The sequence below is a fragment of the Paenibacillus sp. YPG26 genome (genome assembly GCF_023704175.1).
GTDB lineage: Bacteria > Bacillota > Bacilli > Paenibacillales > Paenibacillaceae > Fontibacillus.
Genome location: NZ_CP084530.1, coordinates 355,514 through 586,199 on the forward strand (window position 1 = coordinate 355,514; position 230,686 = coordinate 586,199).

Genomic DNA, 230,686 nt, shown 5'->3' on the forward strand with positions numbered 1-230,686 from the left:
CTGTACTGGATGCGGCCGCGGCCCCTGCAGGAACCTACAAAGTGTATGTTCTGTCCAAGGCTAATGGAACAACCGCTACAGTAGACGCCCTGTCGGCGCCTTCCACCAGCATATCAATCGGACAGTAATCCAATCCGAGGCTGCCATGGCATTCGTGCCGGGCAGCCTCTTTTTGATACTTATATTCTTTGCGGATGTACCACCACTCTCCCACCCCGCACCTGAGTGAGGATCATGCCATTCTCGTGACCGATTCCATGCGTATGCCCAATCTGGAATTCCGCTGGGCGGTCAACACAGGTGTCTGCAGTACCCAGAAACTGGACTTTGGTCTAGGAAGAATCTTCCCTCAAGATGGAGGTTACAGAATTCCATTCGTGTTATCCTGATAACAGATCATAATGGTTAGAGGGGTGCTACATAACATGAATACCAAATCGATTTTCGGACCTGTCTTTATTCTGCTGGGAACGTACTTATTTCTGAATAAGACGGGTTCAATGGGGCCGGGGACTATTTTTGAATATTTCTGGCCTACGCTGTTCGTCATTCCGCTGGGCCTCTTGATGCACTGGCTGTACTTCTCCATGACGGAACGCAGAGGCGTAGGCCTGCTCGTTCCGGGAGGAATCCTGTTCACGGCGGGACTGGTATGCCAGCTGGCTACACTGTTCGACAGCTGGGGTACGATGTGGCCGGGCTTCATTCTAGCCCCCGCGGTGGGTCTGTTCGAGCTCTACTGGTTCGGCAGCCGTAATAAATGGCTGCTCATTCCGATCAACATCCTCACCGTGATCTCGCTTCTGTTCTTCGCCGTATTCTCCATTGGTTCTATGCTGAGCCACATGGTGCTGGGTCAGCCGCTGATGGCTTTTGTGCTGATTCTTGCCGGGGCCGTTCTGATGTTGTCTCCGAAGAAGAAGGAATTTTAATCAAGCTGATAACGCCCGGGGTTCTCGCTGAGACCCGGGCGTTATCTTTTGCGGAGGAAGGCGGTCCGGGCTTGTCGATCTTGCTTAGCAAATGGAAGGACTGACAGCGAAATATCTAGGGAGTTGGGATTAATTAGCCTGTACCCTTGCTTCTATTGGACTATACCCATGCAGCACCGAATCAGGTATGCTAAATGCAAATTGCCAAAATTGGCATATTTCCTCAAAAGGAGTGTTCTCATGAAGAAGAAGTGGATTGCAACCGGTGCCGCTGCTATTTTGCTGCTAAGTACCTCTGCCGGTGTATATGCGGGCGCGAATCTACAGCAGATTAAGGCTTTTCTCGATCCATCCATCAAGTTCCAGGTGAATGGGAGGCCGTTCCAGCCTCAGAATGACAAAGGGGCAGCTTTGGCACCCATTACGTACAATGGAAGTACATACCTTCCGGTTCGTGCCATTTCTAACGCTCTGGGCGTAGCGATTGATTATAGCGGCAAGACGAATACGATCTTTCTGGGCGAGAAGCTGGAAGGCGTTCCGATCGCCGACAGTGCTGGCGGAGACTTCCGGACTAAAGATCCCCAGTTAACCACCTATAACGGCAAGGATTATAAATATGTGTTCTTCAACAACTCATCAGGCAGACGTTCCAGTGGATTCATGCTCTATCCAAAAGGAAAGTACCAGAAGCTGTATTTCCAAACCGCGGCAGTCGGCAAGGATATTGAGGAGTTCTTTATAAGTGACAGCGATACAGATACGAAGCTGAAGATTGATAAAATTAATGTAGCCGATGGAATGAAGACCTATGAGATCGATATCAGCGGCGTTGAAGCCCTATATGTACACGCAAAACTACAAGAAGGCGGGAACTGGTTCGTTCCACTGACGACCTCCTACTATAAGTAAGCAGTACGCTTACTATGACCAAGCAGTAGACCAGACAAGCTGAAGCCAGGATTTATGGGCATCGGCTTGTCTTTGTTAAAGTGGAAATTCTATAAAAAACAAACCTTGAATCATAAAATTTCCAACTTGATGTAAGCGCTATTATGCATGATAATTAAGTTATCTTTCTACACATTACAGGGGGCGGGACTGGTGTGGGAGCCGTTAAGAAGAACAATGTCCATTCTTATGGCTGGTGCGCTGATACTCAGCTTGGCCGCATGTGGAGGCGGAGCTGAATCCAACCCTGACATAGATCATAACCCTCCATTCCCAGGCGGAGACAGGCCAAGCGACAAGAAGGTCACTATCACTCTACAGAATATTTATCCTGACCCGACGACCCCAACTTATAAAACGGTGCACGCGCTCGCAGCCGAATACGAGAAGGCGAATCCGAACGTTCATATCGAGCTGGATACCCTGAACACGGACCAGCAGAAGATGAAGCTGAAGACACAGGCAGCCTCCAAGGAGATTCCGGACATCACGATTGTGAACCCGTCTGCGCAGATGAAGCCGTTCGTGGATGCCGGATTGCTGGCCCCGCTGAACGATGTATTGAACAAGAATGGGCTCAGAGACACCTACCATCCCGGCCTCCTGGACAACTACAGCTTCGATGGCAGTGTGTATGCGCTGCCGGACGGTTACAACATTGAGGTTGTATTCTATAACAAAGACCTGTTCAAGCAAGCAGGCATCGATAAGGTTCCTGCCACATTCGAGGAGCTGCTGGCCGCTGTGAAAGCATTGAGGGCAGCAGGAATTACACCGATTGCGATCGGAGAAAAGGATTCCTGGACGGGCTCCTTCCTGTTCATGAATATCCTGCTTCGCACAAATGAGGGTCCAGGCTTCCTGAAGGATGTGCTGGACGGTAAGCGGGAGTTCGATGATCCTGCTTTTATCGAGGCGGTAGACCGGTTCCAGGAGCTCGTCCAAGCCCGCGCCTTCCCTGACGGGGCAACCTCCATTGATGCCAATGCGAGCGGCAAAATCTTCAAATCCGGCAAGGCTGCGATGTGGGTGATCGGAACATGGGAGACAGGGGCGGTCGACGCCTCTTCTGTAGCCGGTCGGGTAGGGGCATTCCCTTTTCCCACGATTGGCGGTAAAGGAGATCACCATGAATTCATGCTCGCCCCAGGCAGTGGCTTCGCCGTTGCCGCGAACAGTCAGCATCTGAAGGAGACCAAGGAATTCCTGGGCTACTTCGCGCTTAATCTGCCTAAGAAGCAATTTGAGTATAAGAACGCGGTGGGTCTTGGACAGATCATAGACGGTGACCTGAAATCCGCAGGTTACTCTGATCTGGCGATTGAAGTAGCTGCCCTGTTCAGCAGCATCAAGGGCGGCGACTTGTCTTTTGACAACACCATGAATCCTGCGACCGCACAAGTCCATCTCAGCAGTATCCAGAATCTGTTCGTTCAGAGGGCAGATTCCAGGCAGGTGGCGCGGCAGCATCAGGTTGCATTCGAAGCGCATAACGAGAAGTAGAGATGGTTCGGAAGCAGGTGAAGGTTGCACCAGAATTGCCGGGTTCACTATCCGGGCGCTATGATTGAAGCAAGAAGAACAGCAGATCAAGCTGGAGGGGAGGGGGATAATCCTTTGAGAAGAGGTTTTCATTCCATTAACCACCGGTTATTCCTGCTGTTCCTTTTTTGTATGTCCGCGATTGTGCTTGTTGTGAGTCTGCTCTACTACAACCGCAATACGGAGCAGTTTCACGAGAAGATCAGTGATCTGGCACAGAAGAACGTGTCACAGACTGTTGGACTATTTGACCTGCTGTATAAAGGCTATGACAGTCTGTCGAAGACACTCAGCAACAATTTCGACATGGTTCGCAAGCTGAACGATAACTCTACAGAACCGGCTATGGCTTATAATACCGAACAATCGATCACCAATATGATTGGGGCAAGCTTCTTCTCCCGGGATGACCTGGTGGGAATCCACGTGATTACAGATAAAGGCAAGATGTATAACTACGGCAACTATATCAATGTGATCGATCCGCACTACAGAGAGCAGGAATGGTACAGCCAAATTCAGCAATCCTCGGGCAAAATGGCCTGGCTTGGCGTATTCCCGCACTCGCTGATTGACCAGAATCAGAGCCAGCCGGTATTTGCCTTTGGACGTCAGATTTTCGACCTGGATGAGCATAAGCCGATTGGCATAGTATTGTATGAGACCAATCCCAAGCCGATACTCGAAGCTTTGGATAATCTGAAGCTGGGGCAGAACTCTAGCGTATACCTGGTCTCCAGGGGAGGAAGGATGGTATCCGCGTCCGTGACTGCGCAGCCTGCTCCCGAAGTGCCGATACCTGAACTCGGAAATGAGGAGAATGTGGTGGTACAGCAGGATAACGGGTATCTGCTGGTGGCATCCCGGCTGCCTTTTACCGATTGGTCTGTCGTCAGTATTACTCCGGATAAGGACCTGAATGTCGAGCTGGTGCAGATGAAGCGTTACTTGCTGATCGTTGTCTCAATCCTCATCATCGTCTCGGCCTTGATTGCTTCCATCGTCTCCAAGACGTTCTCCTCCCCGCTCAAGCGGCTGATCCGCGAAATGAAGCAGGTTGAGAAAGGGAACCTTCGGGGTGAGCTGAATGTAACCTCCTATCAAGAGATTAACATTCTGGTGGCCTCTTTTAACCGGATGGTAAGGCGGATTGAAGAGCTCATTGAACGAGTGAAGATCTCGTCGGTCAGCGAGAAGAATGCGGAGCTGCATGCCCTGCAGTCTCAGGTTAATCCGCACTTTCTCTATAATACTCTCGATATGATCTATTGGATGCTCGATGAGAAAGGGGACGGGGATGAGCAGCTCGGCGAGATCATTCTGTCGCTCTCTCATATGTTCCGCTATAGCAGCCACTGGGAAGAGGGCGCTGAGGTTACTCTCCGGGAGGAATTTGAGCAGATCAGCCACTATCTGAATATTATTCAGTTCCGGCTGGAGGGAAGGCTTAAGGTAGAGATGGAGACGGAAGAACAGTGGATGGATATCCGGATTCCGAAGATGACACTTCAGCCGGTAATCGAGAATGCTGTGAAGCATGGGCTGGAGTCGCTGGGCAGCAGACAGGGTCTGCTCAGGGTCACGGTCAGGGAAGACGGTCAGAATCTGAATATTAGGATTGCCGATAATGGCTGCGGCATGAAGCCGGCTGAGCTGGAGAGGCTGGCAGCCTCATTGGATGAGAGAAGACCATCAGGCAAAGGACCGGGTGGAATCGGGCTGCAGAATCTGCACCTGCGGCTGAAGATCATGTTCGGGGAGCCGTATGGACTGCAGGTATACAGTATGCCGGAGGAAGGAACTACGGTGAACATTGTCATTCCATTACCGCAGAAGGAAGGGGGAGATCATGATGAACCTGAACAGCCTGAACATCCTGATCGCGGATGATGAGCGGGCAATCCGGGAGGGGATTAAAAGGACGATTGAGCAGATCAGTCCCGATTATCACGTTCATCTAGCCGCGATGGCTACAGAAGCTGTTCAAATTATGGGGAGCAACCGGATTGATATTGTGCTTACCGATATCTTAATGCCCGGGATGAACGGGCTGGAATTCATGAAGATCTCCAAGCACCGTTACCCCCTCGTCAAGTGGGTCGTCATCTCTGCCCATTCGGAGTTCTCCTATGCCCAGGAGGCGGTGAGATTGGGCGCCCGGGATTACCTGCTTAAGCCGATAGGGAAGAAGCGGCTGGTTGAACTGATAGAGCACCTGCAGCCGGAAATCTGGCAGGAAAGTGAACGGATGCGGGAAGAGGAGAAGCTTCGCAGGAACCTCAAATTCCTGCATGAAGGCGTCCTTCGCCGATTGGCCTCGGGACTGGACACGGGCAATCTGGATACGCAGTCACTCATTCAGGAATATTCTGAATTTTATCTGGTCATGGTACAGCTTGAAGGGACAAGGAAAAGGACCGGGACAGGGACGGAGCCAGTGTACCCTCTTGAGCATTTCATCGTCGAGAATGTGCTGTCCGAGCTGATTGATACCCAGGGCAGGGGGCTCGTCATCAGCTATGACTTTGACTGCCTGCTGGGCCTTGTTGTACCTGATGGAGATCTCGAAGAGTTCAAAGACCAGGTGAAGGGACATTTGACCCATTATTTGAAGATTCCTTTCCACATCGCTGTCTCTGGCCATATTCAGGATTTCGATACCATTCCGCAGGTGGTTACGCAGATGAGACAGGCATCAGCCGTACAAGCGGTTGAACCTGCTAAAGGCAGTGGCGAGAAATCAATTGACGACGCCTTGTTATATATACAAGAGCACTATAGCGAAGATCTCTCCCTCGAACGGGTGGCTTCCGTCGTCTACCTGAATCCTGCGTACTTCAGTCAGCTGTTCAAGCTTAAGACGGGTCAGGGTTATAAAGACTACGTGATCTCCCTGCGTCTCGAGCAGGCGAAGAAGCTGCTTCTGAATCCGAGGCTGCGGCTGGCGGACATTGCCGGACGCATCGGATACCAGGACATGCGGCATTTCACCCAGGTATTCCGCCGGAAATTCGGCTTGACTCCAACCGAGTTCCGTCATAAGCAGAATGTTAAGGTGATCTAGCCGAAGCTGTTACTTCGCCGGAATCTGCGCCCTCGCCTTGGCAATAATTCCGCTGATCTTCAGCTCCAAAGTGTGAATGCCCTTCTTCTGATCTATAGCCTGGCGGGTTAGTGAGACAAGGACAGACAGGGAATCTGCTGTCCGCTTGGCTTCCTTCTTCTGCAGCAGCTGCTTGAAGTCACTCCACTCGGCGGAATATCGCTTCTTGGGGATATCCAAGGCGCTCTTGGCGGATTTGATCTGCACTTTGACAGAGTCTATGCCGGCAAGGATCGCGCGAATGTCCTTGATCTTCCTGGCTTTCTCGTCTTTGGCGGCTTTCAGCTGCTTCTCCTTTAGCTTGATATCCTCTCTGGCCAGCTGGACAGCAAGCCGCATCTCGGCTGTCGCAGATTTAGTACCGCTGACAGAGCTGTAGAGTACGAACATCGGCTTGTACTTGTCCTTGGTCATCTGAAGCTTCTTCTCCAGCTGAGCGACTTTGTCCGCATCAATCCCTGTGATCTGCTTGCGAACGGCGATTATCGCTTCTTCGTTCCCATAATGTGCATTCTTGATAGTCCCATCCAGAGCGGACTCCTGTGCCAGCAGTGAGGATAATTCATTGAAAGACGCAATAATCCGGCTCTTTAGCGCTGCATCCGCCGCTGCGGCAGCTTTCTCCACAGATAGCTTAAGCGAATCGGTAAGCTGGGAGCTTGATCCCAATACCATTGAGGGAACCGACGCGGCAAGTATGGCAGCTAGAACGATCGCGGCCATTGTTCTGTTCAGGTTCATAATAAGTGCCTCCTTTAGATTGATGTACCTAAGCGGCAGGGCGTGATAGGAAGCCTCTGTTCTGTCGCGGGAACCGCTACCCCTCGGCGCAATGCCACAGCTCACTCTCGGATACAAGGCAGTTGCCCAAAGCCCCTGAATCACGCCAAAAAGCACCCATAAGAAAAGGCGTCTCGCCTAATCTTACGGGTGCTTCCACGTAAGTACATATGTTTGCATTTAATATACAAGATACCTGAACTGGAGTCAAGTGGAAGTGGGAATTGCCAAGTTACAGGTTATAGCTCCGATGCCTCGCTGTATTCGCCTGCTGTACTATAGATTTTCCAGCCATCCTGGGTTTTGCGGAGGTAGTAGGTGTCGTCTCCGGCTGAAGACATGGTGTAAGAGTCTGTACCCTGCGAAATTGTGAGTTCAATCGTCCCTCCGGTCATATCAACAACCGCGTACCGGTCCGATTTAGAAGTGACCTGCCCGTTCATTTCACCCTTCATGGTAACTTCCATAGTCAGCCCCATGTCTTGGTAAGCTCTCATTTCTTCCACAGCTAGCAGCTCGAGGTCTCTGGCAAAACCGACTTCGTTCTTCTCAATGCCGATCTGCATTTGGTCGAAGTCCCCGTTCTTGAAAGCGTCGAACTGTTCCTGGATGTGCTGCTTCACGAGAACGACTAAGACGCTGTCCTCCGGAGTAAGTGTGGACTCCAGATGAAGGGAACGATTCAGGAAGGTGGCCGCTTCAGCCCGGGTGGCCGTAGCTCTCGGATGGAACCCGCCGTCCTTATAACCACTGGCAATTCCAGCCTTGCTCAGCTTCTCAATGTCCTCCTGGGCCCAGTACCCGGAGATATCATTGAAGGCGACAGGCGTTCCTTCGAATTGAACCGTAGCATTGAAGAATCTGGACAGAATGGCGCTAATTTCGGCTCTGGTAATCCTGCCGTTCGGTGCGAAGTGAGCTGTATCCACCCCATTCACTATGCCAAGCGAGCTCGCTTCGATTACAGCGGAGTAGTACCAGTCGCTCTTTTTCACATCGATAAAGGTATTATCCTTAAGTGTCTCAGGTGCGGCAGAATCGACAGCTCTCAGTAAAATGGTGACGAATTCGGCGCGTGTTACCGCATCATTTGGCTTCAGATATACCTCGCCATCTTTGTTGTAACCTTTAAGCACACCTGCCTGAACGAAGTCGCTTAGCACCTCGGAAGCCCAATGTCCCTCCACGTCGGCAGGAAAGTACTGGTATATGTCACCGCCCTCTGCGGTCTCCTCAGCATAGGCAGATGGAATAGCCGCTGTCATGAGAATAACGGTCAGAAGAATAGATAGCCATTTGTTCAAAATAAGTTCCCCCTTAAGAAGTATGTAATGTCCTGCGGAATGGCCTCTACTAATATAAGTCCTTATAAAAGAAGGAACAACTAGTAATAAAAGGAATAACGATAAAAAAGACCAGCCGCCCCCGCATGGCTTGCATGGGTGACGGCTGGTCTTCGCTTACCTCGGCTTAAATTGTCTTAGCTGTTATGTGTGGTATTGCGGTTCTGTTCGGCGATAATCTCGTTATCTTCGCTGTTATCCCTGGTCACTTTCTGTGTCAGGATAGCACCAACGGCTACCAGAATCATAACCGCGACATAGTATCCCTTCTCGTTCAGCTGCATATCGGCATTGTAAATCCCGATCGAGAATAAAGCGATCCCGGCGAAAAATGTGAAGTAAGCTAGGAACGTGAACGCTGGTGTGTTTCTTTTTCTGTACTTTTGCAAAATAATTACCCCTCTGTCTGAATTTTGTTCATGTGAAGATGTCTGGTTATTCTAGGGTGGAAGTCAAATATGGATATATCTTACTATGCGGCCCGCTACTTTTCTACTGGTTTTTTGATTCTTGGAGCAGACTTCCCAGGTATGGATGCCTTCAAGACCAGTATTTGCTATTTGAATGATCAATGGCTGCCGTTCATCAGCTTGCTGAGCTTGGTCTCCGTGCTGGAATCCTGAACCGGCGTATAGACACTGCACCTTAGATCGGTGGCCCCCTGAACCTGAAGGGAGGTCAGGTTGAACAGCATCTTCCCGGCACGGGCATGCCGGAATTCAATCATGACCTCCGGTGCGGAGCTGACGTCGCTCGCATTCCACAGCTCCAGGAAGTCCGGGTACTGATGGGTCATTTTGTCTATAAAATCTGAATACCAGGGGTCGGCAACATACTGTCCGTAGTAGGCGCGGAAGATGGATAGAAATCCCCGCACAAAGTGCTCCCAGTTCACGGCAAGGCTGCGGAGCTCTTTCTTGTTGAATAACAGCTCGATCATATTCCGCTCGGATGCGGGAATTAGATCGAAATTGAGGAACACGTGCGCAGCTGCCGCATTCCATCCTACAATCTGGCATTTGCGATCAGAGATAATGGTTGGACAGTATTTAAGCTCATCCAGAATTCTGCGGAGCGAAGGACTGATCACCGTGTCTTCTGCTTCATTAGCAGGCTTCATATGAGAGCCGGGTTCCAGGGCCAGCGCATATAAATATTTCCGCTCATCGGTGTTCAGCTGAAGGGCCCCGGCAATAGCATCCAGCACAGAGGGGGATACCTTGATATCCCGGCCCTGCTCCAGCCACGTATACCAGGTCGTGCTGACCCCGGCCAGAGTCGCGACTTCTTCCCTGCGGAGTCCGGGAGTTCGGCGCCGGGTACCGGGAGGAAGGCCTACGGTATGAGGATGCAGCTTGGAGCGCTGGGCTTTGAGAAATTCGGATAGAGCCTCAAGTCGTGCTTCCGGTTTCATGGCATTCGTCCTTTACAAGTTTATTCTAGTGCTAATTATACTAGGATAAATACAAACTTGTAATAGGATAATGGCTGGTTACAATAGAGACAAGAAATATAGAATGTTATTTCATGCTCCCATACAAGGGGAGAGGTGAGCTGCTGTTCACCGGCTCCACAATAAATTAGATCGTAAGAGAGAGGTGCCAAGATGGAAAGAGTAGTGATTACAGGAATGGGGATTCTATCGCCCCTTGGAAATGAACTGGATACGTTCTGGAATGGACTCAAGGAGGGAAGGTCGGGCATAAGCACGATTGATACTTTTGATGTGTCGGGTTACAAGACCCGGATTGCGGGCCTGGTCCGGGGACTTGATCCCGAAGGCAGATGGGGACGCAAGGAAGCCCGGAAGATGGACAGGTTCAGCCAGCTCGGGCTTGCGGCAGCGGAGCAGGCGCTTGAGCATTCGGGACTGAAGCTGGATCAGCTCGATCGTGAGCGTCTCGGGGTGTATGTAGGCTCCGGTATCGGCGGGATTGAGACCCTCGTGAACAATGTGGATCTGCTGCGGGACCGCGGTCCGGGCAGAGTCAGCCCCAGCCTTGTTCCGATGATGATCTCCAATATGGCTGCGGCGCTTATCAGCATCCACTTTGGCGCGATGGGTCCAACACTATCGCCGGTTACCGCCTGTTCGATCGGGAACACGGCGATCGGTGAGGCTTGGCGCGTGATCCGAAGCGGTGACGCGGATGTGATTTTTGCCGGGGGAACCGAGGCTGCCGCTCATCCCATTGCCCTGGCCGGATTCGGAAATGCTACGGCGCTTTCAGTCCGAAATGATGAGCCTGCGAAGGCCAGCCGGCCGTTCGATGCGGACCGGGACGGGTTCGTGATGGGAGAGGGTGCGGGTATCCTTGTGCTGGAATCCCTGACTCATGCCCAGAAGCGCGGCGCGCAAATCTATGGGGAAGTGATCGGCTACGGGGCTAGCTCGGATGCCTACCACATGGTGGCTTCTCATCCAGAGGGGATCGGAGGTTACCTGGCGATGAAGAGTGCTGTCAAATCGGCGGGTCTCACCCCGCAGGACATTGATGTAATCAGCGCCCATGCGACCAGCACGGAGGTAGGCGACCTGGCGGAGACGATGGCGATCAAGAAGCTGCTGGGCGAGGCGGCGCACCGCGTTCCGGTTACGGCTAACAAATCCATGCTGGGACACATGTTCGGAGCCGCCGGCGGGGCCGAAGCCATTGCTCTCGTGCAAAGTCTGCGGGAAGGTATCATCCCCCCGACAATCAATCTGGATCAGCCGGGTGAGGGCTGTGACCTTGACTATGTGCCGAATACCGCCCGGACGGGCACGTTCGAGGTGGGATTGTCCAATTCCTTTGGTTTCGGTGGACACAATGCCGTAATTGTGCTGAGGAAGTATGCGGGCTGATACTGGAGAGGGCAGGTAAGCGGTCAGCTCTAACGGACTAAGTGCCCTGAATCTGTTTGTCTGATGTCCAGACTAAAAATGCTAAAGAAGCGAGGGCCTTGTAAGGTTCCTCGCTTCTCTTATTCAAGCTTTCTTATAATAAAAGGACATATTTATTATTCATGTACTGGCTCTTTTCACACCTTTTAAGTTGGTATCCTAATGTCCGAAGTCAGCTATATTATCTGTTGTAAAGCCCCTATATGATGCATCTACAGGCCTGCTTCCATCACCGCCGCCTCTGAAGGTCACTATATAGAACCCGGCTCGGACACCTTGAGGATGATTACCATTGCTTAACCAGGCATACGTCTTTCCTCCGGGAATAGTTTTTGTAACATATGTTTTCTTAGTATTATAGTGTGTCACAACTACTTTTAAGGGAGCCCTGGATTTGTTTTTGAAGAAAACTTTAACATACCCGTATCCACCAGGCACTTCAAAACCTCCTAAAGCCGTGCCCTCATCGGAGGTAACTCCATTCCCGAAGCCTTGATTACTCATGTCAGCTGTGGTTATCCCCTTATCAAGACTGCCTGAATCTGTACTGTTGTTAAATAGTGCGCCAGGGGAGAGCTATAACTCACACTATTTTCAATTTTTAGTATAAGTTTATATTTTCTAACTCATTCTTGGAGCATTGAAGATGGATGTGCTGTGCTCCTCCTCTACGTCTTAAGACCGAGCGCCATACAAGCCTGTGGCCCAGCCAGAATTTCGGACTGTGGGCGGTTCATCCGCTAATTCTTCTCCTATAGAATGAAATGGAATACTATTCCAGTCCGATTGAAGGAGTGAATTGATGACTACTTACAAACGAAATAAAACGAGGACCGCCCAGGTGCTCCTGTGTGCGGCGCTCGTAGTGTCCCTGGTTGGCGTACCGGTTGCTGCCCATGCCGAGACGGCTGGGCCTGTACCAGTGGCACAAGCTGTATCAGCGAAGGGACCGGTCGATCCTGCGGAAGTCGCCGCATTCGCCGACCGTTTCTTTGCCCGGCCGGAGATTGCCGAACAGTTGACTGGCGCAATCGCCGTTATTGTCAAAGGTGATCAAATTATGCTGAATAAAGGGTACGGCTACGCCAACATTGAAATGAAGAAACCGATCGATACGAAGACTACGCTGTTCCGGATGGCCTCGATTACAAAGTCGATTACCTCGACCGCTGTCATGCAGCTGGCGGAAAAAGGCAAGCTCGACATTCACAAGGATATTTCCGCTTATATGCCGGATATTCCGCTTAAGAACGAAACCGGCACGCCAGTCACGGCCGCGCACCTTATGAGCCATACGACGGGTTTTGATTTTACCGATTCAGTGGCACGCGTCAATCCTCAGAAGGATGGAACGATTCAGCTGGGGGACTTCATTCGCGGGAATGCTCCAAGCGTCATCCGCAAGCCGGGCGAAGCATATCGCTACGATAATATCGCCTTCACAATGCAGGGCTACATCGTGCAGAACATTACCGGAGAGCCGTTTGAGGAATATTTGGACAAGCATATTTTCAAGCCGCTTAACATGACGCATACAAGCATGAAGATGACACCGGAAGTCACCTCGAACCTGGCAACCGGGTATGATCAGAAGCGGAAGCCGCACCCGGTCTACCCCAACGTGCCAACCATCGCTCCGGAGGGGGGCATGTTCTCGAACGGCAGCGACATGGCGAACTACATAATCGCGATGTTAAATGGAGGGAAGCTCGGGGAGACACGTATTCTGGAGGAGAAAACAGTCAAGGAGATGCAGGCTGTTCACTATTCTGCCGCGACGGATGTACCGATCGCCTCATATGGCTTCGAATCATTCATGCATGCGAAGCATAACGGGCAGTTAGTGATCGGCAAAGGCGGAGATCTGGACGGCTATCACTCCTGGATGTGGTTGCTGCCGGATCAAAAGGTCGGCGGCCTGATCTTGACGACGAGTGATGCAACCGCCAGTGTGAGAGACCGCTTTTTTGCTGCATTTATGGATCATTATTATCCGAAGCAGGAAGCACCGAAGACATACCAGAATGCTGCCAAGGCCGAACTGGCACGGTTCGAAGGTATCTACCGCGGTCTTCGAACGCCGCTGCTGTTCTCGAAAGTGACTGCGGAAGAGGGCCATCTAACAGTTCAGGATGGGACAGGAACCCATACGTTGAGACAGATCAGCCCTCTCCGGTTCGAGGATGAGAAGGGTGTGCCCGCCGCCTTCAAGGAAGCTGCGGACGGCGGTATCGCCTACCTGTACTACACCTCTCCGGACAGCATGTCCGAGAAGCTTCCGGCTCCTGACAAGTACGGCGATGTCCCAGACAGCCACACTTATGCGGATTATATATATCAGCTGCGCGCCCTTGGCGCGTTCAACGACAAAGGGCAGACATCCTTTGGACCGAAGCAGACGATCAGCCGCGGGGAGTTCGTGAGTGCTCTCGCCCGCTTGGCCGGTCTGCAGGCCTCCCAGACGGCGAGCGCCTTCGCCGATATGAAGGGCCGCCCGGATGCGGCCGCTGTACAAGCCATTGCTGAGCTTGGCGGTATTACCGGTACGCCGGAGCAGCGATTTGAACCGGACCGGGCTATTACCCGGCAGGAAGCCGCAGCGATTATCGCACGAGTGGCACGCGCTGCTCTGTTCTTCCCGCAGATGTCCGTGAACCTCAAAGTCAAACCCGCGGCCTGGGCGCAGCAAGACGTTGAGCTTGTCGTCGGCATGGGCTTATATGGTCCGGAGACCAGACCGGATGCCCAGGGTGCCGTCGATTACGAGCCTGCTCGCCCGATGCTGAAGCAGGAAGCGGCAGCGATGCTCGCCCAGCTGCTGCTCAAGGCATTGTCCGGCGTACAGAACTAAACGAATCAGCCCCGGCCTCCATCACAAGATGGGAGCCGGGGCTGAATTTGAATTGAACGGAATATAGTTCGGGCTGTAAAGGGTGAATGACGTCTACCCTGGCGGTACACAAAGTCCTCAACTTATTCCTAAGGTCAAGGTCTCCAAACCATAATCCAGTTCCTAAGGTCTACTAACCATAATTCAGCCAGCCCTGTTACGTTGGTTGAACAGCGGATAGCCATGCCTACATGCGTTATTTCGTGGACATCGCCAGTTCTCGGGCGAGCAAATGGTCTGCAGCATTATGGGCACCGGGTGCCGGAAGCGGCGCAGCCTTCCGGCTAGGCAAGCGTGGACGTGCCGCGGTCAGACCGGCATGTCCTTGCGGCCCCTGTGCATGGGCTTCCCGCACAAGGGGCAGGCCTTCGCGGCGAGGCCATGGTCCCTCGCCGCAAACAAATGGAGACAGGTGAGCAGGGTTGCGAGGTTACCTGGCGATGAAGAGCGCCGTCAAGTCAGCGGGTCCACCCCGCAGGATATCGACATGATCAGCGCCCACGCCACCAGTACGGAGATGGGCGACCTGGCGGAGACGATGGCGATCAAGAACTGCTGGGCGAGGCGGCGCACCGTGTTCCGGTCACGGCTAACAAATCCATGCTGGGACACATGTTCGGAGCTGCCGGTGGGGCCGAAGCCATTGCCCTCGTACAAAGTCTGCGGGAAGGCATCATACCCCGACAATCAATCTAGATCAGCCGGGTGAGGGCTGCGACCTTGACTATGTGTCGAATACCGCCCGGACGGGCACGTTTGAGGTAGGATTGTCGAATTTCTTTGGTTTCGGCGGGCATACGGTGATTGTGCTGAAGAAGTATGCGGGTGAATGAGAGTAGGGATGGGGCGTAACTAATGGATTAAGCTCCCTTCATCTACTCTTATAAGAACATAAAGAGAAGCGAGGGATTATAAGTACCCTCACTTCTTTTTAGCGTAATCAAGTTCAATGATATCTTTAGCGAGAAATCAGCATCTGCTTCTCTGATTCTGACTGTCTAATTTCAACACTGCCTATGTATAGTTTTATCTGATCGACTAATTTGCTCCATAGAAATAATCATGTATACAATAAAATCAAACCGTGTTAAAATTTTCAAAAAAACGAAAGGAGTATGGGTTAATTAGATTTAAACTTGGAGGTGTTTTAATGACCAAACGATATGCATATTTCTTTTTTTGGACTATTGGGTTTATATTAATTTTATATTTAGCAAGCCAATCTTTGCAATACTTCAATACTAAATCTGATGAAACATTTAACGCTTCATACAAATTTTGGTCATTGGGAATAGCTAACATCATTATCGGTATTTACTTTTCATTGTATAGGGGGATACCCAAAAAAATTATATTCAATTCATTTCAGCTCGTTATACTTATTATAAGTTTTATATTTACCGCTTATCCATTTCTAATATTTTACTTGGGATTACCTAATTTATTAGGAATAGATATTGTAATGGTTTATAACAACGAAAGTAGTATTCTTATTCCAGTCCTATTTGGTTTTTCCATAGTCAATACTTTTTTTGGGTTTAAAACCGACTAAATAGATAAGTTTTATTAGACATGTTTGAATAATAGTAGTAAGGTAAATTTGTGGTAAAATAATACTAATTAGGAGGTTATTGTATGTCTAAACGTATCTTTAGTTTGTTCTTTTCATCGTTTATTGCACTTTTATTAGTTGTTCCAGTGGTGAATGCAGCTCCTCCGGATACTCATCTTAAACTGTTAAAGAAGAATACTGAAATTAAGGACCAAACAGAATTGATTAATAGAGCAAAAAACAACATTTCTGATCTCCCTCTTGAAGAGCAGGTAAGTACAAAGGAAATTACTTCTTCTTCTAAAAAAAAGCTACTATATGTTACACAATATAAGACGGCACAATTATTGACTGAAGAGCAGGACACAACAAATGACAATATCATTTCTACTTACGCTCTAACAACTCTAGCAAGTTATAGTGCCTCAAAGTATAACAGTGGATGGGACAAAACTTCTTCGGTAAAAGCAGAATCAACAATTTACGTTACTTATGTTTATGATAGTCACGGAGTGAAATACTGGAAGTCGGCAGGGGTTAGTGGTGGATGGGGAGTATACGCTTCGGGCATTTCAGTAACTAATAAAAAGGTTATTTATGGAGTATATGGAGTTCCAGAGGGTGGTGGTTTAACTCAGGTTAGCGAAACTAAGTATCCCACTGGTTCCACGTTTGAATATACATCACCAACGTCATGGAAAGCTGTACTACCAACAGCAACTGGTCAATTAGCGCCAAAAGTTGGCGTAACTACATCGGCCACATTATCTGGATTTGGTGATACTTGGAGTCTTGAGTTAGTAAACTTTTTTGCTTGATAAATTTACTATACGCGCCTCATAAGACGCTCAGTAACTTTAAGAGACGCAAAATTGAATAGATACCCTTAAAACCGGATTCGATTTTGTGGATTCGGTTTTTTCCTTTTGAATTGCTTAAATTAAAGCTCTTATAGATGATACTTTAAATAAGTTCCAACTCAATAATCCAACTTGTGTAGAGAGCGGCCTAAATAGCTCTCTATCTGACACTGGTCAAGACCCCATTTAGTAGACATTAAAAAAACACCTAGGCTGCAAACTGGCGTCGGTAGTCTACCGGCGTCAGTTTATCTAATTTACGCTGTGGTCGTCTTCGGTTGTAAAATCGTATGTATTTCTCGATTCTTCTTTGTGCCTCAGCCATTTTTCGGATATCATAAGGATAGAGTCCTTCCGTTTTGAGATGCGAGAAGAAGCTCTCCATAGAGGCGTTGTCTAGACAATTGCCCCGGCGTGACATGCTGATTTGGGCGCCAACCTTTGGCAGCATGTCGTGGTAAGCATGAGACGTGTACTGGAATCCCTGGTCGCTGTGAACGACCAATCCGGTCACGTCTTTTTGCTTGGCAAATGCTTTGGCAAACGTCTGTAGAACCAACTCATTGTCGTTACGTTCGCTCAGCTGGTAGGCAACAATTTCGTTGTTGAACAGATCTTTTATTGCTGAAAGATACAGCCAGCGTTCACCTACACGGTATTGGGTCACATCCGTCACCCATTTCTGGTTTGGTTTTTCCGCTGTAAAGTCTCGCTTCAGTAAGTTCTCTGCTACTCGTTCCCCAGTTTGGTACGCAGGGCTTACCCGGCGTTTACGGCGAATACTGGCCTGAATGCCGAGTTTTTGCATAAGACGCAATACCTTCTTGTGGTTCATCCAAATGCCGTCATCCTTCCACAAGAACAATTGGAGCTGGCGGTACCCGTATTTTCCTTCGTAACGCTTGTAGACTTTACGGATTTGTTGTTTGGCTTCGGCGTCGCGGTCGTTTCCCTTTCGCTTCAAATAGGCATAGTAACCGCTTTTGGAGACGCCAAAGAGTTGGCATAAGTCTGCAATTTTCCCTAGAGTTGCCGCTTTCTCGATGAGCTTAAAGCGTTCTTCCTTGCCTCCTGCATCCAGATTTCCAAGCACTTTTTTAACATGTCATTCTCCCGCTTGAGCTTTTGGACATACCGGTCTTGATCGATATATTCTTTCCGCCTTCCCCGCTGATCTAACAGGCCATACTCACCTAGTTCCCGGTATTTTCGCATCCACCGCTTCATTCGATCTTTGTCCTGAATGCCCAGATGTTCGTTGATTTCCCGATATGTCCATTTCTCCTCAACGTGAAGCCGAATCGCCTCTAACTTTAATTCTTCCGAATACTGTTTGAGTTTCTGTCCTTTAATCGCCATAAAAATGCACCCCTTAGAATTCATCGGAATAACCAGGGGTTTTTCCAATGTCTATTCTAAGGGGTGCACTTCAACACCTTATTAGGGGGTTATTTATTAGTACTTTAGTAAAGATTTAACAGATCAATTTTTAGTTTGAATCCGTGCAATATCACAGTGTATCTGAAATGAATCTGACGGATGCAAAGGCTGAGGTAGAATCATAATTTCACAGTTAGCACTAACACTTCAGAATCTCGGACAATCTTATGTCACGCTCGAGAGGCTGCTTAGTATATGTTGGTCTAAAGAAGGGGGCCGGAAGCGGCGCAGCCTTCCGGCAAGACAAGCAAGGACGTGCCGCAATTAGACCGGCACGTCCTTGCGGCCCCTGTGCATGGGCTTCCCGCACAGGGGGCAGACCTTCGCGGCGAGGCCATGGTCCCTCGCCGTAACCCGGGTCCAGGCGATACAGCCTGGACCTTGGCACAGCCAGGCGGCGACGCTCTCCGTGCGCGTCGCCGCCGCTGCACCGCCGCTGCGGGCGCTTCGCCCGTCCGCAGCGCGGCTCCCGCTGCGGGCGTAAGCCACGCCCGCAGCCACTTCCCTTCGAGCGCGCGAAGCGCTCGAAGGGGTGGCCGCGCCTTCGGCTGCATCGCCGCCGAAGGCCGAGAGCAGAAAGCGCGAGACGGCCGCTTTCTTGCCGCGGTACCTTGCGGGGGAGCTGATGATCAGCTCCTCCTTGGCGCGGGTGATCGCGACGTAGGCAAGCCGCCGCTCTTCTTCCAGGGCGGCTGTCCCCTTGGAGGCACCGCCCACTTCGGAATAGGCGGTGTCCTTCATGCGGTCGGCTTCGATCGCCGAGCTGTGCGGCAGGCTGCCTTCGATGGCGCCGATCAGCATCACAACCGGGAACTCAAGCCCTTTGGACCGGTGGATGGTCATCAGGGCTACACGGTTCCCCTGTTCCCGGGATTTGTCGCTGCTCTGCTCCCGGCTCTTCTGGATCACATCGCTGATGAATCCAAGGAAGCCTACTACTGTATCGAAGCGATCTGCAGAAGCTTCCAGTTCATCCAGCATCTCCTTAATCATTTCCTTGTGCTGGGTCAGCAGCTTCCGTTCATCCGCCTCGACATAAGCATTGTAGAATTTCTCTCTCATCCGGGCGATGGCCGCCGCTGGTCTCATCCCGGAGAGCGTGCGGATCAGCTCAAGCCGGTCCTGGATCTTGGCCAGCTGGAAGTCCTTAAGCCCGGACAAGGTCAGCAGATGAACCAGCGGGCCTTTCTTGGCCCGAATCGATTCCTGCTGGACAATATGGGACATGCCCCGTTCCCGGTTGATATAGAGCGTTGGGAGCACGCTCTCCATCGCGGTGAAATCCCGCCGGTTGAGGCCCAGTCTTAGGTGGTCCACAAGCGGGAGTACTAGGGCATTCTCATAGAGGAGCTGACCATCTCCATATTCAATATATGGAATCTCCCGGATCATGAGCTGCTCCAGAATGGCCCGGTTGTTGCTGGTTGCCCGGTAGAGCACGGCGTAGTCCCCATAATTCCGTCTGCCGGCCCGAACCTCATGCTCAATGCGGTCGAGAGCCAGCCGCGCTTCTTCGTCACTGGAGAGCGGGCGCGTGTACATCGGCCCCGAAGCTCCTGATCTAACCGCCTCCAGTGTCTTGCTTCTGCGGTGCTTGTTGTGCCGGATTACTTCATTGCCAAGACCGACAATCCGTGTCCCGGAGCGGTAGTTAATAGTAAGCGTAATGACTTTGGCCTTCGGGTAAGTCTTCTCGAATTCCAAAATATACTCGCTGCGCGCCCCGTTAAATGAATAGATGGTCTGATCATCATCGCCAACCACCATGAGATGATCCTGCGGGGCGGCGATCAACTTGACCAGCTCATACTGCAGATGGTTCGTGTCCTGGAACTCATCCACCATAATATAACGGAAGCGGTCCTGAATGGTGCGCAGCAGGGAGGGACTCCCCTTCAGCAGCCGGTAGGCCAGGATCAGGACATCATCGAAGTCCATCTTCTCGTGATCGAGCTTCCACTGCTCATACTGCAGTAGAATGCGTTTGGTCTCCCGCTCGGTCACACTGTCTTCAGGCATATCGGGGAGATCTACCAGATTGGTCTTGTAGGAGGAAAGCATGGACAGCAGTGTCTCCGGCTGATAAGCATCCTGAAGACCCATTTCCCGCATAATCTGCTTGAGCAGAATGTGCTGTCTGCGGGTCTCGCTCCAGATCTCCAGCTCATTGCCCTGCCTGCGAATCAGCTGCAGGAAGAAGGAGTGGAATGTCCGCGCCTGCAGGAGACGGACATCGTGCGGATGAATGCCCGGCAGAACGGCAATCCGGTCGCGCATCTCCTGGGCGGCCTTGCTGGAGAAAGTCAGCAGCAGAATTTCCCGCGGATCGACACGTCTTACCGACAGCAGATAACCGGTGCGGCAGATCAGGACGGAGGTTTTGCCGGAACCGGCCCCGGCCAGGGTCAGCAGCGGTCCCTTGAAATGGCGCACCGCTGCAATCTGCGACGCATTCAGCAGAATACCGCTGGCTTCCAGCGTACGGAAATAACCGGCATCCGGATCGCCTCCGCCGACAATCTCGCGGCTGGTCCTGGCAGCGGCCACCCTGGCTTCGGGAACGTGCTGCCGGGCCGCGCCCGCGGGTATTTTATTGAAAATGGATTCTCCCATCAAACTCACCTTCATTTATTCGTACATATATTTTTATCAGCTTATTAGCATACCTCTATTCTTCCAAACATACAATAAGTAGAGCACTGGGAAGTGTGCCAAAGCAGAGTTTAGCCGCCTGAATGCTGGAAAATTAATCATTTATAGTCTGCGATTGTAAATCTAGCAGGGTTAAGTTAAGATAGTATAGAAGTTGAACTTGTGAACTGCTTATAGTTCAACTTCTATACCGACAACTGCATATCAAGCGGGAGCTCAAGGTTTTGGGCTGAGAGGATAGGAATTCCACTATCGACCGTTATACCTGATCTGGGTAATGCCAGCGGAGGAATTGAAATGGACGAAGTCTGTCTGCTTCAAGAGACCCTTTTTAGTGTCTGCTAAGAGGTCTTGTTATGTCCATTTACACGCTCGGCCTTTCTCGGATAACTCACAGAGGAGGCTTTTTTTGTTATGACCAAAGAGACGATTCAGCTTCAGACTTCCGCCCTGCCGGGCAGCCGCAAGGTATATGTGGAAGGCTCACGGCCGGATATTCGTGTGCCGATGCGCGAGATTGCGCTCAGCCCCACTTCCGACAGCTATGGCAGTCAAGAGAATGCGCCGGTCCGTGTGTACGATACGAGCGGCCTGTATTCCGATGCCGCGGCGCAGACCGATATTACGAAGGGGCTCCCTGAGAACCGCCGCGCCTGGATTATGGAGCGTGGGGACGTGGAGGAGTATGAAGGAAGAGAGATCAAGCCGGAGGATAACGGCTATCTGACCGATGATCCAAGGGCCAATACGCAGCAGTTCCCGCATTCAGGCAGACGTCCGCTGCGGGCGAAGCCGGGTCATAATGTGACCCAGATGCATTACGCACGGAAGGGGATCATCACCCCGGAGATGGAATTCATTGCGATTCGCGAGAATGTGCCAGCCGAGTTCGTGCGTGATGAAGTGGCGCGCGGCAGAGCTATTATTCCCAGCAATATCAATCACCCGGAGAGCGAGCCGATGATTATCGGCCGGAATTTCCTGGTCAAGATTAATGCCAATATTGGCAACTCGGCCGTAGGCTCTTCCATTGAAGAGGAAGTGGAGAAGATGACCTGGGCCACCCGCTGGGGCGCGGATACGATTATGGACCTGTCCACAGGCAAGAACATTCACACCACCCGGGAGTGGATTGTCCGCAACTCTCCTGTTCCGATTGGAACGGTTCCGATCTACCAGGCCTTGGAGAAGGTGAATGGCAAAGCCGAGGACCTGAGCTGGGAAGTCTACCGCGATACGCTCATTGAGCAGGCCGAGCAGGGAGTGGATTACTTCACCATTCATGCCGGAGTGCTGCTGCGTTATGTTCCGCTTACGGCGAAGCGTCTGACGGGCATCGTCTCCCGGGGCGGCTCGATTATGGCGGCCTGGTGCCTGGCTCATCATCAGGAGAACTTCCTGTATACGCATTTTGAGGAAATCTGCGAGATTATGAAGGCGTATGATATCGCCTTCTCGCTTGGCGATGGTCTCCGCCCGGGCAGCATTGCGGATGCGAACGATGAAGCCCAGTTCGCGGAGCTGGAGACGCTCGGGGAACTCACTAAGATTGCCTGGAAGCATGATGTGCAGGTGATGATCGAAGGACCGGGCCATGTGCCGATGCACCTGATCAAGGAGAATATGGATAAACAGCTGGATATCTGCGATGAGGCGCCGTTCTACACGCTCGGACCGCTGACGACCGATATTGCGCCGGGTTATGATCATATTACTTCAGCCATAGGCGCCGCTATGATCGGTTGGTTCGGTACGGCGATGCTCTGTTATGTGACCCCGAAGGAGCACCTCGGTCTGCCGAATAAAGAAGATGTAAGAGAGGGAGTCGTCACTTACAAAATAGCTGCCCACGCCGCTGACCTGGCCAAAGGCCATCCCGGTGCGCAGGATCGTGACAATGCGCTCTCCAAGGCGAGGTTCGAGTTCCGCTGGAGAGATCAGTTCCACCTCTCGCTCGATCCGGAGCGGGCCATGGAGTACCATGATGAGACTCTTCCCGCGGAGGGAGCCAAGACGGCCCATTTCTGCTCCATGTGCGGCCCGAAATTCTGCAGCATGCGGATTACGCAGGATATCCGCCAATACGCCAAGGAGAAGGGCCTGGATAGCGAAGAAGCAATCCAGGAGGGGCTCGAAGCCAAGTCGAGGGAGTTCAAGGAGACGGGCAGCGTAATCTATAAATAGTATGAACCCCTGGAAAAGCCCGAAGGCGTCTAGACGACCCTCAGGGCTTTTCTATTTAATTGTGTCGAAAAATAGTTATTTATGTCGAATAATCTACAAAAAACAATTTCATATTCGATATAATAGATACATAGACTCTAGTCCATTCCGTGTTGGCGGAAATTAGATAAAGTTGAGGATTTTTCTGGTTCATTCTACTAGTACTGGATTGAAATAGAGTAAGGAGAGTTCGAGCTTCTAGTTCGTCCGTCAGGTTGACCCGAGATAGTAGTCTATTACAATATCGCAAGGAACGGGGAGGTAGCGCGGTCTTGAAGAGTAACAAACTGACCAGAATGTTGATGGTGATCCTGTCCGCAGTCTGTATTACGAATGGAGCTTGGGGAATGGGCACTGTCCAGGCATTTGCCGGAGAGGAACAGATTGCCGTACAGCCTAGTTCGGGTGAAGGGCAGCAGACTGAGGACAAATCCCGCTTTTACAAAGATATCACGTCACCCAGTCTGGCAAGCGACAGCTCGGTACTGAATTTCTTGAAGGAGAATAAGGAGATCACCGGGTTAACAGATCCGCAGACGAATCTGAAGCTTATTGATAAGAAGCAGGATAAAATTGATCAGACCCATCTTCTATATCAACAGCAGTATCAAGGGATTCCGGTATATGGCAAATATATGCGGGTTCACCTTGACGAGAACAAGCAGGTTCAGGAGGTTGCAAGCCGGACTGAACCGGAGAAAGCGGTTATGCCCGATCAGCTCACAGCTTCCATCAGCGCAAGTCAAGCTGTGAATATTCTCAAACAGTGGATCGAGGACCAGGAAGGAACGGAGATCAGCTGGGATTCCGCTGATGCCGGTCAGCAGGTGCTTCGTGCCCCCGGGCCTACAGCCAAGCTGATCATCTATCCCGGAGATCAGGGGTACAGGCTCGCCTACGAGGTTAATGTGACCTATCTCAAGCCCCATCCTGGTAAATGGACAGCCTATGTCGATGCCGGAAACGGCTCTATTATGGATGAATACAGCACTTCCTATCAGGCAAGAAGCCTGAATCCGTCCAATATGACGACAGGGGTCAGCACAGGATATAACGGCGATTCCAAATCGTTAAATATTTATAAAGAACCGTCTTCCGGTAAATACCAGCTGCTCGATATCACCAAGCCGATGTGGCAGATGTACACAGATACCGACCGTGGTGTATTCACCTATGGCTATGGCGGGACGGATAGCTTCGGTAAAATCTACTATGAAAATATCGAAAGCTCCTCAACAGCCTTCTCGGATCGCCAGGCGGTTGATGCTCATTTCAATGCAGGCAAGGTCTATGACTATTACTATACCAAGCTTGGGAGAAACAGCGTTGATGCCCAAGGCAGCCCCATCCGCTCCATTGTTCACATCCCGGATCTCTGGAGTGCGACCAATCAAGGCGGAGCCTGGGATAATGCTGCCTGGTTCGGAGGCTACATGCTGTACGGGGATGGAAGCGGATCTTCCAGAGGCGGATTTGACTGCTTGTCCTGCGGACTGGACGTTGTAGCGCACGAAATCACGCATGGCGTGAACGAAAAGTCTGCGAATCTGGAGTATCAGAATCAATCGGGCGCGCTGAATGAGTCCTTCTCCGATCTGTTCGGCGCCTTAATTGAATCCAACTATGATTCGGCCGATACCAAGTGGTGGTTAATTGGTGAAGACTTAAGGCAGGATCGCCGGGCCTTGAGAAATATGAGGAATCCGGGGGATTCGTCCGTTCTCTCCCCGCAGCCTGCTCATATGAGTGATTACGTGTATCTCCCGAATGACAGTACCCACGATAATGGAGGCGTTCATACGAACAGCGGAATTCCCAATCGTGCCGGTTACCTGATGGTAGCCAATCTGGAGCCGCTTCTGGGTACAGCAGGCGCCAAGAATGCTGTAGCCTCGATGGCTTACGATGTGTTAACGAATTATCTTAACGCTACTTCAAATTTTGTTGATGCCGCGAACGGATATGAAAGTGCCGCGCAGAATTATGTTAAGGCGCATTCCGAGCTTCAGTATAGCCGACAGCAGATTATCCAGGCGGTGACAAGCGCATGGAACTCGGTGGGCATTCAGACGGCGGATACTGCAGCTCCGGCTTTCACGCAAGGGTATCCGCGTATAGGAACGGTGACGGATGTATCAGCGGAAGTGGTTCTGAATGTGGATGAAGCCTCCAAGGTATATGCCAAAGTTCAGCCTGCCGCCGATCCCGCACCTACCCTTGGGGATCTTAAGATGGCCGCTTCCCAGTCGGCTTCCGCTTATCAGGATCTAACGCTGACTTTTAGCAACCTCAACCCGCAGACCTCATATGTGGTGTATCTGGCCGCCTATGATACGACGGGTAACGTAAGCAGCGCTCCGGTGAAGGTGTCTTTCGTTACCAAGCAGCAGGTTAAGCCGGCAGATACGACTGCGCCGGTATTTGCGAATGGTTATCCCAAAGCAAGCGCGGTAACAGACAATTCCCTTCATGTGCTGGTGAAGACGGATGAGAATGCGGCGATATATGCTTTGCCAGTTCCGGCAGATCAGTCCAAGCCGACCCGGGAAGCGCTGCAGCAGCTTGCCCCAACGATTGTAGCGGCGGGGCAGGAAGCAGACCTGTATTTCGATAAGCTTAGTCCCGACCAGGATTACATCATCTATTTCCTGGCGAAGGATAATGCTGGCAATACCCAGACAAGTCTTACCGAAGTGCCTGTTCATACGGCAGCCCAGTATGCGGGAGAACCTGTTCTTACCCTGCTGAATCCTGTTATTCAGGAGGATCTCAGCAATGATGGAACCGTATCGGCGACGCAGTCCTTGTATGTGGACCACGGAACATTTGTTCAGGATATAACAGGAGGGGTTGTGCTCGAAGGGCTGCCGGCAGGTCTTGGTTATGAAGCTGTACGGAGCAGTGATCAGCTCGTGCTGATTCGGTTAACGGGGAAGGCCCTTCGTCATACCCATGCAGATGATACTGTAGTTACAGTGAAGGTGAAGTCTGGATACATCACAGGTGTGGCCTCGGAGATGACAGCAGGAATATTCACCCTCGACTTCATGGATCCGGTCACTGTTCCGGCAGATCCTCCAGGTGGCGGGTCGGGCGGAACGGGATCTGGTGACGGCTCCGGTGGCAGCGTCCCTGGTGGAAGCACGGACGGCGGTTCCGGTGGTGGTGGCATCCCGGGTGGAAGTACGGATGGCGGCTCCGGTGGCGGCTCCGGTGGCGGCACCTCTGGCGGAAGCACAGGTGGCGGAGGTTCGGGTGGTGGCGGCGTACCGGCTCTGCCTGAGCAGCCTGATGAAGCAGCAGGACAAGGCTCCTTCAATGATACCGCACCGGGCTTTGAGTACGTGCCTGCTTCGGATGAAGTGAAGAGCACCCGGCAGGAAGGACAGGAGCAAGCTGTGCTCAACGTGACTGCCGACATAGCCAGCAGTGCGGTAGGGCGGATGTCATCAGCAGATAAAGTCTGGTTGATCAGACTTGATCATGAAGCTGATGCATGGAAAGTTACTTATCCTCTTAGTGTGCTAAGAAATGCTCCAGCTATATCGGGTGCGGGTATTAAGCTTAGTACAAGTGCGGGAAGCTTTACGCTTCCGTTATCGGTGCTTAAGGCGGGCATGGTAACTGCCCGGACAGGAACTTCAGCTGAAGGCTGGAGGGTCGAGATTACAGTCAAGCGGGCAGATGCAGCCGGGCATGCACAGTGGAGCCAGGCGGTCTCCAGATCGGCGGCAGGCAACCTGCTTCAGCCGGTTCACTTCGAGGCAGCTTTGACGAACAACGTGGAGAGGGTGGCGCTGCAGGACTTTGGCCGGGCTTATGCGGCTCGTACGCTAAGACTTCCTGCCGGGCTTCCGCAGAATTGGACTGCGGTTACCCTCGGTCCGGATGGAGAGCTTCTCTTTGTCCCGGCTGTCAAGGTGAAAGAGGATGGTTATGACGCCGTTCAGATTATGACTACTCATACCAGCCTGTATGGTATTGTTGCAGCCAGCAAAAGCTTCCCTGATCTTAACAGCCACTGGTCAAGAGCGGACGTTGAACTGCTCGCTTCCAAACTCCTTGTTAAAGGGGTGTCTGCAAGCAGGTTCGAGCCGAATCGTCAGGTTACCCGGGCTGAATTCGCCACATTATTGGTGCGCGCACTAGGGCTGAGCTTGACCCAGAACCAGACAAGCTTCAAGGATGTTAAGCCAGGAGCCTGGTATGCGGCGCCAATCGAATCGGCTTATCAATCTGGCCTGATCCGGGGAACGGGTGCTAACCAGTTCAAGCCTGATGCTCCGGTCACCCGGCAGGAAATGGCGGCGATGCTCGGTTCCGCCATGGATCTGCTGGGCAGACAGAAGCCGGACAGCGGAAGTGGCATTGCGATCTTCAAGGACCGGGACACGGTAGCTCCTTGGGCAGCATCATCCGTAGATACGGCTGTCCGAGCTGGACTGCTGCAGGGAAGCGGCGGCCTGTTCAGACCGGCAGCCCCATCTACCCGGGCGGAAGCGACCGTGGTGCTGAAGCGCCTGCTGGTGTTTGGGCAACTAATGACTAAATGATTGATTCATTTTCGGTACTTAACAAAGTTAAATAGTTTTTTATTACAGCGTACTTCTGGGCACGCGACACCAAAAAGCAGCGGAGAAATCCGCTGCTGCCTTTATAACGAAGTTTTTATTAATCACCACATTCAGGTAGGGGTGGGGTACATATATGATGCCATTCCCCTAATAACGTCGAGCTATTCTTCCACTTTGAGTAAAAGTGCAATTGAGTCTCTACTAATCGTTTTTTTCATGTAAAGGGAAGCCGCCAAAAGTAAAACGTAAACAACAAGTAAAATCGCAAGAAGAATAGCAATATAATCCTTCGTCGGGTAGGATAGTCGATTTAGAGTAAGGAAAATTGTATACAGACCGGCACTAATAAGAGCGGATAATACAAAATAAACATGAATTTCTAGCAGGAGATAGGTGTATACTCCCTTAACCCGCATCCCTAGAGATCTATAGATCCCCCAGTATCTTTTATGAATCTGATATTTCCCGTTCAACACGATGTAGATACAAGTAATTGACAAAAAGATAGCAATATAAAAGGTGAAGTTCCCCACTCTGTTTATTATATTTGCCATCCTGCTTGAGTCACTAATCAGATCAGGTACATGTTGAAATAACCCACCTGGAGTAGTAGCAGCCAATGAATACACCTGGTCATAGATATTCTGTGATTCCTCTTTTGACAAGTGATTAGAGGTGTAGACACTTAGATCCTTATAACCCTTCGTAATACCTTTGCTCATTGCATATTTCTCATCAAGCACAAAGGTAATTTCATCTCTTTTAAGCGTGACATCCTCATAATGTTCCTCAAACGGCCCGACGATGACATTTGCAATCTGAAAGTCCCAGCTATGATTAACCGTTTTTCCCGTTTCGTCAAGAACGATCTTGGAAAGTGAAATGGTTTTTCCCACTAAAGCGTTCTTTTCGTCAGGTCGAATACCTGGTGAGTATAGGACTACAGGAGGAATGCCTTGGTCATCTCTTTCCTGCGGCAGATATCTTCTTAATTCATCTATTGGTTTAAGCACAAACCTAACATTTGGCAGAATGATATCATCCTCATATCCTGATTGTTGGTCTACCTCAAATTTTTGAGCCCAAGAGAGAATGAAAGGCGTAGCATAACTCCGTTTTATAACGGGCATTACATCCGTCATCGAAGGTTCTTTATCAATTCCTATGATTCCCTTTACACTCTGCAATTTGGCAACCTCTTGAGGTGAATAAGTAATATCTTGAGAAATAAGTACATTATGATGTTCGATTTTTTTAGAATAGACATTCTCCTGCGAGGATAAGTAATAATCAATATCTGTCGTCCAGATACCAGCTGCTTCTTTAGAGAAGGCTAAAGCGAATAATACGACTACAATTGAGATGGTCATCGTCAGAAGCGATAATAGAGTTCTTTTAGGATAAAGGAAAAGTTGTCTAAGTAACTGCTTTATATGGAAATTTCTTACATTGTCCACTAAGTCATTCAATAGTGTGTTGGAGTGGCTTATAACTGTATCAAAGTTTTGTTTCATACTCTTGCTACGTTGGGTGAGAACAGAAAGTATAGAAGACAAAATAATTAGGATATAAATGACAAAAAACCATATTAGGGAACCTGCGGTTAGACCAGAAAAGATAGTTGACCCGTTGGTAGTTCCGATGGTAATTAAATATTGAAATAGTAAAAAAAGGGGCAAAGATAATAAGGTTCCCACCAAAAAAATAAAGGTCGTCTGGTAAACAGTTATCTGGTAAAGGTGACGACTTGTACTTCCCAAGGAGCGAAGCACGGCATAATTAAAATTACGGTTTGCATTAAAGAAAGAAATTAATGTTGGTAAGCCTAGTAAGGAGATGAGTAGAATAACTGTCTGAAGAGACATAGATATTTTTGTTAATGCATCAAGATCCTTTAATCCGTTATAGATTAATCGTTCATTTACAAAACCTTGTTTATCATTGTTATTGACTATGTTATAAGCAGTACCATAGTTTTCATCAGGTGATTTTTCATTGTCATAAGGAATTAGGAAATGACTAGCTTTCTCCGAGAACCTTTGAAAGATGAATAGATTTGGGAATTGGACTTTCCCTCCATCTATCGACCATCTTGCAGAGTAATTTTCTACAACTCCAACTAATTTCAGGTTCTGTGTCTTTCCGTGCACCTTAACACCGTGTGCTTTACCTATTTTCCAGTTTGGGTTGATTAGGTTTAGGTAATGAGCTTCGATAGCAACTTCATGCTCTGAAGTTGGCCACCTACCAGACTTAAGACTAACATGTCCTAGCTCAACAAACTTCGAGCTAACCCATCCTATTGAAGCCTTACGGTTGGTTTCTGGTAAATTTATCGATCCAGTTAATACAAATTGTCCATATGATGCTTTGGAAGAATCATTCTTTCTGTCTAGTAACACACCAGAAAACTCACCGTATTGTGAAAACGCATTTTGTTTAATGTTCGATTTAATTATTTCCGTAGAAGAAAAGATAGCAAGAACTGAAGATATTACAACTGCAAAACATATACCCATGATGATTAGCCGCTTTTTCCTAGCTAACAAGAGTTTAACTGCCAAATTGACCATGATACTCCTCCAGTGTCTCAATTTTCCCGTCATTTATGGTCAATTCAATATGATCTTCTTCAATTATTTTCTCTTCGTGCGTTACAAGAACAAGTGCAACCTCCCTAATTTTTACGGTTCGTGTAAGCAGTTCTGCGATTATTTTACTAGTGGAGGCATCGAGACTGCCGGTAGGTTCATCTGCAAAAATAATATTAGGAGAAGTAATCAGCGCTCTTGCTATTGCTACTCTTTGTTGTTCGCCACCGGACAACTGATAGGTTTTGCGGTGAAGCAAGGAACCAATACCAATTTCGGAAGCTATATTTGAAATGTCTGAACCACTGATTTTACAACTACGGTTAAAAAACCGTGGGAGTTCAATATTCTCATAAACCGTTAGCTCAGGAATCAAATTCAGCGACTGGAATATAAACCCGAAATCCTCATTTCTTATTCTCGACTGCTCGTTATCTGACAATTCATAAAAGGACCTCCCTTGATAGTAAACACTTCCGGAACTAGGTTTATCAATTCCACCCAATATGTTTAGCAAGGTTGTTTTACCCGATCCGCTTTTTCCCTTAATTACATATGTTTTACCCTTCTCTATCTCTATAGAACAGTGCGAAATCACTGCAGAATTAGTTAATGCTTTGTATTTCTTGCTGATTCCGGTAGCTTTTAAGATAACTGTCATGTCTATATACCTCTTTTAGTCGATTTATTCAAATGAGAAGAATTCGGGATACCCAATTTTTTATGGAGGAACCTGACAATATAGAATCCAGCTATGCAGCCAGATGTATTCAAAATAATATCATCAATATCAATCACTCTTCCGCTAATACCAACTAGAAACAATAGGAACTGTCCCAGTTCTATAATGATACTTATGAGTAGAGCATAAATAAAAACACCCGTACCCTTCATCAATCGGATGTTGTAGAATGCAAAAGCACCCATGGGGAATATAAGTAATAGATTACCCAAAACGTTCTGAATGGCGACTCGTATCGAATGAAATTCGAGATAGCTAAGAATCGTCTTGAATGGTATGAAATTATGGAGAAAACGATCCGATGGCATATTACCTCTGATCCAAACTATGTAAATCAGAGTTATACAATAGAGCATATAAAGGCCGAGGAATAGCTCCTTAAGAATATTAATTTTGGTTTTACGAATAAAGAATAGCCTTGCAATAAAATATAGAATCAGTAACGGTAAGATGAAAGTAATTACATCTGCTGTATTAAGCATGTTTGCCTCCAAATGTATCGAAGAATATAGTACCAAAACAAACCTCAAATTAATGAGGTTTGTTTTGGAATTTATTATACCCCTTATTGGTTGATCGTCCCGGAGCCAGTGACATTATCGGCATTCCCACCGGTCTTTACAACATTAATGGTATAGTTACCAGAGCTGATAACGCCGAAGTTTTTGGTCTGTGTGGTGTTGTCTGCTACAAGGCCAGATACTTTATAAGAGGTGAGCCAGTTTTTGTAAAGCTCGACAGAATATTTGTCCTTGTAGGGACTTACGTTTCCAGTGTGCCAGTAGGACTCTGCAGTAGCGGTTGTAGAAGTTGATTTATTCGAAAGAGAATGTACAGTTGTTCCAGAGATTTGAAAATCGATATCAAAACTATAGCTTCCACTATAAGCTGATACGGATACTGCGCCTACAAGAGTAGATGATAGAACTAGAAGTGCCATTAGCTTTTTTTTCATAATAAATCCCTCTAAATTAGTAATATTTACCACATTAATATAATAGTATAAATTGATCCATATTAAATCATTTTTATACTAATAAGTACTAAAGCACCAGCTAAATAAGTCATTTTTACTACATTTTTCAACGATTTCTATAATAACTATAAATAGTAAAATTTAGGGATTCTCTAGTAAGGACTTAACGACCCAAGATAAGCTGCTTTCCACTTGTCACAGAAGGTTATTAGTTCTGCTTTGCAGCATCTTCATCGTCGGATCGATATACGGATAGAATACCTGTGAGTCCATCAGAGATAAACAGAAGGATATGCTATTTGCCCCGCTCCTTCACATCTTGGAGCAGTTATTTCCGATGTGAGCTTATTCAGTTGGTGTGGTATCGCATGTAAGCATACCTTGGCACCCTTGTCGGTGGTTACGGCTGTCCGTGCAGGACTGCTCCAAGGAAGCGGTGGCCTGTTCAGACCGGGAGCGGCGTCTACCCGGGCTGAAGCGACCGTGGTTCTGAAGCGCCTGCTGGTGTTTGGACAGCTGATGATGTGACTACAGAGATATTCTTTTAATACAAGTTAGGCCTATAACTAAAAAACGGCAGGTCCCCGGATGATCGGAGGCCTGCCGTTTGGCATTTTTAAAGGTGGTAATTAGTTTACTTACGTACCAGGCTAATTTTTTTGTAAGTATTCGATAAGAGAAATGCCGATCATGCTGCATCGCAGCGGAGTGAACGGAACGATTGTGGAAAAGCGCCAGCGGTCGCCTTTGTTTCCAGATTCACACCGCCAAATAACTACTAATAAATCTGGAAACAACAGCGATGAGAGCAACGATCCGTTTGCGGAGCGCCGCACAGAACCCCATAGTTTCTTATTAATGGGTTTTTGTTGGAACGAGTTGACAATTAACAAACATAATAATAATATATCTATAAATAAACAAACGAATTGAGGTAATAATTCATGATTGATTCTGAACTGATTTGGAACGCTTCTTTGTCCGAGCTTGAACGGGGCTATATGGAAAAGGATGACCTTTATATATGTATTTGCTGCGGGAAGAGCTTTGAGAAAGGGATTATCTATCCCGAGGATGATGTCCTGTACGAGACGAAGAAATATGTCCGTCTGCATATTGAGAAGAAGCATGGCTCCGCCTTTGAATATCTCATCAGTCTCGACAAAAGCTTCACGGGATTGTCCGAGATCCAGAGCAATCTGCTGAAGTTGTTTTACCAAGGCAAGAGTGATAAGGAGGTGCAGCAGGAGCTGGGGAGCGGAAGCACCTCGACCATACGCAACCACAGGTTTGTGCTTAAGGAGAAGGAGCGGCAGGCCAGAGTATTTCTCGCTATTATGGAGCTTCTAAGGGCGAAGGATAAGCATGCGCCGGCCGTGCTGAAGGTTCAGGCTGGCGGCAGCAAGGATGAACGCTACCGGATTACAGAGACCGAGAAGGATAAGGTGCTTGCTAAGTATTTCCCATCGGGGACAAGAGGCCCGCTGAAGAGCTTCTCGATGCGGGAGAAGCAGAAGCTGATTATTCTTAACGAACTGTCCAAGCGGTTCGAGCCGGACCGGATCTATTCGGAGAAGGAAGTTAACGAGATATTGAGCGCGGCCTTTGAGGATTATGCGCTGCTGCGGCGGTATCTGATTGAATACGGATTCATGAACAGACAGCCGGACGGAAGTGAGTATTGGCTTGCCGGGCCGGCGGCGGAGCAGGAGGGGAATGCGGTGGACCGCAGACAAGAATTGAAGCTGATGGCGAAGGAAGTCAAGACTCAGGCAGGCGTATTTCAGATCAGGAACACGAAGAACGGTAAGCTTTATGTGGACAGCACGCCAAATCTCAAAACCATTAACGGCCAGGAATTCTCGCTCGAAATGGGCTCTCATATGTGCAAGAGCCTTCAGCAGGAATGGAGTGAGATGGGCAAGGAGAACTTCGTGATCGAGGTGCTTGAGACGGTGAAGGAGAAGGAAGGCGTGCAGCTGGATATCAAGGATACGCTGAAGAAGCTGAAGGAGAAGTGGCTTAAGGAGCTTCAGCCGTTCGGGGACAGAGGTTATAACTAATTGAGCTTAAAGGGGGATGCTTGGAATGAACATGCCGAAGAGCGCGCTTATGATTGTAGATGTACAGTTAGCACCCTTCATATGGGCCCAGTATGGCGGTAAAGAGCTGTACCAGGCGGAGCAGCTGCTTCGCCATATACAGTCTTTGATTCATACAGCCCGTCTGGCTGGAACTCCAGTCATATACATGCAGTATACCGAAGAGGGCGATTCTCCACGCGGCCTGGGACAACCGTTGTGGCAGGTTCATCCCGAGGTGGCCCCGCAGGAAGGAGATATCACTATAGCTAAATACCATGCGGATCCCTTCTTGGGCACAGAGCTTCACATGAAGCTGCAAGAGCTTGGCATCACACGTCTTGTTATAACAGGAGTACAGACGGAATTCTGTGTGGAATCGACATGCCGGTCTGCTCACAGCCTCGGTTATGCCAATGTTCTGGTCACGGATGGACACAGCACTTTCGATTCGGATAATCTGACTGCGCAGCAGATCATTGAGCATCACAATACCGTTCTTGGCAGTCAGTTCGCGGAACTTAAGCGTGCGGAAGAGGTTGTGTTCTAACCCGGTATACAGTACCCAAGCAGACAATGAACCCCCCTGTCCAGAGTGATGGGGGTGTATTAACGCTCCGCGGGTGGTAGGTCTGGCCCTTATTTGAATTAGCCTGAATCTGCTGCAGGGGTTACACTATAGATACAGAAGATGGTCTGGGAAATGGGAGGACATGTTATGTATCAATATGTGGATCAGCAGTTTGATGAAGTGGATTTCAGCCGGAAGGATCTGCGGGACGGGGAACTGACGCGGTGTACATTCGTCCGCTGCCGGTTCATCGGGACCTCGTTAGAGGAGATGACTACAGCGGCCTGCCGGTTTGTGGAATGTGACTTCACTGCCGCCCATCTGAATGCGTCGATGCACACAGAGTCGGCATTCGAGAATTGTATCTTTCATGATGCCAATCTGTTCGTGTCTAAGTTCACGGCATGTAAAATGACGGGTTCCGACTTCACCAAAGCCCGGCTGGATGGAATCACAATCCACAAAGGAGACTGGTCTTATACCAATCTCAGGTCTGCGGATCTCACCAAGCAGGACCTGCGGGGGATTCGACTGGTTGAGGCCGACCTCACAGGTGCGAATCTGGAGAAGGCGGATCTAAGAAATGCGGAGCTGACGCGCACGCAATTCACCAAGGCGAAGCTAAAGGGGGCCGATCTGCGCGGGGCGGAGGTGGATGGGGTCGACTTCCGTTCTTTCTCTGTCGAAGGAGCCCGAATGGACAGTACTCAAGCTGCTGACTTCATGCGGGCCTACGGTGCGAAGGTAGACTAGAGTAGAAGCATCGGCTCATTGCAAATAAAGCACCCCCTCTCAGGAATGAATTGAATTCCGGGAGGGGGTGCTTTTGTCTTGTTCTCTTGTCTAGCGGTAACAAATAACGGGAACAGGCCTAATAACCTACAGCTCTATGTTCAGAATCTCCCGGATATCCTGCTCGGAGAGGGAGGACAATGACTCCTGCCCCGGCTGTATGACTTCCTCGATCAGGTTCTTCTTCCTCTGCTGAAGCTCATACATCTTGTCCTCTACCGTTCCTTCGGTGACCAGGCGGATCACCTGCACGACGTTCTTCTGACCGATCCGGTGCGCCCGGTCAGCGGCCTGCTGCTCAACCGCGGGATTCCACCAGAGGTCATACAGAATGACGGTGTCCGCGCCTGTCAGGTTCAGCCCGGTTCCTCCGGCCTTGAGGGAGATCAGGAACAGATCCCCTTCGCCCTCATTGAACCGGCTGCACAGCTCAACCCGTTCGGCGCCCGGAGTCTGGCCGTCCAGGTAGAAATGCGGCACTCCCTGATACCCAAGCTCCCGCCGGATGAGGCTCAGCATCTGAGTGAACTGGGAGAAGATCAGCATGCGTTTGCCCGCGCTGCGGCAGTCATCGATAATCTCCAGCAGCTGCTCGAACTTGGCGGAGCTCCCCGTATATCCTTCAACGAACAGGGCGGGATGGCAGCAGAGCTGCCGCAGCCGGGTTAGCCCGGCGAGGATCTTGATCCGGTGCTTCTGCAGATCATCCTCCTTGAGATGCTTAAGGGTCTCCGCCTGCAGCTCGGCGAGATAAGCGGCATACAGCTTCTTCTGCTCAGGCAGCAGTTCAGAGGCCTGCACAGTCTCGATCTTCTCAGGCAGCTCCTTCAGAACATCGGACTTCAGGCGTCTTAGCAGGAAAGGACGGACCCGTCTGGCAATGGTCTCCCGCGGAAGATCATTGAATGCCTGCCGGTTCGGGAACAGGGCCGGGAACACGGCATTGAAGATGGACCACAGCTCCTCCAGCCCATTCTCGACAGGTGTCCCGGTCAGGGCGAACCGGTACTTGGCTTCAATTGACTTAACAGACTGCGCCGTAAGCGTTCCATGATTCTTGAACGCCTGGGCCTCGTCCATAATCAAGGTATGGAACGGCTCCGCTGCATACAGCTCCTTATCCTTTCGAAGAAGGGGATAGGAAGTGATGATGACCTCAGCCGAAGAGCTTCGGCGGAGCAGCCGGCTTCGCTCGCTGGGACTTCCGTCGGCGATGACCGCCCGCACTTCTGGCGCGAATTTGCCAAGTTCATTCCGCCAGTTATAGACAAGCGAGGCGGGAGCCACAACAAGGATCGGCAGCCCCTGGCTTCTGGCCTCGGGCAGCACCGAGACGATGAAGGCAATCGCCTGCAGCGTCTTGCCAAGTCCCATATCATCGGCAAGGATTCCGCCGAAATGATAATGGGCGAGCGTCTTCATCCACTGGTAACCGTATTTCTGGTAATCCCGAAGAACTGTATCCAGCGTGGCTGGAACCGGGAACTCCAGATTGTCTGGATTACGCATGTTCTCAAGGAGGCGCCGGAAGGACTTGCCCAGGATCAGCGAGCTGCGCTGCTCATGTCCGTCCAGCAGATGGAGACCGCGGACAGCCGGCACACGAGCCTGGGCTCCTTCAATATCGGCGAGGCGGATGCCCACTTCATTGATCAGCCTTACAATTTGCTGGAACTCCTCACTTTCGAGCGGCATGAGGGACCCGTTAGGCATCCGGTAATACTTGCGCTTCTCGCCCAGTGTCTTCAGCAGATTCCGTATCTCCGATTCGGGAATTCCCTCCATCTCAAAGCGGAACTCCAGCCAATCGGTACGTTCATCAATATCGGCTCGAATTTTGGGCGGGGTGGGAGCGGCCATGATTCTGACTTTGACGGCGGAAGTAGCGAATACATCCACAAGCTTCTCCAGCTGTGGAACAATGTGATAGAGGAATTCATATTCCCCGTCCTCGTCCTCCATGAAATAACCGCTGTCGCTCTTCGCGAACGCGCTCTGCTCCATAAGCTCCATGATCTGCCGCTCTTTCTCGCCATCGCGCATAAGAATGCGGCCTTCTCCACGCTGCGAGCCCCCCGTCTCCAGCGGGTTAATGACAATGTCGCCATACTGGAATTCAAGCCCCGCAAGCAGCTTGTCTCTGATCCGGTCAAGATACAGCCTCGCTGAGAGCGCGGTCTTCATGATCCGGTCCGATACGGCTTCCGCAATATGGACCTCTCCGAGCTTCATCAGACCTGGAACAACTCTCTCCATGAAAGGTTCCATCTGCTGCGTAGAGATTAGAATCCGGGATTCATGCGAGGAGTCCAGCATTGTTTTCAGTTCAAGAAGCCGCTTGCAGCGTTCGCCCGGCAGCTTCAGCAGCCTGCCTTCCGTGAGGACAAGGCCATAGGATTCAAGCACGGTAAGCTCATCAAGGCCTTGAATGTCCAGTTGGTAGCCCTCGCTGCCCGCTTGGTCGAACTCGAACCGCAGAGGCAGTCCTTCATCGGACAGGCGTATTCCCTCATATGTGCGTTCCTCTTGAATGACCTTCACGGAAGGAATGGCGGTAAGCAGGGGATACAGGTCCTCCCAGAAGGAAGGAGGTACAGGCATTATGCGTTCCCCACTGGACCTGTTCGTATGAGCCGGATAGCTGGTCAAGGTCTCCCGGTACATTCGTTCATGCTGATAGATGCGGATGATCTGCCGGATTACAGCATCATTCTCGGGGCTGAAGCTGTGCAGCTCGGGGACATAGCTGAAATGCTTGGAGAACATTACCGAATCCTGCCGCTCAATGCGTTCCAGGAAGTCCCGGATTTTCTGAACGATATAGAGTCTCTTTGAGCCGATCTTCATCTCGATTCCGAACATATATTTATTGTGACTATAGGCAAAAGGACGGCAGATGAACTCCACATCCAGCTGCGCTCTCGAATCGAACAGACGAGTGGCGCTGGGACGCGCGGGCTTATCCCGGAACAATCCGAGCAGCTCACCAGCGAGCCGGGAATCCCTCTCCTCATAGGGAGAGCTGGAGGGTCTGAAATGCTCGGAGCCTTCGAAATGATACTCGCGCAGAGGCTTCTTCTGCCCGGATTCCTCCGCCTTTCCAGGATTCACATTGCCGCCAGGAAGCATAGGGCGAACCGTAGAGTATCCGCTGTGCTCGGTCTGGTGGATACTCAACAGGACAGCCGCAATATGCTTACAGTACTGGAAGCTGGAATAATAAGCAGGACAGGTGCATGTGGCCTCCACATCGCTGTTGCTGTCAATGTTCACTTGTACGTCATAGCTGATTTTGCCATGGACAGCGGCCGTGAAGCTCCCGGATTCAGGATCGTAGTTCTGAAAGGCGACCCGTCTTCCGGCGTGATAAGCCTCTCCCTGCTCAAAGGATTGCGGTCCGCATAGCAATTTGATTATTCGCTGAGTCAGCTGAAAAGTCATTGTAGGATCCTTTCTACCGGGTAAGGAAATGCTGCTGCAAGAGCTTGTATAGATGATCCACGGACTGCATCGCATACTCGAACTGGATAGGCTCTCCAGCTTCAAGCAGAACCAGACAAGGCACGCTTGCGATCCTCCACCGCTCCCGCAGCACGGGGGCGTAGTTGATGTTGATTTTGCCAATCTGGATAGATGGGTCGGCCGCCTGCACAATCTCCAGCATCCGTTCGCCCAGCTGGCAGGTGCCGCATAGGGCGGTATAGAAGAAGACAGCTTCTCTGCCGCTTGCGGGCTGGGTCCTGATTGTAAGCTCCTGCTCCTTCATTTCGGGTAACGACATTGGCGCACTCCCTTACTCTACGTTGTATGAATGATATAACTATATATAACGAACTACACAAGAAATCTACATAGGCTGTATTAGAATACTACCAGTATAGGACTGAACAAGGCTAATTACGAGTCCTGTCTCTTGAGAGAGGGTTGAGATCCCCCTAGCCTCGTTGCTCTGCTTGGATACAGTCACTGGAATTCTCCCTAAGTGTTGTCCTACTATTACAGTTATCATAACATTACTATTACTGAATAACGATGGAGCCAAGAGTATGAATACCGAGGCTGGCAGGGGCTCTTGAGTCTGGTTGACCGCCGGAATCCCGATATATATGACTGGATTGGCGCGGCTGTCTGTATGATTGGGGCGTCCATCATTCTGTGGGCACCCCGCGGTTAGCATGTGGATGGTGGGATGGTTACCGGCCAGAATACCTATTGTGCAAAATAAATACCAGCCCAGCCCAAAAACCGGACCGGCAAGGATCACTCCCTTGCCGGCCCGGTTAGGTGTCTTACAGTCTGAAATCTATTAGTTCTGAAATTTATCGGTAGAGATCCTATTTTACATTATCGCTTAGCGTCTGTACCCAGATCTCTCCGCCGTCCTTGCGGTTCGATTCATGAGACTGTGTTGCCTCCTGGATGTCTCCAAACCCCCAATGCGTGGCAGGCACATCCGGAAACTGAGGCTTAAGCCCGGAGAGCGGTCCGCGGTACAGCATCCGGTTGATCATTGTCACAGCCTCGGCCCGTTTGATATTTATGTCTGGCTTGAAGGTTCCATTCGGATAACCCGACAAGAACTTTCCGTTATAGAGGTGCTCGATGGCCGTTGATGCCCAGTGGCCCTTGAGATCAGTGAAATGAACCCGTACCGCCTGGGCAAGATCAATCTTGAGAAATTTAGCCATGACGGTAGCAATTTCTCCGCGTGTCACCGGCGCTTCCGGACGGAAGGTACCGTCCGCATAACCGCTGAAATAACCTTGCTTGGTGGCGGTGGTAATATAGTCTGCTGCCCAGTGGCTGCTTGGCACATCGCTATATGATGAATTGCCGCTCTGAACCGGATTCTCGGTAAGCCGGGCAACAATAGCTGCCAGTTCAGCCCGGGTCAGACTTTTGGCTGGCTTAAATTCGGTATCAGGATAGCCCAGAATATAGCGCTGATGCTTCAGTTCGCCATAGCGGTCCGAATACAGCTTCAGCTTGGCGGAAGCCGCCGCTGTAGCAGGCTGAGTCTGACTGCCGCTATTCAATGCGGCTCTTAGGTCGTATTCCTGCTCGGCCTTGCTGAGCATAGGCCATTGCACCACGATCCGGTGCGTTCCGCCTTGGTTGGGTCCGAGTGTGCCAACTGGCCAGGTCACCGTATTGCCTGCAATGGTTCCACCATCGGCTTGCACAACGACCGCCCCTTCAGGCAGAGTCAGGGTAACCATCCCGCCCGTCAGCGTTCCGTTCCCGGTCTGGCTGTAGTTAACCGTAATTACCGAGTTCTCGCCTTCCTTAATCAGATTCTTATCAAGACTGACCGTCACTACCGGGGAAATGGTCGTGTTGACAGGTGCAGTGTTATTTGGAGCAGGATTGTTCGGCACAGGCGTTGATATCGGCTTTAGCGAGATGTCATGACGGACGATCTCCAGCTCCACCGGAATGATCGGACTGGTATATGTCTCGTATCCTGACTTGGTCACAACCAGATAATAATCCGTATGGGGGTAGACCATATAGGCGTACATTCCGTTCGCGTCACTGAGCTGCTCGGGACTCGCGTTATCGTTGGGCTCAAATCCCGGAATGGCGGGCAGTAATACAGGCTGTCCGCCTTTGCTGCCGTTGCGCGCCGTAGCTGCATAGTACAGCATAACTTTTGCCCCCTCTACCGGTGCGCCGGTCACACTGTTCGTAATATCCCCGTACGGGTCAACGAGCTCCTCCGAGATGTTCATTTGCCCGTTATCGGTTACGTGTACTTCACTCTTCTGGACTATAATCTCCTGTCCAGGCTCGATCTCATAACGAATCTCCATCGTATATGTTCCGATTCCTAGGCCCTCGGCGTTGAACACGCCGTTGGGCTGTGCTGCGAAAGCCTTCGGCGATCCATTCTCCATAATGTAGAGTCCTGTTGCCGCATTTCTCAGGTAGACCTTCGTCTTCTGTACGAGGTCTCCGCTAATCAATTTGGCACCGCCATTCGGCTGCTTCAACAGAATAATGCCAGTTGCTGTCTTCGTGGAGTCATAGCTCTCTTGTCCGGTTCCGCTAACATTGCCGACGACAGCGGTCTGGGTATAGGTTACCGGTGTGGATACGCCGCCTATGTTGACGTTCTGCGTCACACGGATGGTATACACGGCATCGCCTTGTGGCACCGCTAATGAATAGGCACCGTCAGCTCCCGTCACTACGGTCTCATCGAAGTCTTCTCCCGGAGTAATCACATCGTCGCCATTCAAATCGAGTGTTACCCGAACTTTAGCGCCAGCAACCTTCTCATTGAGAGCGCCCCGGGTGATGATTCCGCTGATCACAGCCGGCTGAAAAGTCACCTGAATATGATCCTTGGCCGAAATTCCCTTGTCAAGATCCAGCGCCCCTGCTTCAACCCGCACCTTCTGCTCCTTGTTGGAAGAGAGATTCGAGGAGCGGTAGGTTATTGACGCCCGGCCTTGAGCATCGGTCAGAACAGAAGTGTCTCCCACAAAAGTGCCTAGACCTGACGGCACAGAGAACACTACCTCGGTGTCCGGTACGGGATTGCCTTCATTGTCCGTCAGCACGGCGGTCAGTTCAGTTGTCGAGCGTCCGTCACCAACGATCCGATCCGGCACGGCCTTCAGGGCCAGTGAATAAGCCAGCACCTGAAAGTGATTATCGGCCAGACGGGTCTCGGCGCCCAGCGGTGTGCTGTCGGACTGGAATGCGTGGAATTCTGCGGTATAAGAGCCCGCCGCCAGCGGGGCGGTGAGTATATAGCTGGAATTCTCCCACCGTTTGTAGCCGTCTTCCAGGAAGGTGCCTGGATTAACCAACACTAGGCTCACGGTCTCATCAGCGACTTTGGCCTTAACTTCCTGCGCGGCCAGCGAGCTGACCGCGGATAGCTTCAGCGGATGGCCGGGTACCGCTTTGACCAAAGCCGGGTCGCCTTCCTGCTTGCTGCCGACCCAGCCATTCAGTGCTTTGTTCATTCGAATAGTCACCTTGGCCGGGAGGCTTGTCTTGCCATTCTCATCGGTTACCGTGAAGCTGAAGCTATCTGTGCCCGACGTGAACTCGGAAGCCGGTGTGTACAGATAGAGATTGCTGCCTTGGCGGAGCAGGGTACCCTTAGCTGGCTGATCAGAAATGTTGTAGATCAATTCATCATTCGTACCGTCATCGGTGCCAGCGAGCGTGATCTTAACCCCTTCGCTTCCCTCATCCAGCTCCACAAGCTGAGGTTGAGCGAGAGGTATGCCGGCTGCGGTCACCGTCACAGTTACCGTAGCGGGGCTAGACTCCGCCCCGTTCGTATCTTTGACAGTATAAGTGAAGCTGTCGCTGCCGCTGTACCCAGGGTTCGGAGTATAGGTCACCTTGCCGCTGGAGTCCGGGGTCGCCGTGCCGTGCTGCGGCTGGGTCTTGATGGTCACGGTCGAAGGATCGAGTCCATTCTCGGCATCCGTATCGTTGGCCGTAACGATCACACTTCCAGGTGTGTTCTCGGCTGCGGTTAGCGTATCGTTCACCGCATTCGGCACTGTGTTAACTGGCGCGGCCGTCACCGTCACAGTTACCGTAGCGGGACTGGACTCCGCGCCGTTCGTATCCTTGACGGTATAGGTGAAGCTATCGCTGCCGCTGTACCCGGGGTTCGGAGTATAGGTCACCTTGCCGCTGGAGTCCGGGGTCGCCGTGCCGTGCTGCGGCTGGGTCTTGATGGCCACGGTTGAAGGATCGAGTCCATTCTCGGCATCTGTATCGTTGTCCGTAACGATCACACTTCCGGGCGTGTTCTCGGCTACAGTCAATGTATCGTTCACCGCGATCGGTGCCGCATTCAGAATCTCTCCCGTCACCGTAACGGGAGGCGAGTAGACGCCAAGTTCTCTCCATGTGGTTGCATCATTAGTGCTAATGCCCTTCGTGCCTCCGATGTCCTGGTTGAAGGAATTATCCTGGGCCGCCGTCCCGATAATATATTGCAGAGGGGAGGAAGCTGTCACGTTAATTCCCTTACCCGCCATGGCGGTGTTAATGTCTGCAACTTTAATTTTGAAAGTCACGAAAAAATCAGCATCTCCCGAAAAGCTGCTTCCGGCAGCCTGCAACAAAGAGAAGTTCTCGTTGGCGACAGGAGCGTAAGATTTTGTTGGGGGATTGATAATCCCTGTCGTGCTCGGCGACATGTTCGTCTTGTTGGGGTCGGCATAATAGATGCCGATTCTGCCGTTATTGTTCGTCGGGTTGTATGCGCCCAGGAAAAAGTCGATGCCCCCATCCTGATTAGCATCCACACCTACAAAAGCAAAGCTGCCAAACTTGTCTTTCTGGGTGCCATCCAGATTGTTCACCCGGATACGATAGCCGATCTCACCCGCAGCGGAGTCATAGTTGACGTAAAAAGGAGGGTGATCCGCATCGCCAACGATATCCTGAGCTACACTGCCGCTTCCGGTCTGCTGATCGCCAATGTAGTCAAATTGGCCATTCTTGGGATAGATGGTCAGCCATCCGTTCCCGGTTCCTGTAATATCCAGGCCGCTGGCATAGACAGGTTGGGCTTGGGGCAGGGCGGTCATGACCAGCAGCATGATGGCCAGCAGGCAGGTGAATGTTTTTTTGATGGCTCTGAATCTCAATATATAACCCCTCTCGTGTAAAATTCGACTTCCTAATGGTTATAATTTACATTAACCTGCCCGCTTGACTTTGAACAAGCTTGAAGGCTCCTATAATCCAAGTATTGAGGTATTACAAAGAATAAAATTAGTGTTAAGAGAGGCTTAAGAATACAAAAAACACCCTGTCGGGTGTTCTTGGTCCATAACATTACGTTAGATTTCAGACTCTCTCTCTACTAAGAGGGGCGGACAAGCGAGATGAGTATCGTACTCGCTTACCTCAAGTCTATCCGGGACCGCTTGGAGCGAGTGCCGGAGTTGTTCGCGTATCAGAACCTTCGGCTTGCGCCGCCACCGCCAGATGAACCGCCCCCGCCGCCGCGGAAGCCCCCGCCACCAGGACCGCCGCGGCCTCCGCCGCCCCATCCGCCACCGCCCCCGCGTCCCATCATGGAGAGCAGGGTCATGGTGATGGCGCCGCGGAAGAAGATGAAATCCGCGGCGAGCAGGGCGACGATAACGATTATCCAGATGATCGAAATCCCGCCTCCACCGTCCTGACCGGCGGCAGCGCCTGATTCCGGCAGCACAACAGACTCGGGATTCAGCTTATCCTGAACGCCATATTCCGCGGCGACTTCATTGTATAGGGCTCTATAGGTCTGGACAATCGCCTGGTCCGGCTTATTCTCATTCAGATATGGAATGGCCGTCGTATCGAGAATACGTCCCGCCTTACCGTCAGGAATGGCTCCTTCCAGACCGTAGCCAACTTCGATCCTGGCCTGACGCTCTCCCATGGAGAGCAGGAACAATACCCCGTTGTTCAGCTCTTTGTTCCCCAGCGCATACTTGCGCAAAGCCTGGTTCCCGTACTGCTCCACATCGGCTCCGCCGAGAGTGGGTACGGTAAGCACCGCCACCTGGGCCTTGGTCGCATCCTCGAGCGCGCGGCCCAGCTTGTTCAGCTCCGCCTTCTGGTCGGCGGAGAGCAGCCCCTCAAAGTCCTGGACATAGATATCGCCGACTGGCGAAGGAATGTCCAGGGCTGCAGAGACAGGGGCCGCGCTTCCAAGCAGCAGAAGCAGCAGGAGCAGCGCAGCGGTCAGCGCGGCAGGCAAGCGGCAGCCGCCCTGGTAGCCGCAGACCGCTCGCCGCCCAGACCGCGGCGAGCCCGGGCTGCCGCCCAGCGCCCGGCCTGCCGCCCGCGACGCAAGCGAGTTGCTCGCTCGCGGTACGTCCCCGGCTGCCGCCAGCCATGCGCTTTGGCCGTCTCTTCCGGGCACAACCTGCCCTCCCGCCCGGACCGTTACCCGGCGGCCAGCCCCCGGCTCACTCCGGCGGTCAGCCTTCATTACGCCGCCCGGTCTGCCGCCCAGCACCCGGCCGCCCGCCCGCAGCGTACCCCCGCTGCCGGAGACTTCCCGGCAGACGGGCCGCTTCACAGGCCCATTCATGCCCGCGTACCTGCAGCCGCTATGCTAGAGCGGCTTTCGCCAAAGAGGTACGAGGTTGACTCGTCTGTATTGAAGTCCACCTGCGGATTCTGTCTGGACTCGGTTGTTGTCTTGAAATATTCCTTCGAATCAAAGCCCATCACACCGGCAATCAGTCGGCCGGGGAATCGCTTGATCATCGTATTATACTGGGCGACTGAGTCGTTATAATCTCCTCTTGCCACAGCAATCCGGTTCTCGGTTCCAGCCAGCTCGTCCATCAGCTGGGTGAAGTGAGCATCAGACTTGAGTGTCGGATAGTTCTCCACCACCACCAAAAGGCGGCCCAAGGCACCTTGCAGCTGATCATTCGCGGCAGCCTTCTCCTCCGCTGTGCGGGCGCCGCCGAGCGCAGCCCGGGCATCCGTGACCTGCTTGATCACGTCCTTCTCATGCTTGGCAAATCCTTTTACCGTACTCACCAGGTTCGGAATCAGATCATACCTACGCTGGAGGTCCGTCTCAATCCGGCTCCATTTCTGATCCACGTTCTCCTCGGCAGTCACATATTTATTATAATTGCCGATCATGAAGATCACGATAATTACCAGTACCGCAGCGACCCCTATAATCGGAATCAGGCACCCTTTTCCTTTGAGATTCATTCTGTAACCTCCTTGGTCGTATTCACATATTCTTGGGTTAAGCTCCTATGAAAGGTTATACCCCATCATCTCCGCCGAGAATCTCGCTCGTGTTGAGTGTACAAGCGCAGCAAGCTTTGAGATAATAGAGTATTATTAACGGTCTGGTACCCATGGAATGCCATGGCCAGCCGGCATATGAGGATGCTAATGGATAATTTAACCGAAGCGGTCACGTCTGATGGAAGGCTGGATGATTGCCGCATCTATGCACGTGAGACTCTATATAAGGGAATGAACGGAAGGTTCGTGGAACGATTCTACGTATCCCCGCAGCAAAGCTATATCTTCAAGCCGGTAACCCATGCCGGACAGGAAGGCCGGGAAAGCTGGGTCTATGCGCATATTCTGCCTTTAATTCCGGACGTTTATCCGAAGATACTGGCGGAGTCACGCACTAACGAAGAGACAAGCTGGGCGATATTCGAAGATTTGGGTAAGCTAAATCATGCTTTTGAATGGGAGCCGATCCTAGAAGTTACACAGGTTATGGCCAGGTGGCATGCTATTCCCGTGGAGCGGCTGCCTGCGCAGACACCGGTTACTGGACACAAGCCGCGGATTGAGCTTGCTGCCACCGAGATTGTCTCGTGTGAGAAGCAGGCGGCAGCTCTGCTTGCAGAGCTGCCTATTCCCGCCAGGGCCGCGGCCAGGCTGCTTGAAGCCATCCGGGATCTGGCCGCCATGGGGGAAGGTTCCCCTTACGCAGCTTCCCAGGTGCTTTCGCATGGCGATCTGCACTTAGGGAACTATGCCAAATCCGGCGAGAAGGTGGTTGTGCTGGACTGGGAGCATGCGCATCTTAATACAATCCACTGGGATCTGTATCACCTGTTGGACATGTCCCATCCGCTTTTTCCCAGACAGATCAGTCCTTCAACCCGGACTAGGGTTCTAAATGAGTATGCGGCCGAGTCGGCCAAGAACGGCAAGCTTCTGGATAGAGAACGGTTGAGAGAAGAGTACGCCTTCTTCGCGGCAGTATACTCCGTCTGGATGCTGCTGCTGATCTATAAGGACCTTGGGCAAAAGGAGGCCGTATGGCCTGCTGAACAATTACACGCGCAGTGGAGAGAGACGGCGGACAGTCTGGTGCAGTGTATGAGCCTGCTCGGCTTGACAGACAGCGGGGGCGGCATGGACATCAGCAATCATATTGAGAAGGCGGTGGGAGAATGAAGAAGGTCGGACTGGTTATGCGCAAAATCCAATTCACTGAAGCCCAAGGGCCGCGCGTATTCGCGGACAGGCTGCGTCAGATTGGAAGAGAGCTCGGTGTGGATATTGTATTTATCTCTCCGGAACGGCATGTCAGCGGGCATGACTGGCTCCCGGGTTATGAGCACGAGAAGGGGGATCTGGTCAACTATGATCTAGTTCTCGATCAGATCTATGAGCAGAAGATTGACCATGTGATCTATACGGTGTCGGGGTTCACCTTCCTGAAGATGTTCCTGAAGAACAGCGTGCTGTTCCCGCACAGCTTCCCAGACCCCGCACTGACCGGATACGAGATGATGAAGCCATTCTACTCTATTGTGGACAAAGCGATTGTCCAGACGGACTTCCTGAAGCGGGAGATGGGGCGCAACTTCGGAATTCATGATGTTACAGTGATCCCGATCGGCTTCAACGAAGCCCTGGCTGAGAAGCACTATGACCCTTCACAGGTCGTAGACAACCGGATTATGTGGATTGGCAGGGACGAGGAGAACCGGCGGCCTGATCTTGTAGTTGAATACGCGCGGCAGAATCCGGACAAGGAAGTATTCATGGTGTTCGGTGGGGAACGGTACCGGGAGAGCATGAAGAAATACGACCTTCCGTCCAACATCAAGCTGCAGTTCGCCTTGTCCCAGAACGAGGTGTTCGCCTTGATGAATTCGTCCAAAGTGTATTGGAGCAGTTCCAAATTCGACACGTTCGCGATGCCGCTGACCGAGGCCATGGCCATGGGCAAAATCGTCGTCAAGCCGGAGCATCCCTGCTACGGCCATATCCATGCCAGGCATGCCTTTGCCGGGAATGAGGAGAACTGGTTCGAGCTCGTTAATATGGCGGCTGGCGCGTCTTATCAGGTATCTGAAGAGAACCGGAGCTACGCCTTCGAGAAGTTCTCAAGCAGGGTAATGAAGCAGGGCTATCAGGATTTCTTCGACAAGTGGCTAAGAAGCTGATCGAGAGGGCGTTAATTTCTGTGTTGGGCAATGAAAGCTGGGGAGCCTTCTGTGTAGAGTCACCCGGCTTATTGGCCTATCCTAGGATTACTTTAAGCTCTAAGGTGAGGGTTCCGCTCGTGAGCTATACTGCCTAGCTGAGTATCCGAACACCTGGAGGATGGATGACAAAAAGCCAGAAGCTAGAAGACAGAAGCTGGAAGTCATAAGCAAGAAGACAGAAGTCAAAAGCAACCGCAACCGCAAAAGCAAAAGCAAAAGCAAAAGCAAAAGCAAAAGCAAAAGCAAAAGCAAAAGCAAAAGCAAAAGCAAAAGCAAAAGCCAACCCCAACCCCAACGCTAGAAGACAGACACCACTTAGGGCAGCCAGCATGAAAAACACCGCCTCCGGGTAGAATACCGGACAGCGGTGTGAAGGGACATTTCCTGATATGCTGCTATATAATTGCAGATTCTATATTAGAACCCTAGCCAGTCAGAGGACTGCGGCTGGGGACTTCATGGAATCTATTGTGTCTTCTTGGATTCGTACATATAGGAAAGCTTGCGGATGATTTCTTTCTGCCATTTCTGGTCGCCGAGGCTGTTCGCCAGATTGAGAAGATCCAGGTACTCATCAATTCGCTGTGTGCTCTGTGCTGCGGCTGTTCTCATGGACTTTACCCCTTTGTATCAAAATAGTTCAATAGATAATAATGAGAATCATTATCACCAAATCCTTATACTTATATTATGCATGAGCGGTATGAAAATGCAAGATTAAAAGTGACTTTTTTCAAGAAAATCTGACAGGTTTCAAAATCAGCAACTTGTGTTATAGTACGGGAAACGGGTGATCTGGAATATACATCCATGGTTATGGGAGGAATCAATATTGGAGACGGAATCGTTATTAAAAGTGGAAGAGCTGGCGCTCAAGAAGTACAAGATTTTTAAGCAGAGCTGGATTCGCTATATTGCTAGAGCCATGCTGGCAAGCATGTTCATTGGATTCGGGGTTATAGTGGCCTTTAAGACAGGCAACTTCTTCTATATGGAGAAATCCCCGCTGACTTACCCGATGGCGGCGATTACCTTCCCAGCTGCGATTATATTGATTGCATACGGGGGCGGGGACCTGTTCACGGGCAACACGTTCTATTATACATATGGAGCGCTGCGCAAAAAGCTGAGATGGACTGAAGTGCTGAAGCTGTGGGGGTCCAGCTATCTGGGAAATATACTCGGCGCCTGCGCTTTTGCCCTGCTGATCTATCTTACCGGTCTATTCGACAGCTCTTCTGTGAACGGATTTCTGTTAAGTGTGGTTGAGTACAAAATGCATGCCCCTACGATGGAGCTGTTCTTCCGCGCCATACTATGTAACTGGCTGGTCTGCCTGGCGTTCTTCATCCCGATGTCACTCAGCAGTGACGGGGCCAAAATGTTCGCCATGGTGCTGTTTGTATTCTGTTTCTTCATCTCAGGCTATGAGCACAGTATCGCCAATATGTGCACCTTCGCGATTGCATTGGTGCTGAACCATCCTGGAACCATCTCCATGGCGGGAGTGGTGAACAACCTGATTCCGGTCACACTCGGGAACCTGGTCGGTGGCGTTCTGCTGATGGGCTTCATGTACTACTTTGTGAACAAGCCTTTCATGGAGGATGGCAACGGAACAATTCGTAAATAGAGGCCTAAATAATAAAGACATGCCGGGGAAACTTGCGCATGTCTTTGTTATTTAGGCGGTTATTTCATGGTGGACTCTTGGCTGGCCGCGCGCTTGGCGGCGAAGTAGCCGGTTAGACCCGCTACGAGACTCGGCGGCAGGCTGAACAGAAGAAACCCCCACCGGCCAGTGATCAGACTAATCACCGTGAATACAGCAGGTATCCCGAGCATAACCGCAATAGCCAGCTTTTGATATTTGCTCACATGCTTCACTCCCATCATGGACTATACTAAGGTGAATATTACCAGTTCGTGAAGCGATAATAAACCATGGACTAAGGAGGAGTACAAATGACAGACACGGAACTCACACCTGAATTATACGAGCTGCTGAGCGGGCAGAATTTAAGCAGCAAGCAGCAGGAGGCCCTGGTGCTGATGACTGTCAGCGAAGACGGCTGGCCCCATACCGCGATGATCAGCGTGGGTGAAGTTGCTGCCGTCTCGCGGAATATGCTGAGGCTTGGCTTATGGCCCGGGACAGCTACAACCGGCAATATGCTGCGCACTGGGAAGGCAACCCTAGCTGCATTCTATGCGGGAAAAGCATTCTACACCCGGCTGCAGCTCCGCCCGCTGGCAGAGCTTGCCGGAGCGAAGCATCCCAGGCAGCGCTTTGAGGCTCAGGTGGTCTCCGTCAAGGCTGACACGGCCAAATACGCCGAGATCCGAAGCGGCGTCCAGATTGTCCTCCATGAGCCGGAGGCCGTGGTCACCCGCTGGGAAGAGACGGTGGAGGAGCTGCTGAAATAGCGCAGCGCAGTCACGGGATAAGTCCACAGGGGCAGCCGGGAACATATGTCCAGCCGCCAAATATTCATGTTGCATAAAATTGCTGGGAGAAACCCGGCATGCATGAATTGTCAATCCAGAACCCGGCACGAACAAAATTTATAGGAACAAGGGCTGGCTCAGACGTTGAGCCAGCCTTTTCTTGATGCCTCCTCACCACCTTTCGCTTTCAATGCTTGGTTTCTATTTTAGCCTCACTTCATACACCTTCCAGCCGTCTGAGCCGGCAGTTTTGTTTCTTCTATATTCTTATAGAAAAACCCTATAATCGGAAGCATTGACGACTTTTAACTACAGGTGTAAAGTAATCCTCAACATAATTCACACTAACTTAATTGGAATTGTGTGAATAAAATAAAACAGTATATTCGGAGGGTGAAAGATGAAGAGAAAATTAGCTTTTTTGACGGCATTAGGATTATTGGTTGCTATGATAGCGGGCTGCGGGGCTCCCAAGGAGGAGACTCCTAGCGCAACAGTTAAAGCCGCGAACGGACCGGCAGTGAAGAAGATTATTGTGGGCACAGGGACGCAGTTCACTAACGTGTGCTTTATTGACGAGAACGGGAAGCTGACCGGATACGATGTGGAGCTGGTCAAAGAGCTGGATAAGCGGCTGCCCGAGTATGAATTTGAGTTCCAGACGATGGATTTCTCCAGTCTGCTGCTAAGCCTTGAGACGAAGAAGATTGACTTTGTTGCCCATCAAATGGAGAAGAACCCTGAGCGTGAGGCGAAGTATTTGTTCAATAAGGAGCCTTACAGCATCTTCCTCAATAAAGTTGTTGTTCCTAAGACCAATACAGACATCAAATCCATCGACGATCTGAAAGGCAAGAAAGTCATTACGTCAGCAACAAGCAATGAAGCTTATATTCTCCAGGAATATAACAAGAAGAATAAGGACGCCATCGAAATTGTCTACTCCAACGCTCCTTCCAATGACAGAACGAATCAGATCCTGACCGGCCGGGTAGCCGCAACCATTACTACGGATTTCGCGCTTAACGATATGCCGAATGGTGACAAGCTGAAGACCGTGGGCGATGCGCTGACTCATTCAGATGTACTCTTCGTGCTGCGCAAAGACGAGCAGGAGCTGTCGGATAAGCTGGACCAGGCGATCAAAGAATTGAAGGCTGACGGAACGTTAGCGAAGCTGAGTATTCAGTGGCTGGGACAAGATTTTACGAAGAATAACTAGAAATTTAAATCACTAAAACGGTCTCATTCAAAAATCTGGAGATCACAGCGGCCGGATATCCAAATATTCACTGGAGCTGCTGCTGTACTGGCTCATTACAATCTTCAGTCCATGTATACCGGAGCGAAATCGATCAGAAAGGGGCGGTCCCTCACTTGGAGATCACGTTTGATATATCTTATGTCTTTGATTTTCTACCCAAACTTGCGGCTTACATTCAGATCACCTTGTTCATCGTTGTCTGTTCGGTAGTTCTGGGGCTTGCCGTAGGTCTCCTATGGGCCCTGCCCCGCATGTACAATATACCGGTATTGAAGAATCTGTCAGCTATTCTGGTGTCTTTTTTCCGCGGAACGCCTGCACTGATCCTGTTGTTCCTGATCTATTATGGTGTGCCAGAGGTGCTCAAGCTGGTATACATTGACGTGACGAGGACCTCTGTTCTCGTCTTCGTCATTCTGACGTATACGCTGAACAGCGGGGCTTATATGTGTGAGATCATCCGCGCCGCCGTGTCCGCTGTGGACCGGGGCCAGGTAGAGGCCGCCTATTCGATTGGTATGACGAAGTATCAGGCGTTCGCCCGGATTATGCTGCCTCAGGCGCTGGCCGTGTCCATGCCGAACTTTGCGAACAAGGTGCTCGCCAATTTGAAAGAGACCTCGCTTGCCTACACGCTGGGCACGATGGATATCAGCGGCAAAGCGCAGACGCTGGGCAGCTCGACCTTGCATTTTTTCGAGACGTATATTGCCCTGTCACTGATCTATTTCGTATTAGCCATGATCCTGGAGCAGTTGTTCCTCCTTGCAGAGCGCAGGCTCCATAGACATGAGAGACATTATAGAGTCCGAACAGGCTCCAGGTGGAGCCTTCGTTCCAAGCAGACGGGGAAGGAGGATGAGGGCTTATTCAGCTCGACCCGCAGTTTATCCTGACGGCATTTATGTACCTGTTCCAGGCACTGCCGATCACACTGCTGATCACAGCGGTGTCTCTGATCGGGGGATTCATTATCGCGTTACCCGTGGCTCTGGTCCGGATCAACCGGGTGCCGGTGCTGAGTCAGATCGCTTCAGTCTATGTGACGGTCATCCGGGGCACGCCGATGCTGATGCACCTGTTCCTGATCTATTATGGTCTTCCGATCCTGATTGACAGTGTCTCCCAGAGGCTGAATCTTGGCTTCACCTCGGTATCCATTCCTATTGTATATTTCGTGTTCATAGCTTTCTCGCTGACAGCTGGGGCCTATATGTCGGAAGTGATCCGTTCGGGCATTCAAGCGGTGGACCGGGGTCAGATAGAGGCGGCCTATTCCGTGGGCATGACCCCGGCACAGACGTTCAAGCGCATTGTCCTGCCACAGGCACTGGCGGTGAGCCTGCTGAATCTGTCCAGCGAGGTTATCGGCATGCTGCATGGGACAACGTTAGCTTTTACCGTGTCGGTTACGGAGATTAATGGAAGGGCTAATATCGTGGCCTCGACCAACTGGAAGTTTTTTGAGGCGTATATTGCAGCGGCCCTGATGTTCTGGGGCTTAACGGTATTGATTGAACGGGTTACGGCCCGCATCGAGAGGAAGATAAATACGTTCAACCGGGGCGGTGTCGCATGATTGAGATCCGAAATATTACGAAGACATTTGGCAGGCAGGAGGTGCTTAAGGGCATCGACCTGACTGTGCACAAAGGCGAAGTTGTGGTCATCCTCGGACCCAGCGGGTCGGGGAAGACCACTCTGCTGCGCTGCCTGAATTTCCTGGAGAAGCCGGACAGCGGCACAGTGAACATCTCGGGAGATGAGGTGAACTGCAAGCGTCCTACCAGGCAGGAGATTCATTCCCTGCGCAAGAAGACGGCGATGGTCTTCCAGCATTATAACCTGTTCAAGCATAAGACGGTGCTTGAGAACGTGATGGAGGGCCTTGTCATTGTGCGCAAGCTGGACAAAGCGGAGGCCAGAGTGAAAAGCATCCAGGTACTGGAAAAGGTCGGGCTTGGAGACAAGCTGGACATGTACCCTAGTCAGCTCTCAGGAGGACAGCAGCAGCGGGTAGGTATCGCCAGGGCACTTGCCCTTGAGCCCGAAGTCATTCTATTCGATGAGCCAACCTCGGCGCTCGATCCGGAGCTGGTTGGGGAAGTGCTGTCCGTAATCCGCAAAATCGCCGCTGAAGGCATCACGATGATCGTGGTAACCCATGAAATGGGATTCGCAAGAGATGTATCGAATCATGTGGTCTTCATGGATGGCGGTGTCATTGTTGAAGAAGGTAAGCCCAATGAGATCTTCCGGTCGCCGAAGGAGGAACGCACGAAGCAGTTCCTCAAGCGGATTACTCCGGAGCTTACTTATGATATCTAGGACGAAGGGGGAGATTCCGCATGGGAATCCAATTAAGCATTCTGGATCAAAGCCCTGTCTTCGGAGACGAGACTCCGGAAGAGGCATTTCAGCATACGGTAGAACTGGCTCAGATCGCTGAGCGGCTGGGATATTCGAGGTTCTGGGTATCCGAGCACCATGATGGAGATAAGCTGGCGGGGTCATCCCCCGAGGTGCTTATCGCCTATCTTCTGGCCAAGACGAATCGAATTCGGATTGGCTCCGGGGGCGTGATGCTGCAGCATTACAGCCCTTATAAGGTGGCGGAGAACTTCAATGTTCTCTCCTCCCTGGCACCGGGCAGAGTGGATCTTGGAATCGGGCGGGCGCCTGGCGGGCTGCCACGGTCCACCCGGGCGCTGCAGCAGGGCGCAGCGGATGGGGCGGACTTAACCGGCAAGCTCAAGGAGCTCAGCCAGTATGTGCATAACCGGCTTGCCGAGGATCATCCGCTTGCCGGTCTGCGGGCTACGCCTGTACCTGGACAGCCGGCAGATCTCTACCTGCTCGGCGCGAGTGTATCCAGTGCGGAGCTTGCCGCCGAGCTCGGGCTGCCCTATGTGTTCGCCCTGTTCATCAACAGCGACCCGGTGGTCGCTGAGGACGCTTTTGCCGCCTATACCCGGTTCTTCAACTACGCTAATGGCACCAAGCCCCAGCCTATTCTCGCACTCCCTGTTGTAGTGGCCGGGACGGACGCCGAGGCAGAAGAGCTGGCCAGTCAGCAGAAGCTGTACCGGGTGTATCTGGACAGCGGGAAGAAGGTTACCGTCGGAAGCCTGGAGCAGGCGGAGGAGTTCGGAAGGCAGTCGAATGAGGATTACCGGATAGAGGAGCAGCTGGCCGAAGTGATCAAGGGCTCGAAGGAGACTGTCCGCAGGAAGCTGCTGGAAGTAGGAGAACGGTATGGTGTGGTAGAATACATCGTAAATACGGCATTGCAGGATTTCGGCAAACGGGTTCGTTCATATGAGCTGCTGAAAGAAGCTTTTACCGAGGCTGCGGTCGTACATACGGAGGGTTCTCTCAAGGAGGAATAAGCATGTCATTAACAGATCAGCTTATCGCGATACGCCGTCAGCTGCATGAATATCCGGAGGTTGCTCACGAGGAGTTCAAGACCAGTGAATCGATACGGGGCTGGCTTGCGGATGCGGGTATCCGTATTCTCGATTATGGCCTGAAGACCGGGGTGATTGCGGAGGTTGGCGGTAGTCAGGCGGGCCCGGTGATTGCGCTGCGCGCAGACATCGATGCTCTTCCGATTGAGGAGGAGACGGGGCTTGAGTTCGCCTCCAAGATCCCTGGCCGGATGCATGCCTGCGGACATGACTTCCATACAGCGTCGGTGCTTGGCGCCGCCTACCTGCTCAAGCAGCGGGAGACTGAGCTTGCCGGCAGGGTCCGCTTCATCTTCCAGCCCGCCGAGGAGAAGGCCGAAGGGGCTGAAATTGTGCTGCAGAGCGGTGCGCTTGATGGGGTCAGCGCGATCTTCGGCATGCACAATAAGCCGGATCTGCCGGTAGGTACAGTAGGGGTACGTCCAGGTCCGCTGATGGCTGCCGCGGATGGATTCAAGATCGAGGTGGCGGGGCTCGGAACCCATGCCGCGGTGCCGGAGAACGGGAACGATCCGATTGTGGCCGCTTCCCATATCGTTACAGCACTCCAGTCTGTAGTCAGCCGTAATGTAGGCTCTCTGAAGAGTGCTGTGGTCAGCGTGACCCGCTTCCACAGCGGCACGGCCTGGAATGTCATTCCGGACAGAGCCGTGCTGGACGGTACGATCCGCACGTTCGAGCAGGAGGTGCGGACCGGGGTGCTTGCCCGCTTCGAGGAAGTGGTTCATGGAGTGGCGGCAGCATTTGGCGCCAAGGCCGAGCTGACCTGGATAAAGGGACCGCCAGCGGTGCACAATGATCCGGGCCTTGAAGAGCTTACGGTGCTTGCTGCGAAGAATGCGGGGCTTCAGGTTGTTCAGACGGATCCGTCTCCGGCCGGAGAAGACTTCGCTTATTACCAGAAGCAGATTCCCGGCTTCTTCGTCTTTGTGGGGACTTCGGGCAGCCGAGAGTGGCATCATCCTGCCTTCGACCTGGATGAAGGGGCGCTGCAGCTAAGCGCCAAGCTAATGGCGGAGTGGGCAGGACTGGCTATAACTCATTTCAGTCCTGTTGTAGCCGGGGAGGGCTGAGCGATCCGCACTTCATACGATGTGATTGTTGTAGGCGCAGGATCCATGGGGATGAGCGCGGGGGCTCATTTGACCAAGAGGGGTGTGAACACCCTCCTCATTGATGCCTTCGATCCGCCGCATCAGGAGGGCAGCCATCACGGAGATACCCGCCTGATCCGGCATGCTTACCACGGAGGCCCTGCTTATATTAACATGGCGCTCCGCGCTCATCAGCTGTGGAATGATCTGGAGGAGGAGACCGGTGAGACGCTGCTCGTCCAATCGGGTGTGCTCAATATAGCCTCCCCGGCTGTCTATTCCTATAAGACCCGGCTGGAGCACTCCAGGAGTCTGGGGCTGCCGGTGGAGTACCTGGATGCGGATGAGATACGCAGACGATGGACAGGGATTGTTGTACCCGAGGATTATATTGGGCTATATGAACCTCAGGCCGGCTATCTGTTGGCCGAGCGCTGTATTTCCGCTTACCGCAAGGTGGCGGCGTCCGCCGGGGCCAAGCTGCTTACGAATACCCGGGTAGAGCGGCTCGACGCAAGCCCCGGAGGTGTGGCCGTGCATACGTCTAAGGGTGTCTTTCATGCCGGTCAAGTCATACTGAGCGCGGGAGCATGGTTCAAGACTCTTGAGCCGTTCCTCACCTTGAAGGTGAAGCCGGTGCGCAAGGTAGTGGGCTGGTTCCAGCCCTTTAACAGCGGATTCGACGCGGGTAGGTTCCCCGGATTCACGCTCGGAACACCGGAAGGGGGATTCTACGGATTCCCCAGCCTGGATGGAGCTGGTCTCAAGATAGGCCGCCATGACGGAGGGGTGCCGTGGAATCCGGGTGAGCCGGTTGCCCCGTTCGGCAGTTATGAGGAGGACGAGGGAGATCTCCGCCGGGCGCTTGAGACTTATATGCCCGGTGCCTCGGGAGTGTTGCACCGGGGTACGGTCTGTAAATATGAATTAACACCGGATGAAGATTTCATTATCGACCGTCATCCTGTCTATTCCAATGTGTGGATTGCTGGCGGATTCTCGGGACATGGCTTCAAATTCGCAAGTGTAGTCGGCGAGATTCTCTCTGATCTGGCCACTCGCGGGGCTGCGTCTTTGGATATCGGTCTGTTCTCTATGAACAGATTCAATTAGTTGCAATAGGCTGAACGAATATACAAAGAGATAAGAACTAGCGGGCCGGAAGGCTCGTTTTTTGTTGTTCCCGGGACTGGCAGAGCGGAGCAGAGGAGCTGGCTGAGCCTGTTATCTCATAATGTGCTAAAAATTAGTGACTCTGAGCCGATATTAATAATAGACTGTGCTTGCTGGATAATGCGGATATGTGAACTTTTTTATTACGGAGTCTTATCGATTAGACTTGCCGCGTTGTCTCTGCAGTCGGACCTTCTTATGACAATAGAATTGTGGGTAACAGACTTAGAATGCCATGGAAGAAGGAACAGGAGTATGGATAGGATTAATCTTATCGCATTATTTAGTATTATATTCGCGCTGGTCGTAGCCTTGGGGCTTCTGGTACTGAGATATCATCTCAAGCGGCTTCATATTAATGAAGAGCGCTTCCAGATCTCTACGAAGGGCTCAGGCGCCGCGATCTGGGATACGTTAGTTCCAAGCGGAATGTATTATGTCTCGGACAGATGGTATGAACTGATGGGGTATACCCGTGTGGAAGTGGACGGAAGGCAGGATGTCTGGGAGCTGCTTGTTCACCCTGATGATTTGGCGGAGGTTCGCCGGAGGAGACGGGAGCACCTGGAAGGCAGGACCCCTTACTTCAATACGGAATACCGGATGCGGAAGAAGGATGGGGACTACATCTGGTTCTCGGTACGTGGCAAGGCGACCCCGGCAGCCGATGGCCGTCATCTCCGGTTCGCAGGCTCCATGATCGATATTACGGAGAAGAAGCTCTATGAACTGCGTCTCCAGATGAGCTATGATGAACTCAAAGCGAGTGAGGAGAATTACCGCCATCTTATTGACGCTGTGAATGATGGAATCTGGGAAATGGATTATAAGAAGCAGGTGCTCCACCCGTCTCCCAGGCTTATCGATATGCTTGGATGTAGGGACCAACCGGATTTCGATATGATTCGCCTGTTCCAGAGGATTCATCCTGATGACCGGAGGAAGCTGAAATTAGCCGCGTTACGGCACATCAAGCAGAAGACGGATTATTTCCAGGTTGAGTACCGGCTAAGGCAGGAGAGCGGAAGATACAACTGGTATCTGGGGCGGGGAAAAGCGCTGTTCAACGAACAAGGTGAGGTGTATCGTCTTGCCGGATCTAATACGGACATTCATAAGATGAAGAAGGTACAGGAGGAGCTGCACTTCCTGGCTTATTATGACTCCCTCAGCGGACTGCCGAACCGGCTGTATATGCTGGAAGACCTGGACCGGTTCTTCAGGGACCCGGCGGGGCAGGCAGCCATATTCTTCATTGATATGGACAATTTCAAGTTCATTAATGATACGCTCGGACACAAGTCGGGGGACAAGCTGATTCGTCAGGTAAGTCAGAAGCTGACCACACTGCTGCCTCTAAAAGGAAGACTGTATCGTCTGGCGGGAGATGAGTTCGTCTATTTCATCAGGAATGTGGAGAGCAAGGAGGCGGTTCTCTCCATTGCGGACAACCTGATCCGCGCGTTCAAGCAGCCGCTCCAGATTAACTCCAGCAATATTTACGCCACGGTCAGTATTGGGGTTGCCTGTTATCCCGAGGATGGGGAGGATACGGAAGAGCTGCTTAAGAATGCCGATGTGGCCATGTACAGATCGAAGAAGGCAGGAAAGGGCGTCTACACGATCTTTGACAGGACGATGCACTCGGCACTGGCTGAACGGATGAATATAGACAAGCATCTCAGGAATGCGCTTGACCAGAACGAATTCTTGCTGCAGTATCAGCCCCAGATGAATGTGCAGACAGGCCGGATCATTGGCTTCGAAGCCCTGCTTCGCTGGCATAACCCGGAGCTCGGAAGGGTGTCGCCCCTGTTGTTCATACCGGTAGCAGAGGACAGCCGTACGATTATTTCCATTGGTGAATGGGCGATGACTACGGCGTGTGCATTCATGCGTGGAATCCATGAGAGGGGATATCGGGAGTGCAGAATATCGGTGAATATCTCCGTGATACAGATGGTTCAAGAGGATTTCGTCAGCATGGTGCTGGACATATTGAACCATACTGAACTTGCTCCGCAGTATCTGGAGCTCGAGATTACCGAATCCATCTTCATGGAGTCCTACGAACCGATTATCGACAAGCTGGAGACCCTGCGCTCATTGGGAGTCCGCATTGCACTGGATGATTTCGGAACCGGATATTCCTCGCTGAGCTATTTGAAGCAGCTGCCGATCTCCACCCTCAAGATTGATAAAGGGTTCATAGACAATCTGCCGGAAGAGGACAAGAATCGTTCCCTGACCGAGGCAATGATTGAGATTGGGCATAAAATGGGTCTGGAAGTTGTTGCCGAGGGCGTAGAGAGCAATCAGCAGCTCATGTACCTGCGAGAACACGGATGTGATCTCATTCAGGGTTATTTCCTCAGCAAGCCTGTGGATGAAGATGAAGTAGAGGGCCTGCTTGTACGGTATTGAATCAGATGCTATGTTAAGTCAGCACAAAGGACAGTTCCAGTCATTCAATATGACGGGCACTGTTCTTTTTTTGGCATGCTCTTGTATCGCAGAGGCAATGTAAGTCTCTGGGGGTTATAATGGGTACAAGAGTAGAGGATCTACTTCGACACTAGGGTAGGAAGAGGGAGGAATACCTGATGAAACAACGGCATGAAGCCGCTATGGAATATTTGAAGACAGCTGAAGTCTCAGAAAAAAGTCCTCAGATCAGAGAAGCGATTAACGAGCTGGATTATCACTTCATTAAGTCTAACGAGGCACCAGTGTTAGCGGATATTTATTTCAAGCTAAAGGACATGGCGCTGCGGAACCGGATACTTGGCTGTCTTATGCATGTCTCGCATCACGAGCCGGGGCTGAAGCCTTTTTTTCAGGATGCATATAAAAAAGAGCGTTACTTGGACATGAAATTGAAAGCCGTTCGGGGTCTGGCGAATTATGCGGCAGAGCCTGAAATGGATCAGATTATGGAGCATTTCCTGAAGCTGCTGAAAAAAAGACCGGAACATACCCCTTATAACTATCAGGAATACGAATATCTGCGTTCTGCCAGCGGGCTGCCGTACCTGATTAAGAGATATGGGTACTCTTGCTTTGAGAAGGCTCTACTCCAAGTAGAGAAGCAATATAACGATATGCCGGATGCATTTAAGGGACATCATACTTATGATGAAGAAGGTAACTTCATAGAGCTGAGAAGTGCAGATGAGGTCCAGAAGATGATGAATAGATTCTTTGGCAACGCCTAGACTCTATTTTTTATTATTTAACACTACACACTTGTCTTATTTGTCAGCAATATTGACGGTATTGTCATCTACGTAATAAATGACATAATTCCCATTCCATATTTTTGTAGTAACTATGGTCTCTTTATTGTCTTTCTTGAAGAAGAATCCAGACCCTTCCTGCTGCCTGAACTGCCAGCCTTCCCTCTCCATTCGATCTTTAACCAGCTCATTACTGTTCTCATTTAATCCGAGGAACTGCCCCTTGTCTTCCATCTGAATAATAGATACATCTGTCGTATTTAATTTATACATAAGCTTTAAATTGTTGTAACCAACGTTATTGATGTATGTTGCTCCTAATAGGACTACAAGAACAACAACTCCAATCATGCTAAATAGGGCAATTCTCCATCTTAACCTCATGCGTTCGTCCCCCAGAAAATAAGAATTGTGGTGACACCGAGTGACAGGGCAGTGAACGTGTGTTTTTTAATGCAAAGTCTTCTCAAGACTTCTATTGAAATATTCAATCACTGCTATTCTGGTCTGGTGATTAGCCTCGTTAGCCTTGTCCTTGTACGCCAGAAACTCTTTCAAATCATTAGGATCTCTTTTTTCTCTTCTTTTCCTCCTAATTTGAATGAAGTGTAAATACAGAATTCATCATATACACTAATGGTAGAATATTCAATAGGAGGAAAAGTGAGGGTGATACTCAGACTTCGTTCCAGATCCGCGCCACATTGTCAAAAGCAATTCGGGTTCCTAAGCGGCACTCTTCCATGCCTTCATATTCAATCGAGATGTAGCCGTCGTAGCCGGAGCTCTTGACGATCCTTAAGATCTCGTACAGATCCAGGTCGCCCTGACCGGCAATCGCTCCGCGCAGGTAAGTTCCTCCGGCACTTCGGAACCAGCCTTCACCGGGGTTCCGGGAACCGGGACGAATATAGAAGTCCTTCACGTGAACCATGGAGGCATAAGGAATATTGCGGCGAACTGCAATCACCGGGTTCTCATCCACACAGACGAAGTTGCCTACATCCAGTGTGGTCTTGAAGTTAGGACGATCTACGGCATGAATTAGCGCCTGTATGCGGTCACTGGCCTGCACGTAATATCCGTGGTTCTCGGCACTGGTGGTGATTCCATACTGCTTAGCGTAATCCGCAATTCGCTGGCAGGCATGGGAGATCCGCGGGAGGTCCTCGTTGAACCGCAGGATGGATGTGTCCGTCCTTGAAGCCACATCGTGGCGCATTAACCGGGCGCCCAGCCGGTGAACCCGGTCCACTTCGGAGATGACCCGCTGAATCTCAGCTTCGTATTCCTCCTCGGTATCTGTAATGAAGTTGGCTCCGATCGCGTAGTTGGAAATGTCCAGCTGCAAAGCCGATGCCTTCTCACGGATCTGACCTTCCAGTTCAGGATTCTCGCTCAGGTCATACCCAATTGGAACAATCTCGATATGCTCCGCGCCGATGCCGCGGGTCCATTCCATCACTTCGAGGATGTCCATTTCTCCTGCTTCCAGCGCCTGATACAGGCTGTACGAACTAATCCCGAGCTTCATGAATGCTGCTCCTTATATGCCTTGATAAAAGCTACCGCCCGGCGGATATCTTCCTCCGGATTGGCCCCTACTTCCCGCTCAATCGTCAGATATCCAGCATAGCCGATCTCCTGCAAAGCCGCGAAATAAGCGGGGAAGTCCACTTGTCCTTCGCCGAGCGGGACCTCCTCGAAGGCCGCCCCGGAGGCTGCCATGTCGGCGATCTTCTCATGATCCATCGCCCCGTAGCCCAGATAGCCGTACACATCCCTTGGGTCAACGGGTCGCAGACGCTTCCCGTCCTTCACGTGGGTGTGTACAAGGTAATCTGCCAGCAGCTTCACCCCAGCCACCGGATCGTCTCCGGTCACCATGACCATGTTCGCCGGGTCGAAGTTCACGGACACACCGTTCGTGCTGAGGGTATCCAGGAAGCTTTTCAGATGAGCGGCCCGCTCAGGCCCGGTCTCAATCGCAAAATAAGCATTCATGCTCCTCGCGTACACCCCGAGCTCCTCGCAAGCCCGCTGCATTGAGTCATAGATTCGGCTGCTTGTGTCGTCCGGCACGATGCCGATATGGGTGGTAACCACGCGGGTTCCGAGCTCCGCGGCAAGGTCCAGAATCCGCTTGGACTTCTCAATCTTCGCCGGATTCGCTTCGGCATCCTGGAAGCCGTGACCCGCCAGGTCCCCGCACAGGGCGGAGACTTCTAGTCCAAGATCTTCAATATAGCTGCGCAGCTCCCTGCGCTGCGTTCCATTTAAGCGGGCAGGGTCCATCTCGCCGGATACGGCATAGATCTGAACGCCATCAGCGCCCGCTTCCTTCGCTTTTACCAAGCCATCTCTAACCCCTACGCCAAAGCTATCGACAATCACGCCGATTTTATTGGTAAGCTTCATCTCTACAGAGCCTCCTTATTATCCGAAATGAATCTCCCGGCCTTCCTCTGCCGATTGATAGATTGCGTTCAGGATTTTGATCATCTCTACGCCGTCTTCCACCGGGCTGTTCGTCTCTATGAGGCCAAGACAAGCATCGACAAAATGATTAATTTCGTTATCAAAAGCCTCCTGGAAATTGAATCCAGGCTCGCTAATCTGCGGCTCGATATTGATGATCGTGTTATGCTTCTCCGTCACAATGGAGAGTGCCGGTTCAATCTCAGCTCCGCCCTTATCCCCGTAAATATTAACTTGAGCCGAGTTCATCTTGGCGTGCAGCGAGAAGCTGACATCGACCATCAGGGAGGCGCCGTTCTCGAACCTCACTAGAGCGTTCGCCATATCCTCGACCGTATTCAAGGAAGCATCGTAGTCCGCCGCCTGGTAGAAGCTGAAGTTCTCAATGTGGGAGCGGTTGCCCAGCTTGCTGTACGTATTTCCGCTGACGGACGTCACTTTGGGTCTGCCCATAAGGTACCAGCATAGATCAATCACATGGACGCCGATGTCAATCAGCGGTCCGCCGCCGGAACGCTCCTTGTCCGCGAACCAGCCGCCCGGATTGCCGAGCCGCCGGATGATGCTGGCTTTGGCAAAATAAATCTCGCCGAGGTCCCCGGCATCTATAAATTTCTTCAGCACTCCAATGTTGGAGGCGTGCCGGCGGACATAGCCGACCTGGAGCAGTCTCCCGGTACGCTGAACGGCCTCCTCAATCTTCAGAGCTTCGTCCACCGTCTTGCACAGCGGCTTCTCACAGAGTACGTCCTTGCCGGCTTCAAGAGCGGCGATACTGATCTCTGCATGCGTGTTGTTCCAGGTACAAATGCTGACGGCACCCACTTCCGTGTTCGCAAGCAGGTCGTGGTAATCCGTATATACATGAGGGATGCCGTATTTCTTCGCCGTCTCCTGGGCCCTGGCCTCATTCAGATCACTGATTGCCCACAGCTTGACTTTCGGGTTGGCCTGATAAGCTGACAGATGACTTTCGGAGATGGATCCGTTACCGATAAGACCGATCTTGAGCTCGCTCATTGTATGCGCTTCCATCCTTTCGTGATCCGTGAGGGGCTGATACAATAGGATTATATAAGCTGCACGGATATGTGATATATGTTCATTACATTCAATTTAGCATGACTGAAATGCGGGGGTGAATGTGCGGGATGACAAAGTATCTGGATTATATGATCAGTTCGGATCCTATCCGGATTTTCAATCCGGCTGTGGAAGCAAGCAAACGGAAGCTGAAGTCAATTGCTGTTGTTAACGCCGGACATCTGCCCGGCAGAACGCTGCAGCGGAGGGAAGCAAGGTTCAAGTATTGGGCATTCGCCATGATTACGAAGGGCAGCGGCTATTACCAGGTTGACGGCGGTGAAATACAGCAGGTGGAGGCTGGAAGCTGGTTCTGTCTGTATCCGGGAGCCGTATTTAACTATGGTCCTAAGCAGGGCGGGGTCTGGGATGAGTATTACTTTACGGTGGAGGGCAGCAGAATTACGGAATGGCTTGAAAGCTGGCTCCCTGATCCATCCCTGGTGAAGACAGCGGTCATTGATGAGAAATTCATTCACAAGATGGAGCTGACGTTCATGCTCATGGACAGCGGAGTTCCAAGTAATCTTGACCGCGCCGCCATGATGATCGAGGCGTTCATGTATGAGCTCGTCACCCAGGCGGACCGGATTCAGGAGGGCGGCCGGGGAGGGCTGGTGCTCAAGGTGATTGAGGACCTGACAGAGTCCCTGCACACTACGCAAGAGCCAGCAGACCTGGCGGCCAGGCACCATATCTCTGTCTCGACACTGCGTAGAATCATCCATGATTACACAGGCTTCCCCCTTAATGAATACATCCACCAGCTGAAGATTGGAGAAGCGAAGAACATTTTGCTTAATACGGAGCTGTCCGTCAAGGAGATTGGCGAAGCGCTCGGTTACAAAGATACGTTCTACTTCTCCAGAGTATTCAAAAGAATTACCGGCATCTCGCCGAGAAGCTACCGAGGGCGGGGCGGACAGTGAGGTGAGGCGGAGGATACAGTCACTTGAGACGGAGTTCATTATTCACAAGAATAGGAGTTCTTTTGACAGTTTAGTAAGTTTAAATGTGATAGTAAGGTAGAAAACTTTTTAAGTTATGCAAATTTCGAAGGGGGGAGAACCATGGTCAAAAGAATATATCTTCTACTCTTAGTGTGCGGCTGGTTTCTGGCAGGCTGTACGAATTCTAGAGAAGCTAACCTGGAGCATACCACTCCAGATGGGCCAACTACCGCCATGACTATTGCTATAGTTGGCGATGGCCTGAATCCAGTCATTCGGAATGTTAGTTACGTGCCGGTTGAACTCGAAGATTTAGGTAAAGTTCATAGCAGATCATTTGATGGACTAATTATATTTAAGGATAAGTTCGACGAAGCGGCACAACCGAAGAACAAACAGTTCTTTAAGAGTATTGACTACCCCGTGTTCTTCATTGGAGCAGAAGAGATATTAACAGCCGCATTCTATAGCGAAGATATTACACTTGACCAAGTAAAAGGTACGAGATCGGGCCCATACGCTTCGGGGTTTGTCCGAGCTGAGGAAGGCGGTTATCGAACATGGGATATTGATCTGCCTAATAATCCGACGGATAAAGACAAGGGGCTGAATACGATAATTAGAATCTGCAATATTATAGAGGATTATAAGAGAACTAAGTAACTCTTAGTTGAATCCAACGGATACCCATAGTCCAGACAATCTTTTCAAAGTGTTCTGTCGTTTAATTAATTTTACTTAGGCGTTCAACCAGACTTGCTGCCGCGCATATCCTAGAGTGTAAGCATTTTTCTTCTGACATTCAAAGGAGCGTGTTGAACTATCATGGCGGATCGGGAAAAGCATTATTTTGCGCGCGGCAATACGGCTGCTGGATTATATACGTTGTTCGACTCAGTGCTGACCGGACTTGACACAGTGTTCGTGCTGGGTGGACGCGCGGGGGCGGCCAATGCAAGGGTGCTGCAGGAGCTGGCGGCTGCCTGGAGCAGCAGGGGCTGGAGTGTGCATTATATCCACCAGCCTCTGGACAGTAGGCTGCTCGAAGGCGTGATTTTGGAAGATGCGCGAATTGGAGTCGTTGACGGGAATGCGTGGGGTGCAGATCCGGTACTGGAGGGTACCGAGATTCGGTACGTTGATCTGGAGAGGATACTGGATAAGGAAATTCTGGAGGCTTCAGCGGATGAGCTTGAGGAGTTGGATCAGCAGATCAGCTCGACCTATAATGAGGCCTATGCTACTTTCCACAAGACCCTGCGGATTCATGATGATTGGGAGAAGTTCTATATCGATAATCTGGACCGGACAGCCGCGAACCACATTGCGGAACAGCTTATTGAGGAATACTTAATTCCAAGCGCAGCGCCAGCCGGAGAGGGGAACCAGCAAGGAAAAGTGGTTCACCGCTTTCTCGGTGCCGCGACCTGGCAGGGGGCTATCGACTATGTGCCGAACCTGACGGAGGATATGAATACCCGTATTTTTGTAAAAGGACGTCCGGGCTCCGGCAAATCGACCCTGTTCAAGAAGCTTGCCGCCGAGGCGCAAAGCTGTGGTATCCGAACCGAGATCTATCACTGCGGATTCGATCCGAATAGTCTCGACATGCTGATCTTCCCGGAGCTCAGTCTGGCTATATTCGATAGCACCGCTCCCCATGAGCATTTTCCTGCCCGCAAGGGGGACTCCGTGCTCGATGTCTACAAGCTGGCTATTGCTGCCGGCACGGATGAAAAGTACGCGAGTGAAATCGCCGGGGTTAAGAGCCGTTATACCAGCTCGATGAAAGAGGCCATTGCACTCTTAGAGGGAGTCAAGGATGCCCGGGACCGCATCACCGCGATCTATAATGACGCCCTGGATATTCACGCGCTGCATGAATTATCCGCAGAACTGCTGCGGGAAGTGGATCAGCTGCTTGATCCATCGGTGCTGGGCTCGAAGTGAAATAACTATTCGCTATAAAATTAGAAACAGCAAGTCTCCGGGGGAATGGAGACTTGCTGTTTCTTGTATTGGATCCCTGGCGGCTTATCTTCATGACTTTGTCAGCGGCCGCCTTTGTGTTCAGATATACACTGTCATGACTATTTCAATATGTCGCCTTACTTCAAGACATAAGGCAGTTCAAAGGTCCACAGGTCCGTACCGTTCTCCTTGGAGTCCGGCCGGTCTACACCAAAGTCATTGTCGTTCACAAGCACCAGGGTATGGCCATTCACCAGGGTAAGGCCCTCGATCTTCTCGTTCGGATACTTAAGCTCTACCACGTCGAGAATGGTTCTTTTGATTGGAGGGACAATGCCTGTCTTATCGAACTCTGTAATGCTGAGCTGCTCCAGGGTCTTACCTGCTTTGGCGGTATCGTCATACTGGCCGAGAATGTTGGTCGCATTGGTCAGGTTGATCTGGTAAATTCGCTTGAGCTGGGCTTTGTCGCCCGAGTTCTTGTCACGCTCGTCAATCAGCAGTGTGTTCTCATTGACTACGTGGAGGTCGGAGATAACAATATCCGACTGCTTCAGGTCCTTGAACTGCTTGGCATCCTCAGCGATATAAGCGTACTCGGCAACCGGCTTCAGCGTAGCGAGATCAAGCTTGAGAATCCGGATTGCGCGTGAATTATCGACATTCTTGTCCGGGTTCCGAAGCGGGCTCTGCATGGCCATGAACAGCCATTTTCCATCAGGGGTAATGCCTACGGCTTCCGCTCCCCGGTTCTGACGACGGGTAAGGTAGGAAGCTGGAAGCACGTCCTTGAGCGGGAGCTCAGGCGTATTCAGCTCGGAACTGATGCCCTTGGGAGCCAGACGCTGCAGAAGCGTGCCGTCCCGTTTGACCTGCACGAGATAGGGGCCGTACTCATCGGAGATCCAGAATGTATCATCCTTAGGATTATAGGCGAGACCTTCCACATCCAGTCCATACGGATCGTAAGAAATGATATTGGCCGCGGCTTTGTCGTAAGGCACTTCATCCCGTGACTTCAGGTTCGGCAGCCCGGTAATAAGGTTCGTGCCGGTAACCGGGTCTTTGCCGTTAATTTTCAGCGGAATGGTCTCCAGAATCTTGATCTGGCCCTGGTCCAGCTGGATTTTGTAAATGGTAGGCGTATAGTTCACCATCGGGAAGGTACGGCGAGTCGAGCCGTTCGCATCAATCTCTCCATTCGGACCACGGTCTGCCGTTGTATAGAAGATATCGTCCGGATCACCCGGAATATGTACGAGGGAGGAACCGATCCCAAATTTGATACCCGGGGCAAGATCCGGCTGGTTCAGCGTGTATTTGCCAGTGAGCTTCGGCTTGGCCGTCAGGACTACGCTCGTGTGCGCGGCATTCCAATCTTCATATGTACTGATCTTGGTGACCTGACCGTTGACCATATACTCGATTTCAGCAGCTTGGACTGTGGAAGACAGAGCGGAGACGCCTCCCACAGAGAGTGCGGCCAGTGCGGCGATGAACCATTTTTTTGACGAAGACATAAGTTAAGAGACCCCTTCCAGAAGAGAAATAATCGACTCTAGTCGACTTGATTAGATCTATTCTAGTGTTGATTTATTAGTGGAATGTATGTGGAGCGTCTGGATTATGTAAAAACGTAAACAGGACATAAAAGACAGTCTGCTGTGGCACCAGATTTCATACACTCACTAGCAAAAAGTCCAGGCGAGTTAAGAGCTCGCCTGGACTTTATTTAACAGTAACAGCTTCCCGCGTCGAATGTCCGATAAGCTCATAAGCTCATCAGAATATTTATGAGCAGGCTGAGGGGCCGCAGGATGGGGCCTTAGCTTCTTCCTCCGAAGCACCACAGCAGCTGCTTGGAGTGGATACTGCGATGGGGATGATCGAGAGCCTCTTTGGAGTGGAAGTGCAGGAGCTGCCGCTCTCCATATCGGCGGGCAAGGATTTGGGCACCGAGCATACACCGGTTGCAGGAAGGTGGAGCCTGACCTCGCGGGCGGCTTCCTCATCCCCTGCCAAAGCGGCTGTGACGCTGCGGACCTGCTCATACCCTGTGGCAAGCAGGAAGGTCGGCGCTCTGCCGTAGCTTTTTGAACCCACAATATAGAAGTTCTTCTCTGGCTGACGGAGCTCAGCTTCGCCGTGAGGACGAACGGTGCCGCAGCTGTGGATGTTGGGATCAATGAGATCGGCCAGTTGAGGAACGGATTCAACAACGGAGTCAGACGCATAGCGCAGCTCGCGCAGGAAGGAGAAGTCAGGTCTTGACCCCGTGGCAACAATAACCTCATCAAGGTGATCAATGGAGTAATCCTGGCCTAGCTTTGTTCCGCGAAGGGAGAGCTTGCTGGAGGCCTGATCCTTTGTAATCTGATGGATAAGAAATGGAGTGTGGACCTGGACATTACCGTTGTGCACGTACCGTTGTGCCCGCATCCCGAGCTCGCCCCGAGCAGGCAGACCATCATTCTCTCCGCCTCCGAATACATCTGTCAGAGATTGCTTTCTAAGCACCCAATGAATCGTTGTTGCTGGTACTCGCAGTTTCAATTCATGTAGGAGTGTAAGCGACTGAATAGCGGAATGGCCGCCCCCCACAACCGCAATATTTTTACCGGCGTATCTGCCTATACTTGAGCCTGAGCTGTCGGGGATGCCATAGGTGATGTAGTTCTGGTGCTCCAATTCTCCGTCAGCTGCGTTGCCGCTCGCGCCAATAGGGTTTGGAGTAAGCCAGGTTCCCGTTGCATCGATAACAGCGGAGGCCTCCACCCGAAGGAGTTCGCCTTGTCTCTCGTATTCAATAACGAAAGGCGCAAGTTCACGGCCGTTCGTCTTCATCTTGTCGAACCCCTTGCGGTGAACCGCTTTGACCGTCGATTCCAGATGTATATAAGGTCTGATCTGGGCTAACTTGGACAACGGCTCCAGATATAGCTGAACCAGCTCCTTGCCGGTAGGCATATGATCCTGCGGCGGTGCGCTCCAGCCTGCTTCGAGCAGCAGCTCCTTGGCGGCTGAATCAATATTGAACTCCCATGGGGAGAACATTCTAACATGGCCCCAGCCAAGAATGGACGCTCCAATTTGAGCCCCTCTTTCAAATAACACAAAAGGCATGCCGCGCTGTGCAAGTTGAGCAGCTGCCGCCAAGCCTACAGGACCACCGCCTAGAATTGCTGTTGGTAACAGGTTTAACATGTTGTTGTCCTCCTCAAGTATTGAGTTGTTTTTAATGGGTCATAAACTTGCATAATGCAACTAATAACTTAAAGTTAAACCTCCATTATTTCGGAGGTATACAACAAGAAGCTGATTTCTGCATGGCATCGTTAAGCAGCTTAATAGAGCGGATCACGGTATCGCGTTCGAATTCAGTCATGGTGGAGAGAACATCGTGCAGCTGGGCATTCACAGTCAGATTAATCCGGTTCTCTATTTCAAGCCCTTCAGTTGTTAAAGACAAGATGTTGATGCGATTGTCGGAGGGATGGGGAGTTTTCTTGACCAGTCCCTTGTCTACTAGGGTTTTGATCTGCCTGCTAAAGGTCGTAATATCCATTCCCAGCGCACCGGCGATCTCCTGCATGGAAGGTTGATGCTGGCGGTTGATCTCGTACAGAATATGACTCTGGACAAGTGAGATCTCCTGGCTGCAGCAGTTGTCGCAGCAGTGCTCATTCAATATTCCGAAGTTTCTTGAGAGAAGCTGGAACAAATTACGTACATTTTCCATAGTTAAAACCTCCTGAATCAGTTATAACACTAATAGTTGCATAGTGCAAGTTATATTTCGTGATTGATTCAACATATGGAGATCGGTCACAGCTATTAAAATAAGTTTTGGACTGATCCATAAAAGAAGCAGCGGCGGACCAAATCTTGCGAATAAAGTCTTAGACCGCCACTCCATATAATTATTTGCCCAGCTGGTCAATCTGTCCCGGATATGCCCTCTACAGACAGTTAACAGAACTTAAACTGTTCCATGACTTAGGGTCATGGACTACCCGTTGCATGGTATCCACCGATTTAAAATCATACTGTTCATAAAATGTGTGAGCATCTTTTGTGAAAAGTCCTGTTGTCTTCACTTGCAAATCCGGATGTTCAATTATACAACTTAATATCCATTTTCCAAGTCCTTTTCCACGGAAATTAGGATCAATAATGACATCACAAACCCAAGCGAAAACTACATGATCCGTAATAACTCTTGCAAAGCCGATCTGTTTCCCATATTCAAACAAACCAAAACATAAAGAATTGCGCATGCTTTGAACAATAACATCCTTGGGTCGCTCTGAAGCCCAGTAACTATTAGACAGTAGTTCATATACAGCATCTGTATCCATTCTTTCGAAACTGCAACTAATTAAATAACTATCTTTGTGCCATTCCATATTTGAACCTCCTTGTTTTCTATATCTATATCAGTACAATTTGAGTATACTAACACTTGGGAAGTAAATATATGGTGATTATATTCATCTGTACAGGTACAGAAAAGAGGTCTCTCTCTAATGAATACAAAATACATGCAAATCATGGATGTAGTTAGGGGACAACTGAAAAGTGGACAACTGGGGGCAGGGCATAAACTTCCTTCTATTCGGCAATTGTCCGAACACTTTAGTTGTAGTAAAAACACAATCATACGAGCTTTTAACGAATTAGAAAAAGAACATTTGATCTATTCGGTTCCTAAAAGTGGATATTATGTTGTAAATGAATCTCAATCATCTAATCCCGATATTATGAACAAGAAGATTAATTTTTTGTCTGCTGGTCCGGATAAAGAAGCAATGCCCTACCTTGATTTCCAGCATTGTTTAAACCAAGCTATCGACATGTATAAAGATGAACTGTTTAATTACTCTGATCAACAAGGATTTTACTCACTTCGCCTCCAACTCGTTAAACATCTACAGGACTTACAGGTGTTCACTGTTCCTGAGAGATTGTTTATTGTATCGGGATCACAACAAGCTCTTAATCTGTTGGTGTCAATGCCATTTCCTAATGGAAAAAATAATATTTTACTAGAACAACCTACCTATTTTGGTCTCATCGATTCAGTTCAACTTCATAATAAAACTGCTTTTGGAATTGAACGTACAAAGGATGGCATTGATTTAAATCGCTTAGAGTTTATATTCCGGAACAATCAAATTAAATTCTTTTATACTGTACCAAGGTTTCATAATCCACTCGGATACAGCTATACAAACGAACAAAAGAAGAGAATTGTAGAGCTAGCACAAAAATACGATGTCTACATAGTGGAAGACGATTACTTGGGTTCACTTGATCCGAATCCGAAATCTGATCCCATGTTCGCTTATGATCCTTCCGGCAGAGTGATTTATATTAAGAGTTTCTCCAAAATAATGCTTCCTGGATTAAGACTTGGAGTAGCGGTATTGCCTCATTTAATGGCTAGCACATTTCTGAGATATAAATTTAGTGCAGATTTCAATAGCTCGGCTCTTTCTCAAGGAGCGTTGGAAATTTACTTAAAAAACGGTATGTTTAATGCGCATATCAAAAAAATTAGAGAACTCTATCAAAGAAAAATGCAGTTACTTCAAGATGCATGTGAGCAATATTTACCTTCTAATACGTTATATTCAAAACCTACTTCAGGATTTTTCTTAATCGTATTTCTTCCTGAACCAATAAAAGCCAAACAAATAGTTGATTTGTTGTTACAAGAGAATATCTTTGTAGATGATGCAACAAGGATGTTTCTACCCGAATACAGAAAGGAAAATATGCTTCGTTTGAGTGTTTCTCAAGTTGAGGAGAACCTGATCGCTCAAGGGGTAGAACAAATAGCTCGGTGCATCCATTTCATCCAAGAAACGAAAGGTGTTTATATGCAGAGCCCATCTTCTTTCATGTAAGCTATATATTCTCACGAAGTCCGGCATGCAGATGCAAGGAGCTATGGCCATATTCACTTAATCTTCCAGTTAGTTGAGAGAACCGGCAGCCACGGAAGGCTGCCGGTTCTCTGTAATCGTTGAGCTAGTTTCTACATTCCCGCGTCATGGCTTGTATGTGGGGCGGCTGTGAGTAACAACAGCGCTGAATCGATGCAATTATCGATCCATTCCCGATTAGGGATTGATTTCTTTAATACGGTTATTCCGATGAAAGCTACAACAAGGGACTGAGCTATTGCCCGACAATTGACCGATCCATTGACCTCTCCAGAAGTTACCCCCCGTTCAAGCGTATCCTCAAATATCGCCGCCAAATATTGTTGATGCTCGCGTGTCAAAATTTCAAACTTCGCGTCGTGCGGAGCCAGCTCCACCATTGTATTGATGCAGAAGCATCCAATCCGCTCATGCGTTTCGTTAGGGAATGCCCCTTCTAGAAACAAGAGCCTGAAAGCAGTCTTGACACTAGTAATTTTGTTTAGCTTCAAGCGAACGGATTTAGCATGTAATTGGTTGTAATTACGAAGTGCTGATTCAAACAAAGACAATTTGTCTCCAAATGCAGCATATAAACTAGATTTTTGGATCCCCATGCGAGATGTTAAGTCACTTAGTGAAGTTGCCTCGTACCCTTTTTCCCAAAAAAGATGCATAGCCTCTGTTAATGCCTTTTGTGCATCGAACTCGCGAGCTTTAGCCATAAAGCCTCCCAATAAAAACCGAACGGTACATTAATGTGTTGTGTAAACATAGAATAATGATATCGGAATCATTCGTAGTAGTCAATATTCCGTTGACATGATTGAATTTTCGTGAGTTAATTAGGTTCGATAATAAAAAAACCGATCGGTACACTAAAGGAGGTTTTTCAATGTCAAGTTCCTCGAAGATCCGTCCGAATTACATGGAGTCAGACGCTCAACTTTCGAGCGCGGCTCTTTTTCTGTATGCGGTCATCTGCGGTTCGGCTGTAGCCACGGTGTATTATTCCCAACCTTTGCTTGATGCGATTGCTCTAGACTTTGGCATCAACAGCACGATCATCGGCACCGTAATAACAGTGACACAGATTTGTTATGCATTTGGATTGTTGTTTCTAGTCCCGCTAGGGGATTTGCTTGACCCACGCCGGCTCGTAACTGGGATGTTGTTATTTTTAGCGATTGCTTTAAGTATCGTTGCGTTAGCATCGAACACTTTGTTTCTGTTCATCGGCATGGGAATGGTTGGGTTCCAGGCTGTAGTTGCACAAGCCCTTGTTGCACTTGCCGCTAATCGAGCATCGTTGCACAGTCGTGGCCGGGCCATTGGAGTCGTTACAAGTGGTATCGTAATAGGGATTCTATTGGGTCGCACCATTTCGGGCACCTTAGCGGATATGGCCGGATGGCGATCCGTTTATATAGTCACAGCAGTAATCATGATCTGCATGGCTTATCTATTCCTAACCGTTACACCCGCTACACGGCGTCCGCCAAGTCAAAACACGTATCGGGGAATGCTCAGCTCTATGAAAGATTTATTCGTTCAAATACCGCTATTGAGAATTCGTGGACTACTTGGCTTCTTCATTTTTTCGGACTTTAGTATTTTATGGTCCTCAATGGTATTGCCGTTGAGCTCCCCTCCACTTTCGTTCAGCCACAGTGTCATTGGATTGTTTGGCCTTGCTGGTATAGCGGGGGCGCTGGCCGCCAGCAGTGCGGGACGACTGGCAGACCGGGGGTTAGGACAACGAACGACGGGCATCGCTTTGTTACTGTTAATGTTTTCCTGGATACCCATAGGGTTTTTACAGCATTCCATGTTGCTATTTATCATTGGTGTCGTTACGTTGGATTTCGCTGTGCAGGCTGTTCACGTTACAAATCAGAGTATAATATTAAGTGTTCGTCCAGAAGCGAGGAGCAGGCTAACCGCAGGGTACATGATCTTTTATTCCTTGGGAAGCGCAACAGGTGCATTAGCGTCAACCTGGATTTATTCTTGGGCGGGGTGGTTCGGCGTGTGCATACTGGGGATCTTGGTAAGCATGATAGCGGTGTTTTTTTGGGCATGTACTTTGAAAATGTCCTATCGTTCTACTCATGCACAGCAGCCCTTCAATATTTAAGTAATAGACTGGACAAAAAAATTAAACAGCGGCAAACCAAGACTTGAAAAATAAAGTCTTAGACTGTCGCTGTTGTCTTTAATTTGGGAACAAGGGATTCAATTCATGCAGGTCCTCATAAACAGGAAATTTTTTCACTGAGTTTGTAACTATCTCACCGCCAGGACACTCCAAGTTTTGCCTGCTTCCCTTAAGGTGCTTTATTAGGCGCATAGGGTTCCTCTTTTTATGCAAGATGAAAAAGTTATTGTTTCTTTGATGAACTACTGCCCCCGTCTGCCAATTCGACAAGCCTCTGGGTGCCTTCTCTCAATTGCTGCTCATTCAGATAAGAATAGCTGAGGCGTATCCATGATTTGTACTCCTTAAGTGGGTCGCAAATCGCTCCAGGCACAAAGGTGATTGATTGCATGATGCACATACTGAGTAAACGTTCAATATCCACCGTTTCCGGAAGCTTCACCCATAAGTTGAATCCACCTGCAGGGGAGTTCCACTCCCAATCGGTAGCGGACAATTCGTGTTCCGCGATATCCTTGCGGACCATAAGCGCAGTGCGAAGCTTCTCCATATGCTGCTGTAGCCGCTCAGAGAAAAAATAATGCAGAAAAATTTTCTGATTCACCAAAGGCGTCCCACTGTCCGACAATAATTTGGCTTTTATCAAGTAATTCATGATGGAAGGGCGGCACGCAACGATGGCGATACCGAGACCGGGAGCGATATATTTGCTGAAGCTGCGAAGATAAATGACCCATCCTTCTGTATCGTAAGCAAAAAGAGGCAGTGGCGGCTCTATGCCAAAATATATGTCGCGGTATGGATCATCCTCTAATAGCAGACAGTGATACCGCTCGGCAAGCTCAACGAGTCTTTTCCTTTGTTCGGCGGGTACGATATAGCCTGTTGGACTCTGAAAGGTGGGATTTAGATAAAACAGCCGCGGCTTGTAAGCCTGCATCAGCTTCTCCACCTGCTCCAAATCGTAGCCGTACGGGTGGATCTCGACTGGAACGATAGTTGCCCCTTGTTTTCTGAATATATCAATCGCGGTGCTGTAGGTAGGACGCTCCAACATAACGACATCCCTAGGCTTGACCAGTGCTCTGGCAACCAAATCCATGGCCTCCAGCGAACCGCAAGTGATCAACAATTCATCTGCAGACAAGTGAAACCGGTGACAATCGGTAAAGTAACCGCACAACGCATCCCGCAGCTCTTGGTCTCCTTGCGGAGTAAAGTAGATGCCGAGCATTTTGGGATACAAATCGAACACTTGCTTCACATATTCCGAAAAATAAAGATTAGGGAGCAGGTTCGGGTCAAGCACCGATTTTGATAGTACATATTCGGCATGTACCTGATGAATTTCAGAAAGATGGCTATCATGCACGTAAGCGGAAATGATCGGATCTTGCATCGAATCGGTAGAAAAAATGCCGTTCGGTCTCACATAATAGCCGGATTTTTCTTTCGATTCAACGATCCCATTATTCTTCAGTAGCTGATAGGCTTTGCAGACTGTTAGTCGATGGACATTGAATTCCATCGCCAGCGAGCGTATGGAGGGAAGCCTCTCATGCGGCTTCCATTCTCCGCGACGGATTCGATCCAGAATATAGTCATAGATTTGTTCATACAGTTTGCCTGCATATTCTTTTGAAAGTACTGTTTTTTTCAAATGTTTTGCCCCCAGGCCGATTAACTCGAAATATGTACTTGTGCTTGTGCCTCTATTATATAGGAAGTCTACGCATTCTGTACTAGTACTATTAATCTGTACTATTCTCCTTCCTTTATGATGAATAAAAGGGGGGCAGAACAATTTTACCGGAAAATCCACATAACTCATGAAAGAGGGTATTAGGAATGAATAGAAACATTTTATTAGCGGGTATCACCTATTGTTTGATTCCCGTGCTGGCGTGGGGAGGCATGTTTCCCGTTATGCAAGTTGCCTTGAAGGTTCTCGATCCGTTCTATTTCACGACGATTCGCTACATTTGCGCTGGGCTCATTCTTTTGGGAATGCTGATCGTTTTCGAAGGAAAGAACGTTCTCCGATTGGAGGGTAAATCATGGAAGTTATTGTTTTTTGGAGCTGCTGGGTTTTCGGGCTTCGGTTTTCTTACCTTTGTCGGACAACAACTCAGCGGACCGTCAGGCGCAATCATTGCCTCCGTTATCATGTCGTTAATGCCAATAATGACGATGTGCGTAAATTGGGCTATGAATAAAAGCAAACCCAAGCCGTCTATTTTTATTTCAATTTTCATTGCGCTTTCAGGCGCATTGCTAGTCATAACAAATGGCGATCCATCCCTAATTGTTCAAACCAAAGAGCATATTGGCGCCAGTCTGCTGATTATGCTTGGTGCTCTATGCTGGGTCGTCTATACGATTGGCGCTAGTCAATTTGCAGGTTGGCCTCCGCTTCGCTACACCGCTTTGACAACGTGTTTCGGATCCTTGATGAATATTTTAATCGTGCTGTCGGCAACGGTATTCGGATCCTTGACGATGCCAAGCGCGGAGAGGATCGGAAGCGCAGGATGGGAACTGTTGTATATGATCTTGATCGCAGGTGTACTTGCTGTATTCACATGGAACGTCGGCAATAAAATCTTGAAGCCAGAGAACGGCATGCTATTTATGAACATCGTCCCTGTGACAACAGTCACGATCAGTGCCCTCCAGGGCGTTGAAATTGGAAGGTTGCAGTTTGCAGGGATCCTCATCGTGATCGTCGCACTGGTGATGAATAATTTGATTCAGAGACAGAGGAAAGAGGCAGGTGAATATGCTAAATGACTATTCTTGAGCACTATCAGAAAGTGCTGAGCGGAGAATTGGAGCAGTCTCCCGTTGAGCGCCTTATGGGACTGAAGATAATTAGCGTAGAAGAGGGCAAGGCCACGTATGAAATGCAGGCTTCGGGACAACACGCGAATCCGCAAGGCACATGCAACGGCGGCATCATCGGCCTTCTAGCCGACATGGCCATGGGCATTGCCTACGGCTCTACCCTGCAAAAAGAAGAAACCTTCACCACGATAGAGATGAAAGTAAACTTTTTCAGACCTGTGTGGAACGCCAAAATAAAAGCCCATGCTACGCTGTATAAGCGAGGACAAACCATCGGGTTCATCCAATGCGATATTACTGATGAGAACGGTAAACGCATCGCTCATGCTTCAAGCACTTGCATGACCTTAAGGGGCGATAATGCGCAAGGCAGGTAGGCCCGCAGGTCATGCTCATGAAAACGATCGGTGATGGTTTCAATGTAAGAGTATTTCCATTAAATTCTCGTCAATGGACTGCTCCGTGAGTTCTTTCCTAAGGGACACGACTTTGTCGGAATGGCAAATGCTCCAAGGAGGCGGGACCGGGATGGGTCGTGCTGCAGCTCTAAGGCTCGGCAGGGAAGGCGCCAATGTCATCATCGCGGGTCGACGAACGAAAGAGCTTCAAGAAGTTTATGAAGAAATCGTCTCCCAGGGAGGCAAAGCCCTCGCTGTTCAGACTGACATTGCCGATCCTCGTCAAGTCGAAGCGCTTGTAGACAAGACGCTCGATGTATTTGGTAGTCTGGATATGGCTTGGAACAACGCCGGCATTCTTGGTGCTTTTTCACCTGTGCACAAACTATCCTTTGAGGATTTCGATACTCTAATGTCAGTCAATCTGCCGTAGCATTGGAGGTTGGTCCTAGCAACATTCGAGTTAACAATGTGAGTCCTGGAATGATTGCAACCCCGATGTCCCAGGAGGTCTTATGCGACGAGACTACAGCACGTCCCTTCATCAAGCAAACTCCCTTACAGTGGGTGGGACAACCCGACGACGTAGCGGATGCCGTGCTCTGGCTTCTGTCCGACGATTCTCGTTTTGTTACTGGTCAGAGCATACTTGTAGATGGCGGTTACACGATCGGCGGATTACGCCCGTGACTGAACGAAACCACGGCAAACCGCAACCGAACGATTAATTCCCGGATATGGTTTAGCCGTGTATAGATTAATTTACAACGTGGCTTTTTTACAAGCAGCACTAACTGAATTGTGAAACCCGATGTAACAACTTTAACTTCTAAACCTTCTTGTCTCTGAAGCCTAAACTAAAATTATTGAAGTTGGTGTATTTCAAAAACAGGATATTCTGGACAGAGAGTTTGTTGATGTTATGGCAATGGAGAAACTGTTACTTCTGCTGACAGAAGTAGAGTATAGTAGTTAGAGTAACTCAGAGTATAACAAGGAGGCTGCAGCTATGTCACAGGAGGTTTGGATTAACCTGCCGGTCCAGAATGTGGAGAGGTCAACAGCTTTTTTCAATGAGATTGGATTCAGGGCGGATAGCACAGGTAACGAAAGAGCGAGGCTTGTCGTAGGCGGGACAACGATAATGCTGTTCCCGGTTGCAACGTTTGAGAAATTCACAGGCTCCAGAGCAGCGGATACCTCCCAAAGCGCGGAGGTAATATTCTCTATCGGCGCTGACAGCAGAGAAGAAGTCGATGCCTTTATTCACCGGGTTGAGCTAGCCGGAGGGAGCATCTTCGGCAGGCCGGGTGAAATCGACGGCTGGATGTACGGCGCGGGATTCGCCGACCTGGATGGTCACCGGTGGAACCTGCTGTACATGGATGAGAGCAAGCTGCCGCAGCGGTAGATACAGGAGCACCGGTTACCTGCTTAAGGGTACCGGTGTTTTTTTAGCCGAATTAGAGTAAGTACAGAGAATATGACTACCAGAAATAAGGATGAATAATCTGTCCAGTTACAGAATATTTCTGTCTTAGTGAACCAGTGTATTCTAACATGATTCCCAAGGGGTTATTTGTTACAATAGAATTCGAGTGACATTTCTCACTATAGAGAGGCTTCTTGATGAGAAGCAGGTCATCATATACCGGACATTGGGGGAATTGAAATATGAATGTATCCGAAGCAATTCGAAGCAGAAGAAGTATTGGAAAGGTACGGCAGACTGAGATACCAACCCAGTCCATCGAGCGAATTCTGGAAGCGGGTACATGGGCGCCGAACCACCGCATGACCGAGCCTTGGAAGTTCTTCGTACATAGAGGAGAGGGCAGGGGGCTGCTTGGGAATGCCCTCGCCGAGATTGCGCTGGAGAAGTTCGAAGATCCGGGTTCCCCGGAAGCCCTGAAGGCCGTGGAATCAGCCAGGAACCAGCCGCTCCGTGCGCCTGTCATTATTAGTGTGGCGGTAACGCCTGTGGATAAGGCAGGGGTTATTGAGGTCGAGGAATATGGCGCGGTCTTCGCCGCCATTCAGAACATGCTGCTCGAGATTCACAGCCTGGGTCTGGGCGGCGTGTGGCGAACCGGAGCACCATGCTTCCATTCGAAGATTAATGAGCATTTCGGCCTTCGACCGCAGGATAAGATGCTCGGCTTCATCTATCTTGGAGAGCCGGAGGTATCCGATCTGCAGGGCAAGCGGACTCCTTACCAGGAGAAGACGGTATGGGTCGATACGCCGGAGAAGCTTGAGGCTCAGGAATAGAGAAGAGGACATGCAGAGGATGATCTGATCCAAGCAGGAGAAGGGGCGTCCCCGCAGCCATACCCAATGGCTGTGGGGACGCCCCTTCGATTCATATTAGACACTCGCGCGGCCTATAAGGCCAGATGGGCATTCACTGCTGATGCCTGACATATTCTGATCGGATCGCCTGCTCGCGTTCCATCACCATGACTTAAGTTCAGTTCTTTTCCAAGTGTCCTTGGCTACACAAATATAAATGTAATTATTGTCCCATACGATATCCCCAACCTTGCCCGGGGCATGTGCGGATTCTGGTGTGTTCGAATTCCGGATACGTATACGGTCCCCGTTGACATCCAGCTTGCTCTCCGGCTCAGCTGTGCCTATTCCGACGTTACCTTTCTGTCTGCTAACCGTCACGGCACTATCCATCGCTTTGCCCTGATCATCATGGCGGGTAATATGGAAATCCGCGCCTGTATTGCCGCCCTGTTCCCCGCTGCTTGCCCGAAGTGACCAGACCGGTGTGATTACGTTATTCGTATCATTCTTGGCGAACTGGATAACCTTATCCTCTTTGGAAGCTACCCGCAGAATCCCGTCCATTACGTTGAAATTGGAGGAATGGGTCCGGATATCCGCCACATCGGTATCATAAGGAATCTCGAACCGGGTGAACAGCTCATCCTTATGCTTGCCTGTAGGTGACATGGTTGTTTCGATTGAAATGTGCTTATGATCATGTTGTTCAGGATTATTCGCTTTATCGTGGGAGATGATGGCCGTCTTATCAACGCCCTTCTCATCGGCCCAGGCAATTGCGGGCTTGGCTTGAGCCGCGGTCCACTGCAGCCGGATCAAATCCGACAAATGCCCTTCGGCGGCGATCCATTGCTTATCCGTAGACAGGTGGATCCGTTCATTCTCCGGCAGAGCTAGTCCGCCCCCCGGCAAGGAGGATTTCGTAAAAGAGGAATTTGCTGAGGAGCTCTGCGCTGCGCCAAACAGTTGACAGCCTCCCAAGAGGCTAAGACTTGCCGCCAGGAGGGTCAGGGAAATCCATTTTACCAACTTCATTTCATAATTCTCCTTTTCCAAACATTTTTAGACTTTACACTAGAAATGATTCTATTATTCTACATAAAAGGCAATAGGGAATTGGAATCAAGTATGTATTTATCCATATTATGTAAGCGTTAGCAGTAAGGCTGTTTTTAGGGAATAAGCCTTATAAGAGAACATTCAAATGGATTGATGGCGGACGGATGCCCGCCCATCCGCTTTGGATGCAGGATACATGGAATAGACAAGACAAACAGCAAGTCTCCGGGATGACCGGGAGACTTGCTGTTTGTCTTGATTTCTATTGCTGGAACAGGGATTACAGGCTGCCTCCCTTTCACAGAAAGGCCGCTTGGGGGACATCTCCGCTCAGCTTCGTTCCAGTCGGCTGCCTTGCCTTCAAGCGGCAGAAATCTTACTCCTCCACCAACGTCACTTCAAACACGGGCAGAGATAGGGCCGTCTGACCTAGGGTAACATCCTCGTTCTGACTCGCAAGTGTACCGGATATTGTCACATTGCCTACCGACAGCAGGCTGTCCGACTTGAGCAGAACGTAGCTGTCGCCTAATTGAGCCAGCGGACCGCTGTCCGTGATGCTCACGATGCTGCAGGTGAATCGCACCTTCTGGCCCGCATGCTGGAGCAAATCTTCAATCCGTATGTTCTTGTACTCAGATTCGGACTCGGATTCCGACTCCGAGCCGGGCTCAGAATCAGACTCCACGGGCTTCTGATACTTGTAGTCGCTTCCTGTCCAGGCATAGACTGCGGATTCTCCCTCGCCATCCCCTTCCGGATTGTTCACCAGCAAAGTCCCGTCCTTCATAACCTGATAGCCGTCTGCTTCAAATTCGAACAGCTTGCTGAATTCGCCTTCCTCCACAGCAAAAGCGCTATAGTAGGCACGGCGGAGGCTGGATTCGGCTTCCACAAGAATAACAGGCATAGTGCTGGTGCTCAGCTGCTTCTCAAAGGACAAGCCTGTGATCCTCTGGCCCTGAAGGAGCTCACTGCTGGATACCATCCGGGTCTGACCGGCGGCATCCATGGCCGCATAGTAGATCCGGCCCGTATCATCCGATGCGGCCGCGTACAGCTGCGCCCCGTAACGGCCGCTTCCGCCTATGACATGTGCGTAGCGCTTGCTGCTGTCCGCCGCCTGAAGCAGGCGGATCGGATCGGCCTTGGTCCAGGCCAGCTTGGCGGCCGCAATCTGATCGGACGTGTCGCGATACCCCGCAACCGCTTCATACAGGGCAATCGCCTGCTGGTACTCCCCGCGGGCGACCATCAGCTTCGCTTTCCTGATCAGTCTGCTGTACTGCGTAGAAATATAGGCGGTTAGCGGCGATCTCACCTTGGCAGACTGTGCGAAGGCAACAAAGTCACGGGCGTGGGAGGCGAAGGCTGTGTAATTCTCTGTCTTGAGATCTGTACGGAGGACCTGATCGGCCAGAGACTCAGTGGTCTTCTTAATCCACGGAGACTCTACGCCGGCCTCCTTATAGATATTCTTCATGGACAGCGCCTCGTTCAGCATGCTCGTGAACATGCCGTCGGCAGACAGCTGGGTCAGCTTGCGGGTATCGTACTTCTTGAATGCTGCAGACAGACTGTCCAGACGCTTGTCCTTGCCCCCGTAGTAAGCCTCAGGAATCAGCAGAAGCTTATTCCTGAAGGACTCGTCCTGGTAGGTGCGCTTCTCCAGATTATCGTTCATCTGGGAAGTGAAGCGCTGCTCGAATTGCTTGAATTTACCCAGAAAATGATCGGTAACCTTGAAAGCTGACGAGATCTGTTTGTAATAACTGCTATATTGCCCGCCTGTCTTCATATACTTGTTACGTAGGGCAGACAGGTCCGCATAAGCTTGAACCAGCCTTGTAAAGTCTTCATCAGAGTCCGGGCTTGCGGACTGGGCGGCTTCATCCAGTCCGGCAAGCCGGCTTCTAATCTCGGTGATGGGGGCGAGCTGGGCCAGGCGGGTATGGATCTCGTCCTCCTTGTATTTGATCCAGCGGTTGCTTCGGGCTTTCTGGTACCACTCTTCCGCATGAATAAGATCCTTCTTCATGTAAGCACGCTCTGCTTCGGTGATCCAGGTTATTTTCTGCTGGATGTAATAGGCTTTCACGGCAATAAGAGCAAGTAGTGCCGCGCAGAGCAGGATGAACAGATTACGCAGGGTTAATTTATTTTTGATCGTCATTAGATATAGTCTCATAGATGCTGCCCACTTGATTGAGTAGTCGGGTGGAAGTCTGGGTCCCACTGATACTTCGCGTTATAAATCTCGGCCACCTCTGTGGCGAGATTGCTGAACTGAAGGTGAGGGTCACCTGTAACGATCCGGAATAAGCGCAGGAACCGGTCTTTCGGCAAATAACGGGCGTATCTGCGGATGAACTCCGGATAGAGCGTGACATATCTCTTCATCCTGACGATGGCGCCTACCGTTGCCGTAAGAATATCCCTTCCGTTCGCCATACTGAGGAACTCCGGCTCGTGATCGAGGACATACAGCAGCGTCCGCTCTTTGATAAGCTCGGGCTTAATCCTCGCAATCTCGCCGATATACTCAGCCAGCCCCTCATCGAAGTCGAAGAGCAGTAGAGATTCCAGCTGCAAATCCATGTCTCTGCGGAGAACAAAGGAACGAAGCAGCGAAATCTGCTGCAGCCGGTTGCGGTCACTGTTCACAAGGGTGCCGATTTCGCGCAGCATCTCGTAGGTCAGGCGCTCATCCTGCTGCCGAATGCCGATTGCGGCTTCGATGTTCAGACGCAGGCCGTCAATCAGCCGCTGCTGCTCCTGTCCGAACCACTTGTGCAGCCGCCGCGGCGCTTCGCTGAGCGTCATCCGCCTCTGCACGAGCCAGAGCAGCAGGGTTAGTGTGATTCCAGATCCAAGACAGATCGCAATCTCTTCAAAGGTCGTGCTGAATAGGACCCCGGTCAGCGTCAGAAATAGCGCGGCTAAGCGCTCGGTCTGCATAGAGCGTTTGACCAGCCGAAGAGCCATGGTGTCCACCGGCATGAAGGACGAACGCCCGCAGCTGAGGCAATCCTTTTCCCATAGGACCGTGAAATTGTGGCAGTTCCTGCACACCCGGAGCCGCTGATAGGCATAACGAGTGCGCCTTAAGGGACTTATCTGTACAGGGAGCTTCTTCATGATTGTTCCCGCCTGTCATTGATGATGGACAGCACCTGCCGGTCAATTTCCTCCTGGGGAAAAGGACGCCTGCGGTGAGAATAATAGAGAATCGTGCGAATAAGTACAAAAAGAAACAAAATTCCAATACATCCGTATGCAATCATAATAAGATCCTTTCTATCCTGGATGTGAGCTGTTTCTCGTCATTATAAAAGGGTTGGAGCACTACTTCAAATAATCATCTTCCTAAGCTCTGGCCGCGCAACCATGACAATCTGGTTTGAACTTTGAGGTGGTAAATTATATCATAATGTCATAGACTTGGCAGAATTAGTAAGAGATATGTCGTATTATAGTAGGTTTTTACTGATTTAACGCTATCTTAATATCTTCTTAATAAAAACTTAAGACCTGTTCCATAGAGTAGTATTATTCCGATTTCAAGTGAAGGAGTACCCTTATGCTTCCAAGACAAAAATTAATGCTAACGCTGCTGCTCGCGCTCTCCCTGCTGCTTCCTCTGACAGGCCAAGTTCAGGTGGTTGAAGCCGCTCAGCAGTCTTCACACATCGATGCCGTGCTGGTCGTGGATGACAGCAACTCGATGAATAAGAGTGACCGGAACAAGATCAGTAATGAAGCGATGAAGATGTTCATCGATATGCTCTCTGCCAAGGGGGATAAGGTAGGGGTTGTGGCTTATACGGACCGCATCCAGCGGGAAAAGGCCCTGCTCGAAATTCAATCCCCTTCGGATAAAGAGGACTTGAAGCAATTCATAGATGGGCTTGACCGGGGCTCCTATACGGACATCGCCGTGGGTGTCAAGGAAGCAGTCAAGGTGCTGAAGAATGGCGCTGATCCATCCCATGAGCCTATGATCGTTGTGCTGGCTGACGGGAATAACGACTTCAACAAGGCGTCGGGAAGAACCCAGCAGCAGTCCGATCAGGAGCTGAATCAGGCGCTGGCCGAGGCGAAGCAGGACGGTGTTCCAGTCTATACCATCGGCCTTAACGCGGATGGCAAGCTGAACAAGGCCGCTCTGGGCGCGATTGCCCAGAAGACGGGCGGGAAGGCTTTTGTTACCGATACAGCAGATGACCTGCCGCAGATTCTGAGCGAAATCTTCGCCAGCCACCTGAAGCTGAAGATCGTGCCGGTCCAGTCGATTACGGCGAATGGAAGCTATCAGGATGTAACGGTCAATGTGCCGAACGCGAGCGTGCTTGAAGCCAACATTTCGATGATGTCCTCGAAGCCTGTCGAAGTGAAGCTGTATGACCCATCGGGGAAGGAAGTCGCTATTCCCTCGGGTGATGTGCTGATGTCGAAGTCGAGGACCTACTCCCTGATCAAGCTGCTGAAGCCAGCCCAAGGGGATTGGAAGCTGAAGGTCAAAGGCATAGCCAAGGACAAGATCGATATCAACCTGGTGTTCAACTATGATATGGAGCTGGCCATGGATCAAATCCCTGCCAAAACCTACAGCAAGGGCGATAAGATCGATATTAACTCGTACCTGATCAGCAACGGGAACAAGATTCAGAATACAAACCTGTATCAGGATATGAACGCTGTGCTGGTTGTGAAGGATCTGGATACAGGCAAGACCACGGAGACGAAGCTGGGGAACACCGGCAATCATTTCAGCGGAACTTACGAAATTCCGGACCGGCATGCTTATGAGATCAAGGTAAGAGCAGAAGAGAAGAGCTTCTACCGCGAGACGCCTCCTGTGAAGATCAGCGCCAAGCCAGGCGGGACGGGGGCAGCCGCCAATCCAGGTGCCGGGGCAAGCGCGAGTGACTCAGACAAGAAGCCTTTTCCGACTCTAGCTGTTATTCTCGGTGTCCTTGGTCTGGCAGTCGTCCTGGCTGCGCTCTACTTCCTGCTCCGGATGTGGAAGAAAGCGAATCAAGGCTTTGTCGGCCAAGTGGTTATCGAGATCCGTGACGAGAACACGGGAGAGAAGACGTATCCGCAGTATAAGAAGCTTACCGCCTTCAAAGGCAAGTTCAACCTCCACCAGCTGCTGCAGCTGGCTCCCGAGCTCCGGGAGACGGAGAAGATCATCTTCACTCCGGGCGCGAACGACCGGATTGTGCTGAAGAACACCAGCCCGAATACCATCGAGAAATCGGGCCGTGCGATCGACGCCACCAAAGGTCTCGAGCTCAAAGGCGGCGACCGCCTGACCATCCCGCTGATCGGGGTGGATAAGACGATCTTCATTGAGTACTTAGTGTGAAATTAGATCTGTTGAAGGGGCTGCGTTCGGCAGTAGTCGCTGCGAGTCCGGATCGTTCTTCCGATCGCTGTTGTCTTCTGATTTCCTGATTGTATGTGAAATTAGATCTGTTGAAGAGTCTGCGTTCGGCAGTAGTCGCTGCGAGTCCGGATCATTCTTCCGATCGCTGTTGTCTTCTGATTCCTTGATTGTATGCTGATGGATGAAATCAGAAGACAAAGGCGAGCGCTGCGCTTCTATAGAACGATTCCGGCCTCTCCGCTGGTGGCGAGGAGGCAGCTCCTTCAAAGGCCGAATTTAACATATTTGTTGTTGGGCAGGGGGCGGTGCTGTAGGGAACGAATCCTACAGCACGCAGTTGAAGGGCTTGGACTGGAGCGTGCTGCGAGGTGGCAGCTCCTTCAAAGGCCAAATTTAACATATTTGTTGTGGGTAAGGGTGGTGCTGTAGGGAGCGAATCCTACAGCACGTAGTTGAAGGGCTTGGACTGGAGCGCGCTGCGAGTCCGGATCGTTCTTCCGATCTCTGTTGTCTTCTGATTCCCTGATTGTATGCTGATGGATGAAATCAGAAGACAAAGGCGAGCGCTGCGCTTCTATAGAACGATTCCGGCCTCTCCGCTGGTGGCGAGGAGGCAGCTCCTTCAAAGGCCGAATTTAACATATTTGTTGTTGGGCAGGGGGCGGTGCTGTAGGGAACGAGTCCTACAGCACGCCAATAGAAAGGCGAAGGGTGACCATTCGCAAAAAGACTTCGATGGTCGATGGTGGCACTAAGCTACAGCCAGTCCTTACTTCCGGCCCCATAGTGCAACTACGGTCTGTGATTAAGGTTCTGCGAGGAATGCAAGAGGCTTCTATAACTTCTGAGTCTCTGTGAGGATCGATAGGAGAAGGTAGACGATCAGCTCCCTTTCAGATTCGTTTGGTAGTCTTAGGGATAACCAAGTCCAATATGTGAAAGGAGAGTTATCAGTAACGCTCTTGTAACTCGATTTATATAAGTCTGTCGCTATATGAATTGAAATATAGAAAGCTCTGTAATTGTATTGCTCTTCTTAGAGGAAGAGGTAAATTAAGTGGGCAGGGAAAGGGAACAACGTTAAAATCAGGCCATAAGTAATTAAGTAAATTGCATCAGTATGAACATAAATTGCACAAGCCCAGCGGAGAGGATGGAATCGTTCTGAAGAAGCGAAGCGGTCGCCTTTGTCAGCGGATTTCCACAATAAGTGGACAATCAAGAAATCTGCTGACAACAGCGATCGTAGGAATGATCCATCCGCGGAGCGGTCTTACGGCACGAAGTGGTTAGTCAAATCAGGAAATCGGGAGACAACAGCGATCGTAGGAATGATCCATCCGCGGAGCGGTCTTACGGCATGAAGTGGTTAGTCAAATCAGAATGATCCATCCACGCAGTGGCCTTAACCGCACGAAGAAAGATTTTTACCAAGTTAGATGCTGGAAACGCACTATTCTATATCGCAACTTAACGAACTCAAATTCGGAGCAAGCAGGAAGAACAGAGGTGCCTGCTCCGACCACTTTAGGGGGTCAACATATGAAACCGGTAGTAAGAGAACATATTCAGCAGCTCGACGTATCCCTGGGCGGGGGGATCGTCAGTGAGAAGATTCGCGTCGATACCATCGACAATCCGATCCTCATCATCGGCCTTGGCGGAACGGGGATTGATGCCCTGCTGCGGCTGAAATATCAGATTAACCGCAGATTCAAGCTGCCGGAGGACCCGATCTCGAAGAAGAGACAGGAGAAGCCGAACAATGTCGAGTTCCTTGCTTTTGAGACGAACGAGCAAGACCGCGGCAAGCGTTACAAAGGCATCGGCCTCGATCCGATTAACGAGTTCGTCCTGCTGTCCAATGCGGAGATCGGTGGGCTGCTGCAGAATCGCAGCATTCTTGAGCCTTACATTACAGACTGGCTGTCGCCTGAACTGAGCATCACCGACGGCATGAACGGTGCCGCAGGGGTGCGCCAGGCTGGGAGACTGCTGCTTTTTACGAAGATTAATCAGGTGGTTCAGGCCATTGATAAGAAGATCAAAACGCTGTCCGTCGGCACCAATAAGAAGCTGATGGTATTCCTGCTCACGGGATTGTCCGGGGGTACAGGCAGCGGAACATTCCTGGACATTGCCTACATCGTCCGCGGAATTATCGAGAGGGACCATGGATCGGCGGGGATTGACCGCGTCAATACGCTCGGTTACTTGTTCACGCCGGATATTAATCTAGCGAGCAAGTCCTTAAGTGAGCATACACGTGAATATATTAAAAAGAACGGTTATGCCGCGCTCAAAGAACTCGACTACTGGATGAACGTGGACAGCCGGGGCGAGCGGTTCCGTCAGCAGTACGGGAATATTCTGAACGTGAATTCCCCGCTGCCGCCGTTCAATCTGTGCCATCTGATCTCGGCCACGAATACGGAAGGCAAGCTGCTGGAGAACGCCTATGACTACTGCATGAACGTAACGGCTGAGAATATTACGAACTTTATGGCCAGTGAGGAGAAGCAGTCCGGCGAGGAATTCGCCATCCATGACTACATCAGCAACATCCGTACAAATATTGCGCAGATGAACAAGCTGTATCCGGCCAACTATGAATACAACATCATCGGGGCTTCTTCCGCAGTCCTGCCGATTGAGGAGATGACCACTTATCTGGCTTTCCGCCTGTTCGGCAAGATGGAGAAAATGTTCGAGAAGGCACCAACGCAGGACGATGTGGAGAAGTTCGCGCGCAAGCTTGGCATCGACCTGGATACGATGGTCAAGACGTTCGAGTCCCGCGTACCTGAGCCGCTTCCGGGCTACCAGAACAGTGAGCGCCTGAGCTACAACAACGTGGTCAAGCAGCAGGTCGTCAATATGGATACCGAACTGGAGCAGAACTTTCTGGCCCGGGCCCGCGAGGAATACATTAAGGCGAAGAAGCAGCTGCCGGGCGAGATTGTTGGCCAATTCACCGATCAGATCCGCCGGCTGTTCCTGCATCCGGAGCAAGGTCCGTTCTATGTCTCCCGTCTGATCTATACGGAGAAGGGCTTCAGCCTGCTCAAAATGCTGCTGTCCTACATCGAGACGCTCCGTGAGAACCTGACGCGGATTCCGCGCGATATTGAAGCGGCCAGAGACCAGTCGGACGAGAAGCTTGGCGATGCCAAGAGCGCCTTCGTGTCCAAGGACAAGAAGAAGAACGCCTATATTGAAGCGAAGATCAATGAATACTGGCTGCATGCCGATGTGGAACGCACGGAGCAGATGATTGAATTTTACGAGGACCTGTACGATCTGCTGAACAAGGAGAACACCCGGATTTACAATGTGTTCACGGAGATTCTGAACGCGCTGAATTCGATTTTTGCCAAGAATGGAGACATCCTTCTGAACGGGGAAGAGCAGGAGGACCACAAAGGGAATAAGACGTACTACTGGAATATCGTCAGTGTGCCGGACATCTCGCAGGTGGTGGGCAGCCTCATGGAATCGAAGGATGTGGATGATCTGATTCGCGACTTCTCGCAGGAGCTGCTGGATCATTCCAATCAGTGGATCAAGGAGCAGGAAATTGACATTGTTAGCTCGATCTCCGAGTTCCTGACCGACAAATTCGGGGACCTGATTACGAAGTCGATGGAAGATTTCCTGCTGATGAAATACGGTCAGGATGAATCGATTGAGAAGTTCGTGGAGCGCAATATCGCCAGCAAGCTGGATGATGAGGCCGTTCCCGTCTTCCATTTGAGCAACAGCGCCGGCAATCTGTATTTCCCATCCTGGGGCTTCGTCTCCGTTCCCGTTCAGGCGCCGAGCATCCTCAAGGGGATCAAGAATTATCAGAACAACGCGGTGGGCAAGTCCCATTTCACGGTAAAAGAAAGCGAAGTCAAAAACCGCATCTTCTGGCTGAATACGAAGAACGGAGTGCCGCTCTTCGTCTATACGCCGCTGAAGGTATATGAAGAGAGCTATGAACGTACGATCCTGGACAAGGAAGGCATCGGCCGTCACCTTGTGCAGACTGACAAGAAGAACTGGACCTACCTGCCCTCTCCGATTCCGGAGAAGTCTTGGGGCGATGTGTATGCCAATCCGCGGGTTCAGGCCTACAATGCACGGGTACGCAGTGAGTTCGATCAGGCGCTTGAGCTGAAAGTCATTGCGGAGAAAGGGATTGACCAGAACACCAGCAACCGGTATGAGGTTGTTCTAACCAAACCGTTCAACTTGTCTGATGTACTGCGCGCCTATGATATGCAGGTCTCTTCCAACAAGCCGAATCTGGGTGAGGTGAAGCGGGCGCTGGGCGAGCTGAAGCGGCTGCTGTCCCAGGGGATGGAGCGCGAGGGCAGCAGGGATATTTTTGGCAGCATTAATGAGGACATGGCCAAGGAGAACCTGATCCGTTCACCAGAGCTGATCACCCGTGTCCGCGAGGAGCTTACGAAGTACAAGTCGATTCAGGAGCAGGCAGCTGCTCTGGAAGCCTTGCTCGGACAGCATCAGGATGAAGAAAAGTGGTTGGATCAATTCATTGAAGCCTTGTACACTAGCACGATTACCAAGAAGGGTGCCTTGTACGTGTATGACCGCGACGAGGAGGAAGAAGCCTGGGAGCCATTCGCTAATCTGATGAAAAGCCGGAATTTTGCCGAGTTCGAGGTGTATGGCAGCTTCCGAGCCCTGGATGAGAAAAGCCGCAGTACTCTGCTGCGCAAGGCGTCCCGCAGAGACGCGGAGCTGACGGCTTCCGAAGACATTGCTCCGCTTCTCTCCAAGCTGGATGAGCTGTATGAGGCGTTCCTGGATGCAAGAGACCGGCTTGAATATGAGCGGGTGGAGCTTGCGAACGGAGAGGAAGCTTATCAGTTCTACAAGCAGATGACCACCAAGCTCAGCGATATTCGCAGAAGGTTGAAATAGCCTATGAGACAATTACTAGAACAGTATGCGGCAGATTACGCGGCGGCTGAGGAAGGTCTGACCGGCAAGCAGGATGACCAGAGCAGCATTCATTATCCCGCGGTCTATCTGTTCATTGGCGATAAGGTGGCGGATGCCATTGAACCGATCATTCGCATTCACGACAAGAAATGGGATAACAGTGCGGGAGTCATGTATTTCCATCTGACTTCACAGGAGGGAGCGGCGGCAGGGGTTACGGCCGCCTTTTCCCCTTCTTATGGAGAAGGGAGGGCGCCAGGCGGAGAACGAAATGGCGAAGGGGATGGGATAAGAGAACGTGATGGAGTAAGAGGACTAGATGGAGTAAGAGAACTAGGTGGATTAAGAGGAGTAGATGGAGCAAGGGGAGTAGACGGAATAAGAGGACTAGATGAAGTAAGAGGACTAGATGGAATAAGAGAACTAGAGGGAGTTAGAGTACGAGAAGGAGAACGAGATGGAGAAGGAGGACGGAAGTGGGAGCGGGAGCATCCCCGGGTTGTGCGGTACCGCATACCACGAATCAAGCCTGGGGAGCCAGGCGAGGGCATGAAGACCCTCCGGCCGGACACTTATCGTGCCTTCTATCAGGAGCCGGGCTCCGTACTGGAGCTGAACAGGGCGCTGCGCCGGGTCAGTCAGCGGATTGCCGACTATGGCCGTTTGTACTCTTCATTTGATCGTATTCACCTGTCTGTCATTACGCAGGCGGGAGATCCCTTGAACGTATTTGTACCGGAAGTTACGGTGCTCGCGAATACGATCTTCGGCCAGTCTTTCAAGTCGGTCCAGACCGACTTGTTCACCCTCATCAGTGAACGGGAGGATGCGGAGGCATTTGGATACAGCGGGGCGGCGGGGATTGCTTTTCTGCGGGAGCTGGACATGATGCAGCAGTCTGACTATACCTTCACTGCGCCGCTGCTTATGACAGAGGATGGCCTCTCCATACCGGTTACACATCCGGCATCTCCGCTGTTTGATCTGGTCTACGTGCTGTCAGACAAGAATGAGCGCGGAATCAGCTCGCCTGGCGGGCTGCGGGATAATGACGAGATGATCTCCCAGATCAGCCTGCTGAAGAACCGCCAGAAGAAAGACCCGCTGTATGACTCGGTCTCGGGTGCAGCCTACAATAATATGAGCTTCAAAAATAACATCATGACCGAATCCGGCCGCCAAGGTTATGTCTCCGCCGGCTTCTCCAAGGTGAAACGTCCGAATGAGTCCATTGCCCTGACCGTGCTCTACCACTTCTATCGCCAGCTCATCCAGCGGATGAACGGCCCGCTGGAATGGAAGAACAGCGACAAGCTGAGCTTCTTCGGTCTGGACCCGGATTCACTCGCTGAACAGGCGCGGAGGATCGTCCCGGACGAGACGCGGCTGGCCGATATGAATGGCATGATGACCCATGGGGTCAGCTATTCTTCGCTGAAGCCGATGACGCTGCGGGAAGCGGAGACGGCGCTGTTCGGGGATGGCGGCGAGCTGTACTTCCAGGGCAACTATGTCCGTGAAGCGGATAGAGCGCTCGCCGCGCTCCGGCTGGAAGAGGAGCTGGAACACGCGCTCAGCCGGAACCGGGCTCTTCACCCGCAGGTGGGTCTGTTCCACCTGGCGGAGTGGACCGATGAAGCAGGCGGCTCAGGCAGCCTGCGCGAGGCTTACCGCTTACGGATCCGTGAGCTGGCGGGGCAGGTGGAGTCCGCGAAGACGGAGCTGGTCCAGACCTATCAGGGTCTGGTGCAGGATCAGCCTTTTCAGCGGCTGCCGATGATGGATAAGAGCAATGTGCGCAGCTTTATCCGGTATTTTATCGATCATGTCTATGCGCTTAGACTGTATATTCTCCGGCTTGAAATGGAGCTTAAGCTGGCCCGGCAATACGAAGCCGTACTGGATCTTCTTCATGTACGCTTCAGGAAGATGACACAGCAGCTTGAAGCGCTTGAAGATACACTGCGCAGCAGTGCACTTCAGAGCATACGGCTGGCTGACGACTACATTGGTCAGAACATCATGGAGTATTATGAACGGGTGACGGCAGAAGTCCTGGCTGAGCTGGAAGCGCGCCGTGGAGCGGACATTTTATTCCAGGATCGTTATATGGGCAGTCCCGCCGAGATGCTGAGTGGGGGTATTCAGGGCTTGACGGAGCGGATGATCGCGGTATGCCGCAGAGATATTCTCATGAGTGAGCCATTCTCGCAGACCTTCGAGGAGGAGCTGCTGCGGCGGGCTAATGTGACGATTGAGTACAACAATAAGCAGGTGCTATCCAAGGATGAGCTGTTCAAGAAGCTGTATCGTACCCTAGAAGAGCATGCCGTGATTCATGTGCGGCTGTTCGATTATACGCATGAGCACCGTTATGAGGAGAAGTATTTTTTCGGCGATGCGGGCAGTGAATTCATGCGGTACGCACTTGGCGCGGATGAGAGCTCCCGAATCTACAAGCTCGGCATGGTGCATGAGAACCGGAGCAGCGGAGTTGAGAAGCTAAGCCTGATGGGCGGCTTTCACCTGGAGGACCTGATGTTCTACAGGAACGGGAAAGTCTACTATGAGACCTATATCCAGAACGGGTATGAGTTCCATGCCACCAGTCCAGAGCGGCTGCCGGAGCTGCGGTGAAGTTGATTATCCAGGGATGAAAAAACAGCGGGACACAGCGCTGGTTATTCATCCAGGGATGAAAAACAGCGGGATATACGCTTGTTATTCATCCAGGGATGGATACGCATCGGGAGACAACGTTGATTATTCATCTAGGATGAACAATAGGTGAAGGTAGTTACTATGGTTTCAACCAGGAATGGAAAAACAGCGGAAGGGGATCGCTAGACTTTCATTCAGGGATAGAAAATAGCGGAGGGCAGTCGCTATATATTTTGAACTTAAGAATTGCTCCTGGCAAGAGTGTGGAATGATTCTGGAGAAGCGGAGCGCTCGCCTACAAGCTTTCTGAAAGAAAGCTACATCGGAAGCATATTCTGTGTGGCCGGATTCTTACCTTATATAAGTTTAATAAAGAAATCTGGGCGCAACAGTGATCGGAAGAACATTTCACACGGCTGCCTGATTGTGCATTCACGGGTTCTTCCAATGTTGTGTGCATCAAAGTTCAGCTTCATCTTGATTCGCCTAATTTCCCCATCCAAGGATGAATAGTGGCGTAGAAACTCGCTGGCTTTCCATCCATCCGGATGACATATAGAAAGGGTGCATGCCTACAATGCAGCGTAAATTCAATCTGCTCCTAACGTTGTTCAGTCTGATCGGAGGGGTGATCGGCTTCGCGATCGGAGAGTGGCTGCTTGCTGAACTGGGCGGGCGGTGGCCTAATCTGCTGATCATAGGTCTATATTTCGGAATCCTGGCTTTGTCCGTGGGACTCTCCTGCCTGATTGCGGAGATGATTCTACCGCGGCTGAACGGTGCCTCCTGGCGTCAGCGCTATGTGGGTGCTTCGTGGAAGCTGCTTGTTCCTGCCACCTTGGTGCTCCTGTTCGTGGTCTCTTTGGCGCTGGAGTTCGTCTATGAGCTGAATGGCGGCGGCGTGAAGCAGGTCAAGGACATCGCCATGGTGATTGACAGTTCGGGGAGCATGCAGCAGAACGATCCGAAGAATGACCGTTATGAAGCGGCCAAGAAGCTCGTGGACAAGATGGATGGGGACAAAAGAGTGGCTGTGATTACATTCAGCGATGGCGCGAATATCGTGCAGCCTTTTGTCAGGGTGAATGACCAGGCTGCCAGAGCTAATGTTAAGAACGCCATTGAGAGCATTCCCACAACGGACGGGGGAACCAACATCGGCCTCGCCCTTACCGAGACGATGAAGCATATCACAGACCAGAGCACGGGCGGTCAAGGTACAATGGTTATTTTGCTGTCTGACGGGGTAAGCAGCGTGGATATGGAGAGTACCCTGGCTGAATATAAGAGCCGTCATGTCGCGGTAAATACGGTAGGGCTGAACCTGGTGGATTCCAGCGGTTCGAATCTGCTCAGGACCATTGCTGCGCAGACGGGTGGCAGCTATAGCGATGTGTCTAATGCGGGGAATCTCAGCTTCGTATTCCAGCAGATCTACGACAACATCGGAGACCGGACCCTGGTTACCGAGCGCACTGGTCCTGCGGCGGATAGTACCTATTATGCAATTGTGCGAATTGCAGCGCTTCTTATCATTGGCGTTGCGCTGGGAATCGCGCTGGGGCTGATGTTCGATAACCGGTATCTGGCGCGCAGCTTTGGAATTGGCGGCGCAGTCTCCGGACTGCTGGCTGGTCTTATCCTCGAGCTGGGCCTGAGCGGCCACCCGTATTCCGATATGCTAAGCCGGCTGTCGGCCGATGTGGTGCTTGCCGCGGTCATCACGCTGTTCGCCTGGATCGTGCCGGTCAAGGAGCATCACCGCGCTTCCGGCGGAAGGCTGCGTGCCGGGCAGACCGGGGGTGCGGGAAGCTTTGCCGGGCGGCCAAAAGATACACGAAGCAAGGGGTTTTGATCAGCGTTTAATCAGCTTGAGAAAGTAAATGGTACCGCATAATTATTTATCTTGAGTTCATTCCATAGGAACAGATAAGACATCAAGCATGAGATACAGGAGGCGAAGAGCATGCGGTTGATCGATGGGGATGAATCCTCCGCCCCGGTAATCAGTGAACTGACCCACCGGGTTGATGAAGACAGATGCACCCTGCGCTGGCGCTGGCCGGAAGGTCTTCAGTCCGTCTATATTCATAAGGCACCGGCGGGGCCAGATGCAGGTCTCTCCGAAGAGCTTCCGCCTCTAAGCAGCCTTCGGCTCTATACTCGTGATGAGTACAAGGCCAATAATGGATACCATGACCGGATTCAGGAGATTGGCCAGATTGAATATACGGTTTTTGCCGGCTGGATCGAGCACGGAGAAGTCATCCTGGTCAGGCAGCGTGACGGCAAGAACCGGATTGTGGCTAGTACAGGCAAGGCGAGAATCTACTATTCGGTCCGCGAGAAAAGCGGGCTGTTCAGCAAATTCAAGACCGTGCAGATTACGGTAACCTCGGAGGTCCCGATTGCCAAGGATGTGCTCTGTTATGTGAAGAAGCAGGGCGGCTATCCGGCGAGCAGGGAGGATGGGACGGTCTATCCGTTCGTCACTCCTTTTGCGGCAGGCAGAAATGTGCTGCCTGTCATTGAAGTCGGCAAGCAGGACCATGTCCGGCTGTTCTTCACGGATGGACCCAAGTATGGCCACACGTATGTATTAATTCCGGAATAACAGGCATGGAAGGGGGAAGAACACGATGAGCTTTTTTAAAATGTTCAAAAAGAAAGCCGAAGCTCCACTGCGGCCGCTATACTACGATATCGTCTGTCCTTACTGCTTCAGTAGGTTTTCTCCTGAAGAGGTTGTATTCCGCGCTGCCCATCACCGGGAGGACGATGAGGACTACGCCCTCGGGGAGGATTATGAGCTGAACAAGTACCGGGAGCGCTTCGGTCTGGATACTGTCTACGATATTGAAGCGATTCTGCATCCGCGGGATATCCACGAGGAGCACCACATGTACTCGGACAATGTGCTGATTGGCCTCAGTGACCGGTACGGTGTGGTGACCCGCCGCAGGCTCTGCCCGAGGTGCCACAACGAGCTGCCGGTGACGGCCGGGAAGGTGCCGAGCAATATTATTTCGATTATCGGAGCCTCGCAGGCAGGTAAATCGGTGTATATGACCTCGCTGATTCATACGCTCCAGCATGAGACGGCCGACCATTTCGGCGCGGCTTGTATGCCGCTGAATGCCGAGATCAGCCGGAAGTTCCGCTCATCCTATGAGGAGCCTCTGTTCGAACGGGGAGACCTGCTCGCTTCGACGCAGAAGGAGAAGATGCAGGAGCCGTTTATTTTCCAATTCGTATTTAAGGATGAATCCAAGCCGCCGCTGACGCTGGTGTTCTTCGATGTGGCGGGCGAGGGCATGGTGGATCAGGATTACCTCGGTCTGCACGGCCAGCATATCAAGAATTCCGCCGGTATTCTGTTCATGGTCGATCCTCTGCAGATCCGCTCGATCCGCGAGAAGATCCGCATCAAGCATGGCGACAAGCCGGGCGAGTGGGTGTCGCAGTATGACGAACCTCGCGATGTGGTGCTGACCTTGTTCGGGGATTTCATCGCGTACGAGGATAAAGGGAAGACCGATATTCCAACAGCAGTCGTGCTGACAAAAAGTGATATGCTGCATGCGCTGGCGGATGAGGAAGGCGAGTACATCAAGAAGAACAGCAATATTTTCAACAATGCTGTCCACCGCCGGACGCTGAATTTGACGGAGTTCGAGAATATTGACGGCGAGGTCCGCCACTTGATCGAGAAGGTGGATCGTCCGTTCAAAGGCACGATGGATGTGTACTTTAAGGATACCGCTTATTTCGCGGTCTCGGCTCTTGGAAGCAATCCGGTCGATCAGAAGCTGCAGGGCGTCGTGAGCCCGATCCGGGTCGATGAGCCGTTCATCTGGCTGCTGTACAAGCTGAATTACATCGAGGGGAGTGAAGCGTAGTGAATCCCTTCGCTCCGATCCAGCAGCAGATCTATACCCGCGCACGGCACGGGATCTTCCGCCAGACCGAAGGGTTCGATACGGTGGCAAGATCTGAGGGCCTTGAGGCTTCTTTTATCAAAAAAGTGCTGCATCCGTTCTGCGTCTACGATGCGCCCGCAGAGCTTGCCGCGCGCGGTGAGAAGGATAACTTGGCTTATCCCGGCGCCATTCACCTGTTCCACGCGGAGAACGGGGATACGGTGCTGGGCCGCAGCATCTATCAAGCTGCTGATTTCACGGGGCTGCGCAGCGCCTTATTCAGTCACAACTATGTTATTCCTTCCTCAAGGTCAGAGGAGCTGGTCCAGAACTACCGGTCTTATCTTCATGCTGATTTCTTGGATCATTATGATATTGGGCAGAGCGGGCAGATTCCTGAACTCAACCAGATCCCTGTAGACCAGGCGTCACTAGGCAGCGACAGGGTGAAACCCGCGCAGCTGCTTGGGGAGCTGCATATCCCGGAGGCCATGTTCAAGCAGCTGCTGGCCGCCGTAATGACTTCCGTGGCTGGGGGACGCAAGGTCTATATCGCACTGGATGTCCCTGCTTCTTACATATCGGAAGCGGCGGTTCCCTTGCTAGAGCTGCTGTATGCTGCCCTGCCATATGCTTACCGCAGGAAGCTCGGCTTCCTTACCTATGCCAAGGAACCGCAGAGCCGGAAGGGCATTCATATCTCTTTCGTTGAACGCGGCAGTCTGCGTCATGGGGACCGCAGCATCGAGAAGGACTATACGTTCGATCTCGCCTCCGGGCGGGTGACCAATATGGAGCTGGACTGGACGAAGCAGCCGTATCTTGATCTGGTCTGGTCGCGGATTGGAAGTCTGGATCACCTGGAGGACTTCCACCGGTTCGCGGATATTATGCTGAAGGATATGGGCCCTGAGAAGCCGATGTCGATCTCCAGCTATCATGAGCTTAGTGTGCTGTACCGGATTGAGGGAGGCGATGAAGCCCTCTATGAGAGGCATAAGATTGCCGCTCTCAGCGGGATGCTGGAATATCTTCGCCCAGCGGGGGCCCTACCGGTCAAGGAGCGCCTGAGTGATCTGTTCCTGGCTCGCTTTGACAGGGAGTTCGATATTGTGAAATCGGGCAAGGTTCCTGATCTTGCAGTGGCGGAATGTATTAAGGATTATTACCGGATCGACCCGAAGAACAATGAACGGAAGATCGTGGAGTATTTCATCCGGGCTGCTGTCAACGCCATTAAGGATAAGGCCGCATTTGCGGGGCTCTATGCCTTAATCGAGAATCATCCATCTCTGCGCAAAGCCTATTTCGATCAGGTGCAGAAGGATGATCAGCTCTCAGCGCTTCTTCTCGTTCCTTATATCCAGGGAAGACTGCAGGCTGCTGAAAAGCCCCGCGAAGTGGTCAGTCTCGTGCAGGAATGGGATCGGCTCTCCCCCGGAATGTGGGATAAGTTCGCGCTAAGTGAGCTCGCCCGGTCGGGGCTGACCGGCAAGCTGAAGGTACAGCAAGATCTGGTTGCGTCGGTAAATGAGGTGCTTCATATGCTCGGCGCACACCCGGGTCCGGCTCAAGAGAAGGGCCAGTACGGAGAGTGGGAAGAGCAGAAGAGACAGCTGAAGATGAGGCAGCAAGGAGAAGCGGATGGGGCTCCGGGAAGACAAGAGAATGACTCTTGGAGTATGCTGTCCAAGCCAGCGCGGGGGCAGGTCATGGATGAATTTGAATCCAAGGATGCCACGGGCCAATTCGGCCGGGAAGGCTCCGGGATCTCGGCTGTTCTCGCTGAGACGGCCCGGCGTGTGCTGCTGATAGAGCTGGATCTGAATAAGCTTACCAAGGAGGAGCTCTTAAGCCTGGATTGGTTGAAGAGCGCTAATCCAGCTTGCGGCCCCCAGCGCCTCGATGGGCAGCTGAGGTCCAAGCTGGCTAAGCTGCAATCCTTATATGCCTGGTTCAGCGAGGCTGAACCAGATGTGCATGTGTTCGATGGACTAAAGCCCGCCGAGATGGATGAAGTTCAGAAAGCCGGCCGCAGATGGCTAAGGGACGAAGTGAACGCAGACCGGTTCGACCGGCTTACCTTGGCATACTACCGGGGAGGAGCCGAGGATTGCATGGATTATGCCCCCCTGGTAGACGCGCTTCGCAAATATGCGGGGAGCCCGGATATAGTGTACCGCTTCTTCCACTGGTCGGCAGGGCAGCCCTTATATGTGCGGGGAAGCAAGCTTGCACCAGCTTATGAAGCCGCCATACTGGCGTATTTCCGCAAGTATGACCGGGATGCGTTCAAGAAGCGGGCGAACCGGAAGGAGCACTTCGATAAGGCAGGCCGGGCGCTGAGGCCGGTATATGAGCGGGCGGGACAGGAGCTTGCTTCTCCGCTGATGAGAATGTTCGGCAGAGGCGGAAAACCAATGCTGTTCAGTGTGTTCATCCTGCTGCTGCTTGCCGCAGGAACGCTGGGTATACTCCAGCTGACAGGGGCCTTCGATAAGAAGGAGCCTGCGGCTGTAGTTCCTCCGGTCGTGGACAAGCCTGATGTTACGGAGCCGGCACCTAGTGTATCCATACCAGACCGGGCGGTCTATACCGAACAGGTCAAAGACAAAAGCGGCAAGGAAGTTACAAGGCTGGTCTTCTTATTCAGGACTAGCTCGGAGTGCAAATCCTTCAATCCGGGTTCAGTCACTGTAACCACCCCAGGAGCTAAGGCGACAAGTCAGAACTTGAAGCTCTCCAATCTGGCCCACGATTGCGGCACTGGGGATTCTGAGGAGACAGGCGTGAGCGCTGCCGGGTCAACAGATAGCGGCCACTCCTCCGGTCTGGAGTCCGGGAATAAGAAGTCAGCAGGAGCGGAGGAAGGCTCAGTTAGCAGCGAGAATGACCGCTTAGCGCAAAGTTCGGTTGACGGCCAGGATGACAACGAGGCTGGTCTTTCAGTTGACGGTGAGGGATCGTCCACACAGACAGGTACACAGAACGCAGGTGTTTCTTCAGGGGAGAGTTCCTCTAGTTCTTCTATTGACCCGGACGTTTACCCTAATAAGCTGACGGCAGCACTTGGCAAGGCATACAGTATTCCGGAAGGCAGCAGGATTAGCGCGGCCGGTCTGGAGTTTGTACGAATCAGCAAGACTGCGGCTGGTAAGGAGCAATAATCGTAGCAGTGTTAAAGGTATAAATTCATACAGACTTAGTAGCTCAGCTGTTGCTGCAATCTATGCTGGTTTGTCAATGCATCTTGTAATCCGTTCAAATAATAAATTACACGAAGGAGACCGTTTATTGTGAACGGTCTCCTTCGTGTAATTTATACTAAAAGAATAATGGGAATGTAAGAATGAATAATAAGCTTAAAATTAAAGAAACAATCGCCCAAATATTTTTAGTTTGCATATTCCTGCTTCTTACAAACAAAAATGATGATATCAAAAACGCTGCTATCCAATAATACATAAGAATAACTCCAAATCCGGGAAAGTCGATAACTTTATAATGTACTGAAATCCCAGCTATAACAGAAACTAGTGACAGAATAATTAGAACTTTTTCAATAATAAAAGATTTATTTCTCAAAAAATCACCCTCATTTTTAATCCATTTTTAAAATAATCTGCTCTTGCAGCCTTGGTTTGTAGCTTATGAAACTAGTTTCTTTTCAGTCATAGCTTATTTTACGTACTGAAAAAACTGTCTTCTGAATTAAGATGGGAATTATGGTTTAAGCAATTTAATCTTAATAAATCTAAACAAAAAATTGATAAGAATCGGAAGAGAAAGAAAAACTAAAACCAAAACAAATATTTCAACATCCCACGCCTTAATTGTACCCGAAAAAATTACATAGCCTATTGCTCCATAAATCGAAACTCTCACGATCAACCCTAACAAATTTCTCATTGAATATAAGAAGCTGGTAACAACCACAACAATTAAAAAGTCCTGTATATTATTATTCAATAAAAAACCTCCCTTCAGAACGATCCTATAACTTACCTTATCCCTAATTGTAACAGTATTTGCTAAATAATCCCATATAATATAAAAAGTTGTTGTGCCTCAAGTCCGGTACAGCAGGTATACAAGATAGGTCTTCTTGATGAAACGGGTCTTTTTTTAATCACCATACCATTGTTCGTGTTTAAAGGATTAGAAATTATAATTTGCCTCTGTCTAATAAGGTGGCTGTATTAAATGCGAACATTATCCGACTTGTGTATTGACACATTCGTATTTGTTGTTTATGCTTCTACATGTCATCTGACTTTGTTGGCACTTACAACTTCACAATTTAACCATTCGTATATCCTCAATAATATGGGTTGAGGGTTTCTACAAGGGACCATAAATTCCTGGCTACGAACAGGGTGCCGCTGCATACCTATTCGCATATATATCATGAATTACAGAGCTTGATGCCCAGTAGTTCAAGACTATAGCCAGGATTTTTTGCGTCTTAACCAAGAGACTACACTAAACCGTTTATTTTAGGAGGAACCATGAGTAAATATGATGTAATTGTCGTAGGTGCTGGTCCGGCAGGAATATTCGCATGTTATGAACTGAGCCTCAAGGCCCCTCATTGGAAGGTGCTGCTCGTCGACAAGGGTCATGATATCTATAAGCGCCGCTGTCCGATTCTCGAAGAGAAAATCAAGCTGTGTCCGCCGGCTGCGGGCAAGAAGGAATTCGCAGGCTGTCTGCCCGCTTGTTCCATAACCGCAGGCTTCGGGGGAGCAGGCGCCTATAGCGATGGAAAGTTCAACATAACCACTGAGTTCGGCGGCTGGATGACCGATTATATTTCTCCCTCCAAAGTACTTGAACTGATTAAATATGTAGATGCCATTAATCTGGGGCACGGCGCAACAACGAACGTGACCGATCCAATGACGGATGTAATCCGGGGGATTGAGCAGCGCGGTTATGCGGCTGGACTCAAGCTGCTGCGGGCCCAGGTCAGACATCTGGGTACAGAGCAGAATCTGGAGATTCTGAAGTCCATCTATGAGTATCTGAGAACACGAATTGATATGTCCTTCAAGACAGAAGTTGAAGATATCATTACGACCAAGGATGAAGCGGGCGGGCTGCGCATTGGCGGCATTACGCTTAGAAGCGGCGAGGTGCACGAAGCCGACCTGGTCATGATCGCTCCGGGCCGGGATGGATCAGCCTGGCTCACCGAGATCCTGAAAAGACGCCGTCTCAAAATGTACAATAATCAAGTCGATGTGGGCGTTCGTGTAGAGACCTCTGACGTGGTTATGAGGGAGATTAACGAGCACTTGTATGAAGGCAAATTCATCTACAACACCTCGGTGGGTACCCGGGTTCGGACGTTCTGCAGCAATCCTTCAGGTCATGTCGTGGTCGAGAACCACAGCGGCGTGATGGCTGCCAATGGACATTCTTACAAGGACCCCGCGCTGGGTTCAGCAAATACCAACTTCGCACTGCTTGTCTCACATAAATTCACGGAGCCCTTCGACAAACCGAATGAATACGCGCGGGAAATCTGCCAGCGTGCGAATGATCTGTCGAACGGGGGCGTTATTGTACAGAAGTATGGGGACATTATTCGCGGGCGCCGCTCAACGGAGAGTCGAATCTCGGAAGGCTTTCTGGAGCCAACCTTGAAAGAGGCGGTACCAGGTGATCTTGGCCTTGTGCTGCCGTATAATACAATGAAGAGCCTGATTGAAATGGTCGAAGCCCTGGACAAGGTGACTCCCGGCATTGCTTCGGAGCATACGCTGTTCTACGGCGTGGAAGCCAAGTTCTATTCTGCCCGTCCGAAGCTGGATGCGGCACTGGAGACCGAGATTAAAGGTCTGTACTGCGGTGGGGACGGTGCGGGAATTACCCGCGGATTGGCTCAGGCAGGAGCCGCAGGGGTCTGGATCGCAAGAGGCATGATGGAGAAGGCCGGAATATAGATTGAGCTAAATAGCATCTAGAATGTGAGAAAGCACTGCCATACAGCTGCGTGATGCAGCTGGGCGGTGCTTTTTTTCTAATAAATTTTTGCTGAGTACATACTTATAGAGGGGGATAATATGGCTTGCCTGAGAGATCATTTTAACGAGAATAAGTACCTGGACTTTCAAATTGTCAATTGCAGTAAATCAATAGATCAGGGAAGTAGTCTCCGTGTGAAAATAATTGATCCAGATCAAGACAGCAATATTACAGTCGATTTCGGTTGGACTAACGAAACCTAAGTAAGTTTCTTACGATGTTGGAGAAATTCCCCTTAGAAATTTATAGTGGCTATTTTTCTCATTATGATGAGTCCTTTGAGTGGAAGTGGTTCCATGAACAAGAGACTGGATTATATCTAATTGTTATTTTTCTATCAGGCTGGATTCCTACATTGAAGGTTAGCAAAGAAGATTTAATCAATTTCGGTGCTCATATACTCAAAGAGTTTGAATCTGCACCTGAATATTCAAATTAGCAAGTGTAATGTCATGGTTCTGAATTTTCACATACGTTAGATCGCTAATGACGAGGTTCCGATTGCTCAAGCTCTCGATCCAGAACATTTGTCGTCCACCATAATGAGTCAAGTTCAAAGTGCCCAGTCTATAAGTACCAGTGTTAAAAATGAAAGAAGTACTCAGCTTTCTGCCAATCGATTTAAAAGAATGGTCAAAAGCAGAGACTTGGGGTCTGCTTCAAAAGAGTCCCGGCTCAATCCCAATCAGCGAATCTATTTGTACCCCTCCGGATATTTTGTAGCTGTTGTAAGGCTGTCGATGCGCCCATTCTTTTCCCGGGAAATATCGACAAACTTCCTTAGAATCTCTCGTTCGTTCTCCTTATCCTCATTGCCGCCAATGATCTTACGGATAGGAGATCGGCTCTTTCGGTGCTGCACAACAGAAAAAGAGCCTTGAACCCGTATGAATAGTGGATTCAAGGCTTTCGAAGAAGCAGTAGGTTCCTCAATAACTAAGATGGCAATATGGTTCATATTTCCTTTTTATTAAAAATAGACAGACCGATCACAAATGCGGCCACGAAGTACACAAGTGCTTCCAACCAGTTGAATAACAGATTCTCCATTGTGAAAGGCAGACCTTCCGAGAGCCGGATTACCGGGAAGATATGAAGAAGAGACTTCAGTCCTGGGATGATATTCTCGAAATTCCCCAAAAAAACCGGGATTATGTATATGATCAAGAAGTATTTGACCAGGTTGGAGACAATCTTCTCTTCTGTAAAGCACAGCATAATAGATATAGAGTAAGCGGCAATAAACAGAGGCATGGTCTGGATTATATTTTGATAAAATAAGGTCTTCTCGCCTAGGTCCTTATGGTTAAGAAGCAGTTCAATCGCTGACACAATCATAGCTATGTCAATCACGCTGAGCAGCACTAGGATACAGAAGATGACCGTGATTTTTGACAGGTAAATATGTCTCCTGCTAATTCCTGAAGCCACAACATTCTTGAATGTACCACTCGAATACTCGCTCGCAAAAAGATAAATCGTTAGAAAGGGCAGCAGGAGCACTAGATTATTAAAAGAAATCCGGCAGAACCTGTATAAGAAACCCGTGCTGTTGTAAGTAAAGGATGGGTCGGACCTCCCAACAGACCAGACCAGAAAGATACCGAGCAAGGGGATTGCCGCTAGTAAAAAGGGCAGCAGGTAGATCAGCTTTTTGGACTTGATTCTATACAGTTCGCTTCTCAGATAATTGTTCATGTTCTGCACCTCCCACCAACTGAAAGAAGTAATCCTCAAGTGAATCATGGCTTTCATGGACAGAGTGGATTTTCTCGCCGGCATCCAGGATCAGCTTGGTGATGTCGGAAATCTCTAGATGGTCACCGGACAGCTGAATCTCGGAATTATCCAGAAGGCGGATCTCACAGTTGTTCAGATGATTCCTTAGAAGAAGATGAATCTTGTCATAATTAGATACTTTTAGGCGTACGGATCGTGTGCATTTAGTTCTTAGCTCGTCCATTGTCAGTTCCTGGATTAACTTGCCATTATCGATGAATCCAACCTTGCTTATGACCTGTTCAAGCTCAGAGAGAATGTGACTGGAGATAACAATCGTGATATTGTGCTCCCGGTTAATGCTTAGCAGCAGCCTGCGGATTTCCTTGATGCCGATCGGGTCTAATCCGTTGGTGGGTTCATCCAGAATCAATATTCTCGGATTGTCCAACAAGGCAAGGGCTATCCCCAGCCGCTGCTTATTCCCTAATGAATACTGTTTGAATTTCCTGTCTGCCAGAGGGACTAAATTCAGGTCATTAAGTACCTTCTCCACAGCGCCCTTCTGTGAAATTCCCCTTTGAATCCGGTAATATTCAAGATTCTGCCTCCCGGTTAGCTCAGGATAGAAGGCTGGGTATTCTATCAGCGCACCGATTCTCTTGCGCTCATTGGAATCCTGCTTGACGGTGTGTCCGAACAGCTTCACGCTCCCGGAGTAGCGTGTGGATTGTCCGCATAGAATTCGCAGCAGGGAGGACTTCCCGGCCCCGTTCTTTCCAATCAGACCATAGATCTCTCCCTCTTGAATGTGTAGATTGACATGATCCAGAGCCATAATACTGCGGTATTGTTTGGTCAAATTCTCAACCTCAATTACTGCACGCACAGAATCTCCTCCTGAATGTAAAATGAATGCGCGAACGAGTTCAATAAAGATCATAAATTCACATTAAATTTACAGATTTCAATTCGAATTTATAAACTTTATCAATTAAGGAAGCAAGCTAGCAATCCAGTATTTACAACTACTTCCATGCAGAGTGTAATTTATAATTATAAAAAAGTAAAATATGATTATACAAAAAGGTGACTTTAAGCGCATTTTTTCATTTTTAAGGATAAATCTACTAATTTAAACAAAATAATGGTTGCCAATTAATAATAAAAATCTATAATAAAAATCAGCTGGGTATATATCCCATAACTAGGAGGAATAAAAATGTTAGAGAATAGAAACCCATTCATCGTTTTTAACCAAGAGGCAAAAATGGAAGCGTTATCTCCGGTACTGGCAGAAGAACTTATCGAAGTTGATCTGAGTATTCAAGGCGGATGCACAACGAACACCTTTACGTTGAGTAACTATCTGGGCAACAATGGCGGCTGGTGTACACTGACGAAGGAATGCCAACGTTCCTGTAACTAATCCAATCTAAAAACCGAATGTACCCAGCTACCCTATTATTACTTACTTAATGTCAGGAGGAGAGACTGTGAAGTTAAGTAAAGAGGAAGTGCTCCCTTTTTGGAAATCATTATTAGGAATTCAAAGCGAAGAGAAGCTAGAGTCACACCTGGAGAGCTTTTTTGGAGAACCGATCGATATCCAAGTCGATAATATTAACAAAGAGAACGAAATGAAGGCATTGGGGATTAGTAGAATACAAGAGAGCAGCAGGAAACAGAACTTCTTCGCAAAGGAACTGGATTACTTCTCGCTCAAGCTGACAGAACTTGTAGAAGCCAGTGCGGTCATAGAGGACAAAGAGCATTTCATCGATTCCCAAAAAGAGCAGTTGGAGAAGATTCTCGAGAACGATTTGTGGTATTTCCTGATTGATGAGGCTACTCTTTATTTTAACGATAAAAAAGACAGCATCAAAAATAAAAACGGGGAAGAAATGCTCAAGATCTTCATCGAAGAAGTCTTTCATACAGAGCGGTTCAGAAGCCAGTGTGAAGTGCTGTATTTAGAGCTGTTCCCGCTAATCTCATTACGTATTAACAACTATCTTTCTTACGTCGAGGAGATTATAAGCAACGTTACGATAGACCTGCACAATATAGAGGGGTTGCTGCCGTCCGCCCATTCCCCGCTGCAGCTGAATGATGTCAAGCTTGGAAGCGGAGATACCCACTCGGATGGGAAAAGCGTAGGCAAGTTGATCTTTAACCGGGGTGTCGTCTATTACAAGCCAAGAACGGGCGAGCTCGATATCAAATTTTTTGACTTCCTGGACAAGCTGTACCTGCAGGACGAGAAGTTCGATTTCAAGAGGATCAAGATTATTAGCAGAGATACATATTCTTTTTTTGAACAGATAGATCATGTTCTGGTTAGGGATTCAGGTGAGCTGGAGCAATATTATGAGAAGCTGGGCTATCTACTGTGTATTATGTACACACTCAATGGCACGGATTTTCACAGTGAGAATATTATTGCCCATGGGAAGGACCCGGTATTGGTTGACCTGGAATCATTATTTCACTCCAATATCTTCTTGAACGAGAATCTCTATGATCAAGGGTTCCTTGAGATTATTAAATCCTCTGATCCGACCGTGCTCGACATTGGAATTCTGCCTAAGAAAATAGTCAAGAACTATGATTCAGATGACTATTCACTCGAGATTGGCGGCATTGGCGCAGAGAAACAGAAGGTTTCACCTTTTAAATTCTCGGAATTCAGCATTGATGACCAAGGACAACCGCGGCATATCAGGAAGTTCGGGTTCAATGGAGTAAGTGAGAATAACCCAATTAAGGAAATTAGTGATTCAGAGCTATCCGCAATCAATCTGATTATGCAGAATAGTTTTGAATATTTTTATAAATGGATTTTGAACAATAAATCCCTGTATATCAGCATGGTTAACGATCATTTCAAAAGCAAAAAAATACGGGTGATCTTAAGACCTACCTTCTTATACTCGAAGCTCATGATACTGAGTAAAAACATTTATTTCCTTGGCAACAGAACAAACCGGAAGATTCTATTCAGCAAATTAGCTTATGAAAGAGAGAATCAGATGTCATTCGTGTACAGCGAATATGACCAGTTAATGAACTATGACATCCCTATATTCTATGCGTATACCGATGAACTGGAGATCTATAATGCGCGTAACGACAAGCTGGGAGCTCTATCGGACAAAACTCCGCTGGAAAGTACAATTCTGAAGATCGAGAAGATGTCGCCAGATGACCTGGACAACCAGAAGATCTTGATTGACCAGGCCATGAGGCTCAAAGAATATAAAGGGGACCGGACGGATATTAAGTTCGCGCCTGCTGCGGCTGCTGTTGATGAGATTGATTCCGAAAGGGCACATCAGCTCTGTGAGAATATCGGTAATCTATTGATGAGGCGGGCGGTGTATCCTAACGATGAATCGATTACCTGGATCAGCACCACGATACTCGGGAAGGAAGAATCCGAATTTGGCGTAGGTCCGGTCGGTAATGATATGTATCTCGGGAATGCGGGGATCACGCTGTTTCTAGCCCATCTCTATAAATTTACCAAGAATGAGAAGTATAAAGAGACTGTTCTTAAGGCAGTTCATTATAATATCCGGTTTCTGCAGCAGGAGAAATTATACGAGAACGGAAATATCGGCTATTACAACGGAACTAGTGGACTGTTACTAAGTATTGGCGTGATTAACACCATCATTCCAATTCCTAACTTCCATTCTATTATGATCACATCTCTGGAAAGATTAATGAAGCTGGTGAAGAACTGCAACAACTACGATATATTCGCAGGCTCCAGCGGATTAATTACAAGTCTGATTGCGCTGGACAAGTTGTATCCGGAGTACCGGGCTTATATCCGGCCTCTATTGGAAGAGGCATATAGAAATCTGCTCGGCAATGCAGTTCGCGAGAACAATATGTGTTACTGGAAGAATAAGAATACCTTGGCCTATGTAGGCTATGCGCACGGGAATGCCGGGATACTCGCAGCCCTTATTAAGCTGCAGGCAGTGGAACAAGAGATTTTGGGATATCAATTGGTAGATAGTCAATTCCTGTTAGAAATCTCGAACTATATTGATTCCGCCTATAATGAACAAGCGAACAACTGGGAGAACATCCCCGGCTCCAAGAAATACTCGCATGGCTGGTGCCATGGGGCTCAAGGGCTGTTGCTGGCCCAAGTTATTGCCAAAGAGAATCACTCGGCAAGTCTGAGAGATGAAGATTATATTAGCAACCTGGTCGAGATCACGATGCAACATGGCTTCGGAGCTAATCCTTCCTATTGTCATGGCGATTTGGGAAGCTTGAAGATTATTGAGAAATATGCGCAGGTGTTCGGGAAGGAAGATCTGCTCAAGCAATGCTTACAGACCTATGCAAGTATTTTCTACAATACCATTGAGAAGAAGTGGGAGAAGCAGGTTCTTTCCCACTCGGAATCATTAGGCTTATTAATCGGTGTTTCGGGCTGGGGATATTCAGTTCTGCAATATTTGTATCCGGATCAGGTGTTCGACTTCTTTACTCTGTAAGGAAATTAAGCACCGGTCTAATAGAAACCTTTCATGGAGCACCTCCAGAGCGGTATAGATGAGAAAAATTAACTTCATAGGAGGTGCCCGGTGAAGAGGATTAAAGTTATTCGGCAGCTGCAGCCCAATGAATGCGGGCTCATCTGTACCAAAATGATTTTGGACTATTACGGCTGTAATATCGAGCTTAGAGATATTCGTAATGATATTGGCTCCATAAGAGACGGAGTCAATATCTTTCAGATGAAGGCATACCTGCAGAAATATAATTACCAGGCGAAGGTTCTGAAAGTAAATGCGGAGAATGCAGCTGACGCTCTGAAGAAGGTGCAGCTCCCGTCCATTCTTTTCTGGGAATACAAGCATTTCGTAGTGCTCGAGCAGATCAAGAATAACAAGTACTATGTCGTAGATCCGGAACTGGGCAGGAAGACGTACTCGGAAGATGAACTGCTGGCAAGGTTCTCGAACATTTTGTTAGAGACAGGGCAATTGGATAATTCAATCAAGGTGCCCAAAGTTAAGTTCAAGCACAAATGGCAGTTCTTCATCTCTTCCATAAAATCGTCGACCAACAAAATTATAGCAAGCTTGCTCTTATCCGTATTTATGTATGTAGTTACTATATTTTCTGCTGAATATTCGAAGAGACTAATCAATAGCATAACGGGTGCCATGGCCTCGGGGGATATACAAGGACACTTGAGTACATTCAGCAATTTTGTGATGGTTTTCTTGTTATTTCTAGTTATTGTATTTGCGGCAGCCTTTGTCCGGGAGCTTGTATCGTTATCTCTTAGAGTGGATACGGAGAAGAAGATTGTATCTGAGGCATTCAAGAAGACGCTCAGCCTGCCGTATTCTTTCTTTGAGTCCCGTACGAACGGCGAGTTATTGACCAGCTTGGGTAGTGTGAACTTGTTAAAAGACTTTTTATTAGATAAATATATCAAAATGTTCTTTGATGTCGGCTTATTTATTCTGTTGGTCGGCTATGTATTCTCCATATCTATGGATCTATTCTTGGTGCATGTTATTCTGCTGATTGTGAATCAAGTGATTATATACAGTGTATCGAGCAGGATCAAAGAGCTGAGTCAGCAGGAGTTCTCGCTGAACTCCATGTCTAACAGCATTCAAATCGAGACGCTGCATTCCATTCAGCTAACTAAAGTTATGCGTTCTGAGAATGAGATCTTTGCAAAGTGGCAGGATGTATTCTCTCAATTGCAAAAAATCAGGAAGCAAAAGCAGTTCTATCAGGGGATCATCTCCTCGTTCACGAACACCATGAATATTGTTATTCCGTTGATTGTGCTCTTGATCGGCTTCTTCCTGGTCATCTATCAGAAGATCACGTTGGGCGATATTGTTATAGCCCAGACCTTCACGATTATGTCCATCTCCTTACTAAGTCAAATTGTTGGTACTTATAGTGAGTATATGGTTAACGCCAGCTTCATTGAGCGAATCAACGATATTGTATTACATCCGGAAGAGGTCAACGGGACCCGGGAAATTGACAAGATCAAGTCAATCGAAGTGAGGAATCTGAATTTCTCCTATACCAAGGATGCGAATCTGATTCTCAAAGATATTAATATGACCATAAACCGCGGGGAGAAAATAGCGATTGTAGGCTTAACGGGCTGCGGAAAAAGCACGCTGGTGAAGCTGTTGGCAGGACTGTACAGAGAGAAGGAGCTGCCTATTTACTACAATAATGTCCCCCTTAATGAGATTAATACAATTTCTCTGAGTGAACAGGTATCCAGCGTGCTTCAGGATATGCATGTGTACTCGGATACAATTTTTGAAAATATACGCGCACAACGATTCTCTTATACAGAGGAAGATGTCATCAGGGCAGCAAAAGGTGCCTGTCTCGATCAAGATATCGCCAAATTCCCTATGGGATATTATACGGTGCCTACCGATTCCGGCGTAGATCTATCAGGCGGACAACGGCAGCGAATCGCGATAGCCCGGGCGATACTTAATAATCCTACAGTATTAATCTTTGATGAGGGTACAAGCTATCTCGATTACACTACGGAGAAACAAATTATGAGCAATATTCTCGGTCAAGATAACATTGCCATCATTGTGGCTCACCGTCTGGAGACCATAAAGAGCTGTGACCGCATCTATCTGATGGAAAAGGGAGAAATTGTAGAAGAAGGAACACATGAAGAGTTACTGGCCCGGAAGGGGAAGTATTACTATCTATATTCACATTAGAAGACTCATATGAACCTAACAAGGGTACGACTTTGACACAAAGTTAACATATAAGAACCAAAAAAAATAACATGACGAAGGGATGATTAATTATGACAAAAAGAGAAATCAGAAGAGAAGTTTTGGCAAATAACACTTTTATCTGCGAGAAGGAAGAAAGAGAACTTCAAGATAAAGTAGGGGCAGCAATCCCGATTACAACTTCTTCTTGGATCTGTGGTGTGGCTTCCGCCGCATTCTGTCCATCAACAGCTTGCACAAGCAAGTGCTAGGGTAGGGACTACTTAAGTTATAGAGTCATAGGCAGGTTAGTCAAAGTCGTACCAACTTTACCAATTTGCCTGGCTTAAATTCGATTCAACACTTCTGAGATAAAGGGGCTAATATGATGAACAGTATTTGTTCTTTTCCGGCGATTAAGAATAATGACGATCTGAAAATTTCTCTTAAAGAATATTTTAGCCATAATTCGAAGGAAACTGGACTATCAGAAGAGTACTTTCGTAATTATTATGCCCCCTTTTATTCTTGTCTGAAGCGGGTTATCGAGGAGCATTTCAGCGGTTTTACAGTTGTATATCCGGTACAGTCTACTTATCTTCAAGTAATTATGGATGAGGTAATTTACAAGATTAGAGAAGTGTCCTCCAACACCTTATTAACAGAGCTGAATATCAACAGACTTAGTGGTGTGTTACAGGGAGATACGAAGGAAGAGAGGTATTCCTTCTTCGATGACGAGATTTTGGGTAATGAAGAGGGTTTCTTTGAAATATTGGAAGAATACCCCGAGATGCTGTCACTCATCGTATTGAACTTTAACCAGATCGCAGAGCAGCATTACCATATTCTAACTTCTATTATTAACGATTACACGGATTTGAAGAACACATTTTTCCAGGTAGACTTTGTTATTACCGGGTATAAGTTCGGATTCGGAGATTCACATAACAACGGAAAAAGTGTAGTTATCGTTGAAACTAACATGGGAAATTTAGTGTACAAGCCCAAAACACTTTATATAGAGCAGCATTTCAATGAACTGCTGGAATGGATCAATTCCAAGAGCAGCCATCTCCATCAGCAGCTAAGGTACCCTAAGGTGATATGCAGGCAAGGGTACGGCTGGCAGGAATATATGGACAATGAAGAGTTAGACGGTCTTGAGTCCGCTCATGATTTCTATTATAGACAAGGGATGAATATCGCCCTGATGTACATATTGAACGCCAATGACTTCCACTACGAGAATCTGATTGCCCATGGGGCCTATCCCGTGTTAGTGGATATTGAGACCTTCTTCTCCAATATCGTGCCTCAAGAAGAAGAGGATGAGCTTTCGAGATCTTATCAGACATCCGTCCTGTCCACCATGATGCTCCCGATGGATTTTGGAGAAATACTGGATTTCGAGATTAGCGGCTTATCCGGGAAAGAAGGGCAGGTATCCTCTCTATATTCCTCGTTGAAGCTGGTGAACAATAAGAGTGATGAGATGCAGTTTGTCCAACAGCCCTTTATTGTAGATGGCAAAAGCAACATTCCAGTCTTCGAGGGACAGAGGATAGAAGCGGTCAACTACATTGAGGAGATTTGTGAAGGATTCTCGTATTGTTACAATCTCATCCGCAATGCCAAGGGTGAATTTGTGGATGCTATTCATATGTTCAAAGATGACACGATAAGAGTGGTTCTACGGGCAACGCAGACCTATTCCGAATTCCTTAGTATGTCCAGGTATCCTAAATACTTGGTAAGTCCGGATAAAAGAAAAGAATTATTTAACCTGTTATATGAACATCAGACGGACAAGTTCCGGTTGGATATCATTCATGAGGAGATCAGAAGTCTTGTCAATGACGATGTCCCATACTTCTATACCAGCATTGGCAGTACTACTATTAGGATTAACGAGATTCAGATCCCTAATTACTTCCGTATTTCTCCACTGGATAGTGCAAAGGATAAAATCATTCGCCTGAATGACGATGACTTGAAGCTGCAAATTAAAATTATAAGACTGTCCTTAGGCTTTGAATTGTCCAAGACAGATGCGGATAACAAATATGTGGATACAGCTAAATTACTGAGGATTAGCAGGGATGACAAGCCGGAAATCCGACACCAGATCGAGTATTGGGCAGAAGATATCCTGAATAAATCAACCAGGCTGCCAAGTGGCCGGATCCAGTGGTTCTCACACGTTACAGATACCGGACAAAAGGCAAAGCTAGGTTATATGCTGTACGGCTTATATGACGGGATTACAGGCATGACGATTCTATTCGGCCTGCTGTCAGAATTTATCGATTCAGAGAAATACGAGCCTTATTATTCTCTCCTCCTTGAAGACATCATGGAGAATGAACACAAGGTTCTTGAGCATGAGAATAATGTGTGCGGCTTCGGGAATACAGGTTCAATTATATATACCTATCTCTATCTGGGAAGATTGCGAAATGACACAGAGCTGATCTCCAGAGCGGCCGGCTTGGCCATCCAGTTCTCGGCGAAAGTAGTCAGCATCATAGAGAAGCAAAGGGCGGAAATAGATTTTGTAAGCGGTATAAGCAGCCTGCTGGTGATTTTGTGCAGAGTTAACAAGGAGTCAGCTTCAGCGGAACTGACGGAGAGTATCGGCAAGATCACGGACTATATCCTGCTTGAACTTGAGACGCACAAAGCTAATGAGGACTATCGCACAGGTTTTGCGCACGGTTATTCGGGTATTGTATTTGCTCTTAATCTGGCAGCTTCCTATACAGCTGTACCGGACACCAAGCTCGAGGAATTAATCCTCTTGGAGAATAACAAGTACGATAGGGTAAGCGGTAAATGGTCCGATACGAGGAAGAACGACAATATCTATAGTGAAGATTATTGGTGCCAAGGCTCACCGGGTATGTATATTTCCAGAATGGAATTGAGTCGCAAGCTCCCGGCCGAAATGTTAATGTTAGACGAATTGAGGGACCGTTCGCTAGGATCCACTCGGGAATTCACCAACTACTCACTATGCCATGGATATCTTGGGAATCTGCTGATTATGGACCATGCTCACCACTCAGCTGGTGACGGCTTCCATCTCCCGCGGAGCGGGGACGAATATGTGGGCGGGCTGGGCGTACATACAGAATCCCTCGGTCTTTATTTAGGTGAAGCTGGCCTAGTATATTTCCTGATAACTATGTTAGGGTACGATGTTCCTAAGATTCTGTATCTTGAAGTCTGATGGTATCAAGTTGTCTACTAATCTATAACAGGAGAGCATACACGTGAAGAACAGGATAAGAATGGTGGGACAATTACATCAGACTGAATGTGGATATTGCTGCTTAGCGATGATCTCCGGCTATCATGGGTTACATGTAACGCTGAGAGAATTAAGGGAGATCGGGAATACAGGAAGAGACGGGTTAAGCCTGCTCGATATCATGGAGATCTGTGACAAGCTGAATCTTGAGGCCAGAACCTACGAGATTGAAGCCACGGACACAGCTAATTTCGGGCTGCCTTGTATTGCCTTTTGGGAAGAGAAGCACTTCGTTGTGATTGAGAAATTTGACAAGAAAGGCGTCTGGATCTATGATCCGGCCGGGCTCGATAAGGTCAGAATCTCCTATGAGGAATTCAACGAGAAATTCAGCAACTACATTATAGAAGTGAACCGCACTGAGCAGACCGAGGTACGAAAGAGAGTAAATGTGTGGCGTCCGTATCTGAAATACATTCTGGACAATAAGAAGTTTATCGTCATATTCCTGTTCTCATCTATCTTCTTGTACGGAATAACGTTAATTTTGAGTTATTTTATGCAGGAGATTATTGACCGGTTAACTAACAATACGCTGAGTGTAAATCTTGTCTTGATTTCGGCACTTCTTGTTGTCGCATTTCAGACCGTCATCAGGCTGGTCCAAGGCAAATCCGTGCTGTATCTCAATAACAACGTGGACTTCAAATTCATGGATGACTTCTTTTCCCATTTACTCAAGCTGCCGTACCATTTCTTCCAATCCCGTTCATCAGGAGATATATTATACAGCGCCTCTAGTATCCGGGTAATAAGGAACACGTTATCTACAGAAGTCATAACAAGCGCAATGAATCTATTCTTTATGTTATTTGTGCTTATCTACATGTTCGTCTTCTCCGAGGTTATTGCCCTATTGTGCTGCACCCTGATTATCATCTACGGCCTGCTGCTTCTCGTGAATACCAAATACTTGACCCGATTCACCAATAATGAGGTTATGAATACCTCGAAACTTCATGCTAACCAGAATGAGATGATTTTCAACATTTTCTCCGTGAAGATCAACGGAATTGAGGGACTGGTATACAAAGAGTGGAAGAAAAAGCTGGAGAACTTTATTGCTTCGGTTAAACGCAAAGAGAACTTCTCTAACTATATCCAGACCTCGATCGGGGCATTTGAGACGTTATCCCCGTTATTGGTAATCTGGTTAGGCGCCTATCTCTATCTGCAGGGGATGTTAACAACAGGGGAAATTGTGATGCTGTACACCCTGTCGATCCAGCTGTTCACCATTTGCAAATCATTATTTCAGCTGTATTCCTCTTTTGTTACTTCGACCATGTATTTGAGCAGAGTTCATGACGTGTTAGCCGAAGAGGAAGAGAAGGCTAATCCCAATGGGGTACGGCCTGTCCTCCATGGGAATATCCGATTAGACAATGTCAGCTATAAATACGGCAAAGGCTCTGTGTTAAGCGGGATAACCCTGCAGATCAATGCGGGAGAAAAAGTGGCCCTGGTGGGAGAAAGCGGCAGCGGAAAGAGCACATTAGCCAAAATAATAGTTGGACTATATCCCCCAAACTCGGGAAATGTCTATTTTGACGGTTATGACAGCTTTGATATTGATACCAAATACCTGAAAAGTCTGATCGGGATTGTACCGCAGGAAATCACGCTGTTCAATAAGACAATCAGAGAGAATATTATCCTTCATGATGTGGAAGTGACAGAGGAAGAGCTGGAGAAGGCAGCTATGAAGGCTAACATTTACGAGGATATCATGGACATGCCGATGAAGTTCAATACCTTAGTATCGGAATCGGGAACCAATCTATCCGGTGGGCAGAAGCAAAGGATTGCCATAGCCAGAGCCCTGATCAACAACCCGAAGTTCATCGTCTTTGATGAAGCGACCAGCTCGCTGGATTACAAGAATGAGAAGCAGATTGATGAATACCTCAAAGAAATAGAGTGTACAAGAATCATTATCTCCCACAAGCTTACGTCGATTAAGGATGCCGACAAGATCATTGTGCTAAAGAATGGACAAATTGATGCTTGCGGGAATCATGAGGAACTGATCCGGAATAATGAGTTCTACAGGAACTACTTCAATTTATTGGAGTATAGCCCTGGCCGGTAATATTCCCTGACTAAGCAGATTGCCTTGGAGTTCCGGGGTAGTCTGTTTAATTTTTTATGAGGAAGTGCTGGCCTAACAAGAAAACAAAATGTTAGTTATTTATGTGTTTTGTTTGTTTTTGTATTGCTAAGGGGGTCATATTTTGTGATAATATGAACAGTAATTTAGGTATGAAGTGAAAACACGGGAATAGGTGATCGGATGAAGGGCAAAGTTACTGTTCAGGAGATTGCAGACTTTGTAGGTGTATCCAAGTTCGCGGTCTCCCGCGCGCTTGCCGGGAAATCGGGAGTCAGTGAGAAGACAAGAGATACGATACTACAGGCAGCCGCTGAACTTGGGTATTTCAAGAATAGACCTAAGCGTGTCACGCCAGCGCCGGCCCCGGAGGGCGGCGGCAGCTGGAAGGGGAACATTCTGGTTCTATTCCCGAATATCAGGTTCCAGAACCGGGATTCTTTATATTGGGGGCCCATCTTTGATGGAGTCTCGGCCCGGCTGAATGAGAAGGGGATCGATATTATTACGCTGACTGAGCCTTCGACAGAAGATATTTTCTCGCTGATCAATCCGGATGCGGTAAGTGGAGTGATTACGGTAGGAACCGTCTCCTCTTCCATTCTGACCGAGATTGACCGCTTGAAGATTCCGGTGGTTATGATTGACCATATGGACCCTGTTCTGAAATGTGATACGGTCTTCACAGATAACTTTATGTCCATTAACGAGATTATGAATTATCTATTAAATAAAGGCTACAGGGACTTTCAATTCGTCGGATATCCTGGTTACGCGCCAAGCTTCCGGGAGAGGTGGACGGCTTACCGGGCCTTTCTTGAAGAGAAGGGAATTGAGGGGAATCAAGCTGAAGGCTTGATCTCTCCGGCAAGAGAAGAGCTTGCCCAGACGATTATGGATATGAAGCCGCGGGAGCTTCCTGAGGTATTTTTGTGTGCGAATGACATCATGGCTTCATTTACAATTGAGGCCCTGACGGCTAAAGGAATTAAGGTGCCAGGGCGCTGCGTAGTAACCGGCTTTGACAATCTCAATGAGGAGCTGCCGCTACTCGCCACTGCCGAGGTGAACAAGGAGCAGCTGGGGATGCGTGCGGTTGACCAGATTCTGTGGCGGATTCAGAATCCTCACCATGCGAATGAGCGCAAGATGGTCTCCACAGAGATCATTGTTCATGAAGAGAATGGAATGAAGCATTGAATTCAGTCCGAATCGCCCAGAGATAGCAGGAGGATGTAGACTGCATGGAAAGCCTTTTCTAACAGGAAAGGCTTTTTTTGTTATTATTTTTCCTATCATTTAACCTAACAAATTGAATAACATAATTGAAGTATTTGCAAATTTGTTATTGTAATTATCCCTAACAGATGCTACATTTGTTATGAAATGCAAGAGTGTTATCCCAAACGCAGGGAGGAACTAAGTAATGATTCAACAACTCAACAATTGGACTTTTAGAGCATGTGATGAGCAGCAGTGGCGTTCTGCGGTAGTGCCTGGCTGCGTGCATACAGATTTACTGCGAAACGGACTAATTCCTGATCCATTCTATGGAACGAATGAGCACGATCTGCAGTGGATTGACAAGAAGGACTGGGAGTACCAATCAGAATTTGAGGCAGGACCCGAGCTGCTCGGGTTAACCCGGATCGATCTGGTATTTGAAGGTCTGGATACCTATGCGGATGTGTACCTGAACGAGCAGCCGATTCTGGCGGCTGATAATATGTTCCGGATCTGGAAAGTTGATGTGAAGGAGCAGCTTAAGCCGGGGCTTAATCAACTTCGGATTCGTTTTCGTTCACCGATTCATGAGGATCTTCCTAAGCTTGAGAAGCTGGGGTATGCCCTTCCGGCACCGAATGACCAGTCTGAGCTTGGCGGGCTAGAGAATAAGAGGGTAAGTATTTTTGCAAGGAAGGCCCCTTACCACTATGGCTGGGACTGGGGACCGCGCTTTGTGACCAGCGGCATCTGGCGTGAAGTCCGGCTCGAAGGATGGTCACAGCTTCAGATTACCGATCTGTATATTCGCCAGGACGAAGTGACTGCCGAAGCGGCCAAGCTTACGGCTGTAGCCGAAGTGAATGCTGAGGCGAACTGGGCGGGCACGCTTCGCATAACGGCAGGCGGTAAGCAGTGGGAGCAGCCAGTCCAGATTACTGCCGGCCAGTCTACGGTGTCTGCGGATGTGGAACTCGCAAGTCCAGATCTATGGTGGTGTCAGGGGTTAGGTGAAGCCCATATGTACACGTTCCAAGCTGAACTGCTGTTCGAAGAGGAGGAGCTTGCGAAGAAATCCGTTCGGACAGGATTGAGAGATCTGAAGCTCATCCGTGAAAGGGATGAAGCGGGGGTATCCTTCTATTTCCAGCTGAACGGGGTACCTGTCTATGTGAAGGGTGCGAACCACATTCCAAATGACAGCTTTACGGCAGAGGTCACTCGTGAGCGGTATCTTCATGAGATTGTCACTGCGGTGGAATCGAACATGAACATGCTCCGTGTATGGGGCGGCGGTATTTATGAAGAGGACGTCTTCTATGAGCTGTGTGATGAGTATGGCCTGTTGGTATGGCAGGACTTCATGTTCGCCTGCAGTATGTATCCCGGAGATGAGGCTTTCTTAAATAGCGTTCGCGCAGAGGCGGTAGATAATGTGAAGCGTCTTCGCAACCACCCCTCCTTAGCCCTCTGGTGTGGGAATAATGAGATTGATTCGGCTTGGGCGCACTATGTGGAGGACGCAGGCTGGGGCTGGAAGAAGGATTACAGTCCCGAGATGCGTGAGAAGCTGTGGGCGGATTATGAAGCGATCTTCCATAAGCTGCTGCCGGAGGTTGTCTCTGAGCTGTCCGGGAACATTGCATACTGGCCATCTTCTCCGCTCCGCAATCTGACCGGGGACCAAGAGCAGCACGCGCATAAGACAACCGGAGACGGGGATATTCACTATTGGGGTGTGTGGCATGCGATTGAGCCTTTCGAGAACTACAACAAGAATGTAGGGCGCTTCATGAGCGAATACGGCTTCCAGTCCTTCCCTGAGTTGAAGTCGGTTCTTGAATATGCACCGGAAGAGGCGCTGGAGCTCGAATCCGAGATTATGCTGGCCCACCAGAAGAATGGCCGCGGGAATCTGCTAATTAAGGAATACATGGATATGTATCTGCCTGAGCCCAAGAACTTTAAGTCATTCCTGTATATGAGCCAGGTTCTGCAGGCTGAGGCGATTACCATGGCTATTGAAGCGCACCGCCGCAGCAAGCCTTACTGCATGGGGACGCTGTACTGGCAGATGAACGACTGCTGGCCAGTGGCTTCATGGGCCGGAATGGATTATCAAGGGCGCTGGAAAGCACTGCAGTATGCGGTGAAGCGAAGCTTTGCCCCTGTGGTGGTTATTGTACAATCGGTCGGGGACGACATTAACTTCTATGCTGTATCGGATCTTGGAACGGTGATTCAGGCTGAGCTTGTTACCGAGCTTCGCAAGCTCTCTGGAGAACTGATCCTTCAGAAGGTACATTCAGTTGCCCTGGGTGCGGGCGAATCTACAGAAGTATTCCATATCACAAGGAATGAGCTGCTGGGCGGCCTGGATTCTCATGACGTAATCCTGACAGCGGTGCTGAAGCAGGGCGGAGACGTCATTGCGGCAAGAGAGCATTACCTGGCACCTGAGAAAGAGCTTAAGCTGGTTAAGCCGAATATCAAGCTGACCGAAGCCACAGATGAGAGCGGCGGTACAGTCTATACACTGGAGACGGACACCTTGGCCAGACAGGTATGGCTATCCACACCGGAAGAAGGCATTTTCTCCGACAACTTCTTCGATCTGGTTCCGGGTCAGCCAAGAACAGTAGAGTTCAAGCTCCGGTCCGGAGAAGGCTCATTCGTACCTGCTGCGGCATCCCGATTGGACATCAAATCGATGGCCGACTTTGTAGGTGAGGCATCGCTCGTGCAGCTAAGTGAGATTAAAGCTTCCAAGTAAGCAGCTCCAAGGCAAGGCTTATATTGACAGATAGATGGACTCATCCTCTGCTAGTTCGGGGGATGAGTTTTTTGCTTTTCGGCTCTTCAGGCATGATTTCGGTGCTTGTGCATATACATCAAAACATACTGAAATTAATCCTATAAATTTAGTATACATTATGATACAATAATCAGGCACATCATCTTTCTGGTGCTGTAAGGATTCTCTGTGTACCAGATCCGGGTAATCATTCATAATTAGTGCGATAAGAGGGGGATATTTATTATGACTACATTTTGGGTCATACTCAACGTAGTTGTTATGCTGGTTCTTGTGGGCTTTTTACTGTGGCTGCAGAAGAAGCATGTATCATTTACCAAGCGTGTATTTGCCGGGCTGGGCCTGGGGATTGTATTCGGGGTTATTTTGCAGCTTGTATCGAAGCCTGATTCAGAAGTGGTGGCCAAGTCAACAGATTGGTTCAATCTGATTGGTTACGGTTATGTGGGACTTCTTCAGATGATTGTTGTGCCACTGATTATGGTGTCGATCATCTCGGCGATCATGAACCTGAAGGGCAAGCAGAACCTGGGCAAGATCAGTGCTTCAATCATTGCTGTACTGCTGATTACCACCGCCATTGCGGCGTCTGTAAGTATTGTAACGAGCCTTAGCTTCAACCTGAAGGCGATCGAGATCCAGAGCGGGGATAAAGAGCAGCAGCAGGGCGCGAAGCTGGAGGAACGCCTTGGTGATGTGAAGGATCTGACGATTCCTCAGCAAATTCTTGAATTTATTCCTACCAATCCGTTCGAGGATATGACCGGAGCCCGCCGTTCTTCTACGCTGGCTGTCGTTATTTTCTCCGCATTCATCGGGATTGCTGTACTGGGTCTGGATAAGAAGAAGCCGGAGCAGGCAGACACTTTTCGTAAAATAGTAGATGCCGTATACGCCGTAGTTATGCGCATTGTAACCCTGGTGCTCAGACTAACCCCTTACGGGATTCTAGCCCTGATGGCGAAGACGATTGCCACGACGAATGCGGATTCGATCGTGAAGCTGATCAAGTTCGTAGGGGCTTCTTATGTGGCACTTATCATTATGTTCATTATCCACCTGATTCTGCTGGCCTTGTTCGGCTACAATCCGGTCAGATACGTTCGCAAGGTGCTTCCAACGCTTGTGTTCGCGTTCACTTCACGTTCAAGCGCGGCAACGATTCCGCTTAATGTGGAGACACAGACGAAGAAGCTTGGCGTTCCAACAGGGATCGCCAACCTGGCGGCGAGCTTCGGGGCTACCATCGGCCAGAATGGCTGCGCCGGGATTTATCCTGCGATGCTGGCTGTCATGATCGCGCCAACTGTCGGCATAGATCCGCTTAGCTGGGATTTCATCCTGACCCTGATTCTTGTGGTAACCATCAGTTCATTCGGGGTAGCCGGAGTCGGTGGCGGAGCAACCTTCGCTTCCCTGATCGTGCTCTCCACGATGAACCTGCCGGTTGCGCTGGCCGGTCTCTTAATCTCGGTTGAGCCGCTGATCGATATGGGCCGTACGGCTCTGAACGTCAACGATTCTATTACAGCTGGTGTAATTACAGGTAAGATTCTTGGTGAGAATGACAAAGAAGTGTTCGACAAGGATGTGGACCTGGACGTAGCAACAGCTTAATAGGAAGTCGTGCTGAATTATATAGCTGCGTAACAAAGAAATCCCGGACTGCTGAGGCGGTCCGGGATTTCTTTGTATATGCGGGAATGCTGCGTTATCGGTCAGCCGTAAGTCACATCATGGCGAGTATACTGTTGCAAATCTATACAACCAAAGGCGATCAAATGTCCTCAAACCGGATGTCATGAGATTTAGCACTCGCTGCGGCAAAGTGAAGCAATCGTGCGCCTTCTTCAGTTAGAGCCTCCTTCTCTTGAATCGTTAGCGGCTTAAAGGGCTCAATTAGAAGGACTGCACGTCCTCTCTCACGCTTGAGGGTCCAAGTTCCACAGACGAACCCACCCAGAAGCAAAGTGGGCCTGACCAAGCCGTTCTTGGTACATACACGAGGCTGAATGTTCTTGTCGATGATTCGCGTACGATCGGCGTAGGATAGCAGCATATTGTCGAATTCACCCAGGAACCGTGGAGGTGCAGGCGTACTAGGATCAGGTCTTGGTGCTCCTGGCAGATCGAACAGCTCGGATCCGTGTTCATCTCGAAATGTGATCAGCTGCGGCCTAAGACGCTCCACAGCCTCACTCAGCCGGGTGAGTCCTGACCAGACTTGAATATCCTTCACTGAAGCCGGACCGAAGGCGGCGAGATAACGAACCACCATCTGATCTGCGGACGACACGGGGGATAGCGGCTGGCCTAGCCATTTCTCCGCAGAGGTATGAACGGCCTGCCCGCTCTTCCCCCATAATCCGCGGGGCGGCAGCTGCACGAGCGGAACTGAATTTCGCACGGCAGCCGAGAGAGCGGAAGGTTCGTATCCAGGGTAGATGACCTGCAGGCTTTGGCCAAGCTGCTGAGCGGTTAATGGAGTCTCTTCCACGAGGTCCCTTCCTCTGGAGGCCAGCTCATTAAGATTAAGGCCTGTTAGAGCCTTGCCGAAGGCACCTTGCAAGCTGCGGTCCAGCACCGGTTGCAGATTAGGCCGGAAAGACAGGCAATCCCCTGCGGATACCAGATGAATGGTGGAGCGCATCAAGGCTATGCGCACCGCCTTTTTCTCCTGAAGAAGATGGGATAATTCCTCTGGATTAAATGTCTCAAGCCGCGCCCAGAGTGCGAAGTAGGGGGCGCTCGGAGACTGGGCTTGCAGCCCGGCTAGCCGCTCTATGGCCTCAAGGGAAGGCAGCTCCTCGCGGCACAGAAGCATTTGTCTTGCCAGCAGGGCCCGGTTGAGGGCGCGGGTACTGAGCACAGGAAGCTCCTCTTTGCCAGAGATGGCTTCTGGGGCTGTGTTGTCAGAACTCATATCCAGTGCCTCCAATCCAATTTATTCTGAGTGTTCTCAGCCTGGGACAGCAGAATTAGAAATGGTCACTTAGAATACCCTCGAAACCTAGCTTGGACCTCGCACCCTCACAACATATTGTCAGAGTGCGAGGTCACATGGGAATTGAGTTCCTCTCTGTCACTTGCCCGAGCTCGGCCAGTGTGCCGGATGAATGAGAGAGAGGGGCAGCTGTGTCGCTGCATCGCCCTTGGCAGCATTCACTTGGGCTTGAGTTAGGAAGATACTGTGCGATAGATTGGCTCCCCTAAGGTCGGTATCCCGGAGGTCCGCCCCAATCAGATCTGCTCCTCTGAGGTCGGCCTCTCTCAGATCGGCGGCAATCAAGTAGGCCCCCCGCAGATTGGCTCCACTAAGATTGGCACCTTTGAGCTTGGCCGCAATCAGGTCTGCGCCCCGGCCAATCCCTTTCTTCGGGCGACCTTGAGATTGCTTATACTTAAGCTTGGCTTCCTCACGTACAAGCTCGCTTGTCCTTAGCAGCAGAATATTAACCTTGGCCCGGTGGGCTGCCACATCAAGCTGAACAAGAGAGTCCGGAGTGAGCTGGGTCAGGTGTTCGGTCTCGGCAAGAGCGAGTTCAAGCTCATCCCGGATTTCACGTGCAGGCTCCAGGGTTAACGCTTCGTTCAGATACCAGAGCAGCTCGTGGAGCTGCCACATTACGGGAAATACCTCGTACATTTGCTTGGCCGATTCAGGATGGGCACGCCAGTCACGTCCCCCATAGGTAACCTGGGATACCTGTTGTCCTGCGCCAAAGCAGTCATATACCGTACACCCACGAAATCCTAACGGCCTCAGGTTATTATGAACACCGCAGCGGAAGTCGGACTGTAGATGGTGACAGGGCTGCCCGGCCGGCTTGTCCACTGCGAAGTCCACGGATGCCGCGAAGGGCAGTGCTGTGCAGCATAAGCCAAAACAGTTCTCGCAGTCTGCTTGCAGATGGCGGGGGCTTTTGACTGATGAAGAATCTGAGTGATAATGACTCTCTAACATGAAATACATAATCTCCTTTTTGCCTCAATATATTCGAACATATGAATATTCTAATTTTAAGACAAGAAATGGAAATCGCATAGGGGGTGTTCAAATATAATGTTTATTTACTGCTGCGGAGTTATGATTAGGGTATGTATGGGCAGTTGTTGCAGCGGCTATGGGAAAAAGGCAGAAGAACCGCCCTGGCAGGGCGGTTCTTCAAGCTCACGATCTTAAATGACGAGGAATCCGCCGGGTAGATTTCCCGTGCGCCGAATCAGCCTGATCTCTTCTAACGTTAACCGGTTGCTCGACAGGATAATGGAATTCACTTCAAAGCCGAGTGTTCTCTCCAAATCAGCAATGCTTCTGCTTGTCCGGATGACCCGGAATCTGCCCCTGAAATTGCTGCGCGAGAATAGCACCAGGGTAGCACCTCTGCCGTTGGACCGGAATCTTAAGCTCTCGGGCTCGTCAAAGATTCGCTCGATATTGCGGATCGCTACGCTCCCTCTGAACACGATTCTTCTTCCTCGAAAGTCTTCCTCACTAAAAAGAGCCAATCTCGGCAGTAGACGCCGTCCATGTATTGCCCCCATGAACACACTTCCTTTCATTTCGAAGATTCTATAATCTATGCTGGAAATGAAAGGCCGCTTGTGCGTTGCGGAATATACTACGAATTAGGAGGAAATTTAGATGAGTAACCCTATCTTATTATCGTTCCCAGAAGAGTTCGAGACGGAACGCCTGATCCTGCGGGCTCCCCGATTCGGGGAGGGAGCTTGTATCAATGAAGCTATTCACGAGAGTGTTAATGAGCTTCGCCCTTGGCTGCCTTTTGCCAGGAGTCTTCCATCTCTAGAGGAATCGGAGGCTTATGTACGCAAGGCTAGACTTAACTTTCTAGAACGGACGGATCTGGTCCTGCACCTGTTCGATAAGACCACGGGCCGGTTCGTTGGAAGCAGCGGGCTGCATCGTCTGGACTGGGAGATTCGCAGTTTTGAAATCGGGTATTGGATAAGAACCTCGCGTACAGGTCAGGGTCTGGCAGGGGAAGCCGTTCAGGGAGTAACCGCCTTTGCTGTTAACCACCTGGACGCGAAGAGGCTGGAGATTAGATGTGACGCTAATAATCAGGCGAGCCGCCGGGTTGCCGAGCGGGCCGGGTTCACAAGGGAAGGCATACTGCGGAATGCCAGTCTGGATGAACATGGCGCGCCAGCGGATACGATGATTTGGGCAAAAGTCAAAGGTTATGAATATTAATCTAACTATGAATAGTTCCGCTTATTATTTAGACGCTTCCCAAGAGTTCCGGGCCGCATGAATACAATCGGCGATGGCCTTTTTTACAAGCTCGGGTTCAGTGAACTGGGGGAAATGCCCGCTGTTAGCCGCGATAATGTGCTGTCCTTGATGGCTTAATCCTACCAGATTCAGCTGATTCCTTTGTCGGGTATCAAAGGCGCTTTCGGGCATCATTGGCGGCTTCTTCCCCCCGGAGACCACGTACAAGGGAATCTGTGGAAAAGGACCTGCCTCCGCGATCTGCCGCGTTGTCTCCTCAACATAATTCACCTCATTCCATTTGCGGTGAGCGGATAGAGAGTCGAACATGCCGAGCAGCCGGTTGAGGCCCCGGATGAACGGCCCCTGGGTCTGGTTAATAGCCAGATCCAGCTCATGACTGGATTCAAGCAGCACGACCCCGGCGACCTCCGCCGCATATTGCCGGGCGAACAAGTTCGCATAGAATCCCCCCAGGGAGTGTCCAACCAGAATATAAGGGGGGCGCACTCCGATCTTTTGCAGCAGCTGCCTGAGTGAAGCGACGATGGCCTGCCCGTGCTGGGGAGTGGACGGCTTGTCGCTGCCGCCAACGCCCAGCCGGTTATAAGCCACTACGCGGGTCTGATCGGCAATATCATGGTAGACCTTCATCCATCCCTCGATAGGTCCGCTGCCTCCATTAATGAGGATAACCGTAGGGGTTCCTTCGCCGGACTCTGCATATTCCATAGTGCCATGGGAAGTTTGGATCTTCCTTTTGGGAATAGATTTCATCATCACACCTCGCTATTTATTTAGGTTCGTCCCAGTTACAATGTCAGCGCGAATGGGCTTTTTGCCGTCCTTGAAGGAGACAGGTATGGTGGTCATCGATTTGCCGGATTGGGCGGAGACCTGGAAGTGAATGTGCGGCTCAGAGGAATTCCCCGAGTTGCCGCATTTCCCCAGAAGCTGTCCAGCCGTTACCCTATCGCCTTTTTTTACTTGAATCGAGCCGTTCTTGAAGTGGGCAAGGGTGCTGTATTCCCCACTGTTATGCTGGATGGTAACCACATTGCCCGCGGGCTGCTTTTCATTCATGGTGCCTACTGGCTCGTTATCGGGAATACCGTCAGTAACCGCAATCACCACCCCGTCTGCTGGGGCCAGCACAGGCTGATCGAAGGCGAAATAGCTTGTGTTAAGCTTCGGGTCACCCTCGTAAGAGTAACCGTTCTTCACTTTCAAGAAATCGTAGGCATATCGCACTTGTTCATGTTCGTAGTGATAGTTAAGAAACCGGTTATGACCTCCCCAATAGACCAGCCAATCCTCCTGGAAAGGGTAATTAAATTTCGTCTTGGAGTAGGCAGCATCGGTCTCGGGATGGGCGGGATGGTCCAAGATCTGAATTCCGATTATTGTGCCCTTTCCATCAATAGCCGCAGTCAGCCCCTTTCCTCCCTGGGGTTCGTTCCACACCAGAGATTCGTATCCATTAATCCGCAGGCTGGATAACAGCTTGAAAGAGGCGATACCTTCTGTGAAGGATTGACCCATTGCCCGAAAATCCTTGAGGGTAACAACCGACTTCAGCGATTCTCCAAATTGGGCGTATAGGCGCTCGTATTCACCGGCGAGCAATTGATCCGCAATCTCTTTTCCACCGATTCTGTCCGTAGTATTCTTGTCCGCCTCTTGGGGCTGATTCACGGTCTGTACCTCCCTATCTCCTGTCTTGTCCGTACTGCAGCCTCCCAGAGCCAGAACAGCTACAAGCAGGGGAGCAGCAAGAATTCCCGGGTACTTGAACTTATCTGCATAGTTCCTGTTCATGAATCCATCCTCCTAAGCTTCTTCATAGGCTCAGTATATCGCACCAGACTTACGGCAGCTCGAACGGGGCATAAATTGTTCCTTAACGATTGTCCTGCAATCAGCTTAATAATTAAGGCTCCATTAAGATTCCGGTACCCAGAGGATAAGATGAGCATGATACAATAAAGGCATATTCTGGATAAGGTGATGACAAATGAATGATGCCAAGATTCTGATCGTGGATGATGAACGGTCAATTGCGGAAATGATGGCTACCGTGCTTCGTAAGGAAGGCTTCACCCATATTGATCTGGTATTTGATGGAGAAGCCGCGCTAGCCGCCTGTGGGCAGCAGCGGTATGAGATGATTCTGCTGGATGTCATGATGCCGGGTCTGAGCGGGCTGGAGATCTGCCCTTTCATACGACAGATCACGGATGCGCCGATCTTGTTCCTGACAGCCAGGACCTCGGATTTCGACAAGCTGTCGGGATTCGCTGTAGGCGGAGATGATTACATAACGAAGCCTTTCAACCCGCTGGAAGTGGTAGCTAGGATCCGGGCTCAGCTGCGGAGATACACACAGGCGAAGCCGCAGAGCAGCCAGCCTGCCGGGATCTATAACTTTGGCCGCTTTCAGGTGGATGAGTCGGAAGCCACGCTAACCGTGGAGGGGAGTGTCTCGCCATGTCCAGCACTGGTATTCCAGCTGTTGTTGTTCCTGTGCAAGCATCCCAACCGGCTGTTCAGCAAAAGTGAGCTCTATCGCCGCGTATGGGGAGAGGAGTTATATCATGATGATAACACCGTGATGGTCCATATCCACCGCATTCGCGAGAGGATTGAGAGAGACCCGTCGAAGCCCGAGTACCTGGTGAATATCAGGGGGATGGGCTACAAATTGATCCTGCCCAAGGGGACAACCTAGCATGATCCGCAGACGATTAACCATAAGGTTCGCCGTCCAGCTTGCTGTGGCGGGCTCCCTGCTGGCTGTACTGGCAGTAATTATCGTGATCTGGATGCTGGCCCGGTTCCAGGACATTGAATTCAACCGGAATTTTGCTCCACTGGGAATCTCGAAGCTGATTGAGGAATCCAGCATTGATTCAAAGGGGCTCATTGCAGACCCCGTTCTATTGCAGCGGCTGCGCGAAGATGGGGGATGGCTGCAGAGCCTGGATGCGGAAGGACATGTTATCCAGTCCTTTAATGCTCCCCATGATCTGCCTTCACGCTATGTTCCCGGACAGCTGATGGACTATTGGATCGGTGGTGAGCCGTTCCCCTATAAGCTGGGCCTGTGGATCCAGGAAAAGGAGGGGCATCTATACACCCTGCTGTATGGCGCGAGGTCTCCAACCGAGGATTTGCTAGTGCGTCTTATTGATGATGGGGAGCTCAAGAATCAGAGTCTGTCTTTCTCCGAGAGCAGCAGTTCACTGTTAACCCAAAGAAAGGCATGGGTTCAAGTGCTAAGCCGGGAAGGAAAGCAGATAGCGGCTTGGGGAAAGCCTGCATACGCGCCTGAATCCTATACTTTACAGGAGCTGGCTATGAGATCCTTCGAGCAAGTCAGGTATGGTGCTGTAATGGATTCAAGTTATGACAAGAGGACGGGGCTAACCTGGGTCATCCAATATCCGATGGAGAACTCCGAGATAGAACCGCTCCCGATTCTGAATGTGCCGCCGGAAGCGCAGGTTATGATTCTGGGGATTGCCGCATTTCTCCTCTGTTCCCTGCTGGTCTTCATCTTCCTGTCAGCGTGGTATGCTAAGCGGTTCGGAACACCGATCCTCCATATTCTAGGCTCGATTGAACGGCTGGGAATGGGAGATTACACCGATCCTGCTCCGATGAAGAGGGGAAGCGGGAGGAAGAGCAGGAGCCGTGGTTATCGGGTGTTTAGTGAAGTGATGGAGTCGATTGGCAACCTGACTACGGCACTTCGGACGGGGCGGGATACAGCCGAACAGACACAGCTGCACAGGGAAGAGTGGATTGCGGGAGTTACCCATGATCTCAAGACACCCCTGTCCTCTGTTCAAGGCTACGCTCATATGCTGGCCGCCGAGCAGTACAGCTGGTCTGAGGAGGAGATGCGGAAGTTCGCGGCCATCATTCTGGAGAAGACCTACTATATGGACAAGCTCATCAATGATCTTGGGCTGACTTACCGGCTAAAGAACGGGGACATTCCTGTATCCTTCGAGGAGAAGGACATCGGGGTTCTGTTGACGGACTGTGTAACCCGGACCGCAGAGCATCCGGCCTATGATCCCAGCCGGGTTCAATGCACCGTACCTGCTGAGCCGGTTGTGTTGGCTGTCTATCAGCCGTGGCTGGAGCGCATAATCGGGAACATTGTAGCGAACTCGCTGAATCATAATCCTCCAGGTACAACCATGCATATAGAGCTGTCCGGGAGCAGCCCGCTTGGGGGAGTTCGCATTGATTTCAGGGACAACGGTCAAGGCATGGATGGGCAGACGATAGAGCGCTTGTTCGAGCGTTATTACAGGGGATTGAGTACGGATAGCGAGATAGAGGGCAGCGGCCTCGGCATGGCGGTGACAAAAGAATTGGTTCAAGCCATGGGCGGGCGAATCGAGGTACGCTCGAGCCCAGGGCAGGGGACCGTGGTAAGTCTGATCTGGGATAGATAAGTTCATGGGATAGGTAAGTTCATCGGACAGAATCCGCTTAACTTCCGTCTGTTGTTCAGGATAGATGAACCGTTCGGAGATGCCAGGAAGTGTTATAATATACCAAACGCAGCTTTGGATATGTGGGGGGAGAAGAGAGTGAGACGCGAGTTATATAGTCTAGCAGGCGGGATAGCGGCAGCGTTAGTTCTTGGTATTCTATCCTGGGTTAAGGGAAGTGATGAATTCTTCTTGCGGGCTGCAGGTTGGGTTGGCTCTTCGGCATTGATCATCGGGGCTGTTATCTCAGGAATATTCTTAAGCGGAGAACAATTTAGACGTAGCCAAGCGAACGAGTCCAGGCAGGATAGAAAGAATAGAAGGACTGCGGCGGGCATCCTGGTTTTATTTAGCCTGCCTGTGCTGACAGCCTATATGCTGGTATCGTTCTGGTGATCCTTCTAGATCCTGATACAGGATTCAACTGTAACCCCCCACAATAATTAATGGGGGGTTACAGCTTATTATGCAGGGGGCATTGGTGTATCTGTCGGCTTACCGAATCCTGATTTATAGGTTTCATCAATCTGGCTGCGAATTTCGGGATATGACGCTCCCTGCTTCTTCATTTGAGCCGACTGAACAGCAATCTGTAAGCATACCCCACATCGTGTTCCATGATCCGTCCAAATAACCGAGCCATCATCCTTAATCTCCTGGATAAAGCAGTTGAAATTGCTCTTATGTCCTTGGCTTTCGCCGCACCCGCAATAACAAGGTATCCACTGGAGAAGATCCTCTGCGACCGCTGCGAGTCGATACACGCTGCGAACTTCATCCGGCTGGTTAGATAAGAATGCAGGCATCACCTCTGAAGATGAGGTTGTTTCCAGAAGATCTGTATCCACATGTGCGTGGTGAGATTCTTCTTTTTTGGAGGAACAAGCGGTGGTAAGCATGATGATAACAATAGAACCTAGGAACAACTTGTACAAGTACTTCAAGATCTCACTCCTTATACATTCACTTTTCTTAACATATCACAAAGTGTCTTATTTCCAAACCTATTAACCTCTCATAAAATGTATAGCAGAATAAGGAGGCTTTATTGTGCGATCCTATGATGTAATTGTGATCGGTGCCGGGCAGGCAGGGCTTGCCGCGGGTTATTTTCTACGCCAATCGGGCTTGTCGTTTATTTTGCTAGATCAACATCATCAAGTAGGGAGCGTGTGGAGAGAGCGTTATGATAGTCTGATTCTCTTTACACCGCGATTCTACAGTGCATTGCCTGGACTTTCTTTAGAAGGAGATCCTAATGGTTATGCAGCGAAAGATGAGATTGCCGACTACTTACATAGCTACGCGAAGCATTTTGAGCTTCCCATTCAGTTGAATACCGAGGTACTTAAGGTATCGAAGACAGAAGATCGCTTTCTGCTAGAGACGAATCAAGGGCAATTCTCATCAAGGCATGTTATTGTTGCCGCAGGCCCGTTTCAAAAGCCTTTAATTCCACAGATATCCGGTTCTATATCAAGTGACGTTATACAGTTACATACGGCTAACTACAGGAACTCATCCCAACTCCAGGAGGGACCTATGCTGGTTGTGGGCGGTGGTAACTCGGGGGCTCAAATCGCCGTTGAATTGGCGGATCAATATCCCGTGACGTTATCGGCAAGTCACAAGATCAGATTCATGCCTGTCCAGCTCATGTCAAAGAGTATATTCTGGTGGTTTGGGAAGCTCAGGGTCTATCAGGCTAGTGTACATTCCAGATTCGGGCAGTGGCTGCGCAATAAGCCTGATCCCGTCTTTGGATATGAACTGAAGAATCTTCTGGCAAAAGGCAGTGTGAACCTCAAGCCGCGTACTAAGGCCGCTGTTAATGGTGATATCGTATTTGAAGATAACACTTCAATTCCGGTTAAGAACATCATCTGGGCAACGGGCTACTATTCAGATTACCGCTGGATTGATATCCCTGATGCTATAGATGAGAAGGGGAAGCCGCGCCATGATGAAGGTGTCAGTCCAGTGGCAGGACTGTATTATGTGGGAATGCCTTGGCAGAGAAATCGCAGTTCAGCTCTCCTTGGCGGAGTTGGCCGGGATGCCGAAGCTGTTGTCACAAAGATAATCAAGCCTTATCGATAAGTCTATCGGCGTCAGTTCTTGTGAGAATACTATAATATGCAAAATGAGCCCTGGATTCTATTCCAGAGCTCATTTTGACATATTAACGGCTGCTTAAATTCAGTTCAGCCTGATATTCACCTTCACGCTGCGCTGGCGGCATACAAGTCTTGATGAAGAACAGCGGATAAATCAATAAATACAGATTAAATAACCACCATGTGATGTCGAAGTCGTAACTGAACGCCCAAAATGCAACGGCCTGAAGACCCGAGCAAAAGGTTAGAACAAGGGATATCAAGGCCACACTTCTCCAAGCAGGGCGCTGTTGACGATACAAGTACAGGCTGGTTAGGCCTGTGATTGAGATCAGGATATCCAGCGGGAAGAAGGACCAGTTCCAGGCGATAATAATAGGGTTGTTATAGTCTTTGAACGCCCAGCTGGTAGGAATAATGTGGAAATAGGTGACGATCCAGTAGATAATGAATCCAATATCCGTAACTAGGAAAAATGGCTTTAGTAGTCTCATTACTTTCCTCCATTAATTTACAAGAATTGTTATAGTATATTATTGAGTCTAGGAATGCGAAGGAGAAGCAGGCTTACCCCCCAGGAAAGCATAAAAGCCAGCAGGGAGACTAGGATCACCTTAATGATGATGTTGATCTCCAGCCCCGCAAGCGCCAGCTGCAGAGCAATGATGAAAGGTGCTTGAATAATATAAATGGAGTAGCTTGAGCGGTTAAGAAGCCCCAGAACAGGGGAATCCCGGTTAAGTCTCTTCCGGAAGACAACTAACAGCTTCATGATGATCCCTACATAGGTGAAAGGCTCCCAGAATGAATAATAGATAGATTCCAGGGTGAACCCGCCATAGAACTTCCCGACGCGGTCAGGTCCTACCAGCAGAAAGACAACCGGCAGCGTGATGATGGAGACCAACGATACCCTGAAATAAATGTTAACCACACGTTCATTGAACTGCTCCAGCCAGCCGTTGCGATAAGCAGCAATTCCAGCTATGAACAGCACAATATATTGCGGGAAATATCCCAGCGAGAAGTCATGAACATACATGATGTTGGTTGGGAAGATGAGCCGTGTTGCAAAATTCAAGGTTCCCATAATAAGAATAAATACAAGTAATCCCTTTACCCCGGGAAAATGGGCTTTCACTGACTTCGCCAAGCCTGCTTTCCGGATTAAGGCATAGATGATCGTGAAGTACAGAAGTGCCATAATAAACCACATATTATAGAATCCGAGAGATTCCGTGTACTTGGTCTCCCTAACCATGTTGACGCATAGAGGGTTCAATATGAAGAAGTAAAAGAGCGCGGGCAGTAACAGCCTCGGTACGCGGTCCTTAAGAAATTGATAGAACCCTTTGCGGTCATAGGATTTAGGCGAGAAGTAAGCCGATATGAAAAAGAACAAGCCCATAAAAAAGCTCTGTATAATGGCGTTAAGCAGGGTCAGGACAGACATGGACATCTCATCATTAGAAGGCTCAATAAAATACCAGCCACCCGCACCCCCATATCCGCTTGAAGTATGAAACCATACAACCAGCATCGCCAAGAAGACCTTCAGGCAGTTTATGTAGTGTTTCATCATAAGCCTCTCAATCGTTTAAGAAGTTTCCTTTAGGGCTATGCCCGCAACGTAAGTGTGACTTAAGCGTAATTTGCGCTCTTCGTTAATGATCTGGTCAATCTGCTTCTCGATCCGTGACAGAATCTCACTCTCCCGGTCGCGGTCAATAACATCAATGAAGCCGGCCGCGGCACCTGAACGCAGTACCCACTCGATGGCTTCTTTGGAGTTCGAGCATGGCAGTATCTGTTCTCCCTGCCAGGAATCAACGGTCCGCAGATTGCCCTTAACAAACCACTTCTTCAACACATTATCGTTAGAAGGCAGCTCTACCCGGATATACCTCTGGAGGTAGGACGGATTCTCGCTGATCACCTTCTCGAATGCCTTCATTAACACTTCCTCTGAATCTTCCCGGGTTTCAATGATTCCCACTTGACCGGATGGCTTCAGAACCCGGTGAACTTCCTTCATGAATTGGGCCGGATTTGTATAGCAGATCGCCCACCCGCATACCACAATGTCGAAGCTGTTGTCAGGGACTCCTTTCAAGAAGCCCATCATGTCGCTCTGCTGCAGATTGATTTTGAGCGTCTCGAAGGGTAACAACTTCTCTCGGGCAACTTGCAGCATGCCTTCAGACTGGTCAACGGTTGTAATCGAGCCTTGGCCGTTCAGGATCCGGGCAATTTCAGACGTAATAAATCCTGTGCCACAGGCGAGTTCCAGGACATCATGTCCAGGTTCGATGTTCATCTTGCGGAGCAGATCCAGTGAATGTCGTCCCATGGTGCTTGAGAAGAAGGAATCATAATCTCCGCTTGCCTTGTCGTAGTCTTTGGAACTGTTAGCGTGCTTGCCGGACAGCATGAACCAACCCATACGCATAGCCAATTTTAGTTTGTTGATCATATCAACTCTCCTCCTGAAAACGTCACTTGACAGCTAATCAATTGGTATCATATCATCTATTTGTTAGTTTTTCATTAAATTTCCATTAAAACAGAATATTAACTTACTTGTGCTGACATGACAAAGCAGAGCAATCAAAAACATTTGCCGGAGGTATGACTAATGGATGTGTTTCAGAAATGCCTGGATTGGGATTTTGTCAAAAATTTGCGCGCAAATCAGAGCTATCCTTACTTTCAAGCGTTGCACGAGAAGAATGGCACGTTCATCGCTACAGAGGAACATGAGATGATCATGCTGGGCTCCAATGATTACCTGGGACTCTCCAATAATCCTAGAGTCATGTTGGCTGCTCACGAAGCAACTACCAGATTTGGAACCTCCTCTTCAGGCTCAAGGTTCTTAAATGGTACTTTGGCCCTGCATAATGAACTGGAGCAGCGGCTTGCCCGTTTCCTTAACAAGGAGAAGGCCATTGTGTTCTCAACTGGGTACCAGACAAATCTGGGCTCGATCTCCGCATTGCTGGGCAGGAACGATGTGGCCATCATTGACCGCGGTGTTCATGCCTCCATTATTGATGGAATCAAGTTAGGCGTGGGCAAGATGGTTCGCTTCAGGCACAATGACATGGAAGACCTGGAAGCCAAGCTGCAGGCCGTTCCCGAACAAGCAGGCAAGCTTATTATCGTAGATGGCGTGTTCAGTATGGAAGGCGATATGGCGAACCTGAAAGATATCGTATATCTCAAAAATAAGTATAGTGCCCGTCTGCTGGTTGATGACGCCCATGGCATTGGTGTGCTAGGCGAGCAAGGCCGCGGTACATGTGAGCATTTCGGCGTAGAAGATGAGACAGATCTTATTGCCGGCACTTTTAGTAAGTCTTTTGGCAGTCTGGGTGGATTCATTGCCGGTAATGAGGACGTAATTGATTATATTCAGCACAAGGCCAGAAGTATGATTTTTAGTGCCAGTATGACACCTGCAAGTGTTGCTGCAGCCCTAACGTCCTTGGATATTATGGAGACCGAGCAGGTATGGCGCTCCAATCTGTTAACGAACATGAACAAGTTCAGCGGGGCTCTTAGAGGCATGGGCTTCGATATCGGTGAGAGCAACACCCCTATTATTCCGATATTAATCGGAGATACGGTAACCACATTCAAGTTCTGGAGCTTGCTGCAGCAGAACGGAATTTATACCAATCCCATTATTTCACCTGCTGTTCAAGAGGGTAATGAATTAATCCGCACATCGGTCATGGCCACTCATACTGATGAACAACTGAGCCATGCGATCAATGTATTTGAGCAAATCGGAAGAAGCCTGGACATCATTCAACCTATATTAGTGGATAAATAAGTCTCTATGTATTTGCTTACTTCAAATACATAATGGCCGGTATCTCTTCAGGGAATCAACAGTCCCCGTAAGAGGTACCTTTTATTTATTTGACTGGCTTGCTGCTGCTGGCTGCTGCTCAGGATGTTCTGATGTCAGGTTGAGGGTAATGACGCCAACAATGATAAGAACGATGGATACCGCCTTCGCTATATTGACATTCTCCGAGAAGTAGAAGAAGCCAACCAGCGTAATAATAACAATGCCCATACCCGACCAGATCGCATAGGCCACCGATACCTGAATCGACTTCAGCGTCAATGTCAGGAATACCAGACTGCAGATATAGAATATGACAAGGAGTGCGCTAGGCTGCCATTTGGTGAACCCGGCAGATAGCTTCATGCTGATTGTCCCGGCCACCTCGAAAAGAATGGCTAGCAGCAAATAAATCCAATGCAGGTACATATACATTCACGCTCCATCCATATTTGGCACCACAATGCCTTCCAGTAGAACATCTACAACCGAATTAAGAATTTCGCCCATGGTTAATAAATTCCTCAAGGGAGAAGAGACATCATAAATCTGATTGATTGCCCCCAAGTACAGCTCAGTGAACAAGAGAGGATGAATGTTCTTGATGATTCCTTTCTCGATACCCTTATTCAGCAGATCCCGGACGACACTCCACTCATCCTTCAGGAAGGTATCAAGTGTCCTCCATTGGTTGAAATGGTACTGCTTAAGCTCCACCAGCATGTTGGAGTCCATAATGGCGAACTCCTCAGGCACGCAGATGAGGATATGCTTGATTTTCTGGAATTCATTAAGCTGGTTATCTTCTGCGATCTGTCGTTCCCTGGTTCGGATCTTGCCAATGAGCTGGGTAATGACCTCCTCGATAATGTCATCTTTGGAAGAGAAGTTGTCGTAAATCGTACGTTTGCTGATTGAGAGCTGTCTGGCCAGATCACTAATAGTAAAGTTAAAGCCCTTACGTTGAATTAAAGAGATGGTTGCATCAATGATTCTTTGTTTCAAGTTCGTTCCTCCATGTTGGTACCAGAAATACTATTTCAGTACCATTGGTATTTTATAGTATATATCACTAAAAGTAAACCATTTATTTGTAAATATATCTCATTACTGTATAACGGGCCCACAGTGAAGTCCGACAGACCCACGGATCCCCAAAAAAGCCTGCCAGCATTAGCCGGCAGACTCACTTAGCCATTAATAATCTCCGAATGATACACCGTTGAAAGATACAGGTCCTGTGATGCTTGCTGTATTAAGCAATATATTTGTGCTGTTGTTAGTGACCACCAGCAAGTAGGAATGGTATCCTTCCGGGGCGTTATCCAGGAATGAGATATTGACTGGGGTGATCGCGAGAGCAGCCAAGCCTGAGGCTTCTACGTTAAAAATGGGTTGTCCATCCCGGTAAATGGTGAAGACGACATTAGGAGCTCCCAGAGTAGTCTGAAAGCCTACAGTCGCATTGAGCAAGGCACTTCCTCCAGCTGGTGTGTAAAGTCCAAAATTAGCAAGTCCAATCGGATCAGATGGACCCAGAATCGGAATAGCCAATGTTCCGGTACCCGTTGACGCAACAGAGCTTCCCCGGTCTATTACATATGCCATATCTAATTACCTCCCTTCTATATTGCATAGTATGAGAGGCGGCATAGGATTGATTGGACTAACAGCAAGGATCGGTATATCCTACTGCATTCATGTATTATTTCTTTTCCAGAGGAAGGCGTAAATATATAAATATCAAAATCCATAAAATACACCCTAGCAGAATTTGTACTCCGCTATCTTGAATATCGATTCCGTTACCACTGAGCAATATTCCTGTAAAGAAACCTAAAGCTATCGACAATACTAGTTGCAGCAGTTTTAATTTCATATGTTTCTCTCCTTAGTTTGAGAATATGATGATGGACATTTGATTCCCACTGGGCACTGGAAAGTTGCAGAAAAGACTCACCGTAAGTTTATCTATTTCAGTATACTATAGCTATTTCCGCGGGGGCGCCAATTTTCCCGTTAGATAAGCCAAAAAGACCAGAGACCCTGCAGGGCTTCTGGTCTTCTTCGTGCACGTGCGGGGTTAGAAAGAGAAATTGATCAGCCTCATCACATGAACAATTTCATCAAAGGGAAAGCTTACGATCCCGGATTGCTCCAGGATCTTGACCCGGTTCTCCTGCCGGGAGATCTGTGGCAGGCCAATTACAATTCGGCCATCTTGAATTTTGACACTCACCATTTGCTGTTTCTCCTCGGCCAGCTGCAGAGCATCGGCGAACATAAATATCCCACCCATCAAATTGATTTCTATGTATGTACAAAGCACTACAACATTTATGTCGGATAATTGCCACATATCTTTCATAGTCATAAAGACCTGGTTCCACGAGTGGACGCTAAAAGCACAAATAAACGCCGGGGGCCAACAGGCCCCCGGCGCTTCAATATCATCCACTACGTGGATGTATTAGGTTGTGGTCTTATGCCAATTAGGCATTCACGACAGTGTTATCTACTTGGATCATACCAAGCGGGCTAACGGTGTAGTCACGATCGAAGATGCGGATTGCTGCTGGCGTCTCAGTCTCGTTGGACACCGTGATGTCCTTGTCAGACACGCTGACTTTCAGACGGGAGCCGCGGAACATAACTTTGAACGAGAATGATTTCCAATGACCTGGGATGAACGGTTTCAATACAAGCTCATCATTCTCTACACGAAGGCCGCCGAAGCCGTGAACGACAGACATCCAGGTTCCCGCCATACTTGTAGTGTGGCAGCCGTCTTCGGTGTCATTGTTGTAGTTATCGAGATCCAGTCTTGCTGTACGCAGGTACATCTCGTAAGCCTTCTCCTGATATCCAAGCTCACAAGCCAGGATGGAGTGGAGGCACGGAGACAGGGAGGACTCATGAACGGTTAACGGCTCGTAGAAGTCGAAGTTGCGTTTCTTGGTCTCCAGATCATATTTGTGGCTAAGGAAGTACAGACCTTGAATCACATCACCTTGCTTGATGAAGCAAGAGCGAAGGATACGGTCCCAAGACCATTTCTGGTTGATTGGCAGGTTCTCTGGCTTCAGATCTTTAACCTGGATAATCTCCTTGTCCAGGAAGCCGTCCTGCTGCAGGAAGATTCCAAGCTCCTCGTCCTCAGGGTAGTACATTTTGGCGATAATATCTTTCCATTTCGCTGTCTCTTCCGGCTTAAGCTTAAGAGTCTCAACCAGCTCGTTGTAACGGGACGGCTCGTTCTCCTTCAGGTAATCCAATACCTCAAGCGTATATTCCAGTGTCCATACAGCGATACGGTTCGTGTACCAGTTGTTGTTGACGTTGTTCTCATATTCGTTAGGGCCAGTTACGCCGAGCATCACGTATTGATCCTTGCGTGGAGCATAGTTCACGCGCTCTTCCCAGAAGCGGGAGATTTCAGCGAGAACCTCAAGGCCATATTGACCGAGATATGATTTATCACCTGTATAATTAACATAGTTATAGATCGCGTAAGCAATCGCGCCATTACGGTGGATCTCTTCAAAAGTGATCTCCCACTCGTTGTGACACTCTTCACCGTTCATAGTTACCATTGGATAGAGGGCGCCTTTGGTGAAGCCGAGATTGCGGGCATTCTCCTTAGCCTTCTCCAGGTGCTTATAACGGTAGATAAGCAGGTTCCGTGCGATGGAGGAATCCGCTGTGCTCAGGTAGAACGGTACGCAGTAAGCTTCGGTATCCCAGTACGTGCTGCCGCCGTATTTCTCACCTGTGAAGCCTTTCGGTCCAATGTTGAGGCGATCGTCTTCGCCGCTGTAAGTCTGATTCAATTGGAAAATGTTAAAGCGAATCGCCTGCTGTGCAGACTCATCACCTTCGATAATGATGTCACTTTCTTTCCATTTGTCAGCCCAGCCTGCAACCTGCTCCGCAAGCAGAACGTCAAAGCCTGCAGTTCTGGCAGCTTCAAGCGCTTTGGAACCAGCTTCAACCAATTGACCCAAGCCGTGGTTGCGGGATGTTACGTTAGCCACGTATTTATAGACAACGATTTCTTCGTTCTGTTCTGCTTGAATAGTAATATCATTGCCGACGTATTTATCCTTCTCAACGTTAGAAGGGGTAAGTTCCAGCTGCTCGCCATTCTTGAATACATCGTAAGTCATGACAGAAGTCACATGGAAGTCCAGCTTCTTCGTCTTCAGTGTCAGGTTCGCGGAACCCGCGGACACTTCCTTGCTTACTTCGTTCCAGAACTTCTCTTCATAGTTGGAATCCTTGTTCTTCACATCGCCGTCCAGGTAGACAGTCAGGCGGATAGGAGCCGAGAAGTTCAGTGGAGTTACCGCATAACGGATCGCACCGATCTCATGACGGGTGATGCTGACGAAGCGGGTGGACTCGATCTTGATCTGCTTGCCATCTTCCATCTCGGCAACAGCGCTGCGGATCAGAAGACCCTCTTTCATGTTGAGTTCGCGGCGGAACTCAGTTACCTTGCATTTCGCGAGGTCAACAGCGGTACCACCCACATAGACATCAATCCCGATCCAGTTGGTGGAGTTCAGAACTTTGGCAAAATACTCCGGATATCCGTTCTTCCACCAGCCTACACGGGTTTTGTCCGGATAATAGACGCCAGCCATGTAGCTGCCCTGAAGAGAAGGACCGCTGTATTGCTCTTCAAAGTTGGCACGTTGTCCCATGAATCCATTTCCGATGCTAAAGATACTTTCTGAAATTTCATGATTGATAGGATCGAAGCTTTCCTCGATAATAGACCACTCGTCAACTTTCAGATACTGTTTCACACTTATCGGCTCCTTTTAGATCAAAGTATATAAACACACTTGAAATTATCCAAGTTATATCAGGTTCAGTGATGAAATATTATAGTTCTGTCAACCGGCTTACAGACATTTGCTGAAGTGAAGGAATAACCAGATTGGCACGGCTTAAGGTATCCGGACTTCCAATACCTACACTGCGCATTCCTGCGCGTACCGCCGCTTCAACACCTGCTTCCGCATCTTCGAACACAACACAGTGCTCGGCAGGAATTCCAACCTCTTTGGCTCCAAGTACGAACACCTCGGGGTCCGGCTTGGCCGCAGCTGTCTTGGTACCATCAATGATAGCATCAAAGTAAGGGGTCAGGCCCGTATTGTTCAGAATCAGCATGGCGTTCTTACTGGCTGAGCCCAGAGCTACCTTCAGCCCGTTAGCACGGCATTCCTTCAGGAATTCGAGGGCTCCCGGAAGAATCTCGGTCTCGTCCATGCTTGTGATGGACTCCACATACCAGTTGTTTTTGCGTTCTGCGAGCTCCTGCTTGGCAGCGTCATCGAGCTTAATCCCGCCAATTTCCAGTAGAATCTCCAAAGATGCAGTTCGGGATACCCCTTTAAGACGCTCATTGTCTTGTTCCGTAAATACAAACCCGAGCTCTTCAGCTAGACGTTTCCAAGCCAGGTAGTGATACTTGGCAGTGTCGACTAGGACACCATCGAGGTCGAATAAACAAGCTTGAATAGATGCCATTAATAATTCCTCCTCTAAATAGCGCAAACGTTTGTACAAATTGTTAAAAATAAATGAAGCATTTCAGCTTCAATTATTTGTGTGTCCGGTAAGTCACCTTTTCGGTAGTGACAGCATAGAAGACTCCCGTATCATCAAGCGATGCGGAATAATCTGACGAGTCTGGTAATTGGTATCTTCACCGTTCTGAATGTTCTGAATCAGCATTTGGGATGCGGTGTAGCCCAGATGATAGATACCAATGTCAATACTGCTGATTGGCGGTGTGGACAGCTCTGATAACGTAATGTTGTTAAAGCTGACTAGACATATATCATCAGGTACTTTGAAATTAAGCTCATGCAGACCCCTCAGAACCCCGAATGACACCATATCATCGACAACGACAAGAGCGGTCGGGCGGTTCGGAAGGCTCATAATGAAAGACATGGCTCTGTAGCCGCTGTCTTGCAGGAACTCACCTTCAACAATCCACTCGGGGCGCATCTCGAGGCCGGCGTCGACCAGTGCCTTCTGATAACCCTTCATCCGGTCTTGAGAGACCGTCAGATTCGGCGGACCGCTTACGAAGCCGATGCGTTCATGGCCCATAGAGATCAGATGCTTGGTTGCATCATAAGCGGCTTGAACGTTGTCGGTATCTACCGACAAGGCATCCGGATGGTCGTTGCTTCTGCCGACGATGACAAATGGATATTTGTTCTCATGCAGAAATTCAATGACCGGATCATCATTACGGGAATACAGGAGAATGGCTCCATCTACGCGGCGGCCCTTCAAGAGCCGGGCTACAGCTTCGACTTCTTCCTTCTCGTTCGCACCTGAACTGAGCAGCACATCATATCCGGAACGGTTAGCTTGAGTGACAATACCGCGAATCAGCTCCATAAAGAACAGGTTGGAGAACAGCTCCTCTGCCGGCTTTGGCAGAATAATGCAGATGCTTTCGGTTGTCTTCGACACCAGGCTCTTGGCCATAATGTTCGGGTGATAACCGAGCTGCTCCATAATCTCTTTTACTTTAGTGGAGGTTTGTGTACTGATTCGGGGGTGATTGGATAATACCCGGGACACGGTGGAGGGTGAAACTCCGGCCTTCTTGGCAACATCCTTGATGGTTACAGCCATGGCAACCTCCTTTGTGGAACCGTTTGCTTTTCCATTGTAATCTTAATCGAAAGAAATTGTAAAGTAAATAGAGAGCTGTTTTAGCTTAATTTTTCCAATGTGTGAAGGGATTGAGACGAACCAAGCGCAGCGCTGAATCATACACTGTGGAAGCCGCAGATTTCACGTCTGGTATAAGGCGTGCGTCCTTAAGAGGAGCACGTACATTTCTTCCAGCGGGGGGAATTCACAACAGAGACCACTCCAATCACAGAAAGCGCATACAGCAAGCCCTTCGTGGAACTGACAGGATGTGAGTGCAACGTGGAATGGAGTATGGATACAGAGCAGCCGGGAACAAGAACGAGATATACGTATACAATTCACTATTTCCGCTACGGTCAGCAGCTGGCAGGGTGGAATATGTGGATATGGTATGAATATCAGGAAGGCCGCAGCTATGCATTCCAGGCTGTGGACGGAGAAGGATTCGCTGTAGCGACAATTGAGCTTCCCGTACCCCGGATCGAGATCATTACGAGATGGAGCACGCAAGATAACGATTGGGCGGACCAGGAGATGGTGAGAGGGGTTGTTGTACCAGAAGGTGATCATGAGGTTCATGTCTGGTTGGTTCAAGATGACAAAACAGTGTACTACGATCCTGCCAAAGCCGATGTGTCTCCTAAATTCCGATCTGTTCTTGCCGATGCATCAGACACGTTAATCGCTGTAACAAGCGAATATATTATGAATGAAGATGTGGAGACGATTCGTCTAATCGATGTGGCGGCGCAGAAGACTATACCTGTATCCGCAGTGAGGACAGGAGACTGTGAGCTTACGATCAAGCTTGCGAATACGGAACCATTGGACGTGACAAGCGTGTATATGCTGGGGAGCAGGCATTTCTCGGCAGCCAAGATCACGATGCGCCGTATTCTGGATCAGCCTGAATTCTTGTACAAGGGTCAGGCCCTGGGAGTTACTTACACTGCTGGCGAAAGCCTATTCAAGGTCTGGGCGCCGACGGCGGCCAAGGTAAGTCTCTTATTGTATGAAGATGCCGGAGCTTATAGTACAGAAGGAATGGTCACTGATCATAATGACATGCGCAGCAAAGTACCCATGGAGCGGGCTTCCTGCGGAGTATGGTCAGCCGTAGTTAGCGGCAATTTGGCGGGTCAGTGTTATATGTATCTGTTGGAATTTGCAGATGGAACCTCTCATACTGCCATCGATCCTTATGCCCGGGCCGTCACGGCCAATGGCCAGAGAGCGGTGGTCATTGATCTGGCTGCTTCGAATCCGCCGGGATGGACTTCCATGAAGAGGCCGGTGCTGCGGCAGCCCCCAGATGCGGTGATTTATGAGCTTCATGTTCGTGATTTCTCGGTTGACGAGGACTCAGGCCTGGTGCATAAAGGGAAATTCAAGGCTTTTACCGAGCTTGGCACTCTGACCTCAGATGGACTAAAGAGCGGCGTGGAGCATCTGGGAGAGCTTGGCGTCACCCATGTACAGCTGCTGCCCTGCAGCGATTATGCCACGGTGAATGAGCTGCCTGCCGCGGGCGGGAATGGGGCGAGGCAGGAGTACAACTGGGGATACGATCCGCAGAATTATAACGTCCCCGAAGGGTCTTATGCCCTGGACCCATGTGATCCTGTGAGCCGTATCCGGGAGTTCAAGGAGCTGGTGCAGGCGCTTCACGATCAGGGAATCGGAGTTGTGCTTGATGTGGTGTATAACCATACGTTCTCTACGGATGATGGACCATTTGACAGGATTGTCCCCGGATATTACTACCGGACAACGAATACGGGAAGGTACACCAATGCTAGCGGTGTGGGGAATGAGCTTGCTTCCGAACGCCCCATGGTCAGAAAATATATATTGGATTCCGTTCGATACTGGGCGGAGGAATTCTGCATCGATGGCTTCCGCTTTGATCTGATGGGCTTGATTGACATCGACACGATGGACGAAGTGACCCGGATGCTGCGCGGGATGAACCCGCATATTCTGATCTACGGCGAGCCCTGGGATATGGCAGGCACGACCCTGCCGCAGGAGAAGAAGACCTTGAAGGGTTCCCAGCGGAGCCGGGGGTTCGGCGTATTTAACGATCACCTCCGGATTGCCATTAAAGGGGATAGCGACGGGGCACATCCAGGGTTTGCAACGGGCGCGCCGGGGAGAGAGGGAGACATTGCCGCCGGGGTAAAAGGATCAATCGATACGTTCACCGACTCCCCTGCCGAGACCATCAATTACGTAACTGCCCATGATAATTATATACTCTGGGATAAAGTCATCGCAGCACGGGGACTCTCACATGATAGGGGCATGCTGGATATGCGGGATGGTGCGCTTCACGGCGGCGGTTCCATCGAAGCTGCTGTGAACCAGGCAGAGCCCTACAAAGGATTAGGAGAGGGAACGGCTGTGCTGCATCACGAGTTGGTACGGCGTACAATACTTGCCAATGCCATTATACTAACCTCGCAGGGCATTCCGATGCTTCACGCCGGGGATGAAATGCTCAGAACCAAGTACGGGGACCATAACAGCTACAAGAGCCCGGATGTCATTAATAAGATCCGCTGGCGGAACAAGATGAGGTTCAGCCATGTTTTTGCTTATTATAAAGGACTTATCAAGCTGCGCAGGACTCACCCCGCCTTCCGAATGAGCACCAGGGAGGCCGTGACAGCACATCTGCAGATCCTGCGTGCGGAAGGGAACGTGGTTTCATTTCTGATCGACGGTCATGCCTGCGAGGATACCTGGAATCGTATTGTCGTGATCTATAACGCGAATGAGGAAGCCCATGACGTAAGTCTGCCCCCGAATTCCGGGAACTGGCATATCGTTGTTAACGATACCGCTGCCGGGACGTCCGTCCTTGAACAGGTGGAGGGAACAGTGGGAAGAGTCCGGGTTCCGCTGATTTCGGTCATGGTGATGTATGACACGGAGAACTAAAGCTGCTGGTCTTGTAGATGAGAATGAATAGGCCCTGCCAGGAATCGGATGATTCAGGCAGGGCCTATATTTAGAATACCAGCTGAGGTGCGGTATCTACTCTCCAGTAATCGCCAACCTTCTCGAACTTCACGATGATATACTTGGAGCTTTCTTTGATTTCTTTGGGAAAAGGAACATTGATCTTGTAGACCCGCTTGGTCGGGGTCATGCTGATCATCTTGGCCGTGGCTCTCTGGAACTCAAGCAGGCTGCCGCTGTCGGCATTCAGCTGGGCAAGACGTCCCTCATGAACGATGATGAATTTCTTGATGAAGAATTCACTGGCCTGCTTGGTATAGCTCTTCATCAGATACTTAAGCAGCTCGTCCTTCGTATCAATATCCGCCGATAAGTAACGGTATTCTTTCCCCTTCTCGGTGAAAGTCTCAATCTCACCGTCGGTTCCCGTTCCACCGCCAAGCGCGTAGAAATATCTCTTCCCTGCTTCGACAAGAAGCGGAATTGCGCTCTCATGGTTCAAGCTCTTGATCAGGGCTGGATCCGTCACCTTCTGAGCGGGAGCAGTCTTCTTGTCCGACTTATTTGCCGGAGCTGTTTGTGCTTTTGCAGCTGATTGCGCTCCGTTAGCCGCTGGTGCGGCCATAGCCATACCGGCTGAGGTTAACCCGATAGCGAGTGAAAGTATGCCTGCGGTAATTTGTTTTGATTTCATGTTGATCGCCTCCATTTAGGTTAAACGCACTTGGTCTGGAAAAAGTTTCATATTACGCGGCAATCGGCTAATTGTGTTCAAGTCCGCCAATGGGAGCCCTTTGCCGCCTCCTCCTCCTCTAGAGGGAAGGATGGTTAAGGAATGTCCAGAAATGGACAGCCCCCTTGAAGACTTATTCTAGCCTGCGCACAGCAAAAAGGCCGCCTCGAGGCGGCCCTTTCCCGTTCTTTATTTTGCGGACAAGATAGCGAAGCCGTAAGCCGGAAGACGCACGGACAGCTTGCCGCGCTCGGCTGTCCATTCTTGACCCGAGAATTCATCCTTCCATGTATCCTCGTAGACATCAATTTCAATGGACTGAATCGTGCTGTCATTGTTAAGCATAACAAGAACAGTCTCATCACCAAGGCGGCGTTCGTATGCTACCTTCGTATCTCCTTTACCGGCAGAGAGGAACTTGGTGTTCCCTGTGCGTAGTGCAGGGTGATCTTTTCTGATCTGAATCAACCGTTGATAAAAGGCGAACAGATCACGATCCTGCTGCTCTGGCTCCCAGATCATACATTTGCGGCAGTCCGGATCCGGGCCGCCATCCATTCCGATTTCATCCCCGTAATAAATACACGGAGTACCCATGTTCGTGAAGAGGGCAACAGCGGCCATTCTCAGCTTGTCCTTGTTCCCGTCACACAGGGTCAACAGGCGCGCGGTATCATGACTGTCGATGAGATTGAAGGCTACCTCGCTGGCCTGACGAGGATATCTTGACAGCTGAACAGCAATAGCGCTGGCAAATCCGCTTGCATCCAAAGTTCCATTTACAATGAAGTCGGTAACCGCGAAGGTGAACGGATAGTTCATAACGGCATCGAACTGGTCACCCGACAGCCATGGGGAGGACTCGTGCCAGATTTCGCCCAGAATATAGGCATCCGGGTTGACGTTCTTGACCACTTTACGGAATTCGCGCCAGAAGCTGTGATCGACTTCGTTAGCTACATCGAGACGCCATCCGTCAATGCCGATCTCTTTGATCCAGTATTCAGCTACCTTAAGCAGGTACTCTTTGACCTCAGGGTGCCCTGTGTTCAGCTTGGGCATATGTGCTTCGAAGGAGAAAGCATCATAAGAAGGAATGCCATCCTTCACCTCAAGCGGGAAGCTGTTCACATGGAACCAGTCTTTGTATTTGGAAGCTTCGCCTTTCTCCTTCACGTCCAGGAACGGGGCGAAGGTCCCTCCCGAGTGGTTGAACACGGCATCGAGCAGGATGCGGATACCCCGGTCATGGCAGAGCTTGACCAGCTTCTTGAGCGTTTCGGCATCGCCGAACTGCGGATCAATCCGCATATAATCTTCTGTATCATACTTGTGGTTCGTAGTGGCTGCGAATAGCGGCGTGAAGTAGATAGCATTTATGCCAAGCTCGCTCAAATGATCCAAATGATCAATTACACCCTGCAGGTCTCCGCCAAAGAAATTGTCCCGCTCCGGCTGTCCACCCCAAGGAAGTGTTCCTTCAGGGTCATTGCTTGGATCTCCATTCGCGAAGCGCTCCGGGAAGATCTGGTAGAACACGGCATCCTTCACCCATGCTGGCGGAGTGAATACATCAGCCGGATTTATGTAAGGAATCTCGAATAAGCGGTCTGGATTCGGCGGCATGTCCGGAGTGAACTCATATTCGGTCATCCAAATTTTCTCGCCGTCCTTTTGCAGCAGAAAACCATATTTAAGGCGGCGGTAGGGAGGCTTCACGTTGCATTCCCAGTAATCGAACATTTCATCCGAGGCTGTAACACGCATAGGTACAAGTTCCCTTGTACGGTCCCATGCATATTTATCGCCTGCCCAAGCATAGACATGCGACAGGTCGCTTTTTTTGGTCCGGATGCGAAGGTGGATCGTCTCCTTATCATAGGCATAGGCCCAATTCAGCTTTGGCCGGTGATAGACAGCTTCTAATAACATCTTCAATTCCCCCTAAAATTAATGTGCTTTGTAATACAAAAAAGGCACAACTGTCGCTATAAACCGAGCGAGGTTGTACCTTGTTGGTAACATTGCCTTTTTGTTTTGAAAGAGTTGCAATTTCCTGCACAGGAGATCAACCTTTCTTTGCTCAGGATTATAGCATGTCCATATAAACTTAAACAATAGGGTTATTGAAGAATTAATCTAAAACTTGTGCGGATTTATGCTTCTAATGACGGAAGGTGTTTTAGGTAAAATGCCTCAAAAACTAATGTAATCATGCGATATACGGAGATAAGAATAGCAAGAGATAGATAATAAGCAATAATTGGTCCTAAATGACCAATGCAAACGTTTTTACAATGGGCGGCATGTGAGGTATGATGTTTTCAGGAATTAAGCGCTTCCAATTCGAAGGCTTGCTAAAGCAGAGGGTATAAACGAGAGAAATATTAGCTTGCTTCAAGTTTTGCGGAAACGTTTGCGCTGATTATTTCCTGTAAACTGTTCGCCAAAAACGGGAGGGTTATTTGTATGAAAATTAAGAAATTAGCGCTTTTACTGGCAGCATTCTCGATGGCAGTATCCATCACGGCTTGCGGACCTAAGAAAGCTTCAGAGCAGGTACAGACACCGGCTGAATCGGGTACGCCTACAGAGACAACGGCTGCTACTACAGAAGTGAAGCCTGAAGACGGCGCCAAGCTTGTTATTTGGGAGAGTAAGGACGAAAGATCTTTCACAGATGAAATTGCAAAGCAATTTACTGCTAAATACAACGTTCAAGTCAAAATTGAAGAAGTAGCTCCAACTGACCAGGTTACCAAATTGACTCAGGATGGACCTTCCGGCCTTGCTGCTGACGTAGTCCTCTTCCCACACGATTCACTAGGTAGAGCTGCAAGTGCTAACTTGGTATTGCCAAATGATCTATTTGCAGAAGAGACAACTAAGAACAACACTGAGATTGCTATCAAAGGTGTTACTTACAACGATGTCCTCTACGGATACCCTAGATCGGCCGAAACTTATGCGCTTTACTACAATAAATCTCTGGTAAAAGAGGCTCCAAAATCGTTCGATGATGTCCTAGCTTTTGGTAAAACGTTTACGGATAAAGCGAAGAAGAAATACGGAATTATGTGGGAGACAGGCAACATGTACTTCAACTATCCGTTCATCGCGACAACTGGCGGCTACATCTACGGCAAAGAAGGTACTGATAAAGATGACATCGGTATCAACAGTGCAGGCGCAGTTGAAGGTCTGAAAGTATACCAAAGCCTGAAAGAAGTTCTTCCAGTGAAGAGTGGTGACATTACTCCAGATATCAAACGCAGCTTGTTCGGCTCCGGTGATGTGGCTATGGATATTAACGGTCCATGGGAGCTTGCCGGTTACAAAGCGGCGCTTGGCGATAAACTGGGTATTGCCCCAATTCCAAGCATTGGTGGCCAGCCAGCAGTTTCGATGGCAGGAGTCAAAGGTTGGTACGTAAATGCGTACTCCAAATACCCGAATGCGGCTAAATTGTTCGCTCAGTTCGCTTCTACTAAAGACGCGCAGCTGCTTCTGAATGAAAAAGTAGGTTCGGTTCCTACGAACAAGGAAGCTCTTGAATCCGAACAAATTAAGAGCGATCCGTATGTGTCCGCTTTCGCTGAACAAACAAAGAGCTCTCAGCCTATGCCGTCCATCCCTGAAATGGGCAACGTATGGGGCCCAGTTAACGCCGCTCTTCCAGAAATCTGGGACAATGGCAAAGATCCTAAGGCTACCTTAGACAAAGCAGCACAACAGATTAAAGATTTGAACAACGGCGTTAAGAAAGACTAGGATTACGAATTGGGGAAAGATTCATTATGAGGCCCGCCGCATAAGCGGCGGGTCATTCCCCGATCGTCGGGAGAGGAGAAGAGAAGGCATATGGATCGTCACCGTACAAGGGCCACACTACTGTCGATACTTAGCTTGGGACTAGGACAAATATACAACCGCCAATATGTTAAAGGCGCCATTTTCTTGCTGGTTGAGGTTTTGGGCATTGCCTATTTCATTAATTATTTAAGCTTTGCATTCTGGGGAATTATCACTTTAGGTGAGACGCCCACGGGATTCGTGAAAGTTAAGTCTGCCTCTGGCATGATGGTCTCCAAGCTGGTGCAGGGTGACCACTCGATTATCATTATGATTCAAAGCTTGATCACTTTGCTTTTCCTGGTTCTGTTCATCATAGCCTACATTATGAATATCAAGGACGCCAACCGTATTGGCGGCTTGAGAGACTCTGGACATAAGCCGAATAATTTCAAACAATCGGTTCGATATATTCTGGATTATAAATTCGCACAGGTATTTCTGGTTCTGCCAGCTATGGGTATCCTGTTCTTCACCATTATGCCGATCATCTTCATGATCATGCTGGCATTCACCAACTACTCCGCACCTGATCATATTCCGCCTGCCAAGCTCGTTAACTGGGTTGGGTTCGAGACGTTCACCAATTTGGTCGCACTGGGTACCTGGAGCCATACGTTCTATGGGGTACTTACATGGACCATCATCTGGGCGATTCTCTCCACAGTTACAACTTATTTCGGTGGTATGCTGGTTGCTCTGCTGGTCAACCAACAGGGGATCAAGTTCAAGGGATTGTGGAGAACGATACTTATTATTCCATACGCGATTCCGCAGCTGATCTCCCTGCTTGTGATGAAGAACTTGTTCAATGGACAATTCGGTCCAATCAACCAATACTTTGGTTATTTCGGACTAAGCGGTCTGCCTTGGCTGACCGATCCCTTCTGGGCGAAGGTTACAGTTATCGTAGTTAATATGTGGGTGGGTATTCCGGTATCCATGCTGCTCATTATGGGTGTGCTTACCACAATTCCGAAGGATATGTATGAAGCGGCTGAGGTGGACGGGGCAACAGGCTTCCAGAAATTCAAGATCGTTACGCTGCCCATGATTCTCTTCACTACAGCGCCAACCTTGATCACCCAGTTCGCTGGAAATATCAACAACTTTAATGCGATCTTCCTTCTAACTGCGGGGAATCCGGTGAACGGGGACTACCAATACGCAGGTTCAACCGATTTGCTGGTAACCTGGCTGTATAAGCTCACCCTGGATCAGAACAAGAACAACATGGCCTCTGCGGTCGGCATTATTATATTCGTGATTGTTGCTTCCTTCTCGATTTATAACTACCGCCGGACGAGATCGTTCAAAGAGGAGGATATGATCCAATGATCGGACGTAAACTTGCTAACAGGCTGCGTTTGACCGTCAGCTATATCATACTTGTCATACTTGCTGTGTGCGCGCTATATCCTGCTTTGTGGGTGGTACTGGCTTCCTTTAGACCTGGTAAATCGCTGTACAGTAAGACCTTTATTCCTGAGACCTTCACACTGGATCATTACAGAGAGTTATTCACGTCTAACACATTTATGTTCACTCAGTGGTACATGAATACACTGAAGATTGCTATATTCTCTATGATCTTCGGCGTAATTCTGACCCTGCTGACAAGCTATGCGGTATCCCGGTTCCGCTTCCGGGCACGGAAGACGGCCTTGTCTACAGTTCTTGTACTGGGCATGTTCCCGGGCTTCATGAGTATGATCGCGATATTCCTGCTGCTCAAAGAGCTCAACCTGTTGGATACGCACGCGGCACTGATTATCGTCTATGCCTGCGGAGCTCCGCTTCTGGGTACATTCATTGCCAAGGGCTTCTTCGATACGATTCCAAGATCGCTGGATGAAGCGGCCCGCATTGACGGTGCCAGCAACTTCATGATCTTCCGCAAGATTATCCTGCCGTTGTCGCGCCCTATGCTGACCTACATGGCACTGACTCAGTTTGTTGGACCATGGGTGGACTTCATCTTTGCAAGGCTAATTCTTCGGACCAAAGACAACTGGACGCTGGCTGTCGGACTCTGGGATATTGTCAATACAAGCCAGAACAGTAACTTTACCCTGTTCGCTGCGGCGGCCGTATTTATCGCCATTCCAATTATTATCCTGTTTATCTTCCTGCAGCGCCTGCTTGTTGACGGACTTACCTCCGGGGCAAGTAAAGGTTAGTGCAGAAGAACGGCTGATTAGGTATAAGATTCATAGTTAGGAATTTCAACAGAAGAAGCACAGTCTGTTCAGAGACTGTGCTTTTTGTATAACCAAAATCTTACACACATTGTAAGATAGTATCTATTTTATAGAAAATTCAATAGGGTGGGATTATCTTGAAGTTAGGTCTTAAGTTGGATTTGCGGTCGGTGGGTACGAAGCTGTTTCTGGTGGTTTTTCTCGCTATTGTCGTGTTATCGGCCGGATTAGGGCTCGTCTCTTATCAGGTGTCCAAGGGAATTATCCAGGAACAGGTGTCTTCAGCATCATCCGAAGCCGTTAAGCAGGCAGCGGATAAGCTTGACTTCCTATTCGGCCAGTACGAGTCTCAATCGCGTCAGCTGGCGGTAGACCCTATCCTCCGATCGGATCTGGAGACGGTTAATATGCCGGATCTTGGTACCGTGGAAAGGACACAGGCGGAAGACCGCATTAGGCGCAGACTGGATGCCTTAACCGGCTCTGATGATCGGCTGGTCAGCGTGAAGCTGATTGCGAGCGCCGAGGGCAGCACCTCTACTATTCAGTCGGGATCAACGGGAGTCAGAACCGATGAGGCTATCGAGGCCAGACTGAAGCAGATCAAGGAAGCTGATGGGGAGCCAGTGTGGATTCCGACCCTGAGCAAGGGCTTCTTCGGAAATATCAGTGTTCCCGAGTTCACCATGGGCAGACTGCTGAAGAATATGCAGCATCCCGAGGCTGAATATATCCTGTTAATTGAGATCAAGGAGTCCTCGCTGGGCACCATCTTGTCTAACCTGAAGATCGGGAACTCCGGTGAAGTGAGACTCGTCACCGCAAGCAATCAGATTGTGCATGCGAAGGACAGCAAGCTGCTGGAGAAGGAGTCTTTTATCAAAGTAAGTCCGGCTCAGCTTAAAGGGAAAGACCGCTCGTTCACGGCTGAGAATGAACAGAATGTGGAGAATCTAGTTGTCTTCCAGCCGCTTATGACCTCCGGATGGACACTTCTGGGATATGCCCCAACCAGTGACTTCCTAAGCGCGGCTGACCGCCTGCTCACGATTACCTTCACCGTAATAGTCGTGGCGATTATCCTCGCCCTGCTTATTGGATATTACATGATTCGGATGGTAGGGAAGCCGCTAAGCAAGCTGTCCAAGCTGATGGAAGAAGGGGAGCGCGGTAACCTTAAGGTACGTGCTGCATTCAAGAGCAATGATGAGATTGGACGTGTGGGACAAGCCTTTAACCAGATGATGACCCGCATCTCGGCTCTGGTGGAACAGACGAATTCGACCGCGCTTAAGGTGCTGGGTACAGCTGAAGAGCTGGCTGCAGCATCGAAGAGCACCTCACAAGCTGCCGGCGAAATTGCCGCGGCAACCCACGAAATAGCCCAAGGTACTTCGAATCTGGCGATTGAAGCGGAGAAGGAAAGTCAGATAGCTGATGATATCGGTGCCAAGATGGACAAGGTGAACGCGGCCAATGTCTCAATGGGCGAGTCAGCCGACCGTGCGATTGCGGTTAGTGTTCAGGGAACGGAATATATGAAGGAGTTGGTTGATAAGACGGGGACTGCCTCCAAGATGACGGACCTGATTCAGGAGAATTCAGCCAAGCTGACGAGAAGCACCGCTTCGATTCAGAGTATTCTGGCTCCTATGGTTGAGATGACCAAGCAGACGAATATTCTGTCGCTGAATGCTTCTATTGAAGCCGCGAGAGCCGGGGCGGCGGGCCGGGGCTTCAGCATTATTGCCGATGAGATCCGCACCCTGGCTCAGCAGTCGAATGAGTCAATTCAATCTGTATCCAATATTACGAATCAGATTCAGCAGGATATTGAGCATACCGTCGAGGTGCTGAATAAGGTATCGCCGCTCTTCGATGAACAGCTGGAATCAGTAAGAGAAGCTTCTTCCTTCTTCACCAGCGTGCGGGAAGAGATGGAGCAGTTCTACAGCCATATTGAGAACTCCTCAGGGTCTGTGAAGGAACTGAGCGATTCCCAGTATATCCTGGGTGATTCCATCTCCAGTGTCAGCGCGGTAGTGGAAGAGACAAGTGCTTCAACTCAGCAGGTGGCTTCCATGTCATCGGAGCAGTTCAAGGTCAGCGAGCAGCTGGTCGCGCTCTCCGTGCAGCTGGAGCGTCTGGCAGAAGATCTGAAGAAATCCCTTACGGGATTTAATACTTAAGATGCAGTACACCAAGCGTCGAGACGCACTTTAAGGGGTATCCGACCGACCTTTCTTTGGAAAGGTCGGTTTTTGTCATATTTTGCCCAATAAATGGATACAAAGGATTGCTGATAGGAAATGCGGTGCTATAATGGAAATATGAGATATTCTAGGAGTTTTATAGTAAGTTATAGGACTTTAGGAGAAGGTGAGGAGGTAGGGCGTGAAGAAGCAGCTGGGAAGTAAGGATCAGGGATTTTCACTAATTGAAGTGCTCGCTGCGATAACGATTCTGTCGGTTGTTGCATTGGTGCTGTCTTCTTATTTCACGAACTCTCTCTCTTATTCCAAGAAAAATCAGAACAAGACAATCATGGTCAATCTGGCACGCAATGCCCTGTTCTATATGGAGAAGCAGAGCTTCAGCGGGTTGTCAGAATATTTTGCCAGAACAGATACGCTAAAATGCACGAAGAAAGCAGAAGATGCGGCTCAGGATTGCAGCGGGCCCGCTGATGGGCTGGGAACGAAGGAGGACATCGTCCGAGGTGTACTGAACCCTACAGTAAACGGGATTTCTTACAACGTGTCGGTCCAGTATCAGAAGGATCTTCATGAGAACATGAAGCATTCTGCAGATGATGAGACGAAGAGGAGTTCCGCCAAGTACCTGCTGCCTGTCAAGGTGATTGTACAAGGCTTGGGTGACAATGGAAGCAGAGCGAACGAGACCGTCGTGGAGGGCTATATTACAGATGAGACTATTCGTTAAGCGGCTGAAGAAGGATGAAGGGGTTACTTTAATCGAGCTTATTGCGGCATTGTCCCTGCTGGCACTCGTGCTTGGAATGATCTATTCCGTAGCTGTCTTTGGATTCAAAAGCTATCACAAAATCAGTGTGGAGAATTCCCTGCGTGATGAAGCCGATATTCTGATGTCTTCGATTATTACGAATTTGTATATGTTCGCTCCTGATCGTGTGATTCGGGATGGAGCCGATGGAACGGGGATCCTTCTTCAGAAGGATTATGTTGACTCGGCCGGCAGTAATAAGGTGAAGGAACGGATAATCAGGATTCAAAGCCATGCATTGGTTATCAGAGATCTTACTGAGGCTGAGAGCACGGTATCTGCGGCAGAAGCCGGTAAGGTTGCTATTCAGTCCCGCGTGGAAGTGGATCAAGCGGAGGTGCCTGCGGCAGACCGGCATAATTCAGTGATTACCCTGGATGACAGCACCTGTCGGCCGGAGCTTCCCTGTGAGAGCGGCTTGATTAATATTAAGCTTGTCCTCAGTCAGGAATATGGCGGGGAGACTTATAAGCTCACTCTTGAAAGTAAATTCGGGTTCTAGGAGGCATGAGATGAAGCGGGTGCAAGAGGAGCGCGGTTCCGCGCTGGTTATGGTTCTATTCGTTGTTCTGATACTCACGATTCTCGGGATGGGCGTATTAAGTGCTGCGCTGGGCGGCGCCCGCCGGACCGAAACCCGGGAGAGTGATGTTCAGAGTCTCCATTTGGCGCAGAAATCCATCGATGAAGCCATAGCTGCCCTGACCACAGGATTGGAACAGTATGACGATATACGGCCTGAGAATCTGTTGACTACGATCAATGAGGTTCTCGGCAAGATCAAACCAGAGAATAAGTCGGTAAGCACCGGGCTGAATAGTAACGAGGTAGCCAGCGCTGGTGCTAGAATTCTGGGCATTAAATACTTGGGCAGCACAGGACACTTAGGCACCAACTACAACCTGCTTATTACCGTAGAGGCTCAGGTTAACGGGGTTACGCGGAAGATGGCACAGGAAGTGACGATTGATACCTACCCCGATTTCCTGAAATATGCCATGGGATCGGAAAGTAATGTGATTCTTAACGGAGCTCCCTATATCCGCGGCAATATCTATGCGGGGGACAAGCTGATGCTGAGTAATGTGGCGGATTATATCTTTAGCGGGAATGAAGGGCACCAGCCTACGAACGATTACTCGGTAATCGATCCCCTGAACGGACAGAGCAGCGAGATTACGATTCAATCTGCGAACTCCTTGGTATATCGGAGCGGCGGACATGAGGTACCTTATCGGGAACTCGATATCAATCATGCTGGTCTGGTTGGACAAGTGCTCGGTACGAATGTACGGCCGCAGGATATCAAGATCAAGGATCACAAGAAGTTTGTACAGATTAATGTAAATGAGTCGATTGTCGATAAGGTCGTGGAGGCGATTAAAGGCCCGGGCAATACAGACGAGCTTACTCGGCAAGATATCCGGCCTCAATTGTCGAGTACTTCGAGACCTGCGGATCTCATCAACCATCTGATCAGCCAGTATGCGGCCCGGTTCGAGGTGATGGAGACGCCGGTGGATGGGGTCGAACCGACTTATCCTAAAGATCCTTCTGATTCTGTAAGCATGGACGAATATGAGAAGGCATTGAAGGTCTATAATGACCAGCATGAACAGTATGTAAAAACACTGAATGATCAGCGAAGAGAGATGAGCGGCATGACTGGATCCGCCATTTTCAAAGGCGGACTCAAGATTAATGGCGGTCTGTACAGCACCCTGACCTACACGCCGGAGGAGAAGAACTCCGGGAAATGGTTCATCGTCGACGGCGACCTGACTATAGACAACCCTCCCGGAAGCGAGGCCATAAATATCCGGGGGAATATGATTGTTACAGGTAATGTAGTCATTAACGGGAAGGTCAATATGGATGCTACAATGTTCGTGATGGGAAAGACGGTGGTTCAGGATGCCGCCATCAGCGGGTTAGATGGCAAAGAGCTGGTTCTAATCTCAAGGGGTGAAATTCTGGTGACGAGGTTCGATTCCTTCAAGAATGCGGCGCCGCAGACGCTGGATGCCTTCTTCTACACAGATTCTACAGCAGAGCTGTACGGAGTTGGATCGGCATTCTGGCTTAATGGCGGCTTCTTCGCCAAAGGAGATCTTACGGTTAACGCAGTAGTAGGGTCGGCGGTGGAGCGGAGTGACCACATTGAGTTCGATGAGCATGAAGCGGGCGGACTGAAGCGGTTCAATGTAACTTATAATCCCAAGGTATTCGAGAATCAGAGTTCAAGCCTGCCGCGGGTTCGGAAGATCAATATCCGGCAGGGAGAGCTGAAGCTGCAGTAGCTAGAAAGGCTAGAATAGCTGCAGGGCTTTAGTGTCTACTGCAGCTTTTACAAGTTGTGTTCCAGGGTATTTCGTAAAAGAGAGCAATCTCCGTGAACAAAGAACCCCCAAACCTGGTAGTTTCAAGGTTTGGGGGTTCTTTGTGTTCGAGTCCGATATGTGGATGATAGTAGGTTGATTGAGTCTGAATCTTGATAATTGGATGCTAGGTAAGTTAAGTGAGTCTGAGAGTTAAGAAAGGTTAATAACGGTCTTCGTTGCTGTCCTTGCTCACTATAATTGTAGTGGAGTCGGAGACATTTGGATTCTCTCTATAAGCGACCTTAACTACAGCTCTGCCTTCTCTTAAGGCTGCGATGATGCCCGCACCAGGTCCAGTATCAGGGCCCAGAATTCGTACGGCATTCTCAAATGAAACAACGGTCCAGATCAAGGAGGACTTGTCTTCAGGCGTAAGGCCTGGTGTCAATATAGACAGGTCTTCCATTAGGTTATGCATCTTCCCAACTTTCATCGAGATCTCCTCTGGTAGAGCGAGTGCCTTTAAAGGTTTTGGCATGATAGTAATCTCCTTGCTCGAGGATTTCCCTCCAGCGGATACAGTAACTATTACTGTTCCCGGTTTCAAGCCAGTTAGTGAGGTTGTCTGGGAATCTGTTGTACTTAGACTAGCCAGCGTTCCCCCGGTGCTGTCAGTAACTTCCCACTGATAGATCAGCTTATCCAGATCGTCAGCGTCAAGCGGGTTAAGCTTTACACCCAGATTGATACTGCTGCCAACCTCCACCTGATCTCCCCCTGTAATGTTGATTCCTTGCAAAGGATTAATGACGGTAACTTGATATTCCTTCGTATAGGTGCGAATTACATGTGTGCTCTCATTCTCGGTGGTAGCGGTGACCACAATAGTAACGGTCCCTGACTTCTGGCCTGTAACCATCTTTTTGTAGAAGTCACTGGAGTCAACCACATCTATATAACCACTTTCCTTGGGATCCCAGGTTATCAAGTTCACCTTCTGGTTCACAAGAGGCAGGGAGGCTATGAGCTCAATCTGTTCACCTTTCCTCACGGTGTTCAGACCGCTGATGATCAGATCCGGCTGGATAACCTTGACTATGGCCGTGCCCGTAACCCCGCTGCCATCTGTCGCTTTAACGGTAATCCGGGCTTCTCCTACACTAATCGCATTGATAATTCCGGTTACCGGGTCAACCGAGACAACTCCTGGCTTGTCGGAAATCCAGTTGAAATCCTTGTTCGTTGCATCCTCTGGTTCATACTTGGCGATAAGCGGAAGGGTATCACCCACAATCAGAGTGGCGTCCGGCAGCGACAGCTTCGTCAGCCAGGTGACAGCCTCAAATACATAATTTTGAAAAGGTAACGTCGTCGGCTGTTTAGCACCAATATCTGTGAAGGTTAGCACCGAATTCGTTAACGAGTATACGCCGTTCTTAGTCGGAATCACGGTAATGTCGAACACAACCGGGTCGGCGATATAGAATTTCTTATCACTGGAGAGCCGGTAGGTTATCGGGTTCAAGGTCCCTGTAAGTGTATATCCGCTCTCCAGGCTCCCGCTTTGTACAACGGTTCCAGCGGCCGTGCTCATCGCAATATTTGCGATTTGAAGGTTAGGTGGCAGAACTTCGTTGAACCGAATGCCGCTAATCTGGATCGGATTCTTCTCGGCATAGTAAGGAATCTGCTTGGGTGTAATCGTGTAACGCAGGGTGACCGGATCATTCTTGGCTACCTTGCCATTCACAACATTAGCCGAAATAGTACGATCCGTCTGAAGGTTGGCCGTAATTTTCTGAATCTTCACAGGAACAGACTGCTTGACTATAGCGCCCTGCTTGTCGCGAGCGGTGATCTCAACAGACATATCCCCGCCCTGCGGCAGTGGGTTATCAAAGGTCATATTAACTACGTTCCCCGTATGAACAGTCTGCTCAGGCATCATCACCTTCTCGGTTCCGTCAGAGAATTTGAACCTGAAGCCAGTTGTGAGGTTGCGGTCCTTCAGATCCCAGTCATTGACGGTATAGCTGACAACGAGATTCTGATACGAAGGTATGATTGCATTGGCTACCGGTGAATGAACGGTGATGACGGGCGCATGATTCGAACCGATAAAAGCACGATACATCGTGTTCACGAACAACTTTTGCTCCCATTCTGGGAATCCGGTGTTGTCATGTCCTGTCCCTGAGTAAGTTACATTACCCTTGGAGTAGGTGTAGTAATGGTTCCAGCTGTCCTGCTCATCCCGTGTGCCGCCCGCAATGTTATACCAGGGAACAATCGACTCATCTTCAAGATTCAAGGTGAAATACTGGTTATGCGTCACGTTGACACTAGGTGAGCTAGCACCCGATTTGCTTAGATAAAATGGGTATTGAGTAAGAAGGCCGTCATTTACAATTCTTGTAGCTTCCGAGCTTCTTGGCGCCCCGAGTCCCAGATTCGTCTTGGGAGCAATCTGACCCGTGTCGGTCTGGAAATAGTCTCTCCAGTTCCTCCAGTTGGAGTTCCCCGAGTTCGGATCCTCGAAGATTGTATCATGCGTGAACATGACAGCTTGTCCTGTTGAAATGAACTTTTTTACGGCTGCTGCTGCATTAGAGCTGATCGCTGCATAACGGTTATATTCATCCCTGAAGCCAAAAATAAGCATGTCGTAATCACCATTAAGTGTCATATAACCTGAGCTGTTAAAGGTGTCGATCCTCATATTCTTGATCTGGATATCATAATTGCCTCTATTATAGCTGTAGTTCTTATTGTTCAAATATTCCGGGTTCATATTAGTGGTAGTCAACAAGCTGCTGTTCGTATTGTCAGACGGCATAACCTGTAGCACACGGACAACCGTCTTCTCGTCTTGATACTGGATCGTGCCTGTCTCGTAACTCTTCAGCTTGCTTGTCTGGTCAACCAGTTCAAGTCTCCAATAGAGCAGCCCGGAGTAAGCCTTTGGCAGATCATACGTGATATTCCCTGATGCAGAGGTAACCGGTACGGAGGCGACCAGCTGATTCTCATCCATTTTGAGCACACTGTCTACACCTATATACAAGTTCGCGTTGATAATGCGATTCCTGAAGTCCGTAATATTATTAGCGTCAAAAGTGAATGTCAGTTTGTTGCCAGTCGTATACACTTTAGTCTGGTCAGCGCTATAGTCGATGGGTTTGGAATTCACCTTGAGTCTTGGCCGTTTGGTCAGCATACCCGCATAAGGCGTATCCGCGAGTTTTTTTGCGAGCGCAGGACTTCCGCTAGTTGAAGTCAGGTCAGTCGAATTCACAAAGATCACATTGCTTCTGGCCCCGGCTTTTGTGCTGTAAGGATAAAATACCTTATACAAGTTGCCCTGCGGCTTCTGTTCAAGAACTTTGTTGTTAACGATAACGAGCAGACCCTTGTCCACATATTCCTTCACAATGGCATTCGCTTTAAGCATGGTGATGTCATTCATCAGCTCGGTTGTATTATGAGCATTGGCCTGTCCAGAGTTAAGGGAGGTGAAAGTCTGCACCCCATTCGTACTGTAAGCCCCCGATCCAATGTAGATCGCATCATACTTACCATCCAGCTCATCCCTCAATGCAACGAATTTCTTCATGCGAATCGTGTCGACATTTCGGATATTTAGATCCATGCCTGGGAGACTCCTGACCACATTTGTCAATTCCGAAGTCTCTGTATTATCCCGGATTTCCAGAATTCTGAGCGGGTAAGGCGCTGGATTATCCGCGTTCACTCTTACCAGTACAATAGTCAGAAAGAAACCTAATATTAAAAATAGTGCTAAATACCTAATATTCTTCATAAGCCTATCACTCCTAGTGCTTCGTGTTGAAAAAAACAATATTTTTCCCGTTATATCTGTAAAAATATTGTAAAAATACTAAGCCTATGTTATATATTTCTATAGGATAATGTACCATAGCAGGAGAATTATTAATAGGGAAAATCGCCCTTTTATGGGACTTATTTAGTACGCTAACTCGCTTGCTTTAATTGTTGAAGTAACTCGTACTATTTTCTTATTTTTTCTATGAATCAATTTATAAATCTAATGCGGATTTGCTCTAAACTTGTCGAACTGGTTGCACTCAGTCTTTAGACAAATGCATGAAGAATACACCCCTTTGGAGTTGAATAGGCATGGCCATGGTGAAGAAGAGATTGGGAGATCTGCTGGTAGAGCATGGGGTTATCTCCGAGGAACAGCTCCAGGAGGCTCTGAAGGAACAGCGCAAGACGAAGCGGCGGCTGGGGGATCTGTTGATCTCTCAAGGCTATATTACTGAGCAGCAGTTAATAGAGGTACTGGAATTCCAGCTTGGTATTCCGCATGTGAATCTATTTAAATATCAGATTGACCCGGCTCTAACTCAAATTATTCCGGAAAGTATGGCCAAGCGTTATCAGGTGCTTCCTTTTATGAAGGAAGGCGGCAAGCTGATGGTTGCCATGGCGGACCCGCTGGACTACTTTGCCATCGAAGATCTGCGCATGACCACGGGATTCCGGATCGAGCCGGCAATCTCTACACGGGATGACCTGCAGAGAGCTATAGCGCGCCATTATGGCCTGCGGGACTCCATGAGCCAGATGATGGGGGAACTGCCCACCCAGGAAGAGATAGAAGAGACGGAGATCACGGATGAGAGCTCGCCCATTGTTCGGCTGGTGAATCAAATGATCCAGCAGGCGGTCCATTTGAAGGCATCAGATATTCATGTGGACCCGGGGGAGAACAATCTGGCGATCCGCTACCGGATTGATGGCCTGCTTAGAACGGAACGGGTAATCCCTAAGCAGATGCAGGGCTTTATTACAGCGAGACTCAAGATTATGGCCAAGCTGAACATTGCGGAGCGGCGTCTTCCACAGGATGGGCGCATGAAGCTGCAGTTCGACCTCAAGATGGTGGATATCCGGGTGTCCTCATTGCCTACAATTCATGGGGAGAAGATTGTGCTGCGTCTGCTGGATTTGAGCACAGGGGTCAAGTCGATTGACCATCTTGGCTTCAGCCAGCGTGATATGGAAGTCTTCAAGGATATGATCGAGAAGCCTTACGGGATTCTATTGATTACCGGTCCGACAGGCAGTGGTAAGACAACGACCCTGTATTCGGCGCTGAGCCATCTGAATAATGAGAGCTCTAATATTATTACGGTGGAAGACCCGGTGGAATATCAGCTTGAAGGGATTAATCAGGTGCATGTGAATCCGGCGATTGGCCTTACTTTTGCCGCGGGACTGCGCTCGATCCTTCGTCAAGACCCGAATATTGTAATGGTCGGAGAGATCCGGGATAACGAGACGGCGGAGATCGCCATCCGGGCTTCCCTGACGGGACACCTGGTGCTATCCACCATTCATACGAATGATGCGATCAGTACGATCACCCGTCTTCGGGATATGGACATCGAGCCTTATCTTATCGCCTCATCCCTGCTCGGAGTTGTAGCACAGCGGCTTGTCCGCCGGATCTGCCCGGAGTGCAGAACTTCTTACACCCCCACTGAGCAGGAGGTCATCCTGCTGAACAGCCATGGCAGAGAGGTTCAGACCTTGTACCGCGGCAAAGGTTGCGGGAATTGCAATCAGACCGGTTATCGCGGCAGGCTTGCGATTCATGAGGTTCTACTCATTAACGACCAGCTGCGCAGGATGATTACCAGCTCCGATTCCGTAGAAGAGCTTCGTCAGGCGGCACGTGAGCAGGGAATGGTTGATCTGATGGATGACGGCTTCGATAAGGTGCTGCAGGGCGTAACCACGGTACAGGAGGTTCTGCGTGAGACCGTTGCTCACTAAGGGAGGGATAGAGGATGACTCAACAGATAGAACAACTGCTAAGACGAGCGAACGATGATGGTGCCTCTGATCTTCATATTTCAGCAGGCTCCCCTCCTATGATGCGGATAGACGGAACACTCACACCTCTTGACGATAGTCTGGTTACCGCGGCTGAGGCTCAGCAGATGGCTGAGGAGCTGCTTGGCGCGGAGAAGGCCCAGAAGTTCCATGAAGCGGGAGAAATAGATTTCGCCCACACTATCGAAGACGTGGGAAGATACCGAATAAATATATATAGACAGCGTGGTGAGATCAGTATCGCAGCAAGACTTATTCCAGGCACAATTCCTACATTAGAGCAGCTGCAGCTACCTTCGATTATCACTACGCTTGCGAATAAGCCTCAAGGATTAATCCTCGTAACCGGGCCAACCGGAAGCGGGAAATCCTCCACATTAGCCGCAGTCATCGGCTACATTAACCGGACTCAGAAGAAGCATATTGTCACTTTGGAAGATCCGGTGGAATATCTGCACACCCATGGATCCTCGCTGATTCATCAGCGGGAGGTGGGAAGGGATACAGCCAGCTTCGCCAATGGTCTGAGAGCTGCACTCCGGCAGGATCCGGACGTGATTCTGGTCGGTGAGATGCGCGATTTGGAGACCATATCGGCGGCCATCACCGCAGCGGAGACCGGTCACCTTGTACTGGCTACGCTGCATACCACGGATGCTCCGCAGACGATTGACCGGATCATCGATGCCTTTCCAGGTCCGCAGCAGGCCCAGATTCGCGCTCAGCTGGCTTCGGTGCTGATCTCGGTCATCTCGCAGCGGCTTCTGCCGCGAGCAGGCCGTGCGGGCGGAAGGCTATGCGCCACTGAGATCCTGGTGAATACGCCAGCAGTGGCGAATCTGATTCGAACCGAGAAGAGCCACCAGATCAAGAGCCTAATGCAGACCGGGCGACAGCAAGGCATGCATACGCTGGATATGGCCATTCGCGAGCAGCTGCAGCAGGGTCTTGTTGATCCCTCAGCAGCCAAGGCTTATCTTACGGAGGCGATGAGCTGATGCCGCAATTTGAATATCAGATTAAGACAGCCAGAGGGAAGCAGCTGAAAGGCAAGCTCTCTGCAGCGGACAAGTCTACCGCTATGGAAGAACTCCGCAAGCGGGGAGTTACGGTATTTTCCCTTAAGGAGCAGAACACCACACTGCTCTCCAAAGAAATCTATATTGGTAATCCAGTCAAGAATGTACAGTTCATTATCTACTGCCGGCAGTTCGCTACCTTGATCCGTGCTGGAGTCACTATAGTGGATGCTACGGTAATTCTGTCCGAACAGACGGACAGCAAGGCGCTGAGAAAGGCACTGCGGGATATTCACTCCAGTCTGCTGCGCGGTGTTCCCTACTCACAGGCGGTTCAGGATCATAAGAAGATCTTCCCGTCCATGTTCGTCAGCATGATCCGCGCCGGGGAAGAGTCCGGGAATCTGGAGGGGACGCTTGACCGCCTGGCCCAATTCTTCGAGAAGCAGTACAAGACCAAGGAGAAGGTCAAGTCCGCCTTGATGTATCCCATTACGGTGGGCGTGCTCGCTATCGCTGCGGTAGTGTACCTGTTGTGGGCGATCGTGCCCCAGTTCGTGCAGATGTTCGCTTCCATGAATGCGGAACTTCCGGTTGTAACGAAGATTGTGCTCGCCCTTAGCAACAGTATTCAGCATCAGTGGTACTACTGGTTCGGGGGTCTGCTGCTTCTAATAATTGGATTCCAGTTATACAAACGGACGGAGAAGGGAGCCTACTGGGTCGATTATGCCAAGCTTAAGGTTCCTGTATTCGGTAAATTGATTCAAAAGAGCGCCATCGCGCAGTTCGCCCGCACCTTCTCATCCCTGTATGCCAGCTCCGTGCCTGTGCTGCAGTCCCTGGCGATCGTGGAAGACGTCGCCGGGAATAAAGTCATTGCCGGATTCATTCACAGTGCCGGGGATTCACTAAGACAGGGTAATCCGCTAAGTGAACCCCTTAAGAAGGCGTGGGTGTTTCCACCGCTGGTCACACAGATGATTGCGATAGGTGAGGAGACGGGAGCGCTTGATCAGATGCTTGAGAAGGTCGCGGATTTCTACGAGATGGATGTAGAGAACACGGTAGACCGGTTGAAGTCGCTCATTGAGCCGCTGCTTATCGTTTTCCTCGCTGCTGTGGTAGGTACCATTGTGGCTGCGATTATGCTGCCGATGTTCAGTATCTATGGTCAGATGGGATAACTGGAATTGTCCTTGGATGTAGGAGAACTAGAGCTTGAAGGGTGGTGCCGCTGATCGGATAGTTCACACTACAGCATCTGCAGAATAGGCATCGTGGGTCGTGATACTGGTCGGTTTAGTCAAGCTTGAAGATAATTACACACTTAAATTACAACTAGGAGGAATTATTATGTTAGCACAAGCTATGAACAGAAGATTGAAGAAACTTGGGAAGGAAGAGAAAGGATTCACCCTGATCGAGCTCTTGGCCGTTATCGTTATCCTCGGTATTATTGCAATTATTGCGATTCCGCTGATTAGTAATATTATTAATAATGCTAGAACAGATTCCGATGTAGCTACCGCCAGACAGGTGTACGATGCCGCTAGACTTTATATTATCAATGAGAAGAATGGCGATTTCAAAGATAAAACTGTAAGTATTGTTTCTAATGCTACAGGCGATGATACTCTTCAAGGAAAAGGTTATCTAGAAAAAGGAATAGTTTTACCAAGTACAAAAGCTCAAATTACAGGAGGAACAGTAACATTTGATGCGAACGGTAATCTGAAAGCTACAGACGGGGTTGTGATTAAAACCACTTCAAATGCTGGTGATGATAAGAAGTATTCCGCTGATGAAATAATGAAAGCTAAAGCCGCACCGGCCACTAATACTAACAGCAATACTAACACTAATACTAATAACGGTGGCTAATTACAGTCTTATAAATTAATACTACTTGAATTTATTCATTCCCCAGGAACCGGCCAACCCCGGTTCCTGTTTCAAATTCACAATAGAAAGTAGACTTGGCCCTTGATGTCTATCTTTATTGCCATATATGTTACTCTGCTAGGATTGATGCTCGGTTCCTTTTATAACGTGGTTGCCCTCCGTGTACCGGCGGGGGAATCTATCATTCATCCGCCATCCCGCTGCTCTTCCTGCGGGACCCGGCTTCGGGCGAGGGATCTCATCCCGGTGTTCAGCTATCTGTTCTCAGGCGGCAGATGCCGCAACTGTTCAGCCAAGCTGTCCGCGCTCTATCCGCTGGGAGAGGCCGCAACCGGCCTGCTCTTCCTGTGGGTCTATCTCCGGACAGGGCTCGCCGGTGAGTCTCTGGTTGGACTGGCTCTGGTCAGTCTCGGCGTGATTGTGACCATCTCGGACTTGAAATATATGCGCATTCCGAATAAAGTGCTGCTTTTTTTCGCGCCATTACTTATCTTACTGCGTATCCTTGTTCCCGAATATTCCCTTTGGAGTCATATGCTTGGGGCTCTTGCCGGGGGAGGGATCATTCTGCTCATTATTGTCATCTCCGGCGGGGGGATGGGCATGGGGGATGCGAAGCTGCTGGCATTATGCGGCCTCGTTATAGGGCTTCCGAACACACTCCTTGCGCTATTCATCGCTTGTGTGCTTGGGACCCTGGTTGGCGGAGTCCTCATGTTAGCCGGCATTCTACAGCGCAGGCAGCCCATTCCCTTCGGGCCTTGGTTGATTATAGGGATATTCGTGGCTTACGGATACGGTTCACAGATTATTAGCGGGTACTTCTCGCTCATCGGTTAGGGGGTTCAAATGTACAACATGCTTACACTGGGTACCAAGAAATGGATCGGTCTTACGATTGAGCAGAATGGGGTCCGCTATATCAAGCTGAAGAAGAACAAGTCCTGGGAACTTGAGAAAAGATGCTTCCTTCCGCTTCAGCCTGGAATGATTGTCGAGAATGAAATCGCAGATAAAATAAACTTCAGCGAACAGCTGCACAGCTGGATTCAGGAGAACGGTCTCAAGGGCAGCGAAGTCTCGCTGTCCATACCTCCTTCCCAGATTATTATCCGCCGCATGACGATTCCAAGCACGAATGCCAAGCAGGTGGAGCAGCTTGTGAAGCTTGAGGTGGAGACCGCGCTTCATCTTCCTTTTGAGAATCCGGTCTATGATTACCTCCCCATTGGCAAAGACGAGGAGAATACACATCTTCTGGTATACGCCGCTCCTAGAGGTCTCGTAGAGGATTATGTGGAACTGCTCTCCGATGCAGGAATCAAGGTTAGTGCGGTAGAGACCTCGGCAACGGCTCTTGCTCGGGCGATTGGGGTCGGCAGGGATGAGACTTTTACCAATACGATGCTGATTCACCAGGATGGCACGCATCTGGACATCTATATGTTCCATGCCGGTCAGCCGATCTTCATGCGCTCCATTAATGTAAATGAAGTGCAGCAAAATCAAGGCTTTGCTTACAAGGAGAGCGGCCAGGCTCTAGAAGCGGATGGGTCTGCGTCAGCCAGGCAGACAACGATAAGCACAGAACAAATGCAGGAGATCATTGCTGAAATTTCGCGGATGCTGAACTTCTATCAGTACAGTCTTCACGAAGGGGAGACCCGTATTACCGATATCATTATTACAGGTTCAAGAGCTGGCCAGCAGCAGATGCTGGATGCGCTCCAATTCGCACTTGAAGACGTGAATATCCGGACGGTGAATTTTGACCGGCTCACGAGTGAGGCGGCGGCCGATCCTGAACTGGGTGCCTACCGGATAGCGATAGGAGCTGCAATCCGGAGGACTGAGACAGGGGCCCTGGATCTGCTCCCGAGAGAGGACCGTGAGGCACAGCTGTATCCTGTATTGTTGACCTCTGTTCTGGTCATATGGATCTTCGGGGCTATTGCGGTAGGGATTCTCTATGTAACAAATCAGAATACAGTCAATGAGCAGACAACCCGGATACAGGAGCTGAACGACAATAAGACGCTCCTGATGGCGGAGATGGCCAAGCTGAATTCTTCAGGACAGCCTGCCGATCCGAAGGTGGTCATTAATACCATTCTGAAATCCCGAATGGACGCTGTGGCTGTCCTGGATGAGCTTAACAAACCGCTGCCTCAAGGCGGGGCGATTGTTAACATAGGATACACACAGAATACAGAGATTACGCTAACTGCGAATTTCGTGAAGATGGAGGATGCTTCGGTGTACCTGAGCCAGCTGCGCAAGCTGCCTTTTGCCGTGAGTATGGAGATTGAGAAGCTGTCCGGAGACATGGTGGAGGCAGGTAATCTTCCTATGCGGGTCTATGCCGCAGTCTACAAGATTCGTATGACAAGTGACAAGCAGACGCAGGAAGGCGGGGTGGAATAGATGATGGAGATTGTTCGAAAGTACCGCACTGTTCTACTGCCGGCCGCTGTCCTCCTGTTCCTGCTGTTATTCGCCTTCTATATGCTTGCTGTTCAGCCGGTGGTCAAAGAGGCTGCTGCGCAGCAGGAGGAGATCAGCACCTTGGAGCAAGATAACGGTCTTATGCAGAACAGAGTCAATGAGCTAAAAGGGAATAATGAGGATAGTCCTGAGATGGCGGCCATCCGCGAATATTTGCCAGCCAGCGAGAATACGGAGCAGCTTATATTGGATTTTGCCCAAATCAACCGGAAGGCCGCTGTCATTCTGCAGGATGTTCAGTTCACGCTGCCGGAGTCGAATCTGATCCGGTCCTCATCAAGCAAGGACAAGTCGCCTTTCCCAACAGTTCGCGAAGTGAAGATGACGGCTACGCTTGAAGGCAATTACAGTCAGATCAAGCTCTGGATGTCAGAGCTTCAGAAGCTGAAGCGTCTGATTGCGATTGACTCCTTTAATTTCCAGAGGCCTTACGAGACCCAGGCTCCAGGCAGTGTTATCAAAGCGACCGTCTCCTTCACGGCTTATTACGACCCTTCCTAGTCTGCCTAGAATATAAATAGTCAGGATTCCTGAATACCTTTGGGCAGTTGGTTCGTATATATAGGTATATCGCGGAAAGGTGGTGCATCTGCCGGATGCATATATGGGTGTTATGGCTGATTGCTGCCGGGATTCTACTTGTCTCAGAAATGATGACGCTCACGTTCTACCTCCTGTGGCTTAGTATAGGAGCAGGGGCGGCGGCGCTGGTGGCGTGGATCGCACCGGATAACATTTTGATGCAGGTGGTTATCGGCTGTGCGGTCGCGCTGGTCTTAACCGTATTTACCAAGCCGCTGGTCAGAGGATTTCGTACATCCAGAGGGTTCCAAGACATCGGTACCGAGCTTGTCGGCAAGCAGGGGATTGTGGTCGAGCCGATCGACAAATTGAAGAACGGGATTGTGAAGATCGGGGGAGACACGTGGACTGCGGTGTCCGATCAGTTCATCGGCGTAGATGAACGGGTCATCGTTGTGAAACGGGGCAATGCCATACTAGAGGTAGAACGATGGGAGGATACACATTAATGACTTGGGCCGTAATTGGCATTATTCTGGTTGTCGTTGTTATATTCATTGCTTTAACTGTCAAAATCGTACCGCAGCAGCGGGTAGGTGTCGTTGAGCGTCTGGGGAGATTTCACCGTTTGCTGACGCCGGGGCTGAACATTCTGATTCCTGTGATCGATCAGGTTCGCATCTATCATGACCTGCGGATTCAGCAGGCGAACGTTCCACCGCAGACGGTCATCACCAAGGATAACGTGCAGGTCCAGATCGACACGATTATTTTCTATCAGGTGGTAGGGCCGGAAGAAGCGACTTACGGGATTTCGGACTATGTGTACGGGGTACGCAACATCTCTACAGCGACGATGCGCCAAATTATCGGTAAGCTGGAGCTGGACGAGACGCTGTCCGGACGGGAGAAGATCTCTACTGAAATTCGCCTCGCGCTGGATGAAGCAACCGAGAAATGGGGCGTTCGCATTGAACGGGTAGAGGTTATCGATATTAAGCCTCCGCTCGATATCCAGGAAGCGATGGACAAACAAATGAAGGCCGAGCGCAGCAAACGGGCGATCGTGCTTGAAGCGGAAGCGGCGAAGCAGGACATGATTCTCCGCGCTGAAGGGGATAAGCAGAGCAAGATCCTCAAGGCGGAAGGGGATAAGGAAGCGCGTATCCGCGAAGCGGAAGGTCTTGGGCAGGCCCAGGAGCTTGAGGCATTGGGTCAGGCGAAGGCGATTCAGGTTGTCGCGGAAGCCGAGAAGAACCGGATTGCGCTGCTGCAGGGAGCCGGGCTGGACGAGAACGTGCTAGCTTATTATTCTTTTGAAGCCTTGACCGAGATTGCCAAGGGTCCTGCGAACAAAGTGTTCCTTCCCACCTCGACGGTTGATGCGCTGGGCAGTATTGGCGCAATCGGTGAGGTGTTCAAGGCAGGCAAGAGCGACAAGTAATTCATAGGGTTCACAAGGCACAAGGCCCGGAGCAGCTGCTCCGGGCCTTGGTGTTCGCTTGCATGTCACTTCGCTTGCATGTCACTTCGCTTGCATGTCACTTCGCTTGCATGTCACTTCGCTTGCATGTCACTTCGCTTGCATGTCACTTCGCTTGCATGTCACTTCGCTTGCATGTCACTTCGCTTGCATGTCACTTCGCTTGCATGTCACTTCGCTTGCTTGTCGCTTCGCTTGTTTGTCACTTCACTTGTTTGTCACTTCGCTTGCATGTCACTTCGCTTGCTTTGCAGACGTTGGAGCTCTTCTTCCACAGCTGCCGAGTAGGCGGACTTCACTTCCGTGCCCGGTGCACTTGCGGCTGGTGCTGTATACGTATGACCTGCGGCATCCAGATTCGCTTCCCACTGCATGATTTTCTCTTCCATACGCTCAAAGCCCCTGGCAGCAGACCCGCTCTCGATGCCATAACTGAAGCTTGGGCGGATGCTCTGAGATCTTTCCTCCGCCTTCTGGGCTCGAGCCGCAAGCTCGGTACGCTTCTCTTTCAGGCGCTCATGCTCTTCCTTGGCATTCTGAATCTGGAACTCAAGCTCCTGGATGCGCACGCCTGCTTCCTGCAGCCGGGCGGCATGCAGATCTGCCTGCTCAAGGAACTGCAGCTTCGCTGAGAGGGCCTCTCTTGCAGCGGCTTCATTCCCTCCGGCAAGAGCCTGAGCGGCAGCCTGTTCGGACTGCTCGGCAGAACGAAGGGCTTCTTCCTTGCGCCAGGCAAGGACCTTAATTGAACCCTGCTGCTCTGTCAGCTTACGTTCAGCGGTCCGAATGTCTTCTTCGAGGTTACGAAGGTATTGGTTCATTAGCAGGACCGGGTTCTCCAGCTTGTTCAAGGCTTCGTGGGCAACGGCTTTCGTCATATTGGCTAGTCTTTCAAATATACTCATGTTCTATCGCTCCTTAATATTTGTATTAGTAAGTGTGGTGATAAGAGTCATGGAATCCAAAACCGCCGGCCGTCTCCTTCGGAACCAGGAGGCTTGCAATCACATAGATCGGGACAAAGCTGCCGAAGCTGAAGATGGCTCCCACTACCGTGACCAGACGAATTACGGTTGGATCAACGCCAAAGTACTGCGCAAGGCCTCCGCAAAGTCCGCTGATTTTACGATCGGTTCTGGATCTGTACAATTTTTTCATAGTCATAATCTCCCTTTCGAATCTGAATTGGTTATATAGGGTTCAGTTAATGCGTTCACAATATGAGGTATGGTTGTAACTTATAGGGTACTGCTTGTAACTTATGTCTATATCTTACCTTGCGGGGGATTCATTCAAAACGGCCCTCAGACGGTTCTTGATCTGGACTTAGGTCGGGGAAGGAACTCATCACAAAGGCCAGTAGCGGAACAGGGACGGAGACGGAAGCTTAGCAGATATGAGGCAGAATGTTATGGTACTGAAGCGCATAACATCGTAGTATGTCTTTAAGAACGCAGCTACATTTTATGGGAGGAGATGGGCGATTGAGTATTGCAGTATTAATCGGGAGCACGCGCCCGGGCGGGAATACAGAGCAGCTGGCGGACCAAGTGGTTGAAGGGATCAGCCACAGCAAATTTGTACTGCGCGAGAAGGATATCCGGACGATCGTTGATCAGCGCCATGTACCTGGCGGCTTTCAGCCTGTGGAGGACGAACATGATGAACTGATTCAGCGTGTTCTGGAGCATGACATTCTGATCTTCGCAACCCCGGTCTATTGGTTTGGGGTATCAAGCCCGCTCAAGACGTTCATTGATCGGTGGTCCCAGAGCCTGAGGAGTCCAGACTACAACTTCAAGGACCTCATCTCGCAAAAGAAAGCCTATATCGTCGCCGTTGGCGGGGACGATCCGCATATCAAGGCCCTGCCGCTGATTCAGCAGCTCAAATACACCTTCGACTTCGTAGGGCTGCCGCTGGAAGGCTATATCATTGGCAAAGGAAGCAAGCCGGGCGATATCTTGGCCGATTCCCGCGCCCTGCTGAATGCGAAGTGGCTGAATGAGCGGATCAAAGAGCAGCTGGCCTGATGTACACTTTCCATCCTGCGCCCTGACACCCATCATTAGACGGAATCAGGGTTAACAGACGAATACACTTAAGTCTGCAAGACAGCTATAGAAGAGGATGTGTTTATACCAAGACAAAGAGGTTATCCAAGGCAGTTCATGCCAGGGATAACCTCTTTGTTGTCTAACTTCAAGAAATTCATTTTGTTAACGTTTGATTCTCCGCACGAACAGAATGGAGACCCATAGTGCGGCCAGCGACGTGGCTAAGGCGGCAGCGGACAGCACGATCGAGAGGGTCTGAGCCGAGGAGGAACCGCTGCTTGCCTGCACAGCCGTGTCCGTGGCAGACGCAGCTGTGTCTGTGGCAGGCGAAGCCGTGTTCGTAGCAGATCCAGCTGTCTCTGTGCCCGCTGCCGGAGCTTCGGCAGCTGTGCTGGACTGATTGTCCGGCGCTGCGGCTCCATGGTCATCATGGCCGCTGTCCGAAGCAGCGGAAGCATCAGCAGACGCGCTCACTGTGGTCACAGAGTGGGGGGATTCTCCGCCGTCCCCAGTCCACTCGACGATTGTGCCATCTTTATAGTACTGATAGGCATCCCACGCGATGGAGGTCTCTTTATCCGGGTTCTTCGCCACAAAATTGAATTGCTGGAACTGGCCTGGCTCAATCCCGCCATCCCCTTCAGCGGCCCAGGTGACAGTGGTGATTCTGCCCGCATCATCTTTGACCGTCTCTACCTTCCAGCCGGGTACAGGCTGGTAGTTCTTGAAGTCGACGCCGGCAGGGACCTTGATGGCAATTTTAACCGTAGGGACCTCCTTCTCCACAGGGATCTTGAGGGTATAAGTCTCGTAAGCTTTAGGCTTCGAAGCCGAGGGCTTCACGGTGATATGCGCACTGGCAAGGCCGGCGAACAATAAGGTGCCTGCTATAACTGCCGGAAATACAGCTGTCCATTTAGAGAATACGTGTCTCATTTCAGATTAAGTCTCCTTTTATATAGATATTCTTCGATCAATTATTTGGGGTTACCCACGGTAAAGTTAACAATGCCATCCAGAGAATCCAGCGACTTCAGAAGGACGTGGTACTTGATCTCCCAGCGGCCCGCCATGGTAATCAGATCTTCCTTGATGACAGGAGAAGTGTTGCCAGGCATGTTGATCTCAAGCGTCCCCATCGCCATCTCGCGGGAGGTCAGCTTCAAGGAAGCCTGCTCAATGGCCGTGACCGGCTTGCCATCGGGGTCCTTGACCGAGATCTTGAATTCGTTCTTGCCCATAATATTAGGAGAAATGTCGATCATCACGGTGTAGCCGGTCCGGGTCGTATCCTCCAGATGAGCAGGACCTGGATTGGACAGGGCGGTAGGCAGATTTGACAGAATAGCCGCCAGGATGAGCACAACAATCCCCACGGAGAATTCGATCCATACCGCCGGGCCTAATACCTTGTTCTGCCGTCTCCCCCGGAGGAAGCCGGTAAGCGCGAAGACGAGCATGATGATGAACAAGGCGATTTTGCCTAGCAGCACCTGTCCGTATATGGACGTGAACAGCGAGCCCAGCGACGGAGTGAAGATTTTGATGCCATAGATACCGCTTCCGAGCAAAAGAATCACGCATACCGCTCCGGTCAGCGAGAACCGCTGAATCGTCGCCCAGTAGAGCTGCTTGCGCTCTGCAGGATCAGTCTTGCCCCGGCTGTAAGCCGGAAGCAGGAACGCCAAGGCGAGCAGACTCCCCAGCCACAGAGATGCGGCGGCCAGGTGCACGAAGTCATTGCCGATGGCAACCCCTTCGAGCTCCGCGGTAGCGGCATGTCCCATGAATGCCTTCGCCGCGAACATGGCCAGGATCGTGCCAACGGCCATTCCTGCAAAGACCGGCTTCTCCCCTTGGCTCCACTTGGGGATAAGGGCATAAGTCAGACCTGCGAGAATTAGCAGGAGCAGCACCTGGGTCCACCAGATGGAACCAAACGAGGAGTATCTGAGCGTCTCGCCAAGCACATCTTTGCCCCAAGCCTCACTCCAGGTGACTCCGGCATCAAGCTTGGCATGCAGGGGAAGACTTAATACGACACCCGCCGCAGTAAGCACAAAGGAAATGATCAGGGTCCATTGGCTTCGGCCCAGCTTATATGCCTCTCGGCGCTCTGCTTTGGGAAGCAGGAATAAATGGAAGAAGAGTGTGCCGAGATACAGGGACAGACCCGTATACTGCAGCCAGCGGATCAGCGTCCCGTCCCAATCCGGGAGTGACTTGGCCGCAGCAGCGGTCTCCGCAATGGGTACGGATTCACCGCTGCCGATGATGAACGGAAGGACACCTGTAATCGGGTGGCCATCCGCAGAGACTACCCGCCAGCTAACGGTATAGATTCCATCCGGCAGATTCTTCTGAAGACCCGCGGTAAGCTTAGCTGGATTCTTCTCATCCACGTGGGAATTGTCCAGGTCTACACGTGCTCCGCTGGTGTTGGTTACAGCCAGGGAATGGAACACCCTCTCAATGGGTTCGTTATACACTATCGTGATCTCTTCTGGCGATTTATCCAGGGCCTCATTGGCGGCAGGGATGGATTTCACGACATAAGCATGTGCGGAGACTTGTCCAGGACATGCGAGGAGGAGCAGCATGCAGAAGAGCATAATTGTGCTCAACCAGGGATAATTTGATTTGATATTCAATGCATCGTCACCTTCTCTAGTAAATATCATTATGATTGTATCTTAGTATTGCCAGAAGAACATGACTACAACGGGCTATAAACCGGAAGCGGCCTAGGCGGGTTTATGTCCAATCTGTGAAAAAAGTCACTCTGGGGGTCTAACTATAAGTATACCCGTTATACGAACGCTAAATTTCTAATTCCAGTCCTCAAATGTTACTATTTAGGAACAATCGGACCTTGGATAGAAGCTGAAGCAAGAAAGTGCTTGAATACCCCCTTGGGGTATATTATACTAAAAATATAGATACGACCTAGTTAACATGTCCATATTGGTGAGAAGCGTTACGAACAGGTTATTTTTAGACAATGTGTCTTATCGGATTAACTCAAGAAATTAGAATGAAGAAATAAGGGGGCGGGAAGAGTGTCAGAAGAGAATCAGGTGCAGGCCGCAAATGCAGACTGCTGTGCTACAGGGGATCATGCCCGTCAGAGCCACCATTCCGAGAAGACGAAGAGTAATCTGATCACCCGGTTGAATCGGGTGGAAGGCCAGATCCGCGGGGTCAAGGGTATGATTGAGAGGGACACGTACTGTGATGATGTGCTTAATCAGATTGCTGCGATTCAGTCCGCGCTGAACAGCGTCGGCAAGCTTCTGCTGGAAGGGCATATGAAGAGCTGTGTTATAGAACGAATTCAAGCCGGAGAGATGGAAGTTATGGATGAACTGCTCGTGACGGTTAATAAATTAATGAAATAATTACGCGGGGAGGCAGCGAATATGGCAGAAATAACATTGAATGTACAGGGCATGTCTTGTCAGCACTGCGTTAAGGCAGTGGAAGGTGCCCTTAGTGAGGCTGGAGCAGCCGGCACAGTGGATCTAGCGTCCGGCACAGTTGCCGTCAAGTACGATGAGAGCAAAGTGACAGTCGAAGCGTTGAAAGAAGCGATTGAGGAGCAGGGTTACGACGTTGTCTAATTGTAGCCGCAAGACACGTTTGAAATCCGGCATGGTGCGGTCGTAATGCTGCTGTACCTTGATTGTTCTGAATAGAACAACACAAAAAGAGCCCGGTTAAGGGCTCTTTTTGTATGCGCTGCTTAAGTCGCGATGAATTAGAGTTCAACTGCCAAAGCGCTGAAGGTGATCGGTCCAATAACAGTAGCCGCGGTGCCTGGTGTAAGAAGCTCGACAGAAAGGGTATAGTCATGCGTTCCTGCGGCCACGCCCGGATCAATAGCTTGAAGCGTGGTCAGATAATATTTCTCGAAGCCGGCTTCAAAGCCTTGACGCGCATAATAAATTTCATGACCATCCCGGAAGATACGGAAGAGGACGCTGCCTGTTCCCAAATCCCCCCGGAAACCAACAGCAGCCACCAGCTCTACACGATTATTTGCCACTGGAGGAACCACAATTCTAACCTGCGAGATCCCTTGACCAGCAGGGGTCAACGGAATTGTAATAGCCGCTCCATCCGTAATTGGAGTTGGAACGTTAGTGCCATATGCCAATATCTGTGCCATTAATCTATCATCTCCTTCTTGGAATATACTGTATTGTATGCGGGGAGATAGATTCGGACTGGACGACTAGCATTATGTAAAAGCTGATTTTTGATAGATTTGAGTGGGATACGGTCTGAAATGTTCTTCTGCTGAAGATGAGAGTGGAGAGGCTTAATGTTATTATGTAAATGATTAGGGACCTTCCCTAATTCCGCTTCGTCACCTTCTTCATGGCGCTGACAAGCTTGTTTAGGCAAGGTCCCTAGGGTTAGTTTAGTAAACGTTTACGATTGCAGAAACAGTCTGATCCCCGTATTTGGCCGTAATGATGGCCGTTCCCCGGCTGATAGCGGTAATATTTCCTTGTGCATCAATGGTCAGAACATCGGGACGGCTTGAGCTGTAAGTAGCGCTGGAACTTACGTTGACAGCTTGTCCATTCTGATCATACGAGGTTACGACCGTGTCAAATGTATCTCCCAGGCTGATACTGTACTCTTCGGAGTCAAATTTGAGGCTGGATACCGGATCTCCTGGATTTTCTGATCCGCCCGAGTTAGCAGCGTTCAGCTTCACCAGCTTATTGCCCGTCAATGCGTAGATATCCTTATCGCCGATTTGGATGGCTTCCGCAACTTTACCTAGGTCCTTCGACCAAAGCAGCTTGCCGGAGGCATCGATTTGGAAGAGGCCGCGATCGGCCGCGAGCAGATAACCGTCTTTATCTTCAGTGACTTGGTTAACTTTACCGATGTCGTATGAATTTCTCCACAGCTTATTCCCTGTCTTATCCAATTTAAGGATCTCAATCTGTGAAGAACCATAATCAGGGGTAGAAGTAACCAGATAACCGTCATTCACAGCCTTGACCTGCCCCGGCAATTGAAGTGTCTTAATCCACAGCGTTTCTCCCGATGGACTCAGCTTCCAAAGTTTGACCGCACCTTCAATATTGGCGGATACAATGACATCGCCTTCTGGAGTTACATCTGCATTAGTTGCATCGAGAAAACCTGAAAATCCACTATCTTCACTGGACTTGATCCATTCGGTTTGACCTGAAGCGTTAATTTTACCAACTTTGGCGGGGATGGGAACATTGATTCCGCCTGGCGAGAGGGTGTACACGATACTTCCGTCATCACTTTCAACTATCGAATTCACACGTACCCAAGCTCCACCGCTTACTGTTTTTGCCCATAACACTTTCCCGTTCTGATCTACTTTAGTTATGAATGACGGATAATATTTAGGGATCATATCAACATATGTTCCGCTGAGCACGTAACCACCGTCTTTCGTAGGGGAGACATCGGAGATAATCACGGGTTTGGGAGCATCATCCCGATCCGCTTGATTATCCAACGTAATATTGCTGCTCCATGTTGAGTTACCTTGGTCATCCCAACGGGAAAGGTAGCCTAACAGACGACCCTCGCTATTCATGGAATCCCCGTTTAACCCGCCGATGGACAATTGATGGTTGGATGACTGTAAAATGCCGGTCAGCTGGATTTGCTCATCTCCAGCACCTTTCTGCCACACAATTTCAGGACTTGCGCTATCTGCCGATACCTGACCAGGGAGCGAGCTGGCTGCCATCACGAGTCCCATGAAGCCATATAATAGCCCTTTTTTTGCCTTCGTTCTCATGTTCACCTTCACTAAAATCCTCCTTTTTAATAAAAGAATAGATAATATGCCATCTATCAAAGTTCCAGATGTGACATATTAATACCATTAAATAGCATTACCGTAAATTGGTAAATCCTTCGTTTGTCATATTTTCAGATTCTACGAATTGATCCTATATGAGTACTGCGAGTAAAGAGATGCGGGTTATTGTACTCATGAGTAATGGAGGAGAGGAGGTAATATATGAGTACAACTTTAAAGAAGGTATGTACTTAGTAACGAATGTAACTGGTTGGGTTTGATGAAGAGAATAGAACCTTCTCCCCATAAGTACAGTGAGGAGAAGGTTCTGATGGGTATCCCTATTCGCTATGCCGAGGAACGAATCTGCTAGTCGCTTCTACGTTCTAATGCCCAGATTAATTGCCGGAAATAGTTAAATACCTGATGATCACCGCTAACCGTGATATTCCCCGTTCCAGCTCATCCATACTTGCATACGCATAGGACAGGCGCAGACAGTCTATTGCTTCAGGATCATATAGATGACCCGGATTCAGCAGGATGCCTTCCTTTAGCGCAGCTTCAAATAGCAGCCGAGGAGCAGGGGCGTTATACAGCTTCAGCCAAATATAGAATCCTCCCTGTGGCAGTTGCCACTCGGCTAAGTCCCCCATATGCCTGTCCAGCATAGCTGCGGCCGCGTCCCGGCGAGCTCTTAGCATGCCTCTAAGCGAGCTCATATGTTCCTCATGCATACCACTTGAGAACCACTCCCTCGCGGCCCATTGAGACAGTTGGCTGGAGCCATAATCTGTCTGCATCTTGAGATCGGCAAGTCTGTCAATTACGGGCTCCGGTCCTGCAATCCAGCCAATACGCAGACCTGGGCTCACCATCTTGGACAAGCTTCCCATATAGACAACCATACCCTTCTTATCTAGTGATTTCAGCGGCAGCGGAGGCGGCGTTTCAAGCCATAGCTCCCGGTACACGTCATCCTCCAGTACGGGTAGACTGAGTTCCGAACAGGCATCCAGCAGCTTTTGCCGCCGTGCTTCGCTCATTAGGATGCCGGTTGGATTATGGAAGGAAGGGATGGTGTAGAGCAGGGCCCCGCTGGACTGCCGGGCATAAGACGCGATCAGTGGGTCCCGAATTCCCTCGGCATCCATGGGGATGCCCCTAAGCTTCATGCCGGCGGACTGGAAGACGGGGACGGAATACAGATAGGAAGGCCGCTCTAGAAGCACGGAAGATCCTGGCTGCATTAGCCCAAGGGACACAAGCTGAAGGGCCTGCAGAGCCCCGGATACGATAAGGATCGACCGGGGTGAAGCCGAAATGCCGAGCGTGCGAAGACGCTCCGCGATCAGCTCACGCAAGCCAAGGTCACCGCCAGGCTCGCCGTAGCCGAGGTCCGGCGCACGGTGCTGCGCCATCGTCTGCAGCAGGCGCTGCATCCCCGCCTGCGGTAGCAGCTCCGGCGAGAGCTCGCCAGTGCCGAGGCGAATGATACCGGGCTGGAACTCAGCCCGGTTGATCTCCTGCACCGCCGGCAGGTTGGGCCGGTGGATGCTTGAGCTCACGTAGGCATTCCAGTCCGGCGGCTTCGCCGCCGCGAGAATGCCCCACGTTCCGCTTACCACACGCGTGCCTCCGCCGCGGTTGCCTTCAAGCAATCCGGCGGCGTTCAACTCATCCAGCGCCGTAACTACGGTGCTGCGGTTGACACCGAAGGAAGCCGCCAGGCTGCGCTGGGACGGCAGCCGGGTCCCAACCGGCCATTCACCGCTTGCGATGCTCTCCTTGATGTGCTGTTCAATCTGCAGGTGGAGCGGCACATTGGACTGCCGATTCGGCTTCCAATTGTCCAGCCGCATAGGTCATGACTCCTTCCTTAATCACTATATATTCAAACAGTATACTATTTGGTTGGTTCGTTAGCCATCCAAATGGCTGGAGCCAATCACCTATATAGAAGGTACACTAATATAGCCGAAAGAAAGTTCTGATTTGGAGGTTATGACTATGTTGGAAGCCGTATTACATGGGTTAATCCTGGCACTTGGGCTTATTTTGCCGCTGGGGGCGCAGAATGTATTTGTATTTAATCAGGGTGCGAGCTCAACCAGGTGGACAGAAGCTCTTCCAGTGGTTGTGGCAGCCTCCCTGTGTGATTCACTGTTAATTATTATGGCGGTATATGGGGTATCCCTGCTGCTGTTATCCATGGCGTGGCTAAAGACGATCCTGTTCACCGCAGGCATTCTATTTCTGCTCTATATGGGCTGGTCCATCTGGACAAGCGCTCCGAAGCGAGCCGCGTCTGAGACATTGAAGCTTCCTGCACGTAAGCAGATTCTGTTCGCCATCTCTGTGTCTCTGCTCAATCCCCATGCGATTATGGATACCGTAGGTGTGATCGGAACAAGCGCATTGCATTATGAAGGAGGTGTTAAGTGGGGTTTCACCTTGGCAACCCTGGCTATGTCCTGGATCTGGTTCGCGTCACTGGCCATAGCGGGAAAGTGGGTTGGCAAGCTGGACCGGGCTGGAGGAATTCTTAATATGATTAACAAAATTTCCGCCATTGTCATTTGGAGCGTGGCGGTCTATATGACGGTTCAGCTCATGACTTCCTCTCAAATTAACTAGAAGTGACGCAGATTAGTGATTGACAGGAAGAAGTCTCCGAAGTATATTTTAAACAAATGTTTTAAATGATTGTTTAGAACACGGAAATTAGACAAAGAGGAGAGATAAACCACATGCTGGAGACTTTTAAAGGATTAATCAAGAAGCCGCAGACTATTGTTGGAGTAGTCATGGCTTTGGCATTCCAGATCATTTTCTGCCTGGTATGGATGACTGGATACAATGGGGTCAATGACCGGGTGAAGGAGTTCAAGATCGCGGTAGTGAATGAGGATGGACAGTTGGGAGAGTCTCTGAGTAAGCAGCTCGCCGGGAAGCTTCCTTTCCAGGTCGTATCTATGAGTGCGGCTGAGGCGAGTGAAGGTCTGAACAGCCGGGAGCTTCAGATGATCGTAACGGTGCCGCAGCAGTTCAGCGCGGATCTGAAGACCCCCGGGAAGCAGGCGGAGCTTAAATATACGATTAACGAATCGAACCCTGTGACCGTCAAGAGCGCGATGCAGAGCGCGGCCAATTCCATAACGGCTTCCGTTAATGCGGGTGCTGCCGCTCAGGGAACCCAGGCTGTGCTTGAACAGCTCAAGATGCCTGCCGAACAGGCGGGGGCAACTTCCTCAGCGCTGACAGAGCGCGTGAATTCCGAGATTACTTTTACGAACAAGATCGATGGCATGAACAATCAGATGGTGCCGATGATGCTGGTGCTGGCCTCCTACGTCGGAGCCATGATTATGGGCATGAACGTCCAGCAGGGTGTGATGATGATGGGACCACGCACTTCGAAATGGCGGTTGTTCGGAGCCCGTATGCTGCTGAATGTGCTGTCTGCCGTGATTGTGTCGCTGGTGGGGTCATCCTTGGTTATGGCACTTGGCGGCCAGGCTGCGCATGGGTTCCTAAGTCTGTGGATGTTCCTTGGTTTGTTCGTCCTGACTTTTATGCTCTTCGCTCAAATGTTCCTGATTCTCTTCGGGATGGCCGGTATGCTGGTAAATGTAACGATGCTCTCCCTGCAGCTTGTGAGCTCTGGTGCTATGGTGCCGCGTCAGCTGCTGAGCGGCGCTTACCAGTGGATGGGTGAATTCCTTCCAGCATCTTATGCGGTGGAAGGTCTGATGAACCTCCAGTTCGGCGGTCCTTCCATTGGACCTGAAGTCACAGCCCTTCTGCTCATTAGCTTGATTAGCGTTGGGGTCAGTCTGCTTAGGGTAGCCTTGAAGCGGGAGCCGAAGTCAGATAAGACCAAGGAGCTGTCCACAGATCCGGTTGCAACTGCGGTGTAAGCTTAAGGAAGATATTATATATGACGCAGTCAAACAAGACATGTAGGTAAGGCGTAACGGAGGGGAAGCTTGGAACTGTAGGAGCGAAAGCGATCGCCTTTGTCTCCGGATTTCATCCGCCCTGCGGTACAAATCAAGAAATCCGGAGACAACAGCGGCCGAAAGTCCAAGCATTCCCCGTAGTTACGAATGTACCCACAAATGTGTACATTTTAACTGCGTCTTATATAGGTGATAGATGCCTGTGATCCGGGAGTGACCGTGCCGGACGCAGGCTTTTTCACATGAGCCAGCCTTGCGTATGCGGTTACAAAGACGCATAATGGGACTAGAATTAGTAGAGGGGATTCTGGGCAATGAATCATAACGATTGCGACATCAAGATGCGTATCCTGTTATCCGCCAAGAAGCTTTTTGCCAAACAGGGGTATGAGGGCACGAGTGTACGGCAGATCTGTGAGGATGCGGGGGCCAATGTGGCGCTGATCTCTTACCATTTCGGGGGGAAAGAAAAGGTGTTCACAGCCTTGTTCGAGAAGTTCTTCCCGGGTAAATTAATGAGCGATTACAGCGAGCAGCTTAGCGAACCGCTTCCGGGTCTTCGGCTGCTCATCTCGGAGGTTATTCATTTCACCTTTAAGGATAGGGAGCTTAGCAGTATTATTCAGCAGGAAGTGATGCTGGATTCACCCCGCAGGGATATCGTCATGGAATTTTTGTATCCGGTATGGAGCAAGGTAAAGGAACTGCTGATCGAAGGGAAGGAAGAGGGCCTGTTCGATTTCGACTCGCTGAGCAATACGCTGCTTATGGTAATAGGAGCGGCTCTTGCCCACAAACGGGTATATGATTTTGAACGCTTAATTGCAGATGAAGAGATGAACCCGGAGCAAATCCCGGAACAGACAGTCAAATTTATTCTAAGAGGGTTAGGAGTGAATGAGGTATGAATGACACCATCGCCTTACTCAAAAGTCACCGGTCGATCCGGAAATTCAAAGATAAGCCGCTGGGCAAGAGTATGGTGGAGCAGATTATCAGCGCCGGTCAGGCTGCCTCTACCTCTAGCAATGTGCAGGCCTTCAGTGTTGTGGCCATAACAGATACAGAGCGGAAAGGAATTCTGTCGGAGCTCGCAGGGAATCAGGCTTATATCCGGGAGTGTCCCGTCTTCCTGGTATGGTGTGCGGATCTGCACCGCCTGAAATATACGGCAGAGAAGCACCGTCCTGGTCAGGAGTCCTATGAGGATGTGACCGAGAGCTTCATCATCGCGACAGTGGATACCGCGCTCGCCGCGCAGAACGCCGCTGTGGCCGCGGAGTCGCTGGGTCTTGGAATTGTATACATCGGCGCAATTCGTAACCGGATTGACGAAGTGGCCGACCTGCTGGAACTGCCGGATCTCGTATATCCCGTGTTCGGGATGTGTCTGGGTTATCCAGACCAGGAGCCGGGTCTTCGTCCTAGATTACCGGTCTCGGCGGTCCTGCATTGGGATGAATACGATACAGACAAGACGGAAGATCAGGTTGAGCTCTATGACAAGACGATGTCAGGGTATCTGCGCGAACGCACTGGTGGACAGAAGGACACGCCTTGGTCGGAGCTGATGGCCGAGAAGCTGACTCAGCCAGCGCGCCTGCATATGCGGGAGTTTTTGCAGAAGAGAGGCTTTGAACTAAAGTGAGTTTTTTTGCATATGAGTAACCGGGATCGTGAGCACAGGCTCCGGTCCTTTTTTGTGCTCTAGATAATGAAGCTAGAGTAAAGACTTACATGAAGGCGGGCAGCGGCTGAGAGTTCAGCGTTCCCCGCGGTTGCCTGTGCATTCAACAATGCAGCTATTGCAGCTGCTCTTTAAATATGGGATATAATGTAACGTGTAGATTAAGCGACGTAGATTTTTTATCCGAGATAAAAAGGAGGATGCTGCGGATGAGCATTTATGAGGCGGACGCGTACGTGAGGAGCATCGAGCTGGATAGGATCCGGATTCCTTCTTATCAGCAGTATCCGTTCAACCTGGGGGCGGTTCGGCATCTGCACAGTCTGAAGCTTCATCCTAAGGTTACGTATATCATCGGGGAGAACGGAATGGGCAAGTCCACATTGATGGAAGCGATGGCCGTTGCCTGGGGCTTCAATCCTGAGGGAGGTACGAAGAACTTCAACTTCTCCACCCAGGCCACGCACTCTCCGCTGCACGAATATATCCGCTTGGTTCGGGGCAGGAACAGACCGCGGGACGGGTTCTTCTTCCGGGCGGAGAGCTATTATAATTTGGCGACGAATATGGAGGTGCTGGACCGGGAAGTCTCGAATGCCCGACTTATAAAAGATTCATACGGCGGCAAATCGCTGCATGAGCAGTCGCACGGCGAGTCCTTTTTGGCGGCCTTCCTCCACCGGTTCGGGGGACGGGGGCTCTACATCCTGGACGAGCCGGAGGCCGCGCTGTCCCCACTGCGGCAGATGGCCATGCTGGCGCGGATCCATGAGCTGGTAGAGCGGAATTCCCAGTTCATCATCTCCACGCATTCTCCGATTCTTATGGCGTATCCCGATTCGACTATTTACAATCTGACGGCCGAGGGGATGGAGGTTACTTCACTGGAAGAGACGGACCATTACATTATCATGAAAGAGTTCCTAAATAATAAGGATAAAATGCTGCGTGAGCTGTTCGATTAATGAAGAGCAGACTCAGCTGAGAATGGGGTATTCCCAAAGTCCAAGCTGTCCCTTCGCTGGAATGAACTCAGGGAGCAGGGTCATATCCTCAACTTCCCAAGCGAAATGATCGACCCTGTAATCACCGAACAGGTAGTCATTCCCTTTAACCTCTTGACCCTCCTCCAATACTGCGGAATCCCCGCTATTCCCGGTAACCCTGTAACAATTTACAAGACGGCAAGTTGCCAGGATTACGCCAGTTGGCAGCTTCGTCTCGGTATAGCCATGCTTGGCAAGGACTGAGAATACAGGCTCGTCACGGCAGGCTGCCTTGTCTGTTCTTAAGCTGGCATGAATCGCGAGCGGTCCGCGGTAACGTGTTCTCCACGACCTTGTTTCATATTTGATTTCCCCGAGAACAAAGAGGCTTGCCCAAGGCTGAATCATCGACAGTACCTTCAAGAAATTATCCCCTGTCATTTTAGCTTTTTGTTTAGATTACCCTATAGTTAGTGAAGTACACCTATCGTCAATTTATGAAATTGATAGCGCAAACTTAATAACAGGGTTAACCATTAATGGTATGAATGAGAAAAAGCCCTCGATTAGAGGGCTTGTGTCGCATAAGCAGAGATGTAAGGGCATAGCAGCTAATGTTCACATTTAATAGTAGAACCGCTTCGTATTCGCGTACAGCATCGTCTCCGCTTGCTGGGGTGTGATTCCGTGAATCGCCCCGTAAGCCGCGATGACGTCTCTCACCATCCGCGGGTGGGTCACTTGACCCTTGAAAAGTCCTTCAAATGGCCAAGGTCCATCGGTCTCTGCCATCACAAGATGCTTCGGATAACGCTCTGCCAGCTCTCTGATCTCCGGCTCATACAGCAGGTCGGGGGTGAAGGAAATATAATAGCCCTGGCTGGCCATACGCTTAATCGTGTGCGGCGCTCCCTTGAACCAGTGGAAATGCGCCCGGGTAATCCGGTGCTTCTCCAGCAGGTCGCAGACGAGATCCGCATCTTCATAGACGGCGTGCAGAACGACGGGCTTATCCAGACGGGCGGCCAGAGCGAGCAGTCTGTCCAACAGGTGAAGATAAGGGGCATTGTCCCAAGCTTCACCGCGTTCCGTGGTCTCTAGCCGGGAGTAATAGGGGAGACCGATCTCGCCGACAGCCGCCATCTGATCTGCATGCTGCTCGATCCACTGTATCAGCTTGTCCACGTCGTGTTCAGACGGTAGTTCCTGCTCGGGGTGAAACCCGTAAGCAGGCCGGACGATGCCCGGGTATTGCATGGCCAGCTTCTGATTCTGCTGCGAGGATTCCAGGTTCATCGAGACGGCAACTAAGGACTCCACACCGCTGGCTGCAAGCTCACCAAGCAGCTTGGTGCGGATGTGCTCATCATAGAGATCGAGGTGAATATGGGCGTCGATTATTTTATTCAGCATAGGAGCGGCTCCCTTCAAGCATTTTCTTCTGTTCCTCCCGCATGTACTGCGTCAGCTCCCGCTTCAGGGCGAGGAAGGAAGGGCTCTCTGTAATCTCGTCCCGGCGCGGCCTTGGAAAAGGAACGTTAACCTTATGCAGCACCGCAGCCGGACGGCTCGAGAACAGATATACCGTATCCGACAGCAGCAGAGCTTCCTCAATACTGTGAGTAATGAACAGCACCGAGCGCTTATTCTCTTCCCAGATATTCAACAGCCAATGCTGCATGTCGCTCCGGGTCAGCGCATCAAGTGCGCTGAAGGGTTCATCCAGGCACATCACTTCCTGTCTGCCCAGCAGTCCGCGAAGGAAGGAGGCGCGCTGCTGCATGCCGCCGGACAGCTTGTGCGGATAGGAGCTCTCGAATCCACCAAGTCCTGCGCGAAGCAGCCATTCTCTAGCCTCCGCCCGGGCCTCCTTAACCGTTACACCGTCTACTTCCATCGCCAGAATCACATTATCTTCAATTGTCCGCCAAGGGAATAAAGCCGGCTGCTGGGGAACATAACTGATATGTCCCTTCTGCCCGGTGATATCCTGGCCTTGCAGCAGAATTTGGCCCTGATCCGGCTCGGTCAGACCGCCGATCAGGTGGAACAAGGTACTCTTGCCGCTGCCTGACGGGCCAACGATGGACACGAACTCACCTTGCGCAACCGATAGCGAGATGTCCTTCAGCACCGGCAGGCTCTGACGCTTGTCCCGGAAGCTCTTGCTAAGGCCACGAACCTCGAGTGCAGGAACTGGAATAGAGGACCCCGGTTCATCCGTTGTTGACTTGTCCATAATCTTCCCTCCTTATTTATTCTTCTGTTCAGGCTTATAACGGATTAACCATTTCTCCAGGAGCACAATAAGTGTGAACAGCAGCAGACTCATGACTACAATAATCATAATGGCAACAAAGATCCGGTCCGTTCGAAATGAGGATTTCTGCATCAGCATATACTGGCCGATGCCGCTCCCGCTTCCCATCCATTCCGCAATAATGGCTCCCATAACGCTGTAGGTGGAGGCGATCTTAACTCCGGAGAGGATGGAAGGAAGCGCATAGGGAAGCTCGAGCTTCCTGAAGATCTGCCCTCTACTGGCCCCGATCATTCGCATATAGTTGAGCATCACATGATCGGTCCGCGATAGTCCATCCAGGGTTGCAACCGCGACCGGGAAGAAGCAGACGAGCGTGATAATAATAAGCTTGGGCGTCAGATCAAAGCCGAACCAGACGACCAGCAGAGGAGCCAGCGCGATTGTGGGGATGTTCTGACTCAGAATAATCAGCGGATACAGAGCTGACTTCAAGATAGGTATGAAATGAAGTGTAATTGCAATGATAAGTCCTACGGCAAGGCCAATGACGAGTCCAAGCAAAGTGAGCTGAAGAGTGGCGAGGGTCTTGTCCCATAGATTGGCCGGATTGGCTGCCGCTTCCCTTCCAATATCGGCGGGACTCGGAAGCAGCCATTTATCAGTAACGAATAACGAGGTTCCAATCTGCCAGGCGAGAATAAACAAGATGACCGCCACTAGGGGCGGCCATACTATTTTGAACCAGGATCTCATGGACGGTATTTCTCCGTCAGCTTATCCATACTCGCACCTTCGGGTGTGTACAGAATCTTGATCTGCGAAATAATGCTTGGACTGCCGAACTCTATCACCGCTTCATTCATCTTCTTCACAATATCCAGGAGCTCGCTCAGTTCCCCTTCCATCGTTGTCTCAAGGGCGTTCACTTGATGCTTCACACCGGAAGCCTGAATAACCTCAATGGCCCTGTCGACGTAAGGAATCACATCCTCACCGCCCGGGGTCTTCGGAATAATCTGTATACTTAGCAGGGTGTTGGCCATGGTTGATCTTCCTTCCTATATGGATTGGATAGGTGCTTGATCTGGTTGTCTGCCTTACTTGGCTTCAGGCAGATAATCATTGGAGAATGCCTTGCTTGCGTCCAGAGGCTTATCCAGCAGCTTGCGTTCATACATCCAATCAGAGTAATTCTTCCATACGGATTCTTTCTGTTCTCCCCAACGTCGGGCATCATCCTTGTACCGGGGGCTTAGCCACTTCTGGCTGGCCACAACCAGCTTCTCGTCCAGGTCCGGTGCAGCCTTAAGCAGAATCTTGGCTGCCTCTTCCGGATGGTCGATGGCATACTCATAACCTTTGGAGGTTGCGTCCATGAAGGCTTTGACCATTTCCGGGTCGCTCGCGATGAGCTTCTCACTGGAAGCGATGACTGGTGTGTAATAGTCAAGCTTGTCTGAGTAGTCCTTGACGTAGAGCATATCCAGCGGTTGTCCGCGAAGCTGTGCCTCGATTCCGGTCCACCCATAATAGATCCAGGCGAAGTCAATATCCCGCTTCACAGCTGTGAAATAATCGGCATTACCGATATTGATATTGGTAACTTTGGAGACGTCAGCACCCTGGAGCTCCATGATCGATTTCATTACCGCTTCTTCCACAGGGGATCCCCAGCCGCCATATTTCTTCCCTTCGAAGTCTTTGGGAGATTTGATCTTGCGGTCAACCGGGGCTGCAAAGCCCGAGGTGTTGTGCTGAATCACGGCCGCCAGGGATACCAGCGGCACGTTCTGTGTGCGGCCTTGAGTAATGCTCTCCTGATAGCTGACACCGAACTGGGCGGCACCCGAAGCAATCATGGAATCAGCCGATCCGCTTCCGGGCTGAATAATATCCACGTTCAGTCCAGCATCCTTATAGTACCCAAGCTCTTTGGCGGCAAAAAGGCCGGTGTGATTCGTATTCGGAGTCCAGTCGAGCACGACCTTGATCTCCTTCAGCTCCTTCGTCTTCTCGGCAGCGGGAGTTGATGTGGTACCGGTTGCGGCGCTGCCGCTGTCCGCTTGCTTTGGAGCTCCGCAGCCCGCCGCTGCAAGTACAACAACACAGCTGAGCAGAAGCAGACTCCATATTCTCTTTTTCATTAGTATTCGCCCCTTCTTCCTAGAAATTCTACCTTGCTCCTGACCGTTAACCCGAGCTGTTATATGGAATGGACTATCCATATAGATGATGTAATGCAATAGAAAAAGGCGTCCTGGACAGGACGCCTTCATGCGCATGAAAGATTGGATTCACCAAACATTTCCCGTTCCTACGCTGGCATTATCCAGATCAGGTCTACGGGTTAGCATCTTGGGGATGCACTCTCAGCCGGCCTAATTCCAGCTCCCCGGGTCTTTGAAGTTATTACTAGAAGTATTATAGTCCCACCCCCGGACCTTGTCCAGTAAAGGGTCGCGTCAACGGTTCATCTTGCCCGCCTATGGGTACACTAACGGTGAGCGCCATTTTGAAATAGGAAGGGAGCAATGAGCATGGATCGTCAGCATTTGGAATCGCAGATTGAACAAGCCCTGAAGGATAATAAGTTTGGTTCCTTCGGAACCGTTGAGAACGGTGGCCCCAAGGTGCGTTACATGGCTATTTACCATGAGGGACTGACTATATACCTGGCTACCGACCGCAAGACGCATAAGGTGGAAGAGCTACAGAACAACCCCAAGGCAGCGCTGCTGCTAGGATATGAGCAGGGAGGAACGGGGGATATTGTTGAGATTGAGGGCGAGGCAACCATCAGCAGTGAGGACAGCCTCAAGTCCAAGGTCTGGAAGGATGAGTTCAAGAAGTATCTGGACGGACCGGATGATCCGGACTATGTAGTCATCAAGCTGGTGCCTTCGCGTATCGAATTCGTACCCCAGGGCTCTGACCGTCAGGTCTGGACCGCCTCATAATTCAAAGTTAATAACGATACCCGGGACAGCTTGTTCCGGGTTTTCTGGGCGTGCCGAGGCTAGTGAAGAGACGTATTGCAGCGCTTACTTTTTTCTTCCATTTTATCCACTTGGTTCCGGTTAGTATTTGCTTTTTGCTGGAAATAAGATTATAATAAAGTTAATTGACTCTTGGGGGATATTCTCATATTGAAAAGAGTGTCACTTACAACCTGGAACTTTTTTCAATGTGTGAATTTTTTTTATGGAAAAAAGGAGCATATTAATTTTTTTCACTTTTAGGGAGGCTACCCCAAATGGAAACAGGAACAGTTAAATGGTTCAACGCTGAGAAAGGCTTTGGCTTCATCGAAGTTGAAGGCGGCAACGATGTATTCGTGCATTTCAGCGCAATCACTGGCGAAGGCTTCAAGACGCTTGACGAAGGACAGCGCGTACAATTCAACGTTGTTCAAGGCAACCGCGGACCGCAAGCCGAGAACGTTGTAAAACTGTAACGCGAACCATACTGCCCTTAACGTGTGCGTTAGGGGCAGTTTTTTCTTTTTTTATTTAGAGGTTGGAACAGAAGGAGGATAATCATGAATTATCGAAAGAAAACGTTAGAAGAAGTTCCTGAGGAGATCACGCCGATTTGGTCCTGCACCAATGACAGTTGCAACGGATGGATGAGGGATAATTTTGCGTTTGACTACACTCCTGCTTGCCCTCTATGTTCTTCTGAGATGGAGAAGAGTTCAAAGATGCTTCCCTTGCTTGTTAACAACAATGCCGATATGAAGTCGCTCAAGAAGGGTGTTCAGATCGATCAGTAAGCTTGATATCCGTAAGTCTCATACCACATCAAGGCCTCCGTATTCAATACGGGGGCCTTTTATAGTGGTGAACAGACCCGCTCGGCCTGGTTCCGGACCAATCCATGCGTCTAACGCTGGAACAGCTCAATCCATTCCTTCTCAGGTCCATAGATGAAGAAGTAACGGTATCCGTTAGGCAGTGTGGTAATCTCCGAGTCAATGAATTGAACCTGATCGAAGGATTTAATACGCCGGAATTCTTCCTCGATATCCGGAACTGTAATAGCAAAGTGATGCACAGTCGCTTCCGAAGGCAGCGTATCGCTGTAACCTTGGATCAGTTCAATCTCCGTTTCGTTGCTGCCCCCGAATCCAAGGAAGGCCAGCTTGAAAATCCCGTTGGAATGCAGAAGAGTCCCCTTTAGCTCAAATCCCAGAATTTCCGTATAGAACCGGATCGAAGCATCAATATCCCGAACTACTATCCCGACGTGATCAACTTTCCGCTGTGTCATATGTACCATGCTCCTTCTCAATCATAAATTTATAACGATTATGCGAGTATAAAACCAACTTGTCAAGTAGGATTAATGCAATTAATTCTAAATGGGATGAAATATATGTATTGACAGGCGGTGTGGTTAGTTTTACCATAAGATAAATTCCGGTTAAGTTGCTTGGTTTACTTGTATATGAGATAGCCGAAATCAATGAATTGGGGGAATTTATATGAAAAAATGGCTTAGCTTAATGCTGATCACGGTTGTACTATTCGTGTCGGCATGCACCAATGAACAATCCGGCTCCAATCAGAAGGCGGATGTTCAGGCCAATACGAGCGACAAGAACAACTCAGCAGCTGCGCCTGCTGCCGGTGGAGAGAATAAGACTAATGCAGAGCAGACAACAGGAACTACCGGAGCCACAGCAGGGAGCGCGGAGCTTCCCGAGAAGCTGAACAAGCCTGTGCGCATTGCACTTGTTACACGGATTACGTCTGGATCGTTCTTCAATTCTTACAATAAGGGAGTCCAGGAGCAAGTTGATGCATTTGGCGGTGAATTGAAAATCTATGATTCTGCGAATGACCTTGCCAAGATGGCTTCCAATATTGAAGCTGCCATCAACGAGAAGGTGGATGCGATTCTTGTTAATAACGGAACAGCCCAGGCTCTGGAGCCTGCGGTGAAAAAGGCACTGGCTGCGGGTATCCCGGTAGTGGCCTATGACAGTGATCTTAATCTGCCTGGTGTATCTGCAATTAATCAGGACGATTACTTGCTGGCCTGGCAGTCGCTTAAGAAGCTCGCGGGTGATCTGAATGGCAAGGGGGATATTGCTGTACTGTGGGTAGCTGGTTATCTGCCTATGGAGCGCCGTCAAGTCATCATTGACGCTTTCAAGAAGCGGTATCCGAACATTAAGGAAGTCGCCCGGTTCGGAAGTGTCACATCGAATACTTCTTTGGATACCCAGGCTCAGGTCGAGGCACTGCTGAAGAAATATCCGAATCCCGGAGACCTGGATGCAATCTATTCGAACTGGAACGAATTCACCCGTGGTGCGCTTCAAGCCCTGAAGCAGGCTGGTCGCACGGATATTAAAGTGTACGGAATTGATTTGACTGACGAAGAGCTCCCTCTATTCCAAGATCCGAACAGCCCGTGGCAGGCGGCTTCCGCTACTAACCCGGGAGATGTAGGTAAGGTTCAAGCCCGGCTTGCTTATCAGAAAATTGCCGGTGAGCAGGTGCCGGAGGATGTGTCTATTGAGCCGCATCTTATTGACCGTACTGTGCTTCCCAAAGAGAAAATATCGTTCACCGATCTGGATAAATATGTCCCGGGCTGGGGCAAATCAGACGAAGCCCGCTCTCCGTGGATGGCCGAGCTGGAGAAAGGCTCAGCGAAATGACGCTGAAGCTTCACGGAATTTCGCATGACTTCGGCGGCGGACCCGTTCTCCAGGAGGCTGACCTCGCGGTCCATCCCGGAGAAGTGCATGCATTGCTTGGCATGAATGGAGCAGGCAAAAGCACTCTGATGCATATTGCAGCAGGCCTGTATTCTCCGCTTGAAGGGACGGTTGAAATTAACGGCGAGCGGGTTGTCTTGGAGGGGCCATCAGATGCGGTCTCCAAAGGTGTGGTGTTCCTTACCCAGGAAGTGGATCGGGGCCTAGTCCCGCAGCTGTCTGTTCATGAGAATCTGACCGTATCCCTCTTAAGGAGTGAACGGGCATTCTTGTTCCGCAAGAGATTGAACAGGCAGAGGGCAGCAGAGCTGCTTAAGGAGTACGGCCTTGTTATAGATGTTGATCAGCCAGTAAGCCGGTTGTCTCTCTATGAGAAGCAGATGTTATCGATTGTTCGCGCGGTAAGTAATCAGGCGAAATACTTGCTGCTTGATGAACCTACGGCGGCATTTGACCGGAAAGAGGCTGAGCGGTTCTACCAGGTGGTTCGTCAGCTGCAGGAACAGGGGATTGGGATTGTACTCATCTCGCACAAGCTGCATGAGGTGTTCTCATTAGCTGATGTTATTACGGTCCTTCGGGGAGGGAAGACGGTACTGCAGCTTCCTTCCCGGGAGACAACACCAGAAGAAGTGGTTGAAGCGATGACAGGGGGAGAGTCGATCATTGACCGACGGGCAAGACCTAGCGGCGAAGCCGCGCCGATTAAGTTCGAAGTAAGAGAGCTTCGCCTGGATGAGGGTCATCCGGGAATCAATCTTCAGATCAGAGAAGGAGAGATCCTGACCGTATTTGGTCTGCTCGGAAGCGGGAAGACGGAACTCGCGGAGAAGCTGTTCGGCGTACGGGGCAGCTATAAAGCCGGCCTTATGGGCGAGGAGCGCCGTATCGGCAGCACTTCCGAGGCTGTAAGCAATGGAATCGCCTTCGTGCCCGAGGAGCGGGGGCGCCATGGAATATGGAAGAGAGAGGATATAAGGACTCATCTGGCTTTATCCTTTAGAGGCCTGATCTCGAAGTCCCGGGAACTGAGGTACAGCCGGGATTTGATAGCGTCGTTCACGATTCGTCCCAGCTCTCCTTCTCATTTGGCCGGACAGCTGAGTGGAGGCAACCAGCAGAAGGTAGCCATCGCGAAGTGGTTCGCAGCCAAGAGGGATCTGGTTATATTCGATGAGCCTATGAAAGGGATTGATGTTGCCGCAAGAGAGGCAATATTCCAAATGATCGAATCCCTGGCCAACCAGGGAACATCGATTCTATATTTTACGGCAGAACCGGACGAGGCGCTGCGGATCTCTGATCGAATTCTGATTCTGGCAGACAGGCAGATCCAGGGTGAGTATGACCCGTTCGATACTACGATGGATGAGCTGCTGCTTGCAGCAGACAAGGAGGCCAAGGCAGTTGAGCACAGTTAAAGTACTACGGCCCGTTAGGGCTGTTAATCCGGTTACCGGGTATATTTTTCGTTATGGGGCTGTCATTACTATTATCGGGGTCATCGCGTTCTTCTCTATCGTGAACGATCACTTTCTAACCTACAATAATCTGAAGGATATCCTTAAAGCAATCTCGATAACGACGTTCCTTGCCCTGGGCGTTACTTTCAGTCTGGTCGTAGACGGATTTGATGTCTCCGTGGGTTCCACAACCAGCCTGGCAACGATTGCCGCGGCATCGGCACTGATTCTTCACCGTCAGGAACTGCTTGTCACCCTGTTAATTCCCCTGTTGTGCGGAGTGCTCGTTGGCCTGTTCAATGCCCTGCTCGTAGTGAAAATCAAACTTCCCGATCTGCTGGCAACTCTAGCGGTGATGTATATCGTGAACGGGATCCAGATGACCTATACCAAAGGTTATTCCATCTACGAGGGAATGCCGGGAGCGGAGGGGGAACAGACGGGCAAGTTCATACCCTCGTTCCTGTTCATCGGACAAGGCGAGGTCTTGGGTATTCCGGTAGCAGTTATCCTCATGCTGATCTTCGTGCTGATTGCTTATCTGTTTCTGGAAAAGACAACGTTAGGACGTCATATGTACATGGTAGGCGGGAATCCCGAGGCCGCTAATCTGTTCGGAATTCCGGTCAACCGTTACCGGGTTCTTGCCTATGTGATCAGCGGCCTGTTCGCCGCAATCGGCGGGATTGTGCTGGCCAGCCGCATTGGTACCGGACAGGTCTCAGCAGGGGCCCCGCTGCTGATGGATGCGGTAGCTGCCGCTTATATCGGCTACGCCTTGTTCGGAGAGAAACGGCCGCACGTGGTAGGTACACTGCTCGGTTCAATTCTGATCGGTGTACTGCTAAATGGTCTTACGATGATGAATGTGCCTTACTTCGCTCAAGACATTGTTAAAGGTTCTATTCTTGTCTTGGCGCTGGCATTCTCATTCTTACGCAAGGATAGACAATAACCTGGATTGGGAGGGATCGAGATGGAGACAAGAAGGCTTGGAAAGAGTGATCTGCATACGTCTGTCATCGGATTCGGAGCCTGGGCTGCCGGGAAGGCCGGCTGGGGCGATGTATCGGATAACCAGATTGAACGCGCGATTCATAGGGCGCATGAACTGGGTGTGAACTTCTTCGATACCGCACCTGTGTACGGGTTCGGGGAATCGGAGCAAATTGTGGGGCGGACATTGAAGCCCATTAGAGACAAGGTCATACTGGCAACCAAATTTGGTCTGACCTGGGACGATGCGGGGAGCATCCGGAATGATGTATCCAGAGAGAATATTGTTCGTGAAGTCGAGGATAGTCTGCGCCGGCTGCAGACGGACTATATTGACTTATATCAGGTGCATTGGCCGGATCCGTCGGGGGCTACCCCGTTTGAAGAGACCTTTGATACACTGAACCAGCTGGCTCAGCAGGGTAAGATCCGCTATATCGGTGTGTCCAACTTCTCAGTGGAACAGCTGACCAAAGCGGCGGCCATATCCCCCGTGGTGTCACTGCAATCTCTGTATAACATCCTTCAGAGAGATGTGGAGCAAGGGCCTCTCCCTTACGCGGCAGAGAAGGGGATTGGATTCATCCCCTACAGCCCTTTGGCCCAAGGCCTTCTTACGGGCAAGTTTAATCCGGGGAACAAGCCAAAGGAGGACGACGTGCGATCTGTGCTGAATCCGTTATTTGGGGAAGCTGAGTATGAGCTTAACCTTACGAAGGTTCAGAAGCTAAGTGAGATTGCCGGACGTTATGGAAAGCCTCTGGGACAGCTGGCTATCAACTGGCTGCTGGCTAACCCGGCAGTAAGCAGTGTCATTGCCGGAGCGAAGACGGCGGAGCAGGTAGAAGAGAACGCCGGTGCAGCCCAGTGGAAGATCACGGCGGAGGATGTTGAGGAGATTAATCAGCTGCTCTTAACAAATTGAGCAGATACAGCAAGAAAGGGATGTCCCACGCAGCCACTGAGTGGCTTGCGGGACATCCCTTTTGCAGTTATCGATTGGCTGGAACTGAATCTTTGAGAATGGTCTGATAATGCTTCCACATGAACAACCGCCAGCGAAGGATCATTCCGTAAGCCAGCAGGAAGAATAGAGCACCCGTCTGCGGTACGGAGATGTACTGCTCGATGAATTCATGAAGCAGCATTCTTACAGCGAGCAGTCCAAGCAAGACCAGAATGAAGCTGCGGGAACGCTGTACAAATACCTGCCCATCCACGAGCTCGAACTTGGTGCTGCGGATCAGTGGATAAGAGAATAACAGCCATCCAATCGCAAAAGCAACAATGCCCCATAACCAGGGAATGCGGACAGCAGGAACAACGAACATGAAGAATCCTGTTGTCATACCTACCGGGGGCATGACGATTTTCTTTATCGTTACCGGCCTGTCACTCGCCTTGATCCGGATGAATATAGCTAGCAGGGCCATAATTAGAGTACCCGCTGTGGCAGCGATTTGTAGATACGTAGGACTGAGCTGCATAATTTCAGGCCCCTTTCAATAGATGAACATTCTGTATTTCATTATATCACAATAAAGCCGCAGGGTTGAATAAAAGAACGGCTTACAGAGATGACACGGCTCTAAAAGGGTAATTAGAATTGAGATAATAGAATTGAAGGAAAAAGGAGACCTGTGGAATATGACGAACAGTAATCTGGCGAATGAAACTTTGTTGTATGTTGGCAGTTATGCTTCGGCCGAAGATGGAGGCATTCACCTGGCTTCCTTTAATAAAGAGACGGGAGAGCTTAAGTTCATTCACAGCACACCCGGGATTGAGAACCCTTCCTTTGTCATTGTGAATGATGAGGGAACCAGGCTGTATGCCGTTGCCGAACTGGAGGACGGGCAGGTTGCCGCTTATGAGATTAACCAGGAAGATGGAAGTCTTCGGGAACTGGGCCGGGAGTCGACTGGCGGATTCGCGCCTTGTTACATATCTTATACTCCCGGACCGGAAGGCCAACTATTCTCCGTCAACTATATGAGCGCAGAGGTGAGCAGTTACTATCTGGACGGGAACGGGGCAATCAAGGGGCTCGCTTCCCGGGTCAAGCATGTGGGGAAGGGACTGAGGGAAGATCGGCAGGAGGCCGCCCACACGCACTCCATTGTGCTTGACCGTAACGGCAGGTTCGCCTACGTATCGGATCTGGGCATGGATCAGATTGTTGTCTACCGTGTGGAGGACGGCAAGCTTGTGACACACAGGGAGATCAAGCTTCCGCCAGGTTCAGGACCAAGGCACTTCAAGATTCATCCATCAGGCCAGTGGGCTTACGGAATTAATGAGCTTAACAACACGGTGACTGCCTATTCTATAGATGAGCCCCGGGGGGACTTGGAGATACTCCAGCATATTTCTACAATCCCGGAGGACTTCGCGTCAGAGACAACAAGCGCGGAAGTGGCCATTTCCCCATGCGGACGCTTTCTGTATGGCTCGAACCGGGGACATGACAGCCTTGTGCGCTACCGGATTGACCAGGAGAGCGGCAAGCTGTCTGATCCTCAGTGGGTACCTAGTGGGGGAGAAGGACCGCGGCACTTCCTGATCGTCCCAGGCGGCTATCTTCTGGCAGCCCATCAATATAGTGATAACTTGGTCAGCTTCCGGATTGATGCTGAGACAGGCATTCCAAGTGCAACCGGCTATGAGCTTCGTCTTGGCAAGCCGGTCTGCATTGCACTGGCCAAGCCCTCGGAGGGCTGAGGAACAGGCGTCGGCACGCAAGCAAGACACCACAGACAGGATTGGCTGACTGTGGTTTTTTGCTGTGTGGAGAAGTGCAAGTATTTTAGCGTAGTGACGCAAAAAAGGTTTGACAATATATGTGACATACAATTAAAATAACAATCATAACTTACTAAACAGGTAGGATTAATTTTAAATTTAGCTTAAGGTACTTCAAGATAGAGGAACGCTCTAGAGGACTTGGCAGGCACGGGCAGCCGCTCGGTTTGACACTTGAGCACTGGGGCGTTTCTTTGTCGTACACCCACACTTCAATGAACAGTCAGATGGTGCAAGAGCCAGATCATTTTCAGAGATAAGAGTACGTTCAAAAGGGGAGTGAGAGGAATGAAGAGAGGTTTGAGAAAAGGGATTATTGTAAGTCTTGTGCTGGCTATGTCTGTGGTGACTGCCGCCTGCGGTACAAGCTCGGGCAAAGGCGATAATACCGTGGAACTGCTGAATGTATCTTATGATCCGACCCGTGAACTCTATGAAAATTATAACAAGGTATTCTCGGCGTACTGGGAGAAAGAGAAAGGGCAGAAGGTTAAGATCAAGCAGTCCCATGGAGGCTCAGGCAAGCAGGGGCGTGCGGTGATCGATGGCCTGAAAGCCGACGTAGTCACCTTGGCGCTGGGATATGATATCGACGCTATTCAGAAGAAGGGGCTTATCAAGGAAGGGTGGCAGAGCAAGTTCGAGGGGAACAGCTCGCCTTATACGTCAACAATTGTCTTCCTGGTGCGCAAAGGCAATCCGAAAGGAATCAAGGACTGGGATGATCTGATCAAAGGTGATACTGAGGTCATCACGCCAAATCCTAAGACCTCCGGTGGAGCACGCTGGAATTACCTGGCTGCTTGGGGTTATGCCCTCCATCATAATAACAATGATCAGAACAAAGCGAAGGAATTCGTTCAGGAGCTGTTCAAGCATGTGCCAGTTCTCGATACTGGAGCGCGCGGAGCTACGACTACCTTTGTAGAACGCGGGATCGGCGATGTCCTTATTGCCTGGGAGAACGAAGCCCTGCTGTCTATGAAGGAACTCGGATCCGGCAAGCTGGATATTGTATATCCTTCCGAGAGTATTCTGGCGGAACCGCCGGTAGCTGTAGTCGACAAAAATGTGGACAGTAAGGGTACCCGTGAAGTAGCGGAAGCTTACTTGAAATACCTGTATTCCGAAGAAGGCCAGAAGATTGCGGCCGAGAATTTCTATCGTCCGACGCTGGACAGTGTGAAGGAGAAATACAAGACGAGCTTCAAGGAGCTTGAGCTGTTCTCGATTGATGAATTTGGCGGCTGGGCCAAAGCGCAAGCCGAGCATTTCAGCGATGGGGGCGTATTTGACCAAATTTACGTACCCGGCAAATAATAACCGACCGGACAGGCGGAGGGGATAAGTAAATATGAAAACAATAGCTACCAAGCGGGGAGTGCTCCCCGGCTTTGGGCTTACCATGGGCTACAGTGTGCTCTATCTCAGCTTAGTGGTATTGATTCCACTGTCAGCACTGCTGCTGAACTCTACAGGACTAACCTGGGGGAAATTCTGGGATATTGCCACAGACTCGAGAGTTCTTGCATCCTTCAAGATCAGCTTTCTGACGGCCGCGGCTGCAGGTCTGATTGATGCGGTGCTTGGCCTGCTTCTTGCGTGGGTTCTTGTAAGATACGATTTTCCAGGTAAAAGCATATTTGACGCCATGATAGATCTTCCTTTTGCGCTTCCAACGGCCGTTGCCGGAGTCTCGCTGACCGCGATCTACTCCGATAAAGGCTGGATCGGCTCGCTGCTGGAGCCGCTGGGTATCGAGGTGGCCTACACGCCGATTGGAATTACGCTGGCACTCATGTTCATTGGAATTCCGTTTGTAGTCAGAACAGTTCAGCCTGTTCTTCAGGAGCTGGAAGCGGAGGTCGAAGAAGCAGCAGCTACGCTGGGCTCGGGAAGAGTCAGAACGTTTCTGGTCGTGGTTCTTCCCCAGCTCTATCCGGCCCTGCTGACCGGATTCGCTCTCGCTTTCTCCAGGGGAATTGGAGAGTATGGCTCGGTTGTCTTCATTTCCGGAAATATGCCGATGAAGACAGAGATTGCCCCGCTGCTCATCATGTCGAAGCTGGAACAGTTCGACTACGCGGGAGCTACTGCGGTGGCCCTTCTCCTGCTGATGATCTCATTCCTGCTGATGCTTATTATTAATACGCTTCAGCACAGACTACGCAAAACAGCCCGTTAAGAGCCGGAAATTCCAGTAACATGATTCAAGAAGGAGGATATAACTATGGCCGGTGCTGTACCTATGACTCCCGGGAGTCCAGTGAACGTAAGAACCAGATCCTTGAAAGAGACAGGCTGGGTGAAGTGGACATTAATAGGTCTTGCCTCGCTAGTGCTGCTGTGGCTGATCGTGCTTCCCCTTATTGTTGTGATCACTGAAGCCCTCAAACAGGGCTGGGACGTCTATCTTGCGGCTATTGTCGATCCTGACGCGCTGTCCGCGCTGCGGCTGACTCTGCTGGTTGCCGTGATCACCGTTCCTCTAAATACAATCTTTGGTGTAGCCGCTGCCTGGGCAATTACCAAGTTCCGCTTCCGCGGCAAGCAGCTCCTGATTACATTGATCGATCTGCCTTTTGCAGTATCTCCGGTTATCGGCGGTATGATTTATATACTGGTATACGGAGAGCATGGCTGGTTGGGCGGATGGCTGGGCAGTCAGGATATTCAGATCATCTTCGCTCTGCCGGGGATTGTACTGGCTACCCTGTTCATTACCTTTCCCTTTGTCGCCCGAGAGCTTATTCCGCTTATGGAGGATCAGGGACAGCAAGAGGAAGAAGCTGCGGTAACACTGGGAGCTAAAGGGTGGACTGTATTCTGGAAAATTACGCTGCCGAATATCAAATGGGGTCTGTTGTACGGTGTAATCCTGTGTAATGCAAGAGCGATGGGTGAATTCGGTGCCGTATCTGTCGTATCCGGGCATATCCGGGGCGAGACCAATACCCTGCCGCTGCATGTAGAGATTCTCTATAACGAATACCAATTCTCGGCGTCGTTCGCTGTAGCTTCTCTGCTGCTTGTACTCGCTCTGGTGACCCTGGTGCTCAAAGGCTGGTTTGCACGCAAAAATGCGCATTGACGATGGTTTCCAATGTATGGTAATGTCTAATCATAGTTAATTGATTGGAATATAAGTATTAGTGGAGAGAATAAAATATCGGGAAGAAGGAGGCTCGCGTTATGGCTAAACCATTAAAAGTGGATGACGTATGGCTGGATCGGATCGCCGGCTTATTAAGCGACATTGAGTTTGGTTCTCTGAATATTGTGATTCATGAGGGACAAATTGTACAGGTGGAACGTACGGAACGCAAGCGGTATGAGTCCGGTGCCTCCGGAGGCGCCAGAGTCTCAGCAGGCTCCAAGCATTCACCCAGAGCTTTACGTGAGTCCGGTCCCGGTAGGTAGTAGCACTAGATAAAGAGCGGAGAATCTACTCTGCCAGATATGAAAAAGGTATGCAAAAGCCCCGTACTCCGGGTTCCCCTGACTTTAAGTCCTGGGTCCCGGAGTACGGGGCTTCATTCGTGTGAACGGGCAGGGACACCGTATCACTTAATGCTTATTGGCATTGTCTGTGTCAGCCGGGCTTGCGGCTCCCTCTCCGTCTGTGTCTGCGTTCAAGGGGCGCTCTTCGTTGTCCGGAGTCCCGGCGGGAGCATCCAGAAGCAGCGTCTGCAGGGCCGTGTCATCATAATGACCGGCGAACGGGCGGGCCTTGCGGGGCTTCGCGCCGGTGAGGCTGAAGCCTAGCAGGAACAGCAGGAGCTGGACGGCAAGCACGTACAGCGAGGTCTCCAGGCCTGCGAGATGAACCAGCGCCAGCAGGGCGGTGAAGAGGGAGAGCAGGCGCAGCAGGCTTGTGCTGCCCCCGGGGCGGCGGTTCGCCAGCAGCGCCGGGTAGAGCAGCAGCAGCGAGAGCAGGATGGAGGCGAAGCGCGCCCAGATTGCCGCGCGGGTCCAAGCGGCCTCGCTGCCGCCGGCAGCGGCTGCGTCTCCGAGAGCCTGCAGCAGCCAGGCGGTCAGCAGGACCGCAGCTGCCGCGAAGGCGAACGGCAGCATGGCCTGAAGCTGCTGCCACAGCGAGAGGCCCCAGCCGGGCTGCTCGGATCTTGCGAGCAGCTTCGCCCGCTCTTCCATGAGCCGGACAGCTTCGCGGTCCAGGGCTCTATGGAGCAGCGGCAGACGGGCTTCGTCCCCGTCTGCCAGATAGGCGCCGATCTGGCCTTGCAGGTCGGCGGTCAGGTAAGGCGCGGCTTTGCACGCCTGCAGCCGGTCCATGAGCAGCGCGTCCGCATCAGCGCACGCGCCGCGCTGCTCTGCCGCGCGCTGCAGCGGTCCGGCTGCGGCGCCGTACAGCTCAAGGCTGAGGCGAATCCGCTCCAGCCGGGCCTGCTCTGTACGCCAGGCGCTGCTCCGCGCCGCGGCGTACAGGGCTATGAAGGTAAGGGCGGTCACGGCGGCCAGATAAGGCCCCGCGGGGTGCTGGATCAGCCATGACCAGACTTGCGTTAGAGACACCGGGATATCACTCCTTCGATCCATCAATATGTATAAGCCATCCTTCTCTAGTCCGTATAGCTTTCCCTACCTCCACTATTGCACAGGAGCGGGATATAATACAAGCGGTCCTTTAGCCTCCAGTGGGTATATATATAGCAAGTACCGGCTCAGCCAGGTATCCTGCATTTATAAATCAGCTATAATGGAGGTTGGAACTTTGGACTTTGAACAAATTACTTTCAAGCTGCTCATCGGTTTTGCGGGTCTATGGACAATGACACGCCTGCTCGGTAAGAAGGAGATCTCCCAGCTGACTCCATTCGATTTCATATCTTCCCTTATGTTAAGCGAGCTTGTAGGGAATACCGTCTACCAGGAGGATGTGAAATTCTCTCATTTAATCTACGCGCTGCTGCTCTGGACGGTGCTGTCGTTCGTCTTCGAGAAGATTACCCAGTATTTCAAACGGACACGGGGCTTCCTGGACGGGAAAGCTTCTATTCTCATTCGTCATGGGGAGGTAGACCTGAAGGAGCTGCGCAAGAACAGTCTGGACTTCGATCAGCTGAGAATGCTGCTGCGTCAGCATGATGTGTTCTTCATGCGTGAGGTGGCTTATGCAATCTTTGAAGCTAACGGGACCCTCAGCATTATGAAGAGATCCGAATATGAGCCGGTGACCCGCAGTGATCTGAATCTGCCGGACAAGGAGGCTTACTTCTCCTACCAGCTTGTTGAGGACGGGAAGCCGGATGAGGAGAGCCTGAAGCTGCTGGGCAAGGACGAGTCCTGGCTTATGGCCGAGCTGCGCAAGTGCGGGCATGAGAAGCTGAGTGAAGTGGCCTATGCCGAGTGGACCCAGGACAAGGGGATGTACGTGCTGGAGCATCGCAGTAAATCTTTCAAGCTTCCAGAAGACGAGGTGGATTAAATTGTAGGAAAGGGGATGAACCGAATCATGGATTTAGGTCAGCTTGATATATACGAACAACCACCAAAAGCTGCTGACTATCTCGCCCTGCGGTCCCAGGCTGGAATGAGTCCGAGAAGTGAAGCGGGTGCTGCGATAGGGCTCCGCAATTCTTATTATGCAGTTAGTGTCTACCTGCAGGACGAGCTGATCGGAATGGGAAGAGTGATCGGGGATGGCGGCTGTCATATGCAGGTGGTCGATATGGCAGTCAGGCCGGATCTCCAAGGTCAGGGGATCGGTCACATGATCTTTGGCCGGATTGTGGCATATCTGGAGCGTGAAGCGCCGGATAAGACCTTCGTCAGCCTGATTGCGGACGGTCCTGCCGACAGGCTGTACCGAAAGTTCGGATTTGCTTATACACAGCCTGAAGGCCAGGGCATGTATCTGAGAATCAGACCTTGACCGGTCTGAGCTCCGGCAGGGCCTGCTGAAGCTGTAGCATTATACATATAAAGGAGCGGCAGACTTGACGAATACAGTCATCGAAATCTTTTTAATTGCTATATTGGCGGGAGTGGTCGGCTCGGTCCTGGGACTTGGAGGCGGGATTGTCGTTACACCAGCCCTGACCCTGCTGTTCGGGGTGGATATCAACCATGCCATCGGAGCCAGCATTATCTCCGTTATCGCTACCTCCAGCGGCTCGGCAGTCGCATATATCAGGGATCGCATTACCAATCTTCGGGTAGGGATGTTCCTGGAGATTGCCACGACAGTGGGGGCTATTACCGGAGCTTTTCTTGGCGCGATTATTGCCCCCAAATTTCTATATATCATTTTCGCGCTGCTTCTCCTGTACTCAGCCTATGCCATGATTAAGAAAGGCAAACAGGAGATCCCGGATAACGTGCCGCTTCATCCTGTAGCCGAGAAGCTTGGCCTTAACGGAGAGTACTATGACAAGTCCATAGGACAGACGGTAGCTTACAATGTGGACAAGGTGCCCCAAGGTTTCAGTGTGATGTACGGGGCCGGGGTCATCTCCGGGTTGCTGGGGATCGGAAGCGGAAGCTTTAAAGTTATGGCTATGGATGTGTTCATGAAAATGCCGCTCAAGGTGTCGACGGCCACAAGCAATTTCATGATGGGAGTTACCGCGGCGGCCAGCGCCGGGATTTATCTGTTGCGGGGGGATATTGATCCTGTGATCTCAGCCCCTGTTGCCCTTGGTGTACTAATCGGGGCCATGGCAGGCTCGCGCCTGATGCAGCGGATGAAGAGCAAGACGATCCGCAAGCTGTTCATCCCGGTCATGATCTACGTTGCCGGACAAATGCTGTACCAGGGATGGAGGGGTTAATATGGCGAATCATGAGAATTCTGGCGGGGATGCGCCGAGCCGGATAGCGGATGTTGAGCTGGCTATCAGTAAAATGCTGCGGATCGGGATCGTGGCAGCCGCCGCGGTCATTATTATCGGGCTGGTGCAGTTCCTGGTCACCGGCGTCAGCGGATATCCGGATGGGACGTATCCACTCGGATTCCGGGCTATCTGGGAAGGGCTTCTGGACATGAAATCGGTAGCTGTCATTGAGACCGGGCTGCTGATTCTGATTCTGACGCCGGTTCTGCGGGTATTTGTCTCACTATTCGTATTCTGGCAGGAAAAGGACTATCGGTTCGTTGCGATTACGGCTACCGTGTTTATTATCCTGGTCATCAGCTTTTTACTGGGCAAGGCAGGCTGACGAGTAGAAAATTCGACGGTAATGCGTTTTGGATTCACTGGTTGGGATAATTATAATATATAAGTTGGATCATGATCACACGCAAGCCTATCCCATTCCATTCAAATAGAGAAGGAGCGATACATATTATGAAAATTGCACTGTATGGAGCGACAGGTACGATCGGAAAAAGCATTCTGGAAGAAGCGCTGCGCAGAGGCCACGAGGTCACTGCCGTGCTCAGAGACGTCTCCAAGCTTGAAGGCCTGGATCAGCATGAGAAGCTTCAAGTGAAGACGGGGGATATCCTTATGCCGGATTCCGTGACTGAGGCTGCAACTGGTAAAGACGTAGTAATCAGCGCCTTTGGCCCTAAATTCGGGCAGGAGGATGAGCTGTCCGAAGTCGCGCGGACACTTGTGGAAGGTGTGAAGCGCGGGGGAGCCGGGAGACTGATTGTGGTCGGCGGAGCCGGAAGTCTTGAGGTGGCTCCAGGTGTGCCCCTCATGGATACGCCAGCCTTTCCGGAGGAGTGGCGTCCACTGGCACGGGCTCATGCGGAGGCTTACGAGATATTCCAGACCTCCGATATTGACTGGACTTATTTCAGCCCTGCAGCTGTGATTGAACCTGGTGAGCGTACCGGGAACTTCCGGATCGGAACCAATCAGCTCGTCACTGATGAGCTGGATAACAGCCGGATCTCTGTGGAAGATTACGCGGTGGCATTGCTTGATGAAGTGGACGAGGGACATTTTGTACGCGGGCGGTTCACTGTCGCTTACTGATTCACCATTGACCTGTTTTTGTCTCAGGAGCTGACATAGGGATGATGTGGATTGCCTGGTGTGATGAGCACTGGATCAGGCGTCATGAGCACGGGAGAACTTAGGATAAGCTCGCGCCTGCGTTAGAGAAATTTCTAATAAGGACAGCGATAGATATATGGACAAGGGCAGGGGCTATGGCTTCCTGCTCTTTGTTGTGTGGTTTTGCGGTTGTTATTGCTGTTAGTATTGTTGAAATGCGAGTTTTGGCCTTGGAGTGTTGATCCGGGAGTTTTGAGTTGCGTATTTTGACTGTGAGCGTTGAGTAGGATTTGGAGCTGAGTTTGAACTATGAGTTGTGATCTGTCGTTTGGTATGTCTATATTTTAATCTGCGTATTGTTCTATGTCCTGTAATATATGTAATCTAATCTGTATTCTTTTTTCTTTAGACTCTTGGTTATAGCCTAACGGGCTTGGCCTTGTTAATCTTATCGGTAGCATCCTCTAGGCGCATCAGATGGGAACAAGCTGGCTTATCCAGCGGTCCTAGCAGAATCGGACAGGAATTGCACGGAAATATCTCTGCCGATCTGCTAGATTGATGTAGGAAAGGTAGGTTTCGATGATGGAATGGGTTGAGCGAATGAACGGGGCGGTCAATTATATTGAGGAACGGCTGTTAGAGAAGCTTGACTACACCGAGGCCGCAAGATGGGCCTGCTGTTCGGCGTATCATTTTCAGCGGATGTTCTCCTTCATCACCGGGGTTAGCCTGGCGGAGTACATCCGGCGCCGCAGACTGACGTTGGCCGCCTTCGAGCTGCAGCATAGTGAGATCAAAGTTCTTGATCTGGCACTTAAGTATGGATATGAATCTCCTGAGGCATTTACACGGGCTTTCAGCAACCTGCATGGTGTTACGCCTACCGCGGCACGTCTCACAGGAACCTCGCTCAAAGCCTACCCGAGAATGACCTTTCACATGTCAATTAAAGGGGCTGCAGAGATGAAATATCGAATGGAGGAGCTGGGACCATTCCGTATTGTGGGATTATCCGAACGGGTGAATACGGAGCAGGCATTCCGCGTAATCCCACAGATTTGGGCGACAGCGCAGAATCAGGGGGTCTTTGAGAGATTGTGGCAGATCCGGGCGGAAGGCGACTTCATGGGTGGCATACTTGGTGTCTGTGCGAACGGGGAGTTCGGGGAGAACGAGGAGTTCGACTACTTGTTATCTGTGAAATCCGATCAAGATCCACCGGAAGACATGGTCTCGTTCGATTATCCAGCATGCACATGGGCTGTATTTGATGCACCCGGTGGTCCCGAGGGGATTCAGGAGATATGGAGCCGTCTCTATACAGAGTGGGTTCCATCATCCGTATATGATCTTGCTTACCTGCCGGCGGTAGAGAATTATCTTCCGCCAGAGGAAGGCAGAAATGAATTGTGGATACCTGTCGTTAAGAGGGGGCAGGTCGAACTTGTTGGAGATAGTGATTAACGGCTTGGGAATGATGCTTCTCTCTGCTTCTGTAATAAATAACCTATCCGGGATACTTCCGGATAGGTTATTTCCTTGTAGAGCTGTGTCGCTCAACAAGATCACATGTCTTTAGCCTGTAACAGGCGGTGTGTTATTCCAATAAGATGACACGGCTCTATCAAAGACAAAGCGGTATGTCGTCCTAGCAGGACGATGTATCACTGCCGTGACGACTACTTGCACTTGTATTCAGGATATAAGTGGAATGATTGAATGAAGATTTGACCGCAATTGTTCCACGAGCAACAATTAATTAACATAATTAACTAATTGCAGTTCAACTCTGCCTGGAAGGCCGGGTTGACTGGGTTTGGATAGCTGGGGTGGCTGTGTTAGCTGGGTTAAACGAACTTACATGTCTAGAATGGCACACATGATGCGCATGACGTACATGACGCGCATGACCAACAAGACGTACATGGCACACAAGCCCCACATGGCACCCATGCCATACAGCCAACTCTTACACCCGAACTCTGCTGGATCACGTGGTGACCATATCCCCGCCGTTCACATGGATGGTCTCGCCCGTTACATAAGATGAATCGCTGCTTGCGAGGTATACGTAAGCGGGAGCAAGCTCGTAAGGCTGACCGGCCCGTTTCATCGGTGTATCGGTACCGAAGGTGCTGACTTCCTCAGCCGTGAAGCTGGAAGGAATGAGAGGGGTCCAGATTGGACCTGGAGCAACCGCATTGACACGGATTCCCTGGTCAACGAGTGACAGGGCTAGGGAGCGGGTGAAGGACACAATCGCACCTTTGGTCGAGGAATAGTCAATCAGGTTCTTTTTGCCCTGGTAAGCGGTAATTGATGCCGTATTAATGATTGCCGAGCCTCTGCGCAAGTAAGGAAGGGCTGCCTGCACCAGAAAGAAGAAGGGGAAGATATTCGTCTGAAAAGTATGGTACAGCTGCTGTTCGGTGATATCGCCAATACTGTTCTGAGGGTACTGCACGGCATGATTGTTGACTAGAATGTCCAGCTGGCCAAAATGCAGAATTGTCCCGTCAATGACTGAGGAGCAGTTCTCCTTGAACCTCAGATCCGTCTCCAGAAGAAGACATCGTCTTCCAAGCTGCTCAATCCGGTTCCTAGTCTCGATCGCATCAGATGTCTCATTCAGATAGGCAATGACTATATCGGCGCCTTCCTTGGCAAAAGCATAAGCCACCGCGCGTCCAATTCCACTGTCCCCGCCGGTTATGACGGCAACCTTGTCTTTTAGCTTGCCGCTTCCGCAGTATTCCGGACTCTCTGAGATCGGTCTTGGATTCATCAAGCTTTCAATACCGGGCTGTGTGGGCTGGTGCTGGGGCGGGAAGCTCAGCTTTTGGTCTATGCATACCGTTTCTTTTCCGTAATAAGGATATATAGGGTTCGTCATACAGACAGTCTCCTCTACTGATCTTTGATTCCTTGCTCATCCATATGCATCCGCCCAGAGGTTGGTTCCTTGGAAATGGGATACGGAAGAGGTAGAATGAGTAGGAAATGTCTAATTTGGTTGACAATCTGCTTGCAAATTGATAGCATACTTTTAAAGTTTAGTAAGTATATCGGAATTATAAAATTTAAATAGGCAGGTGTATATGGAATGGCAAAAATAACAATCATTAACGGCAATCCTTCGCTGACTTCCCGTCTCTCGGCTATTATCGGACTAACCGAAGAACTCCTCCGAAAGGAGAATATTGAGGTTCATCACGTTAACGTGGCTGAGCTTCCGCCCGAGGACCTGATCCATACGAAATTCGAGAGTGAGGCGATTGTGAAAGCCAATGCCCTTGTGGCTCAAGCCGATGCCGTGATTGTGGCGAGTCCGGTGTACAAGGCTTCTTATACCGGTGTTCTTAAGACCTTCCTTGATCTCATTCCGCAAAAGGGTCTGGCCGGCAAAATCATTCTTCCGCTGTTCATCGGCGGCAGTCTTGCCCACCTTCTGTCAATCGATTATTCCTTGAAGCCGGTGCTCTCCGCTCTTGGCGCGCGTCATATTCTTGGCGGTGTCTATACCGTGGATAATCAGGTTGCCCGGACCGAAGCCGGGGGCTTCGAGATTGCCGAAGAGCTGCGTGCCCGTCTGGAGGAGAATGTGGCTGAGCTTGTGAAGGAGACGAACCTTCGTCTGCAGCACAGTGAGCTTCCTAAGAGTCTGTCTTAATCCGGCTCCACACCTTACGCCTTACGAAGAGATGATCTCTCTATGAAATTCATAAGCAGTTCCGTATATTAGTGTCTGATCTATTCTTTGCAAGTGCCTGCTCAAAGACATAAGCTTCTGCCTTCCTGGAAGGCATTGAGCTTATGTCTTTTGTGTATATAGGGTGTTCTGCTAAATTTGTGGTTTGTTTGATATGGTAATGATGACAATAGGGATGATGTTGGAAGTCGGGCAGGGGGTGGGAACTAATCTTTATATTTTATAGCTGTGACACTCTCCTGCTGCTAACCTAGAGCGCCCCGAATACACCAGAGCCTCTTGTCTGGCACTACTTTGCTTTGATGTGTTAAAATGTACAAATGAACATATCAGAACTGGAGGCTTTACGATGCAAAAACTGGTATTCTTTGTAGGTGTGGCTGGGACAGGCAAAACAACGGTGGCCCGCAAGCTGTCCATGCGAATTCAAGCAGCCTTTTTGGATAGAGATACGGTAGGCGGCAGATTTGTGGAGAAGATTCTTGAAATGAACAATTTGGACAAGAACGACCGGGATTCAGAGTTCTATAAGAAGCACCTTCGTGACCTTGAATATGATACCACGAAGGATATTTGTGTGGATAACCTGGCTGCGGGACAGAGCGTATTCATGATCTCGCCGTTCACCTCCGAGCTTAAGAATGCGGCCTGGATTGAAGAGGTTGTAACCGCGGCAGGCCTAACCCTGAGTGAGGTCGACGTTAAGGTTATCGTGGTTACGCTCAGCGACATGGATGTTCAGAAGGAACGGATTATTGAGAGAAAGACCGAGCGGGATACCTGGAAGCTGAATCACTGGGATAACTTCAAGCAGCGGGTTGAATTTGTTCCGGAAGTGAACTGGAATATTCCTGCTTCCTCTATTACAGTCTTCGATAACAGCGGAGAGCTGACCGATGCGAAGATTGAGGGTCTGTACCAATTTATAACGGCCGATCCACACAAGAACTAAGCGGGGTTTTGCGGCCATGCTCGCCCAGCTAGATTGGGTGGCACCTATATCCGTGTCCGGAAGTTTTATGATTTCCCTGTAAAAGAGTTCAAATAGCCTCCCCCCTTCTAATCAGGGACGAGGCTATTTGCTGTTGCTTATTCCTGCTGAGTAGCAATCTTACTTGCTAATGTTAACTATTTACCGTTACTTGCTCACTAAATTACTGCTGACTGTTCGATTCTCAGCAGCCCCACTCACGGGGCAGGGCATCTAGTCCGAGTAACACAGACAGGGTCAATCCTTATAGGACTGACCCTGTCTGGTATTTCCCAATATTAGTCTGATCGCTTACAGATCGTCAAAGCCGTTATCGTCGCCAACTTTGCCATAGTTACGGGACTTGGCTTCGAAGAAGTCGGTCTTCGTGGCATTGAGCGCTTCATCAGAGAAAGGCTTGATCCAAGGCATGCAGTTCACATCAACGCCTTCATAAGCTTTTTCCAGACCCATTAGAGTCAGGCGTTTGTTAGCAATGTATTTGATGTAATCAGACAGCTCATTGAGATCGATACCGCGCACTTCTTTCAGTGTGTAGAAAGCCCAGTTCGTCTCGAGCTCTACCGCACGGTTAATGGTAGCGTAAGCCCAGTCCATGTTGGCTTTGGTGTTCAGCTCCGGATAGTCCACCAGCAGCTGCTTGAATACCTCAGCGAAGAAGTAGCAGTGCTGATTCTCATCACGTTGAATGTAAGAGATCATTTGGCTTGTACCCATCATTTTCTGGTCACGTGCCAGGTTATAGAAGAAGGCAAATGTACTGTAGAAGAAAATTCCCTCCAGAATCAGGTCAGCTACAAGGGCCTCGAAGAACGTCTGCGGTGTAGCTTCATCACGGAAGTTCTGATAAATATCCGAGATGAATTTGTTGCGTTCCAGTAGAACCGGATCATGCTTCCAATATTCAAAAATCTCCTTCTGCTCCTGTTCAGACACGATGGAGGACAGCACATAAGAATAAGACTGGTTATGAACAACCTCCTGCTGACCGATGATCGCGGAGATCGCTTCCAGCGACGAATCGGTGAAGTAGCGCTTCACGTCGCCCACGAACATGGTCTGCATGGAGTCCAGCACCGCCAGCAGGGAGATGTTGATCTTGAACGTCCGCTGCTCTTCGCTGTCCAGGCGTGCGAATTGCTGCGCATCCTTGGACATTGGAATCTCATCTGCGATCCAGTGGTTCAGAAGGAGCACTTTATACAGCTTATACATATGAGGCATCCGGATGTCGTTCCAGTTCAGAATCCCGGAACACTCTCCACCAATAACCTTAGTAGACCGGTTAGGTGCCTCTGTATTAAAAATCGTTTGCAATTGCATAAAATCATCTCCTTAAAATAATGCGTGATGCGATCGGCTTGTGCGTATCGAGGCACTCCGAGTACGAAAGGATCAGCCTTGCTGCGTGGAGACGCTCTGAGAAGGAACTTCTGCACGTAGAGACGCTCCGATAACGAAACGATCCTACGACCGCTGTTATCTCCAAGTTTCTTTGATTCATACCGCAGCAGCGGTAGAAACTCGGAGATAAAGGCGGACGCTTCGCTTCTACGAATTCGTTTTCGTTCTCTCCGCTCCCGCTGCAGCAGAACCAACCAAAACCTTTCTCAGGCCCACGCTTCTCCTTGCCTCTGCCCACATAGCCGTCAAGCCGTCGGAAACGCTCTGGCAACGAAGCATTCAGCTTCTGCACGTGGAGACGCCCCGAGAACGAAACGATCTTACGACCGCTGTTATCTCCAAGTTTCTATGATTCGAGCCGCCGCAGCGGTCGAAACTCGGAGATAAAGGCGGACGCTTCGCTTCTACGAATTCGTTTTCGTTCTCTCCGCTCCCGCTGCAGCAGAACCAACCAAAACCATTCCCAGGCCTTGTCTCTCGTTCCCGTTGCTCCTTGCCTCTGCCTACATAGCTCTGCACCGAGCCCAAGCGAATCCCGAAGGGAGAGCGCTTCACAGCAGACCGAATCAACCAAAACGTACGAAGCCCCGCCCGCGCTGCTCTGCACCAAGCCCAAGCGAATCCCAAAGGGAGAGCGCCTCCCAGCAGACCCGAACAGCAAAACGTACGAAGCCCCGCCCACGCTGTTCTGCACCGAGCCCAAGCGAATCCCAAAGGGAGAGCGCCTCTCAGCACGCAGTCCCTAACAACGAACAACCTAACTCACACGCCAGTCGCAGGAGCTCCTCAAGTAGAGCGTGCCCGAAGGGGCGACAAGCGGCTCATATATCCAAAGTCACCCGGGTGCGCACTCAGCAGCTCCCAAGCGACTGAAACAGGTAACTAAACACTGCCAAACTGTAAGCGGGTCCCGAAGGGACGGCAAGCGATCCCAACACCAACCCAACACACACCCGCCTCTGTAACTCCCACGTTACCTCCAGTGGGTGTCCAGAGGGCGGAGCCCTTGGGGCCCTCCCTTAGGAAGGGAGGGTTTGGGTGGGTTGGAAAAAGCCTTTGAAGGCTCTTTGGAATGTTACGATGCACACGACTCGCATTCCTCAATCGTCAGCGCGCGGCTGCGAACATAGTATGTGGATTTGATGCCGGCTTTCCAGGCATGCAAATGCAGGTTCAGGAACTCGGTAGCCTTGATGTCAGGGCGCACATACAGGTTGAAGCTTTGTGCCTGGTCAACGTGGCGCTGACGGGCGGATGCCATCTTAATGGACCAGTTCTGGTCGATCAGGAAGGCTGTTTTATAGTACCAGATCGTCTTCTCGGACAGGTCCGGAGCCGGATTGGCGATTTTGTAAGTCGTCTTCTCTTCGTAAGACAGCAGTTCATACAGTGGATCGATACTTGCGGTAGAACCGGCAATGATCGAAGTCGAGCCGTTTGGCGCGATAGCGAACATCCAGGCGTTACGAACGCCGTTCTCATGAACTTCCTTCTGAAGGGCGCGCCACTCTTCTGTGGTTACATATTTACCTTCACGGGTTCCGTCCGTGTAATGACGGTAGGTGAAGTAATGGCCTGTATCCCAGTCAGAGCCTTCGAACTTCGCATAGCGGCCTTTCTCCTTAGCCAGCTCCATGCTGGAACGGACAAGCAGGTAGTTGATCTTCTCATATAGCGCATCATTGTAAGCCACAGCCTCGTCGGATTCCCAGCGGATGCCTTCCAGGGCGAGCAGGTGATGCAGACCGAATGTGCCGAGTCCGATCGCACGGTACTGGCTGTTCGTGTATTGAGCTTGCAGCACTTCAATATTGTTGATGTCGATTACGTTGTCCAGCATGCGCACCTGGATTGGAACAAGGCGCTCAAGCACTCCTGCTGGAACAGCGCGTGCCAGGTGAATGGAGTTCAGGTTGCAGACAACGAAATCGCCAGGGATCTTCGAAATGACGATGCGTGTCTGGCCATCCTTGGTTACGAGCTCTTCCTGCTCCACCACGGTTGCCGACTGGTTCTGCATGATTTCGGTACACAGGTTGGACGAGTAGACCATACCATGTGCACGGTTCGGGTTGGCACGGTTCACGGTATCCCGGTAGAACATATAAGGAGTTCCGGTCTCCAGCTGGGATTTCATAATCCGTTTCATGATGTCGATAGCCTGTACGGTAATCCGGGAGAGGGTAGGATGCGCCACGGCTTCCTCGTATTTCTCGCGGAAAGCACCTTCGCCAAAGTTCTCATCATAGAAGTCTTCCAGACCGAGTGGACGGCCGTTCGCGTCTTTCCAGCCCATCGTCTTCTTCACTTCGTGCGGACAGAACAGGTTCCATTCGTCACGGTTCTCAACTGCTTCCATGAACAGATCGGGAAGGCAGACCCCGTGGAATACGTCATGCGCTCTCATGCGCTCGTCCCCGTTATTCAGCTTCAGATCCAGGAAGGCGAGAATATCTTTATGGAAAACGTCGAGGTATACAGCAATGGCACCTTTACGTGTACCCAGCTGATCGACGCTGACTGCGGTGTTGTTCAGCTGGCGGATCCATGGGATAACGCCGGAGCTGGTATTCTTGTGGCCGCGGATATCTGAACCGCGTGCCCGTACTTTGCCGAGGTAGACACCGATCCCGCCGCCCATTTTGCTCAGACGGGCTACATCGGTATTGGAATCAAAGATGCCTTCAAGGGAGTCATCCACAGTATCAATGAAGCAGCTGGAGAGCTGCCCGGCTACCTTTTTGCCCGCATTGGACATGGTTGGTGTAGCGGCGGTCATGTAGATATTGCTCATCGCCCAGTAAGCTTCCTTCACCAGGTGCATACGAGTCTCGGCAGGCTCCTTGTGCATCAGGAACATCGCGATCACCATGTAACGCTCCTGCGGAAGCTCCATCACACGGCCGTCGAAATCGTTAGCCAGGTAACGCTCAGCCAGGGTAAGCAGTCCGATATAGTCAAACAGCAGATCGCGCGAAGGGTCAATCATTTCGCCGAGTTCTTCAATCTGCTCTTTGGTATAGACTTCGAGCAGGTCCTCTTTGTATATGCCGGCTTTGGTCAAATCGACAATCAGATGATAGAACGATCCGTAAGGCTCTTCCGGATAAGCTTTGTACCGGCGGTTGTTGGCCGCTTTCTTGTACAGCGTGGTAAGCAGGGCGCGTGCGGCTGCGAATTTCCAGTCCGGCTCTTCTTTGGTTACAAGCTCAAGGGCGGACATGGTAAAAGCATTGCTGATTTCTTCCCCTGTTACTTCATCACGACGGAGCTTGGAGGTCACGCCGCGGAGCAGACGCTCCTTATCCAGTGTAGGCAGGCCTTCGAGTATACGGTCTGCATAAATGCCCAGACGGTTGTTGTCGAAAGCGAGTTGACGGTTGTTCGGTTTATTGACGAAGGATGGCATAGAAAAGAATCCCTACTTTCTAATGAAATAAAATGTATGCTTTGGTAAAATTACAGCTCGGTAAATGTTAGAAACTGTAATGAATAATCTGATTCTGGCAAAAATAACGCGCCCCCAGGAAAAAAGGACCACAAGAAGCAATTATACTAGAAAGATGGTTGACGATAAAGAAAGAATTAAAGACTTTGCTGCCGTTATTTGTATTCAGGCAGTCTGCCGGATTCTAATTATGTGTTCCAACGAACTTACTCGTTATGTGTTCCAACGAACTTACTTGGTGAATACCGATTGCCACAGTATGGCTTCTCCATGCTCAAGACTTTGCTTAATGTCGATAAGCCGCTGATTGGAGCTTCCCCGGTATAGAAGGGAAGGGTCGCGGAGGGCTTCTACATAACGTCCATCAACCAGTACATCACAGCGGCCAAGAAGCGCATATTCATCTGAATCCGACGCAGCGCTTAATTCTTCGTAGGTATAACCGCTGTAGATCCATACGGGGACCGGGCCTGCCTCCAAGTGAAGCAGATCAATGAATCCGCTGACCTCTCGGGCGGAGAAGAAGGGGTCCCCGCCAAGAATGGTCAGCCCGTCCAGCAGGGGGTTGCCCGCAATGTCCCGGATGATCTCACGCTGTCTTGCTAGCGTGAACGGCTCACCGTACTCGAAGTTCCAGGTCTTCGGGCTGAAGCAGCCCGGGCAGTAATGCTTGCAGCCGCTGATGAATATCGCCGCCCGAAGACCTTCCCCTTCATTGATCGATTCCGGCGAGTATCCGCAGATATTCATGAGGTGTGCTTCACCCGGTCTCTGACCTCGGCCTGCTTGGCACTGTTGAACCGGGTCTGGAAGTCCCCGGTCAGATAACCGGTGACCCGGCGCAGCCTGCGGATATGAACTTCATTCTCATGGCTTCCGCAGGAAGGGCAGGTGGCCCCGATAATGCCCTCATGGCCGCAGGCGGAGCAGCGGTCAATCGGATGGTTGATACTGAAATAGCTGATCTGCTGATCCAGCGCGTACTGGATAATCTTCAAGAATGCAGCCGGGTTAGCACGGGCGTTGCCATTAAGTTCAATGTAGGAGATCGCCCCGGCATTGCACAGATCATGGAAGGGAGCCTCCAGCTTGATCTTAGTGGCCGCGGTAACGGAATAATACACAGGAACGTGGAAGGAGTTCGTGTAGTATTCCCGGTCGGTTACGCCGCTTATCGAGCCATAGGAGGCCCTGTCGCGTTTCGTGAATTTGCCGGACAAGCCCTCCGCCGGTGTAGCGAACAGCGTCACATTGAGGTTCAGCTTCTCGCTCTGGCGGTCACAGAAGCTGCGCAGGTAGCGAATCAGCCTTACCGCCTTCTGGTAGACTTCTTCATCCTCGGCATGATGCTTGCCGTACATCGCCTTCATGCACTCGGCGAGGCCGATGAACCCGATCGACAGACTGCCATGCTTCAGCAGCTCTCCAACCGGATCCTCAGGAGCGAGCTGCTCGCCGCCTTCCCAGACGCCTTCGCGCATCATGAAGTCGGAGGCTTTGGCTTTCTGGGCGGACTGGATACGGAAGCGGTGGAGCAGGCCCTCCATGGCAATATTCAGATAATGATCCAGCTCCCGGTAAAAGCCTGCTTCATCCGCCTCACTGCGGCGTCCAAGTACAACTCCGTGCTCGATTCCAAGCTTCACCAGGTTCAAGGTGTTGAAGCTCAGATTTCCTTTGCCGGACAGATGATTCCGTCCGAACCGGTCAGCCAGCACCCGTGTCCGGCAGCCCATTGTGGCGAATTCGGTATCCGGGTCACTCGGATCATAATAGGCAAGATTCAAGGGAGCGTCCAGATTGGCGAAGTTCGGATAGAGCCTGCGCGCCGAGCACTCGGCGGCTTTCAGGAACAAGTCATAGTTCGGCTCTCCCGGAGCCTGATTGACCCCTTTCTTGCATTTGAAGATCTGGATGGGGAAGATCGGCGTCTCGCCGCTCCCAAGCCCCTTCATGGTGGCTTCCAGAATGGAGTCAATCACCAGTCTGCCTTCCGGCGAGGTGCACGTCCCATAGTTGATGCTGGTAAAAGGAATCTGACCCCCGGCCCGGCTGGACATCGTGTTCAGATTATGGATCAGGCTCTCGGCGCCCTGCAGTGTCTCGCTCTCGGTCTCCCGCATGGCATAGCGGAAGGACCGCGGGTAACGCTCCTGCAGATCAAGGCGGCTCATGGAGATCTCTCCGAGATCTGCGGCAGTCATACCGGGCTCCTGCTCCTCGAAGTAATCCAGTCCCTTAAGGAAGTATTTGGCGAAGGATTTGGCCGCATATGGAGCCAGATCATGATCCAGCTTATTAGCGGATACTCCGCCGTACTGGGAGTTCTGCTGGGATTGGAAAATAATTGCGACAAGAGCCATAGCCGTCATGATCGAATTTGGCGGCCGCACGCTGCCGTTGCCTGTGTTGAAGCCTTGGCCAAGCAGCTTGCCGAACGGAATGAAGATGCAATTCGTAGTCCCGATCGCGTATTGGTCCAGATCGTGGACATACACGATGTTGTCCTGGATGGCCTGCACGAGCTGGCTGGGCATAATGAAATGGTTGGCATACCATTTGGCATATTCGCTGCCGAATTTACTCATTTTCCCGGAAAAGCTCTCGCCATTCAGGTTGGCATTCTCACGCAGCAGCTCAAGATCGCGGCTGTTGGCGATATCGTCGCCCAGCCGGATGACCTCATCCAGGATGTGATCCTCTTTGCCGATAGCTTTGGTCATAAGGGACATTACTAACTACTCCTCTCGGTATACCTGTATATACGGATGCAAAAGGAACTCCCCTGCCGGCAGGCATCACCTGTCGTCATGCAAGGTAGCGTTGGGTCTTGAAGTATGTAAATCCGCACCCGATAAGATTGTGCACATCTAGCAGAAGCTAGTATCATAGAACAGGCCCCGGGTGTGTCTTGGCGATTCTCTCAAGAAAGGCTTAGAATGCTTGGAATTCGTGAAAAATGTGGTGTTTCTGAGGGAAATCGTCCCTAGGGTTATTTCTTAAGAAGAAGCCTGTTCATACTATATTTTGTTTGTGTTTAAATACATTACCACAATATATAGTGTCTAAACAAGTCATGAAAATCCATTCTCCTCATAAAAAAGACTTGACTTGTCCACTTCCCGCATCCCGCTTGGGTCCGGGCCATTCAACAAAATTTCACAAAAAAAATTTGTTGAAAATTGAGGAAACAGGATGTATGAGTTCTTGAAAATTTCAGCATTTTACAGATCTATAAGACGCGTGCAAATGTTCATATAGGCGGATATAATCATAACTGCTTGTATTGTCGTGGTTTTGGTATTTGAGAAATGAACTGTTAAAATAAAGGCAGGATTTCTGCGGGTATTTAGAAATAAGAAGAGGGAGGGTATCATCATGGCCATTGCAGAGGTAACGATTATACCGGTAGGAACAGGGTCAACCAGCCTTAGCAGGTATGTGGCGGATATGCAGCACGTCCTGGAGCAGCAGGAAGGAGTCCAGTTTCATTTGACCTCGATGAGTACGATTATTGAAGGGCCGCTGGAGAAGGTATTTGCGGCCATTACCGCCCTGCACGAAGCTCCATTTCAAGCCGGGGCGGGGCGCGTCTCCACATCCATCAAGATTGATGACCGCCGGGATAAGCCGTCTTCCTCGGAGCAGAAGCTCCGTTCGGTAAGAGAGAAGCTGTAGCTGGACTCTTCCTCTTGAAGAGAAGGAGAGGAACCGCACCGGACTGTCTCACTGAGTATTGAACAGTCTTACTGCAGTCTGAGTAGTCTTGGTGCAGTTCTGAATAGCAGCACCAGTTCCGAATAGTCTCGCTGCAGCTCTGGACAGTAGCATCACAGTTCCGGACAGCCACACCCCAGTTCTGGACAGTAGCGTTACAGTTCCGGACTGTCTCGCTGCACTTCTGATCAGTCAGGCCCCTGCATCACCACTTTCCAGTCTCCTTTCAGGGGGCTTTTTTGATTTTATGGAATCTGCGGAGATCTTGAGGGTCTCCTTGAATGTATTAGAGGATCAGATATATCGCTCAAATTACAGGCTTCATAGTGTGTGATTGCTTCCCCATCAAGTCGTCTCAATGCCCCCGTTCAAAAAGGCGGTGCTGCAGCTTACAAGTTTAGCTCTAGAGAGGCTGGTTAAATACATTACAGAATGCCTGTGTAAGTTCTGCGAGAACTGCTTTAGTTAACGTTATTTTAATTGCGTTATTTTAATTAACGCTACTTTAATTAACGTTACTTACATTAAGGAACACTTAGGGAGGTTAATCTGATGACTGAGAAAATTGTGGGTGTATTTCAGACCGAAGATGAGGCTACCGGTGCGATACAAGAACTGAAGGACCAAGGGATCCCTGCGGAGGATATTTCGATTATAGCCAAAGACAGACGGCACCTGAACTCCATCAATGAGGAGACGGGAACGAAGTCGCCAGAAGGCATAGCTGCGGGTGCCACAGCAGGCGGTGTGCTCGGGGGTGTAACAGGACTGCTCGCCGGGCTTGGAGCTCTGGCGGTTCCGGGAGTAGGGCCGATTCTTGCCGCTGGACCTATTGCGGCTGCCCTCACAGGAGCGGCTCTTGGTGCTGGTGCAGGCGGATTGGCAGGCGGGCTTGTTGGTCTTGGCGTCCCCGAGGAACAAGCGCGGGTATATGATACAAGGGTCAATGAAGGGCGTATTCTGGTACTCATTGATGCCGAGCCTTACCAGATGAACGGCATTTACCAGGCGTTCCGGGACCATAATTCCCTGAATGCCCATTATTACAGCAACAACAATTCCTCGGATAGAACTGAGGAGCAGGAGGTTGTGGGCACTCACGAGAGCAGGAAGGATGAGGAGAACATGCCTTGGTACAATGAGAAGGATGTTCCGCCAGATCCGGAAGCCGTCGTGTCTAATGCGGAGAACAAGGAGCGGGAGCTCCATGAGCTTCATGAGGAACAAGTAAGGAAGCACCGCTGATCCGGCAGGAGCCGGACAGTGCGGCACTTTGCGACTTCCGTTAGTTGGCATGGGTTAAGTGTTATCAGAACTAGCTCGCACTGATCAGCACTAGACTGCTCTAGTGCGCTCTTTGACGGACGCTAGCTTCCTCTAACGGGCGTTAGCCCGCTCTAATGGGTGCTAACACGCACAAATAACCGCCTGCAGCAGGCGGTTATTTGTGTTGAGAGTGAAGCGGGCGAAGGGTGGCATGGGCTCAAGTCCGAGTAATTTTACATGACGCTCTAATTCTAATATTTAGATAAGCAGTCTAATGCTGATTCTTCAATAAGCAGTCTAGTTCTGATTATACAAAAAACTGGTGTGTGCAGTCTGGGTGCCTATGTTTTCATTCTATGCTGCCCATCCATAAAAATAAATTGCATGTTTAGCTCTCGGGACAGTGGTTAATTACATGTTACGTTCGACGAATCATTTATAAGGATTGCACTAAGGCAGGTTATCTTGGTTCATTCCCTATACCTGGATTCGGTTCAACAGTAACACTACAAAAATACGAACAACGTGGAGGTAAACTAACATGACTAAGAAAATTGTAGGCGTATTTAGAAACGACAATGAGGCAACGAACGCGATTGAAGAACTAAAACGTCAAGGTTTCAAGGCAGAAGATATCTCCATTGTAGCGAAAGATAAGCGTGATGTATCCGCAATTAGTGATGAGACAGGTACCAAGGCGCCTGAAGGTGTGGCTACTGGCGCAGCGACCGGCGGTATTCTTGGCGGCGTTACAGGCTTGCTTGCGGGCCTGGGCGCACTGGCCATTCCTGGTATCGGGCCGATTGTGGCGGCAGGACCTATTGCAGCAGCACTGACTGGAGCAGCTGTAGGCGCTGGAGCAGGCGGACTTGTAGGCGGTTTGGTCGGACTGGGAATTCCTGAGGAAGAGGCCAAAGAGTACGACACCATGGTTAATGATGGACGTATTCTGGTTATAGTTGACGCCGATTCCGCGCAAGAGGGAAGAATCTATCAGATCTTTCGGGATAACAACTCTCTAAATGCTCACTATTATAATAAATATCAAGATAGCAGCAATGTTCAGACTCAGGATGTGGTCGGTACTCATCTGAGTGCGGCCGATACGGGCACCAAGCCTGTATACAATGAAGTAGATAATGCGGCAATCTCATCCGGAACAGGCCGTTCATCTGCAGAGAGAGAATCCGACAAGCTGCGTCTGCATGAGGAGCAGCTTACGGTAGACAAGAACCGCGTTCAGACAGGTGAGGTTCAGATTCATAAAGAGATTGTTGAAGAACAGAAGACGATCAATGTCCCTGTTACCCACGAAGAAGTTGTCATTGAGCGCAGAGCGGTACATGACGGGGATAGTGTAACAGGCCAACCGATTGGCAAGGATGAGACGATCCGCATTCCGGTTAGCGAGGAGAAGGTGGAAGTCAACAAGCAGTCTGTAGTCACCGGGGAGATTGAGGCCCGCAAGCGCGAGGTTCAAGAGACCGAGCAGGTACAGGATGTAATCCGCAAGGAAGAAGCGCGTGTGGAGCGCAGCGGCTCACCGGAAGTAAGAGAAGAGCAGCTGAATAACCGCCGCTAATCCTTGTATATGCTGAGCTGACAACCTGATCATATATACAGTAATATTACGGGCCGCCCATCAGGGCGGTCTTTTTTGCGGGCGATTCAAACCCGGGCTCAAAAGGTAATAAAAGAAACAAAAGAGTACATAACGAGGGGTGATACGCATGGATCAGAAGAAGTCTTCAAGCTGGCTGCATCAGCTTGTCTTTGTTGGACCTTCGGCCATATTTTTTTTCCTGATCGTGGCGGTCCCGTTCTTCCTGGGGCTGTATTATTCATTCACTAGCTGGAATGGAATCTCGAAGCACGTCACTTGGGTGGGGCTGAACAACTACATTCATATTTTTACCAAAGACCCCGATTTCCTGAATTCCTTCTGGTTCACGGTCAAATTCACGGTGCTTGGCGTAGTTCTGACTAATGTGCTTGGGTTCGTCCTTGCTTATCTGCTGACTAAGCCGCTGGCTACAAGAAATGTCATGCGTACCGTGTTCTTCATGCCGCACGTCATCGGCGGGCTGCTGCTGGGCTTCATCTGGCAGTTCATCTTCGTCCGCGGCTTCCAGTCGATTGGAGGCCCATTCTTCAGTCTCCCGTGGCTTGGAACAGAAGCGACTTCATTCTGGGCCATCGTGATCGTTTTTATCTGGCAGAACTCGGGTTACCTGATGGTTATCTATATTTCCTCCCTGGGAGCGATCCCGAGCTCACTTATCGAGGCCGCCAAGGTGGACGGGGCGAGCCGGAAGCAGGTGCTCCGCCATATTATTCTGCCGCTGGTTATGCCGGGAGTGACCGTCTGTCTATTCCTCGCGATCTCCTGGTCGTTCAAGCTGTTCGACCTCAACCTGTCGCTGACCAAGGGCGGACCTTTCAAGTCCACTGAATCTGTGGCGCTTAACATTTATAACGAAGCCTTCAATATAAGCCGGTTCGGGATGGGCTCGGCCAAAGCTATTATTTTCTTCATTATTGTGGCGATCATTTCGATTCTTCAGGTCCGGGCGACCAAGAGCAGGGAGGTTGAGGTCTGATGGATACTATCAAAAAGTACCGTTCATCGTATTTCCTGATCGAGATCATTCTGATTCTGCTCGGGCTGCTGTTCCTGGTACCGTTCTACTTCCTGCTGGTCAATTCGGTCAAGGAATTCGGCGAGATTCTAACGAACTCGGCAGGCTGGCCAACCGCCTATAAATGGAGCAACTATACCGAAGCCTGGACGAAGACCACGTTCCCGCAGGCCTTCGGCAATTCACTTCTGATTACGATTGTCAGTAATGTTCTGCTGGTGCTGACATGTTCGATGGCCGCTTACCGCATGGTGCGACATGATACGCGCTTTAACAAGCTGCTGTATGGTGCATTTGTTGCCGCTATGGTCATTCCTTTCCAGTCCCTGATGATTCCTCTGGTCAAAGTGGTGAGTACGCTTGGCGTTATGGATACACGGACAGGCCTTATTCTATGTTATCTGGGATTTGGGGCGCCGATTACGGTATTCCTGCTGCACGGATTCGTGAAGACAGTGCCGATCGACATCGAGGAAGCCGGCCGGGTTGACGGGAGCGGGACTTTCGGGATCTTCTTCCGGCTTGTGCTTCCTTTGATGCAGCCAATTATCGTCACGGTCATCATCCTGAATACGCTGTGGATCTGGAACGACTATCTGATGCCGTCCCTTATCCTGCAAAGTCCTGAGATGCGCACGATTCCGATTGCGACCTATGCCTTCTTTGGTCAATTCACGAAGCAGTGGGATCTGGCGCTCCCGGGACTTGTGCTGGGCATCGCGCCGGTGGTTATCTTCTTCCTGGCCATGCAGAAGTACATTATTGAAGGAATTGCTCAAGGCTCGGTCAAAGGGTAGACGGCATGGAGGAGAAGCTTAGAGCTGCAGGACGAAAGTTCAAGCACTCCATGTAGAGTATAGATGCGGAAAAAAGGAGGTTGCATGATATGAAGGTATGGGCGAGAGGACTCGCGCTTCTGATCCTAACTGCTCTGGCGATCACCGGCTGCGGTAGGGGTGAAGCTGCCGATGGCGGCACCAAGACGGTGCATATATTTCAATTCAAGGTAGAGATCTCCGAGGCGATGAGCCGCCTGAAGGCACAGTATGAGAAAGAGCATCCAGGTGTGAAGCTGGATATTCAGACTGTCGGAGGAGGTAGTGACTATGGAGCCTCCCTCCGGGCCAAGTTCTCCTCGGGCAAGGAACCCGATATCTTCAATATCGGGGGCTACCGGGAAATGGACATGTGGCAGGATTACCTGGAGGATCTGTCGGGCGAGCCTTGGGTGAAGGACGTTAAGCCGATTGCGAAGGAGCCGATGACCAAGAATGGGCGCCTGTATGGTCAGCCGATGAATCTGGAGGGTTATGGATTTATATACAACAAGGATCTGTTCAAGAAAGCGGGAATCGAACAAATTCCTGTGACACTGACAGAGCTTGAAGAGGCCGCGAACAAGCTTAAGGCCGCGGGGATTGTACCTTTTGCCAACGGGTATCAGGAATCGTTCGTCCTCGGGAATCACAATATCAACCTGGCTTTTGCTAATCAGAAGGACCCGGGAGCCTTCATAGAGGGATTGAACAACGGGAGCCAGAAGTTCTCGGACAATGAGGTGCTTAAGGAGTGGTCGGATCTTCTCGATCTAACCCTGAAGTACGGCAATGAGAATCCGTTAACAACCGACTATAATACCCAGGTAACTATGGTCGCCAGCGGCCAGGCTGCGATGATGCAGCAGGGGAACTGGACCCAGGGCCAGATTGACGGAATCAACCCCAAGCTGAATCTGGGCATCCTGCCTATGCCGATCAACAATGACGCGGGGAATGACAAGCTGTTCGTGGGAGTTCCAAATAACTGGGTAGTGAACAAGAACTCTCCGGTGAAGGAAGAAGCTAAGGAGTTCCTGAATTGGCTGGTCACCTCAGAGACAGGCAAGAGCTATATTACCAAGGAGTTCAAGTTCATCCCGGCATTCGACAGTATTAAAGGACGGGAAGAGGATCTCGGGGCATTGGGAATGGAAGTGTTGAAGTACACCGATGCAGGGAAGGCACTAACCTGGAACTGGTTCCGCTTCCCGAACGGTATGTCGCCCGAATTCGCCAGCAGTATACAGGCATATATAGGCGGCAAAATCAACAAAGAAGAAATGTACGCCCAGTTCCAGCGCAACTGGGATAATCTGAGCGCTCAGTAGTGCCGGATTACCAGGGAAAGGGCGATGTTAAACCTTAAGAAGGTGTCTCCAAAAGCCTATGGATTATGGGCCTTTGGAGGCACCTTTTATCATTTTGCGGTTAAAATATCTTGCCATGTGTCTTGGATGCGTCTCTCGTTAAATCCTGGTTATTTGATAGAATTTAAAACTTTCTAACTATTTACATACAATCAGTCTAGATTTATTGTAATAAAAGGAAATATCTTACTTCATGAAATTTTCATCCATTTTCACATAGCGGGGAGGGGTGGGAGGTAAAGTAAGGCTATTAAGGGTCTATATGCTGGTTTAGTCGGCGGATCGAAGATCACCAAATTAAATTAGAGGAGTGGAGATTGTGAAAGCAATGAAGAAACTATTTGCTGGATTGATGATGTTTTCTCTGATTTTAGGTATAACGTTTACGGGATCGGCGTTTGCAAGCAGTAACGAAGTCAAGCTTATTGACTCGGATGTTAGTGTGATTTATAAAAACGGCTATGTCGGTTTCAGCGGCAATATTGAGGTTGCGAATCTGGGACCCGTGAAGAACGTAACAGTCCATTACACAACAAATAATACAACCTGGTATGATACGAGCGCGTCTTATGTAGGGCCAACGGATGCAAGCCATGAGAAATGGCATTTCGGTATTTTCACCAATGATGCTACCAATGCAGCACATCCCGAGCTGAAGAATCTGAACTCCATCAAGTTCGCTATCAAATACGAAGTGAATGGCCAGACTTATTGGGATAACAACGGAGGAGCGAATTATTACAATGAAGTGAATCGTTCCTATCCGATTACATCCATCATTCTGGGAGAACCGAATGTGCTCAACGCAAGCAGCTCACTGAGCAATGGTACCTTCAGCGGCAACATCTACGTGAAGAATCTGAATGCGGTCAAAACAGTAAAAGTTCGCTACACCACAGACAACTGGGCGACAACCCATGAGGGCAGCGCCACTTATACCGGCCCTCTGAACAATTTCAATAGTGTTGAGGGCTGGAAATACAGCTTCGATGTTCCGGGTGCCGCTAATGTTAAATATGCGATTTCGTATACAACAGACGGGCAGACATACTGGGATAACAACTACGGCCATAACTACGTGGTTCAATAAGGTATTTACCGGTAAAATAGACGCGAGCGCCTGACAGGGAATCCTGCGGCGCTCGCTTGTTGTTCACATATTATTATAGTAATCCCTGTCTTCGTGTACACGTTGCGAAAACAAGGCGATGTTCCTGCTTCAGATCATAACTGACGTTTTTCTAAAACAACAAAAGCCCTACCTCTCTCTTGTCCTTGCGGCTCCAATGACCGCGCCAGTGTGAATCAGAATACTCCAAAATTCTTACTCTTAGGGTTAGTTCAAATAGGAATTTCTTGCAGATACTTAGGAGAGTTATCATCTTATTGAGGAACTACATATATGAGGGTATATAACCTAAATACATATTATACAGTATATTCAAATTAAGTGCAACACACATTATGAAATGAAGGATATCGGGTTAGAAATATACTAAGGTGGTTATTAAATCATACCATGTTTTTATTGTGCTTATTTCCAAATCCGGAAAGGGGAGTTCAAAATGGGTTCTGTTGAAGATGTA

At 50.0% G+C, this 230,686-nt stretch carries 192 protein-coding genes, 3 pseudogenes and 3 riboswitches (2 of these 198 cut by a window edge); of the genes and pseudogenes, 119 read left to right on the forward strand and 76 right to left on the reverse strand.

What is annotated here, in order from left to right:
- From LDO05_RS01645 to LDO05_RS01675, 7 genes are all read left to right on the forward strand, one after another.
- On the forward strand, window positions 1-128 hold the final stretch of the coding sequence (locus LDO05_RS01645; protein WP_251377159.1) for a copper amine oxidase N-terminal domain-containing protein. It extends 3,283 nt beyond the left edge of the window; the window shows 128 of its 3,411 coding nt (coding positions 3,284-3,411); the start codon falls outside the window, past its left edge; its stop codon occupies window positions 126-128.
- Window positions 129-194: 66 nt separating this feature from the next.
- Entirely contained in the window at window positions 195-389 is a 195-nt protein-coding gene (locus LDO05_RS01650) for a hypothetical protein (protein WP_251377160.1), read from the forward strand.
- Between the two features lie 36 nt (window positions 390-425).
- Window positions 426-932, forward strand: a complete 507-nt coding sequence (locus LDO05_RS01655; RefSeq protein WP_251377161.1) for a hypothetical protein — start codon at window positions 426-428, stop codon at window positions 930-932.
- 240 nt (window positions 933-1,172) lie between these two features.
- On the forward strand, window positions 1,173-1,844 hold the full coding sequence (locus LDO05_RS01660; RefSeq protein WP_251377162.1) for a stalk domain-containing protein: 672 nt from the start codon (window positions 1,173-1,175) through the stop codon (window positions 1,842-1,844).
- A 216-nt stretch (window positions 1,845-2,060) separates the two neighbouring features.
- Window positions 2,061-3,386 (forward strand): sugar ABC transporter substrate-binding protein, encoded by a 1,326-nt coding sequence (locus LDO05_RS01665; RefSeq protein WP_251378572.1) that lies wholly within the window; start codon window positions 2,061-2,063, stop codon window positions 3,384-3,386.
- Between the two features lie 114 nt (window positions 3,387-3,500).
- Window positions 3,501-5,315, forward strand: coding sequence for a cache domain-containing sensor histidine kinase (locus LDO05_RS01670; protein WP_251377163.1), 1,815 nt, complete (start codon window positions 3,501-3,503; stop codon window positions 5,313-5,315).
- Complete coding sequence (locus LDO05_RS01675) at window positions 5,293-6,489, forward strand: response regulator (protein WP_251378573.1); 1,197 nt, start codon at window positions 5,293-5,295, stop codon at window positions 6,487-6,489. The genes LDO05_RS01670 and LDO05_RS01675 overlap by 23 nt, the downstream gene beginning before the upstream one ends.
- 9 nt (window positions 6,490-6,498) lie before the next feature.
- On the opposite strand, the gene LDO05_RS01680 is transcribed toward LDO05_RS01675, so the two are convergent.
- The 4 genes from LDO05_RS01680 to LDO05_RS01695 all read right to left on the reverse strand — a co-directional run bounded on the left by LDO05_RS01680 (window position 6,499) and on the right by LDO05_RS01695 (window position 10,065).
- Window positions 6,499-7,269: a hypothetical protein gene (locus LDO05_RS01680; RefSeq protein ID WP_251377164.1), complete on the reverse strand. Its 771-nt coding sequence runs from the start codon at window positions 7,267-7,269 to the stop codon at window positions 6,499-6,501.
- 278 nt (window positions 7,270-7,547) lie between these two features.
- Entirely contained in the window at window positions 7,548-8,612 is a 1,065-nt protein-coding gene (locus LDO05_RS01685; protein ID WP_251377165.1) for an S-layer homology domain-containing protein, read from the reverse strand.
- 176 nt (window positions 8,613-8,788) lie between these two features.
- Window positions 8,789-9,040, reverse strand: a complete 252-nt coding sequence (locus LDO05_RS01690; protein WP_251377166.1) for a YiaA/YiaB family inner membrane protein — start codon at window positions 9,038-9,040, stop codon at window positions 8,789-8,791.
- A gap of 179 nt (window positions 9,041-9,219) precedes the next feature.
- The gene (locus LDO05_RS01695) at window positions 9,220-10,065 is read right to left on the reverse strand and encodes a helix-turn-helix transcriptional regulator (protein ID WP_251377167.1); all 846 of its coding nucleotides are present in this window, start codon (window positions 10,063-10,065) and stop codon (window positions 9,220-9,222) included.
- Between the two features lie 192 nt (window positions 10,066-10,257).
- Between LDO05_RS01695 and fabF the strand changes: the two genes are divergently transcribed.
- Window positions 10,258-11,496 carry a beta-ketoacyl-ACP synthase II gene (gene fabF, locus LDO05_RS01700; RefSeq protein ID WP_251377168.1) on the forward strand — a complete coding sequence of 413 codons (1,239 nt, stop codon included), beginning with the start codon at window positions 10,258-10,260 and terminating at the stop codon, window positions 11,494-11,496.
- A gap of 198 nt (window positions 11,497-11,694) precedes the next feature.
- Here the strand turns inward: fabF and LDO05_RS01705 are convergent, their stop codons facing one another.
- Window positions 11,695-12,039, reverse strand: a complete 345-nt coding sequence (locus tag LDO05_RS01705) for a hypothetical protein (RefSeq protein ID WP_251377169.1) — start codon at window positions 12,037-12,039, stop codon at window positions 11,695-11,697.
- Window positions 12,040-12,337: 298 nt separating this feature from the next.
- Between LDO05_RS01705 and LDO05_RS01710 the strand changes: the two genes are divergently transcribed.
- From LDO05_RS01710 to LDO05_RS01730, 4 genes and pseudogenes are all read left to right on the forward strand, one after another.
- Window positions 12,338-14,386 (forward strand): serine hydrolase domain-containing protein, encoded by a 2,049-nt coding sequence (locus LDO05_RS01710; RefSeq protein WP_251377170.1) that lies wholly within the window; start codon window positions 12,338-12,340, stop codon window positions 14,384-14,386.
- Between the two features lie 333 nt (window positions 14,387-14,719).
- Window positions 14,720-14,869 carry a hypothetical protein gene (locus tag LDO05_RS01720; protein ID WP_251378796.1) on the forward strand — a complete coding sequence of 50 codons (150 nt, stop codon included), beginning with the start codon at window positions 14,720-14,722 and terminating at the stop codon, window positions 14,867-14,869.
- Window positions 14,845-15,258: pseudogene (locus tag LDO05_RS01725) on the forward strand (beta-ketoacyl-[acyl-carrier-protein] synthase II); the annotation flags it as partial. The gene LDO05_RS01720 and the pseudogene LDO05_RS01725, both read left to right, overlap by 25 nt.
- Window positions 15,259-16,060: 802 nt before the next feature.
- Entirely contained in the window at window positions 16,061-16,795 is a 735-nt protein-coding gene (locus tag LDO05_RS01730; RefSeq protein ID WP_251377172.1) for a hypothetical protein, read from the forward strand.
- A gap of 250 nt (window positions 16,796-17,045) precedes the next feature.
- On the opposite strand, the gene LDO05_RS01735 is transcribed toward LDO05_RS01730, so the two are convergent.
- From LDO05_RS01735 to LDO05_RS01745, 3 genes are all read right to left on the reverse strand, one after another.
- Window positions 17,046-17,930, reverse strand: coding sequence for an IS3 family transposase (locus LDO05_RS01735; RefSeq protein WP_251375967.1), 885 nt, complete (start codon window positions 17,928-17,930; stop codon window positions 17,046-17,048).
- The gene (locus LDO05_RS01740) at window positions 17,861-18,196 is read right to left on the reverse strand and encodes a transposase (RefSeq protein WP_251375966.1); all 336 of its coding nucleotides are present in this window, start codon (window positions 18,194-18,196) and stop codon (window positions 17,861-17,863) included. Before LDO05_RS01740 ends, LDO05_RS01735 begins: the two co-directional genes overlap by 70 nt.
- A 345-nt stretch (window positions 18,197-18,541) precedes the next feature.
- A complete protein-coding gene (locus LDO05_RS01745) occupies window positions 18,542-20,890 on the reverse strand; it encodes a UvrD-helicase domain-containing protein (RefSeq protein WP_251377173.1) in 2,349 nt (782 codons plus the stop codon).
- Window positions 20,891-21,127: 237 nt separating this feature from the next.
- A riboswitch (TPP riboswitch) is annotated at window positions 21,128-21,238 on the forward strand.
- 105 nt (window positions 21,239-21,343) lie between these two features.
- Between LDO05_RS01745 and thiC the strand changes: the two genes are divergently transcribed.
- Window positions 21,344-23,113: a phosphomethylpyrimidine synthase ThiC gene (gene thiC / locus LDO05_RS01750; protein ID WP_251377174.1), complete on the forward strand. Its 1,770-nt coding sequence runs from the start codon at window positions 21,344-21,346 to the stop codon at window positions 23,111-23,113.
- A gap of 335 nt (window positions 23,114-23,448) precedes the next feature.
- Entirely contained in the window at window positions 23,449-27,705 is a 4,257-nt protein-coding gene (locus tag LDO05_RS01755) for a M4 family metallopeptidase (RefSeq protein ID WP_251377175.1), read from the forward strand.
- A 182-nt stretch (window positions 27,706-27,887) separates the two neighbouring features.
- On the opposite strand, the gene LDO05_RS01760 is transcribed toward LDO05_RS01755, so the two are convergent.
- The 4 genes from LDO05_RS01760 to LDO05_RS01770 all read right to left on the reverse strand — a co-directional run bounded on the left by LDO05_RS01760 (window position 27,888) and on the right by LDO05_RS01770 (window position 32,014).
- On the reverse strand, window positions 27,888-30,299 hold the full coding sequence (locus LDO05_RS01760; protein WP_251377176.1) for an FtsX-like permease family protein: 2,412 nt from the start codon (window positions 30,297-30,299) through the stop codon (window positions 27,888-27,890).
- Window positions 30,280-30,978, reverse strand: a complete 699-nt coding sequence (locus LDO05_RS01765) for an ABC transporter ATP-binding protein (RefSeq protein ID WP_251377177.1) — start codon at window positions 30,976-30,978, stop codon at window positions 30,280-30,282. Before LDO05_RS01765 ends, LDO05_RS01760 begins: the two co-directional genes overlap by 20 nt.
- Before the next feature lie 2 nt (window positions 30,979-30,980).
- Window positions 30,981-31,541: a VanZ family protein gene (locus tag LDO05_RS18940; protein ID WP_481857010.1), complete on the reverse strand. Its 561-nt coding sequence runs from the start codon at window positions 31,539-31,541 to the stop codon at window positions 30,981-30,983.
- An 83-nt stretch (window positions 31,542-31,624) separates the two neighbouring features.
- Window positions 31,625-32,014 (reverse strand): hypothetical protein, encoded by a 390-nt coding sequence (locus LDO05_RS01770; RefSeq protein WP_251377178.1) that lies wholly within the window; start codon window positions 32,012-32,014, stop codon window positions 31,625-31,627.
- Between the two features lie 360 nt (window positions 32,015-32,374).
- Between LDO05_RS01770 and LDO05_RS01775 the strand changes: the two genes are divergently transcribed.
- The 4 genes from LDO05_RS01775 (at window position 32,375) to LDO05_RS01790 (ending at window position 35,440) form a co-directional block, all read left to right on the forward strand.
- On the forward strand, window positions 32,375-32,563 hold the full coding sequence (locus tag LDO05_RS01775) for an S-layer homology domain-containing protein (protein WP_251377179.1): 189 nt from the start codon (window positions 32,375-32,377) through the stop codon (window positions 32,561-32,563).
- Window positions 32,564-32,979: 416 nt separating this feature from the next.
- Complete coding sequence (locus LDO05_RS01780; protein WP_251377180.1) at window positions 32,980-34,098, forward strand: DUF2087 domain-containing protein; 1,119 nt, start codon at window positions 32,980-32,982, stop codon at window positions 34,096-34,098.
- A 25-nt stretch (window positions 34,099-34,123) separates the two neighbouring features.
- Window positions 34,124-34,666, forward strand: a complete 543-nt coding sequence (locus tag LDO05_RS01785) for a cysteine hydrolase family protein (RefSeq protein WP_251377181.1) — start codon at window positions 34,124-34,126, stop codon at window positions 34,664-34,666.
- Between the two features lie 168 nt (window positions 34,667-34,834).
- Window positions 34,835-35,440: a pentapeptide repeat-containing protein gene (locus tag LDO05_RS01790; RefSeq protein ID WP_251377182.1), complete on the forward strand. Its 606-nt coding sequence runs from the start codon at window positions 34,835-34,837 to the stop codon at window positions 35,438-35,440.
- Between the two features lie 126 nt (window positions 35,441-35,566).
- On the opposite strand, the gene LDO05_RS01795 is transcribed toward LDO05_RS01790, so the two are convergent.
- Both LDO05_RS01795 and LDO05_RS01800 read right to left on the reverse strand, forming a co-directional pair.
- On the reverse strand, window positions 35,567-38,920 hold the full coding sequence (locus LDO05_RS01795; protein ID WP_251377183.1) for a DEAD/DEAH box helicase: 3,354 nt from the start codon (window positions 38,918-38,920) through the stop codon (window positions 35,567-35,569).
- Between the two features lie 13 nt (window positions 38,921-38,933).
- Window positions 38,934-39,260 carry a thioredoxin family protein gene (locus LDO05_RS01800; RefSeq protein WP_251377184.1) on the reverse strand — a complete coding sequence of 109 codons (327 nt, stop codon included), beginning with the start codon at window positions 39,258-39,260 and terminating at the stop codon, window positions 38,934-38,936.
- 297 nt (window positions 39,261-39,557) lie between these two features.
- Between LDO05_RS01800 and LDO05_RS01805 the strand changes: the two are divergent.
- Window positions 39,558-39,653 (forward strand): annotated as a pseudogene (locus tag LDO05_RS01805) (YnfA family protein); the annotation flags it as partial.
- Between the two features lie 160 nt (window positions 39,654-39,813).
- Here the strand turns inward: LDO05_RS01805 and LDO05_RS01810 are convergent.
- From LDO05_RS01810 to LDO05_RS01820, 3 genes are all read right to left on the reverse strand, one after another.
- Complete coding sequence (locus LDO05_RS01810) at window positions 39,814-44,109, reverse strand: Ig-like domain-containing protein (protein WP_251377185.1); 4,296 nt, start codon at window positions 44,107-44,109, stop codon at window positions 39,814-39,816.
- 311 nt (window positions 44,110-44,420) lie between these two features.
- Complete coding sequence (locus LDO05_RS01815; protein WP_251377186.1) at window positions 44,421-45,548, reverse strand: TPM domain-containing protein; 1,128 nt, start codon at window positions 45,546-45,548, stop codon at window positions 44,421-44,423.
- Window positions 45,545-46,192, reverse strand: a complete 648-nt coding sequence (locus LDO05_RS01820) for a LemA family protein (RefSeq protein ID WP_251377198.1) — start codon at window positions 46,190-46,192, stop codon at window positions 45,545-45,547. Before LDO05_RS01820 ends, LDO05_RS01815 begins: the two co-directional genes overlap by 4 nt.
- 189 nt (window positions 46,193-46,381) lie before the next feature.
- Between LDO05_RS01820 and LDO05_RS01825 the strand changes: the two genes are divergently transcribed.
- Window positions 46,382-47,410, forward strand: a complete 1,029-nt coding sequence (locus LDO05_RS01825) for a phosphotransferase (protein WP_251377217.1) — start codon at window positions 46,382-46,384, stop codon at window positions 47,408-47,410.
- Window positions 47,407-48,408 (forward strand): glycosyltransferase, encoded by a 1,002-nt coding sequence (locus LDO05_RS01830; RefSeq protein WP_251377218.1) that lies wholly within the window; start codon window positions 47,407-47,409, stop codon window positions 48,406-48,408. The genes LDO05_RS01825 and LDO05_RS01830 overlap by 4 nt, the downstream gene beginning before the upstream one ends.
- 133 nt (window positions 48,409-48,541) lie before the next feature.
- Here the strand turns inward: LDO05_RS01830 and LDO05_RS01835 are convergent, their stop codons facing one another.
- Window positions 48,542-48,781 (reverse strand): hypothetical protein, encoded by a 240-nt coding sequence (locus tag LDO05_RS01835; protein WP_251377219.1) that lies wholly within the window; start codon window positions 48,779-48,781, stop codon window positions 48,542-48,544.
- Window positions 48,782-48,915: 134 nt separating this feature from the next.
- The gene (locus LDO05_RS01840) at window positions 48,916-49,062 is read right to left on the reverse strand and encodes a hypothetical protein (protein WP_251377220.1); all 147 of its coding nucleotides are present in this window, start codon (window positions 49,060-49,062) and stop codon (window positions 48,916-48,918) included.
- Between the two features lie 220 nt (window positions 49,063-49,282).
- Between LDO05_RS01840 and LDO05_RS01845 the strand changes: the two genes are divergently transcribed.
- A complete protein-coding gene (locus LDO05_RS01845; RefSeq protein ID WP_251377221.1) occupies window positions 49,283-50,083 on the forward strand; it encodes a formate/nitrite transporter family protein in 801 nt (266 codons plus the stop codon).
- A gap of 59 nt (window positions 50,084-50,142) precedes the next feature.
- On the opposite strand, the gene LDO05_RS01850 is transcribed toward LDO05_RS01845, so the two are convergent.
- On the reverse strand, window positions 50,143-50,328 hold the full coding sequence (locus LDO05_RS01850; protein WP_251377222.1) for a hypothetical protein: 186 nt from the start codon (window positions 50,326-50,328) through the stop codon (window positions 50,143-50,145).
- Window positions 50,329-50,415: 87 nt separating this feature from the next.
- Between LDO05_RS01850 and LDO05_RS01855 the strand changes: the two genes are divergently transcribed.
- From LDO05_RS01855 to LDO05_RS01900, 10 genes are all read left to right on the forward strand, one after another.
- The gene (locus tag LDO05_RS01855; RefSeq protein WP_251377223.1) at window positions 50,416-50,877 is read left to right on the forward strand and encodes a pyridoxamine 5'-phosphate oxidase family protein; all 462 of its coding nucleotides are present in this window, start codon (window positions 50,416-50,418) and stop codon (window positions 50,875-50,877) included.
- A 421-nt stretch (window positions 50,878-51,298) separates the two neighbouring features.
- Window positions 51,299-52,120, forward strand: coding sequence for a transporter substrate-binding domain-containing protein (locus LDO05_RS01860; protein ID WP_251377224.1), 822 nt, complete (start codon window positions 51,299-51,301; stop codon window positions 52,118-52,120).
- Window positions 52,121-52,275: 155 nt separating this feature from the next.
- Complete coding sequence (locus tag LDO05_RS01865; RefSeq protein ID WP_251377225.1) at window positions 52,276-53,058, forward strand: amino acid ABC transporter permease; 783 nt, start codon at window positions 52,276-52,278, stop codon at window positions 53,056-53,058.
- Window positions 53,031-53,741: an amino acid ABC transporter permease gene (locus tag LDO05_RS01870; RefSeq protein ID WP_251378574.1), complete on the forward strand. Its 711-nt coding sequence runs from the start codon at window positions 53,031-53,033 to the stop codon at window positions 53,739-53,741. The genes LDO05_RS01865 and LDO05_RS01870 overlap by 28 nt, the downstream gene beginning before the upstream one ends.
- Complete coding sequence (locus LDO05_RS01875; RefSeq protein ID WP_251377226.1) at window positions 53,738-54,490, forward strand: amino acid ABC transporter ATP-binding protein; 753 nt, start codon at window positions 53,738-53,740, stop codon at window positions 54,488-54,490. Before LDO05_RS01870 ends, LDO05_RS01875 begins: the two co-directional genes overlap by 4 nt.
- 20 nt (window positions 54,491-54,510) lie before the next feature.
- Complete coding sequence (locus LDO05_RS01880; protein ID WP_251377227.1) at window positions 54,511-55,551, forward strand: LLM class flavin-dependent oxidoreductase; 1,041 nt, start codon at window positions 54,511-54,513, stop codon at window positions 55,549-55,551.
- 2 nt (window positions 55,552-55,553) lie between these two features.
- The gene (locus LDO05_RS01885) at window positions 55,554-56,705 is read left to right on the forward strand and encodes an amidohydrolase (RefSeq protein WP_251377228.1); all 1,152 of its coding nucleotides are present in this window, start codon (window positions 55,554-55,556) and stop codon (window positions 56,703-56,705) included.
- Window positions 56,706-56,726: 21 nt separating this feature from the next.
- Window positions 56,727-57,839, forward strand: coding sequence for an N-methyl-L-tryptophan oxidase (solA, locus tag LDO05_RS01890; RefSeq protein ID WP_346657607.1), 1,113 nt, complete (start codon window positions 56,727-56,729; stop codon window positions 57,837-57,839).
- 315 nt (window positions 57,840-58,154) lie between these two features.
- Window positions 58,155-60,323 carry a putative bifunctional diguanylate cyclase/phosphodiesterase gene (locus tag LDO05_RS01895; protein WP_251377229.1) on the forward strand — a complete coding sequence of 723 codons (2,169 nt, stop codon included), beginning with the start codon at window positions 58,155-58,157 and terminating at the stop codon, window positions 60,321-60,323.
- Between the two features lie 179 nt (window positions 60,324-60,502).
- A complete protein-coding gene (locus tag LDO05_RS01900; RefSeq protein ID WP_251377230.1) occupies window positions 60,503-61,114 on the forward strand; it encodes a hypothetical protein in 612 nt (203 codons plus the stop codon).
- Between the two features lie 36 nt (window positions 61,115-61,150).
- Here the strand turns inward: LDO05_RS01900 and LDO05_RS01905 are convergent, their stop codons facing one another.
- The 4 genes from LDO05_RS01905 to LDO05_RS01920 form a co-directional block, all read right to left on the reverse strand.
- Window positions 61,151-61,519, reverse strand: a complete 369-nt coding sequence (locus tag LDO05_RS01905; RefSeq protein ID WP_251377231.1) for a type II toxin-antitoxin system HicA family toxin — start codon at window positions 61,517-61,519, stop codon at window positions 61,151-61,153.
- A gap of 292 nt (window positions 61,520-61,811) precedes the next feature.
- Window positions 61,812-62,669: a sugar phosphate isomerase/epimerase family protein gene (locus LDO05_RS01910; protein ID WP_251377232.1), complete on the reverse strand. Its 858-nt coding sequence runs from the start codon at window positions 62,667-62,669 to the stop codon at window positions 61,812-61,814.
- Window positions 62,666-63,553, reverse strand: coding sequence for a sugar phosphate isomerase/epimerase family protein (locus LDO05_RS01915; RefSeq protein ID WP_251377233.1), 888 nt, complete (start codon window positions 63,551-63,553; stop codon window positions 62,666-62,668). The genes LDO05_RS01910 and LDO05_RS01915 overlap by 4 nt, the downstream gene beginning before the upstream one ends.
- Before the next feature lie 18 nt (window positions 63,554-63,571).
- Window positions 63,572-64,633, reverse strand: a complete 1,062-nt coding sequence (locus tag LDO05_RS01920; protein ID WP_251377234.1) for a Gfo/Idh/MocA family protein — start codon at window positions 64,631-64,633, stop codon at window positions 63,572-63,574.
- A gap of 131 nt (window positions 64,634-64,764) precedes the next feature.
- On the opposite strand from LDO05_RS01920, the gene LDO05_RS01925 reads away from it, so the two are divergent.
- The 3 genes from LDO05_RS01925 (at window position 64,765) to LDO05_RS01935 (ending at window position 67,596) form a co-directional block, all read left to right on the forward strand.
- Window positions 64,765-65,625, forward strand: a complete 861-nt coding sequence (locus tag LDO05_RS01925; RefSeq protein WP_251377235.1) for a helix-turn-helix domain-containing protein — start codon at window positions 64,765-64,767, stop codon at window positions 65,623-65,625.
- A gap of 141 nt (window positions 65,626-65,766) precedes the next feature.
- A complete protein-coding gene (locus LDO05_RS01930; protein WP_251377236.1) occupies window positions 65,767-66,309 on the forward strand; it encodes a hypothetical protein in 543 nt (180 codons plus the stop codon).
- Between the two features lie 162 nt (window positions 66,310-66,471).
- On the forward strand, window positions 66,472-67,596 hold the full coding sequence (locus LDO05_RS01935) for a hypothetical protein (RefSeq protein WP_251377237.1): 1,125 nt from the start codon (window positions 66,472-66,474) through the stop codon (window positions 67,594-67,596).
- 158 nt (window positions 67,597-67,754) lie between these two features.
- Here the strand turns inward: LDO05_RS01935 and LDO05_RS01940 are convergent, their stop codons facing one another.
- The 4 genes from LDO05_RS01940 to LDO05_RS01955 all read right to left on the reverse strand — a co-directional run bounded on the left by LDO05_RS01940 (window position 67,755) and on the right by LDO05_RS01955 (window position 72,023).
- On the reverse strand, window positions 67,755-69,137 hold the full coding sequence (locus LDO05_RS01940; RefSeq protein ID WP_251377238.1) for an esterase-like activity of phytase family protein: 1,383 nt from the start codon (window positions 69,135-69,137) through the stop codon (window positions 67,755-67,757).
- Between the two features lie 271 nt (window positions 69,138-69,408).
- The gene (locus LDO05_RS01945) at window positions 69,409-70,821 is read right to left on the reverse strand and encodes an NAD(P)-binding domain-containing protein (protein WP_251377239.1); all 1,413 of its coding nucleotides are present in this window, start codon (window positions 70,819-70,821) and stop codon (window positions 69,409-69,411) included.
- Window positions 70,822-70,906: 85 nt separating this feature from the next.
- A complete protein-coding gene (locus LDO05_RS01950; RefSeq protein ID WP_251377240.1) occupies window positions 70,907-71,356 on the reverse strand; it encodes a MarR family winged helix-turn-helix transcriptional regulator in 450 nt (149 codons plus the stop codon).
- A 220-nt stretch (window positions 71,357-71,576) separates the two neighbouring features.
- On the reverse strand, window positions 71,577-72,023 hold the full coding sequence (locus LDO05_RS01955) for a GNAT family N-acetyltransferase (protein WP_251377241.1): 447 nt from the start codon (window positions 72,021-72,023) through the stop codon (window positions 71,577-71,579).
- Between the two features lie 120 nt (window positions 72,024-72,143).
- Here LDO05_RS01955 and LDO05_RS01960 point away from each other — a divergent pair, with 120 nt between their 5' ends.
- Complete coding sequence (locus LDO05_RS01960; protein ID WP_251377242.1) at window positions 72,144-73,526, forward strand: aminotransferase-like domain-containing protein; 1,383 nt, start codon at window positions 72,144-72,146, stop codon at window positions 73,524-73,526.
- 131 nt (window positions 73,527-73,657) lie between these two features.
- Here LDO05_RS01960 and LDO05_RS01965 read toward each other — a convergent pair whose 3' ends face one another.
- Complete coding sequence (locus tag LDO05_RS01965; RefSeq protein WP_251377243.1) at window positions 73,658-74,269, reverse strand: TetR/AcrR family transcriptional regulator; 612 nt, start codon at window positions 74,267-74,269, stop codon at window positions 73,658-73,660.
- Between the two features lie 170 nt (window positions 74,270-74,439).
- Here LDO05_RS01965 and LDO05_RS01970 point away from each other — a divergent pair, with 170 nt between their 5' ends.
- Window positions 74,440-75,681 carry an MFS transporter gene (locus LDO05_RS01970; protein ID WP_481857039.1) on the forward strand — a complete coding sequence of 414 codons (1,242 nt, stop codon included), beginning with the start codon at window positions 74,440-74,442 and terminating at the stop codon, window positions 75,679-75,681.
- Between the two features lie 244 nt (window positions 75,682-75,925).
- Here the strand turns inward: LDO05_RS01970 and LDO05_RS01975 are convergent, their stop codons facing one another.
- A complete protein-coding gene (locus tag LDO05_RS01975) occupies window positions 75,926-77,533 on the reverse strand; it encodes an aminotransferase-like domain-containing protein (protein ID WP_481857011.1) in 1,608 nt (535 codons plus the stop codon).
- A 17-nt stretch (window positions 77,534-77,550) separates the two neighbouring features.
- On the opposite strand from LDO05_RS01975, the gene LDO05_RS01980 reads away from it, so the two are divergent.
- The 5 genes and pseudogenes from LDO05_RS01980 (at window position 77,551) to LDO05_RS02000 (ending at window position 81,215) form a co-directional block, all read left to right on the forward strand.
- Window positions 77,551-78,492, forward strand: a complete 942-nt coding sequence (locus tag LDO05_RS01980) for a DMT family transporter (RefSeq protein WP_251377245.1) — start codon at window positions 77,551-77,553, stop codon at window positions 78,490-78,492.
- Window positions 78,489-78,923: a PaaI family thioesterase gene (locus tag LDO05_RS01985; protein ID WP_251377246.1), complete on the forward strand. Its 435-nt coding sequence runs from the start codon at window positions 78,489-78,491 to the stop codon at window positions 78,921-78,923. The genes LDO05_RS01980 and LDO05_RS01985 overlap by 4 nt, the downstream gene beginning before the upstream one ends.
- 151 nt (window positions 78,924-79,074) lie before the next feature.
- Window positions 79,075-79,634: pseudogene (locus LDO05_RS01990) on the forward strand (SDR family NAD(P)-dependent oxidoreductase).
- 319 nt (window positions 79,635-79,953) lie between these two features.
- Window positions 79,954-80,355 carry a VOC family protein gene (locus LDO05_RS01995; protein WP_251377247.1) on the forward strand — a complete coding sequence of 134 codons (402 nt, stop codon included), beginning with the start codon at window positions 79,954-79,956 and terminating at the stop codon, window positions 80,353-80,355.
- A gap of 263 nt (window positions 80,356-80,618) precedes the next feature.
- Window positions 80,619-81,215, forward strand: a complete 597-nt coding sequence (locus LDO05_RS02000) for a nitroreductase family protein (RefSeq protein WP_251377248.1) — start codon at window positions 80,619-80,621, stop codon at window positions 81,213-81,215.
- Window positions 81,216-81,398: 183 nt separating this feature from the next.
- Here the strand turns inward: LDO05_RS02000 and LDO05_RS02005 are convergent, their stop codons facing one another.
- From LDO05_RS02005 to LDO05_RS02015, 3 genes are all read right to left on the reverse strand, one after another.
- A complete protein-coding gene (locus LDO05_RS02005; RefSeq protein ID WP_251377249.1) occupies window positions 81,399-82,274 on the reverse strand; it encodes a hypothetical protein in 876 nt (291 codons plus the stop codon).
- A gap of 400 nt (window positions 82,275-82,674) precedes the next feature.
- Complete coding sequence (locus LDO05_RS02010; RefSeq protein ID WP_251377251.1) at window positions 82,675-84,471, reverse strand: hypothetical protein; 1,797 nt, start codon at window positions 84,469-84,471, stop codon at window positions 82,675-82,677.
- Between the two features lie 11 nt (window positions 84,472-84,482).
- Window positions 84,483-85,436: a hypothetical protein gene (locus tag LDO05_RS02015; protein ID WP_251377253.1), complete on the reverse strand. Its 954-nt coding sequence runs from the start codon at window positions 85,434-85,436 to the stop codon at window positions 84,483-84,485.
- Between the two features lie 442 nt (window positions 85,437-85,878).
- Between LDO05_RS02015 and LDO05_RS02020 the strand changes: the two genes are divergently transcribed.
- The 9 genes from LDO05_RS02020 to LDO05_RS02060 all read left to right on the forward strand — a co-directional run bounded on the left by LDO05_RS02020 (window position 85,879) and on the right by LDO05_RS02060 (window position 105,693).
- Entirely contained in the window at window positions 85,879-87,669 is a 1,791-nt protein-coding gene (locus LDO05_RS02020; protein ID WP_251377255.1) for a vWA domain-containing protein, read from the forward strand.
- Window positions 87,670-89,232: 1,563 nt separating this feature from the next.
- Entirely contained in the window at window positions 89,233-92,622 is a 3,390-nt protein-coding gene (locus LDO05_RS02025; protein WP_251377256.1) for a tubulin-like doman-containing protein, read from the forward strand.
- Between the two features lie 3 nt (window positions 92,623-92,625).
- A complete protein-coding gene (locus tag LDO05_RS02030; RefSeq protein ID WP_251377258.1) occupies window positions 92,626-95,280 on the forward strand; it encodes a transcription initiation factor TFIID in 2,655 nt (884 codons plus the stop codon).
- A 601-nt stretch (window positions 95,281-95,881) separates the two neighbouring features.
- Window positions 95,882-97,159, forward strand: a complete 1,278-nt coding sequence (locus tag LDO05_RS02035; protein WP_251377259.1) for a vWA domain-containing protein — start codon at window positions 95,882-95,884, stop codon at window positions 97,157-97,159.
- A gap of 111 nt (window positions 97,160-97,270) precedes the next feature.
- On the forward strand, window positions 97,271-97,918 hold the full coding sequence (locus tag LDO05_RS02040) for a beta-mannanase (protein WP_251377260.1): 648 nt from the start codon (window positions 97,271-97,273) through the stop codon (window positions 97,916-97,918).
- Window positions 97,919-97,943: 25 nt separating this feature from the next.
- Window positions 97,944-99,203 (forward strand): TRAFAC clade GTPase domain-containing protein, encoded by a 1,260-nt coding sequence (locus tag LDO05_RS02045; protein WP_251377261.1) that lies wholly within the window; start codon window positions 97,944-97,946, stop codon window positions 99,201-99,203.
- Window positions 99,203-102,391: a GAP1-N2 domain-containing protein gene (locus LDO05_RS02050; protein ID WP_251377262.1), complete on the forward strand. Its 3,189-nt coding sequence runs from the start codon at window positions 99,203-99,205 to the stop codon at window positions 102,389-102,391. The genes LDO05_RS02045 and LDO05_RS02050 overlap by 1 nt, the downstream gene beginning before the upstream one ends.
- Window positions 102,392-103,512: 1,121 nt before the next feature.
- A riboswitch (purine riboswitch) is annotated at window positions 103,513-103,612 on the forward strand.
- A 120-nt stretch (window positions 103,613-103,732) separates the two neighbouring features.
- The gene (locus LDO05_RS02055; protein ID WP_251377263.1) at window positions 103,733-105,172 is read left to right on the forward strand and encodes an NAD(P)/FAD-dependent oxidoreductase; all 1,440 of its coding nucleotides are present in this window, start codon (window positions 103,733-103,735) and stop codon (window positions 105,170-105,172) included.
- Between the two features lie 299 nt (window positions 105,173-105,471).
- Window positions 105,472-105,693: a hypothetical protein gene (locus LDO05_RS02060; RefSeq protein WP_251377264.1), complete on the forward strand. Its 222-nt coding sequence runs from the start codon at window positions 105,472-105,474 to the stop codon at window positions 105,691-105,693.
- 515 nt (window positions 105,694-106,208) lie between these two features.
- On the opposite strand, the gene LDO05_RS02065 is transcribed toward LDO05_RS02060, so the two are convergent.
- Window positions 106,209-106,952: an ABC transporter permease gene (locus LDO05_RS02065; protein WP_251377265.1), complete on the reverse strand. Its 744-nt coding sequence runs from the start codon at window positions 106,950-106,952 to the stop codon at window positions 106,209-106,211.
- Window positions 106,921-107,862 carry an ABC transporter ATP-binding protein gene (locus LDO05_RS02070; protein ID WP_251377266.1) on the reverse strand — a complete coding sequence of 314 codons (942 nt, stop codon included), beginning with the start codon at window positions 107,860-107,862 and terminating at the stop codon, window positions 106,921-106,923. The genes LDO05_RS02065 and LDO05_RS02070 overlap by 32 nt, the downstream gene beginning before the upstream one ends.
- Window positions 107,863-108,195: 333 nt before the next feature.
- Between LDO05_RS02070 and LDO05_RS02075 the strand changes: the two genes are divergently transcribed.
- The 9 genes from LDO05_RS02075 to LDO05_RS02115 all read left to right on the forward strand — a co-directional run bounded on the left by LDO05_RS02075 (window position 108,196) and on the right by LDO05_RS02115 (window position 124,813).
- Window positions 108,196-108,402 carry a plantaricin C family lantibiotic gene (locus tag LDO05_RS02075; RefSeq protein WP_251377267.1) on the forward strand — a complete coding sequence of 69 codons (207 nt, stop codon included), beginning with the start codon at window positions 108,196-108,198 and terminating at the stop codon, window positions 108,400-108,402.
- Between the two features lie 67 nt (window positions 108,403-108,469).
- Entirely contained in the window at window positions 108,470-111,493 is a 3,024-nt protein-coding gene (gene lanM, locus LDO05_RS02080) for a type 2 lanthipeptide synthetase LanM (RefSeq protein WP_251377268.1), read from the forward strand.
- Window positions 111,494-111,583: 90 nt separating this feature from the next.
- Window positions 111,584-113,734, forward strand: coding sequence for a peptidase domain-containing ABC transporter (locus LDO05_RS02085; RefSeq protein ID WP_251377269.1), 2,151 nt, complete (start codon window positions 111,584-111,586; stop codon window positions 113,732-113,734).
- A gap of 92 nt (window positions 113,735-113,826) precedes the next feature.
- Window positions 113,827-114,006, forward strand: a complete 180-nt coding sequence (locus LDO05_RS02090) for a class II lanthipeptide, LchA2/BrtA2 family (RefSeq protein WP_251377270.1) — start codon at window positions 113,827-113,829, stop codon at window positions 114,004-114,006.
- 113 nt (window positions 114,007-114,119) lie between these two features.
- A complete protein-coding gene (gene lanM, locus LDO05_RS02095; RefSeq protein WP_251377271.1) occupies window positions 114,120-116,966 on the forward strand; it encodes a type 2 lanthipeptide synthetase LanM in 2,847 nt (948 codons plus the stop codon).
- A gap of 43 nt (window positions 116,967-117,009) precedes the next feature.
- Window positions 117,010-119,139: a peptidase domain-containing ABC transporter gene (locus LDO05_RS02100; RefSeq protein WP_251377272.1), complete on the forward strand. Its 2,130-nt coding sequence runs from the start codon at window positions 117,010-117,012 to the stop codon at window positions 119,137-119,139.
- Window positions 119,140-119,340: 201 nt separating this feature from the next.
- Window positions 119,341-120,357, forward strand: a complete 1,017-nt coding sequence (locus LDO05_RS02105) for a LacI family DNA-binding transcriptional regulator (RefSeq protein WP_251377273.1) — start codon at window positions 119,341-119,343, stop codon at window positions 120,355-120,357.
- A gap of 226 nt (window positions 120,358-120,583) precedes the next feature.
- Window positions 120,584-123,154 carry a beta-mannosidase gene (locus tag LDO05_RS02110; RefSeq protein ID WP_251377274.1) on the forward strand — a complete coding sequence of 857 codons (2,571 nt, stop codon included), beginning with the start codon at window positions 120,584-120,586 and terminating at the stop codon, window positions 123,152-123,154.
- 267 nt (window positions 123,155-123,421) lie between these two features.
- Window positions 123,422-124,813, forward strand: a complete 1,392-nt coding sequence (locus LDO05_RS02115; protein ID WP_251377275.1) for an L-cystine transporter — start codon at window positions 123,422-123,424, stop codon at window positions 124,811-124,813.
- 160 nt (window positions 124,814-124,973) lie between these two features.
- Here LDO05_RS02115 and LDO05_RS02120 read toward each other — a convergent pair whose 3' ends face one another.
- The 3 genes from LDO05_RS02120 to LDO05_RS02130 form a co-directional block, all read right to left on the reverse strand.
- A complete protein-coding gene (locus LDO05_RS02120; RefSeq protein WP_251377276.1) occupies window positions 124,974-126,119 on the reverse strand; it encodes a winged helix DNA-binding domain-containing protein in 1,146 nt (381 codons plus the stop codon).
- Between the two features lie 159 nt (window positions 126,120-126,278).
- Window positions 126,279-127,160, reverse strand: a complete 882-nt coding sequence (locus tag LDO05_RS02125; RefSeq protein WP_251377277.1) for a pentapeptide repeat-containing protein — start codon at window positions 127,158-127,160, stop codon at window positions 126,279-126,281.
- Between the two features lie 215 nt (window positions 127,161-127,375).
- A complete protein-coding gene (locus LDO05_RS02130) occupies window positions 127,376-127,741 on the reverse strand; it encodes a hypothetical protein (RefSeq protein WP_251377278.1) in 366 nt (121 codons plus the stop codon).
- 100 nt (window positions 127,742-127,841) lie between these two features.
- Here LDO05_RS02130 and LDO05_RS02135 point away from each other — a divergent pair, with 100 nt between their 5' ends.
- Window positions 127,842-128,414 carry a GNAT family N-acetyltransferase gene (locus LDO05_RS02135; RefSeq protein WP_251377279.1) on the forward strand — a complete coding sequence of 191 codons (573 nt, stop codon included), beginning with the start codon at window positions 127,842-127,844 and terminating at the stop codon, window positions 128,412-128,414.
- Between the two features lie 24 nt (window positions 128,415-128,438).
- On the opposite strand, the gene LDO05_RS02140 is transcribed toward LDO05_RS02135, so the two are convergent.
- Entirely contained in the window at window positions 128,439-129,167 is a 729-nt protein-coding gene (locus LDO05_RS02140; protein WP_251377280.1) for an alpha/beta fold hydrolase, read from the reverse strand.
- 57 nt (window positions 129,168-129,224) lie between these two features.
- Window positions 129,225-130,253 carry a M23 family metallopeptidase gene (locus LDO05_RS02145; protein ID WP_251377281.1) on the reverse strand — a complete coding sequence of 343 codons (1,029 nt, stop codon included), beginning with the start codon at window positions 130,251-130,253 and terminating at the stop codon, window positions 129,225-129,227.
- Between the two features lie 196 nt (window positions 130,254-130,449).
- On the opposite strand from LDO05_RS02145, the gene LDO05_RS02150 reads away from it, so the two are divergent.
- The 3 genes from LDO05_RS02150 (at window position 130,450) to LDO05_RS02160 (ending at window position 133,339) form a co-directional block, all read left to right on the forward strand.
- Entirely contained in the window at window positions 130,450-131,163 is a 714-nt protein-coding gene (locus LDO05_RS02150; RefSeq protein ID WP_251377282.1) for a response regulator transcription factor, read from the forward strand.
- A gap of 1 nt (window position 131,164) precedes the next feature.
- On the forward strand, window positions 131,165-132,904 hold the full coding sequence (locus LDO05_RS02155; RefSeq protein WP_251377283.1) for a sensor histidine kinase: 1,740 nt from the start codon (window positions 131,165-131,167) through the stop codon (window positions 132,902-132,904).
- 138 nt (window positions 132,905-133,042) lie between these two features.
- The gene (locus tag LDO05_RS02160; RefSeq protein WP_251377284.1) at window positions 133,043-133,339 is read left to right on the forward strand and encodes a DUF5316 family protein; all 297 of its coding nucleotides are present in this window, start codon (window positions 133,043-133,045) and stop codon (window positions 133,337-133,339) included.
- A gap of 68 nt (window positions 133,340-133,407) precedes the next feature.
- On the opposite strand, the gene LDO05_RS02165 is transcribed toward LDO05_RS02160, so the two are convergent.
- Window positions 133,408-133,887 carry a PCYCGC motif-containing (lipo)protein gene (locus LDO05_RS02165; protein WP_346657608.1) on the reverse strand — a complete coding sequence of 160 codons (480 nt, stop codon included), beginning with the start codon at window positions 133,885-133,887 and terminating at the stop codon, window positions 133,408-133,410.
- A 106-nt stretch (window positions 133,888-133,993) separates the two neighbouring features.
- On the opposite strand from LDO05_RS02165, the gene LDO05_RS02170 reads away from it, so the two are divergent.
- A complete protein-coding gene (locus LDO05_RS02170; RefSeq protein WP_251377285.1) occupies window positions 133,994-135,043 on the forward strand; it encodes a flavin-containing monooxygenase in 1,050 nt (349 codons plus the stop codon).
- A gap of 82 nt (window positions 135,044-135,125) precedes the next feature.
- Here the strand turns inward: LDO05_RS02170 and LDO05_RS02175 are convergent, their stop codons facing one another.
- From LDO05_RS02175 to LDO05_RS02185, 3 genes are read right to left on the reverse strand one after another with little or no spacing between them, the layout of a single operon-like run.
- Entirely contained in the window at window positions 135,126-135,554 is a 429-nt protein-coding gene (locus LDO05_RS02175) for a YvaD family protein (protein WP_251377286.1), read from the reverse strand.
- 29 nt (window positions 135,555-135,583) lie between these two features.
- Window positions 135,584-136,642, reverse strand: coding sequence for an acyltransferase family protein (locus LDO05_RS02180; protein WP_251377287.1), 1,059 nt, complete (start codon window positions 136,640-136,642; stop codon window positions 135,584-135,586).
- A 15-nt stretch (window positions 136,643-136,657) separates the two neighbouring features.
- Window positions 136,658-137,533: a class I SAM-dependent methyltransferase gene (locus LDO05_RS02185; RefSeq protein ID WP_251377288.1), complete on the reverse strand. Its 876-nt coding sequence runs from the start codon at window positions 137,531-137,533 to the stop codon at window positions 136,658-136,660.
- 162 nt (window positions 137,534-137,695) lie between these two features.
- Here LDO05_RS02185 and LDO05_RS02190 point away from each other — a divergent pair, with 162 nt between their 5' ends.
- A complete protein-coding gene (locus LDO05_RS02190) occupies window positions 137,696-138,898 on the forward strand; it encodes an aminotransferase class I/II-fold pyridoxal phosphate-dependent enzyme (protein WP_251377289.1) in 1,203 nt (400 codons plus the stop codon).
- An 81-nt stretch (window positions 138,899-138,979) separates the two neighbouring features.
- On the opposite strand, the gene LDO05_RS02195 is transcribed toward LDO05_RS02190, so the two are convergent.
- The 8 genes from LDO05_RS02195 to LDO05_RS02230 all read right to left on the reverse strand — a co-directional run bounded on the left by LDO05_RS02195 (window position 138,980) and on the right by LDO05_RS02230 (window position 145,585).
- Window positions 138,980-139,339 carry a DMT family transporter gene (locus tag LDO05_RS02195; protein ID WP_251378578.1) on the reverse strand — a complete coding sequence of 120 codons (360 nt, stop codon included), beginning with the start codon at window positions 139,337-139,339 and terminating at the stop codon, window positions 138,980-138,982.
- Between the two features lie 12 nt (window positions 139,340-139,351).
- Window positions 139,352-139,921 carry a TetR/AcrR family transcriptional regulator gene (locus tag LDO05_RS02200; RefSeq protein ID WP_251377290.1) on the reverse strand — a complete coding sequence of 190 codons (570 nt, stop codon included), beginning with the start codon at window positions 139,919-139,921 and terminating at the stop codon, window positions 139,352-139,354.
- A gap of 192 nt (window positions 139,922-140,113) precedes the next feature.
- Window positions 140,114-140,524 (reverse strand): hypothetical protein, encoded by a 411-nt coding sequence (locus LDO05_RS02205; RefSeq protein ID WP_251377291.1) that lies wholly within the window; start codon window positions 140,522-140,524, stop codon window positions 140,114-140,116.
- Window positions 140,525-140,621: 97 nt separating this feature from the next.
- On the reverse strand, window positions 140,622-140,795 hold the full coding sequence (locus tag LDO05_RS02210; protein WP_251377292.1) for a hypothetical protein: 174 nt from the start codon (window positions 140,793-140,795) through the stop codon (window positions 140,622-140,624).
- Window positions 140,796-140,999: 204 nt separating this feature from the next.
- A complete protein-coding gene (locus tag LDO05_RS02215) occupies window positions 141,000-141,200 on the reverse strand; it encodes a hypothetical protein (RefSeq protein WP_251377293.1) in 201 nt (66 codons plus the stop codon).
- Window positions 141,201-141,408: 208 nt separating this feature from the next.
- The gene (locus LDO05_RS02220; RefSeq protein ID WP_251377294.1) at window positions 141,409-143,727 is read right to left on the reverse strand and encodes a glycoside hydrolase family 65 protein; all 2,319 of its coding nucleotides are present in this window, start codon (window positions 143,725-143,727) and stop codon (window positions 141,409-141,411) included.
- A 79-nt stretch (window positions 143,728-143,806) separates the two neighbouring features.
- Window positions 143,807-144,457, reverse strand: a complete 651-nt coding sequence (gene pgmB / locus LDO05_RS02225; protein ID WP_251377295.1) for a beta-phosphoglucomutase — start codon at window positions 144,455-144,457, stop codon at window positions 143,807-143,809.
- A 93-nt stretch (window positions 144,458-144,550) separates the two neighbouring features.
- Window positions 144,551-145,585, reverse strand: coding sequence for a LacI family DNA-binding transcriptional regulator (locus LDO05_RS02230; RefSeq protein WP_251377296.1), 1,035 nt, complete (start codon window positions 145,583-145,585; stop codon window positions 144,551-144,553).
- Between the two features lie 303 nt (window positions 145,586-145,888).
- Here LDO05_RS02230 and pulA point away from each other — a divergent pair, with 303 nt between their 5' ends.
- On the forward strand, window positions 145,889-148,552 hold the full coding sequence (gene pulA / locus LDO05_RS02235) for a type I pullulanase (protein ID WP_251377297.1): 2,664 nt from the start codon (window positions 145,889-145,891) through the stop codon (window positions 148,550-148,552).
- Between the two features lie 70 nt (window positions 148,553-148,622).
- Here the strand turns inward: pulA and LDO05_RS02240 are convergent, their stop codons facing one another.
- Together LDO05_RS02240 and LDO05_RS02245 are read right to left on the reverse strand one after the other, a co-directional pair.
- Window positions 148,623-149,267 carry an IseA DL-endopeptidase inhibitor family protein gene (locus LDO05_RS02240; RefSeq protein ID WP_251377298.1) on the reverse strand — a complete coding sequence of 215 codons (645 nt, stop codon included), beginning with the start codon at window positions 149,265-149,267 and terminating at the stop codon, window positions 148,623-148,625.
- A 228-nt stretch (window positions 149,268-149,495) separates the two neighbouring features.
- The gene (locus LDO05_RS02245; protein WP_251377299.1) at window positions 149,496-151,238 is read right to left on the reverse strand and encodes an alpha-glycosidase; all 1,743 of its coding nucleotides are present in this window, start codon (window positions 151,236-151,238) and stop codon (window positions 149,496-149,498) included.
- 537 nt (window positions 151,239-151,775) lie between these two features.
- Here LDO05_RS02245 and LDO05_RS02250 point away from each other — a divergent pair.
- The 7 genes from LDO05_RS02250 to LDO05_RS02280 all read left to right on the forward strand — a co-directional run bounded on the left by LDO05_RS02250 (window position 151,776) and on the right by LDO05_RS02280 (window position 160,683).
- Complete coding sequence (locus LDO05_RS02250; protein ID WP_251377300.1) at window positions 151,776-153,077, forward strand: sugar ABC transporter substrate-binding protein; 1,302 nt, start codon at window positions 151,776-151,778, stop codon at window positions 153,075-153,077.
- 90 nt (window positions 153,078-153,167) lie between these two features.
- Window positions 153,168-154,496 carry a carbohydrate ABC transporter permease gene (locus tag LDO05_RS02255; RefSeq protein ID WP_251377301.1) on the forward strand — a complete coding sequence of 443 codons (1,329 nt, stop codon included), beginning with the start codon at window positions 153,168-153,170 and terminating at the stop codon, window positions 154,494-154,496.
- Window positions 154,493-155,338, forward strand: a complete 846-nt coding sequence (locus LDO05_RS02260) for a sugar ABC transporter permease (protein ID WP_251377302.1) — start codon at window positions 154,493-154,495, stop codon at window positions 155,336-155,338. The genes LDO05_RS02255 and LDO05_RS02260 overlap by 4 nt, the downstream gene beginning before the upstream one ends.
- A 158-nt stretch (window positions 155,339-155,496) precedes the next feature.
- On the forward strand, window positions 155,497-157,548 hold the full coding sequence (locus tag LDO05_RS02265) for a methyl-accepting chemotaxis protein (protein ID WP_251377303.1): 2,052 nt from the start codon (window positions 155,497-155,499) through the stop codon (window positions 157,546-157,548).
- A 205-nt stretch (window positions 157,549-157,753) separates the two neighbouring features.
- A complete protein-coding gene (locus LDO05_RS02270) occupies window positions 157,754-158,302 on the forward strand; it encodes a type IV pilus modification PilV family protein (RefSeq protein ID WP_251377304.1) in 549 nt (182 codons plus the stop codon).
- Window positions 158,286-158,885, forward strand: a complete 600-nt coding sequence (locus LDO05_RS02275; protein ID WP_251377305.1) for a prepilin-type N-terminal cleavage/methylation domain-containing protein — start codon at window positions 158,286-158,288, stop codon at window positions 158,883-158,885. Before LDO05_RS02270 ends, LDO05_RS02275 begins: the two co-directional genes overlap by 17 nt.
- A 10-nt stretch (window positions 158,886-158,895) precedes the next feature.
- The gene (locus LDO05_RS02280) at window positions 158,896-160,683 is read left to right on the forward strand and encodes a hypothetical protein (protein ID WP_251377306.1); all 1,788 of its coding nucleotides are present in this window, start codon (window positions 158,896-158,898) and stop codon (window positions 160,681-160,683) included.
- 241 nt (window positions 160,684-160,924) lie between these two features.
- On the opposite strand, the gene LDO05_RS02285 is transcribed toward LDO05_RS02280, so the two are convergent.
- Window positions 160,925-164,524 carry a DUF5057 domain-containing protein gene (locus LDO05_RS02285; protein WP_251377307.1) on the reverse strand — a complete coding sequence of 1,200 codons (3,600 nt, stop codon included), beginning with the start codon at window positions 164,522-164,524 and terminating at the stop codon, window positions 160,925-160,927.
- 338 nt (window positions 164,525-164,862) lie between these two features.
- Here LDO05_RS02285 and LDO05_RS02290 point away from each other — a divergent pair, with 338 nt between their 5' ends.
- The 9 genes from LDO05_RS02290 to LDO05_RS02330 all read left to right on the forward strand — a co-directional run bounded on the left by LDO05_RS02290 (window position 164,863) and on the right by LDO05_RS02330 (window position 173,982).
- Complete coding sequence (locus LDO05_RS02290; RefSeq protein ID WP_251377308.1) at window positions 164,863-166,527, forward strand: GspE/PulE family protein; 1,665 nt, start codon at window positions 164,863-164,865, stop codon at window positions 166,525-166,527.
- A gap of 14 nt (window positions 166,528-166,541) precedes the next feature.
- Window positions 166,542-167,585, forward strand: a complete 1,044-nt coding sequence (locus LDO05_RS02295; RefSeq protein ID WP_251377309.1) for a type IV pilus twitching motility protein PilT — start codon at window positions 166,542-166,544, stop codon at window positions 167,583-167,585.
- Window positions 167,585-168,793, forward strand: coding sequence for a type II secretion system F family protein (locus LDO05_RS02300; RefSeq protein ID WP_251377310.1), 1,209 nt, complete (start codon window positions 167,585-167,587; stop codon window positions 168,791-168,793). The genes LDO05_RS02295 and LDO05_RS02300 overlap by 1 nt, the downstream gene beginning before the upstream one ends.
- Window positions 168,794-168,962: 169 nt before the next feature.
- Complete coding sequence (locus LDO05_RS02305; RefSeq protein WP_251377311.1) at window positions 168,963-169,490, forward strand: prepilin-type N-terminal cleavage/methylation domain-containing protein; 528 nt, start codon at window positions 168,963-168,965, stop codon at window positions 169,488-169,490.
- A gap of 105 nt (window positions 169,491-169,595) precedes the next feature.
- Window positions 169,596-170,351, forward strand: a complete 756-nt coding sequence (locus LDO05_RS02310) for a prepilin peptidase (RefSeq protein WP_251377312.1) — start codon at window positions 169,596-169,598, stop codon at window positions 170,349-170,351.
- Window positions 170,352-170,360: 9 nt separating this feature from the next.
- On the forward strand, window positions 170,361-171,935 hold the full coding sequence (gene pilM / locus LDO05_RS02315) for a pilus assembly protein PilM (protein WP_251377313.1): 1,575 nt from the start codon (window positions 170,361-170,363) through the stop codon (window positions 171,933-171,935).
- Window positions 171,936-172,517 carry a type II secretion system protein GspM gene (locus tag LDO05_RS02320; protein WP_251377314.1) on the forward strand — a complete coding sequence of 194 codons (582 nt, stop codon included), beginning with the start codon at window positions 171,936-171,938 and terminating at the stop codon, window positions 172,515-172,517.
- Between the two features lie 95 nt (window positions 172,518-172,612).
- Window positions 172,613-173,047 carry an NfeD family protein gene (locus tag LDO05_RS02325; RefSeq protein WP_251377316.1) on the forward strand — a complete coding sequence of 145 codons (435 nt, stop codon included), beginning with the start codon at window positions 172,613-172,615 and terminating at the stop codon, window positions 173,045-173,047.
- Window positions 173,047-173,982: an SPFH domain-containing protein gene (locus tag LDO05_RS02330; protein ID WP_251377318.1), complete on the forward strand. Its 936-nt coding sequence runs from the start codon at window positions 173,047-173,049 to the stop codon at window positions 173,980-173,982. Before LDO05_RS02325 ends, LDO05_RS02330 begins: the two co-directional genes overlap by 1 nt.
- A gap of 257 nt (window positions 173,983-174,239) precedes the next feature.
- On the opposite strand, the gene LDO05_RS02335 is transcribed toward LDO05_RS02330, so the two are convergent.
- Both LDO05_RS02335 and LDO05_RS02340 read right to left on the reverse strand, forming a co-directional pair.
- Window positions 174,240-174,926, reverse strand: coding sequence for a PspA/IM30 family protein (locus LDO05_RS02335; RefSeq protein ID WP_251377320.1), 687 nt, complete (start codon window positions 174,924-174,926; stop codon window positions 174,240-174,242).
- A gap of 25 nt (window positions 174,927-174,951) precedes the next feature.
- Window positions 174,952-175,179: a PspC domain-containing protein gene (locus LDO05_RS02340; RefSeq protein ID WP_251377321.1), complete on the reverse strand. Its 228-nt coding sequence runs from the start codon at window positions 175,177-175,179 to the stop codon at window positions 174,952-174,954.
- 326 nt (window positions 175,180-175,505) lie between these two features.
- On the opposite strand from LDO05_RS02340, the gene LDO05_RS02345 reads away from it, so the two are divergent.
- Window positions 175,506-176,054: a flavodoxin family protein gene (locus LDO05_RS02345; RefSeq protein WP_251377322.1), complete on the forward strand. Its 549-nt coding sequence runs from the start codon at window positions 175,506-175,508 to the stop codon at window positions 176,052-176,054.
- A gap of 186 nt (window positions 176,055-176,240) precedes the next feature.
- Here the strand turns inward: LDO05_RS02345 and LDO05_RS02350 are convergent, their stop codons facing one another.
- Both LDO05_RS02350 and LDO05_RS02355 read right to left on the reverse strand, forming a co-directional pair.
- A complete protein-coding gene (locus LDO05_RS02350; RefSeq protein WP_251377323.1) occupies window positions 176,241-177,014 on the reverse strand; it encodes a YcnI family copper-binding membrane protein in 774 nt (257 codons plus the stop codon).
- 41 nt (window positions 177,015-177,055) lie between these two features.
- Complete coding sequence (locus LDO05_RS02355) at window positions 177,056-178,729, reverse strand: copper resistance protein CopC (RefSeq protein WP_251377324.1); 1,674 nt, start codon at window positions 178,727-178,729, stop codon at window positions 177,056-177,058.
- Between the two features lie 408 nt (window positions 178,730-179,137).
- Between LDO05_RS02355 and LDO05_RS02360 the strand changes: the two genes are divergently transcribed.
- Both LDO05_RS02360 and LDO05_RS02365 read left to right on the forward strand, forming a co-directional pair.
- A complete protein-coding gene (locus tag LDO05_RS02360) occupies window positions 179,138-179,476 on the forward strand; it encodes a metal-sensitive transcriptional regulator (protein ID WP_481857012.1) in 339 nt (112 codons plus the stop codon).
- A 21-nt stretch (window positions 179,477-179,497) separates the two neighbouring features.
- Window positions 179,498-179,698, forward strand: a complete 201-nt coding sequence (locus LDO05_RS02365) for a copper ion binding protein (protein WP_251377325.1) — start codon at window positions 179,498-179,500, stop codon at window positions 179,696-179,698.
- 137 nt (window positions 179,699-179,835) lie between these two features.
- Here the strand turns inward: LDO05_RS02365 and LDO05_RS02370 are convergent, their stop codons facing one another.
- The 3 genes from LDO05_RS02370 to LDO05_RS02380 form a co-directional block, all read right to left on the reverse strand.
- Window positions 179,836-180,246 carry an exosporium protein C gene (locus tag LDO05_RS02370; RefSeq protein WP_251377326.1) on the reverse strand — a complete coding sequence of 137 codons (411 nt, stop codon included), beginning with the start codon at window positions 180,244-180,246 and terminating at the stop codon, window positions 179,836-179,838.
- Between the two features lie 255 nt (window positions 180,247-180,501).
- On the reverse strand, window positions 180,502-181,881 hold the full coding sequence (locus LDO05_RS02375; protein ID WP_481857040.1) for a hypothetical protein: 1,380 nt from the start codon (window positions 181,879-181,881) through the stop codon (window positions 180,502-180,504).
- Window positions 181,882-182,282: 401 nt separating this feature from the next.
- The gene (locus LDO05_RS02380) at window positions 182,283-183,746 is read right to left on the reverse strand and encodes an aminotransferase-like domain-containing protein (RefSeq protein WP_251377328.1); all 1,464 of its coding nucleotides are present in this window, start codon (window positions 183,744-183,746) and stop codon (window positions 182,283-182,285) included.
- A 148-nt stretch (window positions 183,747-183,894) separates the two neighbouring features.
- Between LDO05_RS02380 and LDO05_RS02385 the strand changes: the two genes are divergently transcribed.
- The 5 genes from LDO05_RS02385 to LDO05_RS02405 all read left to right on the forward strand — a co-directional run bounded on the left by LDO05_RS02385 (window position 183,895) and on the right by LDO05_RS02405 (window position 188,498).
- Window positions 183,895-184,521 carry a LysE/ArgO family amino acid transporter gene (locus LDO05_RS02385; protein ID WP_251377329.1) on the forward strand — a complete coding sequence of 209 codons (627 nt, stop codon included), beginning with the start codon at window positions 183,895-183,897 and terminating at the stop codon, window positions 184,519-184,521.
- Between the two features lie 113 nt (window positions 184,522-184,634).
- Window positions 184,635-185,804, forward strand: a complete 1,170-nt coding sequence (locus LDO05_RS02390) for a YhgE/Pip domain-containing protein (RefSeq protein WP_251377330.1) — start codon at window positions 184,635-184,637, stop codon at window positions 185,802-185,804.
- 356 nt (window positions 185,805-186,160) lie between these two features.
- Entirely contained in the window at window positions 186,161-186,754 is a 594-nt protein-coding gene (locus LDO05_RS02395; protein ID WP_251377331.1) for a TetR family transcriptional regulator, read from the forward strand.
- Window positions 186,751-187,494 (forward strand): oxygen-insensitive NADPH nitroreductase, encoded by a 744-nt coding sequence (gene nfsA, locus LDO05_RS02400; RefSeq protein WP_251377332.1) that lies wholly within the window; start codon window positions 186,751-186,753, stop codon window positions 187,492-187,494. The genes LDO05_RS02395 and nfsA overlap by 4 nt, the downstream gene beginning before the upstream one ends.
- A 248-nt stretch (window positions 187,495-187,742) precedes the next feature.
- Window positions 187,743-188,498 carry an AAA family ATPase gene (locus tag LDO05_RS02405; RefSeq protein WP_251377333.1) on the forward strand — a complete coding sequence of 252 codons (756 nt, stop codon included), beginning with the start codon at window positions 187,743-187,745 and terminating at the stop codon, window positions 188,496-188,498.
- Between the two features lie 12 nt (window positions 188,499-188,510).
- Here LDO05_RS02405 and LDO05_RS02410 read toward each other — a convergent pair whose 3' ends face one another.
- The 6 genes from LDO05_RS02410 to LDO05_RS02435 form a co-directional block, all read right to left on the reverse strand.
- Entirely contained in the window at window positions 188,511-188,942 is a 432-nt protein-coding gene (locus LDO05_RS02410) for an ASCH domain-containing protein (protein WP_251377334.1), read from the reverse strand.
- 201 nt (window positions 188,943-189,143) lie between these two features.
- Entirely contained in the window at window positions 189,144-189,932 is a 789-nt protein-coding gene (locus tag LDO05_RS02415) for a TatD family hydrolase (RefSeq protein ID WP_251377335.1), read from the reverse strand.
- Window positions 189,922-190,758, reverse strand: a complete 837-nt coding sequence (locus tag LDO05_RS02420; protein WP_251377337.1) for an ABC transporter ATP-binding protein — start codon at window positions 190,756-190,758, stop codon at window positions 189,922-189,924. The genes LDO05_RS02415 and LDO05_RS02420 overlap by 11 nt, the downstream gene beginning before the upstream one ends.
- A 12-nt stretch (window positions 190,759-190,770) precedes the next feature.
- Window positions 190,771-191,535 (reverse strand): ABC transporter permease, encoded by a 765-nt coding sequence (locus LDO05_RS02425; protein ID WP_251377338.1) that lies wholly within the window; start codon window positions 191,533-191,535, stop codon window positions 190,771-190,773.
- The gene (locus LDO05_RS02430) at window positions 191,532-191,825 is read right to left on the reverse strand and encodes a thiamine-binding protein (RefSeq protein WP_251377339.1); all 294 of its coding nucleotides are present in this window, start codon (window positions 191,823-191,825) and stop codon (window positions 191,532-191,534) included. Before LDO05_RS02430 ends, LDO05_RS02425 begins: the two co-directional genes overlap by 4 nt.
- Window positions 191,826-191,879: 54 nt before the next feature.
- Window positions 191,880-192,926, reverse strand: a complete 1,047-nt coding sequence (locus LDO05_RS02435; RefSeq protein WP_251377340.1) for an ABC transporter substrate-binding protein — start codon at window positions 192,924-192,926, stop codon at window positions 191,880-191,882.
- Window positions 192,927-193,075: 149 nt separating this feature from the next.
- Window positions 193,076-193,187, reverse strand: a riboswitch (TPP riboswitch).
- Between the two features lie 126 nt (window positions 193,188-193,313).
- Here LDO05_RS02435 and LDO05_RS02440 point away from each other — a divergent pair.
- The 3 genes from LDO05_RS02440 to LDO05_RS02450 all read left to right on the forward strand — a co-directional run bounded on the left by LDO05_RS02440 (window position 193,314) and on the right by LDO05_RS02450 (window position 194,554).
- Window positions 193,314-193,739 carry a pyridoxamine 5'-phosphate oxidase family protein gene (locus LDO05_RS02440; protein WP_481857013.1) on the forward strand — a complete coding sequence of 142 codons (426 nt, stop codon included), beginning with the start codon at window positions 193,314-193,316 and terminating at the stop codon, window positions 193,737-193,739.
- 296 nt (window positions 193,740-194,035) lie between these two features.
- Window positions 194,036-194,236 (forward strand): cold-shock protein, encoded by a 201-nt coding sequence (locus LDO05_RS02445; protein WP_009223993.1) that lies wholly within the window; start codon window positions 194,036-194,038, stop codon window positions 194,234-194,236.
- A gap of 84 nt (window positions 194,237-194,320) precedes the next feature.
- A complete protein-coding gene (locus LDO05_RS02450) occupies window positions 194,321-194,554 on the forward strand; it encodes a cold-shock protein (RefSeq protein ID WP_251377341.1) in 234 nt (77 codons plus the stop codon).
- Between the two features lie 110 nt (window positions 194,555-194,664).
- Here LDO05_RS02450 and LDO05_RS02455 read toward each other — a convergent pair whose 3' ends face one another.
- The gene (locus LDO05_RS02455) at window positions 194,665-195,051 is read right to left on the reverse strand and encodes a VOC family protein (RefSeq protein WP_251377342.1); all 387 of its coding nucleotides are present in this window, start codon (window positions 195,049-195,051) and stop codon (window positions 194,665-194,667) included.
- Between the two features lie 214 nt (window positions 195,052-195,265).
- Here LDO05_RS02455 and LDO05_RS02460 point away from each other — a divergent pair, with 214 nt between their 5' ends.
- The 4 genes from LDO05_RS02460 to LDO05_RS02475 are packed head-to-tail and all read left to right on the forward strand — an operon-like array spanning window position 195,266 to window position 199,894.
- On the forward strand, window positions 195,266-196,450 hold the full coding sequence (locus tag LDO05_RS02460) for a sugar ABC transporter substrate-binding protein (RefSeq protein ID WP_251377343.1): 1,185 nt from the start codon (window positions 195,266-195,268) through the stop codon (window positions 196,448-196,450).
- Window positions 196,447-197,931 (forward strand): sugar ABC transporter ATP-binding protein, encoded by a 1,485-nt coding sequence (locus LDO05_RS02465; protein ID WP_251377344.1) that lies wholly within the window; start codon window positions 196,447-196,449, stop codon window positions 197,929-197,931. The genes LDO05_RS02460 and LDO05_RS02465 overlap by 4 nt, the downstream gene beginning before the upstream one ends.
- 43 nt (window positions 197,932-197,974) lie before the next feature.
- A complete protein-coding gene (locus LDO05_RS02470; RefSeq protein WP_481857041.1) occupies window positions 197,975-198,928 on the forward strand; it encodes an ABC transporter permease in 954 nt (317 codons plus the stop codon).
- 21 nt (window positions 198,929-198,949) lie between these two features.
- The gene (locus LDO05_RS02475; protein WP_251377346.1) at window positions 198,950-199,894 is read left to right on the forward strand and encodes an aldo/keto reductase; all 945 of its coding nucleotides are present in this window, start codon (window positions 198,950-198,952) and stop codon (window positions 199,892-199,894) included.
- A 67-nt stretch (window positions 199,895-199,961) separates the two neighbouring features.
- Here the strand turns inward: LDO05_RS02475 and LDO05_RS02480 are convergent, their stop codons facing one another.
- Window positions 199,962-200,459, reverse strand: a complete 498-nt coding sequence (locus LDO05_RS02480) for a CcdC family protein (RefSeq protein WP_481857042.1) — start codon at window positions 200,457-200,459, stop codon at window positions 199,962-199,964.
- Between the two features lie 157 nt (window positions 200,460-200,616).
- Between LDO05_RS02480 and LDO05_RS02485 the strand changes: the two genes are divergently transcribed.
- The 5 genes from LDO05_RS02485 (at window position 200,617) to LDO05_RS02505 (ending at window position 205,191) form a co-directional block, all read left to right on the forward strand.
- A complete protein-coding gene (locus tag LDO05_RS02485) occupies window positions 200,617-201,690 on the forward strand; it encodes a lactonase family protein (RefSeq protein ID WP_251377348.1) in 1,074 nt (357 codons plus the stop codon).
- A 369-nt stretch (window positions 201,691-202,059) separates the two neighbouring features.
- Window positions 202,060-203,091 (forward strand): sulfate ABC transporter substrate-binding protein, encoded by a 1,032-nt coding sequence (locus tag LDO05_RS02490; protein ID WP_276575534.1) that lies wholly within the window; start codon window positions 202,060-202,062, stop codon window positions 203,089-203,091.
- 34 nt (window positions 203,092-203,125) lie between these two features.
- On the forward strand, window positions 203,126-203,956 hold the full coding sequence (gene cysT / locus LDO05_RS02495) for a sulfate ABC transporter permease subunit CysT (protein ID WP_251377349.1): 831 nt from the start codon (window positions 203,126-203,128) through the stop codon (window positions 203,954-203,956).
- 45 nt (window positions 203,957-204,001) lie between these two features.
- Window positions 204,002-204,862: a sulfate ABC transporter permease subunit CysW gene (gene cysW / locus LDO05_RS02500; RefSeq protein WP_481857014.1), complete on the forward strand. Its 861-nt coding sequence runs from the start codon at window positions 204,002-204,004 to the stop codon at window positions 204,860-204,862.
- Between the two features lie 101 nt (window positions 204,863-204,963).
- Entirely contained in the window at window positions 204,964-205,191 is a 228-nt protein-coding gene (locus tag LDO05_RS02505; RefSeq protein ID WP_251377350.1) for a YezD family protein, read from the forward strand.
- A gap of 147 nt (window positions 205,192-205,338) precedes the next feature.
- On the opposite strand, the gene LDO05_RS02510 is transcribed toward LDO05_RS02505, so the two are convergent.
- Window positions 205,339-206,304, reverse strand: a complete 966-nt coding sequence (locus LDO05_RS02510) for a hypothetical protein (RefSeq protein WP_251377351.1) — start codon at window positions 206,302-206,304, stop codon at window positions 205,339-205,341.
- Window positions 206,305-206,488: 184 nt separating this feature from the next.
- On the opposite strand from LDO05_RS02510, the gene LDO05_RS02515 reads away from it, so the two are divergent.
- The 6 genes from LDO05_RS02515 to LDO05_RS02540 all read left to right on the forward strand — a co-directional run bounded on the left by LDO05_RS02515 (window position 206,489) and on the right by LDO05_RS02540 (window position 211,205).
- Entirely contained in the window at window positions 206,489-207,217 is a 729-nt protein-coding gene (locus LDO05_RS02515; protein WP_251377352.1) for a DUF421 domain-containing protein, read from the forward strand.
- A gap of 27 nt (window positions 207,218-207,244) precedes the next feature.
- The gene (locus LDO05_RS02520) at window positions 207,245-207,664 is read left to right on the forward strand and encodes a GNAT family N-acetyltransferase (protein WP_251377353.1); all 420 of its coding nucleotides are present in this window, start codon (window positions 207,245-207,247) and stop codon (window positions 207,662-207,664) included.
- 64 nt (window positions 207,665-207,728) lie between these two features.
- Window positions 207,729-208,562, forward strand: coding sequence for a sulfite exporter TauE/SafE family protein (locus LDO05_RS02525; protein ID WP_251377354.1), 834 nt, complete (start codon window positions 207,729-207,731; stop codon window positions 208,560-208,562).
- A 1-nt stretch (window position 208,563) separates the two neighbouring features.
- Complete coding sequence (locus LDO05_RS02530) at window positions 208,564-208,950, forward strand: DUF1634 domain-containing protein (RefSeq protein ID WP_251377355.1); 387 nt, start codon at window positions 208,564-208,566, stop codon at window positions 208,948-208,950.
- A gap of 128 nt (window positions 208,951-209,078) precedes the next feature.
- Window positions 209,079-209,717 carry an NAD(P)-dependent oxidoreductase gene (locus LDO05_RS02535; protein ID WP_251377356.1) on the forward strand — a complete coding sequence of 213 codons (639 nt, stop codon included), beginning with the start codon at window positions 209,079-209,081 and terminating at the stop codon, window positions 209,715-209,717.
- A 603-nt stretch (window positions 209,718-210,320) separates the two neighbouring features.
- The gene (locus LDO05_RS02540; RefSeq protein WP_346657609.1) at window positions 210,321-211,205 is read left to right on the forward strand and encodes an AraC family transcriptional regulator; all 885 of its coding nucleotides are present in this window, start codon (window positions 210,321-210,323) and stop codon (window positions 211,203-211,205) included.
- Window positions 211,206-211,731: 526 nt separating this feature from the next.
- On the opposite strand, the gene LDO05_RS02545 is transcribed toward LDO05_RS02540, so the two are convergent.
- Complete coding sequence (locus LDO05_RS02545) at window positions 211,732-212,634, reverse strand: SDR family oxidoreductase (RefSeq protein WP_251377357.1); 903 nt, start codon at window positions 212,632-212,634, stop codon at window positions 211,732-211,734.
- Between the two features lie 210 nt (window positions 212,635-212,844).
- On the opposite strand from LDO05_RS02545, the gene ssuE reads away from it, so the two are divergent.
- Both ssuE and LDO05_RS02555 read left to right on the forward strand, forming a co-directional pair.
- Complete coding sequence (gene ssuE, locus LDO05_RS02550; protein WP_251377358.1) at window positions 212,845-213,411, forward strand: NADPH-dependent FMN reductase; 567 nt, start codon at window positions 212,845-212,847, stop codon at window positions 213,409-213,411.
- Window positions 213,412-213,799: 388 nt separating this feature from the next.
- Complete coding sequence (locus tag LDO05_RS02555; protein ID WP_251377359.1) at window positions 213,800-214,402, forward strand: P-loop nucleotide/nucleoside kinase family protein; 603 nt, start codon at window positions 213,800-213,802, stop codon at window positions 214,400-214,402.
- A 330-nt stretch (window positions 214,403-214,732) separates the two neighbouring features.
- On the opposite strand, the gene LDO05_RS02560 is transcribed toward LDO05_RS02555, so the two are convergent.
- The 4 genes from LDO05_RS02560 to LDO05_RS02575 form a co-directional block, all read right to left on the reverse strand.
- On the reverse strand, window positions 214,733-215,764 hold the full coding sequence (locus LDO05_RS02560; RefSeq protein ID WP_251377360.1) for a ribonucleotide-diphosphate reductase subunit beta: 1,032 nt from the start codon (window positions 215,762-215,764) through the stop codon (window positions 214,733-214,735).
- Window positions 215,765-216,920: 1,156 nt separating this feature from the next.
- The gene (locus LDO05_RS02565; RefSeq protein ID WP_251377361.1) at window positions 216,921-219,254 is read right to left on the reverse strand and encodes a ribonucleoside-diphosphate reductase subunit alpha; all 2,334 of its coding nucleotides are present in this window, start codon (window positions 219,252-219,254) and stop codon (window positions 216,921-216,923) included.
- A 270-nt stretch (window positions 219,255-219,524) separates the two neighbouring features.
- Window positions 219,525-220,043 carry an anaerobic ribonucleoside-triphosphate reductase activating protein gene (nrdG, locus tag LDO05_RS02570; protein ID WP_251377362.1) on the reverse strand — a complete coding sequence of 173 codons (519 nt, stop codon included), beginning with the start codon at window positions 220,041-220,043 and terminating at the stop codon, window positions 219,525-219,527.
- Window positions 220,040-222,025, reverse strand: a complete 1,986-nt coding sequence (locus LDO05_RS02575) for an anaerobic ribonucleoside triphosphate reductase (protein WP_251377363.1) — start codon at window positions 222,023-222,025, stop codon at window positions 220,040-220,042. Before LDO05_RS02575 ends, nrdG begins: the two co-directional genes overlap by 4 nt.
- A 646-nt stretch (window positions 222,026-222,671) precedes the next feature.
- Here LDO05_RS02575 and LDO05_RS02580 point away from each other — a divergent pair.
- The 8 genes from LDO05_RS02580 to LDO05_RS18830 all read left to right on the forward strand — a co-directional run.
- Window positions 222,672-222,971 (forward strand): MTH1187 family thiamine-binding protein, encoded by a 300-nt coding sequence (locus LDO05_RS02580; protein WP_251377364.1) that lies wholly within the window; start codon window positions 222,672-222,674, stop codon window positions 222,969-222,971.
- A gap of 591 nt (window positions 222,972-223,562) precedes the next feature.
- Window positions 223,563-224,255: a general stress protein gene (locus tag LDO05_RS02585; RefSeq protein ID WP_251377365.1), complete on the forward strand. Its 693-nt coding sequence runs from the start codon at window positions 223,563-223,565 to the stop codon at window positions 224,253-224,255.
- Window positions 224,256-224,817: 562 nt separating this feature from the next.
- Window positions 224,818-225,858, forward strand: coding sequence for a YsnF/AvaK domain-containing protein (locus LDO05_RS02590; RefSeq protein ID WP_251377366.1), 1,041 nt, complete (start codon window positions 224,818-224,820; stop codon window positions 225,856-225,858).
- A 148-nt stretch (window positions 225,859-226,006) separates the two neighbouring features.
- Window positions 226,007-226,876 (forward strand): carbohydrate ABC transporter permease, encoded by an 870-nt coding sequence (locus LDO05_RS02595; RefSeq protein ID WP_251377367.1) that lies wholly within the window; start codon window positions 226,007-226,009, stop codon window positions 226,874-226,876.
- Window positions 226,876-227,712 carry a carbohydrate ABC transporter permease gene (locus tag LDO05_RS02600; RefSeq protein WP_251377368.1) on the forward strand — a complete coding sequence of 279 codons (837 nt, stop codon included), beginning with the start codon at window positions 226,876-226,878 and terminating at the stop codon, window positions 227,710-227,712. The genes LDO05_RS02595 and LDO05_RS02600 overlap by 1 nt, the downstream gene beginning before the upstream one ends.
- 89 nt (window positions 227,713-227,801) lie before the next feature.
- On the forward strand, window positions 227,802-229,061 hold the full coding sequence (locus LDO05_RS02605) for an ABC transporter substrate-binding protein (protein ID WP_251377369.1): 1,260 nt from the start codon (window positions 227,802-227,804) through the stop codon (window positions 229,059-229,061).
- A gap of 367 nt (window positions 229,062-229,428) precedes the next feature.
- Window positions 229,429-230,190, forward strand: a complete 762-nt coding sequence (locus LDO05_RS02610) for a carbohydrate-binding protein (RefSeq protein ID WP_251377370.1) — start codon at window positions 229,429-229,431, stop codon at window positions 230,188-230,190.
- A gap of 475 nt (window positions 230,191-230,665) precedes the next feature.
- Window positions 230,666-230,686, forward strand: the start of a protein-coding gene (locus tag LDO05_RS18830; RefSeq protein WP_276575535.1) for a hypothetical protein. 102 nt of this gene lie beyond the right edge of the window; the window shows 21 of its 123 coding nt (coding positions 1-21); it begins with the start codon at window positions 230,666-230,668; its stop codon lies off the right edge, out of view.

Excerpts from the sequence above, each read along its gene's own strand:
- LDO05_RS01650 (WP_251377160.1), top strand. The coding sequence starts at position 195 with ATGTACCACCACTCTCCCACCCCGCACCTGAGTGAGGATCATGCCATT.
- LDO05_RS01655 (WP_251377161.1), top strand. The coding sequence starts at position 426 with ATGAATACCAAATCGATTTTCGGACCTGTCTTTATTCTGCTGGGAACG.
- LDO05_RS01660 (WP_251377162.1), top strand. The coding sequence starts at position 1,173 with ATGAAGAAGAAGTGGATTGCAACCGGTGCCGCTGCTATTTTGCTGCTA.
- LDO05_RS01665 (WP_251378572.1), top strand. The coding sequence starts at position 2,061 with ATGTCCATTCTTATGGCTGGTGCGCTGATACTCAGCTTGGCCGCATGT.
- LDO05_RS01680 (WP_251377164.1), bottom strand. The coding sequence starts at position 7,269 with ATGAACCTGAACAGAACAATGGCCGCGATCGTTCTAGCTGCCATACTT.
- LDO05_RS01695 (WP_251377167.1), bottom strand. The coding sequence starts at position 10,065 with ATGAAACCGGAAGCACGACTTGAGGCTCTATCCGAATTTCTCAAAGCC.
- fabF (WP_251377168.1), top strand. The coding sequence starts at position 10,258 with ATGGAAAGAGTAGTGATTACAGGAATGGGGATTCTATCGCCCCTTGGA.
- LDO05_RS01705 (WP_251377169.1), bottom strand. The coding sequence starts at position 12,039 with ATGAGTAATCAAGGCTTCGGGAATGGAGTTACCTCCGATGAGGGCACG.
- LDO05_RS01710 (WP_251377170.1), top strand. The coding sequence starts at position 12,338 with ATGACTACTTACAAACGAAATAAAACGAGGACCGCCCAGGTGCTCCTG.
- LDO05_RS01730 (WP_251377172.1), top strand. The coding sequence starts at position 16,061 with ATGTCTAAACGTATCTTTAGTTTGTTCTTTTCATCGTTTATTGCACTT.
- LDO05_RS01740 (WP_251375966.1), bottom strand. The coding sequence starts at position 18,196 with ATGGCGATTAAAGGACAGAAACTCAAACAGTATTCGGAAGAATTAAAG.
- LDO05_RS01745 (WP_251377173.1), bottom strand. The coding sequence starts at position 20,890 with ATGGGAGAATCCATTTTCAATAAAATACCCGCGGGCGCGGCCCGGCAG.
- thiC (WP_251377174.1), top strand. The coding sequence starts at position 21,344 with ATGACCAAAGAGACGATTCAGCTTCAGACTTCCGCCCTGCCGGGCAGC.
- LDO05_RS01755 (WP_251377175.1), top strand. The coding sequence starts at position 23,449 with ATGTTGATGGTGATCCTGTCCGCAGTCTGTATTACGAATGGAGCTTGG.
- LDO05_RS01760 (WP_251377176.1), bottom strand. The coding sequence starts at position 30,299 with ATGGTCAATTTGGCAGTTAAACTCTTGTTAGCTAGGAAAAAGCGGCTA.
- LDO05_RS01765 (WP_251377177.1), bottom strand. The coding sequence starts at position 30,978 with ATGACAGTTATCTTAAAAGCTACCGGAATCAGCAAGAAATACAAAGCA.
- LDO05_RS18940 (WP_481857010.1), bottom strand. The coding sequence starts at position 31,541 with ATGCTTAATACAGCAGATGTAATTACTTTCATCTTACCGTTACTGATT.
- LDO05_RS01770 (WP_251377178.1), bottom strand. The coding sequence starts at position 32,014 with ATGAAAAAAAAGCTAATGGCACTTCTAGTTCTATCATCTACTCTTGTA.
- LDO05_RS01780 (WP_251377180.1), top strand. The coding sequence starts at position 32,980 with ATGATTGATTCTGAACTGATTTGGAACGCTTCTTTGTCCGAGCTTGAA.
- LDO05_RS01785 (WP_251377181.1), top strand. The coding sequence starts at position 34,124 with ATGAACATGCCGAAGAGCGCGCTTATGATTGTAGATGTACAGTTAGCA.
- LDO05_RS01790 (WP_251377182.1), top strand. The coding sequence starts at position 34,835 with ATGTATCAATATGTGGATCAGCAGTTTGATGAAGTGGATTTCAGCCGG.
- LDO05_RS01795 (WP_251377183.1), bottom strand. The coding sequence starts at position 38,920 with ATGACTTTTCAGCTGACTCAGCGAATAATCAAATTGCTATGCGGACCG.
- LDO05_RS01800 (WP_251377184.1), bottom strand. The coding sequence starts at position 39,260 with ATGTCGTTACCCGAAATGAAGGAGCAGGAGCTTACAATCAGGACCCAG.
- LDO05_RS01815 (WP_251377186.1), bottom strand. The coding sequence starts at position 45,548 with ATGAATGGGCCTGTGAAGCGGCCCGTCTGCCGGGAAGTCTCCGGCAGC.
- LDO05_RS01820 (WP_251377198.1), bottom strand. The coding sequence starts at position 46,192 with ATGAATCTCAAAGGAAAAGGGTGCCTGATTCCGATTATAGGGGTCGCT.
- LDO05_RS01825 (WP_251377217.1), top strand. The coding sequence starts at position 46,382 with ATGGATAATTTAACCGAAGCGGTCACGTCTGATGGAAGGCTGGATGAT.
- LDO05_RS01830 (WP_251377218.1), top strand. The coding sequence starts at position 47,407 with ATGAAGAAGGTCGGACTGGTTATGCGCAAAATCCAATTCACTGAAGCC.
- LDO05_RS01835 (WP_251377219.1), bottom strand. The coding sequence starts at position 48,781 with ATGCTGGCTGCCCTAAGTGGTGTCTGTCTTCTAGCGTTGGGGTTGGGG.
- LDO05_RS01840 (WP_251377220.1), bottom strand. The coding sequence starts at position 49,062 with ATGAGAACAGCCGCAGCACAGAGCACACAGCGAATTGATGAGTACCTG.
- LDO05_RS01855 (WP_251377223.1), top strand. The coding sequence starts at position 50,416 with ATGACAGACACGGAACTCACACCTGAATTATACGAGCTGCTGAGCGGG.
- LDO05_RS01860 (WP_251377224.1), top strand. The coding sequence starts at position 51,299 with ATGAAGAGAAAATTAGCTTTTTTGACGGCATTAGGATTATTGGTTGCT.
- LDO05_RS01875 (WP_251377226.1), top strand. The coding sequence starts at position 53,738 with ATGATTGAGATCCGAAATATTACGAAGACATTTGGCAGGCAGGAGGTG.
- LDO05_RS01880 (WP_251377227.1), top strand. The coding sequence starts at position 54,511 with ATGGGAATCCAATTAAGCATTCTGGATCAAAGCCCTGTCTTCGGAGAC.
- LDO05_RS01885 (WP_251377228.1), top strand. The coding sequence starts at position 55,554 with ATGTCATTAACAGATCAGCTTATCGCGATACGCCGTCAGCTGCATGAA.
- LDO05_RS01895 (WP_251377229.1), top strand. The coding sequence starts at position 58,155 with ATGGATAGGATTAATCTTATCGCATTATTTAGTATTATATTCGCGCTG.
- LDO05_RS01900 (WP_251377230.1), top strand. The coding sequence starts at position 60,503 with ATGAAACAACGGCATGAAGCCGCTATGGAATATTTGAAGACAGCTGAA.
- LDO05_RS01905 (WP_251377231.1), bottom strand. The coding sequence starts at position 61,519 with ATGAGGTTAAGATGGAGAATTGCCCTATTTAGCATGATTGGAGTTGTT.
- LDO05_RS01910 (WP_251377232.1), bottom strand. The coding sequence starts at position 62,669 with ATGAAGCTCGGGATTAGTTCGTACAGCCTGTATCAGGCGCTGGAAGCA.
- LDO05_RS01915 (WP_251377233.1), bottom strand. The coding sequence starts at position 63,553 with ATGAAGCTTACCAATAAAATCGGCGTGATTGTCGATAGCTTTGGCGTA.
- LDO05_RS01920 (WP_251377234.1), bottom strand. The coding sequence starts at position 64,633 with ATGAGCGAGCTCAAGATCGGTCTTATCGGTAACGGATCCATCTCCGAA.
- LDO05_RS01925 (WP_251377235.1), top strand. The coding sequence starts at position 64,765 with ATGACAAAGTATCTGGATTATATGATCAGTTCGGATCCTATCCGGATT.
- LDO05_RS01930 (WP_251377236.1), top strand. The coding sequence starts at position 65,767 with ATGGTCAAAAGAATATATCTTCTACTCTTAGTGTGCGGCTGGTTTCTG.
- LDO05_RS01935 (WP_251377237.1), top strand. The coding sequence starts at position 66,472 with ATGGCGGATCGGGAAAAGCATTATTTTGCGCGCGGCAATACGGCTGCT.
- LDO05_RS01940 (WP_251377238.1), bottom strand. The coding sequence starts at position 69,137 with ATGTCTTCGTCAAAAAAATGGTTCATCGCCGCACTGGCCGCACTCTCT.
- LDO05_RS01945 (WP_251377239.1), bottom strand. The coding sequence starts at position 70,821 with ATGTTAAACCTGTTACCAACAGCAATTCTAGGCGGTGGTCCTGTAGGC.
- LDO05_RS01950 (WP_251377240.1), bottom strand. The coding sequence starts at position 71,356 with ATGGAAAATGTACGTAATTTGTTCCAGCTTCTCTCAAGAAACTTCGGA.
- LDO05_RS01955 (WP_251377241.1), bottom strand. The coding sequence starts at position 72,023 with ATGGAATGGCACAAAGATAGTTATTTAATTAGTTGCAGTTTCGAAAGA.
- LDO05_RS01960 (WP_251377242.1), top strand. The coding sequence starts at position 72,144 with ATGAATACAAAATACATGCAAATCATGGATGTAGTTAGGGGACAACTG.
- LDO05_RS01965 (WP_251377243.1), bottom strand. The coding sequence starts at position 74,269 with ATGGCTAAAGCTCGCGAGTTCGATGCACAAAAGGCATTAACAGAGGCT.
- LDO05_RS01970 (WP_481857039.1), top strand. The coding sequence starts at position 74,440 with ATGTCAAGTTCCTCGAAGATCCGTCCGAATTACATGGAGTCAGACGCT.
- LDO05_RS01975 (WP_481857011.1), bottom strand. The coding sequence starts at position 77,533 with ATGAGTTATGTGGATTTTCCGGTAAAATTGTTCTGCCCCCCTTTTATT.
- LDO05_RS01980 (WP_251377245.1), top strand. The coding sequence starts at position 77,551 with ATGAATAGAAACATTTTATTAGCGGGTATCACCTATTGTTTGATTCCC.
- LDO05_RS01985 (WP_251377246.1), top strand. The coding sequence starts at position 78,489 with ATGACTATTCTTGAGCACTATCAGAAAGTGCTGAGCGGAGAATTGGAG.
- LDO05_RS01995 (WP_251377247.1), top strand. The coding sequence starts at position 79,954 with ATGTCACAGGAGGTTTGGATTAACCTGCCGGTCCAGAATGTGGAGAGG.
- LDO05_RS02000 (WP_251377248.1), top strand. The coding sequence starts at position 80,619 with ATGAATGTATCCGAAGCAATTCGAAGCAGAAGAAGTATTGGAAAGGTA.
- LDO05_RS02005 (WP_251377249.1), bottom strand. The coding sequence starts at position 82,274 with ATGAAGTTGGTAAAATGGATTTCCCTGACCCTCCTGGCGGCAAGTCTT.
- LDO05_RS02010 (WP_251377251.1), bottom strand. The coding sequence starts at position 84,471 with ATGACGATCAAAAATAAATTAACCCTGCGTAATCTGTTCATCCTGCTC.
- LDO05_RS02015 (WP_251377253.1), bottom strand. The coding sequence starts at position 85,436 with ATGAAGAAGCTCCCTGTACAGATAAGTCCCTTAAGGCGCACTCGTTAT.
- LDO05_RS02020 (WP_251377255.1), top strand. The coding sequence starts at position 85,879 with ATGCTTCCAAGACAAAAATTAATGCTAACGCTGCTGCTCGCGCTCTCC.
- LDO05_RS02025 (WP_251377256.1), top strand. The coding sequence starts at position 89,233 with ATGAAACCGGTAGTAAGAGAACATATTCAGCAGCTCGACGTATCCCTG.
- LDO05_RS02030 (WP_251377258.1), top strand. The coding sequence starts at position 92,626 with ATGAGACAATTACTAGAACAGTATGCGGCAGATTACGCGGCGGCTGAG.
- LDO05_RS02035 (WP_251377259.1), top strand. The coding sequence starts at position 95,882 with ATGCAGCGTAAATTCAATCTGCTCCTAACGTTGTTCAGTCTGATCGGA.
- LDO05_RS02040 (WP_251377260.1), top strand. The coding sequence starts at position 97,271 with ATGCGGTTGATCGATGGGGATGAATCCTCCGCCCCGGTAATCAGTGAA.
- LDO05_RS02045 (WP_251377261.1), top strand. The coding sequence starts at position 97,944 with ATGAGCTTTTTTAAAATGTTCAAAAAGAAAGCCGAAGCTCCACTGCGG.
- LDO05_RS02055 (WP_251377263.1), top strand. The coding sequence starts at position 103,733 with ATGAGTAAATATGATGTAATTGTCGTAGGTGCTGGTCCGGCAGGAATA.
- LDO05_RS02060 (WP_251377264.1), top strand. The coding sequence starts at position 105,472 with ATGTTGGAGAAATTCCCCTTAGAAATTTATAGTGGCTATTTTTCTCAT.
- LDO05_RS02065 (WP_251377265.1), bottom strand. The coding sequence starts at position 106,952 with ATGAACAATTATCTGAGAAGCGAACTGTATAGAATCAAGTCCAAAAAG.
- LDO05_RS02075 (WP_251377267.1), top strand. The coding sequence starts at position 108,196 with ATGTTAGAGAATAGAAACCCATTCATCGTTTTTAACCAAGAGGCAAAA.
- LDO05_RS02090 (WP_251377270.1), top strand. The coding sequence starts at position 113,827 with ATGACAAAAAGAGAAATCAGAAGAGAAGTTTTGGCAAATAACACTTTT.
- lanM (WP_251377271.1), top strand. The coding sequence starts at position 114,120 with ATGATGAACAGTATTTGTTCTTTTCCGGCGATTAAGAATAATGACGAT.
- LDO05_RS02105 (WP_251377273.1), top strand. The coding sequence starts at position 119,341 with ATGAAGGGCAAAGTTACTGTTCAGGAGATTGCAGACTTTGTAGGTGTA.
- LDO05_RS02110 (WP_251377274.1), top strand. The coding sequence starts at position 120,584 with ATGATTCAACAACTCAACAATTGGACTTTTAGAGCATGTGATGAGCAG.
- LDO05_RS02115 (WP_251377275.1), top strand. The coding sequence starts at position 123,422 with ATGACTACATTTTGGGTCATACTCAACGTAGTTGTTATGCTGGTTCTT.
- LDO05_RS02120 (WP_251377276.1), bottom strand. The coding sequence starts at position 126,119 with ATGAGTTCTGACAACACAGCCCCAGAAGCCATCTCTGGCAAAGAGGAG.
- LDO05_RS02125 (WP_251377277.1), bottom strand. The coding sequence starts at position 127,160 with ATGTTAGAGAGTCATTATCACTCAGATTCTTCATCAGTCAAAAGCCCC.
- LDO05_RS02130 (WP_251377278.1), bottom strand. The coding sequence starts at position 127,741 with ATGGGGGCAATACATGGACGGCGTCTACTGCCGAGATTGGCTCTTTTT.
- LDO05_RS02135 (WP_251377279.1), top strand. The coding sequence starts at position 127,842 with ATGAGTAACCCTATCTTATTATCGTTCCCAGAAGAGTTCGAGACGGAA.
- LDO05_RS02140 (WP_251377280.1), bottom strand. The coding sequence starts at position 129,167 with ATGGAATATGCAGAGTCCGGCGAAGGAACCCCTACGGTTATCCTCATT.
- LDO05_RS02145 (WP_251377281.1), bottom strand. The coding sequence starts at position 130,253 with ATGAACAGGAACTATGCAGATAAGTTCAAGTACCCGGGAATTCTTGCT.
- LDO05_RS02150 (WP_251377282.1), top strand. The coding sequence starts at position 130,450 with ATGAATGATGCCAAGATTCTGATCGTGGATGATGAACGGTCAATTGCG.
- LDO05_RS02155 (WP_251377283.1), top strand. The coding sequence starts at position 131,165 with ATGATCCGCAGACGATTAACCATAAGGTTCGCCGTCCAGCTTGCTGTG.
- LDO05_RS02175 (WP_251377286.1), bottom strand. The coding sequence starts at position 135,554 with ATGAGACTACTAAAGCCATTTTTCCTAGTTACGGATATTGGATTCATT.
- LDO05_RS02180 (WP_251377287.1), bottom strand. The coding sequence starts at position 136,642 with ATGATGAAACACTACATAAACTGCCTGAAGGTCTTCTTGGCGATGCTG.
- LDO05_RS02185 (WP_251377288.1), bottom strand. The coding sequence starts at position 137,533 with ATGATCAACAAACTAAAATTGGCTATGCGTATGGGTTGGTTCATGCTG.
- LDO05_RS02190 (WP_251377289.1), top strand. The coding sequence starts at position 137,696 with ATGGATGTGTTTCAGAAATGCCTGGATTGGGATTTTGTCAAAAATTTG.
- LDO05_RS02205 (WP_251377291.1), bottom strand. The coding sequence starts at position 140,524 with ATGGCATATGTAATAGACCGGGGAAGCTCTGTTGCGTCAACGGGTACC.
- LDO05_RS02210 (WP_251377292.1), bottom strand. The coding sequence starts at position 140,795 with ATGAAATTAAAACTGCTGCAACTAGTATTGTCGATAGCTTTAGGTTTC.
- LDO05_RS02215 (WP_251377293.1), bottom strand. The coding sequence starts at position 141,200 with ATGTTCGCCGATGCTCTGCAGCTGGCCGAGGAGAAACAGCAAATGGTG.
- pgmB (WP_251377295.1), bottom strand. The coding sequence starts at position 144,457 with ATGGCATCTATTCAAGCTTGTTTATTCGACCTCGATGGTGTCCTAGTC.
- LDO05_RS02230 (WP_251377296.1), bottom strand. The coding sequence starts at position 145,585 with ATGGCTGTAACCATCAAGGATGTTGCCAAGAAGGCCGGAGTTTCACCC.
- LDO05_RS02240 (WP_251377298.1), bottom strand. The coding sequence starts at position 149,267 with ATGAAATCAAAACAAATTACCGCAGGCATACTTTCACTCGCTATCGGG.
- LDO05_RS02245 (WP_251377299.1), bottom strand. The coding sequence starts at position 151,238 with ATGTTATTAGAAGCTGTCTATCACCGGCCAAAGCTGAATTGGGCCTAT.
- LDO05_RS02250 (WP_251377300.1), top strand. The coding sequence starts at position 151,776 with ATGAAAATTAAGAAATTAGCGCTTTTACTGGCAGCATTCTCGATGGCA.
- LDO05_RS02255 (WP_251377301.1), top strand. The coding sequence starts at position 153,168 with ATGGATCGTCACCGTACAAGGGCCACACTACTGTCGATACTTAGCTTG.
- LDO05_RS02260 (WP_251377302.1), top strand. The coding sequence starts at position 154,493 with ATGATCGGACGTAAACTTGCTAACAGGCTGCGTTTGACCGTCAGCTAT.
- LDO05_RS02275 (WP_251377305.1), top strand. The coding sequence starts at position 158,286 with ATGAGACTATTCGTTAAGCGGCTGAAGAAGGATGAAGGGGTTACTTTA.
- LDO05_RS02280 (WP_251377306.1), top strand. The coding sequence starts at position 158,896 with ATGAAGCGGGTGCAAGAGGAGCGCGGTTCCGCGCTGGTTATGGTTCTA.
- LDO05_RS02285 (WP_251377307.1), bottom strand. The coding sequence starts at position 164,524 with ATGAAGAATATTAGGTATTTAGCACTATTTTTAATATTAGGTTTCTTT.
- LDO05_RS02290 (WP_251377308.1), top strand. The coding sequence starts at position 164,863 with ATGGCCATGGTGAAGAAGAGATTGGGAGATCTGCTGGTAGAGCATGGG.
- LDO05_RS02295 (WP_251377309.1), top strand. The coding sequence starts at position 166,542 with ATGACTCAACAGATAGAACAACTGCTAAGACGAGCGAACGATGATGGT.
- LDO05_RS02300 (WP_251377310.1), top strand. The coding sequence starts at position 167,585 with ATGCCGCAATTTGAATATCAGATTAAGACAGCCAGAGGGAAGCAGCTG.
- LDO05_RS02305 (WP_251377311.1), top strand. The coding sequence starts at position 168,963 with ATGTTAGCACAAGCTATGAACAGAAGATTGAAGAAACTTGGGAAGGAA.
- LDO05_RS02310 (WP_251377312.1), top strand. The coding sequence starts at position 169,596 with ATGTCTATCTTTATTGCCATATATGTTACTCTGCTAGGATTGATGCTC.
- pilM (WP_251377313.1), top strand. The coding sequence starts at position 170,361 with ATGTACAACATGCTTACACTGGGTACCAAGAAATGGATCGGTCTTACG.
- LDO05_RS02320 (WP_251377314.1), top strand. The coding sequence starts at position 171,936 with ATGATGGAGATTGTTCGAAAGTACCGCACTGTTCTACTGCCGGCCGCT.
- LDO05_RS02325 (WP_251377316.1), top strand. The coding sequence starts at position 172,613 with ATGCATATATGGGTGTTATGGCTGATTGCTGCCGGGATTCTACTTGTC.
- LDO05_RS02330 (WP_251377318.1), top strand. The coding sequence starts at position 173,047 with ATGACTTGGGCCGTAATTGGCATTATTCTGGTTGTCGTTGTTATATTC.
- LDO05_RS02335 (WP_251377320.1), bottom strand. The coding sequence starts at position 174,926 with ATGAGTATATTTGAAAGACTAGCCAATATGACGAAAGCCGTTGCCCAC.
- LDO05_RS02340 (WP_251377321.1), bottom strand. The coding sequence starts at position 175,179 with ATGAAAAAATTGTACAGATCCAGAACCGATCGTAAAATCAGCGGACTT.
- LDO05_RS02350 (WP_251377323.1), bottom strand. The coding sequence starts at position 177,014 with ATGAGACACGTATTCTCTAAATGGACAGCTGTATTTCCGGCAGTTATA.
- LDO05_RS02365 (WP_251377325.1), top strand. The coding sequence starts at position 179,498 with ATGGCAGAAATAACATTGAATGTACAGGGCATGTCTTGTCAGCACTGC.
- LDO05_RS02370 (WP_251377326.1), bottom strand. The coding sequence starts at position 180,246 with ATGGCACAGATATTGGCATATGGCACTAACGTTCCAACTCCAATTACG.
- LDO05_RS02375 (WP_481857040.1), bottom strand. The coding sequence starts at position 181,881 with ATGAGAACGAAGGCAAAAAAAGGGCTATTATATGGCTTCATGGGACTC.
- LDO05_RS02380 (WP_251377328.1), bottom strand. The coding sequence starts at position 183,746 with ATGCGGCTGGACAATTGGAAGCCGAATCGGCAGTCCAATGTGCCGCTC.
- LDO05_RS02385 (WP_251377329.1), top strand. The coding sequence starts at position 183,895 with ATGTTGGAAGCCGTATTACATGGGTTAATCCTGGCACTTGGGCTTATT.
- LDO05_RS02390 (WP_251377330.1), top strand. The coding sequence starts at position 184,635 with ATGCTGGAGACTTTTAAAGGATTAATCAAGAAGCCGCAGACTATTGTT.
- LDO05_RS02395 (WP_251377331.1), top strand. The coding sequence starts at position 186,161 with ATGAATCATAACGATTGCGACATCAAGATGCGTATCCTGTTATCCGCC.
- nfsA (WP_251377332.1), top strand. The coding sequence starts at position 186,751 with ATGAATGACACCATCGCCTTACTCAAAAGTCACCGGTCGATCCGGAAA.
- LDO05_RS02405 (WP_251377333.1), top strand. The coding sequence starts at position 187,743 with ATGAGCATTTATGAGGCGGACGCGTACGTGAGGAGCATCGAGCTGGAT.
- LDO05_RS02415 (WP_251377335.1), bottom strand. The coding sequence starts at position 189,932 with ATGCTGAATAAAATAATCGACGCCCATATTCACCTCGATCTCTATGAT.
- LDO05_RS02420 (WP_251377337.1), bottom strand. The coding sequence starts at position 190,758 with ATGGACAAGTCAACAACGGATGAACCGGGGTCCTCTATTCCAGTTCCT.
- LDO05_RS02425 (WP_251377338.1), bottom strand. The coding sequence starts at position 191,535 with ATGAGATCCTGGTTCAAAATAGTATGGCCGCCCCTAGTGGCGGTCATC.
- LDO05_RS02430 (WP_251377339.1), bottom strand. The coding sequence starts at position 191,825 with ATGGCCAACACCCTGCTAAGTATACAGATTATTCCGAAGACCCCGGGC.
- LDO05_RS02435 (WP_251377340.1), bottom strand. The coding sequence starts at position 192,926 with ATGAAAAAGAGAATATGGAGTCTGCTTCTGCTCAGCTGTGTTGTTGTA.
- LDO05_RS02440 (WP_481857013.1), top strand. The coding sequence starts at position 193,314 with ATGAGCATGGATCGTCAGCATTTGGAATCGCAGATTGAACAAGCCCTG.
- LDO05_RS02445 (WP_009223993.1), top strand. The coding sequence starts at position 194,036 with ATGGAAACAGGAACAGTTAAATGGTTCAACGCTGAGAAAGGCTTTGGC.
- LDO05_RS02450 (WP_251377341.1), top strand. The coding sequence starts at position 194,321 with ATGAATTATCGAAAGAAAACGTTAGAAGAAGTTCCTGAGGAGATCACG.
- LDO05_RS02455 (WP_251377342.1), bottom strand. The coding sequence starts at position 195,051 with ATGACACAGCGGAAAGTTGATCACGTCGGGATAGTAGTTCGGGATATT.
- LDO05_RS02460 (WP_251377343.1), top strand. The coding sequence starts at position 195,266 with ATGAAAAAATGGCTTAGCTTAATGCTGATCACGGTTGTACTATTCGTG.
- LDO05_RS02465 (WP_251377344.1), top strand. The coding sequence starts at position 196,447 with ATGACGCTGAAGCTTCACGGAATTTCGCATGACTTCGGCGGCGGACCC.
- LDO05_RS02475 (WP_251377346.1), top strand. The coding sequence starts at position 198,950 with ATGGAGACAAGAAGGCTTGGAAAGAGTGATCTGCATACGTCTGTCATC.
- LDO05_RS02485 (WP_251377348.1), top strand. The coding sequence starts at position 200,617 with ATGACGAACAGTAATCTGGCGAATGAAACTTTGTTGTATGTTGGCAGT.
- LDO05_RS02490 (WP_276575534.1), top strand. The coding sequence starts at position 202,060 with ATGAAGAGAGGTTTGAGAAAAGGGATTATTGTAAGTCTTGTGCTGGCT.
- cysT (WP_251377349.1), top strand. The coding sequence starts at position 203,126 with ATGAAAACAATAGCTACCAAGCGGGGAGTGCTCCCCGGCTTTGGGCTT.
- cysW (WP_481857014.1), top strand. The coding sequence starts at position 204,002 with ATGGCCGGTGCTGTACCTATGACTCCCGGGAGTCCAGTGAACGTAAGA.
- LDO05_RS02505 (WP_251377350.1), top strand. The coding sequence starts at position 204,964 with ATGGCTAAACCATTAAAAGTGGATGACGTATGGCTGGATCGGATCGCC.
- LDO05_RS02515 (WP_251377352.1), top strand. The coding sequence starts at position 206,489 with ATGGAGGTTGGAACTTTGGACTTTGAACAAATTACTTTCAAGCTGCTC.
- LDO05_RS02520 (WP_251377353.1), top strand. The coding sequence starts at position 207,245 with ATGGATTTAGGTCAGCTTGATATATACGAACAACCACCAAAAGCTGCT.
- LDO05_RS02530 (WP_251377355.1), top strand. The coding sequence starts at position 208,564 with ATGGCGAATCATGAGAATTCTGGCGGGGATGCGCCGAGCCGGATAGCG.
- LDO05_RS02535 (WP_251377356.1), top strand. The coding sequence starts at position 209,079 with ATGAAAATTGCACTGTATGGAGCGACAGGTACGATCGGAAAAAGCATT.
- LDO05_RS02540 (WP_346657609.1), top strand. The coding sequence starts at position 210,321 with ATGATGGAATGGGTTGAGCGAATGAACGGGGCGGTCAATTATATTGAG.
- LDO05_RS02545 (WP_251377357.1), bottom strand. The coding sequence starts at position 212,634 with ATGACGAACCCTATATATCCTTATTACGGAAAAGAAACGGTATGCATA.
- ssuE (WP_251377358.1), top strand. The coding sequence starts at position 212,845 with ATGGCAAAAATAACAATCATTAACGGCAATCCTTCGCTGACTTCCCGT.
- LDO05_RS02555 (WP_251377359.1), top strand. The coding sequence starts at position 213,800 with ATGCAAAAACTGGTATTCTTTGTAGGTGTGGCTGGGACAGGCAAAACA.
- LDO05_RS02560 (WP_251377360.1), bottom strand. The coding sequence starts at position 215,764 with ATGCAATTGCAAACGATTTTTAATACAGAGGCACCTAACCGGTCTACT.
- LDO05_RS02565 (WP_251377361.1), bottom strand. The coding sequence starts at position 219,254 with ATGCCATCCTTCGTCAATAAACCGAACAACCGTCAACTCGCTTTCGAC.
- nrdG (WP_251377362.1), bottom strand. The coding sequence starts at position 220,043 with ATGAATATCTGCGGATACTCGCCGGAATCGATCAATGAAGGGGAAGGT.
- LDO05_RS02575 (WP_251377363.1), bottom strand. The coding sequence starts at position 222,025 with ATGTCCCTTATGACCAAAGCTATCGGCAAAGAGGATCACATCCTGGAT.
- LDO05_RS02580 (WP_251377364.1), top strand. The coding sequence starts at position 222,672 with ATGGCCATTGCAGAGGTAACGATTATACCGGTAGGAACAGGGTCAACC.
- LDO05_RS02585 (WP_251377365.1), top strand. The coding sequence starts at position 223,563 with ATGACTGAGAAAATTGTGGGTGTATTTCAGACCGAAGATGAGGCTACC.
- LDO05_RS02590 (WP_251377366.1), top strand. The coding sequence starts at position 224,818 with ATGACTAAGAAAATTGTAGGCGTATTTAGAAACGACAATGAGGCAACG.
- LDO05_RS02595 (WP_251377367.1), top strand. The coding sequence starts at position 226,007 with ATGGATCAGAAGAAGTCTTCAAGCTGGCTGCATCAGCTTGTCTTTGTT.
- LDO05_RS02600 (WP_251377368.1), top strand. The coding sequence starts at position 226,876 with ATGGATACTATCAAAAAGTACCGTTCATCGTATTTCCTGATCGAGATC.
- LDO05_RS02605 (WP_251377369.1), top strand. The coding sequence starts at position 227,802 with ATGAAGGTATGGGCGAGAGGACTCGCGCTTCTGATCCTAACTGCTCTG.
- LDO05_RS02610 (WP_251377370.1), top strand. The coding sequence starts at position 229,429 with ATGAAGAAACTATTTGCTGGATTGATGATGTTTTCTCTGATTTTAGGT.